201 protein-coding genes, 2 tRNA genes, 3 rRNA genes, 4 pseudogenes, 2 riboswitches and 2 other annotated features (2 of these 214 running past the window's edge) are annotated in these 230686 nt (G+C 32.4%); of the genes and pseudogenes, 168 read left to right on the top strand and 42 right to left on the bottom strand.

Annotated elements, in window-relative coordinates:
* The 9 genes from FMG_RS07065 to FMG_RS07025 all read left to right on the top strand — a co-directional run.
* Positions 1 to 2509, top strand: partial view of an ABC transporter permease gene (locus FMG_RS07065; RefSeq protein ID WP_012291005.1) — the 3' portion only. It extends 845 nt beyond the left edge of the window; 2509 of the gene's 3354 nt are visible here — the last part of the coding sequence; its start codon lies off the left edge, out of view; the stop codon is at positions 2507 to 2509.
* Between the two features lie 266 nt (positions 2510 to 2775).
* Positions 2776 to 3567, top strand: coding sequence for a DnaJ domain-containing protein (locus FMG_RS07060; protein WP_012291004.1), 792 nt, complete (start codon positions 2776 to 2778; stop codon positions 3565 to 3567).
* Between the two features lies 1 nt (position 3568).
* A complete protein-coding gene (locus tag FMG_RS07055; protein WP_012291003.1) occupies positions 3569 to 3967 on the top strand; it encodes an HIRAN domain-containing protein in 399 nt (132 codons plus the stop codon).
* Positions 3968 to 3983: 16 nt separating this feature from the next.
* Positions 3984 to 4703: a Type 1 glutamine amidotransferase-like domain-containing protein gene (locus FMG_RS07050; RefSeq protein WP_012291002.1), complete on the top strand. Its 720-nt coding sequence runs from the start codon at positions 3984 to 3986 to the stop codon at positions 4701 to 4703.
* Positions 4703 to 5401, top strand: coding sequence for a YwaF family protein (locus FMG_RS07045; RefSeq protein ID WP_012291001.1), 699 nt, complete (start codon positions 4703 to 4705; stop codon positions 5399 to 5401). Before FMG_RS07050 ends, FMG_RS07045 begins: the two co-directional genes overlap by 1 nt.
* Before the next feature lie 25 nt (positions 5402 to 5426).
* Positions 5427 to 5858 (top strand): GNAT family N-acetyltransferase, encoded by a 432-nt coding sequence (locus FMG_RS07040; RefSeq protein ID WP_012291000.1) that lies wholly within the window; start codon positions 5427 to 5429, stop codon positions 5856 to 5858.
* Positions 5859 to 6624: 766 nt separating this feature from the next.
* Positions 6625 to 8490 (top strand): adhesion factor FAF, encoded by a 1866-nt coding sequence (gene faf / locus FMG_RS07035; RefSeq protein ID WP_012290999.1) that lies wholly within the window; start codon positions 6625 to 6627, stop codon positions 8488 to 8490.
* 1710 nt (positions 8491 to 10200) lie between these two features.
* A complete protein-coding gene (locus FMG_RS07030) occupies positions 10201 to 13794 on the top strand; it encodes a hypothetical protein (RefSeq protein ID WP_050716642.1) in 3594 nt (1197 codons plus the stop codon).
* A gap of 75 nt (positions 13795 to 13869) precedes the next feature.
* Complete coding sequence (locus tag FMG_RS07025) at positions 13870 to 21603, top strand: Ig-like domain-containing protein (protein ID WP_012290997.1); 7734 nt, start codon at positions 13870 to 13872, stop codon at positions 21601 to 21603.
* A gap of 116 nt (positions 21604 to 21719) precedes the next feature.
* On the opposite strand, the gene FMG_RS07020 is transcribed toward FMG_RS07025, so the two are convergent.
* Positions 21720 to 22244, bottom strand: coding sequence for a DNA topology modulation protein (locus tag FMG_RS07020; RefSeq protein WP_012290996.1), 525 nt, complete (start codon positions 22242 to 22244; stop codon positions 21720 to 21722).
* Between the two features lie 144 nt (positions 22245 to 22388).
* On the opposite strand from FMG_RS07020, the gene FMG_RS07015 reads away from it, so the two are divergent.
* From FMG_RS07015 to FMG_RS06985, 7 genes are all read left to right on the top strand, one after another.
* The gene (locus FMG_RS07015; protein ID WP_002841049.1) at positions 22389 to 22667 is read left to right on the top strand and encodes a DUF6290 family protein; all 279 of its coding nucleotides are present in this window, start codon (positions 22389 to 22391) and stop codon (positions 22665 to 22667) included.
* Positions 22651 to 22917, top strand: a complete 267-nt coding sequence (locus FMG_RS07010) for a type II toxin-antitoxin system RelE family toxin (protein ID WP_002840952.1) — start codon at positions 22651 to 22653, stop codon at positions 22915 to 22917. The genes FMG_RS07015 and FMG_RS07010 overlap by 17 nt, the downstream gene beginning before the upstream one ends.
* Before the next feature lie 103 nt (positions 22918 to 23020).
* Complete coding sequence (locus FMG_RS07005; RefSeq protein WP_041250615.1) at positions 23021 to 23443, top strand: SH3 domain-containing protein; 423 nt, start codon at positions 23021 to 23023, stop codon at positions 23441 to 23443.
* The gene (locus tag FMG_RS07000) at positions 23444 to 24223 is read left to right on the top strand and encodes a tyrosine-protein phosphatase (RefSeq protein WP_012290994.1); all 780 of its coding nucleotides are present in this window, start codon (positions 23444 to 23446) and stop codon (positions 24221 to 24223) included.
* Position 24224: 1 nt separating this feature from the next.
* Positions 24225 to 24863: a YveK family protein gene (locus tag FMG_RS06995; protein ID WP_012290993.1), complete on the top strand. Its 639-nt coding sequence runs from the start codon at positions 24225 to 24227 to the stop codon at positions 24861 to 24863.
* Entirely contained in the window at positions 24853 to 25452 is a 600-nt protein-coding gene (locus FMG_RS06990) for a CpsD/CapB family tyrosine-protein kinase (RefSeq protein WP_002837573.1), read from the top strand. Before FMG_RS06995 ends, FMG_RS06990 begins: the two co-directional genes overlap by 11 nt.
* Before the next feature lie 59 nt (positions 25453 to 25511).
* Positions 25512 to 26837, top strand: a complete 1326-nt coding sequence (locus tag FMG_RS06985; RefSeq protein ID WP_012290992.1) for an aldehyde dehydrogenase family protein — start codon at positions 25512 to 25514, stop codon at positions 26835 to 26837.
* Here FMG_RS06985 and FMG_RS09605 read toward each other — a convergent pair.
* Positions 26809 to 27081, bottom strand: a complete 273-nt coding sequence (locus FMG_RS09605; RefSeq protein ID WP_012290991.1) for a DUF1294 domain-containing protein — start codon at positions 27079 to 27081, stop codon at positions 26809 to 26811. The genes FMG_RS06985 and FMG_RS09605 overlap by 29 nt on opposite strands.
* A 36-nt stretch (positions 27082 to 27117) precedes the next feature.
* Between FMG_RS09605 and FMG_RS06980 the strand changes: the two genes are divergently transcribed.
* Positions 27118 to 27825 (top strand): pseudouridine synthase, encoded by a 708-nt coding sequence (locus tag FMG_RS06980; RefSeq protein ID WP_012290990.1) that lies wholly within the window; start codon positions 27118 to 27120, stop codon positions 27823 to 27825.
* A gap of 40 nt (positions 27826 to 27865) precedes the next feature.
* Here FMG_RS06980 and FMG_RS06975 read toward each other — a convergent pair whose 3' ends face one another.
* Complete coding sequence (locus FMG_RS06975) at positions 27866 to 28507, bottom strand: dihydroxyacetone kinase subunit L (protein WP_012290989.1); 642 nt, start codon at positions 28505 to 28507, stop codon at positions 27866 to 27868.
* A 353-nt stretch (positions 28508 to 28860) separates the two neighbouring features.
* Between FMG_RS06975 and FMG_RS06970 the strand changes: the two genes are divergently transcribed.
* The 3 genes from FMG_RS06970 to rrf all read left to right on the top strand — a co-directional run bounded on the left by FMG_RS06970 (position 28861) and on the right by rrf (position 33660).
* Positions 28861 to 30382 (top strand): 16S ribosomal RNA (locus FMG_RS06970).
* Between the two features lie 118 nt (positions 30383 to 30500).
* Positions 30501 to 33502, top strand: a 23S ribosomal RNA gene (locus tag FMG_RS06965).
* A 41-nt stretch (positions 33503 to 33543) separates the two neighbouring features.
* Positions 33544 to 33660, top strand: a 5S ribosomal RNA gene (gene rrf, locus FMG_RS06960).
* The 16S, 23S and 5S rRNA genes sit together here, the layout of an rRNA operon.
* A gap of 1068 nt (positions 33661 to 34728) precedes the next feature.
* On the opposite strand, the gene FMG_RS06955 is transcribed toward rrf, so the two are convergent.
* Complete coding sequence (locus tag FMG_RS06955; protein ID WP_041250614.1) at positions 34729 to 35334, bottom strand: hypothetical protein; 606 nt, start codon at positions 35332 to 35334, stop codon at positions 34729 to 34731.
* Positions 35335 to 35530: 196 nt separating this feature from the next.
* Here FMG_RS06955 and FMG_RS06950 point away from each other — a divergent pair, with 196 nt between their 5' ends.
* From FMG_RS06950 to FMG_RS09595, 5 genes and pseudogenes are all read left to right on the top strand, one after another.
* The gene (locus FMG_RS06950; protein WP_012290987.1) at positions 35531 to 37456 is read left to right on the top strand and encodes an OPT family oligopeptide transporter; all 1926 of its coding nucleotides are present in this window, start codon (positions 35531 to 35533) and stop codon (positions 37454 to 37456) included.
* A complete protein-coding gene (locus FMG_RS06945; protein ID WP_012290986.1) occupies positions 37443 to 37787 on the top strand; it encodes a PqqD family protein in 345 nt (114 codons plus the stop codon). The genes FMG_RS06950 and FMG_RS06945 overlap by 14 nt, the downstream gene beginning before the upstream one ends.
* Positions 37788 to 38370: 583 nt before the next feature.
* Positions 38371 to 38640, top strand: coding sequence for a DUF3847 domain-containing protein (locus FMG_RS06935; RefSeq protein WP_012290985.1), 270 nt, complete (start codon positions 38371 to 38373; stop codon positions 38638 to 38640).
* Positions 38641 to 38768: 128 nt separating this feature from the next.
* Positions 38769 to 38933 (top strand): annotated as a pseudogene (locus tag FMG_RS09865) (helix-turn-helix transcriptional regulator); the annotation flags it as partial.
* Between the two features lie 143 nt (positions 38934 to 39076).
* A complete protein-coding gene (locus tag FMG_RS09595) occupies positions 39077 to 39280 on the top strand; it encodes a hypothetical protein (RefSeq protein ID WP_080503394.1) in 204 nt (67 codons plus the stop codon).
* A gap of 764 nt (positions 39281 to 40044) precedes the next feature.
* Here the strand turns inward: FMG_RS09595 and FMG_RS06925 are convergent.
* Positions 40045 to 40734, bottom strand: a complete 690-nt coding sequence (locus FMG_RS06925) for a DUF554 domain-containing protein (protein ID WP_002840074.1) — start codon at positions 40732 to 40734, stop codon at positions 40045 to 40047.
* 191 nt (positions 40735 to 40925) lie between these two features.
* Between FMG_RS06925 and FMG_RS06920 the strand changes: the two genes are divergently transcribed.
* From FMG_RS06920 to FMG_RS06870, 11 genes and pseudogenes are all read left to right on the top strand, one after another.
* Positions 40926 to 42611: a hypothetical protein gene (locus FMG_RS06920; protein WP_012290983.1), complete on the top strand. Its 1686-nt coding sequence runs from the start codon at positions 40926 to 40928 to the stop codon at positions 42609 to 42611.
* Positions 42612 to 42613: 2 nt separating this feature from the next.
* On the top strand, positions 42614 to 43219 hold the full coding sequence (locus FMG_RS06915) for an ABC transporter ATP-binding protein (RefSeq protein ID WP_012290982.1): 606 nt from the start codon (positions 42614 to 42616) through the stop codon (positions 43217 to 43219).
* A gap of 167 nt (positions 43220 to 43386) precedes the next feature.
* On the top strand, positions 43387 to 45915 hold the full coding sequence (locus FMG_RS06910; RefSeq protein ID WP_012290981.1) for a ribonucleoside-diphosphate reductase subunit alpha: 2529 nt from the start codon (positions 43387 to 43389) through the stop codon (positions 45913 to 45915).
* A 5-nt stretch (positions 45916 to 45920) separates the two neighbouring features.
* Complete coding sequence (locus FMG_RS06905; protein WP_002837102.1) at positions 45921 to 46988, top strand: hypothetical protein; 1068 nt, start codon at positions 45921 to 45923, stop codon at positions 46986 to 46988.
* Positions 46989 to 47088: 100 nt separating this feature from the next.
* Positions 47089 to 47339: a binding site (T-box leader), on the top strand.
* Positions 47340 to 47390: 51 nt separating this feature from the next.
* Entirely contained in the window at positions 47391 to 48395 is a 1005-nt protein-coding gene (locus tag FMG_RS06900; protein WP_002840091.1) for a methionine ABC transporter ATP-binding protein, read from the top strand.
* A complete protein-coding gene (locus tag FMG_RS06895; RefSeq protein WP_002837139.1) occupies positions 48395 to 49051 on the top strand; it encodes a methionine ABC transporter permease in 657 nt (218 codons plus the stop codon). Before FMG_RS06900 ends, FMG_RS06895 begins: the two co-directional genes overlap by 1 nt.
* Positions 49052 to 49062: 11 nt before the next feature.
* Positions 49063 to 49890, top strand: a complete 828-nt coding sequence (locus FMG_RS06890; RefSeq protein ID WP_012290980.1) for a MetQ/NlpA family ABC transporter substrate-binding protein — start codon at positions 49063 to 49065, stop codon at positions 49888 to 49890.
* 23 nt (positions 49891 to 49913) lie between these two features.
* Positions 49914 to 51029, top strand: coding sequence for a 5-methyltetrahydropteroyltriglutamate--homocysteine S-methyltransferase (locus FMG_RS06885; RefSeq protein WP_012290979.1), 1116 nt, complete (start codon positions 49914 to 49916; stop codon positions 51027 to 51029).
* 297 nt (positions 51030 to 51326) lie between these two features.
* Positions 51327 to 53384, top strand: coding sequence for an elongation factor G (gene fusA, locus FMG_RS06880; RefSeq protein ID WP_012290978.1), 2058 nt, complete (start codon positions 51327 to 51329; stop codon positions 53382 to 53384).
* 88 nt (positions 53385 to 53472) lie between these two features.
* Positions 53473 to 53676: pseudogene (locus tag FMG_RS06875) on the top strand (serine O-acetyltransferase); the annotation flags it as partial.
* Positions 53677 to 53766: 90 nt separating this feature from the next.
* Positions 53767 to 54768 (top strand): hypothetical protein, encoded by a 1002-nt coding sequence (locus FMG_RS06870; protein WP_012290977.1) that lies wholly within the window; start codon positions 53767 to 53769, stop codon positions 54766 to 54768.
* Positions 54769 to 54827: 59 nt separating this feature from the next.
* On the opposite strand, the gene FMG_RS06865 is transcribed toward FMG_RS06870, so the two are convergent.
* From FMG_RS06865 to FMG_RS06850, 4 genes are all read right to left on the bottom strand, one after another.
* Positions 54828 to 56402, bottom strand: a complete 1575-nt coding sequence (locus FMG_RS06865; protein WP_041250612.1) for a hypothetical protein — start codon at positions 56400 to 56402, stop codon at positions 54828 to 54830.
* Positions 56389 to 57129 (bottom strand): ABC transporter ATP-binding protein, encoded by a 741-nt coding sequence (locus tag FMG_RS06860; protein WP_002837317.1) that lies wholly within the window; start codon positions 57127 to 57129, stop codon positions 56389 to 56391. Before FMG_RS06860 ends, FMG_RS06865 begins: the two co-directional genes overlap by 14 nt.
* 79 nt (positions 57130 to 57208) lie before the next feature.
* Complete coding sequence (locus tag FMG_RS06855) at positions 57209 to 57748, bottom strand: DUF3783 domain-containing protein (protein WP_012290975.1); 540 nt, start codon at positions 57746 to 57748, stop codon at positions 57209 to 57211.
* A 9-nt stretch (positions 57749 to 57757) separates the two neighbouring features.
* Positions 57758 to 58174, bottom strand: a complete 417-nt coding sequence (locus FMG_RS06850) for a hypothetical protein (RefSeq protein WP_012290974.1) — start codon at positions 58172 to 58174, stop codon at positions 57758 to 57760.
* 244 nt (positions 58175 to 58418) lie between these two features.
* Here FMG_RS06850 and FMG_RS06845 point away from each other — a divergent pair, with 244 nt between their 5' ends.
* Both FMG_RS06845 and FMG_RS06840 read left to right on the top strand, forming a co-directional pair.
* A complete protein-coding gene (locus FMG_RS06845) occupies positions 58419 to 59114 on the top strand; it encodes an ABC transporter ATP-binding protein (RefSeq protein ID WP_012290973.1) in 696 nt (231 codons plus the stop codon).
* A complete protein-coding gene (locus tag FMG_RS06840) occupies positions 59114 to 61354 on the top strand; it encodes an FtsX-like permease family protein (protein WP_012290972.1) in 2241 nt (746 codons plus the stop codon). Before FMG_RS06845 ends, FMG_RS06840 begins: the two co-directional genes overlap by 1 nt.
* A 50-nt stretch (positions 61355 to 61404) precedes the next feature.
* On the opposite strand, the gene FMG_RS06835 is transcribed toward FMG_RS06840, so the two are convergent.
* From FMG_RS06835 to FMG_RS06790, 10 genes are all read right to left on the bottom strand, one after another.
* Complete coding sequence (locus tag FMG_RS06835) at positions 61405 to 62781, bottom strand: ATP-binding protein (RefSeq protein ID WP_012290971.1); 1377 nt, start codon at positions 62779 to 62781, stop codon at positions 61405 to 61407.
* A gap of 162 nt (positions 62782 to 62943) precedes the next feature.
* Complete coding sequence (locus FMG_RS06830; protein WP_012290970.1) at positions 62944 to 63384, bottom strand: GNAT family N-acetyltransferase; 441 nt, start codon at positions 63382 to 63384, stop codon at positions 62944 to 62946.
* Between the two features lie 14 nt (positions 63385 to 63398).
* The gene (locus FMG_RS06825) at positions 63399 to 63710 is read right to left on the bottom strand and encodes a hypothetical protein (RefSeq protein WP_002840905.1); all 312 of its coding nucleotides are present in this window, start codon (positions 63708 to 63710) and stop codon (positions 63399 to 63401) included.
* Positions 63711 to 63785: 75 nt separating this feature from the next.
* Positions 63786 to 64178 carry a ferritin family protein gene (locus FMG_RS06820; protein ID WP_002840812.1) on the bottom strand — a complete coding sequence of 131 codons (393 nt, stop codon included), beginning with the start codon at positions 64176 to 64178 and terminating at the stop codon, positions 63786 to 63788.
* Between the two features lie 190 nt (positions 64179 to 64368).
* A complete protein-coding gene (locus tag FMG_RS06815) occupies positions 64369 to 64893 on the bottom strand; it encodes a GNAT family N-acetyltransferase (RefSeq protein WP_012290968.1) in 525 nt (174 codons plus the stop codon).
* A 343-nt stretch (positions 64894 to 65236) separates the two neighbouring features.
* Positions 65237 to 66265 (bottom strand): S66 family peptidase, encoded by a 1029-nt coding sequence (locus tag FMG_RS06810; protein ID WP_012290967.1) that lies wholly within the window; start codon positions 66263 to 66265, stop codon positions 65237 to 65239.
* Between the two features lie 44 nt (positions 66266 to 66309).
* Complete coding sequence (gene rlmD, locus FMG_RS06805) at positions 66310 to 67638, bottom strand: 23S rRNA (uracil(1939)-C(5))-methyltransferase RlmD (protein ID WP_012290966.1); 1329 nt, start codon at positions 67636 to 67638, stop codon at positions 66310 to 66312.
* Positions 67638 to 67898: a hypothetical protein gene (locus FMG_RS06800; RefSeq protein ID WP_002835237.1), complete on the bottom strand. Its 261-nt coding sequence runs from the start codon at positions 67896 to 67898 to the stop codon at positions 67638 to 67640. Before FMG_RS06800 ends, rlmD begins: the two co-directional genes overlap by 1 nt.
* Positions 67899 to 67976: 78 nt before the next feature.
* A complete protein-coding gene (locus FMG_RS06795) occupies positions 67977 to 70223 on the bottom strand; it encodes an ATP-dependent DNA helicase (protein WP_012290965.1) in 2247 nt (748 codons plus the stop codon).
* Complete coding sequence (locus FMG_RS06790; protein ID WP_012290964.1) at positions 70220 to 70690, bottom strand: acyl-CoA thioesterase; 471 nt, start codon at positions 70688 to 70690, stop codon at positions 70220 to 70222. Before FMG_RS06790 ends, FMG_RS06795 begins: the two co-directional genes overlap by 4 nt.
* 144 nt (positions 70691 to 70834) lie before the next feature.
* On the opposite strand from FMG_RS06790, the gene FMG_RS06785 reads away from it, so the two are divergent.
* The 5 genes from FMG_RS06785 to FMG_RS06765 all read left to right on the top strand — a co-directional run bounded on the left by FMG_RS06785 (position 70835) and on the right by FMG_RS06765 (position 75804).
* The gene (locus FMG_RS06785; RefSeq protein ID WP_002839538.1) at positions 70835 to 71254 is read left to right on the top strand and encodes a PPC domain-containing DNA-binding protein; all 420 of its coding nucleotides are present in this window, start codon (positions 70835 to 70837) and stop codon (positions 71252 to 71254) included.
* 9 nt (positions 71255 to 71263) lie between these two features.
* Entirely contained in the window at positions 71264 to 72226 is a 963-nt protein-coding gene (locus tag FMG_RS06780) for a lipoate--protein ligase (protein ID WP_012290963.1), read from the top strand.
* Positions 72219 to 73082, top strand: a complete 864-nt coding sequence (gene lipA, locus FMG_RS06775; RefSeq protein ID WP_002839554.1) for a lipoyl synthase — start codon at positions 72219 to 72221, stop codon at positions 73080 to 73082. The genes FMG_RS06780 and lipA overlap by 8 nt, the downstream gene beginning before the upstream one ends.
* 46 nt (positions 73083 to 73128) lie before the next feature.
* A complete protein-coding gene (locus tag FMG_RS06770; protein ID WP_012290961.1) occupies positions 73129 to 74670 on the top strand; it encodes an ABC transporter ATP-binding protein/permease in 1542 nt (513 codons plus the stop codon).
* Between the two features lie 108 nt (positions 74671 to 74778).
* Entirely contained in the window at positions 74779 to 75804 is a 1026-nt protein-coding gene (locus FMG_RS06765) for a YeiH family protein (protein WP_012290960.1), read from the top strand.
* Between the two features lie 216 nt (positions 75805 to 76020).
* Here the strand turns inward: FMG_RS06765 and FMG_RS06760 are convergent, their stop codons facing one another.
* Both FMG_RS06760 and FMG_RS06755 read right to left on the bottom strand, forming a co-directional pair.
* The gene (locus FMG_RS06760) at positions 76021 to 76458 is read right to left on the bottom strand and encodes a DUF523 domain-containing protein (protein WP_012290959.1); all 438 of its coding nucleotides are present in this window, start codon (positions 76456 to 76458) and stop codon (positions 76021 to 76023) included.
* A gap of 11 nt (positions 76459 to 76469) precedes the next feature.
* Complete coding sequence (locus FMG_RS06755) at positions 76470 to 77108, bottom strand: Maf family protein (RefSeq protein ID WP_012290958.1); 639 nt, start codon at positions 77106 to 77108, stop codon at positions 76470 to 76472.
* Between the two features lie 70 nt (positions 77109 to 77178).
* Here FMG_RS06755 and pfkB point away from each other — a divergent pair, with 70 nt between their 5' ends.
* The 6 genes from pfkB to FMG_RS06725 all read left to right on the top strand — a co-directional run bounded on the left by pfkB (position 77179) and on the right by FMG_RS06725 (position 83848).
* Positions 77179 to 78102 (top strand): 1-phosphofructokinase, encoded by a 924-nt coding sequence (gene pfkB, locus FMG_RS06750; RefSeq protein ID WP_012290957.1) that lies wholly within the window; start codon positions 77179 to 77181, stop codon positions 78100 to 78102.
* Positions 78092 to 79963 (top strand): PTS fructose transporter subunit IIABC, encoded by a 1872-nt coding sequence (locus tag FMG_RS06745; protein WP_012290956.1) that lies wholly within the window; start codon positions 78092 to 78094, stop codon positions 79961 to 79963. Before pfkB ends, FMG_RS06745 begins: the two co-directional genes overlap by 11 nt.
* A 52-nt stretch (positions 79964 to 80015) precedes the next feature.
* The gene (gene fba, locus FMG_RS06740; RefSeq protein ID WP_012290955.1) at positions 80016 to 80882 is read left to right on the top strand and encodes a class II fructose-1,6-bisphosphate aldolase; all 867 of its coding nucleotides are present in this window, start codon (positions 80016 to 80018) and stop codon (positions 80880 to 80882) included.
* A 129-nt stretch (positions 80883 to 81011) separates the two neighbouring features.
* Positions 81012 to 81254: a binding site (T-box leader), on the top strand.
* 47 nt (positions 81255 to 81301) lie between these two features.
* Positions 81302 to 82660, top strand: coding sequence for a branched-chain amino acid transport system II carrier protein (gene brnQ / locus FMG_RS06735; RefSeq protein WP_012290954.1), 1359 nt, complete (start codon positions 81302 to 81304; stop codon positions 82658 to 82660).
* Positions 82661 to 82746: 86 nt separating this feature from the next.
* Entirely contained in the window at positions 82747 to 83310 is a 564-nt protein-coding gene (locus tag FMG_RS06730) for a chromate transporter (RefSeq protein ID WP_012290953.1), read from the top strand.
* Complete coding sequence (locus FMG_RS06725) at positions 83297 to 83848, top strand: chromate transporter (RefSeq protein WP_002837182.1); 552 nt, start codon at positions 83297 to 83299, stop codon at positions 83846 to 83848. The genes FMG_RS06730 and FMG_RS06725 overlap by 14 nt, the downstream gene beginning before the upstream one ends.
* Positions 83849 to 83878: 30 nt before the next feature.
* Here the strand turns inward: FMG_RS06725 and FMG_RS06720 are convergent, their stop codons facing one another.
* The 6 genes from FMG_RS06720 to scfA all read right to left on the bottom strand — a co-directional run bounded on the left by FMG_RS06720 (position 83879) and on the right by scfA (position 88720).
* Positions 83879 to 84715, bottom strand: a complete 837-nt coding sequence (locus FMG_RS06720) for an antibiotic ABC transporter permease (protein ID WP_041250611.1) — start codon at positions 84713 to 84715, stop codon at positions 83879 to 83881.
* Positions 84708 to 85412, bottom strand: a complete 705-nt coding sequence (locus FMG_RS06715; RefSeq protein WP_002837125.1) for an ABC transporter ATP-binding protein — start codon at positions 85410 to 85412, stop codon at positions 84708 to 84710. The genes FMG_RS06720 and FMG_RS06715 overlap by 8 nt, the downstream gene beginning before the upstream one ends.
* On the bottom strand, positions 85409 to 85765 hold the full coding sequence (locus tag FMG_RS06710) for a GntR family transcriptional regulator (RefSeq protein WP_012290951.1): 357 nt from the start codon (positions 85763 to 85765) through the stop codon (positions 85409 to 85411). The genes FMG_RS06715 and FMG_RS06710 overlap by 4 nt, the downstream gene beginning before the upstream one ends.
* Positions 85766 to 85825: 60 nt before the next feature.
* Positions 85826 to 87070, bottom strand: a complete 1245-nt coding sequence (locus FMG_RS06705; RefSeq protein WP_012290950.1) for an aminotransferase class V-fold PLP-dependent enzyme — start codon at positions 87068 to 87070, stop codon at positions 85826 to 85828.
* Positions 87063 to 88421: a thioether cross-link-forming SCIFF peptide maturase gene (scfB, locus tag FMG_RS06700; RefSeq protein ID WP_012290949.1), complete on the bottom strand. Its 1359-nt coding sequence runs from the start codon at positions 88419 to 88421 to the stop codon at positions 87063 to 87065. Before scfB ends, FMG_RS06705 begins: the two co-directional genes overlap by 8 nt.
* A gap of 149 nt (positions 88422 to 88570) precedes the next feature.
* Entirely contained in the window at positions 88571 to 88720 is a 150-nt protein-coding gene (gene scfA, locus FMG_RS09540) for a six-cysteine ranthipeptide SCIFF (RefSeq protein ID WP_002835215.1), read from the bottom strand.
* A gap of 131 nt (positions 88721 to 88851) precedes the next feature.
* Between scfA and FMG_RS06695 the strand changes: the two genes are divergently transcribed.
* From FMG_RS06695 to FMG_RS06670, 7 genes are all read left to right on the top strand, one after another.
* Complete coding sequence (locus FMG_RS06695; protein WP_227930503.1) at positions 88852 to 90471, top strand: ATP-binding cassette domain-containing protein; 1620 nt, start codon at positions 88852 to 88854, stop codon at positions 90469 to 90471.
* Positions 90472 to 90490: 19 nt separating this feature from the next.
* The gene (locus FMG_RS06690; RefSeq protein WP_012290947.1) at positions 90491 to 91306 is read left to right on the top strand and encodes a hypothetical protein; all 816 of its coding nucleotides are present in this window, start codon (positions 90491 to 90493) and stop codon (positions 91304 to 91306) included.
* 136 nt (positions 91307 to 91442) lie between these two features.
* On the top strand, positions 91443 to 92360 hold the full coding sequence (locus FMG_RS06685; RefSeq protein WP_012290946.1) for an ABC transporter ATP-binding protein: 918 nt from the start codon (positions 91443 to 91445) through the stop codon (positions 92358 to 92360).
* Entirely contained in the window at positions 92357 to 93127 is a 771-nt protein-coding gene (locus tag FMG_RS06680; protein WP_012290945.1) for an ABC transporter permease, read from the top strand. The genes FMG_RS06685 and FMG_RS06680 overlap by 4 nt, the downstream gene beginning before the upstream one ends.
* A 1-nt stretch (position 93128) precedes the next feature.
* The gene (locus FMG_RS06675; RefSeq protein WP_227930504.1) at positions 93129 to 93899 is read left to right on the top strand and encodes an ABC transporter permease; all 771 of its coding nucleotides are present in this window, start codon (positions 93129 to 93131) and stop codon (positions 93897 to 93899) included.
* Between the two features lie 2 nt (positions 93900 to 93901).
* Entirely contained in the window at positions 93902 to 94027 is a 126-nt protein-coding gene (locus FMG_RS09915) for a hypothetical protein (RefSeq protein ID WP_262348796.1), read from the top strand.
* A gap of 233 nt (positions 94028 to 94260) precedes the next feature.
* Positions 94261 to 95730, top strand: a complete 1470-nt coding sequence (locus FMG_RS06670; RefSeq protein WP_012290943.1) for an ATP-binding cassette domain-containing protein — start codon at positions 94261 to 94263, stop codon at positions 95728 to 95730.
* A 2-nt stretch (positions 95731 to 95732) separates the two neighbouring features.
* Here FMG_RS06670 and FMG_RS06665 read toward each other — a convergent pair whose 3' ends face one another.
* A complete protein-coding gene (locus FMG_RS06665; RefSeq protein ID WP_012290942.1) occupies positions 95733 to 96641 on the bottom strand; it encodes a DMT family transporter in 909 nt (302 codons plus the stop codon).
* A gap of 113 nt (positions 96642 to 96754) precedes the next feature.
* On the opposite strand from FMG_RS06665, the gene FMG_RS06660 reads away from it, so the two are divergent.
* Complete coding sequence (locus tag FMG_RS06660) at positions 96755 to 98296, top strand: ATP-binding cassette domain-containing protein (protein ID WP_012290941.1); 1542 nt, start codon at positions 96755 to 96757, stop codon at positions 98294 to 98296.
* Complete coding sequence (locus tag FMG_RS06655) at positions 98289 to 99818, top strand: ABC transporter ATP-binding protein/permease (RefSeq protein ID WP_012290940.1); 1530 nt, start codon at positions 98289 to 98291, stop codon at positions 99816 to 99818. The genes FMG_RS06660 and FMG_RS06655 overlap by 8 nt, the downstream gene beginning before the upstream one ends.
* A gap of 32 nt (positions 99819 to 99850) precedes the next feature.
* Here the strand turns inward: FMG_RS06655 and FMG_RS06650 are convergent, their stop codons facing one another.
* A complete protein-coding gene (locus FMG_RS06650; protein WP_012290939.1) occupies positions 99851 to 101002 on the bottom strand; it encodes an iron-containing alcohol dehydrogenase in 1152 nt (383 codons plus the stop codon).
* A 92-nt stretch (positions 101003 to 101094) separates the two neighbouring features.
* A complete protein-coding gene (locus FMG_RS06645) occupies positions 101095 to 102537 on the bottom strand; it encodes a threonine synthase (protein ID WP_012290938.1) in 1443 nt (480 codons plus the stop codon).
* 224 nt (positions 102538 to 102761) lie between these two features.
* Between FMG_RS06645 and FMG_RS06640 the strand changes: the two genes are divergently transcribed.
* The 19 genes from FMG_RS06640 to FMG_RS06550 all read left to right on the top strand — a co-directional run bounded on the left by FMG_RS06640 (position 102762) and on the right by FMG_RS06550 (position 124259).
* Positions 102762 to 104336, top strand: coding sequence for an ATP-binding cassette domain-containing protein (locus FMG_RS06640; protein ID WP_012290937.1), 1575 nt, complete (start codon positions 102762 to 102764; stop codon positions 104334 to 104336).
* 84 nt (positions 104337 to 104420) lie between these two features.
* Complete coding sequence (locus FMG_RS06635; protein WP_227930505.1) at positions 104421 to 104876, top strand: iron hydrogenase small subunit; 456 nt, start codon at positions 104421 to 104423, stop codon at positions 104874 to 104876.
* Positions 104877 to 104986: 110 nt separating this feature from the next.
* On the top strand, positions 104987 to 106126 hold the full coding sequence (locus tag FMG_RS06630) for a YibE/F family protein (RefSeq protein WP_012290935.1): 1140 nt from the start codon (positions 104987 to 104989) through the stop codon (positions 106124 to 106126).
* A gap of 102 nt (positions 106127 to 106228) precedes the next feature.
* Positions 106229 to 107344: a YibE/F family protein gene (locus FMG_RS06625; RefSeq protein WP_012290934.1), complete on the top strand. Its 1116-nt coding sequence runs from the start codon at positions 106229 to 106231 to the stop codon at positions 107342 to 107344.
* Positions 107344 to 109683 carry a cell wall-binding repeat-containing protein gene (locus FMG_RS06620; protein WP_012290933.1) on the top strand — a complete coding sequence of 780 codons (2340 nt, stop codon included), beginning with the start codon at positions 107344 to 107346 and terminating at the stop codon, positions 109681 to 109683. The genes FMG_RS06625 and FMG_RS06620 overlap by 1 nt, the downstream gene beginning before the upstream one ends.
* 111 nt (positions 109684 to 109794) lie before the next feature.
* Complete coding sequence (locus FMG_RS06615) at positions 109795 to 110517, top strand: hypothetical protein (RefSeq protein ID WP_227930506.1); 723 nt, start codon at positions 109795 to 109797, stop codon at positions 110515 to 110517.
* Positions 110518 to 110671: 154 nt separating this feature from the next.
* Complete coding sequence (locus FMG_RS06610; RefSeq protein WP_012290931.1) at positions 110672 to 111184, top strand: phosphatidylglycerophosphatase A family protein; 513 nt, start codon at positions 110672 to 110674, stop codon at positions 111182 to 111184.
* An 8-nt stretch (positions 111185 to 111192) separates the two neighbouring features.
* The gene (locus tag FMG_RS06605; RefSeq protein ID WP_012290930.1) at positions 111193 to 112080 is read left to right on the top strand and encodes a hypothetical protein; all 888 of its coding nucleotides are present in this window, start codon (positions 111193 to 111195) and stop codon (positions 112078 to 112080) included.
* Positions 112046 to 112744, top strand: coding sequence for a hypothetical protein (locus FMG_RS06600; protein WP_012290929.1), 699 nt, complete (start codon positions 112046 to 112048; stop codon positions 112742 to 112744). The genes FMG_RS06605 and FMG_RS06600 overlap by 35 nt, the downstream gene beginning before the upstream one ends.
* A gap of 33 nt (positions 112745 to 112777) precedes the next feature.
* On the top strand, positions 112778 to 113245 hold the full coding sequence (locus FMG_RS06595) for a methylated-DNA--[protein]-cysteine S-methyltransferase (RefSeq protein ID WP_012290928.1): 468 nt from the start codon (positions 112778 to 112780) through the stop codon (positions 113243 to 113245).
* Positions 113246 to 113339: 94 nt separating this feature from the next.
* A complete protein-coding gene (locus FMG_RS06590) occupies positions 113340 to 115100 on the top strand; it encodes a DUF4153 domain-containing protein (RefSeq protein WP_012290927.1) in 1761 nt (586 codons plus the stop codon).
* Between the two features lie 88 nt (positions 115101 to 115188).
* Positions 115189 to 116205, top strand: a complete 1017-nt coding sequence (locus FMG_RS06585; protein ID WP_012290926.1) for a threonine aldolase family protein — start codon at positions 115189 to 115191, stop codon at positions 116203 to 116205.
* A gap of 534 nt (positions 116206 to 116739) precedes the next feature.
* Positions 116740 to 118317, top strand: a complete 1578-nt coding sequence (locus FMG_RS06580) for a peptide ABC transporter substrate-binding protein (protein ID WP_012290925.1) — start codon at positions 116740 to 116742, stop codon at positions 118315 to 118317.
* An 8-nt stretch (positions 118318 to 118325) separates the two neighbouring features.
* A complete protein-coding gene (locus FMG_RS06575; RefSeq protein ID WP_012290924.1) occupies positions 118326 to 119252 on the top strand; it encodes an ABC transporter permease in 927 nt (308 codons plus the stop codon).
* A gap of 9 nt (positions 119253 to 119261) precedes the next feature.
* Positions 119262 to 120179: an ABC transporter permease gene (locus tag FMG_RS06570; RefSeq protein WP_002837145.1), complete on the top strand. Its 918-nt coding sequence runs from the start codon at positions 119262 to 119264 to the stop codon at positions 120177 to 120179.
* Between the two features lie 11 nt (positions 120180 to 120190).
* Positions 120191 to 121426 (top strand): ABC transporter ATP-binding protein, encoded by a 1236-nt coding sequence (locus FMG_RS06565; RefSeq protein WP_012290923.1) that lies wholly within the window; start codon positions 120191 to 120193, stop codon positions 121424 to 121426.
* Positions 121427 to 121435: 9 nt separating this feature from the next.
* The gene (locus tag FMG_RS06560; protein WP_002842355.1) at positions 121436 to 122611 is read left to right on the top strand and encodes an ABC transporter ATP-binding protein; all 1176 of its coding nucleotides are present in this window, start codon (positions 121436 to 121438) and stop codon (positions 122609 to 122611) included.
* A gap of 149 nt (positions 122612 to 122760) precedes the next feature.
* Positions 122761 to 123405 carry an HAD family hydrolase gene (locus FMG_RS06555; protein WP_012290922.1) on the top strand — a complete coding sequence of 215 codons (645 nt, stop codon included), beginning with the start codon at positions 122761 to 122763 and terminating at the stop codon, positions 123403 to 123405.
* A 5-nt stretch (positions 123406 to 123410) separates the two neighbouring features.
* Positions 123411 to 124259, top strand: a complete 849-nt coding sequence (locus tag FMG_RS06550; RefSeq protein ID WP_012290921.1) for an aminoglycoside 6-adenylyltransferase — start codon at positions 123411 to 123413, stop codon at positions 124257 to 124259.
* Positions 124260 to 124288: 29 nt separating this feature from the next.
* Here FMG_RS06550 and FMG_RS06545 read toward each other — a convergent pair whose 3' ends face one another.
* A complete protein-coding gene (locus FMG_RS06545) occupies positions 124289 to 124660 on the bottom strand; it encodes a DUF6483 family protein (protein WP_002837151.1) in 372 nt (123 codons plus the stop codon).
* 92 nt (positions 124661 to 124752) lie between these two features.
* Here FMG_RS06545 and aroF point away from each other — a divergent pair, with 92 nt between their 5' ends.
* The 23 genes from aroF to FMG_RS06430 all read left to right on the top strand — a co-directional run bounded on the left by aroF (position 124753) and on the right by FMG_RS06430 (position 144377).
* The gene (aroF, locus tag FMG_RS06540; protein ID WP_002837259.1) at positions 124753 to 125754 is read left to right on the top strand and encodes a 3-deoxy-7-phosphoheptulonate synthase; all 1002 of its coding nucleotides are present in this window, start codon (positions 124753 to 124755) and stop codon (positions 125752 to 125754) included.
* Positions 125742 to 126773, top strand: a complete 1032-nt coding sequence (gene aroB, locus FMG_RS06535) for a 3-dehydroquinate synthase (protein ID WP_012290920.1) — start codon at positions 125742 to 125744, stop codon at positions 126771 to 126773. Before aroF ends, aroB begins: the two co-directional genes overlap by 13 nt.
* Positions 126763 to 127959: a 3-phosphoshikimate 1-carboxyvinyltransferase gene (gene aroA, locus FMG_RS06530; RefSeq protein WP_041250609.1), complete on the top strand. Its 1197-nt coding sequence runs from the start codon at positions 126763 to 126765 to the stop codon at positions 127957 to 127959. The genes aroB and aroA overlap by 11 nt, the downstream gene beginning before the upstream one ends.
* A complete protein-coding gene (gene aroC, locus FMG_RS06525) occupies positions 127943 to 129034 on the top strand; it encodes a chorismate synthase (RefSeq protein ID WP_012290918.1) in 1092 nt (363 codons plus the stop codon). Before aroA ends, aroC begins: the two co-directional genes overlap by 17 nt.
* A complete protein-coding gene (locus FMG_RS06520; protein WP_002842394.1) occupies positions 129010 to 129261 on the top strand; it encodes a chorismate mutase in 252 nt (83 codons plus the stop codon). The genes aroC and FMG_RS06520 overlap by 25 nt, the downstream gene beginning before the upstream one ends.
* Positions 129258 to 130469: a shikimate kinase gene (locus FMG_RS06515; RefSeq protein ID WP_012290917.1), complete on the top strand. Its 1212-nt coding sequence runs from the start codon at positions 129258 to 129260 to the stop codon at positions 130467 to 130469. Before FMG_RS06520 ends, FMG_RS06515 begins: the two co-directional genes overlap by 4 nt.
* Positions 130450 to 130878 (top strand): type II 3-dehydroquinate dehydratase, encoded by a 429-nt coding sequence (gene aroQ, locus FMG_RS06510; RefSeq protein WP_012290916.1) that lies wholly within the window; start codon positions 130450 to 130452, stop codon positions 130876 to 130878. The genes FMG_RS06515 and aroQ overlap by 20 nt, the downstream gene beginning before the upstream one ends.
* A gap of 28 nt (positions 130879 to 130906) precedes the next feature.
* Complete coding sequence (locus FMG_RS06505) at positions 130907 to 131950, top strand: ribonucleotide-diphosphate reductase subunit beta (protein WP_002839591.1); 1044 nt, start codon at positions 130907 to 130909, stop codon at positions 131948 to 131950.
* A 53-nt stretch (positions 131951 to 132003) separates the two neighbouring features.
* Positions 132004 to 133311 (top strand): coproporphyrinogen III oxidase, encoded by a 1308-nt coding sequence (locus FMG_RS06500; RefSeq protein ID WP_012290914.1) that lies wholly within the window; start codon positions 132004 to 132006, stop codon positions 133309 to 133311.
* Complete coding sequence (locus FMG_RS06495) at positions 133304 to 133684, top strand: hypothetical protein (RefSeq protein ID WP_012290913.1); 381 nt, start codon at positions 133304 to 133306, stop codon at positions 133682 to 133684. Before FMG_RS06500 ends, FMG_RS06495 begins: the two co-directional genes overlap by 8 nt.
* A gap of 411 nt (positions 133685 to 134095) precedes the next feature.
* The gene (locus FMG_RS06490) at positions 134096 to 135040 is read left to right on the top strand and encodes a 3D domain-containing protein (RefSeq protein ID WP_012290912.1); all 945 of its coding nucleotides are present in this window, start codon (positions 134096 to 134098) and stop codon (positions 135038 to 135040) included.
* A gap of 135 nt (positions 135041 to 135175) precedes the next feature.
* Complete coding sequence (locus FMG_RS06485) at positions 135176 to 135658, top strand: CarD family transcriptional regulator (RefSeq protein ID WP_002842429.1); 483 nt, start codon at positions 135176 to 135178, stop codon at positions 135656 to 135658.
* 39 nt (positions 135659 to 135697) lie between these two features.
* Complete coding sequence (locus tag FMG_RS06480; RefSeq protein ID WP_035112951.1) at positions 135698 to 136789, top strand: PIN/TRAM domain-containing protein; 1092 nt, start codon at positions 135698 to 135700, stop codon at positions 136787 to 136789.
* 125 nt (positions 136790 to 136914) lie between these two features.
* Entirely contained in the window at positions 136915 to 137610 is a 696-nt protein-coding gene (ispD, locus tag FMG_RS06475; protein WP_012290910.1) for a 2-C-methyl-D-erythritol 4-phosphate cytidylyltransferase, read from the top strand.
* Positions 137607 to 138086, top strand: coding sequence for a 2-C-methyl-D-erythritol 2,4-cyclodiphosphate synthase (gene ispF, locus FMG_RS06470; protein ID WP_012290909.1), 480 nt, complete (start codon positions 137607 to 137609; stop codon positions 138084 to 138086). The genes ispD and ispF overlap by 4 nt, the downstream gene beginning before the upstream one ends.
* 8 nt (positions 138087 to 138094) lie before the next feature.
* Entirely contained in the window at positions 138095 to 139138 is a 1044-nt protein-coding gene (locus FMG_RS06465; RefSeq protein ID WP_002837172.1) for a rod shape-determining protein, read from the top strand.
* A gap of 83 nt (positions 139139 to 139221) precedes the next feature.
* A complete protein-coding gene (locus tag FMG_RS06460; RefSeq protein WP_002837301.1) occupies positions 139222 to 139764 on the top strand; it encodes a rubrerythrin family protein in 543 nt (180 codons plus the stop codon).
* Positions 139765 to 139824: 60 nt separating this feature from the next.
* Complete coding sequence (locus FMG_RS06455; RefSeq protein ID WP_002837296.1) at positions 139825 to 140088, top strand: HPr family phosphocarrier protein; 264 nt, start codon at positions 139825 to 139827, stop codon at positions 140086 to 140088.
* 102 nt (positions 140089 to 140190) lie between these two features.
* Positions 140191 to 141033, top strand: coding sequence for a diadenylate cyclase CdaA (gene cdaA / locus FMG_RS06450; RefSeq protein WP_002837131.1), 843 nt, complete (start codon positions 140191 to 140193; stop codon positions 141031 to 141033).
* Positions 141023 to 142000, top strand: coding sequence for a CdaR family protein (locus tag FMG_RS06445; protein ID WP_012290908.1), 978 nt, complete (start codon positions 141023 to 141025; stop codon positions 141998 to 142000). The genes cdaA and FMG_RS06445 overlap by 11 nt, the downstream gene beginning before the upstream one ends.
* Position 142001: 1 nt before the next feature.
* Entirely contained in the window at positions 142002 to 142253 is a 252-nt protein-coding gene (locus FMG_RS09760; RefSeq protein WP_041250608.1) for a hypothetical protein, read from the top strand.
* A gap of 100 nt (positions 142254 to 142353) precedes the next feature.
* Positions 142354 to 143703: a phosphoglucosamine mutase gene (gene glmM / locus FMG_RS06435; RefSeq protein WP_012290907.1), complete on the top strand. Its 1350-nt coding sequence runs from the start codon at positions 142354 to 142356 to the stop codon at positions 143701 to 143703.
* Entirely contained in the window at positions 143700 to 144377 is a 678-nt protein-coding gene (locus FMG_RS06430; RefSeq protein WP_012290906.1) for a 5'-methylthioadenosine/adenosylhomocysteine nucleosidase, read from the top strand. The genes glmM and FMG_RS06430 overlap by 4 nt, the downstream gene beginning before the upstream one ends.
* 149 nt (positions 144378 to 144526) lie before the next feature.
* Here FMG_RS06430 and FMG_RS06425 read toward each other — a convergent pair.
* Together FMG_RS06425 and FMG_RS06420 are read right to left on the bottom strand one after the other, a co-directional pair.
* Positions 144527 to 144603: transfer RNA gene (locus FMG_RS06425), tRNA-Pro, on the bottom strand.
* 171 nt (positions 144604 to 144774) lie between these two features.
* Complete coding sequence (locus FMG_RS06420) at positions 144775 to 146037, bottom strand: M18 family aminopeptidase (RefSeq protein WP_012290905.1); 1263 nt, start codon at positions 146035 to 146037, stop codon at positions 144775 to 144777.
* 83 nt (positions 146038 to 146120) lie between these two features.
* Positions 146121 to 146235: riboswitch (FMN riboswitch) on the top strand.
* A gap of 71 nt (positions 146236 to 146306) precedes the next feature.
* Here FMG_RS06420 and FMG_RS06415 point away from each other — a divergent pair.
* From FMG_RS06415 to tsaD, 5 genes and pseudogenes are all read left to right on the top strand, one after another.
* Positions 146307 to 146897, top strand: a complete 591-nt coding sequence (locus FMG_RS06415; RefSeq protein ID WP_002837231.1) for an ECF transporter S component — start codon at positions 146307 to 146309, stop codon at positions 146895 to 146897.
* A gap of 109 nt (positions 146898 to 147006) precedes the next feature.
* Positions 147007 to 147471, top strand: coding sequence for a tRNA (adenosine(37)-N6)-threonylcarbamoyltransferase complex ATPase subunit type 1 TsaE (tsaE, locus tag FMG_RS06410; protein WP_002842374.1), 465 nt, complete (start codon positions 147007 to 147009; stop codon positions 147469 to 147471).
* On the top strand, positions 147452 to 148138 hold the full coding sequence (tsaB, locus tag FMG_RS06405) for a tRNA (adenosine(37)-N6)-threonylcarbamoyltransferase complex dimerization subunit type 1 TsaB (protein WP_012290903.1): 687 nt from the start codon (positions 147452 to 147454) through the stop codon (positions 148136 to 148138). Before tsaE ends, tsaB begins: the two co-directional genes overlap by 20 nt.
* A pseudogene (gene rimI / locus FMG_RS09860) lies at positions 148110 to 148535 on the top strand (ribosomal protein S18-alanine N-acetyltransferase); the annotation flags it as partial. The gene tsaB and the pseudogene rimI, both read left to right, overlap by 29 nt.
* 21 nt (positions 148536 to 148556) lie before the next feature.
* Positions 148557 to 149579, top strand: coding sequence for a tRNA (adenosine(37)-N6)-threonylcarbamoyltransferase complex transferase subunit TsaD (tsaD, locus tag FMG_RS06400; RefSeq protein WP_041250658.1), 1023 nt, complete (start codon positions 148557 to 148559; stop codon positions 149577 to 149579).
* Positions 149580 to 149650: 71 nt separating this feature from the next.
* On the opposite strand, the gene glmS is transcribed toward tsaD, so the two are convergent.
* Positions 149651 to 151471 carry a glutamine--fructose-6-phosphate transaminase (isomerizing) gene (gene glmS / locus FMG_RS06395; RefSeq protein ID WP_012290901.1) on the bottom strand — a complete coding sequence of 607 codons (1821 nt, stop codon included), beginning with the start codon at positions 151469 to 151471 and terminating at the stop codon, positions 149651 to 149653.
* A 345-nt stretch (positions 151472 to 151816) separates the two neighbouring features.
* Here glmS and FMG_RS06390 point away from each other — a divergent pair, with 345 nt between their 5' ends.
* The 4 genes from FMG_RS06390 to FMG_RS09590 are packed head-to-tail and all read left to right on the top strand — an operon-like array spanning position 151817 to position 154622.
* Complete coding sequence (locus tag FMG_RS06390; RefSeq protein WP_002839511.1) at positions 151817 to 152041, top strand: FeoA family protein; 225 nt, start codon at positions 151817 to 151819, stop codon at positions 152039 to 152041.
* Positions 152042 to 152081: 40 nt separating this feature from the next.
* The gene (locus tag FMG_RS06385; RefSeq protein WP_012290900.1) at positions 152082 to 152312 is read left to right on the top strand and encodes a FeoA family protein; all 231 of its coding nucleotides are present in this window, start codon (positions 152082 to 152084) and stop codon (positions 152310 to 152312) included.
* A 12-nt stretch (positions 152313 to 152324) separates the two neighbouring features.
* The gene (gene feoB / locus FMG_RS06380) at positions 152325 to 154454 is read left to right on the top strand and encodes a ferrous iron transport protein B (protein WP_012290899.1); all 2130 of its coding nucleotides are present in this window, start codon (positions 152325 to 152327) and stop codon (positions 154452 to 154454) included.
* Between the two features lie 27 nt (positions 154455 to 154481).
* Positions 154482 to 154622 carry a FeoB-associated Cys-rich membrane protein gene (locus FMG_RS09590; protein ID WP_002837260.1) on the top strand — a complete coding sequence of 47 codons (141 nt, stop codon included), beginning with the start codon at positions 154482 to 154484 and terminating at the stop codon, positions 154620 to 154622.
* A 14-nt stretch (positions 154623 to 154636) separates the two neighbouring features.
* Here the strand turns inward: FMG_RS09590 and FMG_RS06375 are convergent, their stop codons facing one another.
* Positions 154637 to 155299, bottom strand: a complete 663-nt coding sequence (locus FMG_RS06375; RefSeq protein ID WP_002837202.1) for a helix-turn-helix transcriptional regulator — start codon at positions 155297 to 155299, stop codon at positions 154637 to 154639.
* A gap of 127 nt (positions 155300 to 155426) precedes the next feature.
* Here FMG_RS06375 and FMG_RS06370 point away from each other — a divergent pair, with 127 nt between their 5' ends.
* From FMG_RS06370 to FMG_RS06255, 25 genes are all read left to right on the top strand, one after another.
* Positions 155427 to 156413 carry a cell wall-binding repeat-containing protein gene (locus FMG_RS06370; protein ID WP_012290898.1) on the top strand — a complete coding sequence of 329 codons (987 nt, stop codon included), beginning with the start codon at positions 155427 to 155429 and terminating at the stop codon, positions 156411 to 156413.
* A gap of 123 nt (positions 156414 to 156536) precedes the next feature.
* Complete coding sequence (gene tig / locus FMG_RS06365) at positions 156537 to 157859, top strand: trigger factor (protein ID WP_002842423.1); 1323 nt, start codon at positions 156537 to 156539, stop codon at positions 157857 to 157859.
* Between the two features lie 40 nt (positions 157860 to 157899).
* Positions 157900 to 158487, top strand: coding sequence for an ATP-dependent Clp endopeptidase proteolytic subunit ClpP (gene clpP, locus FMG_RS06360; protein ID WP_002835127.1), 588 nt, complete (start codon positions 157900 to 157902; stop codon positions 158485 to 158487).
* A 10-nt stretch (positions 158488 to 158497) separates the two neighbouring features.
* The gene (clpX, locus tag FMG_RS06355; protein ID WP_012290897.1) at positions 158498 to 159733 is read left to right on the top strand and encodes an ATP-dependent Clp protease ATP-binding subunit ClpX; all 1236 of its coding nucleotides are present in this window, start codon (positions 158498 to 158500) and stop codon (positions 159731 to 159733) included.
* A gap of 63 nt (positions 159734 to 159796) precedes the next feature.
* Positions 159797 to 162127 carry an endopeptidase La gene (gene lon, locus FMG_RS06350; protein ID WP_002839518.1) on the top strand — a complete coding sequence of 777 codons (2331 nt, stop codon included), beginning with the start codon at positions 159797 to 159799 and terminating at the stop codon, positions 162125 to 162127.
* On the top strand, positions 162127 to 162669 hold the full coding sequence (gene yfcE, locus FMG_RS06345) for a phosphodiesterase (protein ID WP_012290896.1): 543 nt from the start codon (positions 162127 to 162129) through the stop codon (positions 162667 to 162669). The genes lon and yfcE overlap by 1 nt, the downstream gene beginning before the upstream one ends.
* A 53-nt stretch (positions 162670 to 162722) precedes the next feature.
* On the top strand, positions 162723 to 164636 hold the full coding sequence (abc-f, locus tag FMG_RS06340) for a ribosomal protection-like ABC-F family protein (RefSeq protein WP_012290895.1): 1914 nt from the start codon (positions 162723 to 162725) through the stop codon (positions 164634 to 164636).
* Between the two features lie 11 nt (positions 164637 to 164647).
* Complete coding sequence (locus FMG_RS06335; protein WP_012290894.1) at positions 164648 to 165955, top strand: NCS2 family permease; 1308 nt, start codon at positions 164648 to 164650, stop codon at positions 165953 to 165955.
* A gap of 253 nt (positions 165956 to 166208) precedes the next feature.
* Positions 166209 to 166853: a hypothetical protein gene (locus tag FMG_RS06330; protein WP_012290893.1), complete on the top strand. Its 645-nt coding sequence runs from the start codon at positions 166209 to 166211 to the stop codon at positions 166851 to 166853.
* A gap of 136 nt (positions 166854 to 166989) precedes the next feature.
* The gene (locus FMG_RS06325) at positions 166990 to 167745 is read left to right on the top strand and encodes an acyl-CoA dehydratase activase (protein ID WP_041250607.1); all 756 of its coding nucleotides are present in this window, start codon (positions 166990 to 166992) and stop codon (positions 167743 to 167745) included.
* Positions 167745 to 168539, top strand: a complete 795-nt coding sequence (locus FMG_RS06320; RefSeq protein WP_012290891.1) for a 2-hydroxyacyl-CoA dehydratase family protein — start codon at positions 167745 to 167747, stop codon at positions 168537 to 168539. Before FMG_RS06325 ends, FMG_RS06320 begins: the two co-directional genes overlap by 1 nt.
* A gap of 11 nt (positions 168540 to 168550) precedes the next feature.
* A complete protein-coding gene (locus FMG_RS06315) occupies positions 168551 to 169834 on the top strand; it encodes a double-cubane-cluster-containing anaerobic reductase (RefSeq protein WP_012290890.1) in 1284 nt (427 codons plus the stop codon).
* Complete coding sequence (locus FMG_RS06310) at positions 169824 to 170087, top strand: DUF3343 domain-containing protein (RefSeq protein WP_012290889.1); 264 nt, start codon at positions 169824 to 169826, stop codon at positions 170085 to 170087. Before FMG_RS06315 ends, FMG_RS06310 begins: the two co-directional genes overlap by 11 nt.
* A gap of 98 nt (positions 170088 to 170185) precedes the next feature.
* Positions 170186 to 171553, top strand: coding sequence for a GTP pyrophosphokinase (locus tag FMG_RS06305; RefSeq protein ID WP_041250606.1), 1368 nt, complete (start codon positions 170186 to 170188; stop codon positions 171551 to 171553).
* On the top strand, positions 171543 to 171896 hold the full coding sequence (gene acpS / locus FMG_RS06300; RefSeq protein ID WP_002842400.1) for a holo-ACP synthase: 354 nt from the start codon (positions 171543 to 171545) through the stop codon (positions 171894 to 171896). The genes FMG_RS06305 and acpS overlap by 11 nt, the downstream gene beginning before the upstream one ends.
* Position 171897: 1 nt before the next feature.
* A complete protein-coding gene (locus FMG_RS06295; protein ID WP_012290887.1) occupies positions 171898 to 172737 on the top strand; it encodes an NAD(P)H-hydrate dehydratase in 840 nt (279 codons plus the stop codon).
* On the top strand, positions 172737 to 173912 hold the full coding sequence (gene alr, locus FMG_RS06290) for an alanine racemase (RefSeq protein ID WP_012290886.1): 1176 nt from the start codon (positions 172737 to 172739) through the stop codon (positions 173910 to 173912). The genes FMG_RS06295 and alr overlap by 1 nt, the downstream gene beginning before the upstream one ends.
* Before the next feature lie 109 nt (positions 173913 to 174021).
* Positions 174022 to 174363: a type II toxin-antitoxin system PemK/MazF family toxin gene (locus tag FMG_RS06285; protein ID WP_002835111.1), complete on the top strand. Its 342-nt coding sequence runs from the start codon at positions 174022 to 174024 to the stop codon at positions 174361 to 174363.
* Positions 174364 to 174434: 71 nt separating this feature from the next.
* Positions 174435 to 175520: a hypothetical protein gene (locus FMG_RS06280; protein ID WP_012290885.1), complete on the top strand. Its 1086-nt coding sequence runs from the start codon at positions 174435 to 174437 to the stop codon at positions 175518 to 175520.
* A gap of 653 nt (positions 175521 to 176173) precedes the next feature.
* A complete protein-coding gene (locus tag FMG_RS09855; protein ID WP_231840046.1) occupies positions 176174 to 176596 on the top strand; it encodes a hypothetical protein in 423 nt (140 codons plus the stop codon).
* 80 nt (positions 176597 to 176676) lie between these two features.
* Complete coding sequence (locus FMG_RS09910; protein WP_262348795.1) at positions 176677 to 176811, top strand: hypothetical protein; 135 nt, start codon at positions 176677 to 176679, stop codon at positions 176809 to 176811.
* A 14-nt stretch (positions 176812 to 176825) separates the two neighbouring features.
* Positions 176826 to 178301, top strand: a complete 1476-nt coding sequence (locus tag FMG_RS06270; protein ID WP_227930508.1) for a S41 family peptidase — start codon at positions 176826 to 176828, stop codon at positions 178299 to 178301.
* Between the two features lie 28 nt (positions 178302 to 178329).
* Positions 178330 to 179856, top strand: coding sequence for a S41 family peptidase (locus FMG_RS06265; protein ID WP_012290882.1), 1527 nt, complete (start codon positions 178330 to 178332; stop codon positions 179854 to 179856).
* Positions 179857 to 180139: 283 nt separating this feature from the next.
* Positions 180140 to 182563 carry an ABC transporter permease gene (locus FMG_RS06260; RefSeq protein ID WP_012290881.1) on the top strand — a complete coding sequence of 808 codons (2424 nt, stop codon included), beginning with the start codon at positions 180140 to 180142 and terminating at the stop codon, positions 182561 to 182563.
* Positions 182564 to 183412 (top strand): ATP-binding cassette domain-containing protein, encoded by an 849-nt coding sequence (locus tag FMG_RS06255; protein WP_012290880.1) that lies wholly within the window; start codon positions 182564 to 182566, stop codon positions 183410 to 183412.
* Positions 183413 to 183553: 141 nt separating this feature from the next.
* Here FMG_RS06255 and FMG_RS06250 read toward each other — a convergent pair whose 3' ends face one another.
* Complete coding sequence (locus FMG_RS06250; protein WP_050716640.1) at positions 183554 to 184087, bottom strand: 5-formyltetrahydrofolate cyclo-ligase; 534 nt, start codon at positions 184085 to 184087, stop codon at positions 183554 to 183556.
* A gap of 100 nt (positions 184088 to 184187) precedes the next feature.
* Between FMG_RS06250 and ftsE the strand changes: the two genes are divergently transcribed.
* From ftsE to nrdG, 9 genes are all read left to right on the top strand, one after another.
* The gene (gene ftsE / locus FMG_RS06245) at positions 184188 to 184871 is read left to right on the top strand and encodes a cell division ATP-binding protein FtsE (RefSeq protein WP_012290878.1); all 684 of its coding nucleotides are present in this window, start codon (positions 184188 to 184190) and stop codon (positions 184869 to 184871) included.
* On the top strand, positions 184858 to 185751 hold the full coding sequence (gene ftsX / locus FMG_RS06240) for a permease-like cell division protein FtsX (RefSeq protein ID WP_041250605.1): 894 nt from the start codon (positions 184858 to 184860) through the stop codon (positions 185749 to 185751). Before ftsE ends, ftsX begins: the two co-directional genes overlap by 14 nt.
* A 10-nt stretch (positions 185752 to 185761) precedes the next feature.
* On the top strand, positions 185762 to 186985 hold the full coding sequence (locus tag FMG_RS06235) for a murein hydrolase activator EnvC family protein (protein WP_012290876.1): 1224 nt from the start codon (positions 185762 to 185764) through the stop codon (positions 186983 to 186985).
* A 155-nt stretch (positions 186986 to 187140) separates the two neighbouring features.
* The gene (locus FMG_RS06230) at positions 187141 to 188595 is read left to right on the top strand and encodes a hypothetical protein (RefSeq protein WP_012290875.1); all 1455 of its coding nucleotides are present in this window, start codon (positions 187141 to 187143) and stop codon (positions 188593 to 188595) included.
* Positions 188596 to 188618: 23 nt separating this feature from the next.
* Complete coding sequence (locus tag FMG_RS06225; protein ID WP_012290874.1) at positions 188619 to 190070, top strand: hypothetical protein; 1452 nt, start codon at positions 188619 to 188621, stop codon at positions 190068 to 190070.
* 142 nt (positions 190071 to 190212) lie between these two features.
* The gene (locus FMG_RS06220; RefSeq protein ID WP_012290873.1) at positions 190213 to 191388 is read left to right on the top strand and encodes a S41 family peptidase; all 1176 of its coding nucleotides are present in this window, start codon (positions 190213 to 190215) and stop codon (positions 191386 to 191388) included.
* Positions 191389 to 191396: 8 nt separating this feature from the next.
* Positions 191397 to 192356, top strand: coding sequence for a polysaccharide deacetylase family protein (locus FMG_RS06215; RefSeq protein WP_012290872.1), 960 nt, complete (start codon positions 191397 to 191399; stop codon positions 192354 to 192356).
* A 236-nt stretch (positions 192357 to 192592) separates the two neighbouring features.
* Positions 192593 to 194716 (top strand): anaerobic ribonucleoside-triphosphate reductase, encoded by a 2124-nt coding sequence (gene nrdD, locus FMG_RS06210; protein ID WP_002837134.1) that lies wholly within the window; start codon positions 192593 to 192595, stop codon positions 194714 to 194716.
* Positions 194716 to 195216, top strand: a complete 501-nt coding sequence (gene nrdG, locus FMG_RS06205) for an anaerobic ribonucleoside-triphosphate reductase activating protein (RefSeq protein WP_002837245.1) — start codon at positions 194716 to 194718, stop codon at positions 195214 to 195216. Before nrdD ends, nrdG begins: the two co-directional genes overlap by 1 nt.
* Before the next feature lie 48 nt (positions 195217 to 195264).
* Here the strand turns inward: nrdG and FMG_RS06200 are convergent, their stop codons facing one another.
* Positions 195265 to 196950, bottom strand: coding sequence for a hypothetical protein (locus FMG_RS06200; RefSeq protein ID WP_012290871.1), 1686 nt, complete (start codon positions 196948 to 196950; stop codon positions 195265 to 195267).
* On the bottom strand, positions 196950 to 197858 hold the full coding sequence (locus FMG_RS06195; protein ID WP_012290870.1) for an AAA family ATPase: 909 nt from the start codon (positions 197856 to 197858) through the stop codon (positions 196950 to 196952). Before FMG_RS06195 ends, FMG_RS06200 begins: the two co-directional genes overlap by 1 nt.
* An 80-nt stretch (positions 197859 to 197938) precedes the next feature.
* On the opposite strand from FMG_RS06195, the gene FMG_RS06190 reads away from it, so the two are divergent.
* From FMG_RS06190 to metK, 17 genes are all read left to right on the top strand, one after another.
* Complete coding sequence (locus FMG_RS06190) at positions 197939 to 198751, top strand: J domain-containing protein (protein ID WP_012290869.1); 813 nt, start codon at positions 197939 to 197941, stop codon at positions 198749 to 198751.
* 196 nt (positions 198752 to 198947) lie between these two features.
* Entirely contained in the window at positions 198948 to 199655 is a 708-nt protein-coding gene (locus FMG_RS06185) for a hypothetical protein (protein WP_012290868.1), read from the top strand.
* 287 nt (positions 199656 to 199942) lie between these two features.
* A complete protein-coding gene (locus tag FMG_RS06180; protein WP_002837275.1) occupies positions 199943 to 200251 on the top strand; it encodes a hypothetical protein in 309 nt (102 codons plus the stop codon).
* A 2-nt stretch (positions 200252 to 200253) separates the two neighbouring features.
* The gene (locus tag FMG_RS06175) at positions 200254 to 201270 is read left to right on the top strand and encodes a V-type ATPase subunit (RefSeq protein WP_012290867.1); all 1017 of its coding nucleotides are present in this window, start codon (positions 200254 to 200256) and stop codon (positions 201268 to 201270) included.
* Positions 201271 to 201282: 12 nt separating this feature from the next.
* Positions 201283 to 203214 (top strand): V-type ATP synthase subunit I, encoded by a 1932-nt coding sequence (locus FMG_RS06170; protein WP_012290866.1) that lies wholly within the window; start codon positions 201283 to 201285, stop codon positions 203212 to 203214.
* 13 nt (positions 203215 to 203227) lie between these two features.
* Positions 203228 to 203647, top strand: a complete 420-nt coding sequence (locus FMG_RS06165) for an ATP synthase subunit C (protein ID WP_002837222.1) — start codon at positions 203228 to 203230, stop codon at positions 203645 to 203647.
* 2 nt (positions 203648 to 203649) lie between these two features.
* Positions 203650 to 203958, top strand: a complete 309-nt coding sequence (locus FMG_RS06160) for a V-type ATP synthase subunit F (protein ID WP_002837175.1) — start codon at positions 203650 to 203652, stop codon at positions 203956 to 203958.
* Positions 203959 to 203966: 8 nt separating this feature from the next.
* Positions 203967 to 204575: a V-type ATP synthase subunit E gene (locus tag FMG_RS06155; RefSeq protein WP_012290865.1), complete on the top strand. Its 609-nt coding sequence runs from the start codon at positions 203967 to 203969 to the stop codon at positions 204573 to 204575.
* The gene (locus tag FMG_RS06150; RefSeq protein ID WP_012290864.1) at positions 204568 to 206334 is read left to right on the top strand and encodes a V-type ATP synthase subunit A; all 1767 of its coding nucleotides are present in this window, start codon (positions 204568 to 204570) and stop codon (positions 206332 to 206334) included. Before FMG_RS06155 ends, FMG_RS06150 begins: the two co-directional genes overlap by 8 nt.
* An 8-nt stretch (positions 206335 to 206342) precedes the next feature.
* On the top strand, positions 206343 to 207719 hold the full coding sequence (locus FMG_RS06145) for a V-type ATP synthase subunit B (protein ID WP_002835079.1): 1377 nt from the start codon (positions 206343 to 206345) through the stop codon (positions 207717 to 207719).
* Positions 207720 to 207723: 4 nt separating this feature from the next.
* Positions 207724 to 208341 carry a V-type ATP synthase subunit D gene (locus tag FMG_RS06140; RefSeq protein ID WP_002837256.1) on the top strand — a complete coding sequence of 206 codons (618 nt, stop codon included), beginning with the start codon at positions 207724 to 207726 and terminating at the stop codon, positions 208339 to 208341.
* A gap of 88 nt (positions 208342 to 208429) precedes the next feature.
* Positions 208430 to 208783, top strand: a complete 354-nt coding sequence (locus FMG_RS06135) for a hypothetical protein (protein WP_012290863.1) — start codon at positions 208430 to 208432, stop codon at positions 208781 to 208783.
* A gap of 82 nt (positions 208784 to 208865) precedes the next feature.
* Positions 208866 to 210602, top strand: a complete 1737-nt coding sequence (gene pepF / locus FMG_RS06130; RefSeq protein WP_012290862.1) for an oligoendopeptidase F — start codon at positions 208866 to 208868, stop codon at positions 210600 to 210602.
* A gap of 11 nt (positions 210603 to 210613) precedes the next feature.
* Positions 210614 to 210985 (top strand): VOC family protein, encoded by a 372-nt coding sequence (locus FMG_RS06125; protein WP_012290861.1) that lies wholly within the window; start codon positions 210614 to 210616, stop codon positions 210983 to 210985.
* Between the two features lies 1 nt (position 210986).
* Positions 210987 to 211901, top strand: a complete 915-nt coding sequence (locus FMG_RS06120; RefSeq protein WP_002839932.1) for an ABC transporter ATP-binding protein — start codon at positions 210987 to 210989, stop codon at positions 211899 to 211901.
* Positions 211901 to 213109 carry an ABC transporter permease gene (locus tag FMG_RS06115; RefSeq protein ID WP_012290860.1) on the top strand — a complete coding sequence of 403 codons (1209 nt, stop codon included), beginning with the start codon at positions 211901 to 211903 and terminating at the stop codon, positions 213107 to 213109. The genes FMG_RS06120 and FMG_RS06115 overlap by 1 nt, the downstream gene beginning before the upstream one ends.
* Before the next feature lie 56 nt (positions 213110 to 213165).
* A riboswitch (SAM riboswitch) is annotated at positions 213166 to 213261 on the top strand.
* A 46-nt stretch (positions 213262 to 213307) separates the two neighbouring features.
* Entirely contained in the window at positions 213308 to 214486 is a 1179-nt protein-coding gene (metK, locus tag FMG_RS06110; RefSeq protein WP_002839923.1) for a methionine adenosyltransferase, read from the top strand.
* 96 nt (positions 214487 to 214582) lie between these two features.
* Here the strand turns inward: metK and FMG_RS09705 are convergent.
* Positions 214583 to 214679 (bottom strand) — tRNA-Sec (locus tag FMG_RS09705).
* Between the two features lie 118 nt (positions 214680 to 214797).
* A complete protein-coding gene (gene selB / locus FMG_RS06105) occupies positions 214798 to 216675 on the bottom strand; it encodes a selenocysteine-specific translation elongation factor (protein ID WP_012290859.1) in 1878 nt (625 codons plus the stop codon).
* A 368-nt stretch (positions 216676 to 217043) separates the two neighbouring features.
* On the opposite strand from selB, the gene FMG_RS06100 reads away from it, so the two are divergent.
* From FMG_RS06100 to fdhF, 5 genes and pseudogenes are all read left to right on the top strand, one after another.
* Positions 217044 to 217529, top strand: a complete 486-nt coding sequence (locus FMG_RS06100) for a complex I 24 kDa subunit family protein (RefSeq protein WP_002837203.1) — start codon at positions 217044 to 217046, stop codon at positions 217527 to 217529.
* A gap of 17 nt (positions 217530 to 217546) precedes the next feature.
* Positions 217547 to 219427, top strand: coding sequence for an NADH-quinone oxidoreductase subunit NuoF (locus FMG_RS06095; RefSeq protein ID WP_012290858.1), 1881 nt, complete (start codon positions 217547 to 217549; stop codon positions 219425 to 219427).
* A 5-nt stretch (positions 219428 to 219432) separates the two neighbouring features.
* Positions 219433 to 220359, top strand: a complete 927-nt coding sequence (locus FMG_RS06090; protein WP_002837246.1) for a 2Fe-2S iron-sulfur cluster-binding protein — start codon at positions 219433 to 219435, stop codon at positions 220357 to 220359.
* Between the two features lie 8 nt (positions 220360 to 220367).
* Positions 220368 to 220823, top strand: coding sequence for a ferritin-like domain-containing protein (locus tag FMG_RS06085; RefSeq protein ID WP_002837310.1), 456 nt, complete (start codon positions 220368 to 220370; stop codon positions 220821 to 220823).
* A 7-nt stretch (positions 220824 to 220830) separates the two neighbouring features.
* Positions 220831 to 223521: pseudogene (gene fdhF, locus FMG_RS09585) on the top strand (formate dehydrogenase subunit alpha); the annotation flags it as partial.
* A gap of 148 nt (positions 223522 to 223669) precedes the next feature.
* Here the strand turns inward: fdhF and FMG_RS06070 are convergent.
* Both FMG_RS06070 and FMG_RS06065 read right to left on the bottom strand, forming a co-directional pair.
* Positions 223670 to 224746, bottom strand: a complete 1077-nt coding sequence (locus tag FMG_RS06070) for a pyridoxal phosphate-dependent aminotransferase (protein ID WP_012290855.1) — start codon at positions 224744 to 224746, stop codon at positions 223670 to 223672.
* Between the two features lie 10 nt (positions 224747 to 224756).
* Complete coding sequence (locus FMG_RS06065) at positions 224757 to 225863, bottom strand: ribose-phosphate pyrophosphokinase (protein ID WP_002839913.1); 1107 nt, start codon at positions 225861 to 225863, stop codon at positions 224757 to 224759.
* A gap of 116 nt (positions 225864 to 225979) precedes the next feature.
* On the opposite strand from FMG_RS06065, the gene tadA reads away from it, so the two are divergent.
* The 3 genes from tadA to FMG_RS06050 form a co-directional block, all read left to right on the top strand.
* Positions 225980 to 226447 (top strand): tRNA adenosine(34) deaminase TadA, encoded by a 468-nt coding sequence (tadA, locus tag FMG_RS06060; protein WP_012290854.1) that lies wholly within the window; start codon positions 225980 to 225982, stop codon positions 226445 to 226447.
* Positions 226425 to 227306, top strand: coding sequence for a TIGR01212 family radical SAM protein (locus FMG_RS06055; RefSeq protein ID WP_012290853.1), 882 nt, complete (start codon positions 226425 to 226427; stop codon positions 227304 to 227306). The genes tadA and FMG_RS06055 overlap by 23 nt, the downstream gene beginning before the upstream one ends.
* 71 nt (positions 227307 to 227377) lie before the next feature.
* Positions 227378 to 230686: the 5' portion of a 2-hydroxyacyl-CoA dehydratase gene (locus FMG_RS06050; protein ID WP_012290852.1), read on the top strand. Its footprint extends 897 nt past the window's final position; the window shows 3309 of its 4206 coding nt (coding positions 1-3309); its start codon is at positions 227378 to 227380; its stop codon lies beyond the right edge, outside the window.

Raw genomic sequence — 230686 nt, 5'->3', positions numbered from 1 at the left:
CGGACAAAAGAAAATCAACGATGAAAAAGCAAAACTAGTATCAGCGAAAAAACAAATAGCTAACAAGGAATCTGAAATCAAGAATTCGAGATACCAACTCGAATCAGCAGAGGAAAGACTACAAGCAACGAAAAAACAATTGGACGATGCGAAAGTTCAGCTAGACGACGGACAAAAAAAGTTGAACACCAAAAAAGGTGAGGTCGAAGCGAATAGAAAGAAGTTATCACAAGCAAAATCAACACTTGATGCTACGAAAAAGAAGCTCGACTCATCAAAAGCACAAATCCAACAAGGAAAAGCAAAGCTTCAACAAGCAAAACAAAGCCTCGAACAAAAAAAGTCTGAACTCAAAAAACAGGGAATAAACCCAGACAATGTTCCAGAAATCCAACAAGCTGAAAGTTCAATCGCAGAGCAAACCCAAGTGATACAACAATCTGAAGCTCAGTACAACCAAGGATTGGCGAAGTACAATCAGGGATTTGAACAATACAAATCTGGAATGAAAAAAATTGATGAATTTGACACAGCACAAACTAAACTATCCGAAAAGAAAAAGCTCTATCAAAATTCCGTTGCGAAATACAACGCTGGAAGAAACGAGCTTAACGCATCCAAGACAAAATACAAGAATGGAATCGTACAACTTAACTCATCAAAAAGACAAATTCAAGAAGGATTGATTAAAATTTCCTCGTCACAAAAAGAACTAGACAACAAGAAAAAAGAATTTGAAACCGAAAAGAAAAAAGCCGACGACAAAATCCAAGACGCAGAATCCAAAATTCACGACGCACAAATAGAAATCGACGGATTATCGTTGCCGAAATATTCGACATACACGAGAAGGACAATGCCAGGTGGAGATGGAATCAAAATGGTCGAAACGACGTCATCGGGAATTACTAAAGTAAGCAACTTGTTCCCAGTAGTCTTGTATCTTGTCGCAGCGCTTGTAACAGTCACGACGATGACGAGATTTGTCCAAGAAGAACGAAACAACGCAGGAATACTGAAGGCATTGGGCTACAATGATACTGATGTCATCAAGAAATTTGTGTTGTACGGGCTAATCTCCGGGGGATTGGGTACGATTTTGGGAACGCTACTTGGAACGTACGCACTTCCGCACATCTTATGCACGTCGCTCTTGGCAAACATGACACTACCATCAGTCAAGTATTATTTTTCATTCAAAATACTCGGACTATCGGTGCTATTTTCGATAATTTGCAGCGTACTGCCAGCGGTTTACATCTCAATAAAAGAACTACGAGAAACTGCGGCACAGCTTTTGTTACCGAAACCACCGACAAAAGGCTCCAAGATTTTCATGGAACGAATTACACCATTGTGGAGTAGAATGACCTTCACGCAAAAAGTCACAGCACGTAATATCTTCAGATACAAACAAAGAATGTTCATGACGATATTCGGCGTTGCAGGATCCGTTGCGCTATTATTCGCAGGGCTTGGAATCTCATCGTCAATTAACGGCATCCAAACGAAACAATACGGACAAATCATCCAATACGATGCAGTAGTAGCGAAGAAAGATTTCGTCACAGAAAAAGAACAAGCAAAAATCGACCGACTATTAAAATCTGACGACATTCAAGGCTACATTCCAATCCACTTTGAAAATATAACCAAAAACATCAAAGGAATTGACGACGAACAAACAATTACGATGCTTGTCACACACACGGACACATTTTCTCCATATATCAATTTGGAACACAAAAACACCGAAGATGCTCTCAAAATCACAAATAATGGCATAGTCATATCACAGAAACTCGCCGATTTGATGAGAGTGAATACAGGCGACACGATAACGCTAAAAATCGCAAACAAAGACAGAAAATTCAAAATCGCACAAATCACCAAAATGTACGCCGGACATTTTATCTTCATGAGTGATGACTACTACGAAACGATAGTTGGAGAAAAAGTAGACGACAACAGCTACTTCATCGCACTCAAAGATAAATCCAAGACAAACGTCGAGAAGGTCACAGCGAAATTCATGGCGTCAAACGGAATCAAAGCAGTATCGCAAAACACCAACGTCATCATACAAGTTGAATCGATGACCAACTCCCTCACGAAAGTAATGACAGTGCTAACGATAATGTCGCTATTACTTGCGATTGTAATTCTCTACAACCTAACCAACATCAACGTAGCAGAAAGAATTAGAGAACTATCCACGATAAAAGTATTGGGATTTTTCAACAAAGAAGTAACCATGTACATCTATCGTGAAACAATCTGCTTGTCGATTATTGGAATAATCGCAGGAATATTTGGCGGAAAAATTCTCCACAAAATAATCCTCGACAAAGTTGCACCAGCGGAAATATTCTTCAACCCGAACATCGAAGTGTGGGTATATATCCTACCGATACTTTTGGTAATAGGAATACTTTACGCATTGGGAGTAATAGTCAACCACAAATTGAAAAAAGTAGATATGCTTGAAGCATTAAAATCAGTAGATTAGGGTAGAAGTAGATTACCGTGTTTACACGGTTTTCTACTTTTTTCAATAACTACAAAACAAAAAAAGTCGTGGCACATTCGTCTGGCTTACACTTCTCCAGATGACTCATTTAGCTACGATCTTTTTTATTTGTTTCATTGCTAACTTCCAAACAAACTCACCATATCTACTTCCCATCTCAAACACCCCACAACTTTTTCACTCAATACCCCAAATCCCCGATATTGTGGTAAAATAAACTAAAGAAATTATCGAGGGATAGGTCTATGATTAAAAAAATTATTAAGGTGGATCACAATGGCAAATACGATGACGAGATTGACAAGCTTAGGGTGTCTGTGTCGATGCTTTTACTTGAACGCGATAATTTATTGTTACATGAATGCAAGAACATCGAGGATCAGTACATTCTGAAATTTGGAAAGCTGGAGTACAAGGTTTACGAAGCGGAGTGTGATTATCGAAGGCTGAAACGAAAGCTTGAGCTTATCATAATCTGTCGCAATCACAACAAGCCTATTGATTTGAAAAAAATCGATGAACAATTAGAAAAAGAACTAGCTGAATTTTACAAGAAACTTAACGCTAGGTTGGATGAAATCGAAGAAGCGAATCGACGCGCAAGTTTACCGAAACTATCCAAGGAAGATGCTGCAGAACTAAAATCTATTTATAGAAAGCTAATCAAAAAACTTCACCCAGACATGAATCCCAATGTGACGGAATACGAAAAGGAACTTTTCAACAAAGTTGTGGAATGTTACGAAAATGGGGATTTGATGGGGCTTCAAATAATAGCGATAACTCTTGGCGAAGACACACCAATCACACCTGAGAACACATTTGAAGAAAAACAAAGGCTGACATTATTAGTCGACAAGCTCAACTCAGAAATTCATGAAATCAAAACGACATATCCATACATTTTGCTAGAAACATTAGCCGATAAACAAAAAACTGCCGAACGATACAAGCAACTCCACGAAATGTACGACAGATATTTATATCAAATAAAAATATACACCGACGAAATTGAACGATATCTAAACGAGGAATAAAATGAGTGACATCGTAAAAAAGAACAATGATTATTTGAAAATAAAATACTCCACCAAACATGGATTAACAGAATACAAGCCATTCCAACACGACATATTACTCTTTGAAACGCATGTTGCAGGAACAACGCACATCGAAGGAATGGACGAGTTAGAAAAGCACATCCACATAGGAGACAGGCTCGAATTTTACCGTCAACAAAACAATCCCTACGATGCTAACGCCATCGAAATCAGAAACGATACGAACGTAAAGCTTGGATACGTACCAAAAGCTGACAACATCGTATTTTCACGATTAATGGATGCCGGCAAACTACTCTACGGCAAAGTAATATCCAAGGAAATATTGGATAATTGGGTCAAAATACGAATCGAAATATATTTGCACGAAATATAAAAACATAGGAGAAACAATGAACGTCATATTGACAAGTGACATAATGTCCCCTGACAAAAGACAACTGAACAGCTTAAATGGATTTGTCGACAAGATCCATGAATATGTAGACGACATCAATTGCCTCTACATTCCATCAGACCCACACACACCATTTCTAACACACACAATAAGCTCGCACCACAAAAGAGCTTTCAAGAAAAGTGGATTCACAGTCAAACGTTGGGAAGTATTGTATCCTTTTAAAAAAAGAAAACTACAACAACTCATATCACACGCAAACCTCATCATACTTGCAGGAGGACACGTGCCAACGCAAAACAAATACTTCCATGACATTCATCTCAAACAATACATAAAAGACTACCAAGGACTCGTCATCGCAATTAGCGCAGGAAGCATGAACTCAGCCCGTGAAGTCTACGCACAGCCCGAATATTTTGGCGAAGTCAAATCCCCGCACTACCACAGATTTCTCGAAGGACTGGGAATCGTAGACATATCCGTACTACCACATTACACAGACATCAAACACGAACGCATCGACAACCAACGCATCATGGAAGATGTCACGCTACCCGACAGCCACGGAAGAAAATTCTACGCCATAGAAGATGGAGCATTCATCATACAAACAGAAAACAAAATCTACGGAAATTGCTACGTAATAAAAGACGGAAAAATAAAAAAAGTCTGCACCACTGGCTACACCGTAAATCTACGAGGAGTAAATTAATGACAGAATTTTTCAGATACACAGAAGACGCCTACACTAACATCAACATAACACTACTTAGACTATCATTAGTCGCAGTAATATTCTTGGCATACAAATCCAAAAATAAAACCAAACTACTCAAACCAGCATTAATATTAGGATTATGCGGACAAATACTGCTATTCTCATGGTATGTAGGAAATAATACACTTTTCATCAAAGAAGGATTGCCGCTATTTCATTGCAGAATATCCGCCATCATGATGCTGGTGGCATACATATTGCACAACGACAAACTCATGCGCTACTTCGCATGGATGGGACTCATCGGAGCCATCATCGCATTTTCATTCCCGGACCCATCCAAATACTTGTGGCCACACGTAACCAACCTCACATACATCATCAATCACCTACTACTAGGATATTGTGGCGTGACAATATTATCCACAAGAAAAAGCGAGCTCAAACTAAAAGATTCACTCATGATTACAAGCGTAATGAACGCAGGAATAATGACAGTCAACCTAATCATGCACACCAACTACGGCTACCTCGTACATTTTCCACCAACAGTACCCGTACGATTCACACCAGCCGTAACATTCTTGATAATGTCACTAATCATCACATTCACAATCACACTCACAGATCATACACACAACAAAATCATCAACAAAAAACAAACACAACCACAACTAACTATGCAACAATAATTGCATAGTTTTTTTAGGAGAAACAATGCAAACACACATCAAAACATTCGAACAACTCACAACAAAAGAACTTTTTCACATCTACAGACTAAGAGTCGACACATTCGTAGTAGAACAACAATGCCCCTATCATGAAATAGACGACATCGACTTGATCGCAGACCACATCTACCTGCAACAAGGAAAAGATATCCTAGCCTATTGCAGACTATACAAACAAAATGATGCATACCACATCGGACGAGTAATCGCGGCCACCAAACGCAAAGGATATGGAACACAAATAATGAAAACAGCAATAAAATTTGCGAGCAATATTCTTCACGCACAATCAATAAACATCGAAGCACAAACCTACGCCAAGAAATTTTATGAAAAATTGGGATTCGTAACAACTTCCGAACCCTTCGACGAAGATGGAATACAACACATCAAAATGAAATACGCCGTAAAATAAATTTACACCAAAAAAATTTGGTGTTTTTTTATTATAAAAACCAAAAAAATTGTAAAAAATATCGTAAAAATTACAAAAAAGTTACAAAAATAAAAATCTTTTATACTAACAGTACCGATTGCCAACAAAAAAATCAAACACTTTATCACACCACCATAAAATACGAACATTACAACAAAACAAAACACCACAATAAATCACACCACTTGTGCTAACAGTACCAACCACAAACAAAAACAAGACAAACATCAGAAAAATACGAAAATAATACAAATATTAATAAAAAAATCAACAAGAACACTAACACCAATAATACACATTAATATAAGGAAGAAAATAAACTACCAAAACCAACCACAACCACATCAAATCGCAAAAACTAACAAAACCCCTGATAAAATAGCGCAATTCCATAAAAAACACCCCTAGCAAAACATATCAACTACCATAAAAAATGAACAATGAATCATAAAATTCACCAAATTTAAAAAAATCCTCAAAAATTCATTAAAATCATGTAAAATAACAAAAAAATCCTCAAAAAAGGTTGAAATAAAAATTCATTATTGTATAATATAAGTTACATAGACATACGTTATCATTTATTCACGGTTTTCGTAATTATATTAGGTTTTTTTCAAGTTAAACTTTGTTCAAAAGCTTGATTTATTAAATTATTTGATTTAAAATATAATTACAGATAAACTATCATAAATGATATCAATTTAAGTTTATGAAGGTTAAAAATTTTAGGAGGAATAAACCAATGAAATTAAACAAAAAATTATTGACAGCAGCATTAGCTGGTGCATTAATCGTAACTGCAGTTCCAGCTGGAACATTCGCAAAAGAAGCTGAAGTTAATACTAATACAAACAAGTATTTAACAGCAGAACAAGCAGCTGCAAAAGTAAAAAAATTATCAGAAGAAATCAATGATTTATCAGCTAGAAGAAAATCAATAGTAGCACAAGCTTACAAGATTGGCGAAACAGCTGAAGGTACTATCGAAGTATTACAAAGAAAAGAAATGGCAGCAAAAGCTGAATATGAATCAGCAAAAGCAGCATTCGAAGGAGCTAAAAAAGCTTGGGAAGCAGCAAAAGATAACGAAGAAAAAGCTAGATTAGCTGAAATTGCAGCAAAAGATGCATTAGCAGCAAAAAAAGGCGACTATGGTAAATTATTACAAGCAGCTAAAGATGCTAGAAAAGCAGCAGAAGAAGCAGCTGATAGACAATACGATACAACTATTGCTGGATTACAAAGAAAATTTGAAACTGCTCAAACAGTAGCTGATGAAGCTAAGATTGAATATAATAAAGCAGTAAAAGCTTATGATACAGCTGTTGCTGAAAAACAAAACGAAGAACAATTAACTCGTTTGAGAAAAGAAAAAGAAAACAAAAAAGCTGCATTAGATAAAGCAAACAATGCATTAGAAGCAGCATCAAATGAAAGAGCAGATGTTTCAAAATCAGCTAAAGAAACAAGAGACAAAGCATACGAAGTAGCAGCAAACAACTACACTGCTGAAAAACAAAGATTAGATTACATCTACAAATTAAATGGTAACTATGGTGACAAAGTAGCAGAATTAACTAAACTTGAAAGAGCAAGAATCAACGCTACAAATGCATATGAAGATGCAAAAGCAGCTACAAAAGCAGCTCATGAAGCATATATCTCTGCAAGAGATAACTATGATGCAAAATCAAAAGCATATGCTGAAGCTAACCAAAAAACTTACAAAGTTACTGAAGAATTAAAATCTATCGAAAAACAATTAAAAGAAAAATTCGTTGCAATTAAAGAAATCTTAAATGATCAAAACAAAAACATCAACGATTTAGCTGACAAGTTAAACGCTGACATGATTAAAGAATTAGAAGATTTCTCTAAATTATCTTCAAGTGAACAATACGCAAAAATCGCTGAATTACAAAAAGAATTAGCTAAATTAAAGAAAGAATACGCTAAAACTAGCGAAGGAATCCAACAAGTTAAGAAATTAGTAACTTACCAATTCCACGTAAAAGATACTGAAGGTAAGGGAGTTCAAGGCTTAACATTAAGATTAGCTAACGTTGATGATACTTCAAAAGTATACACTGCAACTTCTGATGCAAACGGATTAATCCAATTCAAGAGCATGGTAGAAGGAAAATACACTGTAACAGTTACTAAAGTTCCTACAGGATACGATGTATACCAAGATGGTAAGAAAATCGACTCTGTAAAAGCTTTATTCAGAGCTGAATCAGAAGTAAAAGCTGAAAACAATGCTGAAGAAGCTAAAAAAGACGCTAAAAAAGAAGAAAAAGGCAACAAGAGAGTTGACATTCCTTCAGTTATAGACACAACTACTGAAAATAAAGAAGAATCTTCTGACAAAAAAGAAGACGAAAAAGTTATCGATGCTGGAACTATCGTAGTTAAAGAAAAAGACAAAAAAGACAACAAAGATAACAAAAAACCAGAAAAGAAAGAAACTAAGAAACCAGCTACACCAGCTAAACCTAACAAGAAAAAATTACCAAAAGCAGGTGCAGCAGCTGAAGCAGCTACAATAGCAGCAGCAGCTATGGCTACAATGGGTGGAGCTTATCTTTCACTTAAAAAACGTAAATAATTTACGCAAGTAGGTATACTAAAAACACAGAGAGGACATCAGTCCTCTCTTTTTTTGCGTCCATTTCTGCATAGCCAACCAAAATCCTTCATGAAAACCACGAAATAATAAGCTATAAATCCGTGACAATGAAAAACATCTATTCATAAAATAACCTATAGATTAATGACGATGAAAAACATTAATACTAAGTTGAGCAAAATCTTTTGCAAATCATTCAACAACGAAGTTCAAATACTCGATAAGCAAGACTAATGCAAATAATGCAAAATAAACCTAATCGCACACCCACTGTAATTCATGACCCGAGTGTCATCTTGTAAAAGTCTAGCTAATACAAGATTATTTGTTTCATAGACAAGGCATATCCCCAAAGCCAATAAACAGAACAACACTATATGAGAAATAACTAGAATAATCAAAAATCACAGACTAATAACATGAAGAACAATTCACGCTAAACGTAATGATGTGATACATGATCATACGGCTAGTTCATTATTGTTTATTCTGGTTAGTAAGATATTAAATGACAATCTAATACCTAACAATATAAAACCCTATCAACCCAAAACTCTCTATGAATCACAGCAACAAAATTATAATCCAAGAAATTTTTTAAATCTAATTCACGACTCTAATATGTTCAATTCATTCATTTACTTCATTAAACATTAACATAATCAATAAAACTTTCTAAGTCAACAATATATTTCTACAAATTAAAAATCTCCACCATCAAAATATTGCCAATTAAATTTCCCGATAAATTTCCGTGTAAATAAAATTTAACAAAAAAATAATAAATTAAATTTTAACGAACTTACAAAAATTTTGAATAAAACTTACTGGTGAAAAAATTCTATTTGATAAAATATACAAAATGTTCAAAAAGATTTATACAAATAATAAAATACAACGTTATTTTTGTTCTAAATAAAATCTAGAACAAGAATAGATTGACTATTATTAGATAATTAATTACATAAAAATAAACCATCTATAATAAAAATTATCAAAATATGAACAAAAATGCGTTTTATTTCAATATATCAAATAAACTAAACAAAAAAATTATTTTATTAAACTGTGATGGACAAATTTCAAAAATAATACAAAATTTAAAATAATGTATATATACATAAAAATATAAATAAACAAATATTTGTACTCTTTATAAAATATCATTATTATTCAATATTAAAAACGTAGCTATTGATATAAAACATTGAAAAACAGCCAAAACAAGCAGATTGAAAATAATTTTCAAAAATCTACTTTTAGGGTTGAATTTTTATTTTTATGTGATAGAATATACGTATAAGTAGATTGGAATAGTATCCCCTCAGTAGAAGTTTTTATAATTTATAGGAAGGCTGGACGGCTTATTATTTCGACAATCTTATAATAGATTTCAATAAATATCGAAAACCATAATTTGAACAAGGCATCATTGAAAAAATTGATACTCGAGCTTATTCTAGTTTGAGATATTCATATCAAACTCGGTATTTATTTTAACAAAAGTGAATTAAGGAGGAGGAGGCAACAACTTACATTATTAGGTTTTTTCATTTTAATAAAATCAATCAAAAACATTAGAATGAAAATAACCATTAAAGCAACACTGTGAGCTTAAATCAGGAAACTAGCACTTGCAATAAAAAATATAGATTGTATAAGTGTATTTTCATAAAAAAAGGAGGAAATATGAAAATTAGTAATTTAAAGACTCGTTTAGTCAGTTTAGCATTAGCTATGTGCATGATTTTTTCAACCGCTACATTCATACCAGCGATTTCACATGCAGAAGTAGAGCCTGCTAACTGGGTAGACGATGTAAAAACAGCAAGGTACTGGCCAATACCTCACCAAGGTAAACTTGTTAAGGTTTCAAGTGCCGACCCACTAAAAAACCCATCAGTAGAATATGTAGGAACCTATACAAGACCTGATGGTAGAGAAGTTGTAAGATTATCATTTTCAGTTTATGCAGGAGTAACATCTGGAGTTTGGGAAAAGCTAATAATAAAACCTGATGCTGAGCTGGCAAACATGGTTGACTGGAGCCTATCTGGTATGGGTAAGGGAAGACCAGCTCAAGCAACTACTTTCCACGATACCTATAGACTGAATGAAGAATTTGTAGGATTTGAGAAACTTTCTGATGCCCAATCAGGTTCAGGAAATACGTATGCCATGGACATGACAGAAAAAGGAACACAAGCAGTAAAGACAGTAGCTATTGGACCATGGGGACAAGAATCACCAATTGATCTTGTTTTAAAGGAAGGTCAATCTGTAAGAACTCTTAAAAACAACCCTCTAATCCAAGCAAGGCTTATGGACCAAAAGTATGAGAGAATCTACTCTACTACAACAGCAGAAGCAAAAGAAGTACCATACTCATCCTATACCTTATCGACTTTCATTCCAGGAAGGGTAAACCTAGGAGAAGGTACACTTATGACAGACGTGGTTCGTAACTACGAAAACATCTTTAAGTCAGCTTCAGCCACTATGCGCTACAACGAAGAAGAAGGCTATATCGATGTTTACTCAAAGAGAACCCACGGTACAATCGGAGCCTTTGCCGACGGTGGTGGATCTTTTCTTGCTATTGACGGTAGTGGCCGAGGCTACTATGGCTTTAGACAATCTTTTGACGCAAGCTTTAAGGAAATCTTAAAACCACAAGGTGAGTCCAAGGTAGTTGCACAAGTTTTTGTTGCAAATCCAGATGACACAATTACCTATCCGGATGCAACAGGTAAAACTGCAAAAGCTGATAGCAGATTAGACATTAGCCAAGATGGTATCAAGGTAAAAAATGGAATAGGCTATATCCAAGTAGCTGATAATAAATGGCCAACAAACTATAAGCTCGATACATCTGCAACAACAACTAATCCTAACAAGACATTCTTACCAAGTGGTGCTGAGCTTACAGGATATGGATACTCTACAGTTGTTAGATACTTTGTAGATAAAGACAAACTAAAAGAGAAGTTTGGAGATTCAGACATTGTCGCATACGAATTCTTCTCAACTTTACTTGCTTCTAACGAAACAGGAGTTGAAGAATTTAAGGCACCAGAAAGAGATGAAGATATCGACCTTAAACGTGGGGACAAAATTACCCTAAGATTTGACGGTAGACGTGACCTAGTCACATTAGGTACTTTCGATACACAAGGTTCTTATATCCAAATCGGTGATGACCAATTTGCCATAGATATCCGTACAACAGCCGATAAGGCTACGTATACTGGTGGCGGAATAATTTCGCGTGATAATTACATGCGTGAGATGGAAGTGACTGTACCTTTTGATATCAAGATCAAAAAAGACACACCAGTAACTGTATATTCAAGAAAGACAAAATTACAAAAAGTTTCTCCAGGCATGACAGTAACATTTAATTACTCTGCCAAAGACGATTCAGGAAACACTGTTAAAAAGGATAAGACATACAGGTTTGAAAGACCACTTGTAGATGGCTACACTAGAAATGAAAAAGGGGAAATCTTTAAAGACGGTACAAAGATAAACGAACCTCAAGATAATCTATTTATCGATAACCACAATGCACTTGTTAGACCAAAACAAGCAACACATGCCGGCGGTATCCTAACAAGAACAGCAGACGCACCGGATATCGACGAGCTATTTACAGACTCTAAAAACCTAACTGGTCGTTCAAAATACGACAGGGTATATGTATATCCTTACGATGCTGACAAGCAAAAAGTAGAAACAGCTAAGAGACTAGGAACTATCGAGGCATCTGATAAAAAGATTCCTATGAATGTAAACGGTGACGATGTCCAAGGTTACGAATGGACTTCAGGAACTAATGATGCTGACCACAAGATAGATCCAAAAAACTGGGCAAAGAAAGACATGCCTATCTACTTCACTAACCAAGATGTTCTAGCAAACTCTCTTGAAAGTGAAGTACCGGTAGTAGAACAAGTCCAAGCTAAGGTAAACTTTGACCTAAACGGTGGTACCCTACCACTAGAAGTTAAATCTTACCAAGGTATCGATGAAAAACAATTACCGGGTACTGAATTTGCCTATGTAGTTAAGAGATCTCAAGAAACAGAAAATGTAACAAGAATTGCACCAATGAACGAAAAGTTCGCAAACCAAGAAGGATATACTCCAAATGGTTTTGAAGGAAATGGTGCAACATACAAAGACCATAATGGTAAAGATCTTGCAGGAGACGCTCTAGAACTAAGAAAGTTCATAAAAGAAGAACCTACAAAGGCAGAAACACAATTCCTAGGCTGGACAACTAAGAAACTAGAAGGCAAACCAGAGGATGTTAAAAAAGCTTTTGATAAACTAGAAGAAGCAACAACAGCTGACCAAGTAAATGGTGACACAAACGTTAAGTTTACAGCAAAATCACCAATTACTAAGGCAACAACAGTTTATGCAGCTTATGGTTCTAAAGAATCAGCAGTCTACAACCCAGAACAAAAATATGACGAAAAGAATGACAAGCAATATATAGAAGCAATACCAGCAGACGAAAATAAAAAAGCTGGAGAGGGTGCGACTTATAAACTTGTTAAGAAAACTGGCGAAGACGCAGAAGGAAACCCAGTTTACGAAGAATTAAACGTACCAGTAACTACTGATGGTGGTAAAAAAATCTTTGATATAACAGGTGATGATTCACCAGTAAAACATGGTGACGAAATATACATCAAGACAGAAGAAAAAGGAAAACCAGCTTCTTACTCAAAAACACCAGTTGTAGTTGATAAAAAAGGTCCAGAGATTAAAACTGAAGAAAATTCTGTAGTGCAAGATGCTTATGGTTACCAAGCTAAAATTGCAGCTAACGCAGAAGATGCAGCAGGTATCCTAAGAATCTATGTCGATGACGATAAGGATAAAGGATATATTGGTTCAGATAAAAAAGTAACAAAAGCAAAATTAGAAGCACAACTAGTTAAACAAAGAAACAAAGAAAAAAACTATAAAATAACAGCAGTTGACAAGTTAGGTAATAAGACAATCATAGAAAAAGTTTTACAAACTAAACAAGAAGATGTTGACCTACAAGTTGATGACTCTTATGACGGAGATGATTTCCTAGAAATCCTTTCAGAAAAAGGAGCAACAATAGAAATCAAAGTTAATGGAAAAGTAGTAAAGACTGTTACAGCTACAGGAAACTATGATGAAATAATCCTAAATAATGAGCTTAAATCTGGTCAAAAAATAGAAGTGACTGCTAAATTAAATGGCAAATCAACTAAAACAATAACAATAACAGTTAGATAAGAAGTTGTTAACTTTAGAGGAGAGTGGCTCTCCTCTAAAGTTAGTAGATTTTAAAATAATCTAAAAGGAGGAAGAATGAATAAAAAAATCCAAATATTAAAGTTTATTGAGCAAAAAAGGCAAAAAGGCTCATTAAGAAAACCTAAATATGGTACGAGAAAATTAACTATTGGATTAGTTTCTTGTATGCTTGGTTTTATCGTATTAGTATCACCAGCGCAATCTCAAGCAGCAGAGGCAAACACTAAGATAGAAGCATCAGAAGATGAACTTGCGAAAAAACCTGAGAAAGAAAATAAAGAAGAATTAGACAATCAAGACAAAAAAGCTGATGAAGAAGCAAAAAAAGAAGCAAAAAAACTTGAAGCGGCTAAAGCAGACGCAAAGTCTAAAATTTCTATTGCCTATAAAAAAGCAGAAAAGCCAGAAAAAACACTTGAAGATTATATGAAGGCAATAGATGATGCTAATAGCGAAGATGCTATACAAGCGATAGTATCTGAAGTAGAAGCTCTTGAACCAAAATCTGAAAAAAAGAATGTAGATGAAAAACAAGACTCTACAGAAACTCCAATAGATAAAAATGCAAAAGAAGAAGATGAAAGCAAATCATCAGAAGTCAAAACAGAAGGAACAGAACTTGAAATAGATAAAAAAGAACCAACAGATCCAGTTGCCAATCCAGAAGGAAGTCAACCTACAGATGACCCAAACGCAGAAAAACCAGGTGATGTGGATGCAGAATTTAATAAAACTCAAATAAAGGCTACTATCAAGAAAAATGGTTTAAATGGACAAGCATTTAACTTTGAAAAAGTATTTGATAGTGAAACTGTTGAGGTTGAATTAGTTAATAAAGAAACTGGCAAGGTCGTAGGTACAAAGACTATCAACTCCAGCACTGATGAAATTGTCTTTGATGGTACTTATGATATGGACGATGTCAAGAATAATAAGTATCAGATCAGACTCAAAGGTAAAGATACAGGTCTTTATCATGGTAACTCTGAATCTATAGTTCAAGGTACAGGTGAAAATGGTTGGAGTGCTGGTAATTTTGAAATATTCCAATCAAGAAATAAGAATGTAGTTGTAGAAACAACAGACGATGATACCAAAAATCCTACAAACAATCCAAGCACTGAAAAAACTGAAGGTAAGCTTAAGCTTCAGCCAAAAGAAGGTGAACTAAGAGGTAACAAGCCAATAGACATCCCTGAGACTAGTGATCCAACAGAAATAGGTCCAAGAGAAAGAAGAAGTAATAAAGATGTCTATGATAAAGGCTTCGATATAGAAGTAGAAGGCACACAAGAAGGATACCTTGTAGACAAGAAAAACAACGAAGTCTATAAGCCTAAAGTAACAGTAGATGAAAACGGAATTGACCCAAGCAAGGTAGAATTCACCAAAAAACCTCTAGTAAGTAGTGATGATAAACACGCAAATGACGAAGATCGTGTAAAGGTAGAATTTGATGCTGGTAAATACGGAAAAATAGAAGCAGGCAAGACCTACTACATTATCAAAAATGTAGAAGGAGATGCTAGCCACGTAGTTCCACCAACAGTTACTCCAAACAAAGGCTGGACACACGAAGGCTGGGATGGTCCAATCCAAAATAAATACACCGAAAACACTAAACACACGGCAACATATAAAGCTATCCCAGCAGAAGGTAAAGATATAACAACAAATATCAACGAAATGCCTTCAGCAGAAAGTGGAATAAAAAATAAAGATGACTTGCCAGAAGGTACAGAGTATGAATGGAAACAAAAACCAGATGTAAGCAAAAAAGGACAATCATCTGGAATAATAACTGTAAAATATCCAGACGGAACTAGTATGGATGTGACAGTGAATGTTACAGTCAATGACAACATACCTCCAACAATCACAGCAGAAGATTTTACTGCAGTAGAAGGTAAAGAAATCACACCAGTACCAGTAACAACTGATGATGAAAATGCAAAAGTAAAAGTAGAAAATCTACCAGAAGGCTTAACATACAATCCAGAAACAAAACAAATTGAAGGAACAGTACCAAAAGCAGAAGACTGGGGAGACAAAGAAGAAAAAACTGTAAAAGCAACAGTAAAAGCAGTTGATGAATCAGGCAACGAATCAACAAAAGACATCACAGTTACAGTTCAAAGAGACACAGACGGTGACGGCATCCCAGACGTTGACGATGACGACGATGATAATGACGGCATCAAAGACGAAGATGATAAAAATCCAAAAGTAGCCGACAAACTAACATTAGAAGCAACACCAAAAACTCAAACTGTGATAGAAGGCCAAGACATCAAAGATATTACAGCAAAAGTTAACAAAGACGGCGCAGTAATCACAAACGATCAAGGTCTAACTGTAGAAGGCAATACCCTAAAAGGTAAAGCACCAACAGTCGAATGGAAAGACGATAAACACGAAACTGAAGATGTAACAGTAACAATCACAGCAACCAAAGGTGAAGGTGAAAAAGCTGAAACAATTACAGAGACAGTAACAATTACAGTTCAAAGAGACACAGACGGTGACGGCATCCCAGACGTTGACGATGACGACGATGATAATGACGGCATCAAAGACGAAGATGATAAAAATCCAAAAGTAGCCGACAAACTAACATTAGAAGCAACACCAAAAACTCAAACTGTGATAGAAGGCCAAGACATCAAAGATATTACAGCAAAAGTTAACAAAGACGGCGCAGTAATCACAAACGATCAAGGTCTAACTGTAGAAGGCAATACCCTAAAAGGTAAAGCACCAACAGTCGAATGGAAAGACGATAAACACGAAACTGAAGATGTAACAGTAACAATCACAGCAACCAAAGGTGAAGGTGAAAAAGCTGAAACAATTACAGAGACAGTAACAATTACAGTTCAAAGAGACACAGACGGTGACGGCATCCCAGACGTTGACGATGACGACGATGATAATGACGGCATCAAAGACGAAGATGATAAAAATCCAAAAGTAGCCGACAAACTAACATTAGAAGCAACACCAAAAACTCAAACTGTGATAGAAGGCCAAGACATCAAAGATATTACAGCAAAAGTTAACAAAGACGGTGCAGTAATCACAAATGACCAAGGTCTAACTGTAGAAGGCAATACCCTAAAAGGTAAAGCACCAACAGTCGAATGGAAAGACGATAAACACGAAACTGAAGATGTAACAGTAACAATCACAGCAACCAAAGGTGAAGGTGAAAAAGCTGAAACAATTACAGAGACAGTAACAATTACAGTTCAAAGAGACACAGACGGTGACGGCATCCCAGACGTTGACGATGACGACGATGATAATGACGGCATCAAAGACGAAGATGATAAAAATCCAAAAGTAGCCGACAAACTAACATTAGAAGCAACACCAAAAACTCAAACTGTGATAGAAGGCCAAGACATCAAAGATATTACAGCAAAAGTTAACAAAGACGGCGCAGTAATCACAAACGATCAAGGTCTAACTGTAGAAGGCAATACCCTAAAAGGTAAAGCACCAACAGTCGAATGGAAAGACGATAAACACGAAACTGAAGATGTAACAGTAACAATCACAGCAACCAAAGGTGAAGGTGAAAAAGCTGAAACAATTACAGAGACAGTAACAATTACAGTTCAAAGAGACACAGACGGTGACGGCATCCCAGACGTTGACGATGACGACGATGATAATGACGGCATCAAAGACGAAGATGATAAAAATCCAAAAGTAGCCGACAAACTAACATTAGAAGCAACACCAAAAACTCAAACTGTGATAGAAGGCCAAGACATCAAAGATATTACAGCAAAAGTTAACAAAGACGGTGCAGTAATCACAAATGACCAAGGTCTAACTGTAGAAGGCAATACCCTAAAAGGTAAAGCACCAACAGTCGAATGGAAAGACGATAAACACGAAACTGAAGATGTAACAGTAACAATCACAGCAACCAAAGGTGAAGGTGAAAAAGCTGAAACAATTACAGAGACAGTAACAATTACAGTTCAAAGAGACACAGACGGTGACGGCATCCCAGACGTTGACGATGACGACGATGATAATGACGGCATCAAAGACGAAGATGATAAAAATCCAAAAGTAGCCGACAAACTAACATTAGAAGCAACACCAAAAACTCAAACTGTGATAGAAGGCCAAGACATCAAAGATATTACAGCAAAAGTTAACAAAGACGGCGCAGTAATCACAAACGATCAAGGTCTAACTGTAGAAGGCAATACCCTAAAAGGTAAAGCACCAACAGTCGAATGGAAAGACGATAAACACGAAACTGAAGATGTAACAGTAACAATCACAGCAACCAAAGGTGAAGGTGAAAAAGCTGAAACAATTACAGAGACAGTAACAATTACAGTTCAAAGAGACACAGACGGTGACGGCATCCCAGACGTTGACGATGACGACGATGATAATGACGGCATCAAAGACGAAGATGATAAAAATCCAAAAGTAGCCGACAAACTAACATTAGAAGCAACACCAAAAACTCAAACTGTGATAGAAGGCCAAGACATCAAAGATATTACAGCAAAAGTTAACAAAGACGGCGCAGTAATCACAAACGATCAAGGTCTAACTGTAGAAGGCAATACCCTAAAAGGTAAAGCACCAACAGTCGAATGGAAAGACGATAAACACGAAACTGAAGATGTAACAGTAACAATCACAGCAACCAAAGGTGAAGGTGAAAAAGCTGAAACAATTACAGAGACAGTAACAATTACAGTTCAAAGAGACACAGACGGTGACGGCATCCCAGACGTTGACGATGACGACGATGATAATGACGGCATCAAAGACGAAGATGATAAAAATCCAAAAGTAGCCGACAAACTAACATTAGAAGCAACACCAAAAACTCAAACTGTGATAGAAGGCCAAGACATCAAAGATATTACAGCAAAAGTTAACAAAGACGGTGCAGTAATCACAAATGACCAAGGTCTAACTGTAGAAGGCAATACCCTAAAAGGTAAAGCACCAACAGTCGAATGGAAAGACGATAAACACGAAACTGAAGATGTAACAGTAACAATCACAGCAACCAAAGGTGAAGGTGAAAAAGCTGAAACAATTACAGAGACAGTAACAATTACAGTTCAAAGAGACACAGACGGTGACGGCATCCCAGACGTTGACGATGACGACGATGATAATGACGGCATCAAAGACGAAGATGATAAAAATCCAAAAGTAGCCGACAAACTAACATTAGAAGCAACACCAAAAACTCAAACTGTGATAGAAGGCCAAGACATCAAAGATATTACAGCAAAAGTTAACAAAGACGGTGCAGTAATCACAAACGATCAAGGTCTAACTGTAGAAGGCAATACCCTAAAAGGTAAAGCACCAACAGTCGAATGGAAAGACGATAAACACGAAACTGAAGATGTAACAGTAACAATCACAGCAACCAAAGGTGAAGGTGAAAAAGCTGAAACAATTACAGAGACAGTAACAATTACAGTTCAAAGAGACACAGACGGTGACGGCATCCCAGACGTTGACGATGACGACGATGATAATGACGGCATCAAAGACGAAGATGATAAAAATCCAAAAGTAGCCGACAAACTAACATTAGAAGCAACACCAAAAACTCAAACTGTGATAGAAGGCCAAGACATCAAAGATATTACAGCAAAAGTTAACAAAGACGGTGCAGTAATCACAAACGATCAAGGTCTAACTGTAGAAGGCAATACCCTAAAAGGTAAAGCACCAACAGTCGAATGGAAAGACGATAAACACGAAACTGAAGATGTAACAGTAACAATCACAGCAACCAAAGGTGAAGGTGAAAAAGCTGAAACAATTACAGAGACAGTAACAATTACAGTTCAAAGAGACACAGACGGTGACGGCATCCCAGACGTTGACGATGACGACGATGATAATGACGGCATCAAAGACGAAGATGATAAAAATCCAAAAGTAGCTGATTCTAAAACACCAGAAGTAGATCAACCAACTGAAGGTGACGACAAGATAACAGGTAAAGGTGAGCCAGGATCTAAGATAGTAGTTACAGATGATAAAGGTAACAAGATAGGTGAAACCGAAGTCAATGAAAAAGGCGAATGGGAAGTAGAAGTACCATCAGATAAGCCATTAAAAGAAAATGACAAAATAACTGTTGAACAAACTGAAAAAGATAAAAAACCAAGTACAACAGATACAACAGTAAAAGGCAAAGATCAATCAGAAGCACCAAAAGTCAACCAACCAACTGAAGGTGATGATAAGATTACCGGAACTGGAAAACCAGGCGCTAAGATAGTAGTTAAAGATAAAGATGGAAATATTATCGGCGAAACTACTGTAGGCGAAGATGGAAAATGGGAAGTAAAAGTACCAAAAGACAAGCCATTAAATGAAGGTGACAAGATAACTGTTGAACAAACTGAAAAAGGTAAAAAACCAAATACTGCAGAAACAACAGTGAAAGGCAAAGATCAATCAGAAGCACCAAAAGTTAACCAACCAACAGAAGGTGACGATAAGATTACCGGAACTGGAAAACCAGGATCTAAGATAGTAGTTACAGATGATAAAGGTAACAAGATAGGAGAAACCGAAGTCAATGAAAAAGGCGAATGGGAAGTAAAAGTACCAAAAGACAAGCCATTAAATGAAGGTGACAAGATAACTGTTGAACAAACTGAAAAAGGTAAAAAACCAAATACTGCAGAAACAACAGTGAAAGGCAAAGATCAATCAGAAGCACCAAAAGTTAACCAACCAACAGAAGGTGACGATAAGATTACCGGAACTGGAAAACCAGGATCTAAGATAGTAGTTACAGATGATAAAGGTAACAAGATAGGAGAAACCGAAGTCAATGAAAAAGGCGAATGGGAAGTAGAAGTACCATCAGATAAGCCATTAAATGAAGGTGACAAAATAACTGTTGAACAAACAGAAAAAGGCAAAAAACCAAGTACAACAGATACAACAGTAAAAGGTAAAGATCAATCAGAAGCACCAAAAGTCAACCAACCAACTGAAGGTGATGATAAGATTACCGGAACTGGAAAACCAGGATCTAAGATAGTAGTTACAGATGATAAAGGTAACAAGATAGGTGAAACCGAAGTCAATGAAAAAGGCGAATGGGAAGTAGAAGTACCATCAGATAAGCCATTAAAAGAAAATGACAAAATAACTGTTGAACAAACTGAAAAAGGTAAAAAACCAAATACTGCAGAAACAACAGTAAAAGGTAAAGATGACAACGGTTCTGAAACAACTCCAGGGGGAACAACAGATCCAACAAATCCAACAACACCTGGTGATGACAATAAACCTGAAGACGATCAAAAACCTGGTGATGATAATAAACCTGGCGATGATCAAAAACCTGGTGATGACAATAAACCATCAGACAAGACTATCGCTGATAAGGTAGACCCAACTATACCAGAAAAAACTGGAGTAAAAGATCCTAAGAACTTAACTGACAAAGAAAAAGAAGAAGTTAAGAAGAAGATTGAAGATGCTAACAAGGATAAATTCCCAGAAGGAACTAAGGTTGAAATTGGAAAAGATGGTACAGCTACTATCACTTATCCAGATGGATCAAAGGATACTATCAAAGGTAGTGATTTAGTTGAAAAGATTTCTGATGCACCAACTAGACCTTCTAGACAAGACAAACCATCTAAAAAGTTACCAAAAGCAGGTATTGAATCAGAAGCTATGATGATGGCTGCTGCAGCTCTATCTACTTTGGGTGGATTGTATGTTTCAAAGAAGAAGAAAGAAGATGAAGAATAAATTATAGATTTTAATTCTGTAGTTTATTGAACTGAAAATACCCGATCATATGATCGGGTATTTTTGTGTGCAAAAATATTTGATTCTCAGAAAAAACCAAACAAAAAAAGAGCCTATTACAGGCTCACGTTGCTTCGTTGAAGGTATTTTTTAAATTTTGTGAGTTCTTCTTGGTTGTTGATTTGAATCCATTTGTGTGAGTAGTGTTTTTTCATATTTGCGTAGTTTTCTCGTTTCTTTTTGCTACGGCTATCTATTAGTATCCACTTGATGAATTCAAAGTCTAATTTTTCGGGACAATTTTCTGCCATGCTTTCTCTGGTTTTGCCATGGTATTTGATGTAGCGTTTGATGGCTCTTGCAAGGCAATTGAATCTGTTGAAGTTGAGGAACACTATGATGTCAGATAGAGCGAGTCTTTCTGTTTTCTTGAGTTTGTCGTAGTTTCCATCTATTACCCAATCGTCTTGTTTCATAAAATTTTCTACTATGTTAATTGCTTCGTCAAGGTCACGCTCTTGCCAGTTTTCTGTTATGTTTACTTGGTCAAGGTGAAGCAATGGCAAATCGTATGTTTGTGATATGTCTTGTGCTAGTGTGGATTTTCCTGATGCAGAATATCCTATTATTGAAATTTTCAAAGTTTTCTCCTTATATTAATATGTTCATCTTCTATTATTATATATAATAATGAAGGTGTTGTCACGTTTGTTTGTTGACGAGAAAATCTGCAGGATGTATAATACACATATACACACTGTGAGTATTGAATGAAAGGAGTGTCTATGAATACTGTAAGAAAAAATATTACTCTGCCTGAAAATCAAAACGCAGTTATAGAAAGATTTGTCAGAAACAAGGGGATTTCTTTTTCTGAATTTTTGAGAATTGCTGCTATTGAAAAAATCGAAAGGGAAGAAAAAAAGGAATTGTTGGAATTTTTGCAAGAAAATTGCGAGTATGTAGCTGAGGATGAGCAAAAATATTTCGACAATTTGGGGATAGATTTTTCAGATACTTCTGATATGAAAGAGCTGGACGTTGACGATGTTATACAAGGTTAAGTACAGCAAGAGTGCAGAAAAGTTTATCAAAAAGAACAAGGAGTACGGTCTGAAATTTTACAAGGCTTTTAGGGATTTGTCTGAAGACAAGGAAAATTTCTTTCGATACGATATTAAGATTTTCCGTTGTAGCGAGAGGAATATTTTTAGGCTAAGAATTGGAAAGTACAGGGCGATTTTCAAGGTTGTGGAAGATGAGATTGTGATTTTTGTTTTTGATATTGATAGCAGAGGGGATATTTATAAATAGGCATTTGATGGTATAATGTATGTAGTGATTTTTTGCGGATTTTTATGTGCATAAAAGTCTTATTATATGTTAAAATAATAATTGTTAATTAGGAGATGATAGTATGAAGAGATTGATACCTATTGCGATTTTGGTTTTGGTATTGACGACGGGTTGCTTGAGAAAGCCGGAGCACTACGAATCGATGAGAAATATGGAAAGTACAGAATCTGTGGAAAATGAATCTACAGAACAAGCTAAGCCAGAAGATTCAAAACCAGAACAACCAGCAGAGAAGCCTTCTGAAGAAAACACTGATTCTAATAAACCAGAAGAATCTACTGAAAAGAAGACTATGAAGGTTACTGCGGATATTTTGAATTTGAGAAGTGAAGCTAGCACTAATTCTTCTATTGTTACTAAGTTAAAGAAGGATGATGAGCTTAAGGTTATCGAAGAAACTAAGGATGACAATGGTACTACTTGGGTTAAGGTTGATTTTAATGGTCAAGTAGGTTTTGTTTCTAAGGAATTTTTGGGTGAGTAAATGATTGATATTAATAGCAAGATAATGGCGGACATGAAGAATGGTTCGAGCAATATGGATCAGGCTGTTGCGACTGCAATTGAATATGCAAGACTTGGTTACAAGAAGGTTGTGAGTGCATCGGAGATTTCTACGAATGGTAGGGTTTTGACATCTGATGAAAAACAACTTCTTATCGACAGGATTAATGATGAGCTTGATTACCAAAAGATTGATTTTCAAGTGTTGTCTGGTAATTTGATGAGCTGTGATCCTAAGATGATGGAATATTTTCACAATGATTTGATTAGTTCGATTAATTATTCCAGATATATTTTGCTGGAGCTTCCAAGTACAACTGAATACAAGGATTTGAACAAGTTTATTTACGATATCCAAATCAAAGGATATGTTCCGATTATCGTTCATCCAGAAAGGTGCAAATACGTCCAAGAAAATCCAGATTATTTGATTTCGTTGAAGGAAAGAGATTGTTTGGTGCAATTGGATATGAGTTCTGTGGTTAAGCCCAAGTCTAGCAGGTTATACAAGACTGCTAAGGAGTTATTGGAAAGACAAATGGTGGATGTTGTGGCTACGGAAGTGGAAAATGCATACGAGTCAGAATATGTTAGAGATGGGATTAAGATTCTTCATAAGATTATAGATTCGGATTATTTTGATTTGATTATGAGACTTAATCCACAACTTATCATTGAAGATGAAAGAATAGACAGGATTCCTGTTTTGAACAAGAAGAGTGGCGGAGTTTTGTCGAGGATTTTTGGTAAGAGGAGATAAGATGAGAGATAACTTATTTGTAAGAACTTTGAGAAATAGATTTGTACCTATTGTTATGGTGGCGCTTTTGTTTGGTATCGCTATGATTTGCTACGATGTTATGTGGGTGAGACCTGTGTACAGCGTGGATTCAAAGGTTGTAGTGAGTGCGAAAAGCGGCAACACTTCTACTACTCAAATAGAAACTGTGAAGTCTTTGGTTAAATCAAGAACGGTATTGACTGAAGTGAAGCAAAATTTGAAGTTGAGATCAAATGTTGAAGATTTGGGAAAGAAAATCAGCGTTTCAGATGAAAATTCAAAGATTGTTGGTATAAATGTTGAAGATACTGTTATTCAACGTGCAAGAGATATTGCGGATGAATTGGCAGATATTACTGTGAAGAGTGATGCGGACGAATACACTGTTAAGGTGTTGGAATACTCTTCTGCACCACTTCAAGCTGTGTCTCCAAATCTGGTTATGAACACTTTGTTGGCGTATGCCGTAGGATTTTTTATTTCATTGATATCTTTTATGGTGAGGGAATCTCACGATGATGTTATGAGAGTGGACACAAATGTAGAGGATTTGGGAGTAAGTATTATTGGAGATATTCCTTATGTTGATGAAAGGGGTGCGATGATAGATGAAGGATAAGACTTTGTTTAATGAACAATACAAATACCTACGAACTAATGTGAAGTTCGCTGGAGATGGCATTAAATCTATCGTGGTTACTTCAGGATATTTCGGAGAAGGCAAGACTTCTGTGGCAGCAAACTTGGCGAAGAGCTTTGCTTTGTCCAATCACAAGGTTGTTATTGTGGATATGGATTTGAGAAGACCAAGTTTGAGGAATTTCTACGATATTGACACTGAAATTGGCGTTACCAATGTCGTTGTGAACAAGATGGATTTCAATCTTGCGATAAGCCATGACGAATCTATATGGGATTTGGATATTATTCACGCTGGAGCTATTCCTCCAAATGCGAACGAGCTTGTTTCGAGCGATTCTATGAAGAATTTCATTCGTATTTTGGAAGCTAATTACGATTATGTGATTATCGACACTCCACCAATCGAAGCTTATTCCGATGCGGTTGTGTTGTCAGCGATTTGCGATGCGACTTTGTTGGTGTACAAGGTTGGAGAAACAAAAAAGAGCGATATCGAAAAATCAATCGATTCAATTAGAAATGTCAACGGCAATTTGATAGGACTTGTACGTATTAATGAAAAGTAATTATAGGCTGACTGATTTTACGTGAATCAGTTGGCTTATTTTTTATAGAAAGGGAAATTATGATTGAAAAGTTACGAGAAAAATCCCAAACTGTGTTGTTAAAACCATCGATTAGGGTACTGTATCTGAGAAAACTACGAGATTCTGTAAAACATCACAGGGAAGAAATAATCTCTGCGTTGAAGGAAGATATCGGAAAAAGCGATTATGAGGGTTTCATGACAGAGTATGCAACTGTTATGCAGGAGTTGAATTTCTTCATTAACAATACTTTAAAACTTGCGAGAACAAAGAATGCTTCTTTTGATTTGCTGACTTTTCCAAACAAAACGGAAATCAGAAACAGAGCGTTCGGCGTGTGTTTGATTATTAGTCCGTGGAATTATCCTTTTAATTTGAGTATGATTCCTGTGATTGATGCGATTGCCGCTGGAAATAGCGTGTATTTGATGATGAGCAGAAAAAATCCAAGGATAAGGGAACTTATGAAAGAGGTTTTGAAGCCGGTGGAGGATATCGTTCATCTTGAAAATGACAGAAGCTATGATGAGGTGTTGGAAGAAAAGTTTGATTTTTACTTTTTCACTGGTAGCAAAAACAGAGGACAGGCTGTGTATAAGAAAGCGGCTGAGAATTTGAAGCCATGTGTCTTGGAATTGGGAGGAAAAAGTCCTTGTATCGTTGACAAGGATGTGGATTTGGAAGATGTTGCGAAGAAAATCTGTTGGGCGAAGTTCACAAACTCCGGACAAACTTGTGTGGCGGTAGACTATTTGGTGGTTGAAGAAAGCATCAAGGATAGGTTACTGCATTATATTTTGAAGGAAATTGACGAGAATTATTCCGATATTTCAGAGATGTCTAGGATAAAAACTAGGGCGAAATACGACGAGTTCAGAAAAATTATGATGGATAGAACGGATAGAATCGGTGGAAAATACCACGATGATGAGATGATTATTGAGCCATGTGTGTTCACTGATGTGACTTTTAATGATGAGATAATGAAAGACGAGATATTTGGGCCGTTGTTGCCGGTAATTTCATACACTGATATTGATGCTATGTTGATGCATATTAGAAGAATGGACAATCCGTTGGCTTTTTATGTGTTCACTAAGGATAAGAAATTGTGCGATTATATCACGAATTCTGTGGGATTTGGCGGAGGATGCATCAACGATTGTATGATGCACATTTCCAACAACAAGGCGCCATTCGGTGGATTTGGCAACAGCGGACTTGGTCATTATCACGGTAAATGGGGATTTGACACTTTTTCGCACAAACAATCAGTCTATGTTTCCAGAAAAATCGACAATCCATTTAGATTCAAACCATTTACGGACAAGAAGCTTAATTTAATGAAAAAATTCCTCGGCTGATTAGAACGTAAGCTGTTATATAGATGAGAGAGATTATAGGAATAGTGATTGTGAATTTCTTCTTGTATAGTTTGTGCTTGAAGATTACCATTGAGTTTAACGCTCCGATGAATCCGCCAATTATGCACAAGAATATCAGAACATTTTCAGCGATTCTGTATTTGTTGTGAACGGCTTTTCTTTTATCTATAAGAAAGGCTAGGAAAGTTATTAAATTTATTATTAAAAAATATATACTAAACATTACATCACCCAAAATTATTGTACCATAAGGAGAGATATGAGATTAGATAGAATGCTTAGCGAGATGAAAATCGCGACGAGAAAAGAGATAAAACAAATGGTGAAGAAGGGGATTATCACGGTTAATGATGTGACAGTGAAGAAGTCCTCTGAGCATATAGATGAAAACAACGATGTGGTGAAAATCTACGATGAGGTCATTGAGTACAGGAAGTTTTTGTATTTTGTTATGAACAAGAGAAAGGGTGTTACGAGTCATTCGAAAGATCCTATGCACAAGACAGTGATTGACGATATGGGGGAATTGTGCGTGTTTGACTTGAACCCAGTGGGAAGATTGGATTTGGATACGACAGGTCTTTTGATTATAACAAACGACGGAAAATTTGCGCACAATTTGATTTCTCCGAAAAAAGACGTATCCAAGAAGTACAAGGTCACTTTGAGAGATAAGGTCGATGAGAAATACAACGACACTTTCGAAAAAGGAATCAAGTTGATGCCGGAAGATATCGTAACGAAACCTGCGAAGATGGAAATTATCGACGATTACAATTGCTACCTTACTATAAAAGAAGGCAAATATCACCAAGTAAAAAGAATGTTCGAAAAAGTTGGCAATGAAGTTGTTGAACTACAAAGAGTTCAGATAGGTGATTTCAAATTACCGGAGGATTTGGAAGAGGGAGACTTCAGAGAACTTACTGATGAAGAACTAAGAATCCTTGGATTAGAAGAAGAATAAACAAAAAATCTCAATTTAACGTAAAAGTTGAATTGAGATTTTATTTTGTGCGCCTCTTTTTGAGGACGTATTTGTATAATGTGTCGAAAAACAAAAACAACGAATAAGCACCAGGGTCGATAACACCAACAGAATAAATTGCATTGTGACGTGCTTTTCCTTTATTTGCAGCCATATTAGCTGTATTATCGCAGGCCAACTTGCAGTCTACACTTATTTTCTTCATTAATCTGATAGTATTTTCGTTTTTATTTTCTTCAAAGCTTTTTTCTGCAGCGTAAATGCAGTCTAGTATTGTCTTATCGTTTAATTTACAATTTCCAACAAGTTTCACAGATTCTGTCGTTATTTTCAAAATCTGTCCAAACATATCACGCTCGATAACATCTACATCTGTAAGATATTCTGAAACCTTATCACATACATAAGAGTAGATAGGGGATGTTGCGCCTTTTACTTTGTATGTAAATAGAAATGATAGATTACTGAATTGAGTTGATAGGTTTTCTGATTTGAAATCGGGAAAAGTAGTAAAAAGTTCCCTAAATCCATTATTAAGGTTAGAACCGTGGTCTCTGTTGCTCAAATTCACATCGAGCTTATTCAAAAGTGAACAATTTACCATTAAACATTCCTGATACATCGTGAAAACTCTGTAAATATCATGATTTGTAAATCCCATAATAGCTCCTTTCTTACTTAATATTATACATTATTACAGAAAATTTTAAAAAAATTTCAAAAAACACTTGACAAGTATGATTTAGGAGCGTATACTGTAATAGTTGTCTGAAAGAGACGTAACAAAAACTTGATTAAGTTTACAAGAATTTAAAAAAGTTTTAAAAAAGTCTTGACAAGCTAAAAAAAGTATAGTATACTTTAATAGTTGTCACTTGAGGCAACGAAATAATTTAACAAAGAACCTTAATAAATTAAATAAAGTAAATACTTTGAGAGAAGTACAAACCAAACAATAATTCGGTGAGAATAAAAAAGCAAAAGTCAGCTGAAAAGCTAGCTTCAAACAAACATTAAATTGAGAGTTTGATCCTGGCTCAGGACGAACGCTGGCGGCGTGCTTAACACATGCAAGTCGAACGGGATTTAGTAGACAGAAACCTCGGTGGAAGATTACTAATGAGAGTGGCGAACGGGTGAGTAACGCGTGAGCAACCTGCCTATGACAGTGGGATAGCCTCGGGAAACCGGGATTAATACCGCATAAAATCGTAGAAACACATGTTTCAACGGTCAAAGATTTATCGGTCATAGATGGGCTCGCGTCTGATTAGCTAGTTGGTGAGATAACAGCCCACCAAGGCGACGATCAGTAGCCGGTCTGAGAGGATGAACGGCCACATTGGAACTGAGACACGGTCCAAACTCCTACGGGAGGCAGCAGTGGGGAATATTGCACAATGGGGGAAACCCTGATGCAGCGACGCCGCGTGAACGAAGAAGGTATTCGTATCGTAAAGTTCTGTCCTATGGGAAGATAATGACAGTACCATAGAAGAAAGCTCCGGCTAAATACGTGCCAGCAGCCGCGGTAATACGTATGGAGCGAGCGTTGTCCGGAATTATTGGGCGTAAAGGGTACGCAGGCGGTTTAATAAGTCGAATGTTAAAGATCGGGGCTCAACCCCGTAAAGCATTGGAAACTGATAAACTTGAGTAGTGGAGAGGAAAGTGGAATTCCTAGTGTAGTGGTGAAATACGTAGATATTAGGAGGAATACCAGTAGCGAAGGCGACTTTCTGGACACAAACTGACGCTGAGGTACGAAAGCGTGGGGAGCAAACAGGATTAGATACCCTGGTAGTCCACGCCGTAAACGATGAATGCTAGGTGTTGGGGGTCAAACCTCGGTGCCGAAGTTAACACATTAAGCATTCCGCCTGGGGAGTACGCACGCAAGTGTGAAACTCAAAGGAATTGACGGGGACCCGCACAAGCAGCGGAGCATGTGGTTTAATTCGATGCAACGCGAAGAACCTTACCAGGGCTTGACATGTGGGTGAAAGGTATAGAGATATACCCCTCTCTTTATGAGACATCCATACAGGTGGTGCATGGTTGTCGTCAGCTCGTGTCGTGAGATGTTGGGTTAAGTCCCGCAACGAGCGCAACCCCTATACTTAGTTACCAGCGAGTAATGTCGGGGACTCTAAGTAGACTGCCGATGACAAATCGGAGGAAGGTGGGGATGACGTCAAATCATCATGCCCTTTATGTCCTGGGCTACACACGTGCTACAATGGTTGGTACAGAGGGCAGCTATATAGTGATATAATGCAAAACTCGAAAGCCAATCCCAGTTCGGATTGTAGGCTGCAACTCGCCTACATGAAGTCGGAGTTGCTAGTAATCGCGGATCAGAATGTCGCGGTGAATGCGTTCCCGGGTCTTGTACACACCGCCCGTCACACCATGGGAGTTGATAATACCCGAAGCCTGTGACCTAATTGAGGAGCAGTCGAAGGTAGGATTGATGACTGGGGTGAAGTCGTAACAAGGTAGCCGTATCGGAAGGTGCGGCTGGATCACCTCCTTTCTAAGGAGTGCTAACTCAACAAGTATTTACTTTAAGGTTCATTAAATTATGAACTTTTAGTTTTTATTAACTGAAGTTTGCACAGAACATTGAAAATCGAATAACAGTATATATTTCCGGTCAAGAAACTAAGGGCGCAAGGCGGATGCCTTGGCACCAGGAGGCGACGAAGGACGTGACAAGCAACGAAAACCTCGAGTAGGAGCAAATATCCAGTGACTCGGGGGAATCCGAATGGGGAAACCTACTAGACACACTCTAGTATCCATACGTAAATACATAGCGTATGGAAGCGAATGTTCTGAACTGAAACATCTAAGTAGGAACAAGAAAAGAAAGAAAACTCGATTCTCCAAGTAGCGGCGAGCGAACAGAGAACAGCCCATTAAAGTAAGACTAAACTGATAGACAAATCTTATGGAAAGAAGAACCAAAGAAAGTAACAGTCTTGTAGTCGAAATCAGAATAGAGACACTTTAAGAAGAGTACCACGGAGCACGTGAAATTCTGTGGGAAGATAGGGGGACCACCCCCTAAGGCTAAATACTACCTGGTGACCGATAGCGAATAGTACCGTGAGGGAAAGGTGAAAAGAACCCCGGGAGGGGAGTGAAATAGAACCTGAAACCTTGCGCCTACAAGCAGACAGAGGAAGAAGACTTCTAATGTCGTACTTTTTGTAGAACGGGCCAGCGAGTTACGATACGTAGCAAGATTAAACATTTAAGATGTGAAGTCGTAGGGAAACCGAGTCTTAATAGGGCAAAAGTTGCGTGTTGTAGACCCGAAACCGGGTGATCTATCCATGGGCAGAGTGAAGGTAAAGTAAAATTTACTGGAGGCTCGAACCGGGTAGCGTTTAAAAGCTATCGGATGACCTGTGGATAGGGGTGAAAAGCCAATCGAACTCGGATATAGCTGGTTCTCCTCGAAATAGCTTTAGGGCTAGCCTTGTTTTAGATTACAGGAGGTAGAGCACTGAATAGTCTAGGGGAAGTAATTCTACCGAAACTTATCAAACTCCGAATGCCTGAAAATCGATGAACAGGAGTCAGACCATGAGGGATAAGCTTCATAGTCAAAAGGGAAACAGCCCAGACCACCAGTTAAGGTCCCAAAATACAGATTAAGTGGGAAAGGATGTAATACTACTCAGACAACCAGGATGTTGGCTCAGAAGCAGCCATACATTTAAAGAGTGCGTAATAGCTCACTGGTCAAGTGGTAATGCGCCGAAGATGAACGGGGCTAAATCTGATACCGAAACTGTGGGATAGAAAAGCAATTATGCGAGAAGTATGGTTAAGATCAGGAAATATATCAACTAGTAAAGTAAGAGAGAAAGACATAAAACAAAATTTGTGAAAACACAAAGCGTAAAACTATTAAACGATACAATTTCTAAAACACTTAACAACATACAACTGGCATAATAGCTTTTCTATCGGTAGAGGAGCGTTGTATATGAGAAGAAGCAAAAAGCGTAAGCAATTGTGGATTATATACAAGTGAGAATGCTGGCATGAGTAGCGAAAAGGGATGTGAGAATCATCCCCGTCGAAAGCCCAAGGATTCCTGAGCAAGGCTCGTCCTCTCAGGGTAAGTCGGGACCTAAGGCGAGGCCGAAAGGCGTAGTCGATGGACAACAGGTAGAAATTCCTGTACTACAAGATTGTGATTGAGAGAAGTACTGACGCAGAAGGAAAAGTCGAGCGTGCGAATGGTTGTGCACGTCCAAATAACAAGCCAGAATATACAGGCAAATCCGTATATTCGTCAACGTAAGTTATGATGGGGAGCAGAAAGATGCGAAGCGACAGATTCAAACTGCCAAGAAAAGGTGCTATCGAATAATCTTGTACCCGTACCGCAAACCGACACAGGTAGGCAAGAAGAGAATTCTAAGACGCGCGGAAGAACCTTTGTTAAGGAACTCGGCAAAATAATCCCGTAAGTTAGCGAGAAGGGATGCCTAAGAAATTAGGTCGCAGAGAATAGGCCCAAGCGACTGTTTACCAAAAACACAAGTATCTGCTAAATCGAAAGATGAAGTATAGGTGCTGACACCTGCCCGGTGCTGGAAGGTCAAGGGGACTTGTTAGAGCAATCGAAGCAACGAACTTAAGCCCCAGTAAACGGCGGCCGTAACTATAACGGTCCTAAGGTAGCGAAATTCCTTGTCGGGTAAGTTCCGACCCGCACGAAAGGTGTAACGATTTGGGCGCTGTCTCAACAAAGGATCCGGTGAAATTGTAGTAGTCGTGAAGATGCGACTTACCCACGGTAGGACGGAAAGACCCCGTGGAGCTTTACTGCAGGTTGACATTGAATTTTGGGATTAAATGTACAGGATAGGTGGGAGACGAAGAAGCAAGCTCGCCAGAGTTTGCAGAGTCACTGTTGGGATACCACCCTTTTAATTCTAAAGTTCTAACTAGTTACCATGAAGCTGGTAATAGGACACTGTCAGTCGGGCAGTTTGACTGGGGCGGTCGCCTCCAAAAAAGTAACGGAGGCGTTCAAAGGTTCGCTCAGAATGGTTGGAAATCATTCAAAGAGTACAAAGGCAAAAGCGAGCTTAACTGCGAGACATACAGGTCGAGCAGAGACGAAAGTCGGACTTAGTGATCCGGTGGTACCGAGTGGAAGGGCCATCGCTCAACGGATAAAAGCTACCCCGGGGATAACAGGCTTATCTCCCCCAAGAGTCCACATCGACGGGGAGGTTTGGCACCTCGATGTCGGCTCGTCTCATCCTGGAGCTGGAGTAGGTTCCAAGGGTTGGGCTGTTCGCCCATTAAAGAGGCACGCGAGCTGGGTTCAGAACGTCGTGAGACAGTTCGGTCCCTATCCACCGTGGGCGTGAGAAATTTGAGAGGATCTGTCCTTAGTACGAGAGGACCGGGATGGACAGACCGCTGGTGTACGAGTTGTACTGCCAAGTGCACAGCTCGGTAGCTACGTCTGGGAAGGATAAGTGCTGAAGGCATCTAAGCACGAAACCAACCTCGAGATAAGATTTCTATGAGATTACTTGAAGAAAACAAGATAGATAGGTCAGAGGTGTAAAGATAGTAATATCAAAGCTAACTGATACTAATAAATCGAAAACTTGACTGGAAATATATACTGTTATTGATTGGAAATGAAAAATGAATAAGTATGGTGATAAAAGCAAGAGGGATACACCTGTACCCATGCCGAACACAGAAGTTAAGCCTCTTAACGCCGATGGTACTACGATGGAAACGTCGTGGGAGAGTAGGTAGTCGCCAAACAATTAAGGTCTAACGTGATTTATCCGTTAGATCTTTTTTATTTTAACCAGAAGACCTACGAGCCCACTTGTGGGAGATCTAGACCTAACAGAAATCTATGATTTCGTAGTAGGTCTGATGCAACCAGTTGCCACGAATCTATGATTCGTAGGAACTGTCTGCTGTAGGTAGTCGCCAAACAATTAAGGTCTAACGTGATTTATCCGTTAGATCTTTTTTATTTTAACCAGAAGACCTACGAGCCCACTTGTGGGAGATCTAGACCTAACAGAAATCTATGATTTCGTAGTAGGTCTGATGCAACCAGTTGCCACGAATCTATGATTCGTAGGAACTGTCTGCTGTAGGTAGTCGCCAAACAATTAAGATCTAGTGATGACAATGTCCGCTAGGTCTTTTTTTGTGTTCTTTTAGCTATACTAATATAGAAAATGGTGTAAAGATTTCGCTAGACAATAGTCGCAAGAAGCACAAGGGTCAGAACCGTAGCAAACATCTCGCACGAATATCTAGACTACGAAAATAAATAAATTCTAAGCTTGTGAACCTAAAATCGCAAACTCGCTAACGCTCAAACAGTGCGATTTTTTAACGGTTCCCTTCGCTTGAATTTATGATTATTTTCTCCGTATGATATTCTTAGCTTCGATTGTTTGCTTGAAGGTTTCGCAAGATTTACAGTTGCAAGACACACAAAGCTCAAAAATCAGAGCAAACATCTTGCACGAATATCTAGACTACGAAAATAAATAAATTCTAAGCTTGTGAACCTAAAATCGCAAACTCGCTAACGCTCAAACAGTGCGATTTTTTAACGGTTCCCTTCGCTTGAATTTATGATTATTTTCTCCGTATGATATTCTTAGCTTCGATTGTTTGCTTGAAGGTTTCGAGGTGTTTAAAATTGCAGGACAAGGTTAGAAAATTGTTCTTAATAATTACTAGAATGGGATAAAGGACGTAGGAAAATAGATAGAAAATATTAAGTAAAATCACTAGACTTGGGGGAAAACAGAGAAATAAAAGGACAAAATGATAGCCACTAGATATCTAGTGGCTATGTGTTGATTATTTTGCTTTGATTACAAGTTGTTGGTTTGGTCTTTGTAATTTTGCGTTTATGTCTTGTGGTAAGTCGATTTTTGCTTCTTTACCTGCAGATTCAAGGTTTACTACATATTTGATTGCGTCGTGTTCTTCTTGTTCTTCAACTTGTGCTGCTTTTCCATTTACATTGATTTTTGGTGCTTGTAAATTCAAGATTGTTTTTGCTTTTTCTGATGATTTCAAATCTTCTGGGATTTGTACGATGAAGTTTAATGTTTTAGGCATTTGTGCTACTTCAAGTGCAGTTTCTTTTTCTAATTCTTGATCATCAGCTGTTAATTTGTATGCAATTGTGTTTGCTAATACTTTTTGTAATTGTTCGTTGCTCATTTGTGCTGTTAGGTCATTTACTAATACTTTTGAGCTGTAACCTTGTTCTTGTTCTTGAATTTTGGCGTTCAATTCTTTAATTTTGTTGTTAGCATCGTTTAGGTTTTCGAGTGCAAATTTCTTATCTGTTTCTACTTCTTTTAATTTGCTTTCTAATTCTGATCCTTTTTGGTTAGAGCATGATGCTAATACAACCATTGATAGTACCAATAATACTGTTAAAAATTTCTTTTTCATATTTTCCTCCAATTAATTTATTCCAACTCTTTTATTATACTCTTATTTTAAGAAAATTCCAATATTTTATAACGATTTTTTACAAAAATTGTTGTCATTAGTGACAGTTTATAATAATTATTATCATTGGAAAAATTGACTTAATTATGGTATAATAATCAACGTATATAATATATATAAAAAGGAGGGTATATTTATGAGTAACAATAATGACTTTAAGCCTTTTATTTCGGCCGATAAGGTTTTGCCAGAGCTTACACCGTTTTCTATTATTTTTGGTATTATTATGGCAATTGTATTTGGTGGAGCTAATGCATATTTAGGTCTTAGAGTTGGCTTGACAGTATCTGCATCAATTCCTGCTGCGGTTATTTCAATGGGAGTTATCAGATTGATTTTCAAGAGGGATTCTATTTTGGAGAATAACATCGTTCAAACTATAGGATCTGCAGGGGAATCAGTTGCTGCTGGTGCTATCTTTACAATGCCTGCATTATTTATTTGGATGAAGGAATGGAAACAACCAGCTCCATCACTAATCGAAATAGGAGTTATTACTCTTATTGGTGGTTTACTTGGGGTTTTATTCATGGTTCCATTGAGAAATGCTTTAATAGTTAAGGAACATGGGGTTATTCCATATCCAGAAGGAACTGCTTGTGCAGAAGTTTTATTAGCAGGTGAAGAAGGTGGATCCAAGGCTAAGCTTGTATTTAAGGGTTTAGGTTTGGCTGCTTTATATAAATTCTTTGCTGATGGTTTGAAATTATTCCCATCTTCATTGTCAAAAGAAATTACAGTTAAATCTTTCTCAGGTGCTGGTATCGGTATCGACCCACTTCCATCTTTGGTAGGTGTTGGTTATATTTGTGGTCCTAAGATTTCTGGATATATGCTAAGTGGTGCAACTTTAGGTTGGCTAGTTATTATGCCACTTATGAAATTATTCGGTGGGGACAACATCATCGGTTCTGCTGACAAGGCTATTTCTTTAATGACTGTAAAAGAAATTTGGGGTACTTATTTGAGATATATAGGAGCTGGTGCTGTAGCTACTGGTGGTATTATATCTTTAATCAAATCATTGCCACTTATTATCAGAACATTCAGAGATGCAATGAAAGACTACAAGGCTCAAGGTTTGGGTACAGATTCAGTTCTTCGTACTGAAAAAGATTTGAGCATGAAATTCATAGGAATAGCTATTCTAGCTATCGCAGTTGTAATGGCTGTTTTACCAATTATTCCAGTTGGACCTATTGGCTCAATAATTATCGTTATATTTGGTTTCTTCTTTGCAACAGTATCATCACGTTTGGTTGGTCTTATTGGATCTTCTAACAACCCAGTCTCTGGTATGACTATCGCTGCTTTATTGATAACTTCAATATTAATCAAAGCTATGGGAAATACTGGTCACGATGGTATGATGATGGCAATTTCAATCGGTACTGTAATTTGTGTTATCGCTGCTATTTCAGGGGATACTTCACAAGACTTAAAGACTGGTTTCTTGGTTGGAGCTACTCCATATAAACAACAAATTGGTGAATTAATCGGTGTTGGAGTATCTGCACTTGTAATCGGTGCTATCTTATGGTTATTAGATTCATCTTGGGGATATGGTTCAGAAGAACTTCCTGCACCACAAGGAATGTTGATGAAACTTATAATCGAAGGTGTAATGGGTGGATCGCTTCCTTGGGGATTAGTTTTCGCAGGAGCATTCATCGCTGTTGTTGTTGAAATTTTAGGAATTCCAGTATTGCCATTCGCAGTTGGTTTGTATTTACCAATTAACACTTCTTCTGCAATAATGACTGGTGGTTTGATTAGATTATTTATTGACAAGAGAAAAGTTAAAAATGAAGAACTTAGAAAAGAACAAGCAGAAAATGGTGTATTGTTTACATCTGGATTTATCGCAGGTGAAGGTGTTGTAGGTATTTTACTTGCTGCATTTGCTATAATTAAAATTGGCGACAAGACATTAGCAGATGTTCTTGATTTATCTTCAAAATTCAACATTGGTACAATTGGATCAATCATAGTATTCATATTGTTATTAGCAGTTTTAGTTAAAACTTGTATTAAGAATGTAAGTACTAATGAAAAGAAATAAAAATTTCCTAGAATTTATTCCTGAGGTCAATGACAAGATAGAGTTTTATGAGAAAAATGATCTTGTGTATTTGAAAAAGAAGCACAATCATATTTTTGATAAGATTGCTCAAAAGATGTTCTTCACTCCAAAAGAATCCAACATCAAGCTTGAAGGTTATGGCAGTGATGTTTTCAGGATGATTGACGGAAAAGCCAACATTATAGAGATTGGGAATAAATTAAAAGAAAAATACGGAGATGAGGTAGAACCTCTATACGAGAGACTATCCCAATTCATACAAATTTTATACAACAATGATATTGTTAAACTCAAAAAGAAGTCTGAATAAGGCTTCTTTTTTTATGCACAGAAAAGGTAAATGAACAAGACTTAATACAAGTTGATGTTGGATCATTTTGGTAGGATGTGCAGTTGTCGGTTGTATTGAACTTTTTGGTCTAGGAGTATATAATGGATATTAAGATACTAAGGATCAAAAAATAAACCGTTATAGATTGGAGGCGACTTTTTTATGAAATTTTTAAGAAAATTAATGGATTCTTATCCTACATATTATAAAATAGTAGGTATTCTTATACTTATGTTTCTTTTATATAAGTTTGGGTATTTAGTTGGCAAGTTTGTTGCAAATATCAATTTATAAACTGTGTACTGATTATTTTAGCTATTTAATTTATAAAAATAAGATTATAGTTAGAACATACCATCCAGATAGCAGAATAAGTAAAAAAGATTTATTTAAGAATATAGCCTTACCAATAAGAGATTTACTGAATAATAAATAGTAGAGATTTTAGTATGTGTTTTAAAGGCGAATACAAAAAATTAAATTTAATATTTAAGTCAAGAACAACCTAAAGACGGGGAGTATATCTTCATCGTCTTTTTTTATTACAAGAAATGAGTTTTATATGAAAAAATTAGAACAACTAAGACAAGAGTCAAAAGAAATAAAAGATAAAATAGAAGATACTGAAGAAAGATTAAGGCAACTAAAAAATCAAGAAAAGAAGATATTAAAACAATACATAATAAAAAGAAGAAAAGAAATAACTCATAGGCTAATAACAAGAGGAGCAATCTTAGAAAGCCTTATAGAAAATGATAAAAAGAAAATCGCTGTGAGATTCAAGGGAGGAACCTTATCAGGTGTAACCGACAAAACAGTCATTCAACATTAATTTAGAGACAAATAAAAATAATTATGGTAAACTTAAATTAACCAAAGGAAGAATGCAAAATAATGAGAAATAGAATCGAGGAATATAGAAAACATTTAGGTTAATCTTAGCATAGACTAGGTAAAAAGGTTGGAATATCAAGGACGAGTATAATCAAAATAGAAACCAGGAAAACAATTCCGAGTATTAAAACTGCTAACTATATAGAAAATGCTTTAGGAGTTTGTATGTATCAGGTTTTCGACTTGGACGGAGGAGAAACATATAAGTGTCATGACCATAATAGGTGTTAACAATTATATGATTACATTGTGTAAATGTGGGGTGAAATTTATGAACTATAATAATCCTCAGAGGTATAAAAACGGAGACTAATTACTTTTCAATAGACAGGTTTAGTAATTTATATGAATAAATCGAAAGGAAGGTAAGTAAAATGTTAAAGAAGATAAACATTGTTTATATTTGTAAATGCTGTTTGGGAGTAAGTTTTGCATTAATCACCATGTATATAATAAAAGAATGCGTATTTGGTAATTATAATCCTATAGTATTAGCTGCTAAGGCGTTGCCTCTATCAATAACATTAGTAGCTATATCAATTCTATTTTTCTCTATAGGATATGAAAATAGAAAATAGATAGTCTTCGTTGGAGATTGTACAAAATATGAGTTAGGGTGAATATAAAACACTGACTCTTTTTTTAGTATAACAGGCATGCCGACAGTCTGTTGTGAAAGTCCACTTAGGGAGTAGTTTACGACGAACATCATAGCAACTTGCAAGGCTATCACCGTGAGGTGATGAGAAAAATGGACACAAAAAAATAAGAGTCATTTTCCTTCTTCTGAAACAACTCTTATTTTCCAAGCACACTGTACTTAAACTGAGATTTTGGTTCGATCATTTCCTTATCCACTCCTTTATATTAATCTATCAGATAAACTTGCTTTTCAAGATATAACGAATCAATCTTTAAATCTTTAATTAACTAAAGTTTTCGATATTTAGGATAAAATTTTAATGTTTAAGTTTAAGTGTTAAAAATGTTCTGGTTTTATTTGTCTTCAAATAAAACTGGTAGTATTCCTGCGATTTTTGTTTATATATCCTTTTCATCGGAATCAATAAACTAAAGTAACAGTTGTGCTTTACAATTTAGATATCTTTTATTGTAGTATATATATACCCACTGAAAACATTTTTAAACACTTTTTTGAAGTTTTTTTGAAAAAAATTAAAAAATTTTTGGAAAAAATTGATTTTGTTTGAAATTTCTCAAAATGAGGTATAATAAAAAAAACACATGATTTAATCATGCGCATATAAGAAAGGAGTAAGGGGAGCCAACTCTGGAAAATTTTGAAGGCATGAGAGTTTTCCCCTCTAACTTGTTAACTAATTTAGATGTGAAGTAATTGTTTGATTATGAACCAAAATACTGGAATAAATAGTGCTGGAATGTAATCCATGATTTTGAATTTTTTGATTTCTAGCATATCTATACCAAGGAGAACTATCAATAGTGATCCAACTACTGAGATGTTTTCAATTACTTCTGGTACTAAGACTTTGCTTAGCGATGTTGATAATAAAAATATTAGGCTGTTCATCACAAGTCCGACAACTCCGGAAAGTGCAACTGCAAATCCGTATGTTGCTGAGAACAAAAATGTTGTGATTACATCTAATATTATTTTGAATTGCATTATGTCGGCTGATCCACTTAGTCCCAAATTTAATGGAGCAAGTATTGCCAATGATCCAATGTTTTGTAGCATTATTAATGCAATGGCGCCTCTCATAGACGAGCCAGACGATGCTGGAACTTTGTTTTGTAGGTATTCTACAAGGTGAGCTAATTTCTTGTCCAAATCAAGACCGTTACCTATTATAGCACCGATAACAAGTGAAATCAACATAAAAATAAAATTATTTGTCTTGACGCTTCCTTGTATTCCCATGATTAATATACAAACAGCTACAACGTCCATTATGCTTTTTATTAATTTTTTAGGCAGGAAAGATTTTAATAATCTTCCTAATAAAGCTGCAAGGGCAACTGCTCCAACATTTATTAATATGTATAACATCATATTCCTCCACGAATATAATAATATATTTTATTCAATTTGTAAAGGAATATTTTTATTAATTAACAATGTAATAGTTCAAAGTGATAAAAATATGTAAACGAAATATCACAATAAAATAATTTGCATAAAAGCTACATATTAAATAAGTAAAAATATATCAAAAGTTTTTAAAATTTTAGGAGTTCGATATGAACGAAAATGTAGAATTAATCAAAACTAAAGAGATAAATTTCCTCAAAGAATTGGATAATTCTGTCATTAGATTTAGGCACAGCCTTCCTCATCACAATGACAATCTTCTGAATAAGGTTCTTGTGGAAAAGTTCATCGCTCAATCCAAGATTGATTTTTATGATGAATACAAAAGTTTATCTTCTCAATACAATTACATATACACTAAGAATAAGCTTGTTGAAGAAAGATGCGATGAAATTATTCGAATTTTTCAAGACATGGAAAATGATATGAAGTTTTTGGATGATTCTATTAAAAATTCTGGAGATATTGAAAGAGGTTTTAATTTTAGATTTTATTTGAAAAAAATCGCAGAGAGTTACAAGTTCTCCATGGATAATTCGAGAGATATCGACAAAAAAAGTAAAAGAGCTCATCTTAAATCAAAAAATAAGAGAGAGTTTATTATTAGTGAGTATTCCAAAGATCGAGTGTATTTGAATAGTGTTAAAAGAAGTTTGAAGCAAGTATACAAGAAGAAAATCAACACTGAGGTGAAGAAACTCAGTCGTGATTTGTACGATTTGAGAAAAAACATGAAGGTCAATCCCAAAGATTACGATACGAGATTTAAATTGATGTATCTCATTCCAGGTGTTGGGCAGCTTCAATTCAACCAACTTTACAAGTTTCTGATTATGATTGGAATTTTCTTGGTTGGTGTTTTCGTTCTTATCGGAGACTTTAAGATTGATAAGGTGGATGAATTTGTAATTGCGGTGCTTGTGGTTTTGGAGATTATCAATATAATAAATTACAAGAAAATCGTGAGGAATATTAATAAAGGAATAAGACCTAATAATTTCAGGGAGTCGATTATTAATATTAAGTTAAAAATCAGAGGATTTTTTGTTGATAATACGAAGCTTATTTACTGGATATTGTGCGGTATTATTGGTGCTTTCAATATTTTCGTAGTTATCTCAACTATTATAGGAGAGGATTTGACTTTTGTTCTGAAAAATTACGACAGATTTTACACGCACTTTGATGTGAAGATAGTCATTGCATGTGCTTTACTTAGTGTGATGGTGTTTTCAATTGCGGAGATTTTTTCTTTAATTGTGTGGAGAATTTTTTCCAGAGTAGACAAGGAATTGAATCTTTTGATGTGTGTATTGTCAATCTTATCATTATTTGTGTTGTTGATATTTCCAAATGATTTCTTATTTACGAAGATATTTGGAGTGTTTGACCAATACGTACTTCACGATCAAAGTTTGATGCTTATTTTCTGGTTGACTTTTTGGCTACTTATCGGGGCAATTACAGCTTTCAATGTGTATTCGATGCAAAAGATTGGATTTTTCTCTAATAATATCAACTATTTGATGCACAATGACGATATGAATAAATTTGAATATTACAGGTGGGTAGTGTTTCCGATTTATTCTAATAAGATTAATTTGATTACGATTTTGTTGAATTTCATTGCGTTTTATGTGATGTTTTGTTTTACGGGTGTGTATTTTGATCACATGATTGATATTTATAATGAGAATGCCATGGATGTTTTGGTATTTTATATTAGAAGATTGGACAGCAATTATTATTATGTGATTGGATTTATAATTGTGGCGATATTTTCGATTATTAATTTGTGCTGGGATATTATCACTAAGATTAGGGTTAGAAGGTAGTTATGAATATTGTATTTGAGAATTATAGTACTAATTATTTTGAAAGTTTAAATGGAGAAATCACACAAAATTGTCAGATTTTTTCAAATAAAATAACTTTGGACAAATTCATAGCGGTGTTAATGAATGTAAAATACGCAGATGGAAAGATGTTGATAGATGATGAGCTTGTAAACAATGTTATTTCGAAGTATCGAGGATTTTACGTTGTGGACGAGTTTATGTTGTATGAGCATTTGAATGTTTACGATAATTTGTCTTTGGTGTTACGTTCGACGAAGATGAGCCCTGTGACAATTTACAGAAAAATCGAGATTTTGAATGAAAGTCTAAATGTGGATTTGGATAATAAGTTAAGAGAGTGTGATGAAGATACTATCATCAAACTTTTTTATGCGAAGGTTATGCTTTCTGACAGTCGTTTTGCAATTATAAAAAATTACAATAATTACACAAAAATTTTTTCCAAGAAAAATTTAAAAAAACTAACTGAAATGTTTGATGAGAAAAAAATAAACTACATTATTTTGTGCGAAAAGAAGAAAAAATTAGTTGATGATTTGCCGATTTTAAAGCTGGGTAAGAGTAGTATTTCTGTTGTAAAATGATGTGAACGTTCTATTAAAATTATATATTTTTAGATTTTTGAAAATATTTTATTATATATTTTCAGTGTTATTTCCGATCGATTTGTGGTAATATTTAATAGGAAATTATACTATAAATTGTAGTTGGATTTTCATAATCCACTATATACGCGATAAAGGGAGTAATAATGGAAATAAAAAAGAGAGATGGCAATATTGTCGATTTTGACAGATCGAAGATAGAATTAGCCATGAAAAAAGCTTATGCTTCGGTGGGAATTTACGCAGAGCAAAATGAACTTGAAAGTATGGCACAACAAATTGAAAATACTATTGTGAACAAGTATCCAAAAAATCACGTGGTTACTGTGGAAGAGATCCAAGATTTGGTGGAACTAACTTTGATTGATCACGGTCAATACAAGGTTGTAAAATCATTTATTTTGTACCGTGCAAAACACACAACAGACAGAAAAGTTATCGAAGAATTCGAAAAATTCATTACAGATGATGATGTCATTGAAATTATTAGATACATTCAAGAACATTACGATTCTACTAGATATTCTATCGAGAATTTGTATTTGAAGTTTGAATCGTTTGTTAAGCCTAATTTGTCACAATACGATATGGTTAATTTATTGTCCAAGGCTTCTGGAGAGCTTGTTAGCAAGGAAGCACCAAATTGGGAATATATTGCATCTTTGTTTATGAATTACAATTTGAAACAAAATATTAAAAAGTTAGAAATCCAATACGATCTTCAAGATTTCAAATCCAAGATTAAGTTTTTGGATGAGAGGGGATTGTATGGTTCATATATTAGAGAAGTTTACACGGATGATGATATTGACGAATTAGAAAAGTACATGGACGATGAAAGGGACAAATTATTCACTTTCAGTGCATTGGATTTGATTATCAAAAGATATTTGATTAAGACTCATGACAATAGAGTTATAGAATCTGCACAAGAGATGTTCATGGGAATTGCGATGCATTTGGCACTTAAAGAAAAGGATAGAATTCATTGGGCAAAGAAAATTTACGATAATTTGTCCAAACTAAAAGTGACTGTGGCAACTCCTACAATGAGTAACGCTAGAAAACCATTCAATCAATTGTCCAGTTGTTTCATCGACACTGTTCCTGATACGTTGGAAGGAATTTATCGTTCTATTAATAATTTCGCACAAGTTTCTAAGCATGGCGGAGGAATGGGATTGTATTTCGGAAAAGTTCGTGCAAATGGTTCTGACATTCGTGGCTTCCAAGGTGTTGCAGGTGGGGTAATCAGATGGATAAAACTTGCAAATGATACTGCTGTTGCAGTGGATCAATTGGGAGTGCGCCAAGGTTCTGTTGCGGTGTATTTGGATGTATGGCACAAGGATATATTGGAATTTTTGCAACTTAGAACAAACAACGGCGATGATAGAATGAAGGCACACGATGTGTTCCCTTCTGTTTGCTATCCTGATTTGTTCTGGAAGATGGTTCGAGATGATATCGACGGAACTTGGTATATGTTTGATCCACACGAAATTTCCGTGAAAAAAGGATATAACTTGGAAGATTATTACGGGGACGAATGGGAAAAAAGATACAACGAATGTGTGCTTGACGAAAGTATTTCCAGACGTAGCATTAAAGTTAAAGATTTGGTAAGACTTATCATAAAATCATGGACAGAAACTGGAACTCCATTCACATTCAACCGTGATACTGTAAATAGAATGAATCCAAATAAACACAAGGGAATGATTTATTCATCTAATTTGTGTACAGAAATTATGCAAAATATGAGCGAAATTCATTCTATAAGTGAAAATATAGAAACAGAAGACGGAGACGATATTATCGTTACGAAAACAAAACCGGGAGATTTTGTTGTGTGTAATCTTGCATCTCTTGTTTTGGGAAATATCGACGTGAACAATGATGAAGAATTAGAAGAAGTTGTGGAAACGGCTGTAAGAGGACTCGATAATGTTATTGATTTGAACTTCTATCCATTGGAATACGCAAAGTACACTAACAAAAAATACCGTCCAATTGGACTTGGAACGAGTGGATATCATCACTGTTTAGTAAAAAATAATATTATGTATTCAGATGTTGAAAAACATTTGGAATTTGCAGATAAATTGTACGAAAAAATCAATTACTACGCGATAAAAGCAAGCAATAAAATCGCCAAAGAAAAAGGATCTTACGAATATTTTGAAGGTTCTGATTGGGAAAATGGAGAGTATTTCAAATTAAGAGATTATAATTCTGAAAAATGGAATGAATTGTATCACGATATTAAGAAAAATGGAATGAGAAATGGATATTTGATGGCAGTTGCACCAACTGGTTCTACATCTATAATCGCAGGGACAACTGCAGCAGTGGATCCAGTAATGAGCAGATACTTCCTTGAAGAAAAGAAAGGCACGATTGTTCCACGTGTTGCGCCAGGACTTAGTCCACAAACATTCTGGTTGTATGAAAATGCACACGAATTGGACCAAAATATAACTGTAGATGCTACAAGTATCAGACAACGTCACATCGACCAAGGTCAATCCGTCAACATCTACATCACGACTGATTACACGATGAGAACAATATTAAACATCTACGTCAGAGCATGGGAAAAAGGAATCAAATCCATCTATTATGTTAGAAGTAAATCATTAGAAGTGGAGGACTGCGATAGCTGCAGCGCATAATTTTTATGAAAAAATTATTATCAATAATGTTGAGCTTTGCACTTATTTTAGGTGTAACGGGTTGCAACAAAAAACAAGAAAAAGTTGAAACAAAAGCTCCTGTAGAAAAAGTTCAACCAAAAGACGATTTGAATGGCAAAAAGCCAAGTGAAATTGATCCATCGATAAATTACGATGAGTATGTGGATTCAAAGGATAAATTAATCAAAGTTATCAAAAAATTACACGAAACTCGTGGCAAACAAGAGCTTGTATTCTTGGGAAATGACAAATCACAAGTCGAAAATTTCATGAGTGAATACGACAAGAACGATAAGAAAACTGCCGAAGATAATTTGGTAGTTGGCGATATGAAATTTGTGAAGGATTCTTCTATTGGTAAGCCGATTTTTTCCATGAAATTAAAATCAGTTTTAAATGAAGATTTCAGAGATAAGCCTTATAGCTTGGAATTCACTTACAAATACATTGACAAGTTAAACGAGTTAACGAAAAAAGTAAAAGCCGAGGATGATTTTGAAACGGTGAAAAATTTGGCGAAAGTTTTGATTGACGATTACAGATACGATCCACAACTTTCATCTACATTTGGTTGCGATTTGCTTTTAAACAAAGAGGGAACTTGTAATTCATTCAGTGAACTTGCAAATGATGTGTTAAATAATTGCGGAATTTATTCTGAAATTTGGTGGGTGGATTCAATGCCAGACGATGTGTTGGACAAAGTATCCAATCCGTACAGGAATCATTCAATCGACAGAGCAAGATTAAATGGCAAGATGTATTTCTTGGATTTTACTCACTCTACGATTTCTCATAAAAACGCAAAAGACTACGGATTTCAAAATAGACCAAAACTTATCATGGAGATACTGCCAGAAGTAGAACGTGGCAAAAACCAATTGTACACTGGATACTCAAAAGTTCGTGAACCTATTTTGGTTAACAAGGGTTTTTGCGATGGACATTACAGTATAGATAATCCTTACGCAAAATATTCCGATCTTGGATTGGGTTGGACAACTTACGATAAATTATTGGATAATTTACGCAAAAATCCGTACTTTAAATAGAAAAAACAAAGTTTGTAAAAATTTTTTCAAAATAATTTCAAAAAAAGCTTGACAAAAGATTTTTGAGCGTGTATTATATATCCATAAGCAAAACAAATAAACATTAACGTTGATAAGAAGAGTAAACGATGAATGCTTTTACAGAGAGTCTCAGTTTGGTGGAATGAGATAAAGAATAGTTGTTGAAAATGGTCTTGGAGTTAGAAAAGTCGAACGGCATTTGCTTTTAAACTTTTCCGGTTGCATCCGATATCTTGTGCTAGGTATGAATACGTACTGAATAATGAGAAAATGCATATGTATATATGTATTTAAAAATAAGGTGGTAACGCGGATATATTCGCCCTTATGTGATGAATGTCACATAAGGGCTTTTTTTTATTATAAAAATGAGGTGAGAGTATGATTGAAGTATTAAATTTGAAGAAAACTTTTAATACAAGTGAGAAAGAATTTAATGCAGTTGATGATGTAAGTTTCAAAGTTGATAGAGGTGAAATTTACGGAATAATTGGTTTGTCAGGAGCTGGCAAATCGACACTTGTTAGACTTTTAAATAGATTGGAAGAACCGACAAGTGGAAAGGTAATAATAGATGATGTTGACATAACATCGTTGAAGCAAAAGGAATTATTGGAAGCAAGAAAAGAAATCAGCATGATTTTCCAACATTTTAATCTATTTAATCAAAAAAATGTCTACGAAAACATTGCTTATCCATTGAAGCTTCAAAACATTCCAAAAAATGAAATAGAAAAGAGAGTTAACGAATTATTGGATTTCATTGGACTTAGAGACAGAGCAAAAAGCTATCCTAGCCAATTATCCGGTGGACAAAAACAAAGAGTTGCGATTGCAAGAGCATTATCCACAAATCCTAAGGTGATTTTGTCAGATGAATCTACAAGCGCACTTGATCCACAAAACACTCAACAAGTTTTGGAGATATTGAGAAAATCAGTAGACAAATACAAAACGACGATAATAATGATAACTCATCAAATGGAAGTTGCAAAAGATGTCTGTGATAGGATTGCAGTGATGGAAAATGGAAAAATCATCGAAGAAAATTCTGTAGAAGAATTATTCAAAAATCCAAAAACAGATGTTACTAAAAACTTCATAAGAAAACTTATCGAAGAGGATGAAGAAGAGATAATAACTGACGATTTTAAGGGAGATGTCGTTAGATTAACTTACTCAAAGAAATCCTACAACAAACCATTATTATCACAAGCAGCGAGAATTTCTGGAATAGATTTCAGTATTATATCTGGAAATATCAACAAACTTCAATCCACAGGAGTTGGATACACAGTTGTTGAACTTATTGGTGAAAAAGAAAATATTCAAAAAGCGAAAGACTTTTTGACAGAAAATGATATTAGAGTAGAGGAGGTTAAATAATGGATGATTTATTACATTTGGTATTAGAAGCCACAGGCGAAACATTGTACATGATTTTAGTTAGTACGTTTTTCACAATTTTATTTGGCCTTCCATTGGCACTTATTTTATATACAACTGGACAATCTGGACTTAATCCAAAACCAAAACTATACGCGGTGTTGGATGTAATAGTTAACATTACAAGATCATTTCCATTCATCATATTGATGATTGTATTACTTCCACTTTCGAAGTTGATCGTAGGAACAAAAATAGGAACATCAGCATCAATAGTTCCATTGACAGTCGGTGCAATTCCATTTTTGGCGAGATTATTCGAACAAGAATTCTTGAATGTGGATAGAGGAATCATTGAAGCATCCAAATCAATGGGAGCTAGTAATTTTAACATATTGACAAGAGTGTTGATTCCAGAATCATTGCCACAATTGGTATTGGCAATAACAAACTTAATGATCACATTGATTGGATATTCTGCAATGGCAGGAACAATCGGTGGAGGAGGCTTGGGAGCCTTGGCGAAAAGATACGGCTACGACAGGTTTAACACAGAAGTATTATTGTGGGCAGTAGTTGTAATTATAATCTTGGTTGAAATTGTACAAATATCAGGTACAAAAATTTCAAATAAATTAAACAAAAAAAACATATAGGAGTGGTAAAAATGAAAAAGAAAATTTTATTAGTAGTATTGGCATTAGCATTGGTATTAACATCATGTGCTAAAAAAGAAAGCAAAAAAGAAGACGGACAAAAAACAAGCACAGACAGTAAAAAGGTTGTGATTGGAGTATCTCCAGCACCTCACAAAGAAATAGCAGAAAAAGCAAAAGAAATCTTAGCAAAAGAAGGAATAGATTTGGAAATCAAAGAATTTGATGATTATGTAACACCTAACACATCACTTCAAGAAAAAGATATCGACTTGAATTTTTACCAACACATTCCTTACTTGGATAACTTCAACAAGGAAAGAGGAACAAAATTAGTATCATTGGGAGCAGTTCACTTGGAACCAATGGGAATATATTCTAAAAAATACAAATCTTTAGATGAATTAAAAGACGGAGACGAAGTTATAATTCCTAACGATGCTACAAATGGAGCCAGAGCATTAAAAATATTAGAAGACAACAAAGTAATCAAATTAAAAGAAAATGCAGGATTAGAAGCTACTGAAAAAGACATTGCAGAAAATCCTAAAAACTTGAAATTCACAGCTGTTGAAGCAGCAACAATTCCAAGAGCATACGAAGACGCTGCAATTGCTGTAATCAATTCAAACTTTGCATTAGAAGCAAAATTATCACCAAAGAAAGATGCTATTGCAATCGAAAAATCAGAAGGAAACCCATTTGCAAACATCATAGCTGCAAGAGAAGAAGACAAAGACAATGAAACTTACAAGAAAGTATTACAAGCTTTCGAATCAGACGAAGTTAGAAAATATATCGAAGAAAAATTTGATGGAGAAATAATTCCAGCAAAATAGGAATAATTAGGGGGAGATTGAAAATGAGTTTACACGTACCATTTAGATATGACTATGTAGGTAGTTTCTTGAGAAATGAAAAATTATTAAAGGCAAGATCAGAATACGAAAAAGAAATTATCACAAAAAAAGAATTAACAGAAATAGAAGATGAATGCATCAAAGAATTAATCAAAAAACAAAAAGAATTGGGCTATCACGTAATAACTGATGGAGAATTCAGAAGAAAAAGCTGGCATTTGGATTTCTTCTGGGGACTTAATGGGATTAAAAGAGTTGAACTTAGCCATGGATACTACTTCCATGGTAAGGAAACTTATCACACATCTGTACAAGTTGAAGGAAAAATCACAGGAGAAAATCATCCATTTGTAGAACATTTCAAATTCGTAAGACAATTTGAAGATGACAATACAATTGCGAAACAAACAATACCTGCACCAGCACAATTACTTGTAGAATTATTCAGAGAAGATAATGCAAAGATAACTAACGAAATCTATCCAGATTACGAAAAGTTGGAACAAGATATTGCGAAAGCTTACAAACAAGTTATCAAAGATTTGTATGATGCAGGATGCAGAAATATACAATTTGACGATTGTACATGGGGAATGTTAGTAGATTCTGATTATATCAACAGAAAATACGGCGAAGCAGTTTCATTAGATGATGAAGCTAACAAATATTTGAGAATAAATAATTTAGCACTTGAAGACAGACCAGAAGATTTGACAATAACAACACATGTTTGCAGAGGAAATTACGAATCAACTTATGCAGCAAGTGGTGCATACGATAAAATCGCACAAATTTTATTTGCACAAGAAAACGTAGATGCATTCTATCTTGAATACGACGATGAAAGATCCGGCGGATTTGAACCATTAAGATACGTTTCGAAAGATAAAAAAGTTGTTCTCGGACTTATCACTTCAAAAAGAGGAGAACTCGAAGACGAAGATGAAGTCATTGCTAGAATCCACAAAGCATCTGAATTCATATCTCTTGACAGATTGTGTCTAAGCCCACAATGCGGATTCGCATCTAACGAAAATGGAAACATATTAACAGTTGACCAACAATGGGAAAAGCTAAAATTAATCAAAAAAATAGCTGAAAAAGTTTGGGGAAAATAAGCAATCATATCTATCTCATTTTTATAAATTGCAGGCAATGAAAATTGCCTGTAATTTTTTGTGTATTTAGACAACGAAAAACTTTAGGAATAGTTTTCTGAAATTTAATAATATTTTTCAAAATTGTTAGGATTTTTGATTTTTGGGTATATATATTTTAATAATATAAGAGAAACATTGCGGTCATTTTGCAAACGATATTATTAATATTGTGTGGCAAATTTACTTATCAATTTGCATATAAAACTATGCAATAAAAATGCAAATGTTTTCTTATAAATAATAGGAGGCACAATTATGAAATCTTATCCAACAAACAAAATTAGAAATCTTAGCTTGGTTGGGCATAGCGGAAGTGGAAAAACTCAACTCACTGAAGCATGCCTATACTTAACAAATGTGATTAACAGAGTCGGAAAAGTTGAGGACAAAAACACAGTTTCTGACTATTCTAAGCAAGAAATGAAGAGGGGTATTTCTATATCCAGCTCTGTTATTCCAATCGAACATAATGACATAAAAATCAATTTCATAGACACTCCGGGCTATTTTGATTTCGAAAGAGAAGTGTATCAATCACTAAGAGCATCCGAAGCAGCACTTATAGTTATCGATGCTGTTAATGGTATAGAAGTAGGAACAGAAAAAGTTCTTCGCTACACTCAATCAATAGATCTTCCAAGAATTATTTTCGTAAATAAAATGGAAAAAGAACACGCTAATTTCAACAAATGCGTGAGTGATTTGCACATTAAATTTGGAAACAACATTATTCCATTTACATTGACTCTTGGAGAAGGTGAAGACTTCAAGGGAGTTATCGATGTTATCGATAAAAAAGCATACGAGTACAATGGTTTCGAATTCAAAGAAGTTCCTATTCCAGAAGACAGAGTGGATGAAGTTAATGTCGTATTTGATGAAATTTGTGAAGTTGTCGCTCAAACAGACGACGATTTGATGGAAAAATATTTCAACGGAGAAGAATTTACACACGAAGAATTCAAAAAAGCTTTGGTATCAGCATTACTTGAAGGTACTTGCGTACCACTTATCGCAGGAAGTGCGCTTACAGGAATTGGTGTTGATGTTTTATTAGAAATCATCGAAAAATACATGCCAACACCAGATGACGAAAGAGCAAAATACGGATTCAGACATGCAGATGATAAACAACGTAAGTTCTCAGTTGATGAACCAATGAGTGCAGTTGTATTTAAGACAATTGTGGATCCTTTTGTTGGAAAGATTTCGATTTTCAAAGTTATTTCAGGTAAAATTACGAAAGATACTTTAATATATAATTCAAGCAAGGAAGTTGAAGAAAAACTTGGAGATTTGTTCTTTTTACGTGGTAAGGAACAAATCAAGACTGATGAAGTTCACGCAGGTGATATCGGTGCAATTAGCAAATTAGTTGAAACAGAAACTGGAGATACTATTTCTGATAAGAATGATCCAACTGTTTACAAACGTTTGAAATTAAAACCTGCAACATTATTCTTTGCAATTCAACCAAAATCAAAATCAGATGACGATAAGATTTCAAGTGCATTAAACAAATTGCAAACTGAAGATTTGTCATTTGTATCTGAAAGAAATAATGAAACTAAGCAATTATTAATCGGTGGACGTGGTAATGTTCAACTTCAAGTAATGATGGACAGATTAAAAGATGAATACCAAGTAGAAACAGAAGTTGTTCCATTGAGAATTGCTTATCGTGAAACTATCAAAGGCAAATCAGATGTAGAAGGAAAACACAAAAAACAATCTGGTGGTGCAGGACAATTTGCGGATGTATTCATTAGATTTGAACCATTGACAGATTCTGAAGAAAACTTCGTATTTGAAGAAGAAGTATTCGGTGGAGCCGTTCCTAAGAACTTCTTCCCAGCAGTTGAAAAAGGTTTGGAAGAATCCTTGGAAAAAGGACCATTGGCAGGATATCCAGTAGTTGGTGTCAAGGCAATACTTTACGATGGAAAATATCACCCAGTAGATTCAAACGAAATGGCATTCAAGATCGCAGCCCAAATCGCATTCAAAAAAGGTATCGAAGAAGCAAAACCAATTTTATTAGAACCTATTATGAAAGTTACAATCAAAATCCCTGAAGAATACATGGGAGATGTAATGGGAGATATGAACAAACGCCGTGGTAAAATATTGGGAATGGAATCTGACGAAGACGGTAACCAAGTAGTAATCGCAGAAGCTCCTCACAAAGAATTGTTCGAATACTCAATAGATTTGAGATCAATGACTCAAGCAAGAGGAGAATTTGAAATGGAATTTGTAAGATATGATGAAGTTCCTTCAAATGTTACAGAAGAAATAATTAAAGAACAATAAAATTAGAGATGCCCTTATCGTGTGATAGGGGCATTTTTTTTGTGAGAAGTTTATCTGTATATAGCAAGATTTACATTGCTGCACATACTTAAGTGGTACTGGCAACGAAAAAGAACACCAACGTCATCCAATTGTAGGTGATAATGTCGTAATTGGAACTGGGGCGACTGTATTGGGGCCGATTAAAATTGGAGATCGTGCGAAAATAGGAGCAGGTGCAGTTGTTTTACATGATGTTCCAAGTGATTGCACAGCAGTTGGAATGCCTGCAAAAATAATAAGACACCATTAATAATGAATTTAAATCTCTTTGGTAATTAAATTTGCTGAGGAGATTTTTATTTTATGGTAGAATGGATTTATAAGCTAGCAGGAGGAATTTATGAAAAAGAAAATATTTGCAATTGTAATGATGCTTTTAATGTTGTGCTCATGTAGCATTGGAAAAAGAGAAGTGTATTTGTATGGAGAAGATCACGATATAAAACCTATTTATAATGAAGAGTTAAACATTTTGAGAGATTACTACAAAAAAGGTGGCAGGAATTATTTTTTGGAGTATCCTCATTATTGTGCACAATATCTTAATTTGTGGATGAAATCAGATAATGATGAGTATTTGAACAAAATGTTTGATTTTTTTAAAAAATACGGAAACTATGATTATGATTACACTATTGAATTTTATAAAACTATTAAGAAAGAAATGAATGATATTAGATTCTACGGTGTAGATGTGGGACATGCTTATGATAGCATTGGCAAGGATTACCTAAAATTAGCAAAAGAAAAGGGCGACAAAAAGGATATTGAACTTACTGAAAGAGCGGTAGAACAAGGCAAGAATTTCTATGATAAGGAAAAAGTTGATGACTTAAAAGCCAGTGAGTACAGAGACAAAATGATGGCAGAAAACTTCATGGATACATATAACAAGACAAAAAGAGATGTTATTGGATTTTTTGGATTGGGACATATAGATGGAACACGTTATATTAACGATCATATGATGAAAAATTTACAAGACAAAATTAAAAATATTCACATAGTTAATTTGTTGAAAAGTAAAAATCTCAAACCAATCTCAACAGAAAAAATCACATACAATGGAAGAGAATTTGAAGCGGATTTTTATGGAATTATAAGTCACAAGTACTCTCCATATCCTCACGAAAAATTATACCGAATTAAAGATACGGAATACTTCAAAGATTTCACGACAACAGGTTACAATCAATCATTTCCATATAATTTCAGCTTTGAAAAAGGAGACATCATATTAACCAGACAATACAACGATAAGGAACAAAAAGATGTTGTTATACGCGTTACAAGTGATGGATCAGAAGAACTTTTCTTAGTAGACTACATTCAACCAAAATAATTAAAAACAACACACTAAAAAATCATCCTCTATTTAAAAAGAGGATGATTTTAGTTTGTCTATTTTATTTTTCTCCAAAAACCAAATTGGTTGTAAAGTTCGATTCCTATTACTATTAATGCCCATGGGATTGATATTCCCATAAGAATCCATTTAATTGGAACTGATTGTATGCTAAACATTACGGCAGAGAATATTGCTATTGTCAAGAATGTAAGTCCCATCATTTTAATTACATAAGCAAACTTCGATTGTCTGTTCATAATATCTGAAATGCTAGACCAATTCACGTATTTGTGTTTGTAATCGCCTGCAACTTTGAATCTGCAAAATACGAATATCGATATTAAATTCAACACAATTGCAAGTATTATGAAATGGATTTTTACTCTGAAGAATAAGGAAAATCCTAATATTGCAAGTGCAGAAAATACTCCCATTATTATAAATGAGAATTTAACTTTTTCATTCAAATAAGTTTTCTTACTCATTGGCAGACTCATCAAATAATCGTGGTTTTGCCCGTCCAATGAAACTATTATCGATTGCAAATTCATAGGGAATAGCCCGATGAACACACTGTACATAAATGAAATGCTAAGCGCTACTGCAAGTGATTGCACATCGGAAATACTTGTCCCAATGTCACTTCTCATATTAGTCACGTTAGTAAATGTCATTATTATTGGAAACATTACTGGGAATAAAATACAAGATGTGATAGTTGTAGCATCACTCAAAAGCATTTTGTTGTATTTGAACATTTCTTTGCCAATGTTGCTAGGCTCTTTGTCGACTTTTGTTCGTCTAATAGAATTTTTCCTGTTTTGAATGTCGCTCATGTGTTCGTACAAGTTCTTCGATGCAAATTCTAGAATCGCTTTTCCTAAAATCACTTCAACAACTGCCAATATAGCGATGAAAATAATCGCTGAAACTGGATTGTGAAGTAATCCTGAAATAGGGCCAAGTCCTGTGGCGTTCTTCATGATTTTTGAATTTTGAATAAAAATTACAAATACAATGGCAACGACTTGAATAAAAATATTAAGCCCAACCATTATTTGCGTGTTGAATTTGTACAATGCAGATGTTCTCACCAAAAGTTCTGCAACGACGATATTCAAAATTATTGTAAAAACGAATAAAACTACGAAATTCAAAATTCCGTACAAAATCGCCAAGAATATATTGAATTTAAAATCAATGAAAAATTTTATAGACAACAATAATATCGGACTTAAAACTGTCAGCGAACTCAACATTGTCAAGAAAGTCTTGGATATGAACATTTCCTTCTGGCTAATTGGGAAATAGGACATCTTCAACGAATCCTTGTTTTCATAAAAAAGATTGAATACGCTGATAAAGTTTTGCAAAGTTCCCAAAATCACCAAGTAAAACACGAACAAATCATACGCCTTCGGTGCCTTGCTGTAATCGAATATAAGTCCGAACATAAGCCCGTAAATTACAATCATCATCACAGCAGACATTATATATTGTCTGATAATTTTCTTGTAAATACTTTTATTATCCGCAGGCTTGGTCTTCTGTCTGATTTGACCTGTGAGCATAGGATTGATATTCAGTAAGTCGATTTTCATCAATTCTTTTAATTTAGTTTTGTTCATTTGGAACCTCATCGTGTGATTTTATCATTTCAAGATAAATTTCTTCCAAGGATTGATTTGGATGCAAGTCTTTTAATTCTTGAACAGTACCCAAGAATATGAGTTTTCCTTTTTGTAAAATTCCGATTCTGTCGCAAAGTTTTTCTGCAATTTCCAAAATATGAGTTGAGAACAAAACAGTATTTCCTTTGTTTGCGTGTTCTCTCATCATTTCCTTCAAATTGTAAGAGCTTTGTGGGTCAAGTCCTGTCAACGGTTCGTCCAATACCCACACATCTGGATCAGATAACAGAGCAGCTATTACGAAAACTTTTTGTCTCATACCATGTGAAAAAGACTCAATTGGTTGGAAGAATTCTGTCAAATCAAATTTTTCGGAAAGCATCTTGCAAGTAGCGTTGAATTTGTTTTCTTCAATTTCATAAATCGTTCCGACAAATCTCCAAAATTCGTAAGGAGTCATCTTCAAAAACATATCTGGACTGTCAGATACATATCCGATTTTTTTCTTAGCTTCCATTGGATTTTCTCTTACATCGACGCCATCGATTTTGATAGTTCCTTCTTCAGGTTTGATAACGCCAACCAAGGATTTTATCGTAGTTGATTTACCGGCTCCGTTGTGGCCGATAAGACCGAATATTTCGCCGCTATTAATTGTAAGATTCAAATTGTCCAAAGCGATTTTCTTGTCGTATTTTTTTGTCACATTCTCAAAAGTAATCATAAGTACCTCCTCATGTATCATACTGTATGATAATTGTAACACACTGAAAATATAATGTCAAAAAAAGAATTAGCTATTTCTAACTAATTCTTTCTATAACAGATTTTAAATGGTTGAATCTTCTGATAAGTTCATCTTTTTCAAATTCTTTTGGTTGCATATATTCAGTGACTTCAGTAATAGTTTCATAAAGTTCATCATCGTCGTTTTCTTTGTACAATCGAATAGCTTGTGATCTAAGAGAAGCAAGCTCCTTGTAAATCGTCATCACTTCGTGTTCTTCCTTGTTTTCCAAAAGAAGTTGCTTAAGTGGCCAATTGATATTGTGTTCTGTTGTGACACATTTGTTTGGAATGTAGACATCTTCACGTTGCATATCTTTCAAAAATCTATTCAAAATTTGATTGTTGAATTTATTAATCATAAGAAAATTAATATTCACACCTTCTTCAACACATTCAATTTTGTCACCGTCTTCTTCTTTTAAAAGCACAGATATTTTAGTGCGCAAATCAGAATCATCGCATTCAATTATTTCAAAATCGTGCTTTTCAGATTCTATCACCAAAAATTCTTTAATATTTTCAGGCATATTGTAAATTAAAATCGATCTAGCCATAAAACCTCCTTAAATATTCATATCTTCCCAATCAAAATCATCACTCAAAGGCTTGTTATTATAAAAATCTTTGAACAAATCCTTCGTATCTTCGACACTCACATCATCGACACACTTTACCAAACTGTCAGCGATATCCTTCATATATTCAATATGATAGACACACTCATCAGCAGCAGGAATAAAAGTCGCTTGAATGAAACTTTCGCCTACAAATTCCAACGAGAAAAAGTAAGTCTTCTTACCAGATCTCACTTCCTTGTAATTTCTTAAAGCATCTTCTGAAATCTTGTCTATCTCATCTAAAACTATATCGAATAGGGGAGAGTCGAATGTTTTTTCTGAAGTTTTCAAAATCAATTTACTATTTTGCTCTAAAAACTCATCAGTTCCACTAAAAACTCCCTTTTTCAAAAACTCAAGCATAAAAACCCTCCTTTAATTCAAAAATTTATTTTTTAATTTTTGCTATCATACTTATAATATCATAAATCAGAAATATAATACCCAATCAACTGAAAATAATTATTACAAAACATAAAACAAAATACGAAACTATCTGATAATTCAATTTATACGAATGAACGAAAAATTCGAAAATTTTATATATGCTAAAGTGAAAAAGTGATATAATATCAATAACGATAATCAATATTGAAAGGAGGACGAAATGATAAAAGTAAATAATTTACACAAGAGCTACAGCTCTGGTCAAGAATCTATTGAGGTACTTAAAGGAATTGATTTGGAAATAAAAGATGGTCAAATAATTTGCGTTTTGGGGCCATCTGGCTCGGGCAAATCCACTTTATTGAACATACTCGGCGGAATTGAAACTATAGATGAAGGTGAGGTAGATGTTTTCGATAATAAACTTGAATCCATCAGCAAAAAAGAACTTGAAAAGTACAGGCGAAATTATGTTGGATTCGTTTTCCAATTCTACAACTTAGTCAGCAATCTAAATGTGTTGGAAAATATTGAAGTTGGAAAATATTTATCAAATAATCCGATAGATATAGATGGTTTGATTGACGATTTGGGATTAAAGGAGCATATTTACAAATTCCCCAACGAAATATCTGGAGGACAAGCTCAAAGAACATCAATAGGAAGGGCTATCATCAAAAGGCCAAAATTATTGATTTGTGATGAGCCGACTGGGGCATTGGATTACGAGAGCGCAAAGGATGTTTTGGTTTTGATTGAAAAACTCAACAAACTTTATGGCTCAACTATAATAATCGCAACGCACAACACGCAAATTTCGAAAATGTGCGATGTGATATTGTCTATTCACAATGGCTCGATAAAATCAATCGAAGAAAATAGAGAAAAAATCTCTGCGAATGAGGTGACTTGGTAATGAAAAATCCAATTAACAAAAGGATAGCAAGGCAACTTGTGAAAAATCCTGCAAAATATTTGCCAATTATTTTAGCTATGGTTTTTGTTGTTGTTTTTTCGTCATCTTTTTTCACTTCACAAGATTCAGCAAAGGCTCTTTATTACGAGCAAATAAACAAGGGGAAAGTCGAAGATGGACAATTTACGACGATTTATCCGCTTGATGATGTTACAAAAGGAAAACTCGAAGACGAAAATATAGATTTGTACGAAAATTTCAATGTTGAGATTTCTCATACAAATGAAAGAAAACTCAAAGCTTTCATCAACAGAAAAAACATTAATATAGCTCAAATTTTAGAAGGAAGGCTTGCTGAAAGAAAAGATGAGGTGGCTATTTCCGGAAATTACGCAAGAGCCAACAAAATAAAACTGGAAGATTCGATAAAATTAAACGACAAAAATTTTAAAGTCGTGGGAATTGTTTCACTGCCGGATTACTCATCAATTCTGAGAAATAGAGATGACCTCGTAATGGACACCGGATATTATGGCACTTGTCTGTTAGATAAAGATGGATTTGAGTTATTCAAAGATGTCCCCATCAAATATACTTATTCTTATCACACAAAAAACAACTTAACAAAAAAACCTGCCAACGATAAGCTAAAAGATTTGATTAAGATTATTATGAAGAAAAACGTCGTGATAGATGCAGTTACGAGATACGACAATCACTGCATAACTTACTTAATGGACGATATGGACGGAGACGTTCCGACAATGACAACTTTTATGGTTATTTTGTTCATAGCGCTTGCTTTTGTCAGCGCCGTTCAAATTAAAAGTATGATAGAGAAGGAATCATCCGTAATAGGAACGCTGTTAGCATCTGGATACACGAAGGCTGAATTACTGAAAAATTATATGATAACACCTGTAATTATGACGTTGTTTTCGGCTGTTGTGGGGAATGTAATTTCATATTCCTATGCTTACAAAAAATACGTATTTTTGTACTACCAAAGTTTTGATTTGCCAAAATTCAAACCGATTATAAGTTTGAGGTCGTTTTTGATAACTTGCATAATTCCTCTTACAATTTATATGGCAATTAATTTGTTGGTTATTTCGATGAAATTGAAAGCTACGCCATTGGAATTTTTAAGGGGAACCTTCAAAAGAGAAAAAAGAAAATCCAAGGTGAAACTCACAAAATTTAATATCATGACCAAATTCAAACTCAGAATGTTCTTGGACAACAAATTCAACCTTATCGCACTTGTTTTTGGCATTTTCCTAGCAAATATGATACTGTTATATGGTTTGTCAGTCAAGCCTATTTTCGAGTCGTATTCTGAAAATATGAAAAACACGATGAAATACAACTACACTTATTTTGTGCGAACTGAAGAAAAAAACGTAAAAGCTGACAAGTCGACAATTTTAGACGTTGAATTGACGGATAATGACAATAAAAAAGTTCAGTTTTATGGAGTAGATGACAATTCCAATTATAAAATCAAAAACCTATCGCAATTAAAAAAAGATGAAGTAGTTGTGTCGAAGGGATTTTTGCAGAGATTTGAACATAAAATAAACGACAAAATCAAAATCACAGAGCCTTATAACAGCAAAACACTAGAATTAAAGATAAAAGGTGTTGACGAAGATAATAATTTGTATCAGATATTCACCAAGAGAGAATTGCTGAATAAAATTATCGAAAAAGATAGTGGATATTTTAATGCTTATCAATCGAACAGCAAACTCCACATTTCCAATTCTAATTTAATCACAAAAATCAACAGAGACGAGATGGATAAATTTATGATTCACTTTTTGGATAGTTTCGGAGTTGTTTTTAAAATGTTGTTTTATATTGGAATTGGATTTTATCTGATAATCACATTTATAATTTCCAACATCATACTCGACAAGTCCAAGCTCAACATATCGTATCTCAAAATCTTTGGATACAATGACGGTGAGATAATGAGTATTTACGTTAATATTGTATTTGTAATGCTGGTTGTCTTCCAGCTAATTATGATACCTTTAATAGATAAATTATTTAAACTTATCATATTAGTAGTGATGTCGAAGTTCGATGCGTACATCATAGCAAAAATTCCTGTGCATATGTACTTGCTCGCGATTTTGTACAGCATAATAATTTTTGCGGTTATTCAATTGCTTCAAAAAATAAAAATATCAAAACTCGATATGGTAAAAGAATTGAAAACCATTAATGGATAAACAAAACCCCCAAAGTTTTTGTAGACTTTGGGGTGATTTTTTAGTTGAAACTAAGCGTACATGTCATCTAACGTAATAAGCTCAACATTGTCATCGTATGAAAAATCTTCAAAGCCAGACATGCTAATTATCCAGTAAAATTTTTGGTTGCTGTTAAATATTTTCGATTTTTCAATTAATTCATTGAGTACAGATTTCGGACAAAGTCCATTTCTCCATTTGCATTCCACGAACAGATAATTTTCACTGTCGTAAGCTAATATATCAATTTCTGATTGTTTTTTACGAAGAGAATCATTTCCCCACCAATTGCCATAATCGGTAGGTAAGAATCTCAAATCTCCAGATTTGATTCTGTATTCCAAGTACTCTATCGAAATTTTTTCGAAAATTTTACCCATATAATCATTTATAGAATTTTCTATTTTTTCTGAGTATACTCTGTGACCCAATTCGAGATTTATCAAATTGAGATTAGGTTGTACAAATTTGTACCAGAAATTAAACATCGTGTCTTTAATCAAATAAATAGGGCGATTAGATTTGCGATTAGTCACAGGGGTTTTTCTTTCAATAATTCCAAGTTCTATCAAACTTTCAAGATAAGGACTGATTGAGCCGGATTGTACACCTAATTTATTGGATATTTCAGATACTTTGGTTTGTCCATGGGAAATTAAATACAAAATATCGTTGTATCTTTTTGGGTCCCTGAGTTCTTGTTTCAATAAATTAGGAGGTTCTTCGTATAATCTGCCTTGCACCGACAAAAAATTATTGATTATATTTTCTTGTAAACTAATAGAATCATCAAAAAAAACTAGATATTCTGCAACGCCTCCAGTTAATCCAAAAACAATTGCCTTGTCATGATTAGAATAATTCTCTACAAATTTTGCAGATTCCTTATAGGAAAAAGGATTTATTTTTAGTTGAATTGATCTTCTTCCATAAAGAGGGCTTTTATATCCTAAAACTTGGTTTTCCATAAAACTCATAGATGAACCACATAATATTAAAAACAATTTGCTTGTCGCTTTGAATTCGTCAATCAAATTTTGAAGAACTGAGGAAATTGATGGGAAAGATTCAGCAATGTATGGATACTCATCAATGACGAATGCAATTCTGTGATTGACGGAATATTCGAATAGAAATCTAAACGCATGATCAATATCAATAAATGCAGGTAAATTTCCATCATAATTACAAGCCTTATAAATTGATTGTGACAAATGATTCAAGTTGATAAACTTATCAGATTCTACACCGACAAAATACGATCCAGATTTTTCTTTCATAAATTTTTGAATCAAATAGGTTTTTCCGACTCTTCTTCGACCGTAAATTACACACATGGAAAACATCTCTTTAGAAAATTCTGTATTTAGTTTTTCTAGTTCATTTTCACGACCAATAAATTTCATATTCTCACCTCATCTCTATTATAGAACACAATATCGTACAATGCAATATTACGATATTGTATATCACGATGTTGCATTAAAAATATCAAAATAATAATTAGTTGAAAAGTTTTGAAATAGTTTAGTAATTTTTTGAAACAAAAAAAGCGACAAGTTCGCCGCTTAAAATTTGTATTCAAATATTTCTTCATCGATTTGCTTAAAACCTACAGCTTCAAACATTTTTCTGCTTTGATGATTAAAAGCATAGATATTTGCAGTGACAGATTTTAATCCATTTTCTTTTGCTAATTCCAAAATTTTTGTGACACAATTTCGTCCGATATGTTTGTTTTGAAATTCTTTGCACACAACTATCGTTATTTCATTGTCATCAGTCAAGGAAATATCTCCAACTAATTCGTTATTGTATTCAATGTAGAACAACTTTCCATGAGTATTCAAGTAATTGTACATTTTTTTTAATCTATCAATATCGTATACGAAATCAATGTTGTCTACTTGTTTGCACACATCTTTATCTTCGTACCACTTCAAAGTAGTATCGTAATTTTCAAAATAGGGAACAAGGTTGATTGCTTCATTGACTATTATAGTGTCCATATGAAATTCTCTAATTATTTTATATTGTGTTTTGCCATTTTTTCCTTAAAAATATCTGTGATGATTTTTTGCAATTCGTCACGTTCTTTTTCAGGAAGTTCGCCTTCTCTTTTTGCTACAGCGTAAAGTTCAGGATATTGGTTAGCAATTCTTTCTATTGTTTTAGTCGTTGAGTGTTTTCTTACAAAAAACGGAATTTTCTTGATCCATCCATCCGGAACTAATGCTAATATTTTATCGGCGGCTTCTTTGTCACTGATTTCTGCTGAAGATAGTCCGTCGTTGATTTCTGATTGTTCTTTTTCTGTAAAATCTTCTAATTTCATGAAATCCTCCTTGTGTATTTAAAATTTAATATTGTTATATTATAACGCTAATAGTATTATTTATCAAAATCCAAATTAATTCTTAATTAACGAACTTACAATATCACCGTGTCTTTTTTCATCGTTTTTGACACTTTCTATTTCTGGGAATTTTTCAGCAACTGGTGCATAGGTATTAGCAGCATTGTATTCTCCATTTGCAATTAGTTTATATAATTTTTTCTTTCCTACTATCTTATAGAGCAAAGGAATAATTATCGCTTTGGTTTTTTTAGGTTTCAGATTTTCTTTTGTAAGATTGTGGAATACCGATGCATGATGACCTTCTTCTGTTGCAAGCTTACGAAAAGCTTCTTGGTCATTTGCATCTTTTACAGTATCTGCAAGTGCACGATACATTAACACAACATCTAATTCACCTTGTTGCGATTTCAATAGTATTTTCATATCTTTTTGTGTTATATTCATTTCTTCTCCTTGTTTAGATTCGATTAGTTCCCTTAAATTCATAGAATAATTTTTTAGTTAATTTAATTTTACCACAAAACAAAAACCCGACTATTATCAATTGTGATAAAGCTGGGTTTTAAATTTTAATATAAATTCTATAAATTTTTTATTGCTCTATTGTAGTTTTACGCTGTACTTTTAAACACAATTAATTGTCTATCCAATATCTTTGAATCGTCTTACCATCTGAGTTAACAAACTCATTTTCAAGTACTCCACCATTTTTAATAATAGACTTAGCTGATCCTATATTTTCTTTATCACAAATCATGAGTACTCTTTCAATTCCCAATTTTTTACACTCTATCAAAGCTAGTCTTACCATTTCTGTGGCATAGCCTTTTCTTCTCTCACTGGGTCTTATTCCATCTCCAATATGTCCACCTTCTTTCAAAAGTGACTCATTTAAATAGTGGCGAATATTTACAGCCCCTAAAAGCTTATCTCTTTCTTCATCTAAAAGGAAGAAAACTGAATCTGGAACTTTATTTTCAGTTTTAGATTTTATTTCTAAGTTATTTAGATAATAGTCAAAATCATGGTAATCATTTTTAAATATTGACCACGGAGAAGTGTTTGTGTTATTCATTTCTTGGTCAATCTTCCATTCATCGATCATCTCACCAAGCTTTAATTCATACTCTTTAGTTAGTTTAATTAATTTTAGTTTCATATATTTTCCTTAATTCCATTCATACCGTGCACACAACTTACTCAATATCCAAAATGTAGCTACAAACAAGAATTTGAAAGAAATTTTCGACTACTAACTTCAAAATACTAACCTTTTAATAATAAATCCACAAAATCAATAATATATTGATTTCAAGCACTCAGTTTTTTCTAACTCTTATCCAACAAACCAACAGCTTTGCAGAGGCTTGAGTGATTAGTATGGATAAAATTTATTTTTTTCAAAAGCCTCGTATGAGGAAATATGCCGATCAATAAACATCTTGTAATTTACTAAATCATTCTAAAGTAGAAAAAACAATTCATAGCCAGATCAATTTTGTTTAATAATTAAAGGATATAGTTTGTTTATTTACATTTACTTCTGCTTCTACCCCAAAAGGAATTATACATCTTGGAGTTGAGTGCCCAATATTTATATTATAGACAATAGGTAAATCTTTATTGGTGATTTCTTCTAATAAAATAGATTTATACTCCTCGTAATAGATTTCATTTTGAGGTTTCCCTACTAGTATTCCTGATAATTTATCAAATATTCCGTAGTTTTTTAGAGCACGTATCATTTTCCTATATAAATCTGGTTTTGATTTTTCTTCGCTTGATTCTATTAGTAAAATCTTATTCTCCCATTCCTCAAGGGTTGGAAATAAATTATATTTGCTACAAATTTCTACTGTATCGTTAAATCTAGAATTATCGAACATATCATATATTGTTTCTATGCATCCGCCTAAAATTTTTCCACTAAATATAGGATTTCCTCTTAAAAGCTCAAAACCGGTATTAGGATGGCTTTTCATTTCTATTCCTATAGCTTTCTTGCTAAAATCTTCCCTTGCCTCATACCAAACTTCACTAGGATGTATCTCATTTATTTTTCCTGTTTTTATAAGTTCCAAAAAGTATTTTTCTGTATAAGCTAACATATTAGCAGATAGTTCACATACATCTGGCAAGAAAGCCTGACCATAAAATGTTTTTATGCCAAGCTTATTTAGCATAAAGTGATTCATTGTTGAGTCAGAAAAGCCTAAAAAAAGTTTTTGTTTAACAATATTTTTTAATCTATCTCTTTCAAATAAATAAGGAGCTAATCTGTAGGTATCTTCTCCACCAATAGCACATAAAATCATATCAATAGTGTCATCTTCAAAAGCAAGCAGCAAATCATCTGCCCTAAGTTCTGGATTATTTTTTAAAAAGTCTATGCCTTTCAAAGAATTAGGTAAAAATTCTATTTCGACTCCTAACTTATTTAATCTATCTATTCCTATTTTTATTTCATGCTCAACAAAACTTTCTCCCAAAACACCACTTGATAAGCTCACAACTCCTATTTTCTTTATCATTATTTCCTCCAAATTTCTAAATAAAGTAAAAATATCCTATATTCTTATTTTCTTGATAGAAGCACAACAGCTTCGCAGTGGTAAGTCCTTGGGAACTGATCGAAAAACTCTAATGACTTAATTTCATACCCTTTTTCGATAAATTTGTCCAAATCCATTCTTTGTGTTATCGGATTGCAAGAAATGTAGATGAATTTATCGGGATTGATGTCGATTAATCTATCGATTGCTTTTGGATGAATTCCATCTCGTGGAGGATCCAAGACTACTACGTCTTTTTTCTCAACTTTTTCCATAAAATTCAAGCAATCATCGCAGATGAACTCTGTGTTAGTCAATCCGTTTAGTTCTGCGTTTTCTTTTGCTTTTTCGACTGCTTCTTCTACTATTTCGACGCCAATCACACTTTCGGATTTTTTAGCGAAAATTTGTGCGATGGTTCCAGTTCCACAATACAAATCATATACGTTTTTTCCTGACAAATCTCCAGCCAATTCCAATGCTCTGGTATAAATTTGTTCTGCTTGTGCCGGATTTGGTTGGAAGAAGGAAAATGGAGATATCCTAAATTCCAAGCCGTTTATTTTTTCTGTCAAATATTCTTTGCCATGCAACAATTCTAATTTGTCGACTATTACTGCGTCTGAAATATTATCGTTAATTGTGTGGTAAATCGATACGATTCTGTTGTCGATTTGCTTTGCAAATTCAACGAAATCATTCACATCAAACTTATCACTTGTCGTTACCAAATTAATCATGTACTCATCATCACTGAAACTTTTTCTGATTATGAAGTGTCTCAAAAGCCCAGTATGTTTTATTTTTTTGAAAAATTCGTAATTTTTGTCACGAAAATATTCTTGAACAGCTTGTCTGATTTTGTTGAAGCCTTCATCAATGATATTGCAATCTACAGTGTCTGTTATTTCGTAGAATTTGTTTTTAGTGTGAAGTCCCAAAACAAGTGGACCACCTTTGACACTATCTCCAAAAGTGTATTCCATTTTGTTTCTGTAGCCTTGTAAAATAGGCGATGGATGAAAAATAATATCCTCATCGTAAATATCTTTGTACAATTCTGTGAGTGTTTTTTTCTTCAAATCGCACTCCACATCGTACTCTAATTTTTGATAAATACAACCGCCGCATCTTTCATTTACAGGACAACCTTCAATAGTTTCAAGGGGAGACTTTTCTAGTTTTTCAACTAGTTTTCCCTCAATAAATCCCTTTTTCTTTCTTTTTCGTTGAAAAGAGATTGTTTGTCCTTGAATTGTGTTCTTTATAGAATACAAATTATCGTCTATTTTGCAAATTCCCTTGTTGGGAAATACATTGTATTCTACTTTTGCCTCTAAAATTTTTTTCATTATCCTTGTAGACCGTCTGCTTGTCTTTGCATATTTTCTACGACGATATCATGAATATCTCCGATTGATTGTCCGTATTCCAATACTTGCCAAGGTTCATTAGTATGGAAGTGTATTTTAATCAAATCATCGCCACCTACAACCAAAAGACAATCGCCTTTGAAATGTTCTGTGATATATTCACTAATTGTATCGCTTGATAAGTTTTCTCCTGCTATTAATAATTGTGTATCAAATCTAAATTCTATTTGTTCTGACATAATTTCACCTTCATTTTTAAATTTCCCATTGGGATTAAATTAATTTTACCATATCGAATTGCTTTTTTCTCAAAAAATTTATTTCCAGCTATTTGGAAGAAGCGATTTGTAAGGATATGAGTCAAACCTATCGTCAATCAAAAATAATTCTCCAGTATCGGTATCTGTTCTGATAAGTCTTCCACCAGCTTGGTGTACCTTGTTCATTCCTGGATACACGTAAGCGTAATCGAATCCGTTTTTTCCATTTTCGTCGAAATATTTTTTAATCAAATCATTTTCTACGCTAATTCCAGGAAGTCCGACTGAAATTATCCCTACAGTATTCAATCTGTCGCCGCTCAAATCAACGCCCTCACTGAAAACTCCACCCAGAACACAAAAAGCCATTATGTTTGAACTTGTTGTAAATTGGGACAAAAATTCCAACCTTTCCATATCAGTTAGCGTTCTTTCTTGCGTTAAAATATCGAAATCACAAATCTCATACACTGATTCCAAATAAGAATAAGATGGGAAGAAAATGAGTTTGTTTCCAGGCTTTTCGTTGATTTTTCGAAGAATTTCTGCGATTTTGTATTTCGTATCTTCGCGGTCTTTAAATCTAGTTGAAATATTGATGTGATTTACTTTCAAATTCTCTTTTGGGAAAGGAGATTCCAATCTTATGTTGTAGAATTTTTCCAAACCCAATACATCTGCAAAGTAAGTCATAGGAGACAAAGTCGCTGAGAAAAATACATTTGATTTGCATTTTTTCAAAAGATTTTTAAAAATATTGTGTGTGTTCAAGCACATGATGTTGTAAATAACATCATCGTTTTCTGATTTTATCAAAGTAACGAAAGAATCATCGTAAAAATCAGAAATTTTCAAAAACTTATTGATTTCAAAATACACATCCAATACTTTGTCGTAGTATGGCTTGTCCTTTTCTTCAACCAAGAATTTCGTCATGGATTCTTTGCAACGAACACAATAATCAATCAAATCAACCGACAAATCCTCATAAGTGTTGACAGGTTTTCCCAAAGCTTCATCTTTGATTTGCTGGGCGATTTTTTTCAAATTGCGTTTGATTTTGAGTTCTTTTTTTTCATCTACGAGCTCATCACAACAGTCCATAAGTTGGTTGAAACTCAACGAATAAGAGTACATATCACGTCCTCGACTTACCAAGTTATGCGCTTCGTCAACCAAAAGAGACATCCTCAAATAAGGAACTTCGAAAAATCTTTTCAGATAAACTACCGGATCAAAAACATAATTGTAATCGCAAATCACAATGTCGCAGAAATTGGACAAATCAAGCTCCAACTCCAACGGACACACTCTGTATTTGAATGCGTATTTTTTAATGATTTCTTCCACGATAATATCTCCGTTTTCAAGCATATCGAGAATGCATTTGTTGACCCTGTCGTAGTGACCTTTTGCAAATTCGCAATCATTCGGATTGCATTTAACTTCATTATTGATACAGACCTTGTTCTTTGCGATTATCTCGACTGATTTTATTATCAAACCTTTTTGTTTCATCAAATACAATTGGTCGTTGCAGGCTTTTTTAAGAGTAGACTTTGCAGTCAAATAAAAAATCTTGTCCGTCAAATCTTCTCCCATAGCTTTAATTGAAGGAAAAAGCGTGGAGATAGTCTTGCCAATTCCTGTTGCAGCTTCCACCATCAAATCCACACCCTGTTTGGTTGCAGAATAAACGTTTTGGCTTAAATACTTCTGACCAGCTCTAAATGCAGGATAGGGAAATGACAAGTTCTGAATGGATTCGTCACGCTTCTTTATGTGCTGTGTGATTAATTCTGTGAACACGGAATATTTTTCTAACAACGAAAAATAAAATTCTTTTAATTCTTCAAAAGTAAAATTTTGCCTGATAAATTTTATTTTCTTGGTATCAGTTTGATAATAAGTAAGTTGCAAATCAATATCTTCCAAGTCGTTGTCCAAAGTATAAAAATACCCGTAGCATTTTACTTGTGCCCAGTGATATTTGTTGGAATTGTATTCCAATTCTTCCAAATCACGCGTAGTAGATTTTATTTCATCTATTAAAGTTTTGCCGTTTTTAATTCCTATTCCGTCAGCTCTTCCTTCTACGATGTAATTTACTGATTTGTAAAGGGTAGTGTTTTTGAGAGTAACTTCCGGCAAAAATCCAATATCGTATTCTTTTTGAATCATTTTATGGATTTTCTGTCCTTCTTTTGCTCTGTCGAACACATTTCTGAACCTATCGTCTATGTCGCCACTTCGTTCAGTGTATTCAACCAAATCTCTGACAGAAAGTTTGATTTCTTTTTTCATAGTTTATAATTTTGTTGAAGCAAATTTACTTCTTTGTAAATTTTTCTTCTTTCAATCGCTAAATCACGATACATTTTATCCTCATCTGTTACGTATTCGATTTTTTCATTTACGATTTCCGATTCTCCGTCTTCGCTTACACTTACCATTGTGAAATATCCCGAAGCTTTTATGATATCTGTGCCTTCAACTTTTGCACGAACGAAACATTCCATGCTAGTTTTTCCAACATAATCTATAATAGCTGTGATTTTTATAATTTCTCCCAATTTTGTTGGAGCGTTGAATGTCAAATTATTTACGGCTTTTGTCAATGTTTTATTGGAACAAAATCTTCTGGTGCACACACCTGCGATTGTGTCCATCATTTTGAATAATTCTCCTCCGTGAAGAAGTCCATAAAAATTTCCCATATCTCCATTTGCTCTGAATTTTACAATTGTTTTTGTATCTTGTTTTGCTTTCATATTATCCACCTTTTAATTGCTACTTCTATTATAGTATAAAATATTATTTTCGGGAAAATGAAATCAACGCAAGTTTTTTAAATTGAAACAAAAAGAAATTAAATGTATAATTAAATTGTATGAACTTTACAGGAGGTTAATGATTTGAGATATAGAGAATATTATGATAATGTTTTAGTCCGAATCGAAAAGGGCGAAGACGTTGTAGAAAAATTATTCGAATTAGTTGAAAAACTTCAACTAAAAAATGGTTCTATTTCTGGTATCGGTGCCAGCGATAATATAACTGTGGGATTATATAGTGTCGAAAAACAAGAATACACTAAGAAAAATTTCACAGGTGAAATGGAAATCACGAGCATCCTTGGAAATATCTCTACTATGAATGACAAACCTTATTTGCACATGCACATTACATTTGCAGATGAGAATTTGAATGTTCACGGTGGACATTTGAACGAGGCTATCATATCGGCAACTTGTGAAATCATAATTAATAAAATAGACGAAAAAGTTGATAGATTCAAAGATTCTGAAACAGGTTTAAATTTATACGATATATAAAGGAGATAAATGAAATATTATTTTAATAATGACAGCGTAGATCCGTATTACAATTTTGCGGTTGAATATTTTTTTGCAAAGCACAACATTCCAGTGTTTATTTTGTGGAGAAATAAGGATTCAATCTTACTAGGCAAAAATCAAAACATTTACAGAGAAATTAACTTGAAGTATGCTGAAGAAAATGGGATTAATCTAGTTCGTAGATTGTCTGGCGGTGGCTGCATATATACTGATGAAAAAAATATGCAATACACTTTTATTGAAAGTCAAAACTACGCAAATGATTTCAAACATTTTGCAAACATGATAATCAATCAAATGAAAAAAATGGGACTTAATCCAGAATTCAGCGGAAGAAATGATATTTTGATTGACGGTAAGAAAATAAGTGGTAACGCACAATATATGAAAAACAGCATGGTTGTTCATCATGGTACAATTCTTTTCGATATTGGTGTCGAAAAAATGATGCATTCACTTACTCCGCAAAAAATAAAATTCGAAGGAAAAGCCATCAAATCTGTAGAATCCAGAATCACAACTATTAATGATATGATTGATATGGAATACGATGAGTTTTTCAATAAAATTAAAAACGGTATCATTGAAGATAATAACTTAGAAGAATACGCGCTTAACGATTCTGAAAAAGAAGAAGTGAATAAATACATCGATTTATTTAAAAATGAAGAATTTATTTACTCAAAAGGAGAAACTACCGCGAATTATCAAAGAAAACACAAGTTTGGAGTTGTGGAGTATAGCTACAACATAAAGGATAATTTGATCGATAGTTTCAAAATAGAAGGAGATTTCTTTTCGAACAAAGATATTTCAGAATTTTGCGATATGTTTGTTGGAAAGGCTATGACAATAGATGGTTTCCACAATGTTTTGAAGGATGTTAATATTGGAGAATACATTGTTGGAATGGATGAGAAAGTGTTTTTAGGTGATATATTTGATTAGAAAACCAAAATGGATGAGAATAAAGATTGAAGGTAGCCAAAACCTTCACGAAGTAGAAAGTTTAGTAGATGGATTTGAATTGAACACGGTTTGCAAGGAAGCAAATTGTCCTAACAGAATGAAATGCTACGAATCTCGTACTGCTACATTTATGATTTTAGGAGATATTTGTACTAGAAATTGTAGATATTGCAACGTAACTACTGGAAGAGGAAGAGTTGTTGATGAAAAAGAACCTGAAAATGTTGCAAAAGTTGTGCAAAAATTAGGTTTGAAATACGCAGTCATTACTTCAGTTGACAGAGATGATTTAAAAGATGAAGGAGCAACTCAATTCAAGAATGTTATCAAGGAAATTAGAAAATACAATGAAGGAACATTAGTAGAAGTTTTGATTCCTGATATGCACGCAAAGCATGAATTGTTGGATATTGTTTTTGATGAAAGACCAGATGTATTAAATCACAACGTTGAAACAGTTCGTTCTATCTTTAAAGAAATGAGACCACAAGGTAACTTGGACAATTCGTTCGAAGTTTTGAGATATGCAAAAGAAAAAGGTCTTGTAACTAAATCAGGATTCATGGTTGGACTTGGAGAAACTAATGAAGAAGTTCATCAAATGTTAGATAAGTTGAACGAACTAAAAGTAGATATAGTTACAATTGGACAATATTTGATGCCAACATTGAACCATGCAAAGTTGGACAGATATGTTACTCCAGAAGAATTTGACGAATTCAAAAAATACGGTGAATCAATAGGAATTAAACACGTTGAGAGCGGCCCATTTGTAAGAAGTTCTTACAATGCGGGCAATGTATTTAAATCATTGGAGAAAAAAGAAAATGAGTAATGCAAAATAGGGCGAAAGCTCTATTTTGTATTATAAGAGGGAAAGTATGAACAAGTATATTTTTAGAGAAAAAATCAATTTGCTGGTGCAAATTTTACTGACGATTTTGTTGTCGTGTTTCATGTCGGTGGCTATAGTATTTACCAAAAGGTTATTTGAAATTGAAAACAAAACCTTATCATTGATTGTTATTAGTGTTTCATTGATTTTGTTTTCAGGATTAAATTATCTGAAGGACAGAACAATCTACAATATGGGACTTTCTTTTGTAGAAGGTTTCAAGCAAGATTTGTTTCACAATGTGATTTCACAAAACTTTTATGAAATACAACAAAAAGAAAAAACTTTTTCGAATGACATCACATCGACATCACTTTACTTAAAAGAATACTACATTATTCCGACATTGGAATTAATATCTGATACAATTTTATTGATTGCAGTTTTTGTTACAATAGGATATTGCGTATCATTTGTTCCAGTGTCAATTATAACAGTTGGAGTGTTGATTTTCAGTTTAATCAATGTGAGAATCGACAAATCAATAATAGAAAAGAAAATAAATACATCAAATTTAAGAAAAAAATACGTTTATTTTCTTGATGATATGTTAAACTCCAAGAAAGTTATCAACTCAAAAGCAAACAAAGCTCTTGAAGTTGTACACAGCAAACTAATTGAAGATATATCAGAAAAAGTTATGGATCTTGACAAGGAAGAACTCACGAAATACAACCTAAAATTATTGTTTATTGGATTGTATTTTATAATCAGTTTGATTTATATTATCAAATCACCAGAAATAAAAACTGGTGAAATTATAATACTTATCAGCTCAATCATGTTGTTGTATCACATGATTAAAAAAATCGTAAAAGAAAGATCCATGATTGTGCAATCTGAAGATAAAGTTTTCGAAATGGAAGAAATTTTTGGCAATCAAGAAAAATCAGATAAAATCATCGAACACATAAAAGACATTGAGTTTAGAGATGTAAAATTGTATTCTTCAAATGTTAAAGTTAAAATCAACTACACATTTAATACTGACAAAAAATACTTAATTATTTGTGAGAATGAAGAAGTTGTAAATTTACTAGCTAAATCATTCATTCAGACATTGTCTCCACAAAGTGGAATGATTTTAGTCAATAACGAGCCTATAGAGGAGTTTGATTTGTCATCAAACATGCTAGTAACGTACGATGAAAGTTATATTTTCGACACTGATTTTAGAAACAATGTTACATTATTCAATTCATTTGCTGATAAAAAAATTCCACCGTTATTAAGCATATTCGATGAAGAATTGACTTCAAAACAAAGATATTCTGAATACAGTGATAGGGACAAGAATTTGATTAGATACAAGAGAATAATCAATCAAGATTCTGAATTCAACATGGTAGTTAATTTGTTTGAAAATTTGGACGAAAATACTGGAAATATTTTGCTTGAAGATTTCATTTTGAGATTCAATGGATCAATCTACTGTGCTAAGGACGTTAATCCATTTATCAAGGAAAAATTTGACGAAGTATTGTATGTTAAAAATATTGACAGCGACTATTTGTTAGTTCAAGAATAATTCAAACATCACGGTAAATTATTTATCGTGGTGTTTTTTTGGTTTTTATACTTTACAAGAAAAATTTTTGAGTTAAAATATATAAGTAATTAAAAATTTGGAGGAATTATGAATTGGTTAAATAAAAATTATAAAGGATTATTGCTTTGCCTTTTAATAGCTATTCCTTGCCACTTTTTAGGGAAAAAATTCCCTGTAATAGGTGGAGCAGTCCTAGCGATTTTGGTTGGGATTGTTATGGGATACATTATTAAAGACAAATCACAATTTGAAGTCGGAATGAAATTTGCATCGAAAAAAATATTGCAATACGCAGTAATTTTACTTGGATTTGGAATGAATTTGGCGGTTGTAATGGAAACTGGAAAACAATCATTGCCAATAATTATACTAACTATTTCCACATCTTTAATTATTTCTTATGTACTTGCAAAGAAAATGAATATTGCGAAAAACATTGCGATATTAGTAGGAGTTGGATCATCTATTTGTGGTGGATCTGCAATTGCAGCAACTGCTCCAGTAATAGAAGCTGATGATGAAGATGTTGCACAAGCAATTTCTGTAATATTTTTCTTCAATGTAATTGCGGCTTTGATTTTCCCGTTGTTGGGAAGCGTGATTGGATTTTCCACTCATTCTGGAGAAGCGTTCGGAATTTTTGCGGGAACTGCGGTTAATGATACATCATCAGTAACAGCTGCAGCTGCAACTTGGGATGGATTGTATAATTTGGGAACACAAACATTGGACAAAGCTGTTACTGTAAAATTGACTAGAACATTAGCGATTATTCCAATCACTTTGGTATTGTCGTATTTGAGAACTAAAAAACAAGAACAATCAGAAAAAGTTGAACTCAAAAAAATATTTCCTATGTTTATTTTGTATTTCATTCTTGCAAGTATTATAACTACAGTTGCTTTGAAAATGGGAGTAGATGCGAAAGTTTTTAATCCATTAAAAGAATTGTCTAAATTTTTCATTGTAATGGCAATGGCTGCAATTGGATTTAAAACAGATATTGTAAAATTGATAAAAACAGGCGGCAAACCAATCCTACTTGGATTTTGTTGCTGGATAGGAATCACTATAGTTTCAATTGCAATGCAATTTGCACTCGGACTAATATAGCATAAAAGCTACGCAAAAATTTTGCGTAGCTTTTTTCATGAAAAAAAAAATCACGGCTTTAGGGGGAGCCGTGATTCTTAAGTACAATTTTATCTTACAAGGGGTTTGTTTGATATAAATTGATATCTATTATCATTATACTACGGTTTTTCAATTTGTCAACTAAAAATGGTTATCAAATTAAAAAAATCAAACAAATAGTAATATTTTTATATTTTACAGTAATATTTTAATATTTTCTTCGCTAAATAATTTTATATTTTCTTTCGAAAGTTTTTGAGCAGCAATTCCCATGCCTTTTATTTTTTGATGATTGAAAGTTCCATCGTAAATGTAATTCGATCCACACGATGGAGAATTTTCTTTTAAAATGGCGATTGAAAAGTTGTAAAGCTTCGCTAACTTCAAAACTTCTTCACTTCCTTTTTCAAATTCTTTAGTAAATTCTTCTCCATCATAATCAAAAACTTTCCCATCCTTAATCTCAATAGGATTTCTTGGAGTAGGCATTCCACCCATAATTTCTGGACACACTGGAATTAAATTGTATTTTTCTTTTAGTAGATTGATAATTTCATCGTCTAATTTGTTATTGGATCCGTTGTATTTACAATCAACGCCCAACAAACAAGCGCTAATTAAAACATTTTGCATATTTGTCTCCTTTAATTTTTGCAAATTCTTTTATTAATTTCACTGACAGGAAGGCCTATAATTGTGTTCAAATCACCTTCGATATAATCTATAAGAACTGGATTTAAATCCTGAATTCCGTATGCACCAGCTTTGTCGTAGACTGTGCCTTCGTCGATGTATTCTTTGATTAATTGGATATTTTTATCTGTTTTTTCTGAAAATTTTACGTTACTGTAAGTGTAGAATATTTCTTCGTAATTTTTTGATTTTAAACAAACAGACGTTACAACTTTGTGAATTTTTCCAAGATAGGATGTTAGCATATCCAACGCTTCGTTGTAATTTTTTGGTTTGTTCAAAATTTTTCCATCATTAATCACAATTGTATCAGAAGAAATGTAAAGCGTGTCATCTTTTAATTCTAATGGATGAATTTTTGCTTTGGAAATTTCGCAGCAAACAAGTGCAAGCTTTTCTATGATTTCTCTATCTTTATATTTTTCATAAGCTAACTTTTCTATTTTTCTCTCGTCAATATCTGTTGAAGTGCTTTCAAATTCACAAATATTTTTCAATAATTCGTTTCTTCTTGGAGATTTGCTCACCAAAATTACGTTATTAAATTTGTCTAATTTTCCGATTTTTGTAATATTTTTTACGTATTTCATTTTATCACCAAATATATTTTCTTATCTTTTTATTAATGTGTCAAATGGGTATATATAATGTGGTGATTATATGATATATACAGTGACATTAAATCCTTCGATTGATTACATAATGCGATTGAATGATTTAGAATTTGGAGAAACTAATAGAGCGAAAGTTACTGAACTTTACGCTGGTGGTAAAGGAATTATGGTTAGCAAATTGCTACATAATTTGAATGTAGAAACCCAAAATATTGGATTTTTGGGAGGATTTACAGGAGATTACATCGAAAAATTATTAGATGAGCTTGGAATTCTCCACGATTTTACTAAAGTTAAAGGAAATAACAGAATTAATGTAAAATTAAAGATGGATTTAGAAACAGAAGTTAATGCACCGGGGCCAGACATCTCACAACAAGAATTGGAAGATTTTTACGAAAAACTTTCTGGAATTGAGGGGGGGATAGTATCTTTTTCTGGATCTGTAGCAGCGAATATGAACAAGGATATCTACATTGAAATGATAAAAAAATTATCACCAAATACTAGATTTACCTTGGATACTACAGGCGATGTATTATTGAAAAGCTTAGACTATCATCCTTTGTTGCTCAAACCTAATCAAAACGAATTAGAAGAAATTTATGGAGATAAGTTTAATTCAAAAGAAGAAATAATTTCTTATATAAAATCAACTATGATTCCAAAAGCAGGGTATGTGATTTGTTCTTTGGGAAGTGATGGTGCGATTTTTGTGAGTGCGAATAATTCTTTTTACATTCCAATTGTAAAAGGGAAAGTTATCAACAGCGTTGGTGCTGGAGATAGCATGGTTGCAGGATTTATCTACGCTTATTTGAACGAAATGAGTGAAGAAGATATGTTCAAAATGGCTGTAGCAAGTGCGACTGCGACAGTTTTCTCATACGATATGGGAGAAAAAAATCAAATAGATGAAATTTTTGGCAAATTAAAAATAATAAATATGGGGGAAAATAATGGAAATTAAAGATTTGCTTTCAAAAGATCTAATGATCATGAATCTTAAATCTACAACAAAGAAAGATGTTATAGATGAAATGATTGAAAAATTGTACGAAAACAATGTTATTAATGATGTACTAAAATTTAGATCTGAAATTATGAAAAGAGAGTTGGAATCTTCGACAGGTCTTGGAGAAGGTGTTGCTATGCCTCATGCGAAAACATCTGCAGTGAACAAACCTGCGATTGTGTTTGCGAGAAGTACAACTGGTGTTGATTATGAAGCGTTGGATGGAGAAGATACTTATATATTTTTCATGATTGCCGCAACTGAAGGACAAAACCAAATGCACATTGAAACTTTGGCGAAATTGTCCAAGCTTTTATTAAAAGAAGGATTTATTGATAGATTAAAATCATCAGAATCTCCAGAAGATGTTTACAAAACTATTGATGAGTACGCAGAAGAATCTGAGCCGAAAGTAGCACCAGTAGAAACTAGCTCGATTTATACAGAAAAACCATTCATTTTAGCTGTAACTGCATGTCCTACTGGAATTGCACACACTTATATGGCGGAAGAAGCTTTGAAGGAACAAGCATCTAAAATGGGAGTTGACATCAAGGTAGAAACAAACGGATCTGATGGTGTTAAAAATAAATTAAATGCTGATGATATCGAAAAAGCTACGGGAATTATAATTGCTGCTGATAGAAAAGTAGAAACAGCACGTTTTAACGGAAAAAACGTAATTGAATGTCCTGTTTCCGATGCAATTAGAAATCCAAAAGATTTGATTCAAAAAATCGTTGACGGAAAAGCGAAGATTTATCACGCAGATGAATCACAATCAAAAGAAGTTGAAGAAGAAACGACAAATTGGAAATCAAAATTATACCAAGATATTATGAATGGTGTAAGTCATATGTTGCCATTTGTAGTTGGTGGTGGAATTTTATTGGCGTTGTCATTCTTAGTTGAAAGATTTTTCTCGGACACTTCACCAATTTACAATTTATTCTCAGTAGGTGGCAAGGCCGCATTTGGATTTTTGATTCCAATTTTGGCAGGATACATTGCTATGAGTATTGGCGATAGACCAGCGTTGATGCCTGGTATGGTTGCAGGTTTCATTGCTGGACAAGGTGCAGGATTTTTGGGAGGACTGTTAGGTGGTTTCTTAGCAGGTTATGTTATTTTATTCTTGAAGAAAATTACTAGAAATCTTCCTAAATCTCTCGAAGGAACTAAACCAATGTTGATCTTCCCAGTATTTGGGTTGCTTCTCACATCTTTGGGTATGATTTTTGTAATATCTCCAGTGTTTACTGTAATCAATAAAACAATCAACGGATTTTTGGCAAATATGGGAACTACAAACTCGATTTTACTTGGAGCTTTGCTCGGAGCGATGATGAGTGTGGATATGGGTGGTCCTGTTAACAAAGCAAGTTACACTTTCTCCATCGGAGTCTTCACAGATACTGGCAATGGAGCATTCATGGCAGCTACAATGGCTGGTGGTATGGTTGCACCTCTTGCAATAGCCATCGCATCTAGTCTATTTAAAAATAAATTTGACGAAAAAGAAAAAAAATCAGCAATCACAAATTATATTTTGGGTGCATCATTTATCACAGAAGGAGCTATTCCATTTGCAGCAAAAGATCCATTGAGAGTAATTGTGTCATCTGTAATAGGTAGTGCAATTGCAGGTGGACTTACACAAGCATTTGAAATAAAATCTCCAGCACCACACGGAGGAATATTCATTTTACCAGCTATGGAATCTGTAGACAAAGCATTGTTCTTCGTATTATCCGTAGCAGTTGGATCTTTGGTTTCAGCAATCATTTATGGATTGTGGAAACAAAAAGCAGAATAATGTTATAATATTATTGTAATTTACAAATTTTCAGATTTTCAAGGAGGAAATTATGTTAGTAGCAGCAGACAAAATGTTAAAAGATGCATTAAAAGGAAAATACGCAGTAGGTCATTTCAATATAAACAACCTAGAATGGACTAAAGCTATTTTGGAAACAGCACAAGAAAACAACTCACCAGTTATTTTGGGAGTTAGCGAAGGCGCTGGAAAATACATGGGTGGATATAAAACAGTTGTAGGAATGGTTAAAGGAATGGTTGAAGAATTAAATATAACAGTTCCTGTAGCAATTCACTTAGACCACGGATCATTCGAAGGTGCAAAAAAATGTATCGAAGCAGGATTTACTTCAGTAATGTTTGATGGTTCTAAATATCCAATCGATGAAAATATAGAAAAAACAAAAGAAATTGTTGAACTTGCGCATTCAAAAGGAATCAGCGTTGAAGCAGAAGTTGGTTCAATCGGTGGTGAAGAAGACGGAGTAATCGGTCAAGGAGAAATCGCCGACAAAAATGAATGTAAGAGAATTTCTGAATTAGGAATAGATTTCTTGGCAGCAGGAATTGGTAACATCCATGGAGTTTATCCAGAAAACTGGAAAGGATTGGACTTCAATGCTCTTGGAGAAATCAAGGGAGAAATCGGAGAAATGCCTCTAGTTCTTCATGGTGGAACTGGAATTCCAACTGACATGATCAAAGAAGCAATTAGCCTTGGAGTATCCAAAATCAATGTAAACACTGAATGCCAAATAGTATTTACAGAAGCAACTAGAAAATATTTTGAAGAAGACAAAGATAAAGAAAAGAAAGGATTCGATCCAAGAAAAGTTTTGAAGCCAGGTTACGAAGCAATCAAAGCAAAAGTTAAAGAAAAAATGGAAATTTTTGGATCAATTGACAAAGCAAACTAATTTAAAAATCAGAATTCAAGCTGAATCTATTAATTTAGATTCAGCTTTTTGATTAAAACAATAAAAAAATTAAAAAAATATAAAAAATACTTGACAAACTAAAAAATAAAGTTTAATATATTATTATATTAATTCAAAAGTTGAAGAAAGAGTAATAATGAATCATTTAGTTCAGAGAGCTATTGTTTGGTGAGAAATAGTGTAAATATCATTATGAAAATCATCTTCTATTACTGGTATGCTGAAGAAAGTAAGTGTACCCGTTGAGGCACATCGTTACCAAAACCGTATATTGATAGATATACTAAGCGTCTGTACATATGCATAATATTTACAGGAACAAAGGTGGTACCGCGATTATTCGTCCTTTATCTCTTATGAGATAGAGGATTTTTTTATTGGAATTTAGGAGGATATGAATGAAAAAGAGTTTAACCAGAGCAGAAATGCTGACAGTTAGTTTGATGTTGTTTGGGATGTTTTTTGGAGCAGGAAATTTAATATTCCCTCCAATGTTAGGTAAGTTATCGGGAGGAAAAGTTTGGATTAGTTTGTCGTTTTTCTGCATAACAGCAGTTGTATTTCCAATTTTAGGGACATTAGTTGTAGCAAAAACAAAAGGTTTGACAAATTTAGCAAAAAAAGTGTCACCGATGTTTGCTTTAATTTTCCCTATGTTAATATACTTATCGATAGGACCTGGACTTGGAATACCAAGAGCTGCGACACTTCCATTTGAAATGGCTTTTAAGCCATACTTGCCAGAATCATTTAATGTGAATTTAGCGAGATTTTTGTACACATGTGCGTTTTTTGGATGTGCTTATTGGCTAGCTCTAAATCCTAAAAAAATAGTAAAACGTTCAGGAAAATTTTTGACACCAGCACTTTTAACTTTGATAACATTATTATTCGTGGGTGTTTTATCCAAGAAAGTTTTCATGCCAATGAATCCATCACAAGCATACATGAGTTCACCTCATTTTACAGGATTTTTGGAAGGATACAACACTATGGATACAATAGCAGCGCTTAATTTCGGGTTGGTAATCAGTTTGGCAATAAGAGCAATGAATATCAATAACGATAAAGATGTATTAACTTACACAAAAAAGGGAGGAGTAGTTGCTGGTGCATTTTTGGTAATAATATATACAATGCTTTCATTTGTGGGATATTCTACTGCGGGATTATTCCCTAAAACTACAAACGGAGCAGAAATATTGACAAATGTTGCAAGATTTACATTTGGATCTTTTGGAGCAGTTTTATTAGCATCTATATTCACATTAGCATGCCTTACAACTTGTATCGGACTTATAACATCTGTTAGCCAATATTTTTTCGAATTGACTAATAAAATGACTTATAGAAAGTGGGCGACATTGTGGACAGTGACAGCACTTGTTGTAAGCAATTTTGGATTGAATACAATACTTAAATTATCAGTGCCTGTTTTATCTGCAATATATCCAGTAAGTTTGGTTCTAATAGTTTTATCATTAAGTGAAAATCTATTCAAGAAATCAACTGCAGTTTACAAATGGACTTCATATGTTACAGTTTTTGTAAGCGTAGTCAGCACAGTTGCAAATACGCTTGAAGCAAACAAAATATCTATAGGTGCTGCCAATAGTTTCTTGAACAGTTTGCCACTATACAAAGAAGGAATGGTATGGGTAATACCAGCATTTTTCACAATGTTTGTAGGATGTGTTTTGGTTAGATTTTTATCATCAAATAAAGAAAACTTGGAATTAGAATTGGAAAACCAATAAACAAAAAATTTATGAGCATAATCTTTTAACGAGATTATGCTTTTTAATTTGAAAAAAATTTTATTGTATAGGATAATATTATCTAGGTGATAAATTTGAAAAACATTGATTTATTTAAAACTCTTCTGAAAATTAATGCCGTAACATTTGGCGGAGGGTATACAATAGTACCTATTATTAGAGATGAGTTTGTTAAGAATAAAAAAATAATTGACGACGACGAAATGATGAAGATAATCGCCTTGGCACAAAGTTGTCCAGGAGCGATGGCTATTAATACATCAATTTTATTGGGATACAGGATAAACAAAACAAAAGGAGCAATTGCAAGTGTACTTGCAGCAACACTTCCGTGCTTGGTTATTATTTCGATTGTAAGTTTGATTTACAACAAAATTCACGATAATCCATTTATCAATATGATGCTTATTAGTATGAGTGGAGCAATCAGTGCGATATTACTTTTAACTGTTGTGGATTTGGCAAAATCAAATTTGAAAAAAGACAGAGCACTTGGAATTGGAATAATGATTTTAGCATTTGTAATGGGATTTGTATTTAACATAAACGTTGCGATAATTTTACTTGCGTGTGCTTGTATAGGAGTAATGTATTCAAAGATTGTAGGTGGCAAATATGATTTTGATTAAATTATTCTGGGTGTTTTTTAAAGTAGGATTATTTGCTTTTGGTGGAGGATATGCAACACTTCCGCTTATCACAAATTTTGTCGTAAATGAAAATCAATGGATTAGTCTTAGAGAATTGACAGATGTACTTACGATTTCTCAAATGACTCCAGGACCGATAGCAATAAATTCTGCGACATTTGTTGGAATGAAAATATATTCCGTGCTGGGCGCTGTTGTAGCAACTACTGGATTGGTGTTTCCGGCGTTAATTATTCTGCTTCCATTGTCTAAGTTGATTTTCTCGGGAAAAGAATTAAAGTTTTTGGATTATATATTAAAAGGAATCAAACCTGCAGTTGCAGCACTTATTTTCATTGCATTTATCGATTTGTTCGAATCAGCAGTGTTTAATGGCAAATTCAATTCGACAAATATCAATATTATTGCAGTTGTTTCATTTGTTGTGGGATTTGTAATGTATTATAAAAAAGTTTCTATCATTAAGATAATCGGCGTGTGTGCAACGCTTGGACTTATATATCAATTTGTAATTTAAAAAAAGCCTCAATATGAGGCTTTTTGTCGTTTAAATATCTATTGAATTGTCCATCATTTTTATCGATGCTTGGTATAAGCCAAGTCCTGTCAATATCCAAATAATAGTACTTGAAATAGGTATTCCCATCAATTTTGTGAATGTGTTCATTGTAATTGTATCTGAATTTTTTAGCGTTATTAATTCGCTAGCATTTACGATTCCTTCACCTACATATGAGATTAGGTAAGGGAATCTTGTGAATATTTCTTGGTCGATTAGAGATATAACCACATTAATCACAATCATAATTATAATCCATGAGTAGCCAGTTTTGTTTGATGGGAACAATGATTTCGTAGCAACTATTGAGAAATACATTACGATGTATCCTATGAATGTACTTATAATAAAATATACTGTCAAAAGTATAAACGTAAATGGAGAAATCGTAAAGTACGGATTATTAAATGCCAATTTAATCATTTCTAAAAATTTTGACTCACCGATAAAATACATTCCCAAGAAGTTTATCAAAGAAAAAGCTACGCCAAATATTACTGTCCAAATAAGAGCGAATAATAATTTACTCATTAAAATGTCGTTGCTTCTAACTGGAAGGGTGAACATCAAATATCCTCTGTCGGAATAGTAATCTCGTCTGAACACCATGACAATTTGTACAGTCAATGCCAAAAAACTTCCGAAAACTGCAAGTATACATAAAATCAAGAAGAGCATTTCTACAAATCCCAATGTTTGAGTATTTGTCATTATTGAATTTTTAAATAATGCATATAAAAAGCTGTTTCCCAATAATCCTACTAGTAATGATATCAAACATAATTTCAAGTTGTTTTTTAAATCGTGTTTTAAAAGTTTAAGCATGGTGACCTCCAAAAATTTGTTTGTACACATCTTCAATGCCTTTGTTGTAAGTTGATCTCAAATTTTCTACGCTATCATTTAATTCCACAGAACCTTTGTTGAGCATTATTACTCTGTCGAAAATTCTTTCGATATCTCTAACCAAGTGAGTGGTAATTACGAGAGTAGAATCAGGGTCGATGTTATCAATGATTGCATCCAAAATTTGTTCACGAGCTACAGGGTCAACTCCTGCGATAGGTTCGTCAATTATGAAAAGCTTAGCGTGACGTGATAACACAAGTGCCAAGTTCAACTTTTCAGTCATACCTTTTGATAGATTGCTAATTTTCATTTTCTTGTCCAAACTCATTTGTTCAATAAAGTTAGTGAATTTTTCTCCGTCAAAATCGGAATAAAAATCTTCGAACAATGCTTGTGTTTGGGCGATTGTAAGGTTAGGGTCTAGAAAAAATCGATCCGGCAAATAACTTACGAATTCTTTTGTCTTGTAATTAACATTTTGTGAATCAATCTTCACTTCGCCTTCGTATTTTTTTATTATTCCAGCTAAAATTTTGATTAAAGTAGTCTTGCCAGAACCATTTGGACCTAGAAGTCCAATCACTTCTCCTTTTTCGGCTGTAAATGATACATCATTAAGTGCTTGTTTGTTGCCGTATTTTTTCGACAAATTTTTTATTTCGAGTACGCTCATTTTGTCCACCTTTCATCTATTAGTTCCATTAGCTTTTCTTTCGGCATATTCATCTGATACATTTCGTTTAAGAAATCATCGATCAATTGTTCTGCCATGTCATTTTTCAAAGCTTTTAATTTATCATCGTCCACATCTACAAACGAACCAAGTCCTCGTTTACTCATAGTAACTCCACAGCTTTCCAACTCTGCATAAGCACGTTGAACAGTATTAGGATTTACGTTTAATTCTTTCGCAGTTTCTCTGACAGAAGGAATTTTATCAGAAGACTTTAATTCTTGCCTAATTATTTTGTATTTAAAATAATCTACGATTTGAATGTAGATAGGCTTATTATCATCAAATTGCATATTATCTCCTTTCTCATCTGTTCTATAACAATAATACACCGTTACAATAAAAAAGTCAACCTATTTTAATAAAATATTTACGCCCTTTGATGATAAATCGTTCAGCTCATCGATTTGTTCTTGATTAATTGTGGAATTTTTCTTCGCAAAAATTTTTCCTGGTGGATAAATCACGATATCATTGGCGATTATTTTGTTCAGTAAATAATCGTACGTTTTATAAGTTTTCGTAGAGTCTGATTTTTTATATGAACGAAGAGCTTCCAGCAAGATTTCAAAATCTTTTTTCTCATCTGCAATCGTTGAAATCAATACGAGATTTTTGTCGTCTATCATTTCAATATAAATTCCGTTTTTTATCAAATGCTCATTGACATCACTTGGATTGTCGCATTCAAGGACAATTCTTGTAAAATCTCTCTTGCAATTTTTTTGAATAGGAGCTTTTCTTATGAAATCCAAGCCTTCAATCTCACTATAAAACCAATCTATTATTTCTTTTAATTCAGCGTATTTGTTTTCATTTTTAGTGCAATAATCAATTGCATATTCTACAGATGTCATGAAAATATACGATGGGGAAGATGTCATAATCATTTGTAGATTACTTATGGTTTTATCTATCAATTCATATTCGCAGTTGAAATTAATCGCAGCAGTTTGTGTGAATGCAGGCATTGTTTTGTGATATGAATTAATAGAAATATCACAACCTAGTTGCATTGCATTTTTGTCGAAACAGTCCAGTGCGAAATGCGTTCCGTGTGCTTCGTCTACGATAATCTTGATATTATTTTCGTGGCAGTATTCTACAAGTTTTTCGATAGGCTGATAAATCCCATAATAATTGGGACGTGTGATGAGAACTGCTTTGATAGATGAATCTTTTTTCAAATTTTCTATCAAAACTTCTTGTTCACACACTCCATCACAGTCGATCTCCACAGATTCTCCACGTGCGAGTCTTACGCCGTTGATTACGGATTTGTGACAATTTTTCTCTATCAAAATTTTTTCGTTCTCATCTAATACGCTCATTATACTTGCGACGATACCAGAGGTTGAACCATTGACAAGATACATTGATTTTTTTGCATGCGAAAAAAGGGCAAGATTATTCCTGCCCTCAGCTATAATATTATTTGCATGGTACAAATCATCTGTATCAGATAATTCTGTTACATCAATCTTTAAAATATTTTCAAGAAAATCGTTCATTCCTTCCAACATCTTGCCCTTATGACCAGGCATATGAAAGCTTACTTTTTCTTTTCTATTTATAAGATTATCATACAAATTACGCATTCAACATTTTCTCCACTTCAACCATAATTGCACATTCAGTACGTTTCTTTTGCATTGCGCAACCTAATTCATAAGGTTTGTAAATATCGTTATTAAAATTGTACGCATTTGCATGGCAACCACCAGAACAGTAGAATTTGCACCAACAATTCTTGCAATCTTCTTTTGTAAATACATGACAATTCAAAAATTCTTCACGCATATCTTCTGGTAAAGTTAGATTTTCATCTAAAATATTGCCCATTTTGAATTTTTCATTGCCGACAAATTGGTGACAAGGATAGATGTCTCCTTCTGGAGTAACTGCAACGTATTCGCAGCCAGCTCCACAACCTTGCATTCTTTTAATAACACAAGGACCTTGAGTCAAATCAACCATAAAATGGAAGAACTTGAAGTTAGAACCATTTACTTGATCTTTTGCATATTCCACTGCTAACTTTTCGTATTCATTTAAAACAGTGTCCAAATCTTCTTTAGTAATAGCGTAATCATCGTAATCGCTGTCTACAACAGGTTCAATACTTGACAATTCAAATCCCAAATCTTTGAAATGTTTTACATCTTCTGAAAAATCCAAATTCTTCTTAGTAAATGTTCCTCTAACATAATAATATTTTCCTTTTCTTCCTTTAATAAGCTTTTGGAATTTAGGAACGATTAAATCGTAAGAGCCCTTATCATTCAAAGTTTTTCTCATATTATCGTTGACAGATTTTCTACCATCAAGACTAAGAACAACGTTGTGCATATTTTTGTTGATAAAATCTATCTTGTCATCGTCTAATAAAACACCATTAGTAGTTATAGTAAATCTGAATTTCTTACCTTTTTCCTCGGCTATTTCGTTGCCGTATTTAACTAATTTCTTAACAAGCTCGAAATCCATTAAAGGTTCTCCGCCGAAGAAATCCACTTCCAAGAATTTTCTTGAACCACTATTGTCAACCAAATATTTCAAAGCTTTTTTGCCGACTTCTTCAGTCATATAAGCTTTGTGTCCACCGAAATCACCTTGTGAAGCAAAACAATATTCGCACTTCAAATTACAATCGTGAACAACGTGAAGGCACATTGCCTTTAAAACAGGTTCTCTCTTTTTGAAATCTTCAATGTGAAGATAATCATCCGATGAAAAAAGCATATTCGCTTTTTCCAATTCTGCAATTTCCTTGATAGAATCTCTGACAGATTCTTCAGGATATTGAGCTAATTTTTCTACTATTTCATCTGCACTTAAATCTTTGTAATAATCAAGTACATCGTAACTTATGTCGTCAAAAACATGGACACTTCCACCGTTTACATCTAAAACAATGTTGTGGCCATTCATTTTGTATTTATGTATCATATAATTCTCCTTTCAGCTACCGTACTATTTTATAGAAAATTATGAATTAAGTCAATAAAAAACGAAAACCACTCAAAAGAGTGGCATCAATTTAATAATCGCATATCTGATTGTTTACTTAAAAGTCTTCAATCATTATGTAAACAAGATTATCTATTTTCGTTTTCACATTCTTGGTTAGCAACTGTGCAAGAAGTTTTGCAAGCTGATTGGCAAGATGTTTGGCATTCACCACAACCACCTTTGCAAGCTGATTCTTTCAAAGTGTTAGGTGTTAAAGTTTTAATATGTTTTTCCATAATATTCACCTCAAAATAATTATATCACAAATTCAGAAAAAATGTGCGAAATAAAATTACGTTGAATAATAAAAAAAATCATTGAATAAACATAAAACAAGTGATATATTTAATTTAAAGGAATGATGAAAATGTTCAAATATATTACGCAAAATAAAAAATTATTCTACCTAACTATTCTCACAGCGCCTATTGCTGTTGGGTTTGATATTGGCTTGGCGTGGCTTTTAAGAATTATAACAGATGCAGGAACTAATGGAGAAGAACAACTTTTGCCCAGATTAATTCTGATTTCTGTGTTGTACATAATTTTTGCAAGTATTTCCGATTTATTATATCGAAAAAGCACAGTAGAACTTACGAATAATTGTATATATAATGTTAGAAATGATTTGTTCAACAGTATAACAGACGAATCTCTCATCAAAATATCCAAACAAAATAGTGGATATTATATATCAATGTTTTTGAATGATTTGGAAGATTTGAAGATGGATTATTTCAAAAATATGGTGTCTTCATATCATGAAATTCTCAATTTCGTTATATCCATAGTGTTGCTTGTCAAAATCGACATAATAATGGCAATCACAATAATAATATTTTCTGTGGTGCAATTAGCAGTTCCATTTATTTTCGAAAAATTAATCGAAAAAAGACAAGAAGAACTTATGAATATAAGAAATGAATACACGTCTAGTTTGCAAGAATTCGTGAACAATTTCAATTTGATTAAGTTTTTCAAAAGAGAAATTATTTTTCAAAAAATTAACCAAGATAAATCCATTGAATATCGTAACGCATCAAATACCAAGGAAACTTTGAGCAAAACTATTTACGTTTTATCATTTGCTAGTTCGTTGGCAATGTATTTGGGTTGTATGTTGGTCGGAATTTGGCTAGTGTTTAAGGATAGAATAACCATCGGTCAAGTAATAGAATCAAGTCAACTTATGGCTTATGTGACAGGACCGTTGTTGAATTTCACAGATATAATGACAAGTTTTAAATCAGCAAAGCCAGTCCAAAACAAAATTATGAATTTCATCTCAGAAGAAATGCCTGTTGAAGTAGAAGATGAATTCGAATTTAATAATTTGAAATTAAACAATATTTCGTTTAAATATCCAACAAGCGACAAATATGTTTTGAAAAATTTGGATTTTACATTTGAAAAGGGTAAGAAATACATTATTATTGGAGAAAGTGGAACGGGTAAATCAACCATATTCAAGATTTTGCAAAAACAAGAAATAGCAACGGAAGGAGAAGTTCAGATTAATAATAAAAATATTTTGGATATTACAGATAGCACATATTATTCTAAAATCGGATTTGCAACACAAGACACTGGAATATTCACAGCAAGCATCAAAGACAATATATCCTTGTTTGACAACAAACCTGTAGATAAAACAATTATTGAACAACTTGGATTAAATACTTTGATTAATTCCAAACCAAAAGGAATTGACACTGTAATTTCCAGTGAAGACAAATCTATCTCAGGTGGAGAAAAACAACGTATAGCCATTGCAAGACTTCTCAACGAAAATTTCGACTGTATTTTATTAGACGAATCTACATCATCATTGGATAAACACAGCGTGGATATTGTTGAAGAATGCATACTTTCGAAAAAAGATTTGACAGTAATAGCAATTACACATCATTTGACAAGTAAAGCAATTAAAATGAGCGATTTTATTTTAAAATTAGAAGACGGAAAATTAGTACCAGTTACAATGTAAACTAAAAGAGGTTAATAATATGGGAACTAAAAACACTTATAACAACTATCAATTTTATGAAACACCAGCATTGACTAAATATTTGGAAGAACAATCAATAAAAGGCTACAGTTTTTGTGGCGCAGTGGGAGAATTTTTAGATGTATTAAAGTTTAGTCACATGGAAGATAAAAAAAGTAAATCTTTTACTATTTTGCGTAAGCGTTTGGACGAACATATCGATGAAAAAATCAGAGAAATGAAAAATAATAAAACTGAAGTTATACACGAAAATAATACGTATATTGTATTTGCAAATAATTCTGAGGCGGATAAGGAGTTAGAATCCATTTTAAAAAAGCAGAATGCTTTCCAAGCAGTTTCCATAAAAAAATCTGTAGCATTTATCAGTATATTATTGATTATTTCAGTGATTAGTGTGGTTTTGAATTTATTATGGTCACAATATACAAACTTAGTGTTAAACAGTCTGAATGTGGGAGTTTGTATTTCTCTAATTATTAATTTCTTGATTTATTTTATTGGAGATTTGCACGATTATTTTTCAGGAAAAGCAGTAACAACATACGGGAAGATAATATTTAATAAGCGTAGCAAATTAAAAGATACGCTATTTCGACTTGGAGATGTACTTAAATTCGCAATATTATTGGTAAGTATATTTTTTAGCATAAAAGTTGTGCTACAAGCAAGTGATCCTGCGGTTACAGTTAATGTTTTAAAAATGTGGTCGATATTTTGTATTGTGGGATTTGGTTCAAGGATAAAATTCCAAAAATCATATATCGTATTGCTTTTTATCGAAGTATTTCTAATAACACTTGGAGCGTTGTAGAAAACAAAAATAAATTTCTATGTAAAAAATTGCACGACTAATCTCGTGCTTTTTTTATTGCTAACATGTAGCAGGAAATTGTTTTTTTAGGATATAATATATAATGATATTTGAAAGTATAAACATGGGGCGAATTATGATAGAGATAAACAACCTGAAAAAAGATTATGAAATAATTAAGAGAAAAAGTTTATTAAACAAAGAAAAAACTATCGTTAATGCAGTGAAGAAAATTTCTTTTGAAATTGAAGATGGAGAAAGGGTCGGACTCATTGGGCTTAATGGAGCAGGGAAGACTACTACGATTAAAATGATGACGGGAATTTTGTATCCAACAGATGGTTTTATAAAAGTGAATGGATTCACTCCGTCTGATAGGAAAAAAGAATTTTTGAATGAAATTGGAGTATCAATGGGACAACGTTCGTGTATGTTTTACGATATTGATGTGATAGAATCATTCAAATATTTCAAAGAAGTTTATGAAATTTCGGATACAGAATTTGAGAAAAGATTACAAGAATTTGATAAAGTTCTGGGACTTTCGCAACTTTTACATACTCCTGTAAGAAAATTGTCTTTCGGTCAGAGGATGAAGTGTGAATTGGCAGTGAGTCTGATTCATTTGCCGCGAACGATATTTTTGGATGAGCCTACTATTGGTCTTGATGTTGTGGTTCAAGAAAATATATTTGAGTTTTTGAATATGATAAACCAAAAATATAATTCTACTATTATATTGACTACACATGAGATAGAAAATATAGATAAATTTTGCCCTAGAATTATAGTATTAAATCATGGAGAAGTGATTTACGATGGAAGGTGCAATAAATTTTTGGATAGGGATAAGTATAGAAAACTAACCGTATCTTCAAAATACGTTGAGTATTTGAAGGATTTTAATCCAGACATCGACAATGAGAAGGCTACAGCTTTATTGACAATCGATCAGTTAAATAGTGTAGATATTTCAAACTTTTCTAAGTCCGAATTTACTATCGAAGAATTGAGCTTGGAAGATGTTTTGAAAACTAAATTGAGGGTTGAATGATGAAATTATTTGCTTGTTCTCTAAGAATTGCTCTGAAAAAGATGTTTGCTTATCCAAATGAAATAATCATGATATTTTTTCACAGCCTTTTCCAATTATTGTCGACGATTTTGTTTTGGGTTGTGTTATTTGACAATGTAGATTCTTTTGGATACGACAAATCTTTCATATATTTGTTGGCAATGGTCGGGATGTTATCTTCAGCTATTGAAGAAATGTTTTTCGGACTCAGAGATTTTGAGTGGTTAGTGCGTGACGGAAGTTTGGATAGGTATTTGTATCGCCCTCAAAATACTTTGTTTATGATAATGATAGAAAATATTCCACTTGTTGCATTCGTTGAACAACTCGTGCTTGGAATTGTTGGAATAATTGTGGTAGTAGTGAAATTTGATATCGCGATTTCTTTTTTAGCTGTATTAAGGATGATAATTCTTTTAATAATAGGGAACGTGTATTATCAAACGATTTATGCGACAATAACGATGCTGAGTTTAAGATTTGAAAAAATATCGACATTAAGGGATTTGATTTTCAATTTTAATTTTTCAAAAAATTATCCCACTACAATTTTTCCGAATTTTTTGAGAAAATTTCTGACTTATGTAGTTCCTGTTTCATTGATAGCATTTGTTCCAACACTAGCTTTAAGCGGAAAACCTACTAGACATTTTCCTCTAATATTAATTTTTTTAGCAGTGAGCTTGATGATTTTATACATTGTGTACAATCGTGGACTTAGAAGATATTCTTCAAATGGAGGTTAGAATGAAAAAATACTTAGCGTCTATGAAAATAGAATACCTAAATTCAAAAGAATACTTTATTTCTTTTGTTTCCTCCATATTTTATATACCAATTACAATAATTGTTTATTATTTTTTGTGGAAATTCATAATGAAAGGACAAGCTGATATTGCTGGAATGAATTTTGACGATGTGATTGCGTATTTCATGACGATTTTGGTAGTAAAAAATTCAATATCAAATACAATGGCAGAAACTTATTACATATTCCAAGACATAAATTCGGGAAATATTGATACGCTGATAACTAAGCCAATTTATTATCCTCTTACTAGATTTTGCATATCTATAGGAAGAGTTGTAATATCAATGCCTTTGGGGATAGCTTTTTGGATAGCAGTTCAGTTGTATTTCAATAAGTTTTCATTTGCATCGCTTGGTTATTTTATAATATCCTTGTTTCTAGGATTTTGTTTGATGTTTCAAGTGTTATGCATTTTAGGATTACTAACATTTTGGTTAAAATCTGTACTTAGTCTTAGAGATATTTTCTGGTATATTCTGGCAATATTTTCAGGAGAAGTAGTTCCCTTAGCGTTTTTCTCTGGGAAATTTGAAATTATACAACACAATCCTCTTGCAGGAATTTATTATATCCCTGCAAACATAATAAACTCAAACAATATGAGTTTATTGTTGTTAGAACAGATAGTTTATATGGCGATTTTTTCCGTAATAATTTATTTTATGTGGAAAAGAGGAATAAAACATTATGAATCACAAGGTGGGTAAATATGATTTTGATATTTAATAATATATATGATAGGATTAAATTAGCAATGGAGGTGGGTTTATTTATGTTTACAGTATTAAGAGAAGGTGGCAGTGGCGGAGAAGATAAATGCCCAAGAAGAGCTTAAACATTGAATTGTAAAAAAGAGGAATCAAAAATGAGCGAATATTCTTAAAGTTGGTTTTATATCTAATTTTTGAGAATCAGTTCAAAATGTTTCCTTTTTTTTATAATAAATGAAAAGATTTATAATAAATTGTAATTATGAATCTATAAATTATTTGAATAAATTATATTTTTTGTTTGAATTGTCAAATGAATTTGGTGTTTACATAGAAAACCCATTGGAGATGATAAATAATGTTGAAATTAAAAAGATATGTTTCAAATAAAAGCCTTGCCATTTATTGTTTGATAAATGGTCTATTAAAAATTTTGTTTTTAGTATCTCCACTTGTTGCAAAAAAGTTTATAGATAATGCAATGAATAAAAATTTTAATAATATGTTGATTTTTGGACTGATAGATGTTTTCTTATTTGTATTAACTCAGGTTGTATCTTATATATTTGATATTTTCAGTAAAAAAGTAGAAACATCAGCAATATCTAATATTTTCAAAGAGGTAAATGAAAATTTGGATACATATAGAGTAAAAGAACATTCAATTAATAGAGATAGAATTAATCAAGAAATAACAAATAATCTTACATTAATAAAAGGCTTTATTGTAGATATACCTATTAGTATTGCATTTTCTATTATTACTATGATAGCAATATTTTTAATAATGTTAAAATTGTCTATTAGCTTAGCATTAGTTATGATAATTGTAGTCCCAGTAGGTGCATATATATCATATAAATTAGGTTATTTGATTTCAGATTATTCGGAAAAAGATTTAACGAATAATAGAGATATTAAGGGATATCTGCTAGATAAATATTCTATTACAAAGTCAGAAAGACTTTTAAAAAGAAAGCAGATGTTTGATATAAAAATTTTATTAGAAAATTATGAGAATACCTTAAATAAAAAATATAAATTAGAATCTCTTGTAAATAATATGATGATTTATTTTATTTTAAATGGTGTAATAATTTCTATGTATTTGATTTCTGGATATTATGTGTATAAAAATATGATTACAATAGGTACTTTTTATGCTACACAACTTTATGTGTCTAGATTTTGGACACCAGTAGAATATTTGTTTGACATAAGAAATCAATATTTAACAGCAAAGCCAGCAATAAATAGTTTTTTGAATTTTATGGAAGTAAAAAAAACAAGATACAATTATGATATTATAAAAGAAATAGAATTGGTGAATTTTGAATGTTTGAGTAATAAAGGGAAAGTATTAAATGAAAAAATTTCTATGAAATTTGATAATAAAAATATAAATATAATTTCTGGAGATAATGGTGTAGGAAAAACAACTGTGATAGAATCTATTTTGAATTATACCGATAGATACAATGGAGATATATTAATAAATGGAAGAATATTAAAAGAGAGCTACTATGATATGGTGTACATATCATCTGATTATAATATATCTAATTTTGGATTGTTATCTGATAAAATAAATTTTTCTTCTGGACAAAAGAAAAAAGCACAAATAGAGTTAGCATTAAATACGGATAAGAGTGTTTATATAATAGATGAACCTACTAATTTTTTAGATGAAGAAAATAAAATCAAAATAGCGAAGATGATAAATGAGTTGTATTTTAAAAAGAAAATAGTGATTTTGATTACGCATGATAGCGAAATTATTAATATGATAAAAAATAAAAAAATGTTTTTTTTAAAAAAATCTGCATGAGATTATACTCGTGCAGATTTTTCATTTATTAACATTCTTTGTTTTCTCCTATTGTTCATAAAATTAATTAAAGCTCCACTGAATATTAGCACATAGCCGATTATACTTAAATAATCAGGGCTTTGATGTAAGAATAAAAATCCGAACAATCCTGTAAAAATTATCGTAGAATAATCAAACACAGAAATTTCCGAAGCTGGTGCGAATTTGTAAGCTAATGTTATTCCAAATTGTCCGATAAGGGCTGCAAGTCCAACGCCGATAAGAGCAAGGATTGATGATGTTCCCATTGGAACAAAATTAAATATCATAAAAGGAATACATACTATACACGAAAATCCCGAGAAAAACGCAACGATAAACGAACTGTTAACTCCAAGCGTGTTTAATTTTCTAACACAAGTGTAAGCTCCACCTGCACAAACTCCACCCAAAATTCCTATTAAATATGGAAGAATTTCCTGGATTTGTAGTGTAGGTTTTACAACAAACAAAACCCCTACAAATGCTATCAAAATCGAAATTATGTGTTCCTTTCTCAAATCTTCTTTTAGGAAAACCCAAGACAAAATCAAAGTCGCAAAAGGAGCTAGTTTGTTGAGAACTGATGCATCGGAAATAAATAGATGATCCAACGCATAATAATTACAAAAAATTCCTGCAGTACCCAAACTTGCTCTCAAAATCAAAGTTTTCCATGGGATTGATTTAACATCGTGAAGTTCTTTTACTTCTTCTTTTTTATTTGATTTCAATAAAAGCGCGAATGCCACCAAAAAAGCAATCAAATTTCTGAAAAAACTTTTTTGAATAGTTGGCAAATCTCCAGCAAGTGGTATGAATAAATTCATAAGAGCAAATCCAAATGCTGACAATAATATTGCTATAATACCTTTAGTTCTATTATTCATTTATTACCTCCGTATTAATAAATGATATCATAAAACAATGTAGATTTGAAATTTATTCTATTTCGCAAGATTTTATTAGGTGGTATAATCAAAAAAGAGAGGAATTTGTGATTATGAAAACTAAAGAGAAAAAATATTTTATTTATTCAAGTTTGTTTTATGTATTTATTTTTGTGCTTGATTTTTTAGTGTCTGTAATTACATCAAATTTTGCAGACGAATTTGTAAAACTAAATACAGTAGAATTTCAAAATACAATAAAAACTATGTTAATTATAATATTAGTATTTGGTGTGAAATTTTTATTAGAAAAACTAATACCTTATAAATTAGAATTAATAAAACATCAATTAAAATTTCAGTTAAAAAACAACATACTAAAAGATATTTACAATTTACGAAAAGAATTGTTATTCGAATTGTCAGGAGAGCAAGTTTTGCAAATTGTAGATAAGGATAGCGAAATCGTAGCAAGTTTTAGGTTTGAATATTTGGTAGAATTTTTTTCTTCATTATTTATTTTTGCGACGGTACTTGTTTCATTTTTGGTTTTAAGTTATAAGGTGACTTTTATTTTTGCTTTGTTAGCTATTTTGCAAATAATACCGCCAATAATTACTAAAAATAGCTTATATAAGATTTACATGGATACTAGAAAAATAGAACAAGATACTACTAACTGGATTATTTCAGCATCAGAAGGAAGAGATGTATTGAAAACTTTTAATGCGACTGATTGGTATTTTAAAAATAAAAGGAATTTAGATGAACTGAATGTAAATGCAGGAACTAAGGCTGAAATCGCATTTGCTCTTGAAAATGCGATGTATTCTCTGTTAGATTTGATTTTAAAAATAGTTAGTTATGCAATTATTGGTATAGCAATCTATAATCAAGAAATTACTATTGCTGAGTCGGTGTTTATGATTATGTTACTGAGTACGTTCTATTCCAATTTTGAGAATATAACAAAATATATTTCGAAGGTTCAAGAATTCAATGTATCAAAAACTAGAATAGATAATATTTTAAATAAAGATATTAATAGTAACGATGTAACAGTTTCAGATACTGATTCTCTAATAGATTTAAAAATTGAGGATTTAGATTTTTGTCAAAATTTAAATGGAACTAATCTTAAGTTAGAAAAAGGAGATAGAATTCTAATTTCTGGAAGTAATGGCAAAGGTAAAACAACAATCTTCAATTTAATTTTAGGACTTTTACACTCAAATAGCGAATTGATTATTAGAGATATTCCAGAAAAACTTATAAGCTATTTAAATCAAAATGATTTATGTATTTCTTTTACTATGAGAGAGATTATGAATATGCTTGAAGGAAAAGAATACGTTAAGAAAGTGCAAGAACTCTGCAATTATTTTGGGATTAAGGAGCTTGATTGGAATAAATACTTAGATGAATTATCAGGTGGAGAAAGGAAAAAATTCGCATTAGCAGTGTGTCTGGCATCTGATAAGAATATACTTTTGTTAGATGAACCGACAAATCATTTAGATGATAAATCAGTGGAAAAACTAATCGGTATTTTAAGCTCTGATTCACGAGAAATGATTGTAATTAGTCATGATGAAAGGTTAAATAAAATATGCAATAAGACTTTAGATTTAGATAGCGGTGATAATTATGTATAAGGATTTATTCAAGTCTATGAGACTTGGCGCAATATTAGGTCTTATTAGCAATATAATTCAAGATGTGTCAGCAGTTTTCATAGCGATAGTTTTGGGAACTTTTACATCTGCAGTATTGAATTCAGATATAAAAATGATGAAATCTTCAATATATAAGTTGCTCATTGCTATTTTGATTACTGTAGTTTTGATACCTATTTTTCAGATTTTATCAAATAAAATTATCCTGAAAAATAGTTTTACTCACGAAAATTTGCTAATAGACAAATACTTAAAATTTGATGAAAGTATTTTAAGAGATATAAAATCTTATAAATTTGACAATATTATAGAAAAAGAAGCAACTATGCTTAGATTGAATTTTATATGGGCATTTCAAAATATTTCAGAAGCTTTAATAATAGTTTTAATTTTGATAATAAGCTTGAAAGAATTACCAATTTATTATTTCATATTCATACTTGCTATGGGATTTTTAAGATTTGTATCATTTACTACTTTTAAGAATGAAGTTTCTGAATATACAAGAAACAAATATACATTTAAAGAAAATGAAAGAAAAATATTATTTTCTTGCTCTTTCGAAAAAGATTGGTTGAAATTTAATAATTTGTACACAAAATTCATACAGGTATACAAAGAATTATTTGATGAATTTCTGAATGATAAAATATCAACAGGAGAAATGTATACAAAAACTCAAAACGCAGTAAGAAATTTAGCAGATGGATTGTTTTTAATACTAGTAGTGGGAATTGGAATTATTCTATGCTCTAGGAAAATTATAGGAATAAATTCTATAATAAAAGTTTTAGCTATGTCTGTTGTTATCAATAAATTTTTTGATTGTATGAAAAAGTCCGTGGACTCATTTATTCAATTAAAAAGTTTAAAAGTTAATGTTGGAAAATTTTATTCAATTATTCCAGAAGATAAGGTTTCTAATAGTGGCAATAGTGAAATCGAAATAAATGCTAAAAATTTAAGTTACACGGTAAATGACAAAAATATTTTAAAACCTGTAAATTTTATTATAAAAAAAGGAGATAAAGTTAAAATATCTGGAGAAAATGGAACTGGAAAAACAACTTTAATTAAAATTTTAAGTAACATTTATACCGATTATAATGGAAATATTAGTATTAACAACACAGAGTTAAATAATGCGAAGAATATCAACATAAATTATTTTTGTCAAAACTCTTATGTTTTTCCAACTACTGTGAAAGAGAATATTTTCCTTGGGAAGAAAAAAATAGATACTGTATTCACAGATAATAAGTTACTAATGAAAACAAATGTGAATGATCTATCTGGTGGGGAAAAACACAAAATAACTTTGGATAGGGCGTTAATAGGAAACTCAAATATATTTATATTTGACGAACCACTCAATCACTTGGATATCGAATCAACCGAAAAATTTCTGAAAGTTTTTGATGAAATTGAAGGAATAGTTATTTTTGTCGACCATAAAAATATAATTAAAAACTACAATAAAGAAATAATTTTATCTCACTAAAAAATCTGCCTGTTTCAAGGCAGATTTTAGTTTTAATATGCGTTATTGTAAATTGTTTCGATGTCTGATGTTGACAAATCTGAGTAGCTTGTTTTATATGCAGCTGTGTTTTCAGCCATTTCTTTTATTTTGTCTTTTGGAATGTCAAGTTCACGAAGTGTAGTTGGAGCTCCGATTTCTTTGAAGAAGTTTTGTAGTGCAACGATTGATTCTAGTGCTAATTCTTCATCTGTTTTTCCTTCTGGATTTATATTCCACACATTGATTGCAAAGCTTCTGAATTTTTCCAAATGATTTTTGTAGACAAATTTCAAATAATTTGGATGAACTACTGCAAGTCCCATTCCGTGAGTTACATCAAAATACGCGGATAATGTGTGTTCCAATTTGTGGCTTAACCAATCTGAGCTTTTGCCAGTAGCAGTAAGTCCGTTGATTGCAAGTGTACTTACCCACATTAGATTGCTTCTAGCTTGGTAATCCTTAGGATTTTTGAGAGCTACTCTGATACTGTCGATTACAGTTTTCATCAAGCTTTCTGATATATTATCTGTTGTGTTTTCGTAATCTGGTTCTGAAAAATATTCTTCCATTATGTGGCTGAACATATCGCAAGTTCCACTGATTAATTGGTATTTTGGAAGTGAATAAGTGTATGTTGGGTCGATTATTGAAAATACTGGATACAATAATCTGTGCCCGTAGCCGTATTTTTTCTTTCTTTCGATATTTGAAATTACACAACTACCGTCCATTTCACTACCAGTTCCAGCCATTGTTATTACTGTTCCAAGTTTGATAGCATCAGTTGGTTTGTTTTTTTCTTCGAAGAAATAATCCCAGAAATCTTCATTAGTTTTTGCACCCATTGCAATAGCTTTAGAGCAGTCCAATGTAGATCCGCCGCCGACAGCTAGTATAAAATCAATGTCATTTTCTTTGCAGATTTTGATTCCTTCATAAACTTTGTCAGTTCTTGGGTTTGGAGTGATTCCAGAAAGTTCGAAAACTTCTTTGCCTTTCAGATTTTTCATAACATCATCGTAGACGCCATTTTTCTTGATGCTTCCTCCACCATAAGTTACCAAAATTTTATTGTAATCTTTTAATTCTTCTTTTAGGTTTGTAACTTGACCTTTACCGAAATGTACTCTTACTGGATTGTAAAATGTAAAATTTTTCATAATGCCCCCTTGTTTTATTTCAAATTTACTCATATAAATATATATCCGCTAATCATTTATTTAAAACAAAAAGCAGCGTAAAATTACGCCGCTTAATTCATTTCTTGTATTTTTTTGTAAACTATATCTTTGATTTCAGTTGAACTAAAAGTTTTAGTGTCAATTTTTTTGATGTTTTGTAAATTATCGGGAATAGGCGATTTTATAAAAGAGTTTAATTTTTCCAAAGCCATATTTATATCCAAATCTTCATTGTATCCGAATGATTTCAAAAGCTTATCTGTAGATGAATATGGAGAAGTTGTAGCCATAATTATTGAAGGCGTGTAATCATAAGAATCGATAACGTATTTGTCGTAGGCGAGAGAAGCCGTTGCGGTTTGAGGAGATAATGGATACTGACATTCCAAGAATAATCTCAAAATTTTCTGACTAACCTCATCACTTGTCAAGCTGTATGTTTCGATACAACTTAATTTCTCGAGTTCTTCTGGATACAAAGTAAACTTATTGTTTTCTCTAAAATCTGTGAAAATCTCTCTAATTCTTTCGTGATCATTTATCAAATGATGAAGTAATCGTTCGATGTTTGCCAAGACCAATCTTTCAAATGATGTTGATTCTTCACCGAAAACTTCGTCATAGACAAATTCTCCAGTATCCAAGAATTTTTTGAAAGACAATGGAGTTTTTGTCGCACAAATTATTTTATTAATAGGAAGTCCCATTCTTTTTGCGTAGAAACAAGCCATTATATTGCCGAAATTTTCCGTAGGAATACTTACGTTGATTCTTTTTCCAGCTTCTATCTCTCCGTATTTTACCATAGTCACATAACTGTAAAAATAATAAATAACTTGAGTGAGAACTCTGATTATATTCAACGAATTGCACGTAGAAATCACGGATTCTTTTTGTGCAATCAAATTTTTGATATCAGAATCGTTTATCAAACTATCCACCAATTTTTTACATTCATAAAAATCACCATCTACGCCAATTGCACAGATATTATCGGAAAGCGTGGATAATAATTTTGATTTTTCGATATCTGAGATATTATTTGGATAAAACACGAAAACTTTTGTGTTCATCTTTTTGAAATTCTCAATCGTAGACACAGAAATATCAGTAGAAGCTGTGAACAAGTATAAGTTTTTCACATCTTCATTATTATTCAAATTAATATCTATAAATTTAGAGATAATACTCAATGACAAGTCCCTATAAGATAGACTTTTGTTGTTGAAAAGTTCGACGTAGCATCTATCATTTGTTTTTCTCAAAAAAACATTAGGCTCATCTCCATCGTAAGCGTTATTTACAATGCTTGATATTGAATCTTCGTCGATATCAGTTAAAAAATGCTTCAAAATATATATAGCAAGTTCGTTATATGTCATATCTCTAAGAACATCAATATCGTACAAATTATCTAAATTCAAAGGAACGTAAATATCATCATTTATACAATTGAAGATTACTTCTTGAGAATCGATAGTTATTGAATTATCCCTAGTGCTAATAAATTTCATATTTCCTCCTAATATTATTCTAATTATATCATTTTATGAGATTTAAGTTAATCTTTTTAAATTTTGATTAATTTTAGGTAAAATTATGCCGAAAATATAACGAAAAGCTTATAACTATTGTTTATTTTTTTTTGAAGAGTATAATAATAGTAAAGCGTTTTCTAATCAATAGAATTGATTGTAGCTTTGGGTAAGAATTATAAATTTGAAGGAGAGTGGACATTATGATAAAAGTAATTCTTAAAAAGAACATTAAGTTTATGGCAGTATCTTTAATTATGAGTTTAATTATGGTTGTGGCGACGCTGTCAGTACCGTTTTTAAGTAACAAGATTTTCAGAGATATTACCAACATTCAAAGAAGTGATTTGTACTTATTGTTTGGGATAATGGTTTTAAATTATTTTATTCAAATAGGGCTGATTTTGTTAAAAGAAAAAGTAGCAGTGAATGTGAATTCAGAGAACTTGGGTAATTTTATGCAGGATTTATTTCACGTGAAATACGACACTATGATTAATTTGGGAAACAATTCATTGATTACTAAGGTTTCGAAGTTGACCAATTCTATTTACAGTTTTTTAATTGACGATGTCAATACTATGGTTAGTTCCATTTTGATAATTATTGGAGCTTTGATTTTTGTTTCAATTCAAAATATTTATTATGGTTTGATTTTACTGGCGATAATACCATTTACATTTTTTGGATTTAAATTAATCAATAAAAAATTATCCGAAAAATGTGTTTCATTATCTGCGATTACTTCCAAAAACTACCAAGATTTTAACAATATTTACAGCAATCCAGATTTTTTGAAACAATACTCCAAGTTTGATGGTTTTGATAATCTTATCAACAAGAAAATCGTGGAAATTTTTGAAGCGCACAAAAGCGTTAATCAATTCGCAGGTGCAGCAAGTAGCAGTATTAGAATGTTTAACGAGCTTGTGCAAAACGCTTTGTTGATATGGATAAGTTATAATGTTACGATTGGAAATGCTAAGTTGTATTCAATCGTTGTGTTTACTTTGGTAATCAATGTATTCTTCGACTCATTGTATTCGTTAAATGGAGTGAACATCGATTTAACGAATTTGAAGGTGGATTCTGGATTTTATAAGGAAAATATTTTAGATAATTTAGAAAACAAAGACGGGATTGCTGTTGAAAATACTATTAGCAAAGTGAAGTTTGAAAATCCTGTTGTAAAAATTTTGGACACTGAGTTCAAATTTGAAATTAACGAAGAATTTTATCCTTCAGATATCGTATACATAGACGCAAAAAGTGGTGCTGGTAAGAGTACATTACTGCGTTCGTTGTTGAATATCAGAGATGTTGATGGAATATCTATCAACGAAAAGGCCGTCAATTCATTATCTTTGGATGAATTAAGAGAAAAAGTCGCATACGTTCCACAAAATCCACTTATCATTCCTGCAAGTTTGAGGGAAAATATTTTGGTGGATACAGTTAAAGACAAATCTATCGATGAAAAAATATTGTCGATGGATGTTTTGAAACCTGTGTTGAAGAATAAAAACTTGGATTCGGAAATTTTGGCAAATGGAGAAAACTTGTCTGGAGGAGAGAAACAAAGAGTATCCATCGTTAGAAGCCTAATGAGAAATGCTGATGTTTATATTTTTGACGAAATAACAAGTAATTTGGATTCAGAATCACAGGAAGATTTCTTCTCGAATTTTATTAAAGATATCGACAATAAAATCGTGTTCATTATTAGTCATGATAAAAAAGTACAAAAATATTGCAACAAAACAATGCATGTAAAATAAAAGCGAGCTGATTTAATTTCAGCTCGTTTTTAACATGTGATTCTGTCTAATATTTTATTGATTTTCGGATCAAGTGGTGGTGTATTGAAAGCTGCAGTGAGAACTGCTTACAATATGTTAACTGGTGATGACCTTGAACAATTAGAGTTCAAGGAACTTAAAGAAATGAAAGGCATCAAAGAATCTAGTATCGAAATTTTAGGAAAAGAAGTTAAGGTTGCTGTTGCAAGTGGACTTGCAAATGCGAGAAGACTTTTGGAAAGAATTAGAGATGGAAAAGCTCACTACGAAATTATAGAAATCATGGCTTGCCCTGGTGGATGTATCGGCGGAGCTGGTCAACCACTTCTTAGAGGAAATGTTTCGAAATTAGAAAAGAGAATGAAGGCTATTCACACAGAAGACAGGGACAAACCAATCAGAAGATCTTACGAAAACAAATCTATCAAAAAGATTTACAATGAGTATTTGGATGCTCCTGGTTCAGAAAAAGCACATCATTTGCTTCACACAGAATATTCTTCAAGAGAAAAATATTAATTCAATAATAGATAAAAGTTCTTTGGCGATTGCCGAGGAACTTTTTTATTGAAACCAATTATCAAACTAAAAAAATTGTAGTATTATATATAGATGGAGTTGGTGAATAATTGAAAAAAATTTGTAATATATTTTTAGGACTAATTTTGGCTCTGATTTTTATAATAAATTTAAAATGGGGAAATAATGACCATTTGGTAAGCTATGATGGAATTGAGCTTGATTATGTAAAAGCTACTGTAGTAGATATTGTAGATGAAACTCTGGATTATCCTTACAATTCAAAACCTGTTGGAATACAAAACATCAAAGCGAAAATTAGAAAAACTGGAGAAATTGTGAATGTGGAGAATAAACTAGAAGCATCGCATAGTGTTTTAGTAAAAAAGAACGACAAAGTAATTCTGGCGAAAAGTAGAAATCCTCATCATAATTCTGAAACTTTTTACAGGATGTATAATTACGATAGAAGTTTTAGTACAATCTTATGGATGGGATTATTTATAATTTTCATAGCAATTGTTGCAGGAAGTAGAGGAATAAAAAGTACGATTGCTCTTGTGATTAGTATATACATAATTTTGTTTTTCGATATTTCGCTTATCATGAATGGATTCAATAATATTGTAATTACGATTTTAACGGTGATTTTGTGTACAATATATTCCACTTTGATATTATATGGTTATTCTAAAATGAGTTTAATCAATATGATTTCTGTTTCTGTATCATTTATATTTGTGAGTATTTTGGTTAAGCTAATGAGTATCGGACTTAATATTTCGGGGTATAATCTGGAAAATGTCGGAGAATTGATACTCGTAATAGGAAAGGTATGGAAATTAAATATTGACAATTTACTGTTTTCAACTGTTGCTATTTCAGCATTGGGAGCGTCAATGGATGTAAGTGTATCGATAGCTTCTGCATTAAGAGAAATTCAATCACTAAACAAAGATGTATCGAGCAAAAAATTATTTAAAAGTGGGATGAGTATTGGCAGAGATATTATTGGAACAATGGTCAACACATTAGTATTTGCATTTATTGGATCATCACTTGTGAGCATAATGATTTTTATATTGCACGGAACAAATACTTTTAATAGAGTTGTAAGTTCTGATTTTTTTGCAGTGGAAATTACGAAAGCGCTAATTGGAATTAGTGTTGTGATCATAATGGTTCCAGTGACTTCTTTTATTGCATCGAAAATATACAATGAGAATAGTTTCTTTAAGCATATCAAATGATGTGCTTTTTTTAATGCTTTTTTAACAAATTTTTACATTTTATTAACTTTGAAAAACATAAATTTAATATTTTAATCGTACAATGTAATAGGTGATGAAATATTGAAGAAAATTGTTAATGTAATTTTAATCTTGCTTTTGGTGGTAATTTTCTTTTTGAATAAAAGACTAGATGATAACGAAAGCTTGATTAGTTACAAGGGTGTGGAATATCTGCGAGCGAAGGTAGTGGAAGTTGTGGATGAATCGCTAGATTATCCGGACAATTCTAAACCTGTCGGCGTTCAGAAGATTAAAGCTAAGATTTTAAAAACTGGAAAAGTTGTGGAGTTGGATAACGAACTTGTGAACACACACAGCATTAAAGTTCACAAAGAAAGTAATGTTATTCTAATTCAAAATCAAAATTCAGGTTCAACTGATGATTATTACTATTCCGTGTACAACTACGATAGAAGTATAAGAATTTTTGTGATTATAGCATTATTTGTAATATTTTTGGCTGTGATTGCTGGGATAAAAGGCCTCAAAAGTGCGATAGCTTTATTTGTAAGTATTTACATAATTTTATTTTTTGATGTGGCGCTTTTGATGAATGGATACAATAATATTTTGATTACGATTATAACTGTAATTTTGTGTGCAGTCTATTCTCTAGTGGTGTTGTATGGATACAGTAAAATGACTTTGGTGAATATGATATCGATAGGAACTTCATTTTTGATAGCGGCAATTATGGTCAAAATCATTGGAAAAGTTTTGTATGTTTCTGGACACAATATGGAAAATGTAGAAACGTTGATTTTGATAGGAAAAACGTGGGGACTTAGGATTGAAAACTTATTATTCTCTGCAGTTTCCATAGCATCTCTTGGTGCTTCAATGGATGTTAGTGTGTCGATTTCATCTTCTTTGAAAGAAATTAAATCATTAAATACAGATTTGGATAGCAAGAAGCTTTTTCAAAGCGGAATGAATATAGGTAAAGATATTATTGGAACAATGGTAAACACGTTGGTGTTTGCATTTATTGGGGCTTCTCTAGTGACGATTATGGTTTTGATATCGCACGGAGTAAGTTTTAATCAGCTTGTAAATTCTGATTTCTTTTCAGTGGAAATCACAAAAGGGCTGATAGGTACGGTCGTTGTGATTATAATGGTGCCAGTGACATCATTATTCTCATCAATTATATATAATCTTAAGGGGGAAAATTAATGAACAAAACGGCAAAAGCGTTATTAGCACTGGGTATGGTATTTTCTATAGCTACAACAGCTACATACACAACTACATTTGCTGAAACTAATGTAAAAAATGATGTTAGCACAACAGCAACACAAACTCAAGAAGAATCTCAAATAAGATTTCCAATCTTGACTATAGGTAAAGACCAAAGCGAAAGAAACTTCACTTGGTACAGCAAGAGTAAAGAACAAGGTTATTTGGAAATCGTAGAAGCAAATGATCAAAAAGATTTTTCAAATGCAACGAAAATCAAAGCTGTAACTTCTGACAAGAACACAACATTTGATATCAATGACAAATCAAACGCAAAAGTAAAAATCGAAAAAGATAAGAAAGATCAAGCTTTAAAAGATTTGTATGAACTTAAAGATATGTCAAACTCTCAAGTAAATATCAAAAGCTTGAAACCAAACACTAAATACATGTACAGAGTTTACAATGGTAATGGCAAAAAATCTCAAGTTTTCGAATTTACAACTCAACCAAAAGGAGACTTTACATTTGTATTAGCAGGGGACCCTCAAATTGGTGCTGGTAAATTCTACGCAGACAGAGACAAATGGGAAAAAGCATTGGGAACTATCAAAAAACAAGTTCCACAAATGAGTTTCTTGTACAGTTTGGGAGACCAAATCAACGAATATACATCTAAATCAGAATTAGAATACAGTGGATATATAGAAAGAGAAAACGCAAAAGGAATTACATTTGCAACTTTAATTGGTAACCACGATTCGCAAGCAAATTCATATTCACAACACTTTGCACTTCCTAACCTTCAAGCTGAAGGGAAAACAGAAGCAGGTTCCAACTATTATTTCGTGTACAATAATACGTTATTCATTCAGTTAAACTCTAACAACATGAATACTGCTGAACACAAAGCTACAATTGAAAAAGCAATTGAAATGACAAAAAATCAAAAAATCAAATGGAAAGTAGTTGGCTTCCACCACGCTATTTATTCTGCAGCAACTCATGCGAATGACGATGACATTATCAAAAGAAGAGCAGAATATCCAGCATTGATGAAACAATACGGTATTGATTTAATAGTAGCAGGTCACGACCACGTATACACTAGAAGTCGTATGATGGATGGTGGAATAGCAATTGAAAGCGAAAGAAACTTTACTGACAAATCAAAAGAAGAAGGTAAAGTTCCATCAAAATATGTAAACCCAAAAGGACAATTATATTTAACTGCAAACTCTGCATCAGGTTCAAAACACTATGATTTAGTAGAATTCAAAGACTACATGGCAGTTAGAGACCAACATTACAAGCCAAACTTCACAGAAGTTAAAGTGACTGACAAGTCAATAGTTGCTACAACTTATGAAACAGATTCATTAAAAGTTGTTGATCAAGTTGAAATCGAAAAATCAACTGCAAACACTACAAATGAAAATGTTCAAAGAATTTCTGGACAAAACAGAGTACAAACAGCTATCGAAGTTTCTAAGAAAATGTTCAAAGAAGGAACTAACAAAGTCGTATTAGCTAACCAAGATAATTATTCTGACGTTTTGACAGCTGCTCCATTTGCAAAAGCAAACAACGCATCCTTGTTGTATGTATCTTCTAATTCAATTAGTAAAGAAGTAATGAGTGAAATTGCTAGATTAAAAGCTAAAGAAATCACTATTATCGGTGGAGAAAAATCTGTCGATGAAGGATTGAAAAAAGAATTAGAAAAGAGAAACTTCAAAGTTGACAGACTTTCAGGAATTGACAGATACAAAACAAGTGCACAAATCTCAGCTAAACTTATCGACGATAAGACAACAACACTGGAAATCGCGAGTGGTGAAAATTATGCCGATGCATTATCACTTAACAACGCAGCTGAAAAAGACAAAGCTCCAATACTTTTAGTAAGAGTTAACGCTATCGACAAATCGGTTGAAGATGTTATCAAATCATCAAAAGCATCATTAATAAACATAGCTGGTGGTGAAAAATCAGTATCTGAAAGCACAAAAGCTAACATCAAAAAAATCTCCAATGCTACAGTTAACAGAATTGGCGGAGCTGACAGATACGAAACAAGTATTCTTCTTGCAAAATATTCTGGAGCAAAAGAAGTTGTCGTAGTAGCAAGTGGCGAAAACTTTGCGGACGCATTAGTTGCAGCACCATTCTCAGCAAAACAAAAAGGTGCAATCCTTCTTACTAACAAAGACAAATTAGGACAAAAAACAGAACAATTCATCAAAGATACTAAATTCAACAAATCTTATGTAATTGGTGGAGAAAAATCAGTATCTGAAGATGTAATTACTCAATTAACAAATATCATAAAGTAATCCCATAAACTTCTAAATTTTAGGTATCCTCTCAATTTATATTGAGGGGATATTTTTGTTATGAATTTTAAAAATCTGGGTATAAATTACTCAAACAAAGGGGGAGTATTTATGAAAAGATTACATAAGTTTTTAAAATTTTCGGTTGTTTTATTATTTGCGATAATATTTCTAGCATCTTGTAGTAAAAATAATGTGGAAAAAGAAAATATCAAATTAACTGAAGAACAACAAAAATGGGTTGGAAATTACTTTGAACAAGCTTTTAAAGGGATAAAGACAGGAAAAGATAGAAAGCTTACAGATGACGAGGTCAATCAAATTAAAAAAGTATTTGTGGAAAAATTTCCTGGATCAGAATTTGATGGAAATATAAACATAACTTCGAATTTCTTCAAGGCAGGAAGTTACAACGATCCAAAAGAAATAGATTTGGATAGTTTTATCAAATATTTTCCAAGTAAAGTCTTGGAAGAAAATTCTGATGAATTCAAAACTACTCTTGAAAAATTGAAAAAACTAGATAGTTTTTCAGAATTCGAATTATCAGCTAAACTAATGCCGTTAGTTGAAATAGACAAAAATCTCGTAGATGCTACGTTGAAAAAATACGCAGGGATTGTTTCAGACGATGTTAAAAGCAAAGGAATGTGCTTGTATTTGAAAGAAAACAACGCTTATTATACATTTGTAAGCGATGTTGGCATAGGCACTTTTTATCCAAATGAAGGAGAAATCAAAGGCAATGATTTGGTATTAAAAAACAACTATGCGACTCTTACACTTGAAAATAAGGACGGAAATTACTTTATAAAATCATATATTGAGAAATAATTTACACGAAATGGCTCCAAAAAATAGGGGTCATTTTTAATATTTCCTGATATTTTTGATTAAAAATTTGAAAATCATTATTTATGATAAAAATTAGTGTAAAACTCTTGAATTTTGGGTAAAATATAGTATAGAGATATTACTAGGAGGTAGCATGGGCAGAAAAAAAGTTTCAGAATATCCTTATACTATTCAAGAATTAAAAGAAATTACAATTCGCCAATTGCAAGAAAGAGGCGTTGAGATAGAAGATATTTCAAAAATAGTGTTTACTTTACAAGAAAAATACTATCCTAATTTGACGATGCAACTTTGCACTGAAAATGTAGAGAGAGTTCTAGAAAAACGAGAAGTGCTGCAATGCGTTTTGACAGGGATTGCAATCGACAAGGCTTGCGACAAGAAATTATTTGACGATCCTATTCAAAAGATTATTGAATCAGATGAAGGTCTTTATGGAATCGATGAAGTGTTGGCTTTGTCTATTATTAACGTGTACGGTTCGATTGGTTTTACTAATTTTGGGTATTTGGATAAGGAAAAAATCGGAATTATAAAGGAATTAGACGTGGAAAAAACTGATTGCGTTAACACGTTTTTGGATGATATAGTGGCTGCGATTGCAGCGGCTGCGGCAAGTAGATTATCTCATTCGAGATTTAAATAGGAGATTTTATGTATACGATAGATAACATAAACAAAAAAAGAAGATTCAAGAAGATTGACTTGGATTGTAGCCTTGAAATAGAAGAAGGTTACATATATTTGTTTACAGGTCACGACAAAAATATTGATGAGTTGTTCGATATTTTAGGTTCTTTTACAACTAAATACAATGGGGAGTTTTTGTACGGCTTTGAAGAAAAAGAAAACGTACTAAAGAATCCAAAGCTAACTAATGAAGTTGAATTTTCAACATTTTTACAAGATTACAATTCTTCTATGAAGGTGAAGAAGTATCTTAAATTAAAGAAGAAGTTGAGCCCTTATTTTGATGAAGAATTTGTGGATTCTGTTCTTAAAGGATTTGCGATTGATGAATTTGCAAGATTAGAGGACTTGAAGGAAGATTATTGCAACATAGTTCTTATGACTGCGGCACTTGCTACGAACAAAAAAGTTGTGTTGTTGAAAAATTTTGAAATAGCAGACAGGAAACTTTCTTTGGAATTCATAGATATAATGAAAAAACGCCAAGAATTAATCAGAAATACGATTTTGATTTCGGCTCCAATTGTGGAAGAAGTATTCTTTGATTATTTGGTGTTAATGCAAAATGGAAGAATTAAATTCAAAGATTCTAAACACAACATTCTTACAAAAGCGAATGTGGTTCGTGGACCAAAGGAAATTATAACTGCTATGAATTACAAGAGGATTTTGACGAGAACTTCGGATGGATTAGAAGATGAAATTAAAATGTTCGATGATATTAACGAGGATGAACGAATTTTACTTGAAAATAATGGATGTGTAATCAAACAATTACCATTAGATGAATTAATAACAATGATTGAGGAGGGAAATTATGAAAAGACTGTTAAAACAGAAGTTGTCGACTAGTTTGTCGTACGCGTTTTATACCCTTCTGGTATCTGTTGTTATACTTGCAATTATAGGCGGACTTTCCTATTTTAAAATATGGAAATTCGATTTCGGGAAACTTCCACTATTCACATACGTAGTTGCGATGTTTTTGTTCAACACTTTCTATTTTTTGTTAGTAGCAAGCAAAGATTATTTCCAAGATTTTGGAATGAACATCGAATCATCATATCACAGAAAACAAATTAAAAAAGCGACGATATTTGAAAGAATTTTCAACATTGTGTTGGTTTTTGGAATTATAATAGGAATAGTTTATTTGACTAGAATAATGTCAGGATATTTACATGCTAGACAAATCGAAATTTATTACGATAAGATAGGAGTGTTCACAAAAGGTTCATTGTTGTCATACATGCCGAAAGTTTTTGTGATTACAACTATATGTAGCCTTGCATTCAATTCACTGATTTTCTTAGCATATAAACTTGGAGCTGTGAAGATATTCATATTATTTACTGCGATTATTATCGCTGTGAATGTGTTCTTCTCAGAATATTTAATATCAGCATTCAAATTATTTAGTGGACTTAATATGTTTGTCTATTTGGGAGCTGGAGTCGTAGCAATTATTTTATCGGTATTATTTACGAACTTCATAAAAGGATTAAATGTAAAATAAAGGAGATAGCTCGGAGCAATCCGGGCTTTTTTTATGAGAAAAATTTATAAATCAAAATTAGGCAATATCCTCATCCAAAGTGATGGAAAAAATATAATAAAATGTGAATTCGTAGATTTTTTCGTAGAAGAAGGTACGGATGAAATAATCGAAAAATGCATATCGTATTTGGACGATTATTTTTCGGGGGAAATTATTGGAAAATTTGAAAATTTTCGTATCGAAAAATCTGATTATGCAACCAAAATATTGATGCTTGTGTACGAGATTCCTTATGGTACAACTGCAACATACACTGACATCAAAGAAAAATACGAAAAAATTTACAACACAAAAACATCTGCTAGGGCAGTTGGAAAAGCTATTGGATCAAATGATTTGATGATTTTGGTACCTTGTCACAGAGTGATAGGCAAAAATAATAAGCTTACTGGATACAAATTTGGTATAGATAAGAAAAAGTTCTTATTGGATATAGAAAAATCAACGAAAAATCTGTGAAATATAAAGAAATGTTTACGAAATTGCAACAAATAATTTCTAGCCGTTTTTCTAATATTTATAGTGATATAATAAAGAAAAGCGGGAGGAAATTATGAAACTAGAAATTTTGAAATCAAAATTACAGACTTTAGTAAAAACAATTAAAATTTATCCTATGGTACTATTTGCTATATTTATCGCTACAATATTTTCAATTATGGAAATATGGAAAATCGAATTTAATGTATTGAACAGCACCTTGATTGTAGATTTGATTATCTCGTCATTGTATTTTGCCATGAGCTACATGATTGTAAAACTTATTATTACGGATAAAAACATAGAAATTACCAATGGCCAAAAAGCTTTGGTGTATGCAATAGTATCTGTAATTATGGGATTATTGTGCTATTTTCTAATAATAAAAGTGGACAAATCACTTTATCTTAAAAACCAAATCACACAAATGGGATTGTTTTTTGCTTTGTTCATTGGAATGTTTGTAGCAGGCCATTTCAACACAGAAATTGATTACGCTGATTATGCGGTCAAAATTATTTTGGCAATAATAGAATCGTTAATTTATTGTGTAACGATTTTCGTTGGAATTGTTGCGATTTTATACACTACAAAAGAATTATTCAAACTAAATTTTAATCTTAGCAATTTAATAGTTACATGTGCAGTAGTAATATTCCTTTTACTAAACGCAACTATAATTTTATCCAAGTTCCCGTTAAAATATTGCGAAGAAAATTTGAAAATAAAATGGCTTACGCCTTTCAAGTTTTTATTTACGAGAATAATTGCTCCATTATTTTTGATATACGGATCGATTTTGCTTCTTTATATAATAAAAGTCGTAGTATTAAAGACAATTCCTAATAATATAATCACAAATCTAATTTTGTGGTATGGATTGCTTTCAGTTGTGGTTTTGTTTGTATCAAAGACAGTAGAAGACAAATTTATAAAAATCTACGATAAAGTTCAACCTTTAATATTGTTGATACTTTCGGGTATGATGTTCTACTCAATAGGTATTAGAATATCGTATTACGGAATAACAGAAGGAAGATATATGGTAGTGATTGGCGGAGTATTTATCGTAATATCGATGATTTACTATTTGTTTTTCAACAAAAAAACATACATCACAATACCTACAACTCTGTTGATATTAACTTTGATATCATCAGTTGGACCAGTTTCTGCGTACAATATAAGTAAAATTGATCAAAAAAACCGATTGGAAAAAATGTTAATTGAAGAAAATCTTCTTGTAAATGGCGAAATAAAACCACAAAAAAATATAAATCCAGCTAAAATAAAAGAAATAAAAGATAAGCTTGACTATTTTACAAGAAAACACTCAGCAAAAGAATTGGCTTTTTTGGATGAAAAATTCACAACTTCGGAAATAAATATGAAAAGAGTATTTGGGTTTAGAGGCGATGAATTTGAATCTTTGTATGGTAAAAATAGATTTTATGCAAACAATAAATTAGAAATTGATACAACAGGATACGATAGACTTCTAGAAAACATAGTATTCGAATACGATTTTACTAATCAAAGCATAAATAACACTGGAAATCCAGAAGTTACGTTTTCTAAAAAATCAAACGTAATTGTTATACAATACAAAGGCAAAAAAATAGGTAAACTAAATATCGAAAAATTTAGAAACAAATTAGAAGATTTCTGGAATGAACAAGGTCCCGATATTGACACGGAAAATCCTGATTTATCCATTGTAGATGAAGGTGTGATTGGCGAAACTAAATATAAAACTATACTTGAAAGAGTGGATAGTTTTTATGATAGTGGACAAAAAATGACTTATCAAATCAAATGTTTGTACACAAAATAATTGAATAATATTCTTTACAAAATTTTATCTAGTGTTATAATAAATCTGTATTTTAACAAATTAATTATTGTCAATTGAGGAGAAAATTATGTATAATTTTAACTGCGATTATCTTGAAGGAGTTCATCCAAACATTATAAAAGCACTTGAAGAAACCAACATGGTACAACAACAAGGATATTGCAACGATGAATACACTCATCAAGCAAAAGAACTCATAAAAAGGAAAATTTCGGATCAAGATGTTTACTTCTTGCACGGTTCTACAGCTTGCAATAAACTTTTAATCAAAACATCTTTAAGACCGTTTGAAAGCGTTATTGCATGTGACAATGCACACATAAACACATTAGAAACTGGCGCTATTGAAGATATTGGTCATAAAATAGAAATAGTAGAAGATGAAGATGGATTATTAATTCCAGAAGTAATAGATAAGTTTGTCTCAGAAAGAATGAATGATCCAGCGTATTTCCATAAACCAATTCCTAAAATGGTTTACATAACCAATTCATCGGAGTCTGGAACAATTTATACTAAAGAAAGACTTATGGAAATCAGAAAAGTTTGTGACAAACATGGATTGTATTTATTTATGGATGGTGCAAGACTTGCGTATGCTCTTGCTGCAAAGAACAACGATTTAACACTAAAAGAAATCTGCGATATAGTAGATGCGACATATGTTGGTGGAACAAAATGTGGTGCGATGTTTGGAGAAGCGTTGATATTAAACAATGATGAATTCAAACTTCATTTCAAAAATTACATAAAAGGTTCGGGAATGTTAATTGCCAAATCCAGATTTTTAGGAATTCAATTTAGAGAATTATTCACTGACGATTTGATATTCAAATTAGCAGAAAAAGCTGATGAGCAAGCTGACAGAATTAGACACAGACTACAAGAACAAAATTATGAATTAGCTACACAATCAACCACCAATACGATATTCGTAAACATGGATTATGAAAGATATCACAGATTAAAACATAAATATAATTTTTGCGAAAACTACAAAACAGATGATTATATCAATATAAGAATTTGTACATCTTGGTCTACCGAAGAGCACATGGTAGATGAATTGATAAAAGATTTATAAAAATGCGACCATAAAAAGGTCGTATTTTTTAATGGGATTAAAAAATAAAAAAATATTACAAATAAGTTACAATGATTTAGAAAAATTCACTAAATGCTTTGACACTATAAATTCCTAAAATATCTCATTTTTTATGTACATAATTCCATTAAATAAATATTTCACACAAAAACACAAAAATATTAGAAAAAAATGTTAAAATATTTCACTCAGAACAGATATGATAATAAATATCAAATGATAATTTTATGAAAACAATATCTCAATAAAATACAGAATATTACAAAAATATTTCAATTACACAAAAGAAAAATAAAACGAAACATTTTATAAAAAAACAGAACACGATAATAAAATAACAATTTAATATTAAAATATTTGAAAAAAACGTTCTTCATGTTATCATTTTCATAAATTCATGTTATAATGAAATTACGAAAAGCGTGAAGACTAGAACTTATTGAATCTCAAATATGTATTCACGATTAATTCGGATTTTCTCATATGATTAAAATATTTAAGGAGGAATTGTAAATGAGAAACAAGAAAAGGTTTGTTGCCTTGATGTTAGCCGGCTTAATGGTTGCTGGTACAGCATGTGGAAATGGAGGATCAAAAGACGGAGGAGCTAAAGGAGAAAACACAGTATATAATACTTTCTTAAGCGCTGACCCAGACTCTATAGATGCTCAAAAAGGTAGCGATATGTATGGTAATACAATTGTTAATAACGTATATGAACCACTTATTAGATTAGTTCAAAACGACGATTTAACATTGAAACCAGAAGCAGCAGCAGCTAAAGAATGGAAAGTTTCAGAAGATGCCATGACTTATACATTCACATTACGTGATGGATTGAAATGGCAAGATGGACAACCATTAACTGCAAAAGACTTCGAATATGGTATTAAGAGAACTGCAGACCCTAAGACTGGTTCTGGTTCATCATTCTTACTAGCTGATATAGCTAACTTCCAAGAAGTTAACGAAGGAAAAGCTCCATTGGATAAATTAGGAGTTAAAGCTCTTGATGACAAAACTTTGGAAATTAAATTAGGTGCTCCAGCACAATACTTCATTAACATCGTTCCTTTCAGAGTATGTTTCCCACAAAGAAAAGATATAGTTGAAAAACACGGTGAACAATTCGGATCTGAAGCTAACACAATCGTTGGTTGCGGACCTTTCAAATTAACTGAATGGACTCACAACTCTAAATTAGTTCTTGAAAAGAACAAAGATTACTGGAACAAAGACAAAGTTAAATTAGAAAAAGTTAACATAAGAGTTATCACTGATACAAACACAATGATGAATGCTTTCCAATCTGGAGAAGTAATGAGTGTAAGTACTAACAAACCAGAATGGACTTCTAAGTTCGATAAGAGAGAAGGAACTAAGACTCAAAAAGTTGATATTCCAGCAGTTGACTACTTTGCAGTTAACCACCAAGATAAATTATTTAAGAACAAGAAAGTTAGACAAGCATTCAACATCGCTTTAGACAGAGAAGGTTTCAACAATACAGTTCTTAAAGGTAAATCAGCTCCAGCTTATTTCTGGGTACCAAAAGCTATTACAATTAACGAATTGAAATACAGAGAAATGGCAGGTAACCCTGTTAAAGAAATGGCTGACAAATTAGGCGATCCTAAAGCTTTATTATCTGAAGGTCTTAAAGAATTAGGAATGGATCCAGATCCAACTAAATTAGAAGTAAGCTTAATTATGACTAACTCACCAGACTTGAAGAAATTCGGTGAATATTTCCAACAAAACTTCCAAAATAAACTTGGAGTTAAAGTTAAATTGGAAATGATGGAATGGGCTATCCTTTCTGGTAAAATCAACAAAGGTAATTACCAAATGGGATACTTAGCATGGACTGCTGACTACAACCACCCATCAGCAATGATGTCTCTATTCACTTCAAGTGCTAACGCAGTTAGAACTGGATGGAAGAGCCCAGAATATGATAAATTAATCAGAGACGCTGCCAAAGAAAAAGACGAAAAGAAACAAGTTGAATTGTATAAGAAAGCTGAACAAATCCTAGCTGATGAAACAGTTATTATTCCAATAATTTCTGGTACTACTAATTGTATATAGGAGGACTCATGTTAAAATATCTTATAAAGAGAATCTTGTATATGTTGCTTACATTATTTGTAATCACAACAGCAACATTCTTCTTGATGCATAATATTCAAGGGGATCCATTGTCTGCGATGGGTAAGACTCTTCCAGAGCAAACAATCAAAAACTACAAAGCAAGATACGGTTTGGATAAGCCAGTATCAACACAATATGCAATATTTTTAAAAAATGCATTGCACGGTGATTTAGGTGCATCATACAAATATCCAGGTAGAGAAGTAAAAGCAACAATAGCTCAAACTGCTCCAGTATCTGGAAGAATCGGTGGTCAAGCCATGGTAATAGGTATTACTATTGGTATTATTTTTGGTATTCTTGCGGCTTTAAATAGAGGTAAAGTGCCAGATTATATTATCAGTGTATTAGCTATTTTAGGTATTACTATACCGGTATTTATTTTGGGGGCTCTTTTACAATACGCTTTCGCAGTAAAATTAAACTGGTTTCCAACTTCAGGATATGGAGACGAGATTAAATATACAATTTTGCCTTCAATAGCATTATGCTTTGGCTCTATAGCTACATATGCTAGATATATGAGAAGTAATGTATTGGAAGTTTTGAACGAAGACTACATACTTACTGCAAAAGCAAAAGGTGTATCAGGCTTCAATGTAATTAGAAAACACGTTTTTAGAAATGCTATCCTTCCTATCATCACAATTATAGCTCCACAAATCGTTGGTATCTTTACAGGATCATTCATTATTGAAAGTATGTATTCTATACCAGGTTTAGGAAGCTACTTTGTAAACTCTATAACTGCCAGAGATTATCCTATGATTATAGGTACAACAATTTTCTATGCATTCTTGTTCTTAGTATCTCAATTAGTTGTAGATATTTTATATGGTATAGCAGATCCAAGAATTAAAATTATAGATTAGGGGATTAGTATGGAAAAAATAGATCAAAGCAAATTTAAAAGACTTACAGATGACGATAGAACATCTGAGTTTATAGCAAGACCTGTAGTAACATACTGGTCTGACGCTTGGAGAAGATTTAAAGAAAACAAAGCAGCTTTAGTTGCATTTATTATATTAGTATTTTTAATTGTAATGGTTATCATTGGACCAATGTTAACAGGATATTCTCACGAACAATTAGTAGGAGAAGTAAACTTATCACCAAGTGGAAAATTCTGGTTCGGTACTGACGAACTTGGAAGAGATATCTTCACAAGAATTTGGAGAGGTGGTAGAATTTCCATCATAATAGGTCTTGCAGGTGCTATTATCGGTACTGTAATTGGTTCTATTTATGGTGCGGCTTCTGCATTCTTTGGTGGAAAAGTTGATACATTAATGATGAGAATTGTAGAAATTTTGATTTCTATTCCTTACCTTTTATTAGTAATTATTTTAAGATTGGCTTTAAATTCAAATGGTGTAGGAACTCTTATCTTAGCCATGACTATTACTGGATGGTGTGGTCTTGCGAGACTTGTAAGAGGTCAAATTCTTTCATTAAAAGAACAAGACTATATCATGGCAGCTCGTGTATTGGGTGTTAGCAACAAAGATATCATTATCAAACACCTTATTCCAAATACTTTGAACGTAATACTTGTATCAATTTCATTTGATATTCCAGGATATATATTTGGTGAAGCTTTCTTAAGTTACTTGGGACTTGGTGTACAACCTCCAGAAACTTCTTGGGGACTTATGTGTTCACAAGCTCAACAAGTATTCCAATTTTATCCTTATCAATTGTTTTTCCCAGCTCTAATGATCGGGTTAACAATGCTTTCATTTACTTTGTTAGGTGATGGTTTGAGAGATGCGCTTGACCCTAACCTTAGACAGTAGGAGGAAAAAACATGAGCAAGAATAAATACAAAGATGTAGACGAATTAAAAAGAGAACAAAGTCTTTCAGAAGAAACATTTGTTGAAGAAACTGCTATTGATGAAAATGGTGAAGTTGAAACAACAACTAAGTTTGTTTCATCTGAAGTTGTAGAAGATATAGTTAACGAAGAAAATAATATGAACGAAAAAATAAATTTATCAGAAGAAATTACAAGAACTGCAAGAGTAGCTAAGGATTACACTAACAGACCAAAAGTAATTGAAGTAGATAACTTGAATGTATCTTTCAATACTTACGCTGGAGAAGTAAAGGCTGTAAGAGGCGTAAGCTTTGACATTTACGATGGAGAAGCGTTGGCCTTAGTAGGTGAATCTGGATGTGGTAAAACAGTAGTAAGTAAGTCTATACTTCAAATTTTACCTCAATCAGCAGTTATCAAAGAACCATCTTCAATTAAATATATGGATGAACAAGTTCTTAAAATGGACAAAAAGAGATTGAGACAATACAAGGGATCTGATGTATCTATGATATTCCAAGACCCTATGACTTCTCTTAACCCAACAATGAAAATAGGTAAACAAATTACAGAATCACTTTTATTGCACACTGATTTATCAAAGGATGAAGCAAAAAAAGAAGCTGTTAAATTGTTAAAGACTGTAAATATTCCTAATGCTGAAGAACGTGTTAAACAATATCCACACGAATTATCTGGTGGTATGAGACAAAGAGTTATGATTGCCATTGCATTGGCATGTAACCCTAATGTTATTTTAGCTGACGAACCAACTACAGCACTAGATGTAACAATTCAAGCACAAATTTTGGATTTGATGAGAGAATTGAGAGACACTAAAAACACTTCTATAGTTCTTGTAACTCACGATTTAGGTGTAGTAGCTGACTTTGCAGATAGAATTCAAGTAATGTATGCCGGTGAAATTATGGAAACTGGTACTGTACAAGAAATATTTAAGGATGCACATCACCCATACACATGGGCATTGTTGATGAGTGTTCCAAGACTTGACTCATCAAAAGATAATGAATTGTATTCATTAGGTGGAACTCCACCAGATTTATTGATGGAAATTCCAGGATGTCCATTTGCTGCAAGATGTGATTATGCAATGCAAATTTGTAGAGAAAAGAAACCGCCTGAAACAAGATACTCAGATCATCATGTTTGCAGATGTTGGTTGACACATGAACAAGCACCAAAAGTTGAAAGACCTTATTAGGAGTGAATTATGTCAGAAACTAAAGTTATTAAAGATAAAAACATAGATTATTCAAACAGAGAAGTGCTTGTTGATTTAGAAAACTTAGATAAGTTTTTCAAAGTTGGTAAGAACAAGACTTTAAAAGCTGTTGAAAATGTAAATCTTAAAATATATAAAGGGGAAACTTTCGGACTTGTAGGAGAATCTGGATGCGGTAAAACTACATGCGGCAGAACTGTAATTAACTTATACGATCCTACAAATGGTAAAGTTATATATGAAGGAAAAGATACTTCAAAATTGAGCGGTAAAGAAAGACAAGCTTTCAAGAAAAAAGCTCAAATGATTTTCCAAGACCCATACTCATCTCTAGATTCTAAGATGACAATAGGCGATATTATTGGAGAAGGTATCAGAGTTCACTTCCCTGAAATGAAAGAAAAAGATATCCAAAACAGAATTACAGAATTATTAAAAACTGTAGGACTTAACGCTGAACACGGAGCTAGATTCCCACACGAACTATCTGGTGGTCAAAGACAAAGAATTGGTATTGCCAGAGCTTTGGCTGTAGAACCTGAATTTATCGTGTGTGACGAACCTATCTCAGCTCTTGATGTAAGTATTCAAGCACAAGTAGTAAACTTGCTTATTGAATTACAAAGAGAAAAGAAATTAACTTACCTATTTATTTCACACGATTTGTCAATGGTAAAACACATTTCAGATAGAATCGGCGTAATGTATTTGGGTAGTATGGTTGAAGTATCTTCAAACACAAAGATTTATCATCAACCACTACATCCTTACACTAAAGCATTGATTTCTGCAATTCCTATTCCAGATCCAGATGTTTCAAGTGAAGGCCGTGTTAAATTACAAGGTGAAATTCCTTCACCAATAAACGCGCCAGAAGGATGTAAGTTCTGTACAAGATGTAACTACGCAATGGAAATCTGTAAAAAAGACAGACCAGTTTTACAAGAAATTTCCGATAAGCACTTCGTAGCATGTCACTTATTTGATAAAGGCTTAGAAGAAGGATTAAGAGCGATGAAAGAACAAGACGCAAAGCTTAGTCGTACGACACCTGTTGAAGCTGAAGAAAATGTTGAAGAAACAACAGCAGAAGCTGAAATGGACAAGAGATTAGAAGATGAAGCTCAAGCTAGAAACATCGATTCTACAGGAATGACAAAATAAATTACAAACCTCGCCAAGTGCGAGGTTTTCTTTTGCCCAAAATTCAAACACAAAACGAAATATATGATAAAATAGTCATTGGTGCAAATTTTATTTTATTATTACGCTTATTTAAATTTGCTATGATATAATAAATCGAGAGGGGAATTATGATTAAGAATATATTATTTGATCTTGATGGAACTATTACAAACTCTTATGAAGGGATTGTAAATGCCGTTAAGTTTAGTTTGGATAAAATAAATTTTAAATATGATGAAAGTAAGCTTATATCTTTTATAGGACCTCCTTTGAAAGACAGTTACATGAATTTGGGTTTTAGTGAAGAAGAATCAAAAGATAGAATTGAAGATTTCAGAGATTATTATTTCAAAAAAGGCATGAAGGAAATGTACTTGTACGATGGAATAGAAGAAACTATACAAAAACTTCACGACAAAGGATATAAAATTTATTTGGCTACAAGTAAAGTTGAATCATCAGCCAAGAAAATTCTTGCGGACAATAATCTGTTGAAATATTTTTCTTATGCTGCTGGTGCTACTATGGATCAATCGAGGGTTGAGAAGGAAGATGTAATAGCTTATTTGATAGATGAAACTGGTATAAAACCAGAAGAATCTATTATGGTTGGAGATAGACATCACGATATTGAAGGGGCAAGGCTTAACAATATTAAGGCGATAGCTGCAGGATATGGATTTGGAAATGAAGATGAATACGAAAATGCGGTTTTTGTCGCTGAAAAACCAGCTGATGTGTATGAATATGTGATTAATCAAAATGATAGGTGATTTGAATGGTTAATAATATTAAAGGAAAAGTTATTGAATTTTCAAAACAAAATGAAGAGGTTAGAAGTCTAATAGAAACTGGAAGAAGACTTAATCCTTCCATAAAAAAAGACGAAAATACTGATTATCATTTTGTTTTCGGAGTAAGTGATTTCGAAAAGTTTAAGGATTCACATTTCATTGAAAGTTTGTTTGGTGATGTATTAATGCTTGAAAAATCTGACAAATTAACTTATACAAATAAAATTAATCCGCATAATATAAGCTACACTATTATTCTCGATGATATTTCGAAAATTAGAATATTTTTCATAAAAGAAAACACGATGCAAGCCTATATTAATGAAGACAGTCAATCGGAAATTTTGCTGGACAAAGACCAAGTTTTGGTTGGAAATAGCACGAAATCGGATGTTTGTTTCAGACAATTAAAGCCAACAAAACACGAATTCGAATCGTTAGTCAATCAAATGTTCATAAATTCATTGAACGTTGCAAAGGGATTGTATAGAAAAGAAGAAATCTACGCCATTCAAATGTTTTATCATGTAAGAGAAAACGTAGATAAAATGACTGGCTACTACATTGGAAGCAATTACGATTTTAATGTAAATATTGGATACAATTACGAATACATCAAGACGTATCTTCCAAAAGAGCACTATGAAAGATATTTGGAAACATATCCGTTACCTGAATTGGAAAACTTGTGGAGTACTTTGTTCAAATCATGTGATCTATTTAGAAAACAAGGACTTCACGTTGCGGAAATTTTGGGATACGAATATCCCAAGAGAGTTGACAGAGATATTATGCAAAAAATTAGAGACATATGGCAAAGATCATACGATTAAAAAAAACTGGTTTATACAAACCAGTTTTTTTATCCCTTAAATATTTCCAAACCAAACATATCACACATATCGTTTAATCCTTGTAGGATTTCGTCACGACTGTAGTTTGATTTTTGAAGTTTTTCGTCGGAAAGTCCTTTTAATTTGTCATAAAATCTAGTAGCAATTGTCGCATACATTAGATTATTTGTCTCTAGCTTTTCGAATAAAATATTTTCTGCATCATTAATTCTATCTTCTTCGATAAGATTTTCCAACAATCTTTCAAATTCGAATGAATCTTTTTGGTATTGTTCATTTTCGTTTAATTTTCTACTTGTTTCCATATCTGTAAATAATTTTTGCAAAAATTCACTTACTACGTTGATTTGTTTTAATAGCCAATCGTTTGATTCTATCATGTTATCACTCTTTCTAAATTTCTCTACTTATATTATACTAAATTTTCAAGTTTTGATATACTATTATTAGAATAAGATTATCGGAGAAAATTATGATAGTAAAATTAAAAAGAAATCCTAACGAAAAGGAAGTAAAAAAATTAATAAATTTTTTAAATGAACAAAACGTCAGAGTTGACGAGACTGTTGGCGATAGATACACGATTATTTCATTGATAGGAGATACTTCAAGTATTGATGAAAAATTAATATCGCGTTTTGATATCGTGGATAAAGTTATTAGAATTGAAGAACCTTTTAGCAAGGCGAATAAGAAAAACCATCCACAACCTAAAATTGTCGATGTAGACGGCGTCAAAATAGGTGACGGGAATTTCTGCGTGATGGCAGGTCCTTGTTCTGTTGAAAGCGAAGAACAAATCATTACAATTGCAAAAAGTGTGAAGGAAAACGGAGCAAATATCCTTCGAGGTGGAGCATTTAAGCCAAGATCATCGCCTTATGCTTTTCAAGGATTAGGTAAAAAAGGAATTGATTTGTTAATTCAAGCAAAAAAAGAAACTGGACTTCCGATTATTACAGAGATTATGGATTTGTCTGACTTGGATTATTTCAACGATGTAGATATGTTGCAAGTTGGAGCTAGAAATATGCAAAATTATTCCTTGCTTAAAGAGTTGGGACGTTCAGATAAACCAGTATTGCTAAAAAGAGGTTTGTGCGCGACTTACAAAGAATGGATAATGAGCGCTGAGTACATTATGACTGGTGGCAACGAAAATGTCGTGTTGTGTGAGAGAGGAATTCGAACTTTCGAAACTTATACAAGAAATACTTTGGATATTTCAGCTATTTCTGTGATGAAAGAATTGTCACAACTTCCTATAATTATGGATCCATCACACGCAAGCGGCAAATATACTTTGATTGAACCGCTATCACTTGCATCGACTGCTGCAGGCTGCGATGGGCTTATGATTGAAGTTCACAATGATCCTGAAAATGCACTTAGCGATGGACCACAATCTGTCACTTGCGAAAGATTTAGAACAATAATGAGAAAAGTAAGGAAATTAAGACAATGTATTCAGTAATCAATGTGAATAATTACGACTGCATGATTGGATTAGATGCTTTAAATCAATCAAGAGATTATTTGAAAAATTTCATAAAATCCAAGGCGATTGTTATTACTGACGAAAATGTGGACAGATATCATCATAAAACATTGGATATTTTACTAGACGATTTGGAAATTGAGCATGAATTTTACGTGATTAAACCTGGTGAATCTTCCAAATGCATATCTGAATACGAAAAAATAATGAATTACATGAGTTTGTCTTATCACAGAAATGACACTGTGATTGCTTTTGGTGGAGGAGTTGTCGGTGATTTGGCTGGATTTGTGGCAGCGACTTTCATGAGAGGAATTGATTTTATTCAAATTCCCACGACTGTTTTGTCAATGGTGGATTCTTCTGTAGGCTCAAAGACGGGAATTGATTTACCAACTGGGAAAAATTTGATTGGTGCTTTTAAAGATCCTGCACTTTGTATTATCGACCCACTTTTACTAAAAACATTGGACGATTACGTATTTGAAGATGGATTTGGAGAAATAATCAAATACGCAATTTGTTTTGATGAGGAATTATTTGACATGATAAGTTCCAGAAGATACACAAAACAAAGCAATTTATCAGAAATTGTAGAAATTTGTGTAACTATCAAAAAGGATATCGTGCTTAAAGATAAATTGGAACAGAACTTGAGGAGATTATTAAATTACGGGCATACATTGGGTCACGCTGTCGAAAAATTATCAGATTATAGTGTGATGCATGGGCATGGCGTAGCTTATGGAATGAAATGCATGGCGAAAAAATACAGCAAAGACTACGACAGGATATTGAATGTTTTGAAAATGTATAATTTAGATGATAGCTATGATTATTCTGTAGATGATGTGTACGATGTAACTCTTCGTGACAAGAAGAACACAAAAGACATGATATCTTTGATAATTTCAGAAAAAATCGGTGATTGTACGATTTTAAGCATGAATAAATCTGATTACAAAAAGGTTTTGAGTGATATTTATGAAGATTAAAACTGACAAATTACAGGGAAAGGTGGATGCTATATCTTCCAAATCATTTGCACACAGGTTTTTGATTTTGGCAAGTGTTGCAGATACAGACACTACTATTATCATTAACGAATTTTCAAACGATATAATGACAACTATTGACTGTTTGAGAAATTTGGGAGTAGAAATCGAAATAAATGAAAACGAAGTTACAGTTCATCCTTCTTTTTTTCAAAAAGATGTGTCTGATATCAATGTGAATGATTCAGGTTCAACTTTTAGATTTCTGTTGCCATTGGTAAGTTTTTTATCACAAAAAACAAATATACAATGTAGCGGAAGACTACAAGATAGGCCGATAAAAGAATTGGTGGATCAATTGAAATTATCGGGTCTTACTTTTAGTGAAGAGAAACTTCCGTTTACGGTTGATGGAACTTTTCACAAAATTGATTTCGAATTTCCAGGCGATGTCTCCAGCCAATATATCTCTGCAATAATGATGATTGCACCACTAATAGGTGGCTGCGAAATCAAATTATCATCAAAATTGGAATCTACTGGATATATCAAAATCACACAAGAATGTTTAAAATTATTTGGTGTAGATTCTGAGATTTTGATCGACAAAGTCATCGTAAAACCAGGTGCATTAAAATCTCCAGGAAAAATCATCGTAGAAGGAGATTGGTCAAACGCAGCATTTTTCTGGTGCGCAAATGCATTGGGTGCAGATATAAAAGTTGAAAATTTGAAAAAGGATTCGGTACAAGCAGACAGAAAAATCGTTGAGTTTCTAGAAAAAATTGAAAATAACGAGGTTTACTGCGAAATCGATATATCACAAACGCCAGATTTATTTGTAATTTTGGCGGTGGTTTTGTCTCAAAAATGCGACAAATCAGTCTTAAAAAACGCCAAAAGATTGAGACTCAAAGAATCGGATAGAATTAAATCAACTTACGATATGTTAAAATCATTCGGCGTAAACTGCGAGATAGAAGGAGATAATCTCGTAATTTACAAATCAGAAATGAAACCTGCAGTTGTAAATTCTTGTGATGATCACAGAATTGTAATGGCAGCCACAATAGCTTCGATCATTACAAAAGAAGTTGAGATAAAAGATTGGCAAGCTGTGAAGAAATCTTATCCATCGTTTTTTGATGAAATAGAAAGGTTGGGTAGCGATGTCATCGATAGGTAAATTAGTTAAGTTAAATGTGTGGGGAGAGTCTCATGGCTCGATGATTGGTGGAGTGATTGATGGAGTTGATCCAGGAATCAAAATCGACTACGAAAAATTGAGGGCACACATGAAAAGAAGATCTCCCGGCAAATCCAACACTACACTGAGAAAAGAATCCGATGAGGTTGAGTTCGTATCGGGGATTTTGAATGATACAACAACGGGTGCTCCACTATCTTTTGTGATTAAAAACTCAGATCATCATTCAAAAGATTATTCAAATATCTATAATACGCCAAGACCATCGCATGCAGACTATCCTGCAACTGTTAGATACAATGGTTTCAACGATATCAACGGAAGCGGGCATTTTTCTGGAAGATTAACTGCAGTGATTAACGTGGCAGGATTTATTGCAAAAGAAATTTTGAAACAACACGATATTTATGTGTTCAGCCACTTGTATTCACTCGGTGATATTGTAGATGAAAGATTTGATGATTTAAAATTTACAGACTACAGTGATTTGAAAAATAAAAAAATCGAAGTAATAAATGATAAAATAATTGATAAAATAGATAAGAAAATAGAAAGTTTAAGAGATAAAAAAGATTCCATTGGATCAAGCGTTGAAACTGTTGTGTATAATTTGAGAGCAGGTGTTGGGGATACGCTTTTTGATTCGATTGAATCAAGATTGTCGCAAAGTTATTTTGGAATTGGTGCAGTAAAATCGGTTGAATTTGGCTTGGGAAAATCATTCGACAAATCAAATGCGTCTGTTGTGAATGACTGCTATTATATTGAAAACGAACAGATTAAAACCAAAACGAATTACAACGGAGGAATACTTGGAGGGATTTCTACGGGAATGCCTATAATTTCCTTAGTTACTTTCAAACCACCTGCATCGATTGGAATAACACAAGAAACAATTGATTTGAGAAATAGAACAAACACTACTTTGACCGTTGAGGGAAGGCATGATCCAAGCATTGGAATCAGGGCTGTAAGTGTTATGGAATCTATCACGGCGTTTGTGATTTACGATTTGTTAAAGGAGTATGGATGGAAAAATTTAGAAAAGAAATAGATGAAATTGATTCTGAAATCGCCAGGTTATTAGAAGAAAGATTTGAGATTTGTTCCGAAATTGGCGAGTTTAAATCAAAAAATAATATTGAAACAGAAGACAAATCGAGAGAAAAGAAAATTTTTGAAAAGATAGATCAAACAGATTTAAAATATCGTGATAATATAAAGGAAGTTGAAGCTAAAATTTTACTAGAATCGAAAAAAATTCAGGATAATTTGAAATGAAATACGGACTATTAGGGAAATCTTTAAAGCACAGTTATTCAAAAGAAATTCACGAACTATTAGGATACTACAATTACGGATATTTTGAAGAAGATGATTTGGATAAATTTTTCAAAAGAAAAGACATCAATGGTATCAATGTAACCATTCCGTACAAAGAAGAGGTCATAAAATATTTGGATGAAATGAGTGACGATGCGAAAAAAATCGGCTGTGTAAACACAATAAAATTCGCCGATACTATCAAAGGATACAACACTGATATCGACGGAATGGAATACATGATTAGTCGAATTGTCAACATAAAAGGCAAAGAAGTCGTAATCTTGGGAGATGGCGCGACTAGCAAAACTGCCGTAGAATGTGCGAAAAGGCTTCAAGCAAGAACTATCAAAGTGATTTCAAGAAAAGGTGAGCACAAGTTTGAAGATGTAGAATATTACAAAAACTGTGACATTTTAATCAACGCAACTCCAGTTGGAATGTATCCGAATAATTTGAAATCAGTTGTAAGAATTGGAAAAATTAAACCAGAAGCTGTGTTTGATGTGATTTATAATCCAAACAAAACTTCTCTATTGATGGATTGTGATAGGCTTAGAATTCCAAACGACAATGGTTTGAGAATGCTCGTGTATCAAGCTGTTAAAGCGTGCGAGATTTTCACTTCTAAAAAAATAGACTTCGATGTTGTAGAAAAAATCGTACAAAAAATTAGAACGAAAAACATGAATATTGCGCTAGTAGGAATGCCAGGAAGTGGAAAAAGCACAGTTGCTAAAATCATCGCAAAAAACACTGGCAAGAAACTTGTGGATATCGACAAAATCATCACGCAAAGATATGGAGATATTAGCGATATATTTGCTGCACAAGGAGAAAATTATTTCAGAAAAATAGAGTCTGAGGTATTGGAAGAATTTTCTAAAGAAAAGAATTTGGTTATCGCAACTGGTGGAGGAGCAGTTACTGTTAAGAAGAATTTTTATTATCTTCATCAAAATTCTGTCGTTTATTGGATTGACAGACCGAACAGTAAATTATCCAGGAAAAATAGACCGATTTATAAAACAAATACTATGCGTGAAATTAGACAAAACAGAAATTATTTGTACCGAAGATTTAGCGACAAATATTTCAACAATTACAATGCAAAAACAACTGCCAAATTAATCGTGGAGGATTTCAATGAAACTATTTATTATTAATGGACCAAATTTGAATATGCTAGGCATAAGAGAGCCTGAAATTTACGGAAAGTTGACACTACAAGACATTGAATCCAAGATAAAATTATACTGCATAAAAAATAATATTGATGTAGAGTTTTATCAATCAAATCATGAGGGAGAAATCGTGGATATTATTCAAAGTGCTTACAAAAAAGCGGATGGAATAATCATCAATCCCGCCGCATACACGCACACTTCTGTTGCGATTTTGGATGCATTGAAAGCTGTGAATATTGACACTGTTGAGGTGCATTTGTCAGATGTTGACGAGAGAGAAATTTTTCGAAAATTTTCTTACGTGTCACTCTTTGCTAAAAAAGTTATAAAAGGAAAAGGTGCAGAAGGATATATCGAGGCTATCGATTTTTTCTTAAATAGAATATAATAGAAGTATGAAAAATCAAGGAGGAGTTATGGACGAATTACAAAAACGTGGTTTATTTAATGAACACGGAGATATTGAATTATCAAAGAGAAAAATTATTAATGGCAACACTACTAATTTGAACGATTTTAACAACATAAAATATTCTTGGACAAGTGAATGGTACAGACAAGCTATGAACAACTTCTGGATTCCAGAAGAAATCAACTTAAATCAAGATATCAAGGATTACAGAAATTTATCAGAAGACGAAAAGATTGCTTACGATAAAATTTTATCTTTCTTGATTTACTTGGATAGTTTGCAAACTGCACAACTTCCAAACTTGGAAGCATACATTACTGCTAATGAAATAAACTTGTGCTTATCCATCCAAGCATTCCAAGAATCAATTCACTCTCAATCTTACAGCTATATTTTGGATACTATTTGTTCTCCAGAAGAAAGAACGGACATTTTGTACCAATGGAAAGATGACGAATTTTTGTTAGAAAGAAACAGATTCATCGGAGATCAATACAACGACTTTTTTGAAAAGAAAAGCGAACGAAACTTCATGAAAGCTCTTATCGCAAACTATATCTTGGAAGGAATTTACTTCTATTCTGGATTTATGTTCTTCTATAACTTGGGAAGAATGGGTAAAATGCCAGGAACTGTTCAAGAAATCAGATATATCAATAGAGATGAAAATACTCACTTGTGGTTGTTCAGATCTATGATTTTGGATTTGAAAAAAGAACGTCCAGAATTGTTTACTGAAGAAAAAAATGCACAATACAAAGAAATGATAAAACAAGGTGCAGAAGCTGAAATAGAATGGGCGAAATATGTTATTGGTGAAAAAATCCAAGGATTGTCCATCAAAATGGTTGAAGATTACATCAAATATTTGGGTAATTTGAGATCTACAGGACTTGGTTTTGGGGTTATCTATCCAGGTTATGAAAGAGAAATTCCTTCAATGAAATGGGTGAGCGAATATTCTGATCCAAACAAAATTAAGACAGACTTCTTCGAAGCAAAACCATCAGCATATTCAAAATCAGCGATAATAGAAGACGATTTATAAAACAAAACCCGGCATTTTAATAAAAGAAATGCCGGATTATTTATTTTAAACATATGAAAATACAATTAGAAGACAAAAGATATCAAAAAGAGTGTATCGATATTTTTACGATATTTGATTTGAAACAAAATCTAGAATTTGGAGAATGTGATTTTGTGATAGGCAAAGATTACGTGAAAAAAGATATAACATATCCATTTACAACCAGATTAGAATTAAAAAAAATACTGTATACGATATTTTCGAAAAAATACAATTATACAAATGATTGGGGAATATTAACGGGAACCAAGCCTTCAAAGATTTTGAGAAATCACACAGACGAAGAATTAAAACAAATGTATTTGATTAATGATGAGAATTTGAAATTACTTCGAGATATCGACAAAGTTCAATCTAGCATAGACTTTGATGAGAAAAATTACAACATCTACATCAATATTCCGTTTTGTCCAAGTAGATGTGATTATTGTTCTTTTCCGACTATTGTTTACAAAAATAACGACAGAAGAGAAGAATACTTGGGTTATCTATTAAAAGAAATAACAGAAGCTTCGAAAAGCATCGACAAGTACAAAATCAAAACAATTTATGTTGGAGGTGGAACTCCGACAAGTTTGGATTACACAATGCTTGAAAAATTATTGAAAGCAATTGAAGAATGTTTTGTGTCAGAAAACTTACTTGAATACACATTTGAAGCGGGACGAGAAGATAGCTTGGACTTTGATAAGCTAAAATTGTTGAGAAAGTACAACGTCACAAGAATTAGCTTGAATCCACAAACTTTTAACGAGAAAGCGCTGAAAGCTATGGGAAGAATTCAAAATAATGAAAATTTGATTGATTTGTACACTCAGGCTAAAGACTTGGGATTTGTGATAAATATGGATTTTATACTAGGATTATTGTATGATGATGTGAATAATACTAAAAAAAATCTCGAAATTTTAAGTCGACTACAACCTGATAATATAACTTTTCACACATTGTCAATTAAAAATGGAAGCAAGTATTCACAACGATACGACAAAGAAAATTTTGAAGAAAATATTGCTGAGAAGCAAATGCAATTGGTAAAAAAGTGGACATCACAAAATAATTACAGTCCATATTATTTATATCGTCAGAAAAATATTCTGAATAACATGGAAAATATCGGATATTGCAAGGAAATTCCATCACGATATAATATTGTAATCAACGAAGAATTAGAAAGTATAATAGGATTTGGAATGACTGCTAATTCTAAAATCATAAAAGATGGTATAATTAAATACACGAACTACAAAAATTTGAGAGATTATTCAGAGAAATTGGACGAAATAATAAAAAGAAAGGTGGAAATTATCAATGGGTGAACTAAAGAAAAGAGAAGAATTCAAATCTGATAAAAGTAGAGTTTTTCAGACGATAAAAAATAGATTATTGGATAATTCAACGCCAACAGGAGTTGAAAACCAATACGTAATAGATAATTTGGGAGTTTCAATGACTTACACTATAAAAGAGATCGTTGAAAATGAAAAAATGTATATTGATTTAAATTCCAGAAATATTGATGGATATTTGAATTTTGATTTTGGAGATTTAAATTCAGGAAGTTTTGTGGATGTTGACATTAAGCTTCACAACAAATCTATATTTGGTGGATTGATGAATTTCGTAATGGATGTAGAAAAAATAGAGAATAAATTAGTGTACGAATTGAAAAAAGAATTGGGAGAACTATAAACATCAACATTTACAAAATAAAATATATCATTTAAAAACCTCGTTTTTGGAATCTAAAATGAAATTTAGATACCAATTATGAGGATTTTTTTTACTTTAACAAGACAAATTTTATTGAGATGCAGTCAAAAATGCCATAAATATTACAAAAATGTAATATTTGTAGCTGTTGTACTCAATCGACAAACGAAAATGAAATTTACTGTAACCTTTTTGTAACCCTTAAATTTCAAGCGTTTAATAATTTTTTTATTTGAGCAAATAGATACAAAGAGTTCTAATGAAAATACATATCGATTAAATACGAAAAAACATGTTCCTTTTTCTTGAATTATTTTTCGAGGTTTTATAAAATAGCCGAGTAGTAAAAAAATAAACACAAAAAATCTAGAAAAGAAAGAGGAGATACAAATGAATTTTAGAAAGTTAATTTTAAATTCTTCGGTTGTCATTATGACAAGTTTATTAGCATTTGTACCATCAAATTCACAAGCAAAAGATTTGAATAATGTTAAAGTAGAACAAAAATCAAGTGAAAATATACAATCAAAAAAATATTGGATAAATGATGATACAGATTTATTTAAAAGTGAAAATGAACATAGCAAAATAATCGAAGTTTTGGATCAAGGTGATACTGTAAAAGTTGAAAAAATCGGAGAAATTTTTGCAAAAGTTTCTGTTACTGTTGATAGTAAAAATTTCGTAGGCTTCATTTACAAATCATATTTGTCAGAAAAAGAAGTTAAACCAGATCCAAATAAATTTGAAGGATGGGTTAATGTTGAAACTAAAGTTTTTGATTCAAAAGAAAAAGAAGCAAAAGAATTGGGTTTAATCGACAAGGACTCGGAAATCAAAGGTCACATAGACGAAGATAATTTGAGAATTACTTATTTTGGAAGAACAGCTTATATTAAAGCAAAGAACACTACAAAAGAATCTCCAAAAGACAGAGATGCGCGATTGGCAAAAGAAAGAAAAATCCAAGCTCAAAAACTTGCTGAAAAAAGAAAAAAAGAACAAGAAGAAAAAGAAAAACAAGCACAATCAGCTCCTAAAAATGTTTCAGGAAGAACTATTACAATGAGATCTACTGCTTATACTTCAGATCCTTCTGAAAATGGCGGATATTCTACAACAGCAATGGGAACTGCTATAAGATATGGTGTAGCAGCTGTAGATCCTAATGTTATTCCATTGGGAACTAGACTGTACATTGAAGGTTATGGTTATGCTAGAGCAGAAGATACTGGTGGAGCAATTAAAGGAAATAAAATTGACCTGGTATTCGGATCAAAAGCGCAAAGCAATCGTTGGGGAAGAAGAACAGTTAGAGTTACAATTTTAAATTAATAAATACTACGATAAATGAGGCGATGAAATCCATCGTCTTTTTTAATTGACAAATACATAAGATATGATATAATTAAAAGTTTTATTATTGAATTAAATTTCTGATTAAGCTATAATATAAAGTGAGGTGATAGTATGTTTAAAATAGGTGATAAGATTGTTTATCCTATGCACGGTGCAGGCATAATTACCGAAGTACAAAATAAAGAGGTCTTGGGAGTTAAGAAAGATTATTTTATTTTGAAAATGCCAATGGGGGAAATGAAAATCTCAATACCTGTAGATAAGATAAATGATATGGGAATAAGATTTGTTGCAGAAGAAGAAATAATCCATTCTTTAAGAGATATTTTAAAGAATCAAGAAGTTGATTTTCCTTCAAATTGGAATCAAAGATACAAAGAAAATCTCGAAAAATTGAGAATTGGAGATATAAAAGAAACTGCTATCGTGTACAAGGGTTTGTATGAATTAGATTCATCAAAAGGCTTATCCATGATTGAAAAGAAAGTACTCAATACCTCCAGAAAAATGCTTATTAGCGAAATAGCAAGTGGATTGAATTTAAAACCATCAGAAGCTGAAAGTATGGTGAACGATTTGATCGATTTAGATTAAAATATTTTTGAAAGGAGAAATGTTTTGTTCAGACGAGGGATGTCAATACTGATATCTATCATCGGAGCTGTTTTAGGAATTATATTTACTAATGTTATTTTCAGCAATTTTATCGAGAAATCAACAAGTATGATTATCAAGATAGTTGCAATGATTGTAGCAGCAGTTGTTTTTGGATTTATATTTTATGCTTTGGCTCCGAAATTAATATCGGTAGAATTAAAATTAATAGAATCTATCGAAGATTCGCTTAAAAAATTCTCTCTGGTCGATATTATTATAGGAACAATTGGTCTTGTGGTTGGGCTTGTATTAGCTTTTTTGATATCGCAGCCGTTGTTAAAATTAAATATTCCAGGGATAGGAACTGTGTTGACGGTAATATTAGAAATTGTGTTTTTCATAGGAATGGGGTTTTTGGGGGCGAAGCTTGCTTTGAACTACCATGACGATTTCATTTCGTTTTTTGAAAAAGTTAGAACCAAAGAAAAACCAAATCTAAAATTTTCCAACAAAGATAGCAAAGTTAGACCTAAAATCGTAGATACTTCTACTATTATTGACGGCAGAATTATCGATATATTGAAGACGGGATTTTTGGAAGGGAATCTAATAATTCCTATATTTGTCATCGAAGAACTTCAACATATCGCAGATTCCGATAATTATTTGAGAAGGCAAAAAGGTAGACGTGGATTGGATATTTTAAAAACTATGCAAACTGAGTACAAGGACAAGGTTAAAGTGGTTGACAAGAGATATCCAAACATTGACAAGGTAGATTCAATGCTTGTGAAAATGTCAGAAGAATTGAATGCAAATTTACTTACGAACGATTATAATTTGAATAAGGTTGCAGACTTGCAAGAAGTTTTCGTATTCAACATAAATGATTTGGCAAATGCTATGAGACCTGTTTTTGTGGCAGGTGAACCAATAAATGTGTCAATCATAAAAGAAGGACGAGAAAACAATCAAGGTATAGGATACTTGGACGATGGCACTATGATTGTAGTAGAAGATGGCAAAAAATATCTTGGAGAAATTATTGAGTGTACTGTAACGAGTGTTCTTCAAACTTCTGCAGGAAAAATGATTTTCGCAAAAAAATCTGATGAGAAGGATAATTAGGATTATTCAATTAAATGACTTTTGAATTTTATGTAGAGAACTATTTTATTAGTTCTCTTTTTTATTGCAATCTCATATTTTTTTAATTAAATTGATTTTTTGATATAATAATAATGAGGTGTTATATGGATAAATATATTTCAGCTATTATAACTGCAGCTGGATCCTCTCAAAGAATGAATAACAAAATTCCAAAACAATTTATGAAAATAAACGATAAAATGATTTTGGAGATGACCTTGGATGTGTTCCAATCAATTGATGAAATCAGAGAATTCATTCTTGTAATTAGAGAAGAAGACGAAGAATTTGTACGAAATTTTATAAAAGATAGAAATTACAGAGATATCGTGATTGCTTTCGGTGGAGATACAAGAGAGAAATCTACATACAATGGTTTGAACAAAGTAAATAAAAATTGCGATTTGATAATAAGCCATGATGCAGCAAGACCTTTTATCAGACGCGAGAAAATACTCGAAGCTATCGAATCGATTGGTGATTATGATGGGCTAGTTGTAAGCGTAGCAGCTAAGGATACTATCAAATATGTTGACGATGATATGACGGTTGTGAACACTCCGAACAGATCACACTTGTATATGGCACAAACTCCACAAGTTTTCAAATATAAGGCTATAAAAGACGCATACAAATTAGTATTTGACGAACAAATAAATGTAACAGACGACTCATCGCTTCTTGAGATCGTCGGAAAAAAAGTAAAAATAATTAAGGGCGATTATTCCAATATTAAAATTACGACAAAAGAAGATTTGTTGTTTGGAGAGTTAATTGCTAGAAAGAGAGAAAATGAATGAGAATAGGTTTTGGGTTAGATGTACACAAACTTGTTGAAAATAGAAAATTAATATTAGGCGGAGTTGAAATTCCACACGACAAGGGACTTTTGGGTCACAGCGATGCGGATGTTTTGATTCATGCGATAATGGATGCTATATGTGGAGCACTTTGCCTTGGAGATATTGGCAAATTATTTCCAGATACTGATATGAAATACAAAGATATTGATTCCAGAGTGCTTCTTAGAAAAGTTTTTGAAATCATGGATGATATGGGATATGAAATTGGAAATATTGACTCAACGATTTCTTGCCAAAAACCAAAACTTAGAGATTATATTGATAAAATGCGTGAAAATATCGCACAAGATTTGCACACTAATACATTTAATATTTCAGTAAAAGCAACTACAACAGAACAACTCGGTTTCGAAGGTAGATGTGAAGGAATTACTGCAAACAGTGTCTGCATTTTGAATAAAAAAGATTTATAGGTGATTATATGAACTTTCGAAGAAAAATAGCGATAGATTTGGGAACTGCATCAGTTCTTGTGTATTTGCCAAACAAAGGTGTTGTATTGAACGAGCCTTCAGTTGTTGCGATGAATAGCTTTAATTCCAAAATAATTTCAGTTGGAAAAGACGCTAAGAAAATTTTGGGGAGAACTCCGGGAAATATTATCGCAAAGAAGCCATTAAAAGATGGTGTGGTTGCAGATTTCAATTCTACAGAAAAAATAATTTCGTATTTGCTCAGAAAAACTTTGGGCAAATCATTAATCAGACCTGAAGTTTTAATTTGCGTTCCAAGTCAAATCACTCAAGTGCAAAGAAGAGCTGTTATTCAAGCTTCAAAATACGCAGGAGCTTACAACACATATTTGATAGAAGAGCCACTGGCAGCAGCTATAGGTTCAGGAATTGATGTAACAGATGCAAGAGGAAACATCGTCGTAGATATCGGTGGTGGAACTACGGATGTTGCTGTAATTTCTATGGGTGGAATTGTAATCAATAAATCAATTCCAGTAGCAGGAGATGAATTTGATAGAAGAATACAAGATTTTGTCCAAACAAAATACAACATGATTATTGGTGAATCCACTGCAGAAAAAGTCAAAATAAATGTAGGTAGCGCATATCCAAGAGATGATGGAGAATTGTACGAAATAAAGGGTAGAAATTTGGTAAATGGATTGCCGATGCACATTTACGTTTCATCAAAAGATATTTCTGTTGCATTGAAAAAACCGATAGATAAAATCGTAGACACGGTACAAGAAGTTTTGGAACAAACTCCAGCAGAATTAGCGGCTGATGTTTATGAAAGAGGAATCATCATGAGTGGCGGTGGATGTCTATTAAAAGGATTGGACAGATTAATTTCTGAAAGAATTGGAGTGAATGCTAGAATTGTAGACGGACCGATTACGGCAGTTGTTAGGGGAACTGGCAAATCACTTATGTGGATGGATAAATTGAAAGAAGACAGCGATTCTCATCAGGATTTAAGAAGAAAAGTAATAGTAAGCAGAATGAGATAAAATGTAATAATTACAGATTGTATTCATTGTTTGTTAACAATATGGTATAATATTATTATAAAATTAAATAGGGGGTAATTGATATGAAATTGATGACACAAGCAAACTTGCAATCAGCATTCGGGGGAGAATCTCAAGCAAGAAACAGATACAACATTTGGGGGAATAAAGCTGAAAAAGACGGTTTTAAAAATGTTGCTAGATTGTTCAATGCTACAGCAGATGCAGAAAAAATTCATGCTGCATTGCACTTTGATGCATTAAAAGATGTTCATGGTGATTTCGCAGTAACTAGCATGGCTGGTTTCGGAATTGGAAGCACTTCAGAAAACTTAGAAGGAGCTAGAAACGGAGAAATCTTCGAAGCAACAGAAATGTATCCAGCTTACATAGAAGTAGCTGAAATGCAAGAAGAAAAAGAAGCGGTAAGAGCTATGAAATTTGCTGTGGAAGCAGAAAAAGTTCACGCTGAAAGATTCGGAAAAGCAAAAGAATTTGTTGACGGTGGAAAAGACTTAGAAGTAGAACAAATATTACTATGCCCAATTTGTGGATATATTGGATTTGAAAAAATCGATGCATGTCCAATCTGCGGATGTAAATCCGAAAAATTCATAGAATATTAATATTTAGATTTAAGCCGGTTAATAATACCGGCTTATATTTTTAAAAATACGGAGGAAAACATGGTAGAGAAAAAGGTTTGTATAACAAATGAGATAGGACTTCATGCAAGAGCTGCATCCAAATTTTTGAATGAAGCAGTGAAATACAATTGTGAGATTGAATTTGTAAAAGATAGTAAAAAATACAGTGGCAAAAGCATTATAAGCATTTTGTCATTATCTGCACACAAAGGTAGTGAGCTTATTTTGAGATGTGATGGTGAAGATGAAAATTTGGCACTTGAAAAATTAAGCGAGTTACTCGAAAACGGATTGGATTATTAAACATAACTGTGAAAATGTTTTTATAGATAAATGTTGATATAAGCTGTTAATTTTGCGAAAAATTAGTAAAAATTTATGGTATCATATAATTAAAGAACAAAGATGGGAATGATTAATTTGGTTTTTTTGGATAAATTTTTTAACATGATAAATACATTAAGATTTTTAGATATCATAGATATCGCTATAGTTGCAGTCTGCATTTACAAATTATATATGATGATAAAAGAAACAAGAGCCGAACAGCTTGTAAAAGGATTAGTTATCATATTTATTTTTGTAAAAATCAGTGATTCGATGAAATTATACACTGTGAATTGGGTTTTGGAAAACATGATGACGGCTTTGGCTATTATGATAATAGTGGTGTTCCAGCCTGAACTTAGAAAAATTTTGGAAACAATAGGTAGAAGTAATATATTGACCAAATCATTTGCCGATATCAGAGGAGAAAAAGTGGATAAGTGCGTGGAAGAAATAGTACATGCTGTGTTCTCGCTTTCAAGACAAAGAATTGGCGCTTTGATTATTTTCGAGAGAAGCACAGGACTTGGAGATGTAGTAGAAACTGGTACGGTTTTAAATTCTGCGATTTCTAGCGAACTTTTGATAAATATATTCATACCTAATACTCCACTTCATGATGGTGCGGTTGTAATCAAAAATGATACCATCAAAGCGGCGGCATGTTTCTTGCCATTGTCCACAGAACAATCCATATCCAAGGAATTGGGAACAAGGCACAGAGCAGCTATAGGAATGAGCGAAAAAAGTGATTGTTTGGCACTAATAGTTTCAGAAGAAACTGGTGGCATTTCAATAGCTGAACACGGAAAAATCAACAGATATGTTGATGAACCAACTTTAACAAAGATTTTGACAAAATTATACAATGATCAAGATTCTTATATTTTCAACAGAAAGGAAATAGAAGATGAAAGATAAAATAAAGAATAATTCATACTTAAAAAACATTGACTTCAAAGGATTTTATTCGAATAATCTTATAATAAAAATTGTCTGTCTATTCTTGGCGATATTTTTATGGTCATTTGTAATGGAAAACAAAAATCCAGTAGTCACAAAGGATATTCCAGTAATTAGCGTTGAATATCGAGGCGTTGATAAACTAAGAGAAGACGGAAGAGTTATTATATCTCCTAAAGCTGCGACAATATCAATGCGTGTAGAAGGAAGAAGAAACACAATAACTAAAATGAAAAATTCAGAAATTAAGGCTTTTGTTGATGTAAAATCCATAAAAGTAGATTCTGAAACACTACCTATAGAGTTGAGCCTTCCACAAGGAGTCAACGTAGTTGACCAATCAGACGAAACACTTTTAGTAAAGACAGAAACAGTAGACACGGTAAAATTTCCTATAAGAATAATGAAGGTGGGGGATTTGCCTGATAATGTGGAAGTTGATTCTATAAAATTAGATCCACAAGAAATCACAGTATCTGGAGCAAAAACTTATCTTAACTCAATTGATTACGCATCGGTTAAAATCGATCAATCAAATATCGACAAGGATATCAATCTAGATTTACCGATTAATCTAAGCCTAAAAGATGATGCTGCAAAATCATTTTTGACCAAATCATCTGAAAGCTGCAAAGTAATTATAGATGTTTTGCTGAAAAAAGATGTCGAAATCAAACCAGTAGTTACAAATATTCCAAATGGATTAAACGTAGCTAAAATTACATTTAGCAGACCCACAGTAAAGATAAAAGGACAAGATGATATTATAAAATCACACTCACATGTAACCACAAAACCAATAGATTTAACAGATTTTAAAGAAGGAGAAAACAGCGTGGATATAACATTGGATTTACCGCAATCAATAGTACTTGCAGAAGGATCCAATGGTAGAATCACAGCCACAGTTGTTCTGGAAAAATAATATGAAAACAAAAAACAAAATCCCATTAATAACAATTGTACTGTGTTTAATTCTAACAATAGTTTCTTTTTATATGAAAAAAGTATCTGAAACATCACCAGACTCACCGAATTTTTTCGGACAAGTTACATTCTTATTGTTGCCAATCACATCTTTAATTGGTGTATACTTTTCATATAAATCTGATAATTTAAAAACTTTAATAATAAATACATTGTTCTTGTTACCAATTACAAGTTTCATGTTTATATAAAAGCGAGTGCAAACTCGTTTTTTTATTTGGAAAAATTCACATTTTATTGATTTTTACATTATGTGTTATAATTAGATTATAAAAATAGAGGGGGATATTGATGGGAAAATATTTCGGAACTGACGGTATAAGAGGCGTTGCAGGCGAAGATTTAACTGTTGAATTAGCTTATAAGCTTGCGAGAGCAGCTTGTTATAAATTAAAAGATGTAGATAATAAATTAATTGTTATAGGAAAAGATACTAGAATTTCTGGGGACATGTTGGAAGCTGCTTTGATTAGCGGAATTACTAGCATGGGTTTTGATGTGTACAGATTAGGAGTGATTCCTACACCAGCTGTGGCGTATTTGACTAGATTTTACAATGCTTGTTGCGGAATTGTAATTTCTGCAAGCCACAATCCTTACGAATTTAATGGAATAAAATATTTTTCAAATGAGGGTTTCAAATTAAAAGACAGTCTTGAAGAAGAAATTGAATATTTGATTGATCATCAAGATGAGATTGATTTGAAGGTTACAGGAGAAAAAGTTGGCAGAGTTTATGAAGAAGAATGTGCAAGAGATACATATATAAATTATCTTTTGAGCAGGGTTGATTTGGATTTGACAGGTGTGAAGGTGAGCTTGGATTGTGGTTACGGGGCAACTTCTGAAATCGCACCAATTATTTTCAATAGATTAAACGCCGATGTAACAGTTACAAATACTGAATACGACGGAAAGAATATCAACTTCAAATGCGGTTCAACAAATCCTGAAGTTATTAGCAATTTGGTAAAAATTTCTGAATCTGATATGGGATTTTCGTTCGATGGAGACGGAGATAGGTTGATTGCTTGTGATGAAACTGGTGAAATAATGGACGGAGATCACGTTATTTGTGCAGTTGGTCATTTCTTAAAAGAAAACAATAAGCTAAAAAACAATGCAGTTGTAGGAACTGTTATGACTAATATCGGTCTTATAAAAAGTTTGAAAGAAATTGGCGTAGATGTTATCAAAACACAAGTTGGTGACAGGTACGTTCTTGAAGAAATGAGAAAAAATGGATACATTATTGGTGGAGAACAATCTGGACACATTATTTTCATAGAAGATAATACTACTGGTGATGGAATATTATCTGCGATTAAATTAGCAGAAATAGCTGTTAAATCAAAACAAAAACTTTCAGAAATGAATAATTTGATGACAAGTTTCCCACAAGTTTTGGTAAATGCTAAGGTTAATAATGAATACAAAAAAGTGTACAAAGATGATGAGGTCATCAACCAAAAAATAGCTGAACTTGAACATGAATTCAAAGATGAAGGCAGAGTTTTGATTAGACCTTCAGGAACTGAACCTTTGATTAGAGTTATGATTGAGGGAGAAAACCAAGAATATTTAGAGAAAAAAGCTATTGAATTAAAAGATTTAATAGAAGAAAGATGTGAGTTGATATGAAAACAATAGCGATTATTTCCGCATTGGAAAGTGAGCAAGAGTATTTCAGAGAACAATTCAATCCAATTAAAATGGATAAGTTCAACCATTATGAAATTTATGTTTCGGAATTTGAGGATAAAAAAATTATAAATTGCGTTTGTGGAATTGGAAAGGTAAACTCAGCAGCTCTAACACAAAGAATTATCGATATGTATAATCCTGATTTGGTAATAAATTGTGGTGTTTGCGGTGGTTTGGACAAATCTCTTAGTTTTGATGAGGTAATACTTGCAGACAAATTAAAATATCACGACATCAATTTAGATATTTTTAGTAATAATATTCCATACACTGACACTTTTGAAGCGGATCCTGAAACTTTGAAAAAGTTAGATGAGATTATGACGCAAGAAAATTTGAAACACAGGATTGGTCTTATCGTTACTGGAGATCAATTTATCTCAACTACTGAAAAACAAGAAGAATTATTTGAAAAATATCACGCGTTGGGAACGGAAATGGAAGGATGCTCCATTGCTCATACGTGTTATCTTAATGATGTGAAGTTCTTGGTTATAAGAAGTTTATCCGACTTTGCAGATGACGATGCAGACGATGAATTTTACAATGATTTGGAAACAAAAACAAGAAAAGCTGCACATAGTGTAGTTGTGTTGATTAAAAATATGTAGAGAGGAACGTGGGATGAATGAAAATTTGTCCTGCGTTTTTATTTTTCCTGAAAAAGGGCAAAAAAATACATCTGTACGAAACAGATGTATTTTTTCATAATATCAATAACAAAAGGAAACAAAAAAATCACAAAATTAATTTGTGATTATGGTCGGGGTGAGAGGATTTGAACCCCCGGCCCCATGGTCCCAAACCACGTGCGCTACCGGACTGCGCTACACCCCGACGTTTTTTACTTGCTTATCTCAAGTACTTTATTAGTATACGATAGAAGAGCGTTTATGACAAATCGATTTATAATAAAATAAACGGAGATAAAACTAATTAAATTTAATAAGCTCATTTTATCTCCGTTTTTTTAAGTTTTTAAAAAATTAACTTTTTATTTACAATTTGTTAATATTCGTAGTAATATTTGAATAATTCGTAGATATATTCGTTGTCTTTACATCCACCTAATTCTCTTACAGAGTGCATTGAAAGAATCGCATTTCCAATATCAATAGATTGAATATCCAAATTAGAAACAGTGATTGGTCCGATTGTAGATCCACCTCTTTTATCTGATCTGTTTGTGAATTCTTGGCATGGAATGTTTTTATCTAAGCATAATTTTTTAAATACTGAAGAGCTAACTGCATCAGAAGTGTATGCTCCGTTTGCGGCGTATTTAATAACAGGGCCGTTGTTAATTAGTGGTCTGTTAGTAGGGTCAGCCATTTCTGTGTAATTTGGATGCAAACTGTGAGCTTGGTCTGCACTTATCAAATAAGAATTGTGCAATACTTCGTAGAAGTTTTTATCGTTATCTTCTACGATTTTTTTGAAGCAATCACTTAGAAGTGTGCTGCCTGCACCTTGTTTTGTTGAAGAACCTATTTCTTCGTTATCAAAAACCATAGTCAATGCTAATGTGTTAGTAACATTTGAATCTATTAATGATTTTATAGAATTAAAAGCCATTCCCAAATTATCGATTCTTCCTACGGAATAAAATTCGTCGTTTTCTCCGACAAATTCTCCTTTTTGTCTGTCGTACAAGAATAAATCGAAATCTAAAATATCATCTGCGTTTATTCCTGTATTTCTTGCCAAAATTTCCTCGAAAGAAATTTTCGAATCTTTTTCTGATAATGCTAAAAGTGGCAATGTATCTTTTTGTGCATTGAATTTGTATCCGTTATTAACTTCTCTGTTCATGTGGATTGCTACGTTAGGAATTATCAATAAATTCTTGTCTACATTGATATGTTTGATTTCAGGTTTGAATGGATTGTCTGATTTTAACACAACTCTACCAGCTACAGACAATGGACGGTCAAACCATGTGCTTAATATTGGTCCACCATAAACTTCAGTGTTTAATGTCAAAAATCCGTCTTTGTTTACGATAGAATTTGGTTTTATTCTAAAAGTTGGACTGTCTGAATGTGATCCAATCAATCTGATATTATCGAAATCAGAACTTCCTTTAAAAGCAATAATTGATGAATCGTTATTTGTTACAAAATATCCCTTGCCATTTTCGATTTTCCAATTATCTTTAAATTTTAATTCAGTAAATCCGTTTTCTGTTAGTGTTTTTTTGAAATTATCGATAACGTGAAATACGGATGGACTGTTATCAATAAAATTCATTAATTCTTTTGTTATGTTCATAAAATCACCTCAATAATAGTATACCCAAAAATAAAAATACTTAATACTAAAAGTTTACAAAAAATATTGTTAGTGGTATAATGAAATTACTTCAGGGCGAGGTTGATTTCCTCACCGGCGGTTACAGTCCGCGAGCGTTATGCATGAATTGGTGTAATTCCAATACCGACAGTAAAGTCTGGACGAAAGAAGTAAGTGTAATAATTAACATTTAGCCCTAAAAAATAAGGGCTTTTTTATTTGCCCTTGAAAATCTTAGGAGGTAGGTTATGGAAACCACAAGAAAAAAATCTAGTACTCAAACTATGGTAAGAATTAGTATTTTAGGGGCAATAAGTGCATTACTTATGATTTTCAAATTCCCACTACCATTTGCACCACCATTTATGACAGTGGATATTGGAGATTTGGGAGTATTAATTTCAGGATTTGCACTAGGACCTGTAGCAGGTGTGTTGACTTCTGCAGTTAAGATTTTGTTGAACTTTATCATCAACGGAACAACAACTGGTGGAGTTGGAGAATTATCTAACTTCATATTATCATCAGTGTTTGTAGTTGTAGCTAGCTCAATTTACAATAAAGGTAAAAGCAGAAAATCAGCTATCACAGGATTGGTTTTCGGAGTCTTGGCTTACACAATAGTTGCTTGCATTTCTAACTATTTTGTAATTTTCCCATTATACGGAATTAATTTGGTTGATTTTACAAAAGAGTTCGCAAAAGTAAATTCATTGGCAGGCACTCCATTAATGTTTGTGCTTTTCAGTATTGTGCCATTTAACATTGTAAAAGGTATTATTGTATCTGCAGTTACTATTGCACTTTACAAGCCAATTTCAAGATTTTTGAAAAAATAATCAATAATATACATGTAAAAATTCATAAAATATACAATGACTCATTATTCTAGATAATGGGTCATTTTTGTTGTTGTTCAGTTGTGATATAATTTATTTGGTGATATTTATGGAATATATTTTAAATGATTTAAAAGATACTGAAAAATTTGGACAAATTTTTGCAAGAACTTTGAAAAAACAAGATGTTATATCTTTGATTGGAGATTTGGGAGCTGGAAAAACTACTCTTACTAAATCTATTGCGAAGAGTTTTGGAATTGAAGAAAATGTAACAAGTCCGACTTTTTCGCTGGTAAATACATACTATGGGAACATTCAATTAAATCATATTGATTTGTATAGATTAGAAGATGAGATGGAGATAGAATCCTTGGATATCGATGAGCTGTTGTATCCTGAAGGAATTACTATAATTGAATGGGCAAGTCAGGCACAGTCTTATATGCCTAGAAACCTAATTGAAATTTACATTGAAAAAACTGGTGATGTTTCCAGAAAAATTAGAATTGATGGCAACAATAAAAGAGAAAAAGAAATTATAGAGGAATTAAATGAAAATTTTAGCAATTGATACTTCGACTATGATTAGCTCTTGTTCTTTGATGGAAGATGGGTTGATTGTTGGAGATTATAATATAAATCAAAAGAAAACTCACAGCGAAACTTTGGTCTTGATGATTGAGCAAATGCTTGAAAAATTAGATACAGAAATTGAAGATGTGGACGTGTTCGCAGTATGCAAAGGACCGGGATCTTTTACTGGCCTTAGGATTGGAATGACTACTGCGAAGACTTTTGCACAAGTTTTCGACAAGAAAATCGTCGGCATATCCACATTGGAAGCTTTGGCAAATATGATAAGCACTGACAAAATCATCATTCCTATTTTAGATGCTAGAGGTGGAAGAGTTTATTACTCAATGTTCACTAACGATTCAAAATTAGAACGATTGATGGATGATGATTTGATTTATTTTGAAGATTTGATAGAAAAATTAGACGATGATAAGGAATATATTTTCGTTGGAGATGGAGTGTATTCATTTGTAGATGAAATCAATTCAAAGGATAACTTCTACCTTGCAAATTCTTCGTTGAATAATTGCATTACAAGATCGATTTGCGATTTGGCAAATAAAATTGAAAAATTTGATAGCTACTACACTCTCAGCCCAGACTACGTTAGAAAATCTCAAGCACAACGAGATTATGAAAGAAGACACAATAATGATAATTAGAGAAATGAACTTTTTCGACTTGGATGATGTTGTTGAGATTGAAAAGGAGAGTTTTTCTGATGCTTGGAGCAAAATTGGATACGAAGCTTGTTTGAAAAATGAATTCAATCACTATTTTGTCGGAGAAAATAAAGGAGAGATTGTAGGAGCTTTTGGGTTTTCAGTAGTTGTTGATGAGGCTGAATTGCACACAATTTCTGTGAAAAAAAGTTGCAGAAACCAAGGAATTGCAACTGAATTTATAAAATTTATGTTAGATTTTTGCAAAAAGGAAAATGTAAATAATATTTTCTTGGAAGTTAGAGAATCCAACTTTGAGGCAATTAATCTTTACACAAAATTTGGATTTCAAAAAAACGGTAGAATTAATGGATATTATGAAACTCCACGAGAAAATGCATTGAGGATGATGTTGAATATGGATGATATTAAACAAAATATAATTACGCTTGCAATTGAAACGTCTTGTGATGAAACAAGTGTTGCAATTGTAAAAAATGGAAGAGAAGTGTTGAGTAATGTGATTTCTTCTCAAATAGATGTACACAAAAGATATGGTGGTGTGGTTCCAGAAGTTGCGAGCCGTCTTCACTTGGAAGCAATGAATTCTATCTTGCAACAATCTTTGGACGAAGCAGGTTTATCATTGAAAGATATTGATGTAATTTGCGTTACAAAAGGTCCCGGACTTATTGGAGCACTATTAGTTGGGATTTCTTGTGCAAAATCATTGAGCTATTGTTTGAAGAAGCCTCTTGTAGGGGTAAATCACATGCAAGGCCACATTTGCGCTAACTACATTAGCCACAAAGAATTAGAACCGCCATTTATTTCGTTAGTTGTATCTGGTGGCCACACTTATTTAATAGATGTTGTGGATTATCAAGATTACGAAATAATTGGGTCTACAAGAGATGACGCTTGTGGAGAAAGCTATGACAAGGTTGCACGTGCGTTGGGATTGGAATATCCAGGAGGACCTGTTATTGACAAGCTTGCAAAACAAGGAAATCCAACAGCGATTGATTTTCCAAGAGTAATGCTTGAAAAAGACAGTTACGATTTTAGTTTTAGTGGATTAAAAACAGCTGTGTTAAATTATTTGAACAATAAAAATCAAAAAAACGAAGAGATAATAAAAGAAGATGTTGCAGCATCTTTCCAAGAAGCTGTAATAGATGTTTTGGTTGAGAAATCTTTTAGATTATTAGAAGAAAAAAACCAAAAAACTTTCGTTCTAAGTGGCGGAGTTGCAGCAAATTCTAGATTAAAAGAAAGAGTATTGGAAAAAGCAGAAGAAAAGGGAATACAAGTCTATTTTCCGGACAAAATCTTGTGCACAGATAACGCTGCAATGATTGCAACTGCTGGATACTATGATTATATCAACGGAAAACAAGATGGACTTGATTTGAAAGTTTATCCTAATTTAGAACTATAAAATGTATTTAAAAATTTAATATTAATCATTAAAAAAGGAGTACTCACATTATAATGAGTACTCCGTATTTTTTATTCAACTGTAACTGATTTCGCTAAGTTACGTGGTTTATCGACATCTAATCCTTTTTTCAAAGAAGTGTGATATCCCAATAATTGTTCGGGAACTACTGAAAGTATAGGATACAATAATTCTAAAGTTTTAGGAATGAAGATGATTTCTTCTGAGAAATCTTTCATATTGTCATTTCCTTCAACTGTGATTGTAAATACCTTAGCTCCTCTTGTCACAACTTCTTGAACATTTGATATTGTCTTTTCAGCTAATTTTGATTGCGTAATAACTGATAATGCTGGAGTGTTTTGTTCGATCAAAGCGATGGAACCGTGTTTTAATTCTCCTGCAGGGAAGGCTTCAGTGTGAATGTAGGAAATTTCCTTTAATTTCAAAGCTCCTTCTTTTACACTCAAAAAGTCCAAGCCACGTCCAATGAAAAACATTGATTTATCATCTTTGATTGCTTCAGCGATTTTTTCAGTTATAGGTTCTGATTTTAATGTTTCATCAATTTTTTTAGGCATTGTTTTTAATTCTTCGATGTATTTTGAATATTCAGAATCTTCAATTCTGCCTAATTTCTTTGCGAAATCCAAAGCCAACATAATCATTGTAACTAATTGTGAAATGTATGCTTTAGTGCTGGCTACTGCGATTTCTGGGCCTGCCAAAGTGTAGATGACTTTGTCAGCTTCTCTTGCGATTGATGAACCAACTACGTTTGTAACTGCTAAGATTTTTGCGCCTTTATTTTTGGACTCTCTAAGAGCTGCTAATGTATCAGCAGTTTCTCCTGATTGAGAAATCAAAATCACTAGAGTATTTTCATCGATAAATGGATCATTGTATCTAAATTCAGATGCGATATCAGTAATTACAGGAATTTTTGCCAATTTTTCGATTGCAACTTTACCGACTTCACCTGCATGGAATGCTGTACCACATGCAACGATATAAATTTTGTTGATTTTCGATAATTCTTCTTCAGTTAGTGAGTTTTCTGCAAAATCTATTACATTATTATTTAGATTAACTTCCAAAGTCTTTTTCACAACTTCTGGCTGTTCGTGAATTTCTTTTAACATAAAATGATCGTATCCGCCTTTACTAGCTTGATCAATTGTCATGTCAACAGTTTTAACTTCACGATCAACTTTTGCGAAGTCTTTGTCGTATATTGTGTAATTTTTCTTATCTATCTCTACGACATCTCCATTTTCCAAATACACAATGTCTCTTGTATACTTTAAAACAGAAGGAATATCACTCGCTAAGATTATTCCATCATCACATTTACCCATAATCAATGGAGATTCTTTTCTCACTGCAATTAGTTTGTCTTTTTCATATTCTGAAACAATTCCTAACGCATAAGCTCCTTTTAATCTATTGATTGTAGATTTTACTGCTTCCAACAAATTATCTTTGTAATAGTGGCTAATCAAAGCAACCACAACTTCTGTGTCAGTAGTTGATTTAAAAGTGTAGCCATTATCTTCCATTTCTTTTTTTAATTCTTTGTAATTTTCGATAATACCGTTGTGTACAACTGAGAATTTGCCATCTTCACTTACTTGAGGGTGGGCATTTATTTCATTAGGTTCGCCGTGAGTTGCCCATCTGATGTGACCAATTCCAATACTTGCATTGTTATCAATTTCATCGATAGAATCTATTAAATTTTGTAATTTTCCTTTTCTTTTTACTGTTTCGATTTTGTCTGTTACGACAGAAATACCGCTTGAATCATATCCTCTGTATTCCAGAGATTTTAATCCGTTTAATATGATTTCTACGGCTGATTTTTCGCCGTTATAACATACTATTCCGCACATATATTTACCTCCAAATTTTTTAGAGATACACTTCATTATTTTTGTTTCAAAATTACTTTTGAACTTTGTTAAATGCTAAGGCTGTGTTACCTATAGAGCTCCCGCCGAAAAACTCGATGACTCTATCCCTCGTTAACCGTAAAGGTCTGGCGCTTTTTTGTTTTTATCTCTTTGAGATATTATATCAAATATAAAATGTAGTGTAAATTTTATTAGCAAATTGCAACATTTTTGTAACAAATGTAAATGAGAAGGAAAATAATTCTCAATTTCTCTTGACATTAATACTATTCATCAATATAATATCAAGGTAACAGATTTAAACGTTTAAATGAGGGTGATTAAATGAATTTGGCTCTAGTGCCACTGAACGAAGATTTTGAAATCATAAAAATAAAATCAATAAAAGATGATGCACAAAAAAAACTGTTGAATAATATGGGCTTTGTTGAAGGGGCGCTCGTGAGTGTTGTTTCAGAAAGCCACGGAAATTTGATAGTTAAAATCAAAGGTTCAAGAGTGGCTATAGGAAAAGATATAGCTATGAGAATTATGGTAAATCATATTTAATGATATTTTATCAAGGGGGATACATAAAGTGGATAACGAAATGAATCTTAAGCATGCCGAAGTAGGAAAATACTACAGGATTGTTAAGATTTTAGGAAAAGGTCCTGTTAAAAGAAGAATTATGGATATGGGTATTACAAAAAATGTAGAAATCTATATCAGAAAAGTAGCACCGTTAGGAGATCCAGTTCAAATCAATTTGAGAGGATACGAGTTGAGTCTTAGAAAAGATGATGCAGAAAATATTTTAATAGAATTGATAAATAAATAATTAGGAGGACTTATGTCAATTAGAATTGCTTTAGCAGGTAACCCTAATAGTGGTAAATCTACTATGTTTAACGCATTGACAGGATCCAATCAATATGTTGGTAACTGGCCAGGAGTTACTGTAGAAAAAAAAGAGGGAACCTTAAAAAATAACAAAGATATTAAAATTACCGACTTACCGGGAATTTACTCGCTTTCTCCATATACTTTGGAAGAAGTTGTTAGTAGAAATTACTTAATAAACGAAAAACCAGATGTAATTATTGATGTTGTGGATGCTTCAAATATTGAAAGAAACTTGTATCTTACAACACAATTATCTGAAATTGGAATTCCAATGGTTTTGGCATTTAATATGATGGATGTCGTTAAGAAAAATAACGATAAATTAAACACAAAACTAATATCTGAAAAATTGGGAATTCCAATAGTTGAAGTATCAGCACTTAAAAAATTAAACTTGGATGAATTAATTGAAGTTGCACAAAAACAAGTGAAATCTCATCATGAATCGATAAAATCATTTAGTGATGAAATTGAAAATGTGCTTACTGAAATAGAAAATAGTGTAGAATCCATTAAAAATTCTGAATCAAAAAGATGGTTTGCTGTAAAAGCCTTGGAAAGAGACGAAAAAGCATTGCAAGCTGTTCATATCACTGATGAAGAAAAAGCAAAAGTTGAAGAAATTGTTTCAAAAATTGAAGAAGAATACGATGATGATGGTGAATCCATAATTACAGATGAAAGATATACATTCATTACTTCAGTAATTTCAGATTCTGTACAAAAAGGAAGATCGGGATTAACAACTAGTGATAAAATCGACAGGGTGGTTACTAACAGATTTTTGGCATTACCAATTTTTGCATTGATAATGATAGCCGTTTACTTTATTGCGGTAAAAGTTGTTGGTGGTCCTCCATTCCACGATTGGTGGGCAGATACTGTGATGGGAACTGCATTAGCTGATTTAGTTACAAAAGGATTAGAAGCAATCGGAACTAGCGAATGGGTAACAAGCCTTGTTGTAGATGGTATTGTTGCCGGCGTTGGTGCAGTATTGGGATTCTTGCCTTTGGTTGCAACGTTGGAATTATTGTTAGCTATTTTAGAAGATATAGGATACATGTCAAGAATTGCATTTATGTTGGATAGAATGTTTAGAAAGTTTGGTTTATCTGGTAAATCATTTATTCCAATCTTAATTGGTACTGGTTGTTCAGTTCCAGGAATTATGGCAACAAGAACTATTGAAAATGAAAACGACAGAAAAATGACTATCATCGTTGCATCATTCATGCCTTGCGGTGCAAAAACAGAAATCATAGCATTATTTGCAGCAGCGATTTTCGGTCAATGGTGGTTTGCTCCATTATTGTATTTTGCAGGAATTTTGGCAGTAATAATCAGTGGCCTTATTTTGAAAAAGACAAAAGCTTTTTCAGGAGAACCAGCTCCATTCGTAATGGAACTTCCTGAATATCACACACCAACTGTTTCAAATGTTTTGCGTGTAACTTGGGATAGAACTAAATCATTTATCATAAAAGCAGGTACAATAATCTTAGTTGCATCAATTTGCGTTTGGATTTTACAAAATATTTCTGTTAAGGGAGAATTTGTTCATTTTAACGATAACAGTACTGATACTATATTGGCTTATATCGGAAAAATATTCGCGCCATTGTTTGCTCCATTAGGATTCGGAAATTGGACTGCAACTGTAGCTTCATTCTTAGGAACTGTTGCTAAAGAAATGGTAGTCAGCGTTTACGGAATAGTTTCTGGTGTAGGTGATGATACAGGTAAAATAGCTGATTTGGTAAAAAACAACTTCACTATAGCATCTGCTTTGAGTTTCTTGGTATTCAACCAATTAACAGTTCCTTGTTTTGCGGCAGTTGGTGCTATAAAAGAAGAAATGAATTCTTCAAAATTGACAGCATTTGCGATTATTTATCAAATTGTTTTTGCTTATCTAATTTCATTCATGGTATTTCAATTCTTAAATGTGTTGGTAGTAAAACAACCATTTACAATAATGACAGGTATAGCACTTGCAGTATTTGTTGTAATGTTGTATTTGATTTTTAGAAAAGATAAATACAAACATATTGAATCAAAAAGAGCGGTACAATAGAGTTATAATTTAAAAGAAGGTGATTTTTTGAATATCGCAGATATAATAATATTAATAATAATTGCGGCAGCAGTTGTTTTTGCAGTACGTCATATTATAAAAAAAGGTGGCAGCTGTGATTGTGGATCCAGTTCTTGTCCACATTCTAAAGATTACGATAAACAATAAAAAAAAGCGTGGCCTTAATAAAGGTCACGCTTTGTTATTGTTCTGAACTTTTTAGGTGTGATTTGTTTTATATTTTTAAATTGTTGGCAAAAATAAGAATCTGATTGGAAGCCCAATTCTTTTGATATTTCGCTGATTGATTTGTCAGTGTAAGTCAAAAGCAGGAGGCTTTTTTCAATTCTGAAAGTTGCCAAAATATTTGGAAGTGTAGTGCCGGTGTTTTGGCAAATCAATGTCGACAAATAACTTTTAGATATATGCAAATGATCAGATAACACTTCCAGTGAAATTTTTTGTTCGCTATTGTTGTAAATATAATCCAAAGTTCTTTTGATTAAAGGATTTTCACAGCCTTTAGTAAATATATTTTGATTTGTTGTATAATACTCAACGATTTCATGAAATATTTCATTTAAATTTTCTGAATCATCGCGATCTAATTTATTTAATAATTTGTTTTTTTCGATTTCATTATATTTTAGACTTTCAGGATCACTTATATTTTTAACCTGATTCCAACAAAATATCCCTAGCAATTGAATAATTGTGTTCTTTTGGGATCTAATATTAGTTTCAGTTTCTTCCCAGTTTTTTAATATTTTATCGGCTAATTCGTGAGATTCTTCATTTGATTTTATCTGAACTGCCTTTATCAATTTTGATTCCAATACGAACATATACAATTCCTTTCATCATTTTTGATAGTACTAACTAATTATATAACTAAATTGCAGAAATTTGCAACAATTGATATATTTTTGCAATTTGTTTTGATTTTAATATATAATTAATAAAGAGGTAAATATGAAAAGAATTTTATTTTTGTGTATGTGCTTATTGTTTTTATCAACAAAATCTTTCTGTGATACGAATGTTGTTCTGGACAAAATAATTGAGGAAGACTGTTCAAATTTATCAGAGAAATTGACCGCAGAAGTTTATGATAAAAACCCCAATTTGGTTATTGTAAATGAAAAAAAAGAAAGTGATATAATTTCGGCACTAAGTTTTGCGTATAAGAACAAGGCGGCGATTTTGTTTATTCAAAATGATGGAGCATATATAAAGAAGGAAAGTCCTATATTAAAAGAAGTAAATAGACTGAAAGCAAAAAATGTGTATATTATCGGTGGTCCAAAATCAGTTTCAGAAGAGATTTCTGATAATTTGAAATTGAGTGGTTTGTTGGTTTCGAGAATTGATGGGAAAAATCGCGCAGAGGTATCAAAGAATGTCATCAAAGAAAACACTAATCTTAACCCTACCGATACGTTGGTTCTTAGCGATATGTCTAATTTTAATTTTATTCAGGCAAAGATGGGATACTATTTAAAAAATGGATATGCGATTACATTTGTATCTGGTAAGAAATTTGACGATTCCATTATAAAATTTGCTATTAATAAAGGTATTTCAAATATTTTGATTGATCAACCAACTTCAATGATAAGTAGTGAATACGATGAGAAGTTAAAGCAAAATGGATTCAAGGTCACACGAAATGATTACAGATCTGTTTATGATGCAAACTATGCACAAAATTCCAATATAAAATACTCGAAGATTATCTTCACAGAGTATAAAGATATTAGAACATCTTTATTGGCGTCTTATGTTGGTCTACAAAAAAATTACGTAAATATTTTGGTAAATGAAGGAAATGTAGACAAAACTACTAATAAACTTCTTACAACATCAATACAAAATGGTGTTTATATTGGCAAAACGCAAGAAAATTTTGAAAAATTAGCAAAAAAATTAGATTTATACTACAAAGTTGAACAAAAATAACACTTTTTTAATCATTTTAGCTAAAAAACTTTAAAAAAAATGGTATTTAGGGTATAATATTACCTGGAATTTCTATTTTAAGTGAAATTAATTTAAGTTTTAAATAAAAATTAGGAGGAAAGTATGAGCGCAGTGCTTGTAAGTAAAGAAAATAACCAAGCGGTATTCACATGTGAAATACCTGCAGAAGATTTCAATAACGCAATTGAGGAAAGTTACAAAAAGAATAGATCTAGATTTAGTTTAAAAGGATTTAGAAAAGGTAAAGTTCCAAGAAAAATGTTGGAAAGAGCTTACGGTGAAGGTTTATTCTACGAAGATGCTGTAAATCTTTTATTACCAGGAATTTACGAAAAAGCTATCGAAGAATTAGAATTAGAACCAGTTTCTCAACCTGACATCGATCTTGATGATATTACTGAAAACAATGATGTAAAAGTAAAATTCACTGTTGATTTAAAACCAGAATTTGAATTAGGTGATTATTCTAAGCTTTCAGCAGAAATCGAAGAATTCAAAGTAACTGATTCTGATGTTGATATGAAAGTCAACCACGAATTAGAATCAAACGCAAGAGTTCAAGAAGTTGAAGGAAGAGAAGCTAAAGAAAACGACACTGTTTCTATCAATTTCAAAGGCTTTGTAGATGATAAAGCATTTGATGGTGGAGAAGCTGAAGATTACGAATTAGTTTTAGGTTCACACACATTTATTCCAGGATTTGAAGAACAAATCGTAGGTCACAATGCTGGAGATGAATTTGATGTTAATGTTAAATTCCCAGAAGATTACCACGAAGATTCTTTAAAGGGAAAAGATGCTAAGTTTGAATGTAAAATCAATTCAATCAAAGAAAAAGTATTACCTGAATTAGATGATGAATTCGTAAAAGACGTTTCTGAATTCGATACTCTTGATGAATACAAGAAAGACATCAAAGAACACTTAGAAAAAGACAACGAACAAAGACAATTAGTTGAAAAACAAAACAAAGCTGTAGAAGCTTTGATTGAAGCTACTGAAATTTCAGTTCCAGAATCTATGATTGACAACGAAGTTAATCGTCAATTCCAAGATTTTGCAAGAAGAGTTCAACAAATGGGCTTAAATACAGATCAATACTTCCAAATCACTAACACTTCAGAAGAAGATGTTAAAAACGAATTAAGAGCTAACGCTGAATTAAAAGTTAAGGGCGATTTGGTATTAGAAAAATATATCGAAAAAGAAGCAATCGAATCTACAGATGAAGAATTAGATGAACAATTAAAAGAATTCGCTAAGGTTTATGGAAAAGACGATGAAGAAAAATTCATCGAAGAATTCAAAAACAGCCCAAATGTTGAATTCTTAAAAGAAGACATCAAGAGAAAGAAAGCTTTAGAAAAATTAGTAGAAAACACTAAATTCGAAATTAAAAAAGCTGAAGAAAAAGAAGATAAATAATATTTCAATATATTAGAATTAATAATAGGAGGTTATTAATATGCCATCTTTAGTACCAATGGTTGTAGAACAAAGTAATAGAGGCGAAAGATCTTATGATATTTTCTCTAGACTTTTAAAAGAAAGAATTATTTTCGTTACAGGCGAAGTTAATGATCAGATGGCGGATCTTGTTATAGCTCAATTATTGTTCTTAGAAAGTGAAGATCCTAAAAAGGATATTCAATTATATATTAATTCACCAGGCGGTTCTGTAAGTGCAGGATTAGCAATTTACGATACTATGCAATACGTTAAACCAGATGTTTCAACTATCTGTGTTGGTATGGCTGCTAGTATGGGCGCAATTCTTCTAACAAGTGGAGCAAAAGGAAAAAGATATGCACTTCCAAACGCAGATACTTTAATCCATCAACCACTTGGAGGAGCGCAAGGACAAGCTAGTGATATCGAAATTCACGCTAAGAATATTTTGAAGAAGAGAGAATTATTAAACAAGATATTATCTGAAAGAACTGGACAACCTCTAGAAAAAATTGAAAGAGATACAGACAGAGATTTCATACTAACAGCAGAAGAAGCAAAAGAGTATGGATTGATAGACGAAGTTATATATACTTCTAAATAAGGAAATATTTATGCCAAAAAACGAAAATCAATATAAATGTTCTTTTTGCGGGAAATCACAAGATGAAGTAAAAAAATTAATTGCTGGACCTGGAGTTTTTATTTGCGATGAATGTGTTTCATTATGCAATAGCATAATCGAAGAAGAATTCAAAGATGTAGATAATATCCAAGAAAGAATTGATTTGCCTAAGCCAATCGAAATCAAGGATGTGCTTGATGATTATGTAATCAAACAAGAAGAAGGCAAGAAAGCCTTGGCTGTTGCGGTATATAATCATTACAAAAGAATTAATTCTAATCTAATGAACAATGATGTAGAATTACAAAAATCGAATATTTTATTGGTGGGTCCGACTGGAAGTGGTAAAACACTTTTGGCAGAAACATTAGCCAAGATATTAGATGTTCCTTTTGCTATTGCCGATGCAACTAGTCTTACAGAAGCTGGATATGTCGGAGAAGATGTAGAAAATGTGATTTTGAAGCTTATTCAAGCGGCAGATTACGATATCGAAAAAGCAGAACAAGGGATCATCTATATCGACGAAATCGACAAAATTACTAGAAAAAGCGAAAATCCTTCCATCACTAGAGATGTTAGCGGAGAAGGCGTACAACAAGCTTTACTAAAAATAGTTGAAGGTACAATTTGTAACGTACCACCACAAGGTGGAAGAAAGCATCCTAACCAAGAATATATTCAAGTAGATACGAGAAATATTTTATTCATTGTTGGCGGAGCTTTTGAAGGCTTAGAAAAAATAATCGAAAGAAGAACAGAAACAAAATCGATAGGTTTTGGTGCGGATTTGGGAGATAATGAACACAAGAAAATTTCTGAGTTGTTCAAAGATTTTAGACCAGAAGATTTGATTAAATTCGGTTTAATTCCTGAATTTGTAGGAAGAATTCCAGTTTTAGTTACACTTGATGAACTAGATGAACAAGCTTTAATTCGAATACTTTTGGAACCTAAAAATGCGGTTATCAAACAATATCAAGAATTATTCAAAATGGATGATGTTGAGCTTGAATTTGATGAAGATGCATTGAAAGCTATTGCAAAATTAGCTTACGATAGAAAAACAGGCGCCAGAGGTTTGCGAACAATAATAGAAAAATCTTTGATGAATATTATGTTTGAGCTACCATCAAGACAAGACATTTCAAAAGTTATTTTGACAAAAGAAAGTGTACTAGAAGGAAAAGACCCAAAACTTGTTTTTAAAACAAATAATAAATAACACAAATAGCTCACGTAAGGTGAGCTATTTTTATCAATAGATTAAATTCGAAAGAGGAGTTTGATGAAAGAATACTATACAATATCAGAAAAGAAACTTCCAATAATCGCGTTGCGTGGTTTGTGGTTGTTTCCAAATAATATCCAACATTTCGAAGTTGGAAGGGAAGTTTCATTAAATGCTTTAAATGCTAGTTTGCTCAGAAATTCTGAGATTTTTATTTGTACTCAAAAAGACCCAATGTTAGAAAACATTACAAAGGAAGATTTTTATCATACAGGAGTTCTTGCAAGTATTAAACAAACAATTAAAATGCCAAATGGAAATATAAGAGTTTTGGTAGAAGCTTATGATAGAGCGAAAATCGTAGACTTTGTGGAAAACGACAGTTTCCTAGAAGCAAACGTAGAAGTTATGGAGTACGATAAGACAAAATATCATCCAACAGATAAATCATTGACTATGATTAGGATGATTATTTCTTCGTTTGAAAGTTTGGCGGAAATTATCAAAAAACCATTACCACAAGATTTACTCGGCGGTCTTTTAAATGAAGAAGATCCTAGTTCTTTAATAGATACAATTGCAATGCTTATTTCATTAAATGACAAGGATTCTATTTTGTTATTAGAAACTTTGGATATGGATGAAAGAATTGAATTGGTGTACAAATTTGTAATCAAAGAAATTGAATTTTTGAAGATAAAAGAAGATATCGAAGAAAGAACAAACAAAGAAATTTCTGATACACAAAAAGAATATTTCCTTCAAGAACAATTGCGTCAAATTAAGATGGAATTGGGAGAAGAATATGATATCGAAGATACTGACGATTATGCTAATAGGGTTAAAAAACTAAAACTCAAAAAAGATTCTGAAGAACACGTTTTAAAAGAAATCAACAGATTATCTTCTATGAATCCAAATAATCCTGAAAGTACTGTGATTAGAAATTACATTGATCAAGTATTGGATATTCCTTGGAATAAAAAATCAAAAAGTTCAATTGATTTGAAGGTTGCAGAAAAAGTATTAAACGATGGTCATTTTGGACTTGAAGATGTGAAAAAAAGAATTTTGGAATACTTGGCAGTTAAGAAAATGACAGGATCATTAAAAGGGCCTATACTTTGTTTGGTTGGACCTCCAGGAGTTGGTAAAACTTCAATTGCAAGATCAATCGCTGATGCTACTAACAGAAAATTTGTATCAATGAGATTGGGTGGTGTGCGCGATGAAGCAGAAATTAGAGGTCACAGAAAAACTTATATTGGTGCGATGCCAGGAAGAATTATAACTCAATTGCAAAAAGCTAAGAAATTAAATCCAGTATTTTTATTGGATGAAATTGATAAGTTAGCTTCTGATTTTAGAGGAGATCCTGCAAGTGCTTTATTGGAAGTTTTAGACCCAGAACAAAACAGCGAATTTACAGATAATTACATCGAAATCCCTGTGGATTTGTCAGATGTTTTATTTATTACAACTGCCAACTCACAAGAACAAATCCCAGATGCATTGTTAGATAGAATGGAAGTTATCAGAGTTACAAGCTACACAGATTCTGAAAAATTTGAAATTGCTAATAGATATTTGCTTCCGCGTCAATTAAAAGAAAATGGAATGGATAAATCACAATTTCACATCACAAGAGATGCTATTTATACAATTATAAACAACTACACTAGAGAAAGTGGAGTAAGAGAGCTTGAAAGAAATATCGGGAAAGTTATCAGAAAAGCTGTGGTAAAAATCGTAAAAGACGATGTAAAAAAAGTTGTAGTTAACAATAAAAATTTGGAAAAATTCTTGGGATCTAAATTAGTTTTAGATGATGAAATTCCAAGAGAAGATACAGTTGGAGTTGTAAATGGATTAGCATGGACACAAGTTGGCGGAGTAATTCTTACAATTGAAGCGAATGTAATGGATGGTAGCGGCAAAACACAACTTACAGGAAAACTTGGAGATGTAATGAAAGAATCGGCCATGGCTGCTATTTCATATATCAGAAGCAATCAAGAAGCTTTGGGAATAAAAGGTGAATTCTACAAAGAAAAAGATATTCACATTCACGTTCCAGAAGGAGCTGTTCCAAAAGACGGCCCATCAGCAGGTGTTACAATGGTTACAGCTTTGGTTAGTGCATTGACAGGAAGAAAAGTAAAACACGATTTTGCAATGACCGGAGAAATAACACTTACAGGAAGGGTTTTGGCAATTGGTGGAGTTAAGGAAAAAGTATTGGCTGCTCACAGATACGGAATCAATAAAGTGTTCTTGCCGAAAGAAAACAAGAGAGATATACAAGATATTGATCCTAAAATAAGACAAAAAATCAAATTCTATTTTACAAGTAATGTAAAAGAAATTTTGGATGAGGTATTAATCTAATGAAAATAGGCGTAATTAGCGACACTCATGGATCTTTGGACAATACAAAAAAAGCTCTTGAGATTTTAAAAGATTGCGATACGATTTTGCATCTGGGAGATGTTTTGTATCATGGACCTCGTAATGCTCTTCCAGAAGATTACAATCCAAAAGATTTGGCGGTTATTTTCAAATCTATGGATAATGTAATCTATACTAGAGGAAATTGCGACAGCGATGTAGATCAAATGGTAATTGAACACGATTTGACACAAAAGCATAGAATATTAAATCTTGGCAAATATAGAATTTTCACAATTCATGGATATGAAGAAGATGAAGACAATAGAATTAGGATTGCCAATGCGAATAATTGCGATATCGTGATAACAGGACACACTCATGTAAAAGTTTTGGAAGAAAAAGACGGAGTTATTTTGTTAAATCCTGGAAGCCCTTCGATTCCAAAAGACGGTGTCAAATCAATCGCAATAATAGATGAAGATGAAATCAAACTTATAGATGTAGATTCAAATAAAGTTGTGTCATCTTTAAAAAAATAAGGTCAATTAACTCATCATTGGGTTGATTGACTGTTTAGTTAGGAAGTGAAAAAATGATTCTAATAGGCGCAAAAGACATAGAAAAATCTTTCTTAGATAAAAGCATTTTGGAAAAAGTGACTTTTAACATTAACGACAATGATAAAATTGGAATCATAGGAATAAATGGTGCTGGCAAATCCACTTTGTTTAATATTTTGACAGGAGAATTATCAAAAGACAGTGGGGATTTGTTCATTAAAAATGATTTGAAAATAGGATACTTGAAGCAACACAATTCATTTGATTCAAGTAATAGTTTGTACGAAGAATGTTTGAGTGTTTTTTCAGAAGTATTGAGATTGGAGAACAAACTTCGAGAATACGAAAATCAAATGAATGATGCTGAAGATTTGGAAGATTTGATGAACAAATACCACAGAGATTTGGAAAGATTCGAATCAATGGGGGGATATCTCTACGATTCTGAAATCAGAGGCACATTAAAGGGCCTGGGATTTTCGGATGATGATTTGGACAAAAACGTCACTAATTTCAGTGGTGGTCAAAAATCACGAATAATGCTCGCAAAACTTCTTCTTCAAAAATGCGACGTATTATTATTAGACGAACCTACCAACCATTTGGATATCAAAGCTATCGAGTTTTTGGAAACTTTTCTAAAAAATTACAAAGGTGCTTGCGTTATAATCTCTCACGATAGATATTTCTTAGATGGAATTGTAAACAGGATTTTTCACATGGAAAATAGAACCATCAAAACTTACGAAACAGATTACACTGGTTTTATGAAACAAAGAAAAATCTACATGGATATTCAACGTAAAACATACGAAAATCAGCAACGTGAGTACAAGAGACAACTTGAAATCGTTGAAAAATATACAAGTACTGATAATGCGAAAAAGAATAAGCAAGGACAATCCAGAAAAAAACTTCTAGATAAAATGAAACTAATGGATAAGCCTACTTACGATGACGGAACATTTGGAATAAAATTCAAAATATCCTCGCCAAGCGGCAAAGACGTGTTGATGGTTGAAGATTTGTCCAAAAAAATTGACGACAAGTTAATTTTTGAGAACTGTAACTTAGATATATATAAGGAAGAAAGAGTTGGACTAATCGGAGCAAATGGGGTTGGTAAAACGACTTTATTTAATATTATAACTAAAAAATTAAAACCAACTTCAGGAAAATTCAGATTAGGATCTAATGTTAATATCGGATATTTCGACCAAGAACAAATTTATTTGAACGACAAAAACACAATTATCGATGAAATTTGGGACGAATATCCCAAAATGACTCACTACGAAATCAGAAGTGCTTTTGCTATTATGAATTTTGTTGGAGACGATATCTTCAAACTGATTGAAGATTTGAGTGGCGGAGAAAAGGCGCGTGTATCGTTATTGAAGTTGATGCTTTCAAAATCAAATTTTTTATTACTGGACGAACCTACTAATCACTTGGATATTGACTCAAAGGAAAGTTTGGAAGATTCTTTAATAAATTACGAGGGTACGGTTTTCGTAATTAGCCACGATAGATATTTTTTAAATAGAGTTTGTGATAAAATTATTGTATTAGAAAAAGACAAAGCGACGACTTTCCTTGGAAATTACGATTATTATCAGGAAAAAATAAATGATTCTAAAACAGATGAAACAGAAGAAAGTTTGAACAAAACTGCCGCTGTTAAGGAAAAGAAAAAACAACGAGCTATTACTAATAATCTTAAAAAATTAAGGAAACAAATCGAGACTATCGAATCAAATATTGATAAAATTGATGAGAGAATCAAAGAAATTGAAGATATTTTTTGTCAAAATGACATTTACGATGATCCGAAAAAAATTCTTGAATTAAATGAAGAATTAGAAAATCTTAACGCTGAGAAAAATTCTTTGTATTCAGATTGGGAAGATAAACAATTGGAATACGAAGATTTTGATAAAAATTAAGGAGGGAAAACTTGGATTTTTTAGAAAAAAGATTTCGTTTAACTGAGAAGAAGACAGATGTAAAGACAGAATTAATGGCAGGATTTACTACGTTTATGACTATGAGTTATATCTTAGCAGTAAATCCACAAATGTTGAGCCAAACTGGAATGGACAAGGGCGGTGTTTTTACGGCTAGTGTAGTTGCAAGTATAATTGCAATGATTTGCATGGCTTTTCTAGCTAACTTACCATTTGGACTTGCTCCAGGTATGGGACTTAATGCATTTTTTACATTTACAGTTGTTAAAACATTAGGCTATACTTGGCAATTTGCACTTACTGCAGTATTTTTAGAAGGTATTATATTTTTAATTCTCTCACTATTTAAAGTAAGAGAAATGATTTTTGATGCGATTCCAATTAATTTGAAAAAAGCAGTTAGTTGTGGAATTGGACTTTTTATAGCGTTAGTTGGTTTGGTAAATTCAGGAATTATTTTAAAAGGTGAAGGTACTGTTTTACAATTAGGAAATCTATTGAGCAGAGAAAGTGTAGTTTTCGTTGTAGGATTATTCATTATCGCATGGCTTTTGGCTAGAGAAATCAAAGGAGCGTTAATGTATGGGATTTTGGCATCAACAATTTTGGCGTTGATTTTGGGAGTGTCAAAATACCAAGGTGGATCTCCAATAACATTGCCACCATCATTAGCTCCGGTAGCTTTTCAAATTCAATTCGACAAGATATTTACTTTCGATATGTTCACAGTAGTGTTCACATTCTTATTTGTAGATATTTTTGATACCGTTGGAACTTTGGTAGGAGTTAGTGCAAAAGCTGGAATGTTGGATGAACAAGGAAAATTAAAAGAAGCTTCTCCTGCATTATTAGCAGATGCAATTGGTACAACAGCTGGTGCTTTGCTTGGAACAAGTACAGTAACTACATTTGTTGAATCAGCATCAGGAGTTGCAGAAGGTGGAAGAAGCGGTCTTACAGCTTTGTCGACAGCATTCTTTTTCTTCCTAAGCTTATTCTTGTTCCCAGTGTTTGGAATGATTCCTGCACAAGCAACAGGACCTGCATTGGTAATCGTAGGATTATTTATGTTAAGTTCTATAAAAGAAATCGACTTTTACGATTACTCGGAAGCAATTCCAGCATTTATAACAATAATTGCAATGCCATTTTGTTATTCAATCGCAGAAGGAATTTCTTTTGGAATGATAAGCTATGTATTGATTAAATTATTAGCAGGAAAAAGAAAAGATATTTCAATTTTGATGTATATCTTGGCAATAGTATTCGTTTTAAGAATAATTTGGCCATTATTTTAAATAAAAAATAAATGAGTAGTGCATTTTTAAATGCGCTACTATTTTTTTGCTAAAAATTATTTCATATTTTAAAATTAAGTGTTATACTTTTATTGTAAACGATAACATAATTAAAGAAATTACATAGAATTATGAAATTAATTGTTATAAAATCAAATAATTTAGCTAATAAAAAGAAGAAAAATAAAATAAGGAGGTTATAAATATAAGTAAAACGTCTTCTTTTTAAAAATAAAATTAAAGGAGTAAAAATATGAAGAAATTTAGCAAAAAAATATTAATGCTTTTAATGGCAATCGTAGTTTTAGTAACACCTACTTTTACAGTCGCAGTAAGACAAGAAGTACACAACGATAGAAACTATAATTGGTACATAGATCAAGGAAATACTGGCTGGGCTAGCAACTCAAATTGTGGTCCATCTTCAAGTGTAATGGTAGAAAAATGGTTCAACAGAAATACAGATGCAAGTGCTGAAGATGCAAGAGATCGTTATCCTATGCAAGGTGGATGGTGGTCAACAAACACAGTATCAAGATATTTAAATGATCAAAGAATTCCAAATCGTACAATTGCTTACAATGGAGAAGATACGTTGACAGATATTTTGGATAACGGAAATATAGCAATTGTATGCGTAAATACTGGATTTATTTCTTTTAATAACAACAATAACTCAAACATCGGTAGATTTTATAATTACCAAGGAGGACATTTCTTAGTTGTCAAAGGATACACTCATATCAATAATAGATTGTATTTTGAAGTTTACGATCCAAACAATTGGGGAGAAATGTACTTTAATGGACAACCAAAAGGAAAAGACAGATTATACGCTGCAAATGAATTATCACAATCAATTTTTAGATGGTGGGGAAATATTATAGTTATAGGATAGCAAGTCAAGCCTTGAAATTAATTTTCAGGGCTTTTTTATTTATAAAAATTTCCTATAAATAACCAGTTATTTATTGAATGATTCTATAAATCATAAAAAGGTTTTATTTGATGTTATAATGAAATTGGTGATAAATATGTATTATGTAGGAATTGATATCGGATCAACTGCTTCAAAGGTAGTTGTGTTGGATGATTCAAAAAAAGAAATTGTATTCAAGAAAGTTATGCCAACAGGATGGAGTTCTGTTGAAACAAGCAAAACTATAAAAGAATGGCTTGAATCAAATGGGGTTAACGAAGATAATAGCAAAGTTGTCGCTACGGGATACGGAAGAGTTTCTGTTCCATTTGCGGACAAAGTTGTTACAGAAATAACATGCCACGCAAAAGGTGCAAGTTTTTTCAACGACACTGACATGACTATTATCGATATTGGGGGACAAGACACAAAAGCGATAAGCTATAAAAATGGTATGGTGGAAGATTTCATAATGAATGATAAATGTTCTGCTGGTACTGGAAAATTTTTGGAAGTAATGGCAAATCGTCTTGGAGTTGGACTTGACGAAATGTTTGCATTGGCAAGAACTGGAAAAGATGTCAAGATTTCTTCAATGTGTACGGTTTTTGCTGAAACAGAAATCATTTCTCTAATTGGAAAAGGAACTCCAAAAGAAGATATAGCTTGCGGTGTAATTAATTCTATTATTAACAAAGTGAAGACTTTGGTTCACAGACTTCCTGCTACGGATTATTATTTCTTAACTGGAGGTTTTTCAGGAAATGATTATATGACAGAACACTTGTCACAACTTCTATCAGCAACCGTAGAAACAAACGAGAATGCAAGATTTGCAGGGGCAATAGGAGCAGCAGTCTTGGCAAGATAATGGATTATTTAGATATTAGAAAAAACGCATATATCGATGCACTCACTTTGAGAGAATCAACAACTGTTGTTTCATTGTGGGGAAGAGTTCCATGGGAAATCGTTGAGAGTTTTGGAGTCACAACGGTGTATTCTTATGGAATAGATAGGGAAGTCACAGAAGATTATATGGATAATAACTACTGTGATATGTTGAATTCTTCTTTTGCTTATTTGGAACTCGGAAGATGTCCTTTTATGTTTAGTTCATCGTTTTTTATAGTAGATGATAGTTGCAAAATTCGTTACGAAACTTTGAAAAAGAAAACTGACAAGGATGTTTTCGTGTACAAATACAAAGATTACAAGTCTTTGATTGCGTATTTGGAAGAAAAATTAGACAAAAAATTTGACGAGGAAAAATTTGACGAATTAATCGAAAAATCAAGAGAAATTTCATCTCTAATATTTAATCTCAGAAAATGCGATGTAGATGAGAGAAGAATTTACGAGGTGGAATATTTCTCCAAATTTATCTTCGATATTGACAAAAGAATAGAATTCATCAAACGACATATAGATGATTCATTTAGGGAAAAATCATCTGTAAAACTTCAGGCAGCAGCTGGAGTGTACAAAAAATTTGATCAGTTAATCAAAGAAGGCTATTTTTGTGAAGGTGAATATCACGATATTTTTAGGAAAAAAGGTTTTGAATACATAGATGAAAAGTACAGGCAATTTGATTTCAAACCAGATTATGTGATATGTAACTGCAGCCAATTTGATTATGATGATAATGTAATTACTTACTAGGGGGTATTTAAATGGCAGATTACAGAAAAATGTGGGAAGATTTAGGAATGGATGTCGATCAACACGACGTTTTATGTGAAGTTTTACCACAAGCATTTGGTGATGTATATTTATCACAAGAAAACAGACCAGAAAAAATGGATTATTTCAATATGGTTGTTGCAGAAATCCACGGGATTAGACCAGCTGAATTAATCGAATTCCAAAAAAACGGCGGAAAAGTTGTAGGAACATTCTGTATTCACGTTCCTGATGAAGTAGTATTTGGTTGCGGAGCTATCAATACTGGTTTGTGTTCAGGATCACAATTTTGGGTACCAGGTGGAGAAAAATATCTTCCAACTGCAACATGTCCGCTAATCAAGGCATCTTTGGGAGCTAGATTTGAAAAAACTTGTCCATTCTTCAGACTTGCAGACTTATTCGTTGGAGAAACAACTTGCGATGGCAAGAAAAAAGCATGGGAAATCATGTCAAAAGATGCGCCAATGTATATCTTCGATTTACCACAAATGAAAAGAGACAAAGACGTTGAATTCTTCAAAGACGAAGTTTATAGATACATCGCAAGAATCGAAGAATTAACTGGCAACAAATTAACTCCAGAATCTCTTCACGATGCTATTGTATTAATCAATAAAAAAAGACGTGCAATGCAAAGATTATGGGAATTCCGTAAACTAGATAATGTTCCAATCAGTGGTAAAGACTGCTTATTGATTTCACAAATTGCATTCTACGATGACCCAACAAGATTTGCACAAAAAGTTAATGAATTGTGCGACGAATTGGATAAGAGAAAAGAACAAAACGTTAGCGTGTACAAAAAAGGCGCTACAAGATTAATGTTAACAGGAACTCCATTGTCCATTCCAAACTGGAAATTACACCACATCATCGAATCAAGTGGAGCAGCAGTTGTATGTGAAGAAATGTGTACAGGTTCAAGATATTTCGAATTAACAGTAGATGAATCTGGAAAGACTATGGACGAAATGGTTGATCACTTAACAGATAGATACATGAAAGGTATCAACTGTGCATGCTACACTCCAAACACTGAAAGAGTTGACGATATCATCAGACTTGCGAAAGAATACAACGTTGATGGTGTAATTGATGTTAACTTAAAATTCTGTAATATTTACGATACAGAAGGTCACATTGTAGAAAAAGAACTTAAAGATCACAACATTCCAGTATTGGGAATTGAAACTGATTATACAGACGAAGACAGCGAACAATTAAAGACAAGAATTGAAGCGTTCGTTGAAATGATTGAAAATGGCAGATAAAATGAACTACATCTTGTTCAAAGATGTGGCAAACGGACAAAAACTTTACGATTTAATCAAACAACATTCTATTAAAGCTACGATTGCGCCAACACCAAGAGTTTTGGATGTGTGTTGTGGTATTTCTATATTGTACGATAATTTGGAAGATAAACCCAAAATCGAAAAAATTATAGAAGAAAATAACATCGAAATCAAGGGCTTTCACGAAATAGAACGAGATATTAATCCCAACAGGATGAAGTTTCTATAAATTGTAAAATCAAAAGAGCACATGCAGTGCTCTTTTTTAATGCTTGTGAAAAGCTTAAATATGGTAAAATAATAGTAGCAATAAAAAGGAGAATAAAAATGAGAGCTGGAATTTTTCAATTTATGAATGATGCTGTTAAATTAATAAATAGTCGCAATAAATTTATAAACTTTGTTGCAGAAGAAGCAAAAGAGTTTTTCAGTAAAGTTTTTGAAACGAACGAAGATGTTATTAATATTAACGCACGTGTAAAAAAAGAAGACAGCATCAAAGAAAAAATACTAAAACAAAATTATTATATAAAATGTAAAGACGTAGAGGATGTGTTCAGTCTATTCCCAGATTTGATAGGAGTTAGAATAGAATGTCGTTTCAATGAAAACGAAAAAGATTTGTACGAATATTTAAAAAGACTTTTTTATTACAAAGACGAAAATGGCTATTATTACTCCAAGTATGATATGAGAATAAGGCTTAATTTGGATCAACCTCAGCCACAAAAACAAAAAAACGGGTTTGAAATTTATAAAATTGACGCAATTTTTGTGGAAAATGAAGAAATGAAAATAAATTTTGAAGTGCAAATAAAATCCATGGTCAATGTATTCTGGGGAGAGGTAGATCATTCGATTTTGTACAAAAATTCAAACTATGTAATGACAGAAGATTTGATACGTGATGTGATGTACTCAATCAAAAACAACCTTACAATTATCGACAAACAATTAAACAGCGTTTACAAAAAAATGATGACAGTGGAATCAAATGAAGATGATGCAACAAGACAACAATTTAAGAGCATCATAACAAAAATGATTCATGATGGTTACATGCTCAAACTAAAATACAATCTTGGATTTGTAATAGATATGAGAAATATTGCAAATGTGGTCAGCGATTATTTGTTTTCTGTGATGGATGTATTAGAGAAAAAACAATACGAAGAAAGGTTAATCGACATATTAAACAAAGTAAATGCAATAAGTAACAAGCCGATTAGTTTTGGTGAGTTGTATGATTTTTCAGATATGGAATTTGGAGATTACATTCACACATCATTTGCACAAGGACTCAATAGCAGATTGGACAAGGACTTCAACTGGAATTTCTGTCTGTCGATATTATTTGCCATTGATGACAGAGAAAACGACGAGATTTTCATGGATTTTGTGTATTATGTGATATATTCCATAAGAAGAATCATCGAAAAAGAAATCAGTAACTGCAATATCAACCAAACTTACCAAGATATTTTGACGGATAAATTAGTGAAAGAAAGTATAAAATATTTGTCAGAATCATATAATATTAATAACTTTTCACAAAATTCATTTGAAATAATTGGAGAAATAGTAGAAGATTTCGTAGAAGATGTGGAAAGCGTGGAAGATATCGAAAAGTTAGATTTCCTAGCTCTTAGAAACAAATTCTTGGAAAAATTTGAAGGAATTAAAAATGAAGATTAGATGTGGAACTGATATTCTAAGAGTTTCACGAATAAAAAACATAAAAAATCTGGATAAATTTATGAAAAAAGTCTTTACTGAACGAGAAATTTCGTACATTGAATCCAAAAATCGTAGTTTTGAGACTATTACAGGGATGTTTTGCATGAAAGAGGCAGTGTCAAAAGCTTTGAAGACTGGAATTGGTAAAATGAGTTTTATGGATGTAGAGTCTATACATGATGATGGATTAGTTGTAAAATTAAATACAGATAAATTTCCAAAAGTTTTAGATATTGATGCATCCATTTCTCATGATGGAGAATATGCAGTAGCAATGTGCGTGTTGATGTTGGAGGATTAGAATGGATTTTACAATAAAAAAAAGAGATCCCTTTTCCAATAAAGGAAACTACGGAAGAGTATGCATAGTTGGTGGTTCGAACGGAATGTGCGGCAGCGTCTACTTGGCAAGCATGGCAGCACTTAGATGCGGAAGTGGATTGGTGTACACAATTGTTCCTGAAATTATCTCGGAAATTATGCAAATTAAATCCGTTGAGAATATAATACTTCCACTTGAATGTGAGGATAAAAAATTGAGTGATAATTCTATTTCTCAAATTTTAGAATATATTTCCAATAAAAACTGCGTAGCAATTGGATGTGGAATGGGAAAAGATAAATTAAATTACGAGTTGATAAAATCTGTACTCAAAAACTTCCATAAACCAGTGTTGATAGATGCAGATGGATTGAATTCAATAAAAGATTTCAGTGAACTAGAATTTGATGATTATTCAGTTGCCATAACGCCACATCCACTGGAATTTAGTAGACTTTCGGGATTGGATGTAGAATATATCAATCAAAATCGTGAGAAAGTAGCTACGGATTTTTCAAAAAAACACAAATGTATAGTAGTTCTCAAAGGCCATCACACAATCGTCGCAAAAAATGACGAAATTTATGTAAACAATACAGGAAACGCTGGAATGGCAACAGCTGGAAGTGGGGATTGTTTGTCTGGAATTATTGCAAGTTTTATGCACAACAGAGATGTGTTCGAAGCTTGTAAATTGGGAGTGTACATTCACGGACTGGCTGGAGATTTTGCAAAACAAAAAATAGGAGAGGACAGCATTATTGCATCGGATATAATTAGAAATTTACCGGAAGCGATTAATGCTTGTAAGGAGAAATAATGTTTAAATATCAAAGTTATTTGAAGGTTGATTTAGATAAATTAAAACACAATTACAAAGAAATCAAAAACATAAGCAATTTAGTCAAAATGTGTGCCGTTGTAAAGGCCAATGCTTATGGGCAAGGCGCAGCATTTATTACAAAAGAATTGGAATATTTGGGAATAGATTACTTTGCAGTGTCCAATATAAATGAAGCCTTGGAACTTCGCAAAAATGGAATATTCAAACCAATCATGATTTTAGGCTACATTTCCAATGAAAACATTGAAGTCGCAATCAAAAACAACATCGAATTAACAGTTTACGATTACGATACTGCAGTTGAAATCAATAACGTTGCAAAAAGTTTGAACAAAATATGCAAAGTTCACATCAAAATTGACACAGGAATGACAAGATTAGGGTTCCAAGTTCGACTTGACCGCGATAAATGCTTGGAAGAAATATTCAAAATTTATAAAATGGATAATGTAGTGTTGCAAGGAATTTACAGTCATTTTTCAGATGCTGATAGCGAAGATTATTCTTATACCAAAGAACAATACAATACATACATTGGTTTTATGATTGATGTGGAAAACAGAGGAATAACTGTTCCAATAAAACACATAGCAAATGATGCAGGAGCGATAATTCACGGATATTTCTTGGATATGATAAGATGTGGAATAGGACTTTACGGCTATCACGCATCAGATTATGTAAGAGAAAATTCTAGGTTAAATCTGGAAGAAATATCTTCGCTTTACACAACAGTGTCAATGATTAAAACAGTTCCAAAAGGAACAGACATCGGATACGGAAGAACATTCACGACAAACTCTGAAACAGTAGTTGCAACAGCAACAATAGGTTATGCTGATGGTTATCCTTTGGAATTATCCAACAAAGCTTATGTGATTATCAACGGCAAAAAAGCAAAAATTTTGGGAAAAGTCTGCATGGACCAAATTATGATAGATGTAACATACATTAGAGATGTAAAAGTCGGCGACAAAGTTTTGTTGTTCGGAAAAGATGACATGGGAGAAATATCATTGTATAAGTTGGCAGAAATGGCAAACACAAATGTCTATGAGCTTTTGTGTAGAGTTACAATGAGAATTCCTAGAATTTATAATAGAAATGGAAAAGTCGTAGAAGTGTGCGACTATTTACAAAAAATTAACTAATCTTAGCCCAGCTTTTAAGTTGGGCAAGTTTTTTGTATTGATTTCTTGAAGTGTTTTGGATATAATAAAAACAGTTCTTAAAATAGCGAAGAGTTTATAGGGTGAGTTTATGAAAGTAAAAAGAGGAGACATATTTTACGCAGACTTAAGCCCTGTTGTTGGATCTGAGCAGGGTGGTGTAAGACCTGTCGTTGTTGTTCAAAATGATGTGGGAAACAAATACAGTCCAACCGTAGTCATAGCAGCTATTACTTCACAAATAAATAAAGCGAAATTACCAACACATGTTGCAATAGAACGATCCAAGTACGGTTTACCGAAAAATTCAGTTATTTTAGCTGAACAAATAAGAACTATTGATAAAAAAAGGCTTCGTGAAAAAGTAGGTAGCTTTGATGATAGAGTTCTGATAAAGTTGGATGAAGCTTTAAAAATATCTGTGGGTATATAATCTAAACTACATATTTTATAAAAAAGTTATCAAATTTGATTTGGTAGCTTTTTTTGTATATAATTTAAGCTATGGAAAATTACGATATTTTTAGATTAAACAACTTTTTAATATACAAAAAAACAGGAACAGATGGGCTAAGCATCTACGATTGGAACAAAAAGAAGTTCGCATTCAAAAACGAAAATAGCGAACAAGAACTTCTTAAAATTAACGACATATACATCAACGACAGAAACAGTGACATCGAACTAATCGACCTAGTAGAACGTGAACAAGAAAATTCATTTTCTTCAGTTGTGAATTACTACAGCGATATGAGCGAAGTACAACTTCACAAAAAGACGATACTATATCTAATTAAAGACAAAGATTTTGATATGTTACAAGATTTGTTCGACAAAATAGAAAATGATAAATCATATTCTTATCTATTCGTATACGCAATCAAAAAACTCATACAATATGGAAATAGTCCATCATTATTAAAAGGAAAAATCCAATTAACAGAAGAAAACCAAGAAATAGTCACAACACTATCCATAAGTATGATATCAGATGAATTGTTAAAATATTTTGATTATTTCAAAAAGTTCTTCATATTCACACCCAATTACGTGTTCACAATAGATGTCAGAACGTATATACTTATGAATTACATGACGAAATTCATAGCAAAATGGAGAGAGTTTCTATACAAATACTCAAAAGTAGACGACAAAGAATCCACATTCAAATTAATCAACGATTATGTAATCATGCTTTCACAAAGCTTGGACAATGACAATTACTCAATCGAAATGGAAAAAGAAATAATATCTGAAACCAAGAAATATTTGAACGAAGAAGATTATACAAATGTGTTCAAAAACTTGTCATCAATACACGATTCGTATTATTTTATACTATTCGTAGAAGAACTTATCAAACAAGACAAAGACAAAACATTTGAAAAAGTTTGGGAAATTTATCGAAAGAGATTAAAAAGCACATACAAAGACAAAAAATACATGAATATTGTCATGGAAATCAAATCATTTGAAATTGGAAATGATGATTTGTACCAATATTTGAAGAAAAACATAGAGAAAACATTCAAAAAAAGAACAAAGCTATTAGAAATACTAAAATTCGTGGATAAATTGGATTTTAAATAAATATATTAGAGCAATCTTACAGGGACATTAAAAAATAATGTCCCTGTTTTTTTAGTTCATATTATAATTTCAAAAAAGAATATATTACTATATCACATATTGAAATTTTAAATAAATGAAATAACTTAGCAAACGTAGAAAATATCCATATTAGATGATATAAATTGATAATATATCATTAATACACAAGGATATAGATTAAATAGCACACATTTATTAGGAAATTAAATAAGTAAATTCTTGACAATAAAATCTATTAAAGGTAATATTAATTAATAGCAAGACTTTATTTAAATATTATGAAAACGTTACGCGGCTTAATTCTATACATAAAAAAAATATCATTTTAATTAATATCGACAAATTAGAAGTCAAATATCAAATAAATGACAAATCTTATTTTATGAATAAAGCTAAGATTTTAGATAGAATTAATAATCAGAATTCTGTTAGCATTAAACCACTAGATATAATAAATCAAACAGAAAAAACTTTTATTCTGAAATAAAAAACAAAGATTTAATATCTTTGATTTTTCGAAAGAGATAAATAAAAAATTATATGAAAGTAAGTCTTCTACAATAGTTGTGGATTTAAGATTCAATGGGGGAGGTAGTACTTACATTTACCCATATATTTTAAAAGAAATGTCATTGTATCAGATAAAAAATCCAAAGACAAAAATTAAAGTATTGATAAGTAATAATTCATATTCTGCAACAGCACCCGCAACTATGCAAACGATGAGAAAAATGGATAATGTTGAAGTAATAGGATCTGATTCGGGATTTACTATTAAAAATACAACGGGTTCTGATAGTATGTTTTATATCAAAAGTCTAAAACTTTATTGTAATTATGGGATAAGAATATTTAAACAAAATTATCAAAAGGAAGATGTATTTAAACACAATTATAAAAACTATGATTATGAAGGTGATATGCTTTCACCAGACTTTCACGCAGAACAATCATTTGCAGATTACATGATAGGAAATGATCCTGCGATGAATTATGCATTGAGAGATGAAGGAGATAGTTCTTTATTTAATAAAATCAAGTCTATTTTTAATTAATAAGACAAAGCAGGTAGTTGGAGAATAATATTGTCTAAAAATAAATCTGCCGAAATGGAATAAAATTCAGGGAGGAAATTATGAAAATTTTAATGGACGATAGAAATCATGGAGCAGGAAAAAGTGGAAGTAGAGTTTGTAGCATTAACAAAGTTTCTTGTTGGAATTACAAGTGTGACTGTCATGGAACTTTAGTATGTGTTCAAGAATTATAATAAAGGTGATGGATATGTTTCAAAGACAAACGTTAAGTAAAAAAATAAAATTAGTAGTGATTATGATTTTTTTTATAACCACTACTAGTTTTGTTAGCCAGGATGAAATAATAACAACTAGTCAACAAGACTTAATTGATTTAAATAACACTAATAATATTGAAGAATATGATTCTAGTGTAATTAAAGGTAATAATCCAATTAGTTCAGAAAAATATAAGAATCAGGTAAGAAATATAAGAGATTTCATGAATGATAATCATGTTTATTATGAAGCACAGAACATTGATGAAATTACAAATTCTTATAATAAACTATTAAATGATTCAGAAAATAAAACTGCTCTTGATCTAAGTCTTGATTTAATGAAGGTAATCTCAAAATATAAACAAGGACATGTTTCTTTAAATACAGTATATACTGCACGACCATCAGTTTTTATTCAAAAAAGTAATGGGAAATATTACATAATTGGTACTACAGATCAATATAAGAAGTTAATAGGATCAGAAGTCATAAGTATAAATAATATTAAAATTAAAGATGTTTTAAATAGATTAGAAGATTATGCTATTGGGGAAAATGAAAGTTTTAGAAATCTTACTAAAAATTCACTCTTGAATAATCATGAAATATTAAAAAAAGAAAATGTGATGACAGAAAAAAAGAATATTTACGAATTAAAAACTGGAGATAAAATAATAAAATTAGATATACCATTTGAGGAATCAAAAGATTTTATAGTTAGTAAATTAAAGATTAATGGAATAAAAACTAACCTAATAAGTTTTAATACGAAAACTGACAAAAATGAAAAATATAATATTATCAAACCGCTAACATTAACAGTAGATAAAAATAAGTTACATTATATTGAAACAAAAGAAGACAATTTAATTCTTAGATATAATTCCTGTACTGAAAATGATAATTATAAGATTGAAAAATTCACCAAGGATGTCTGCGACAAATTAGATAGTAACAAATTTTCAAATATAATCATTGATTTAAGATATAACTCTGGAGGAAACTCATCATATATATTCAATATTTTTAGTAAGATGATGGCGTATCAGGGTTCAAATCCTAAAACCAAAATAAAAGTTCTTGTAAGCGATGGAACTTACTCTGCTGCAGGAGATTGCGCTTTGTTATTTTTGAAGAACTTTCATAATGTCGAAGTCATAGGAAAAGATAGCGGATTTCCAGTATTAACGAGTGCAGGAAATGTGGAATATGCATATACGAGAGATACTTATATTGGGATAAATTACTGTACAACTGTTTTTAGACAACACTATGAAAATGTCGATTCGTATTTATTTAATTATATGAACTTTGATTTTGACAGGAATACAATGACACCAGACTTCCACGCAGAAAAGTCTTTTGCAGATTACATGATAGGAAATGACCCTGCAATGAATTATGCATTGAGAGATGAAGGAGACAATTTCTTGATCAACAAAATAAAAAATTTGAAAAGATAATACCAGGAAACATTGTAAGGAGTATTTTATGAAAATCATTACAGAAAAGGGATACAAATCAAAAATGATAAATAAGATCAAAAAAATGAGCGCTGCTATAATCATAGTTATAGCAGTAGCTTTTTCTAATATTTCATATTCTGAAAATGAACTTGATAATATAGAAGTATTAACATTATCTGTAAATAGCATGTACAACAAGGGAAACTTAGATACAAGCAAGGAAAAACACAAAAAACTTGGAGAGATTGAATTAAATAGAATTTTATCAAAAGAAGATTACATAAAAGATGTTAATAATTTTAAAAGCTTTTATATTCATGAACAAGGCTATCTTGGAGGATACACAAAAGAACAACTAGATTCGGATATTGATAAATTACTACAAAATCCAACAGGAAATACAGTTGGAGATTTGAATTTACAGCTTAGTAAAATAATATCTAACATGAACGATAGACACACAACTGCTATGTGGCATTTGGGGACAGAGCAATTCCCGTTCATAATAAAAATAATTGGCGACGAATTCTACATCATAAATACAACGGAAAAATGCAAGGACTTATTGTATTCTAAAATCGTAAGCATTGAAGGTGTAAAATCATCTGAAATATTGAAAATAGTGTGCAAATACATTTCTGCAGAGAATGAAATTGGAAAGAAAAATATTTTACATTATGGTTACATGTTATACACAGATTTACTTAAAAAAGAAAATATAATAAAAGGAGATAAAGTACATTTACAAATTTTGCAAAATGGAAAAATCGTTGATAAAATTGTAGACACCATTAAAACTGAGAGTATTGGAATATACAAAAATTATTACGATGATGAAAGCTACAATCAAATAATGTATGATACTAGTGAATTAAAATGGGATGCATATACAAATTGGGGAAAAGAACAATTCACAGAAAATAAACCATTTTACTTCTATAAATCAAACAGAAATTTAGTAATTAAATATAATGATTCTTACGATATCAATAAAGATAACGTATTAAAAGATATGATAACTAAAATGCAAAATGAAATACAAGCAAAAGATATTGACAACATCATATTAGACATCAGATATAATGGTGGTGGCATGTTTACAAACGCAAAAGAATTAGAGTTTGCGATAATGCAATATCAATTATTAAATCCAAAAATCAATATTAAAGTGTTAACTGGTGAAGATACTTTTTCAGCTGGGATAAGAATGTTGGATAGTGTAAAAAGGAACTTAGAAAATGTACAGATGATTGGAACAAATACTGCGGGAGCTTCAAATCATAATATGTCTGGAGGAAATATTGTATATCTCGGGAAAAGCAAACTATTCATACACACATCAGGAGAAATGAGAAGATATGATTATACTTACAAAGATGTTATACACTCTTCGAATTTAAATAAAGGTGATGGATCAACGTGGTATCCTGATATGTTTATCGAAAACCAAATCGAAGATTACGCAGTTGGCAATGACAAGGTTATGAATTATGTGCTGAGAGATGAAGGAAACAATTCTTTGTTTGATAGAATAAAGGGAATATTTAATTAGATATTTCTAGGAAATATGAGAAGCTTCAAGACCACATGAATTGAAATTCATTTTGTGGTCTTTTTGCTTGTTGATAATTATTTTTTATTACTTTATTTCCTGTTGATTCAAATTTAATGATATTTTTATACTACATATTATTGTAATATTTATTAAAAAATATGTTAAAATATAAATAAGAGTTAATGTGGTAAAAAGCTAAAATGTAAAAAATAGAAAGAAAGCAATCACCGTAAAACGCTTATAATTACTTTTAGTAAAATACCAATAACAGGAGGAAACTATGCTAAAATATTTACATAAAAAACTAATCAGAAACAAAACATATTTTTTCGTGATTTTATTATCGTTAATAATGTGCTTTGCGACTCTTTTCATACAAATGCAAAAGTCAACATATTATGAGCTAGATAGAATAAAAGAAATGGAATCCAGCACTGATAGTTTGATTGCTTATTTTTTGAAAAACAAAAGAAGTGGCAATAAGATAAATCCAAAGTTAAGCGTCGAAGAAAACGAAAAAATATATGACACAGAATTGAAATATTATGGAAAGTTATCGGATAATTTGTACGAGATAGATAATTTTATGTCGACGAATACGAACAAATCATCGTTTGGAGAATACAGTAGAAAATACGATGCCAAAGCAATCTATACTCACGAGCAAAACGTTTTAGAACTTTTGGATAAATTGGATTCACACCCAGAATCCAAAAAGATAAAAGTAGATAAGGATTACATTAACTTTATTAAACATAGAAATTCTGATAATTCGACAAAAACAAATGGAGTTATAAATGAGTATAAACAGTTAAATTTTGCTGCTATTATTTCGAAACAGTCATCTATTTTATTTGGTGCAGTTCCAGCGATATTTTTAGCTATATTTCTAATCATATCCTTGGAAAATGATGATGTGTTGAAGAAGTTACCATTTAAAAACATCTTAATTACAAAGAATAGATTTTTTATGAGTTTATTAATTTACATTATGTATATTGTGTCAGTTTTATTATTCTTGTTGTTAATTAGCACTGTATTTCTGGATGGATTCGGTAAATTTGATTATTATCACATATCTGTACTTGAAAGATACAAATTCTTAACTGAAAAACAGAACTTAGGATTTGTAAAGTTAGAGTATTTGAAACCTTACGAAATCTTGTTGCGAGCGATTGTAACTTTGGTTTTATCTTCTACTTTTGTATTTGGAATATTATCATTTGTCAAGAAAATTTTCACATCAAAAACAATGGAAATGATCTGTTCTATTATTGTTATTGGTGGTTTTGTTGGTGATTTGTTATTGTTCAATCACAGATTCAATCCACTATTCATAACTAAATATTTTTCTTGGATGCAAATGGTATGCTTGTTGTTGATAGATATAATTCTTTTAGTTTGCTGTTTCAGTGTCAAAGATAGAGCGAAAAAAGAAAAAGTATCCTACAGAAAAGTTGACACGACTAGTGTGAAGGGTTTGGTGTTAACTAATATAATTTCCAAGCAAATGGTTGTGTTTATTTTAATAACAGTTGGTTTGTTTTCGTTATTTACAGCTTTTAAAACCGAAAAATACAATAAATTACGTGAAGAAGGAGAGCAAGTTTACAAAAATTACTTAGCTTTTGGTCAGTCTTATAAGACGAAGATTTTAAATGATCCTTATTTGACAGAGACGGAAATTAATCAAAATCTTGAAAATTTCGAAAAAGAATTTGAAGGCGGAATTAAAGAATACAGAGTATATATTAATAGAGAAAAATATCCAGATAAATTCTACAAATTTTATCAAGACAAATTCACATCTGGAGATTTGAGGTTTGATCAAAGTAGTGGATATATGGATAAGAGCGATTCTTTGAGCATGTACACGAAACGATATATGTACGATAAAATTGATTTACTTAATAAGATGAAGGTTACACCTTCAAATAGAATATATGATGGAATATATAATGTTGACTATAATCCTGAAGATGGAGTTAAGTATTTGAAGATAAAAGACAGGATATTTTCCTATTTGTTTAATGGAAGTAGTGAGGGTATTACAGGAATAAATCTGTTATATGATTTGTTCTACACAAAATTCAATATTATTGTTACATTATTGTCTGCTTGTGCATTTGGAAGTTTGCTATCTAGAAATAAGAAGATTATAGAAATACAAAAACTAACACCGATTAACAAAAATTCTATTTACAGAAGAAATGTATTATCAAGTATTTTCAGCACAATAATAGGATTCTTGATTGTTTTGGCAATTGTATTTGCAATTGGAACAATAATTGGTGGAATTGGTAATTCACAACTTCCAACAATGAGAATATCAAACATAATGTTTAGTGCAGAAGTTATGAGATACAGGGAATTTATTATCAAAAGCACAATATTATCGATACTTGTGAGTGTTTGTTTTTCTATCTTCATAAACATGACTAAACTATTCATAGACAATAAAATTTCGAATTTGATAGTTGCGTTGATTGTGATTCTATCAATTGGATTACCGTACATTGTGAAATTCGTTCCTGCTTTTTTGCCATTCTCTTATATAGATAGTTCTGCTATGGCGAATGGATTTATGTCATTTCATCAACAAAATGGATATTTAAATTTTACGTTTGGAGTAATATCTATTATTTTATGGACTGTAGTATTGTATTTTATTAGCAAGAAGAAATTTGAAGAAAAGAGGAAATAAATGTTACAAGTTATTGATTTAGAAAAGAAATATGGAGATAAAACTATATTAGATAAAGTCAATTTTGGATTGGAAAAAGGACAAATTAAAGCCTTGGTTGGACCAAATGGATCGGGAAAAACGACACTAATGAATAGCATATCCAATTCCATAAAGATAGATGGTGGTAAAATAGTAATAGATAATGAGCAGTATGATGATGAAAAAATCTTCAATAAGTTAACTTTTTTCAGAGATGAAACTATCTTAGATTTTAATATGAAAGGTATAGATTACTTGGAATTAATCAAGAATGCATATAAAAAATCTACAGAAGATGTGAATAATATATGCAAAAAATATGAGATAGAGGGATTTGCACATAAAAGGGTTGGAGAGTATTCATTAGGAATGAAAAAAAAGTTAATGCTTGCAATGTCTTTCTTGCCGGGAAATGATTATGTTTTATTGGATGAACCTCTAAATGGTTTGGATCCAACAAGTGTTATAAAAACGAAGAATTTATTGAAAGAGATTGCCAAGCAAAATGTAGGAATTATTATATCGAGCCATGGGTTGAATGATTTGGATGATATAAGTCGTGATATTTTGTTCTTGAAGGATAAGAAAATCTTGGAAGAAAAACTAGAATCTGTAAAATATTTGAATCTCTCAACTTCTAATGATGAACTTGTCAGAAAAACTTTGATGAACAACGGATATGAATACGAAAATAAATTGATTATACTAAAAGATGAAAATATTAAATCAATATTGGAGATTTTATCGCAATTAGATGTAAATATTTATAGCATAGACAAGAAATCAAAATCTTCTCAAGAAAGATACATGGAATTGTTTAAAATATAATTTACACATGAAAGTTGAAGGATATTTTAAAGAAACTTATTTATAAGTTTGGTTGATTGGATGTTCTTGTCCACGATACTTATACGAATAAAGACCACATGAATTGAAATTCAATTTTGTGGTCTTTTTGCTTGTAGATAATTATTTTTGAATAATTAATTTGTCAACTGGTCTGTCAAACTCTTCTGGATTTAAATCATCAACTAATTGAAAATCGTACACTATGGATACTTTATACGAATCTTCGCCGATTTTGTCGATGAATCTGTCGTAAAATCCTCCACCGTAGCCGATTCTGTATTTGTTTTTGTCGAAGCATAATCCAGGTACTAGCATGAAATCAAATTTAACGTCTGATTCAACTGGATTTTTAGGTTCTAAGATTCCGTAAGCTCCAGGAGCCAAATCATCCATGCTTTTGATTTCTACGGCAATCATCTGTCCTTTTGATTTTACGTAAGGAACGTATACTTTTTTTCCTTGTTCCAACAAATCTTTGATGAGTTTGTGAGTATTAAACTCAGAGCCAAAGCTCACATACACAAAAAAATTTTTGGAATTTTTGAATTCTTCTAAGTTTTCCAATTCTTTTAAGAGTTCATCGTCGACTTTTTGTTTGTCGGAGATGGAGTCTCTTTGTTGTAACATTTGTTTTCTAATTTCTTTTTTATTCATTTTCATCACCTAAAAATATATATACCCTAAAAAGATTTAAATATCCAGTTGTTTAAAAATTTAAAAATACTGTGATATAATAAGGGTTGCGAGGTGAAAAATGTTAGAATTCGTTCATGTAGATAAGACATATAAAAATAAAGTGTGCGCACTAAACGATTGCAATTTTAGAATTGAACAAGGTGAATTTGTTTTTTTGATTGGGCCAAGCGGTGCGGGCAAATCAACTATTACGAAACTTATACTTAAAGAAATAAATCCAGATAGAGGTAAAATTTACCTATACGGTGAAGACATAACCAGATTAAAAGCGAGGAAGGTTCCTAAATTAAGACAAAGTATAGGAATGGTGTTTCAAGATTTTAAACTATTGGAGAACAAAACTGTGTACCAAAACATAAAATACGTTATGCAAATTTTGGGAAAGAGTTCTTCAGAGATAAAATCGACGATTGATACTGTCCTTGATTTGGTAAATTTGAAAGACAAAAAGAATGCATATCCACACGAACTATCCGGTGGGGAAATGCAAAGAGTCTGCATTGCACGTTCGATGGTTAATAAACCAAAACTACTTATTGCAGACGAACCTACGGGGAATTTGGATCCAGTGACTAGCATGGACATTGCCAATGCGTTGGTTAGAATTAATGAACGTGGTACGACTGTTATGATGATAACTCACGAGAAAGATATTGTTAACAAATTACAAAAAAGAGTAATTCAATTGGACAAGGGTATTATTGTTAGAGATGAAGAAGGTGGAATGTATGAGAAGAATTAGAGTTATTATATCCACTTTGAAAGAAGGATTTGTAGGTATTTGGAAAAACAGATCGATGGGACTTGCATCTTTGACGACGATTTCTCTGGCACTTTTGATTTTGGGATCTGTAATTATATCTATGTTGACAATGAATCAAGCTGTAAAAGACATCGAAGGAAAAGTTAATCTTGTCAATGTGTATTTGGAAAATGGAATTCAAGAGGACAAGACGAAAAAGATTGAGCAGTTTATCAAACAAAAAGATGGCGTTAAGGATTTGAAGTATGTGTCTAATAAACAAGCTATGGAGAATTTCTCCAAATCTTTGGATGATAAAACTTTGATTGAAGGAATGGAATCAGCTTTTCCTGCATCATTTGAAGTTACATTGAAGGATGTAAACGACGCTGAAAAATACGTCAGAGAATTTCAAAAAATAGACGGTGTTGAAAAGGTAAGCTTTTACAAGGATTTGATAGCAAAAATCTCAAATACATCTAGAATTGTAAAATACGCAGGCTCAATCGTAGTTGCGATATTGGTTTTGATTTCAATAATAAATATTTCAAATACAATTAGATTAACTGTGTATGCCAGAAGAAAAGAAATTGCTATCAAGAAAAATATCGGCGCATCGAATTTAGTAATATCTGCACCACTTGTTGTAGAGGGAATATTTTTCGGAATAATTGGCGCAGTGGTTGCGTTTTTGGCTTGTTATTACCTATACAGATATGGATATTTGAGGTATAATAAGACTGTATATGGATTGATATCAACATATTTAGTTCCACCAGTGATGATTAGATGGGATTTGTTGAAGATTTTTATCAGTCTAGGCATCGGAATTGGAGCATTCGGTTCCGTATTAAGTAGCAAAAAATATCTCAAAATATAAGGAAGGAATTATGAAGAAGAAAATTGTCGCGTTAGCCTTGTGCATGATGCTTATGACTAATGCAGTGTATGCAGACAAATTAACCGAATTAAATAACGAAAAAAAAGCAAAAACTTCGGATTTAAACGAATCTAAATCCAACCTAAATAAATTAAAAGATAACAAAGACGCTGAGATGGAAAAGTTGAAAAACATCAACTTAAAACTAACTCAAACTCAATCAGAACTTGCTATTCAACAACAAGAATTGGAAAAAATCAATAAATCAATAGATGATACTAAAAAAGAAATTGAAAAATACCAATCTAGCATCAATAAAAAAACAAAAGAATTTCAAAAAAGATTAAAAGGAATGTATATATCAAAAGATGGTGCAAAAGTTGATGTGATTTTCGGATCTGGAAATTTGAACGATTTATTGAACAATGTAAGTTTGATGAATTATATTGCTAGATATGATAAAAATCTATTGAACGATTTGAAACACGAAAAAATTTCATTAGATTACAAAAAAGACGAACTAAAATCCAAAATGCAAACAATGGAAATTGTAAAAAAGAATTTGGAATTAAAAGTCGTAGCATTAAATGATACATTGGCTGAACAACAAAAGTTAATCGACGATATTTCAAAAAATGTCAGCATGACAGAATCAGAAATATCTTCATTAATTAAAGAACTTGAAAAAATCGACGGCAAAATCGACCAAGAAAAAAAGGCAATCCTACAAGCAAAATTACTTGCAGCACAAAGAGCTCAAGCTGAAAAAAGAAGACGTGAAATGTTGCAAAGAAATAAAGCATTCAACACAAATATTTCAGCACCAGTTGTCAATAACAACGGGGCATACTTACAATGGCCAGTACCATCATCTCATAGAATGACATCTTTTTATGGATGGAGAAGCGATCCATTCGGAAGAGGATCGGGATTCCACACAGGATTGGACATTTCAGCACCAATGGGAACACATGTAATATCTGCAGAAGATGGAGTTGTAGTTCATGTTGGATGGAGCGGTGGCTACGGAAATCTTGTGAAAGTTCAACATGATAATGGAGCATTGACATATTATGGACACTTGAGTGGATTTAATTGTAGTGTAGGTCAACGAGTAAAACGTGGACAATTAATCGCATTTATAGGATCAACTGGATATTCAACAGGACCTCACCTTCACTTCGAAGTTAGATTCAATGGTCAACACACTGATCCTCTTAACTATCTAAGATAATTATGAAACTAAGTTAGCAATAACTTAGTTTTTTTAATGCAATAAATTACCTGAAAATATTTGGAGAAATATATAACCAAATGTTTGACAATTAAGTGTTTTATTTGTAAGATGGAGATATAGAAAACGATTGACAATATTTAAGAGGAAATAAAATGAAAAAAACAAAGAGAAGTCAAAAAATATTTTTATTCTTACTAACGTGCATTCTTACATTAAATACACAAACACGAGGATTTGCAAAGAATGAATTGGATAATGAAATTCTTACATTTCCAATAGAAGATAATTTGAAATTAGAAAATTACAATCCCGATGATTTAAGAGTTAAACAATTGGGGAAAATTGAATTAAACAGAGTACTTACGAAATCTGAGTATGAAAAAGATATGAAGAATTTCGTAAATTATTATTTGGAATGGCAAGCTTATTTAGGAAATTCTACAAGAGAAGAATTAGAAAAACTTGCTGAAGAACTATTGAAAACATCAGATAATAAAACGGTTTCTGATTTAAACTTGGATTTTGCAAAATTAATTGCAAACACTAATGATGGACATACATCAGCTATGTATGAAATAGGGAAAAGCTGTATGCCAATTAAGATTAGAATTATTAATGGAGATTATTACATAATTAATACAACACCTGAATACGAAGATTTATTATATTCTAAGATAATAAAATTTGATGATATTGATACCAAGGACATAACAAAAAGATTATACAAATACACTTCAGCAGAAAATAAATATTTCAAAAATACGATAATAGAAGATTTTTATTTATATTATGGAGATGCACTAGAAAAAGAAAATATAATTAAAAATGGAAAATTAAAATTACAGATAGAAACTGATGGTAAAACGCTTAATAAAACAATCAAAATGATAGATCTGCCAGATGTTAAAATCAACAAATATAGTTATGAAAATACAGATTTTTCTCAAATCTTATACGATATGACAGACATCACAAAAAATAAATTCACAAAAAATGACAAGATGAGATACATGCAAATGAAACCATTTTATTATTATATAAATGATAATAACTTAATCATCCAATACAACAATTGTTATAATACTGATAAAGATAACATCTTGAAAAATATGATAGATAAAATGGATAAAGATGTTTCACGAAATAATGTAGAAAAAATAATTGTAGATATTAGATACAACACAGGTGGTTGGCCAGCACATGCAAAAGAACTTGAATTGGCACTGAAAAGATATCAATTATTGAATCCTAAATTGGAAATAAAATTATTAACTGGACCAGAAAATTACTCTGCTGGATCCTTGTTCGTAGACGGAGTCAAGAGAAACCTTGATAATCTTCAGATAATTGGGGAAAATACCGGAGGACCTTCTGGGTGGACGACAGAAGCGTCAACAATTATGTATTTAGGAAATAGTAAATTATTTGTCAAAAAATCAAGTGGAGTTAGAAGATACGATTATACATTAGAAGACGTAGTACACTGTTCCAATCTTAATAAAAGAGATGGATTAACGTGGTATCCCGATATGTTTATCGAAAATCAAATTCAAGATTATGCTATTGGAAATGATAAGGTTATGAATTACGCATTGAGAAAACAATAAATTTAAATATAGTGGGGAGATTTATGAAAAAAATTAAAACAATAACTGTAATATCTTTGTTGATAATAAGTCTGTTATTAACAAATACAAACAGTTTTGCAGATAGTGAATTAGATGATGTTGAAGTATTAACAATAGATGTAAATTCTATGTTTCAAGATGAAAATGTAGACTACAGTAAGCTTAAGACGACTGTTGTACAAAATATAGATTTTAATAAGACTTTAACTGACAAGGAATATAATACAGATTTATCTAATTTTCTTCATTATTTTATTCAGTCACAGTCTTATCTTGGGTATTCAACAGAAGATGAAATGAAAAAAGAATTAAATAAAATTATCCAAAACAAAACAGGCAGAACAGTTGCTGATTTAAAGTTTGATATGGATAAAATTATAGCTATGACTAATGATGGTCATGCTTCGGGTATGATTAATGTAGGCAGTGCTTATTTACCGATAAAAATGAAAATTATTGATGACGATATTTACATAATTAATACTACAGAAAATTACAAGAATTTACTGTATAGTAAAATTATTAGCATCAATGGAGAGTCTGCAAAAAGTTTGCTTGATAAGTTTTATAAATACGTTTCGGGAGAAAATGAATATTTTAAGAAAGCTAAACTTGAATCATATTACTTGAGTTATATTGATATATATAATAAAGAAAAAATAAGTAAGAATAACAGGTTATCACTAGAACTTGAAAATGATGGCAAGATTCAAAAAGTCGATATAGAAGCTATAAAAATGAAACCTACTAAAATCTTCAAACAATATTTTGAAGGTAGTGAATCAAAGAGATTTGTTTATGATCTTAATGATAAAATAGGTAAAAATTTCGTGCAAAATAATAAGGAAAGATTTACCGATGACGAAGCATTTTATTGTTACGAAAGAGAAGGAAGCCTCATTGTAAAATATAATCAGGCAGCTGATAAAAGTGATGAGATTAGTTTAAAAAATCTAGAAAAAAATATGGATAGTATTATCAAGAAAAATAATACGAACAAGATTATCTTAGACCTTAGATACAATAATGGAGGAGAAACGACACATTTTAGAGAGCTATCTAGAAAACTACAAACATATCAAATATCAAATCCACAACTTGAATTCAGAGTTTTGACAGATTACAATTCTTATTCAGCAGCGACATTTTTAATTGAAGATATTAAGAAAGGGTTAAATAATGTTACTATAGTGGGTAATTTTACAGGAGGACCATCTTGTTGGACAACATCCTCATCTGGTTCTATGTTGTATTTCGGAAATAGTCACTTATTTACTTCATCTGTATCAAATTATTTATTTAGATTTGACTATAACTTTAATGATATTATGCACTGTTCCAATCTTAATAAAAGAGATGGATTGACGTGGTATCCCGATATGTTTATCGAAAATCAAATCCAGGATTACGCTATTGGCAATGATAGGGTTATGAATTATGCTATTAACAATTAAATAATGTAATTAATATCTTCTTTTATTTATTAAAAGGGGATATTTTTTATTAAAAGCCCAATAATCTTAGACAAATTGTAACTCAATTTTAATACAAAAAATCGTTAATCTGTTATACTATATATTAGTTAAGAGGTGATTTATGAAGACATTAAAAAAAGTTTTTATTGGATTGGGGCTTTGCTTATTGGTGTATCTAAGTTTTTCTGTAGGAAATGCTACGGGAAAAAGAACTGCGATTGCCAATGAAAATGGTATTCCACTAGCGAAGATCAATAAGATTGAAAACTTAATTGACCAATATTATCTTTTTGATATAGACAAGAACAAGCAACAAGAAGGAGCTGTTGAAGGTTATGTAAAAGCTTTGGGAGATCCTTATTCTGAGTTTTTGACTAAGGAAGAGATGGATAGTTTGAATCAACAAACCGAAGGAGAATATGCAGGTGTTGGAATTGTGGTTACTCCTTCTGAAACCGGCGCAATAACTGTTGTTAGCGCTATTAAAGGCAGTCCAGCTTTTGAAAAAGGCATCAAAAAAGATGATATTATACTTAAAATTAACGGCAAGGATTACAACGCATCTCAAATGAATGATGCTGTAAAGGTGATGAAGGGTAAGCCTAATACAGATGTGAAGCTTACTATTGCCAGAATGGAGAACAAAACAAGTAAGATTTTTGATGTAAATATTACGCGTCGTATGATTAGTTTGACTACTGTTAATTCTCAAAAAATTGGAGATATTGGATATATCAACATAACTCAATTTGACAGAAAAACTGATAAGGAATTTATTGAACAATACGAAAATTTGAAAAAACAAAATGTGAAATCAATTGTTTTGGATTTGCGTAACAACCCTGGTGGTTTGTTGGATTCTACGGTTAAAATAGCAGACTATCTTCTTCCAAAAGGAGTTATAGTGAAGACTGTAGATAAGAATAAAAAAGAGGATATTCAAAAAAGTGATGCTTCAGAACAAAATTTACCAATGGTAGTTCTTGTGAATGGTTCAAGTGCATCTGCATCTGAGATTTTGACGGGGGCTTTGAAGGATTACAAGAAAGCTACGATTGTCGGAGAGAAAACTTTCGGAAAGGGTATTGTTCAAACGATTATTCCGATGGAAAAAGGCGAGGGATTGAAGCTTACAATTAGCGAGTATTTTTCACCAAAGGGTAACAAAATTCACAAGCAAGGAATTACACCAGACGTTGTTATCAAGTTGAACGAAAAGGCAAAGGGAATTGGAGTTGAGTATATGAAAGAAGATAACCAACTTCAAAAAGCTTTAGAGATTTTAAATAAAAAATAGGAGATATTATGAGAGAAGAAAGAGAAGCGAGAAGAAAACGCAAGAGAAGAAAAAAAATAATCAACTCAATAGTTCTTTTGGTTTTTGTGTTGGCTGTAGGAAGTTTTATTGCAGTAAAAGTGGCCAACAGCGAACAAAGTCTTAATCCAAAAGTAGCTGAGAGTTCTTCTAAGAAATCAAGCAAAAAAACTGCTGATAAAAAAGAAGAGCAAAAACCAGATCCTAATAAATTAATTAAGGGTTCAAATCATATTTTAAAAGCAGATTCTTATGCTTATGATGCGAAGAAAATTAGTCAATTTATTAGACCTACAAAATCTGAAGGTTATGTCAAAAACACAGACAACAAAAAAATTTGTTTCTTGACTTTTGATGATGGCCCAAACCACAGCATAACTCCACAAGTTTTGGATATATTAAAGAAAGAAAATGTTCCTGCTACATTTTTTGTGGTTGGTAAGCATGTTTCACAAGATACCAAAGATATTTTGGAACGCCAAATAAATGAAGGCCACGCAATTGCCCTTCACTCTTTTGAACACGATTATTCAAAATTATATCCAGGAAGAGTTGCAAACGCTGATAGAATTAAAAAGGAAGCAGAAATGGCACAAAAAGCATTGCAAGATGTTCTTGGTCCAGATTTTAAAACAAGCGTGTGGAGATATCCAGGTGGACACATGAGTTGGAAACAATTAAAACCAGGCGATGAAGCATTGGAATCTTTGGGAATTCACTGGATAGACTGGAACAGTTTGGTTGGAGATGCAGAACCAAAAAGCAGAAGACCTACGACTGTGGAAGGCATGGTTGAATTTGCAAATACTTCATTAACTTATCAAGCTGAGCAAGATTTAGTTGTAGTTTTGTGTCACGATGCACCAGGAAAACAACTAACTGTTGATTCACTTACAGCAATTATTAAAAATTTTAAAGATAAGGGATATGAATTTGGAATTTTAAAATAATTTTAAAATAATAAATATTAGCTTAAATTTGCCACAATTAAATTATTATACAGAGCACCTTTTTGAGAAGGTGCTTTTTTAATGTTTTAATTCCTACTAACTATATATAGTATGAATAAAAATCAAAAACCCACATATTGATACTATCTGTAGTATTTGATATAATGAAGCAGTAGTAAAAAAGAACAAAAATTTGATTTTATTAATATAAAAAGGAAAGAGAAGAGGAGTTAAAAATGTTAACTGTAGAAAAAAGAGACGGAAGGCAAGTTGAATTTGATGCTAAGAAAATTGTCGTTGCGATAGAAAAAGCTATGAATAGTAGTACAGGAATTTACGAGGAGAATTTGGCTGAGAAAATCGCCAAAGAAATTGAAGGATATGCCAAAACGATTGGAAAAGTTTTGAGTATTACTGATATCGAAGACCAAGTGTATTATAAGTTAATTCAGTATAACAATCCCGCTACGGCAAGAGCTTACGAAAACTACAAAGCCGTACAAAAATATAAGAGAGAAACTAACACTACTGATGAAAGTATAATCGGTTTGTTGGAAGAAAGTAACAAGGATTTGTTAGAAGAAAACTCCAACAAAAATGCAGTGATAGCTTCTACTCAAAGAGATTTAATCGCTGGTGAAGTTAGCAAGGATATTGCAAGAAGAAAGCTTATTCCACAAGATTTGCTTCAAGCACACGATGAAGGGGCAATTCATCTTCACGATATGGATTACATAATCCAACCAATGTTTAACTGTTGTCTTGTAAATATGAAGGATATGCTTGACAAGGGAACTGTTGTAAATGGTAAGTTAATCGAATCACCAAAATCATTCCAAGTTGCTTGTAATGTAATGACTCAAATAATCGCACAAATTGCAAGTAATCAATATGGCGGTCAAAGTATCGACATTAGATGTTTGTCAAAATATTTGAGAAAATCTTACGAAAAGAATTTGAACTTGTGCATTGAAACTCTTGGAGATATCGATATGGCTGAAAAAATGGCTGATAAGATGACTCAAAAAGATTTGGAATCAGGAATTCAAACAATTCAATATCAAATCAATACATTGATGACTTCCAATGGACAAGCTCCATTTGTGACTTTGTTTATGTTTATTGAAGATCACGATGAATACAAGGAAGAAACTGCGAAGATAATTGAAGAAATTTTGAAGCAAAGAATTCAAGGAATCAAGAACGAAGCAGGAGTGTATGTTACACCAGCATTCCCTAAATTAATTTACGTTTTGGATGAAAATAACATTCACAAGGACAGCGAATTTTATCATTTGACTTCACTTGCAATTCGTTGTACAGCTAAGAGAATGTATCCAGATTACATTTCAGCTAAGAAAATGAGAGAAAACTACGAAGGAAATGTGTTCAGTCCAATGGGATGTAGAGCGTTCTTGTCTCCATGGCAAGATGAACATGGAAACTATCAATTTGAAGGTAGATTTAATATCGGTGTGGTTACGATTAATTTACCACAAATCGGAATCTTGGCGGATGGAGATGAAGACAAATTCTTCGAAATATTAGACAAAAGATTAGAAATGTGCAAACGAGCTGGAGTGTTGCGTTACGATTTACTAAAAGATGTAACAAGTGATTCTTCTCCAATCCATTGGCAACACGGAGCTATCGCAAGACTTCAACCACACACACCAATTAAAGATCTATTGATAGGTGGATATGCGACTGTAACTTTGGGTTATATTGGAATTTATGAAGCAACATTGTTGACTATTGGCGAAAGCCACACAACTCCAAAAGGCAAAGAATTTGCAATGAAAATAATGGATATCATGAATGAAAAAATAAAACAATGGAAGAAAGAAACTAACCTAGGATTTGCTTTGTATGGAACTCCAGCAGAAAGTTTAACTCACAGATTTAATAGCATCGACAGGGAAAGATTCGGAGTAATTGAAAATATAACAGATAAAGGCTACTACACAAACTCATTCCACGTTGATGTAAGAGAAAACATATCTGCTTTTGAAAAATTCTCATTTGAATCTAAATTCCAAGACAAATCATCAGGCGGATGTATTTCGTATGTAGAAATTCCAAATATGAGCAAAAATTTGAAAGCTTTGGAAACTCTTGTCAAATACATTTACGATAATATCCAATACGCAGAATTCAACACTAAAAGCGACTATTGCCAAAATTGCGGTTTCGATGGAGAAATTACAATCAACGAAGATGGCGATTGGCAATGTCCACAATGTGGAAACAAAGACCATGCTACGATGAATGTTGTTAGAAGAACTTGTGGATATCTTGGAGAAAACTTCTGGAATGAAGGAAGAACAAAAGAAATCAAAGATAGGGTATTACACATTTAATGAACTACGCACAAATCAGACAATACGATGTGGCAAACGGCCCTGGAATTAGGTGCACGTTTTTTGTAACAGGATGCAGCCTCAACTGCAAGAATTGTTTTAACAAGGAATATCAAGATCCAAATTTTGGAGACAAATGGACCGATACGCAGACCAATCAAATAATAGATTATTTGAACCAAGAAGAAATTGATGGACTTACAATTTTAGGCGGAGAACCATTCGAATCATGCGATGATTTAATAGAAATTGTGGGAAAAATCAGAGAAAACACGAACAAAAGTATCTGGATATTTTCTGGATATACTTACGAAACACTTTCTCAAAAACAAAACTGCAAAAAACTATTGGACATGTGCGATGTACTTGTTGATGGAAGATTTGTTGAAGAATTAAAAGATTTACGATTGAAGTTTCGCGGATCTTCAAATCAAAGATTGATTGATTTGAACAAAACGACAATGGATAAAATCATATTAGTTGATGAAAATAAATTATAAATAAACCGTTAGAATCTTGTGGTTCTAACGGTTTCGTTTTGCAATTAATTACATATTAGATATTATATTTTTGATGAATGAGCCGACGGTCTTGCTGAACATTTCAGGAGATTTAATGTAGCAGAAATCATTAGTGAAGATTTCCTTCTCAAAAGTCAAATCGTCTTGTGATCCAGTGAACACACCTAGTAATTTTATTTTTTGCATTCTAGTCAAGAACACTTCTTTTGCAGTGTCTTTTACTGCCAAATCTCCGACGTAATCTTGCGCTTTAAATCTGGTTTTGCCGACAAAATTGAGATTTACGATATTGTTTGGCTTGCCATCTGTTAGCATTATCAAAAGTTTGGACTCCATTTGTTCCGTCATAATATTTCTCATAAATTTGAGTGCCAATCCGTCTCTATTTGAGCCTTCTGGATGATAATGAAAAATATTTTTGCAGTTTTGCTCGTCGTAGTCCTTGAATTTTGTAATTATCAAATAATCGTACATATTTTGAAAACCAAGTACACGAACTTTTATGGACAAATCACTTAATGCTTTCGTTATAACATAAGCTTGTGCTGCTATAATTTCCTTCTTCTCACTTTGACTTGCAGACATATCCAATAACAAATCCACAGACATTGGACTGTTTTCGTTTTTGTAGATTTTGTTAAAAATCTTATTGTCGTTTAGTTTGGTGTGACGCCATGCTCTTTTGATATCGATAGTTCCGAACGTCGACCTTCTGACATCATCATCTTCATTTTTGAGAAGAGCAAGTTTTAACATTTCACTTAAAACATTGACTTGACGATTGTATATGAGGATATTTTTCTCAAAATGTTTAACATTCTCATTGTAAGACTCTACCAAAAGATTCGTTCTGTAGTTTTCAATTCTAGTAGAATTGGCATTCACTATGTGGAAATTTATATCAGAATGAATATCGGTAGACAGTTTATTTTTCAAAGAATTCAAAATAGATTGATCAACGATACTTTTTCCGTACAATCTTTCGATATTGGTGTGAACATCTTTGGTACGGGAAGTTTTTTGAGTTGAAGAGTCGTTGTCTACATCTTCATCTTCCAATAATTTGTACAAATCTTCAGTAAATTCTTGTGATCCTATGGAATATTTTTCGAGTTGAGATACATTTTCTTGTTTTGTTATAATTTTCTGATTAGTTTTCTGGGTAACTGGTTTGATTTCTTTTTTTATCTTTTCAAAATTATCATTATCAGAGATTGTCTTGTATGAGTAGAAATATTTATTTACAATCTCAATCAAAAGATTTATCAAAGATAAGCTATCATTGCACTTTGTTCTAGTCAACATCAAGATTTCTCTAATCGATTTGGTAGTTGTCCAGGGCTTATCAGTGTAGTGATATTTTTCCAATTCTTCAGAAATATTTTGCGGATTGGACCTATAATACTTGTCAAAATAGTATAATTTTTGTAACCTGTCAAAATCCCCAAGCCCATTTCTTTCGCTTAACATTTTACCTTTTAGATTGTTGTCTAAAATTATCATTAAAATCGTGAAAATATCCTTTTTATTTGACACGTTATCTATTATTTTCATAACAGAATTAATATCGTAAAATCTGTGGGCAAATCCAAAAAGCGCAGTCTGAAAAATCTCTGAATTGACATTTTCTTTTGTAATAAAATCCAAATTGGGGTTAATGTTGTAATCTTCACTCAACAACCAAAATAGATTTTTGGACCTTGAATCTTCCATTATTCAAATATCTCTTCCGGTTTCAAATCGTCCTTGAATATAGTGTCGATAATATCTTGTACGATTGTTTTTTCAAATTCATCAAATGTTTTATTGACAATTCCAAGTTTTAAGCTTGATTTAACGCTCAAACCTCTTTTCATAGCGTGGATTGAAGATAACAAACCACGCAAGTCGATACATCTTCCAGAAATTTCAGAATTCAAACTTTTTTCTTGTAAATCCATGAAAAATCTGACGAACATTTTTTGAGCAGTGTCTGTCAATGAAAATTCTTCTGAAAGAATCTTGTTCAAAGTTTTATCGTCTGTTTTTGGCATATCTATGACGAAAAATCTGGACAACAACGCTTCATTGATTTCACGCGTACCAGCGTATCCGTAATTCATTGTAGCTAAGAATCTTGTTTTATCATGTATATCTACTTTTTCAAAACCAGGTATATCTATAATTCGACGATAATCCAAAATGGAATGCATAATAGCAACAGAATCGTTCTTCGCCATATTAATCTCATCAAACACACAGAAACCTCCATTTAATGAAGATTCCAACACTGGACCTGCTCTGAAAATAACTTCATCGTTTTTCAAAGTATCCATACCAATCAAACTTTCAGAATCCGTGTTCACATGAAAAGAAATATTCCATTGAGGTCTTTGGAAAATATACGCCAAATTATCGCACAATATATTCTTGCCGGTAGCTTTGGGACCAACCAATAGCAAATTATTCGCTTCCAAAATGCTTGTTATAGCCATCTCCAAAACTTCTTTTCCGTAGTAGTTAAATCGTGGTTTAGGAATTCTGGATTTGAATTTGTCATCTACACCATTGTCCTTCAAAAAGTTTTCTACATCTTTTATTAAATTTTTATTTATATTTTGTGATTCAAGTAAATTAATCATATTACCTCTTTCATAAACTATCTAATTTGTGACATTAGTATGATATAATAAATTAAAAGAAATTGGAAGTAGGTGAATAAATGAAGAAAGCATGGGGAGGTTTCGTAAAAGGATTTGCGAAATTTTTGGATGGATTTTTCGGGTTTTTAATAGCATTTATAGAAACATTGGTGAATTTAACTGTGGGATTTAGGTATGTACTAGGATCCATACTATCCTTCGGTTGTATATTTATATTATTCTTTCCTTATATATTTTTCAAATACAAATGGGTTACATTTACGGTTTTGTTCATAACGATATTTCCTATTTTAGGTAAAGGATTTGTCAATTATCTAAAATATGTAAAATATTCTATGGTTGAATTCTTACTTGGATACGGGGATTATTATCTCAATAATTCACAAACAAAATACACTTCTTATTCTGATTACAAGAAAAAATACATCTTCAACAAACAAGAAGAAGAAAGAAAAGCGCGTGAAGAACGACAAAGACGTGAACAAGAAGAATGGACTAGAAGATTTAACGAATGGTTCAATCAAAACGGATTTGGCTTCGATGATTTTGGATACTACCAACAACAAGGTCAATACGGTGGATACAACCAAGGTTATGGTCAACAAGGATACGGATATCAAAACCAATACCAAAATCCGGTGGACGATTTCGTTAGAACTTACGAACAACATTGTGACACGTTGGGAGTTGGATACAACGCAGACAAGTACGAAATCAAATTGAATTACAGAAAACTTGCCAAGAAATATCACCCTGATATAAACAAAGCAGCGGATGCAACTGCTAAGTTCCAAGAAGTTAACAACGCATACGACTTTTTGTCCAATGAACAAAACATAGAAAGATACAATAGAATCAAAAACAAAAAATAGTTTACGGCTGGGAGAATATCTCCCAGTTTTTTATTGCAAAGTCTTGAAAAAGTCTTGACACATTACGAGAAATGGTATAAATTAAAGTCAATACATCATAAATAATATAATCAATAATGAAGTTTAAGAAAAAACAAAATATTCAACATTGTTATATTAATTAACAATGTAAATGAGAAAATGAAAGGAAATTAAAATGAAAAACAATAATGGAAGAAAAAAATCAACAAAAAAATTAACTATAGCTTTATGTATGGTTATTTTTGCAGTTGTGTTCAGTTCAACAATTTATGCGGTTAAATTAGTTAATGAACAATCTAAGGTTAATGAATTAGAATTGCCTGAATTAGATTCTATGAAGATAACCAAACAAATAAAAAATGGAGAAAGAAATATAAAATCACAATCTACTTCTAGACTGAATTACAAACAAATTCAAGAACAATTGGGAGTTTCCCTTTTAAATAGTGAACTTTCAAAAGACGATAGATATATGATTACAGATGTTGAAACTGATAATAAAGATTATGCGATAATCAAGTGTGATAATTATATTCTTGGAGATACATCAAACTATTCATATAATGAAGAAGGATTTTATAGTTATGACGAAGGAAACTTGTACAAATCTCCAATATCATTACAAGCGGATATAATTTTAAGTGAAACTCAGCTAAACAATGTATGGACTACTGATTATTTGGGAATGTATGGTTTCGTAGAGCAATTTGTTTCGGAACAAGGATATAAAGTTAATTTAATTGAAGAAAAAAATGACGGTAATCAACCACAAGATTTTGTATCTAAGAAGACAGCTATTTTCGTAGCGGATGGAATTAGATATACATTGACAGGTAGAACAACAGTTGAAAATATGAAACAAATTGTAAATTCAATGAAATAAAGTATTTGGGTGCTGCACAATAAAAAGTGCAGCATTTTTTATTGTAAAAATTAAAAAAACTTTAATCATAAAAACCAAAACTTTGTCTAAATTTTTAAAAATTTATTTTTAGTTTAAAAAAATGTAAATTAAAAATATCAAAGTTAGAATAATAAAAAAATTATAATAAAAATGTTTTCATTTATACATATAGCAATTTTTATAAAAAAATCAACAATATATCTAAAAACAATTTAGATTTAAAAAATTATATGGGTTATAATAGGTAGATGTGAGGAAGTGAGTTTATGAAAGATATTATCAATAAAATAATTGAGATTGATAAGAAGGCACAAGATTTGGATAAAAATTTTCAAAATGATCTTGTGATTGAACAAAAAAAACAAAAAGAAGCTATAAGAGAGCTTGAAGACAAATATCAATCAGAATCTGTAACTAAACTTAATTCTGTCCATGATGATATTATTAATAGCCAAAACAGTAATATCGAAAATCAAAAGAAGAGTATTGAAGAAAAGAAAAATCACTTGAAGGAAATCTTCGATAAGAACGAGGATAGATTGGTGGATAAATTCTTCAATATTATTACGGAGTAATTATGGGATCTGCAAGATTATATAGTGCGCTTAATACTAAGATTTCTAAGATTAGCTCAGAGCTGTTGTCTGATGAAGATTTTAAGAAATTATTAGAAGCTGATACTAATAAGGATCAATATGATTATCTTTTGAAATTGGGAAAGATTGAGGGTGAATACGCAAACGAGGGCGTGAGTCAGTTTGAAAATAGTCTTAATGATAAGATGATTAAAACTGAAGAAAAGTTGAAATATTATATGAACGGCAGGTACAAGGATTTTTATAATTCTTTGTTGGAGTATTATGTCGTTGAAGATATTAAAACTTTGGCACGTGTTATCGTTAGAAGGGAATACACCGATAGGTTGAATGATAATCTTATAGTTCTTAAGGATACAAAATTTTCTCGAATTTCTTCGTCGACTACGATTCAAGATTTTGTGGATATGTTAGATGAGCCATACAAATCTATTGTCGATAGGTACAAGGAAGAAAATCGTCACAGAATTTTGTTTTTTATTGAGATGAACTTGGATAGAAATTATTATTCAAACATTATCAAGATGAGTCAAGGTTTATCGAAACAAGATTCTAAGATTGTCCAAGATTATTATGGTGAAAAAATCGACTTATTGAATTTGGAATGGATTTATAGAGCTAACAAATATTATGAAATCAATAGCGAGATTATTTTCAACTTTACGATTTTGGGCGGTAAATTGTTCCAATTGGACGATTTGAAGAAGATTTCTTATATGGATTTTGATGATTTGATAAATTTTATTTCCGAAAGTAAGTATTCTTTCTTGGTTAATACCGACAATGATATTGATTTGTATATGGATAGAAGAATTTACAGATATCTTTATTTCAAGGCGTTGGATTTGCTACATACTAATAAGTACAATATTTCTAAACTTATTGCGATTGGCGAATTACTTGAGTTTGAAAAGTTTGATATTGAAAAAAGTGTGGAATCTAAGAGATTTAATTTGGATTTTGAAAAGTCCAAGTCTTATCTGATTAGAAGAGTTTAAGGAAGTGGTAAATTGAGAGCAGAAAAAATGTACATGATGAATGTAGTTGGAAATCTGAAGTATCTTGAATCCACTATAAAAGATTTGTTGGATATTGGAAGTGTCGAACTTACTGATAGTTTGAGCCAAATCGAAAACAATACTTTTATCGTTAATATCAATAGTGAAAATATCGAAAAAACTATGGAGTTTAATAATGTTACTGGTTTTGAAAACAGGGATGTTAAGGAATTGAATTCTATTGCTGACAATTTGAAGGATATTTTCAAAATTGATTTGAGAGATGAGAGATTAAAAAGAGAGTACACAGAAGATGAAATCAAAGACTTCTACGGTTCTATTAAATCTAAGGTGGACAAGATTTATGATTGTGAAAACCAAATTGATGAAAATAAAAAAGAATTAGAAGATTTGTATTTGATTGAAGATTTGGATGTTTCTATTGAAAGCTTGTGTGATATGAAGTATTTCGATTATCGCTTTGGCTATTTGTCTAAGGAAAATAGATTAAAGTTGAAGAAAAACTACGATAATATCATGGCAAGTGTACTTCATTTGGCAAGTAAGAACAAAAAGGAAGTTTATGTAGCGATTTATCCAAAGGATGTGTCAATTGAAACTGACAGGATTTTGAGATCATTGAATTGGACTGATATCAATATTAGTAAAGACAGAAAAGAAGTTCCAAAAGAAATAATTTCCAAAATTGAATTGGAAAATGAAAACTTGGGAGCTCAAATCTCAGAATTAAATCAAAGCTTAAATGAGATTTACAGAGACAATAAGAGCAAAATTATCGATATGGTGATTTCTGCTAATTTGTTGATTCAATTAGAAGATGTGAAGAGTTTACTGGCAAGAAGTGAAAGCTACTTTTACTTGGCAGGATGGGTTCCTGAATCAGCTAAAGGAGTTGTTCAAGAAAAATTATCTGCATACGATGATATGTTCATTAATTTCTTGGATGCTGATGACAGTGGATTGACTCCTCCCACCAAACTCAAAAACAACAAATTTTTTAAGCCGTTTGAGCTTTTAGTTAATATGTATGGAACTCCAAATTACAAGGAAATCGACCCAACTGTATTTTTCGGATTGACATATATGTTGCTATTCGGTGCTATGTTTGGGGATTTGGGACAAGGCGCTGTGATGTTTGTCGCAGGTGTTTTGTTAGCGAAATTCAAAGACAAGATGATGGGCGGACTTCTTGAAAGAATTGGTGCAAGTTCCATGGTGTTTGGAATTCTTTACGGTTCTTTTTTCGGACTAGAAGGAATTATTCCGGCATTGTTTTTGAAACCATTTGAAAATATCAACAAGGTTTTGATAATAGCTATAGGCCTTGGTATCGTACTTTTATTGATAGCTTACATTTTTGGATTATGTAACAATTACATTTTCAAAGATGTGCAAGAAGGACTTTTCGGACAAGAAGGGTTGGCAGGATTTATGCTATTCTTGCTATTCTTATTATTAGCTGCAACTGTTGCATTAGAATTGCACATTGTCCCTGTTGGAGTAATTGCGGCGTGTATGTTGATTGTGATTTTTGTAATGATTTTCAAAGTTCCATTGACACAACTTTTGTACAAGAGAAGACCTCTTCACAATGGTTTGGATGTTACAGGTTATTATGTTGAAAGTTCATTTTCAATTATTGAAACTTTGATTTCAATGTTTTCTTCAACTGTATCATTCATAAGAGTGGGTGCATTTGCTATCAACCACGTTGGTTTGTTCTTGGCATTCACATCTATCGGTAAGATGATAGGAACTAACGCCGGAAATGTAGCAATGATAATCGTAGGAAATATCGTGATTTTAGGTCTTGAAGGTTTGATTGTATTCATTCAATCATTGAGACTTGAATATTATGAATTATTTAGTAAATATTTTAAGGGTGATGGAATTTTGTTCCAACCAACTATAAAGAGAATTTAAAGGAGATAAATATATGTATTTTATTTTAATTTCAACAGCATTAATAGTTTTATTGACTATAGGTTCAGGTGTTTATTTGTTATACAACAACACTGATTCATCAAAAACAAAATTAAAGAAAGCATTAAGAACTAATCTTTTTGCTATAATTCCATGTCTTGTGATGGCATTTGTATTTTTAATGCCTAACTCTGCATTTGCACAATCTGCTGCTGGTGCAACTAATGGTCTTGGACTTTTGGCAGCTGCTTTGTCAACAGGTCTTGCAACAATTGGTACTGGTTATGCAGTAGGTGTTGTAGGTTCATCAGCATTGGGAGCTGTTAGTGAAGATCCATCATTATTAGGTAAATCATTAATTTATGTAGGATTAGCAGAAGGTATTGCAATTTACGGATTGGTTATTTCAATTCTTATTTTGCAACAATTATAATTATGAAATCCGTAATTATAAGTGCGGATAATGTTACAAATCTTGGTATGCGCCTTGCAGGAATAACAGGTTTCGTAGCAAAAAACGAAGCAGAGATGAGAAGAGCTTTCAAGGCTGCAACTATTGATGATACTTTGGGTGTTGTCATTATCACTGAAGAGGTATTCAATACTATCAAAGATGAAGTGACAAAACACAAAGACAAGGGTAAGAAACCATTGGTTGTAACAATACCCGGAAGAAAAGGACTTGAAGATAAAGATTTCTTGATGAAATACATCAAGGGGTCTATAGGAATTAAGGTAGATTAGAGGTAGAAATGATTTTATTAGAAAAGAAATTAGATATTTTTAACAAAATAATCTATGCGAATAAGAAAAAAGATTATGAAAAGAAACTTCTTGAAGTAAAAAACTCTAATCAAAATGAGCTAAAAGAATACGAACAAAAATTAATTGATGAATATAATTTGAATTTGAAAAAAAGAACCAGAAAAGCTGAACAAAAATCTATCGAAAAGTTGAGAACTGCTGAACAAGAAAGCAGAAGAGAGCTTTTGGTTTTAAAAGAAAATATATTACAAAAATTGTTTGATAATGTTACTAAAAAAATATTGGATTTTGTGAAGACTGACGATTACAAGGAAAAATTAATCAAGAACATTGAAGAAAACTTGGCTGATTTGGATTACAAGGTAGTGTTGTTGGTTTTACAAAACGATTATGATTATGTAACTAAGAATTTCAGTTCAGAAAAAGTCGAAGAAATCAAATCTATTCCAAACAATTACTTGGGTGGATTTATGATTCAAGATGTAGAAGAAACAGTGAATTTTGATTACACTTATTTGTCAAAAATGGAAGATTGCAAACATGCAATGGGTGAAGATATTCATAATCTAATGACAGGCGGTGATATCAATGAATAATGGTAAGATTTTTTCTATTAATGGTCCTGTAATCAAAGGAAGAAACATGACCGATTTTACAGCCAAGGAAATGGTGTTGATCGGTGAAAAGAAATTAATCGGAGAAGTTATCAGCCTTGAAGATGATATCGCAGTTATCCAAGTTTACGAAGAAACTGAAGGTTTGAAAAAGGACGATGAAATTTATCATACTAATAAACCACTTTCATTAAAATTAGGACCTGGTTTATTGAAAAATATGTTTGATGGAATTGAAAGACCATTAAAAGAAATCAGAGATAAATTTTCAACTTTCATACCAGAAGGAATCGGACTTATTTCCATCGACGAAGAAAAATTATGGGATGTCACTATAAAAGTTAAAAATGGTGATACAGTTACTCAAGGACAAATAATAGCAGAAGTTCCAGAAACAGAAGCTATCGTTCATAAAATTATGATTCCAGTTGGAGTTAATGGTACTGTAAAAAATGTGCTTGAAAATGGCAAGTACAATATTGAAACTACTATTATGCAAGTGGAAGATGATTTTGGAAACTTAACAGATATAAAATTGTACCAAGACTGGCCAATCAGAATTCCAAGACCTTCCAAGGAAAGACTAGATGTCGATCGCTTATTGGAAACTGGTCAAAGAATTTTGGATGTGTTCTTCCCACTTGCAAAAGGTGGTACTGTAGCAATTCCTGGTGGATTTGGTACAGGAAAAACAATGACACAACACCAATTGGCAAAATACGCTGATGCAGATATTATTATCTACATTGGTTGCGGTGAACGTGGTAATGAAATGACAGAAGTATTGGAAGATTTTCCAAAACTTATCGACCCTAATAACGGGAAACCACTTATGGAACGAACTGTGTTGATAGCCAATACTTCCAACATGCCAGTAGCAGCGAGAGAAGCAAGTATCTACACTGGAATTACAATGGCGGAATACTTCAGGGATATGGGATATGATGTCGCAATAATGGCAGATTCGACTTCTCGTTGGGCAGAAGCTCTTCGTGAAATTTCAGGAAGACTTGAAGAAATGCCTGCAGAAGAAGGCTATCCTGCATATCTTCCATCTAGAATTGCACAATTCTACGAGAGAGCGGGAATTGTGAAAACTTTGAACGACAACGAAGGATCAGTTACAATTATCGGAGCGGTTTCACCAGCTGGTGGAGATTTCAGTGAACCAGTTACTGAAAATACTAAGAGATTCGTAAATGTATTCTTGGGTTTAGATAAGGACTTGGCATATTCAAGACATTATCCTGCAATTAACTGGATGAGTAGTTATTCTTCTTATGTAGAAAAATTAAGGGATTATTACGAATCTAAACTTGGTGAAGATGTTGTAGATTTGAGAAATCAAATGCTTAAATTATTATACGAAGAAGACAAATTAAAAGAAATAGTAATGCTTGTTGGTGAAGATGTTCTTCCAGACGATCAAAGGTTGATTTTGGATATTTCAAATGTAATGAAGCTTGGATTTTTGCAACAAAATGCTTTTAGCAAGGTGGATACTTATGTTCCTCTTAAAAAGCAAGTTGAAATGCTTAAAACTATCAAATTATTATACGAAGAAGGACGTAAGGCAATCAAAGAACAAATTCCTATTTCTCAAGTAAAAAATGCAGATTTGTATTCAAAAGTTATCGCCATGAAGAACACAATTTCTAATGAAGATTTGAGTGGAATCAAAGATTTGAATGACGAAATCAAAGAGTTTTACAGCGATTTGATTAGCAAATACGAAAAGTAGGTGATTTTATGATAAAAGAATACATTAAACTAAAAAAAGTTGAAAGTTCAATTATAGAAGTTGAAAATGTAAATGAAGCATCTTTTGGTGAAGTTGTCGAAGTAAAATCATCTGCATCAGATAAATCAATGGTCGGTAAAGTTGTAAATATTAACGACGATACTGTTACTATTCAAGTATTTGGTGACAGTACAGGAATGAGTACACAAAATACTAAAGTTAGATTTACACAAAGACCATTTGAAATAGCTTTGTCAGAAGATATTTTGGGAAGAAAATTCAATGGAATTGGTCAACCAATCGATGATGGAGGAGATATTTACGCAGCTAAACGCTACAACGTAAATGGCCGTGCCATCAACCCTGTTTCCAGAGTTTATCCAAGAGATTTCATCCAAACAGGAATTAGTTCGATAGATTGTTTGATGACTTTAATCAGAGGACAAAAACTTCCAGTATTTTCTGGATCTGGAATGAGTCACAATAGATTGGCTGCACAAATCGTTCGTCAAGCTAAAATCAAAGGTGCAAACGAAGATAACTTCGCAATTGTATTCGGAGCAATTGGCGTAAAACACGACGAAGCTAGATTTTTCGAAGATACTTTTAGACAATCTGGTGTATTGAATAATGTGTGTATGTTTGTAAATTACGCTGACGATTCAATAATGGAAAGAATTATTACTCCAAGAGCGGCACTAACTGCAGCAGAATACTTGGCTTTCGAAAAAAATTATCACGTTTTGGTTATTATTACTGATTTGACAAGTTATGCAGAAGCTCTTCGTGAAGTTTCTTCAAAAAGAGAAGAAGTTCCTTCCAGAAAGGGCTATCCAGGATATTTGTATTCTGATTTGGCATCATTGTATGAAAGAGCTGGTATGATAAAAGATGCAGAAGGCTCTGTAACATTGATTCCAATCTTGACAATGCCAAATGATGATATCACGCATCCTATTCCTGATTTAACAGGATATATTACTGAAGGACAAATTGTTTTGGAAAGAAGTTTGATGCAAAAAGACATATATCCACCAATAAATGTTCTTCCATCATTATCGAGACTTATGAAAGATGGTATCGGTGAAGGATACACAAGAGAAGATCATCCGGATGTAAGTAGCCAATTATTCTCAAGTTATTCTCACGTTCAAGAAGTCAGAGATTTGGCACAAATTATCGGAGCAGATGATTTGAGTGAAGCTGATCAAAAATATTTGAAATTTGGAGACGAATTTGAAAATAGATTTGTAAGACAAGATTATTATGAAAACAGAGAAATAGAAGAAACATTAGATCTTGCGTGGGATTTATTGAAGATATTACCAGAAAACGAATTGGACAGATTATCACCAGAAATGATAAAACAACATATGAACAGGTGATTGTATGGCAGTTTATAAGATGACTCCTACTAAGGGGAATTTAATAAAAGCTAAAAAGACGTTGGATTTTTCCAAAAAAGGTTACAATCTTTTGGACAAAAAAAGAACTGTACTCATTAAAGAAATGATGGGTCTTATGAAAAAAGCACAAACGCTTCAAGATTCCATCGAAAAAGAATTCGACGAAGCCTACGAGCTTTTAACAGAAGCATCCATAACTGTTGGAACTGATAGACTTGAAGAAATTTCCCATTCGATTAGTCACGAAAAAGAATTCGATATAATTTATAAGTCAGTAATGGGAGTTGAAGTTCCAAACATTGTATATCCAAAATCAAAAGCCGAAGCACAATATGGTTTCTTCAGAACTAATGCCTCATTCGATAGGGCTGTTCTTGCATTCAACAAAATCAGAGAAACTATATATGAATTGGCTGAAATGGAAAATGCAGTGTACAAATTGGGTAAGGAAATCAAAAAAACTCAAAAACGTGCCAATGCGTTGGATAAAATACAAATTCCAAAATACGAAAAATCCATCAAAGATACTGAAGATATCTTAGCAGAAAAAGAAAGAGAAGAATTCTTCAGATTGAAGATGGTCAAAAAGAAAAAGAAATAATTTTCGGTTGGGCAGTTGATTTGCCTGACCGTTTTTTTTTGTTATAGTATAGATATAATAAATCAATGTATAAAGAGGAGATAAGAATATGTTAAAATTCATAGCACAATGTATTTGGTGGCAAGATATTAGAAAGCCAAAGAAAATTTCTGAAAATATTTTAAGAATATTGTATATTGCATTGGAATTATTTATCAGCTGGTTGTTGATAATATATTTGACAAATTTCAGCTTGAATAAAGTTGTTTATGTGATTTTGTCTGTTTATGTAGTGTTATCTTTGTTGACTTTTGGAGCTATCAGGTCATACTTGCTTGAGATTTCTGAAGACAAACTTCTTTTATCTTGGGGGTTTTGGATTTTAGGATGGCCGCTTTCTTTAATCGGGTTATTCTTTTTAGCTTTTAATAAAGAAAATATTTTGAAAAAAACTGAAAAATAATTTTAGGGAATTCTAAAACGAATTCCTTTTTTTGTTTGTGATTGGTAGGTGTTTGAGGTATTATATAAAGAGAGGTGATTTTATGTGTAATTGGGATTTGTCCAAGATGTATAAGGACAAGAACGAAATCGAAAAAGATATTAAATTAGTTAACGAAAATATTAATAAAATTGATGAATTGAAGAAAAATGAAAAGGATAACTTCATAGAAATATTGGATTTACTTTTCGAAACTGACAGAGTAATGGATAATTTGTACACTTACGCTTCAATGAAAAAGGATGAAAATAGCAAGGTTTCTGAAAGTGTCAAATTGGAATTGGAATTATCATCATTGTATAACAAGCTACAATCAAGATTTTCTTTTGTTGAACCATTTGTTTTATCATTAAAAGAAGATGAACAAGACAAACTTATCAAAGAAAATCCAAGTTATGAAATATTCTTCAAGAAGATTTTGAGATTTAAGGAACACACTTTATCTGCAGAAGAAGAAAACATTATTTCACTTATGAGTGAAGCGATGTCAAGCCCTCACAATGATTTCTACAGTTTACAAAACACAGATATGGAATTTCCTTATGTAGAATCTATTGGTGAAAAGCTTACAAATGCTAATTTTGTTCCATTATTATCTAAGCTTCCACGTGAACAAAGAAAAGAAGTTTTTGAAAAATATTACGATGAATTAGCAAAGTACAACAATACATTTGGATCTACTTTGTATGCAAATATCAAAAATTTGGTTATACTATCTAAAATCAAAAAATACGATAGTGCAAGACAAATGGAATTATTCAACGACGATGTTGAAGAAGTTGTGTACGATAATTTAATTGACATTGTGCACGAATACTTGCCATACATGTACAAATACTACAAGGCAAGAACAAAATTGTTAGGATTAGATGAGCACCACATGTACGATGTTTATGTTCCATCTACAAAAGGTTTTGACCGTGAAATCCCATTTGAAGAAGCAAAGAAAATGGTTATAGAAGCTGTAAAACCAATGGGAGAAGAATATCAATCTATCATGAAGAAGGCTTTTGAAGAAAATTGGATTGATGTTTATCCAAAAGATGGCAAGAAACCAGGCGCTTACAGTTGGGGATCATACGATTCTTATCCATATATTTTATTAAACTACACAAATGATGTTGATTCTGTGTTCACTTTGATTCACGAATTGGGTCATTCAATTCATTCATATTATTCAAGAGCTAATAATGAGTTCAAATATGCAGGCTACACTATATTTGTTGCAGAAGTTGCAAGTACTTGTAACGAAATGTTGTTGTTGGATTATATGATTAAAAACGCTAAGAATGACGATGAAAAATTATACTTGTTAGATCATCACATCAACTCATTTAAATCAACAATTTTCAGACAAACTATGTTTGCAGAATTTGAAAGAGAAACTCACAAATTAGTTGAAGAAGAAAAAGCATTAACTGGAGAGGATTTCAACGAAATTTATCTTAACTTAAACAAAAAATACTTTGGAGATAGCGTTGTATCAGATGATTTGATTAAGTACGAATGGTCAAGAATTCCTCATTTCTACACTAATTTCTATGTGTATAAGTATGCAACAGGTCTTAGCTCATCATCAATCTTGTCACAAAAGATTTTGACGGGTAATGAACAAGATTTGGAAAATTATAAGAATTTCTTGAAAGATGGTAACAAAAACTATCCTCTAGTACAACTTAAAAACGCTGGAGCAAACATCAAAGATAAGGAAGTTTTGAGAACTGCTTTTGAAGTTTTTAAAGAAAAAGTATTAGAATTTGAAAAAATTGTCAATAAATAAAGGAGAAATTCATGAAATATAAATCATTACACACATGTATCAGAGTAACTAATTTGGAAAAATCAATAGAATTTTATGAAAAAGCTTTAGGGATGGAAGTTACTAGCAAAAAAGATTTTCCAGAAGATGAATTCACACTTGTGTATATGACAAGCGATCACAATTACGAAATCGAATTGACTTATAACTACGGAAAAACAGATTATACTCATGGAGATTTCTACGGCCACATGGCTTTTGAAGTTGAAGATTTGAAAAAATCACACGAATATCACAAATCTTTGGGTTATGAAGTTGATGAATTAGGTGGACTCGAAGGTGTTGCAAAATTTTATTTCATGAAAGATCCTGATGGTTTCAATATAGAAATAATCGGTAAATAGTATGAATCTTGAGTTAAAACATGTGAACAAATCTTTTGGAGATAACAAAGTTTTAACCGATATTTCATTTAAAGTTGAAAGCGGACGTGCTTTTGGGTTTTTGGGTAGAAATGGAGCCGGCAAAACTACAACTATGAGAATCATTACAGATGTTTTGAGTGCTGATAGTGGGCAAGTTTTGATTAACGGCTCTCCCATTAACTACAATGAAGTAAATATCGGATATCTTCCAGAAGAAAGAGGATTGTATTCCAACGAAAAAGTGTTCACCCAATTGTATTATTTTGCAAGGCTTAAAGGAACAGACAGAAGAAGTGCTCTTCAAAATGTAAGATATTGGTTGGATAGGTTTGATTTGGCAAAATACAAGAACAGAAAATTATCCACTTTATCAAAAGGATTGAGACAAAAGGTCCAAATTATTTCGGCTCTGTTAAATGACCCAGATATTTTGGTTCTTGATGAGCCGTTTTCTGGACTTGATCCAATCAATGCCCATGAACTAAAATTGGCTGTTGGAGAATTTATACAAAACCAAAAAATTGTTATATTTTCCAGCCATTTGATGAGTTATGTAGAAGAATTCTGCAGAGATGTTTGTGTTATTGAAGAAGGTAGAATTATTTTGAATGGCGATTTGAATGAAATCAAAACTTCCATGGCTGAGAAGAAAATGCTACTTAATGCAAATAACATGGGAATTTGGGAATTAAAAGAATTATTAGAATCAGAAAACTTGATTTATCCAGATGCTGTTGTCAGAGAGTTCAAACTTTTGGTTAGACTTACTGAGAATGTAACGAAAGAAGACATATTGGAATTTATGATGCTTAATCAAATCGACATCAATTGTTTTAGTCAATATGAACCAAGTCTTCAAGATGTTTTCGTGTCAAAGGTTGGTGTTAGAGAATAATGAAAAAATTCAGCAGAGTATTTAATTTTGAATTTAATTCCATAATAAGACACAATTCGTATTTGATAGCGACATTGGTGATTACAGTATTGGTATTTGCTTTGTCATTCTTGCCAAGGTTTATGCCATCTATTTTCAATAACACCAATAGAGGTGCAAACAAAAATGCAACTGTAGATATCAATGCACTTACATTTAAAAACACTTGCATTTATTCATCTAACAGTGAAATTGATGTTGAATATTTGAAGACTATAATGGGACTTGAAAGTAAAGATGTGCTTACATCTGAATCTGATGTAAAAAAAGCCGTAGAAAGTGGTGAATACAATATCGGATTTGTAGTAGAAACTCCAACAAAGTTCAATTCTTATATCAAAAATAAAGAATTTATGGACGATCATTCCGAAAGATTCACGAGAGCTTTGGAAAAGTACAATTACGACAAAAGTTTAATTAACAATGGAGTAGACCCTGGAATAATTGAGAAAAATTCTAAAGCAAAGATAGATTTTACAGAAAAAGTTTTGAACAAAGACAGGTCACATTCATTTGTATTTTCAATAGTTTTTGTTATACTTTTCGATTTAATGATATTGTTCTACGGTAGTGTTATGAGTAACAATATTTCTAGAGAAAAAAAGGACAAGACTATTGAGGTGCTTTTATCATCTGCAAAACCAAGTGTATTTGTGTTTGGTAAGCTTTTGAGTTCAGCAGTTTTGGGATTAATCCAATATTTCATATTTATTTTTGCGGGAATAATTGGAATATTTTTCAACAAAAACTACTATCCAGAAGGAATATGGACATTTTTCACCAATACTTTGAGTCTCAAATTCTTGTTGACGATACTTTTGTTTGTAGTGTTTGGGTTTGTCTTGTATTTGATTTTGTTCCAAATTCTAGGACTTGCTGTCAAGAGAGCGGAAGAAGTTAATTTTCTAATAGTTCCAATATTCTTGGTATTAGTTGGTTTATTTATCGTGATAATCAATTCGTTAGGAAAAGACAGCGATATTTTGATTAAAATATTATCTTTTGTTCCATTTTCATCAGCAACCTTGATGCCCGTTAGATTTTTATTGAATGATGTGAAACTATTGGAAATAGGAATATCATTCGGATTGATGCTTATTGTCATAGTTTTATTGTTGATAAGAGCTATAAAAATGTATCGTAAGAGCGCTATGGAAAATATTGATTAAAATACTTGACAGAATAAGAAAATAGTGGTAATGTATTATACGACAATTTGATAATTATCTTATTAAGAGTAGTGGAGGGAATGGGCCCTATGAAACTCAGCAACCTATTAAATTAGGTGCTAAATCCCACAGGAAATCCTGAAAGATAAGTTTACACATCCTTACCTTTTCAGGTGAGGATTTTTTTATGGAGGTATTATGAAAAACATATTTTTAACATCTGAATCAGTTACTGAAGGTCACCCAGACAAAGTTTGTGACCAAATTTCTGATGCAATATTAGATGCTATTATTAAAGAAGACAAAGATGCAAGAGTTGCTTGCGAAACTTGTTCTACAACTGGACTTGTTATGGTAATGGGAGAGATTACTACTACAAGTTATGTAGACATCAGATCAATCGTTAGAAAAACATTGGCTGAAATTGGATATGATAATGCTGATTATGGTATTGATGCAAGAACATGCGCAATCATAACTTCATTAGAAGAACAATCAAAAGACATCGCACAAGGTGTTGATGAATCTGAAGAATACAAGGACAATAAATCTGACGAATACGACAGATATGGTGCAGGTGACCAAGGAATGGTATTTGGTTATGCAACTAATGAAACAGAATCAGGATTGCCATTACCATTGGAATTATCACACAAATTAGCAAGAAGACTTGCAACTGTTAGAAAAGAAAAAATCTTGAATTATTTGAGACCAGATGGGAAAACTCAAGTAACTGTTGAATATGAAAACGACGCTCCAAAAAGAATTGAAGCTATCGTAGTTTCAACACAACACGACCCAGATGTTGATTACGAACAATTAAAAGAAGATATTAAGAGAGAAGTTATCTTGAAAATCGTTGATGAGTCAATGATCGACGAAAATACAAAATTCTTCATCAACCCAACAGGAAAATTCGTAATCGGTGGACCAATGGGAGATGCTGGACTTACAGGAAGAAAAATCATCGTAGATACTTATGGTGGATTCTGTAATCACGGTGGTGGAGCATTCAGTGGGAAAGACCCTACAAAAACTGACAGATCAGCAGCATATTTTGCAAGATATATCGCAAAAAATGTCGTAGCAGCTGGACTTTGCGACAAATGTGAGGTAGGTTTCTCTTATGCAATTGGAGTTGCAAAACCAATCAGTATGTTCATCAACACATTTGGAACAAATAAAATAGAAGAAGAAAAAATTATTCAAGCAATAAATGAAAACTTTGATGCAAGACCAAAAGCAATCATCGACAAATTGGATTTACAAAGACCAATCTACAGAGAAGTGGCAAGCTACGGACATTTCGGACGTAATGATTTGGATTTGTCATGGGAAAAATGTGACAAAGCAGAAGCTTTGAAAAAATATTTATAAAATAAAAATCAGTGAATGTTGAAATATTTCAACGTTCACTGATTTTTTAGTACTCCAAAAAAAATAGATAGCTAAATTTAGCTATCTATATATGTATGGCGGGAAATGGTAGGAATCGAACCTACCCGGGCAGCTCCTAACTACCTGAGACGGTTTTGAAGACCGCAGGGCACACCAGCACCCATCAATTCCCAAATACTTTAATATTATACCAAAAATACATGCAATTTACAAATTATTTTACATCTAATTCACAAAACTGTAACAAATTTCTTAATAGATAAGGCTTCGCAGTGCAAAGCCCTATTCTATTATTTAAAATCTTTTACTTTAACTCTGTCGTTTTCGATCCTCTTAGTATACCCTTTGATATCTAGTGTTTCCAAAAGTGTGATTGCACTTTTTCTGGAGATATTGAGCATGTCCTTGAGTTCTTTTACATTCAAAGTTTTGTTCTTATTGAAGTGATCATCGACAGTTTTAATAAATTTGTCATAGCATTTCTTGGAAATCAAAAAGTTATCTCTTAAAATTACTACATCTTTTTGTAATAAAATTCCCAAAATCGTCTTGTCTTTTTGGTTGTGGACAACATTGTCTATCTTTAATAATTTGTCGAATTGATTTTGGCAAATATCTTGAAGCATTTTTTTTCTGATTTTTTCGTCTTCATCACTTAATTTAACTTTGTGACCTGTAGAGGAAACTATACCACTTTCTTCAATTAAAACTTCTTGGTCGATTAAATCTTTAATCATGTAATTAAAGAAAGGTCTGTCATCATCTAGTTGTAATTTTTTGAGAAGTTCTTCTTTATTAATTCCAGGCAATAAAGGATTTGTTTTGTGGAATGAAATTACAAACATTTTTAATTTTCCTAATAATTTTAGGTAAGCTTCTTTTTCCAAGACTTTGTCGTTTCTAATTACAACTTTATCTTCTTGTTTTAATCCGTCCAATTCCTTTAAAACTTTGTCTTTTGATTCAGAAGAGTAGAATACCAAATCATCGATTTTAGTAGGGAAAATCTCATCTTGTAGATAATTTAAAATAATATCTTTGATTTTTCCTTCTTCTTTTATTTTAAGATTTTCGATAATTTCTTCATCAAATAATTTATGTTTTCTTACAGAACCATCAATTATAATACCACCACCGATTGTAACTTGTGGTGAAAATTGTCTCAAAATAAATGGATCGGATGTTTTTGCATAAATTTTTTCTTCAAGTCTGATCTGAACAAGAGCTTGAGTTCCCGGTTGAATCACTTGCTTATCAAGAGGAACAACTCTTCCGAATATTTCTTTCGTACCGTGGAATAACCTAACTCTGTCCCAGTGATTTAAAGGAGAAGCACTTTCTAATAGTGTAAGTCTAACATCTATCATATTGAAAGCTTTTAGTGAGTTTTTCTTCGCGATTACAAAACCTCTGTCAATTTCATCCAAATTTAGATTTATATTCAAAGCAACCCTTTGTGATGGGTGAGCGACATTTACATTTTTATTGTGAACTTGAATATTTTTAATGTTGATATCTTTTTCTATTGGATAAATAAAAGATTCTCCCTTGTGGATATCTCCATCCAATAAAGTTCCTGTAACAACCGTTCCAATTCCTTTTACGTTAAATTTTCTGTCGATATTCATTCTGTAATCTCTCTCGGCATGCTTTTGCTTTAATTTTTTAGATTCAGAATCTATCATTTGAATTAAATTATCTATTCCTCTTTTTGAAATAGAATCTACTTCGCAAATAGGACAATTTTCAAGGAAAGTTCCTTTGACTAATTCTTTAACTTGTTCGACTGTTTTTTCTGTTTCTTCATCAGTTGCCAAGTCCCTTTTGGTTAACACGACAATTCCTTCAGTTTTATTCAAAAACCTAAGTATATCCAAATGCTCAACTGTTTGAGGCATAACGCCTTCTTTACAGTCGATACATAAAAGAATCATATCCATACCAAAAGTACCAGTCATCATATTTTTTACAAACTTTTCGTGACCTGGCACGTCAATTATTCCAGCTCGTTGACCACTTGGAAGATCAAAATAGCTAAAACCTAAATCGATAGAAATTCCTCTCTTTTTTTCTTCCGGTAGTCTATCAGTGCTATTTCCGGTTAAAGCTTTTATTAATGTAGTTTTTCCATGATCAATATGGCCAGATGTACCTATAATAAAATCCATATAACCTCCAATTAATTTACTATTTTATATTATATCATATTTCGTTATATTCCGAAAAAATAAGGAAATTATTTTCATAAATTATTTGAACGTCAAAATAATTTACAAAGTTAAAACACTTAACGCTAAAAAATATCAATTACTTTAACAATATATTAAAGATAAATATATATATAATGCACTTCAACGAATAAGTATACTATAAAACTGAGAAAAAAGAATGAATACTAAAATGATAATGAATATTAATTTACATATTTAAGAAAATGCTAATTTACTTTAGCCAAAATAAGTGGTATAATTAAAAATATAAAAAAGAATATAATTTTCATAACAACAGGAAAACAATTTTTTATAGGGGGATTTAAATGAGTTTTACTTTTGACTTAAAAGAACATGCTGAACAAGTCGAAGAATTTCGAGAATTTGTAAGAAGCAAAAAGGATATTAAAGGTCCTTTGATGCCGGTGTTGCAACATGCACAAGATGAATTTGGATATTTGCCAAAGGAAATTATTACTACAATTTCAAAAATATTGGATATTCCTTTGTCAGAAATTTATGGTGTAATAACTTTTTATGCACAATTTTCATTAATTCCAAAAGGAAAATACGATATTCAAGTTTGTGAAGGAACTGCATGTTATGTAAAAGGTGCTCAAAGAGTTTCTGAAAAATTACAAGAAATTTTGAAGATTCCTGCAGGTAGCACTACTGAAGATCAAAAATTTTCTATCACACCTTGTAGATGCGTTGGATTGTGTGCATTAGCTCCAGTTATTGTTATCAATGGAGATGTCTACGGTAAGGTAGCTGTCAATGAATTAGAATCTATAGTTAGTAAATATAATTAGTTATTAGGGGATTTGTTATGAATATTGAAAAACTTAACGAAATAAGAGATGAGTTTGCAAAAAATATTAAAATGCGTGAGCTCGTAAAGGATAAAATATATGTTGAACATACTAATCCAAAAGAAAAGCAAATAGTTGTATGTGGTGGAGCTGGTTGTGAAGCTACAGGTGCTAAATCTTTAATTGATGAGTTCAATAAGTATATCGAAGAAGAAAAGATTGAAAACGTGGTTGTAGTTCCAGTAGGATGTATCGGACTTTGTGAAACTGGTCCTAACGTTGTTGTATATCCTGAAGGAATTTTCTACACAAGGGTTAAATTATCAGATGTCAAAAATATCGTCGATAAATCAATTGTAAATGATGAAGTTGACGAAGATGTGGTTTACGAAAATGCAAAACAAGACGATAAGATTTTAAAATACAACTCAGTTGATTTCTACGATAAGCAATATAAAATAGCTTTAAGAAATGTAGAAAAAATCCAATTAGAATCTTTAAATGAATATATTGGCGCAGATGGATATCAAGCTTTACATAAAGCAATTTTCGATTTAGACCAAAAAGACATAATTGATGAAATGAAAAAATCTGGCTTAAGAGGCCGTGGAGGAGCAGGTTTCCCTACTGGTAGAAAATGGGAATCAGCGTATAAAGTAGAAAATAGTCAAAAATATGTTATTTGTAATGCCGACGAAGGAGACCCTGGTGCTTTCATGGATAGAGCAATTCTTGAAGGAGACCCTCATTCAGTATTAGAAGGTATGGCTATATGCGGTAGAGCTATAGGTGCAAATCAAGGTTTTATCTACGTAAGAGCGGAATATCCAATTGCGGTTAAAAGATTGAGAATAGCAATTCAACAAGCAAAAGAAACGAATCTTTTAGGAGATAATATTTTCGGATCAGACTTCTCGTTTGATATTGAATTGAGATTGGGTTCAGGTGCTTTCGTTTGTGGTGAAGGTACTGCATTGATGGAATCTATCGAAGGTAGACGTGGTATGCCTCGTACTAAAATATTCAGAACAGCTGAAAGAGGATTGTGGGATAAACCAACAATCATTAACAATGTTGAAACATTTGCTAACGTTCCAGCAATCATGTATAGAGGTGCAGATTGGTTTACAAGTTTTGGTACAGAAGGTTCACCAGGAACTAAAGTATTCGCTTTAGGTGGTAAAGTTGTAAATACTGGTTTGGTAGAAGTTCCAATGGGATCAACTCTAAGAGAAATCATATTTGATATCGGCGGTGGAATTAAAGACGGCAAGAAATTCAAAGCTGTTCAAACAGGTGGTCCATCTGGTGGATGTATTCCAGAAGAATTCTTAGATACTCCGGTTGATTTTGAATCATTGGCAAAAATCGGTTCAATTATGGGATCAGGCGGAATGATTGTAATGGATGAAGATGACTGTATGGTTGACATTGCTAGATTCTTCCTTGAATTTACTGTAGATGAATCTTGCGGTAAGTGCGTTCCATGTCGTGAAGGTACCAAGAGAATGCTTGAAATCTTAGAAAAAATAACTTCAGGAAAAGGTGAAGATGGAGATATTGAAGCGCTAGAAGATTTGTGTGATACTATTACATCTGCTTCACTTTGTGGTCTTGGACAAACAGCTCCAAATCCTGTAATTTCTACATTGAAATACTTTAGAAATGAATATGAAGCTCATATTTACGATAAGAAATGTCCAGCTCATGCATGTAAAGCACTTCTATCATACGAAATTACAGACAAATGTATAGGATGTACAAAGTGTGCCAAGAATTGTCCTGTAAGTTGTATAGAAGGAGCGGTTAAAAAACAACACGTTATCGACAAGTCTCAATGTATAAAATGCGGTAATTGTGAAACTGTATGTCCTGTTCACGCAGTAGTTAGGAGATAGATAGTATGATTACTGTAACTATTGATGGAAAGGTAATTCAAACTGATAAACCCAAATTCATTATTGAATTAGCGAGAGAAAATGGGATTGATATTCCGAATTTATGTTACGATAAAAATTTGGATGTAGTGAGTGCATGTAGACTTTGCTTGGTCGAAATAGAAGGTAGCAAAAAATTAATGACAGCTTGTTCTACTTTGGCAAAAGACAACATGGTTGTTCATACAAAAACTGATAGGTTAATTAAGCATAGACAAAGAATTCTTCAAATGTTGTTAGATTCTCATCCGAATGATTGCTTAACTTGTCAAAAATCTGGTGAATGTCAATTGCAAAAATATTCTTATGAATATGGCGTAAAATTCAGAGAACATGACGGAGCAAGAAGAGAAAAGTTAGTAGATGATTCTTCACCATATATCATTAGAGATGATAGCAAGTGTATATTATGTGGTAAATGCGTAAGAACTTGCAATGTCATGGATGATAGAAAAATCCTTAACTTCTCAAATAGAGGATATGAAACAAGAATTAATTTAGATATTAATGATACATTTGAATCTTCTTATTGTATTTCTTGTAATAGATGTGTAGTAGCTTGTCCAGTAGGAGCATTGATGGATAAGAGGGCTATGAATTTAGGAAGAAAATGGGAATTAGAAACAAAGAAAGTTCAATGTAAAGTATGCGAATACGGTTGTGAATTTGAAGTTTTGAGAAAAAACGGCAAGAATATTGCACTAAGAGCATTAAGCCCAGAAAATGGCAGACCACTTTGTTTAAAGGGTAGACTAACTACAGAACTGTTAAACGTAGATAATCCAAAACAACCTTACAAAAAAATTGGCGGTGAATTTGTTGAAGCAAGCTGGAATAATGTATTAGGTTTGGATAAGATTTTGAAAAAAATAGAAAAAATAGATAATAAATAGGTGAGATAATGAATAGAGAACAATTAATATCAATTATAGACGATGCTGTAAACAGAGAAGACGATTCATATACATTTTACAAAGATGCAGCTGAAAAAGCAGAAGATCCACAAACAAAAAGTCTTTTTGAAAGACTTAGTAAAGAAGAATTAAAACATAAAGATTACTTACAAAAATTCTTAGAAACAAAGGCAGAAACAATTAAAATTGATGATAGCGAAGACTATAATTTATCACAAGACATTGATAGACCAAGAATGACTACAGAAATGAATTTTACAGATGCTATCAAATTAGCTATAAAAAGAGAAGAAGAAGCTATGCAATTATATGCTGATATAGCAAACTCTTGCCTAGATAAAGCTGAAAAAGATATTTTTGCTGGTTTATCTAAAATGGAGAAAATGCATAAAACTGAACTAGAAGAAATATTTTTGAATGTAGGATTTAACGAAGTTTGGTAGGTGTAATATGTTAAATATAAATATTGATGGTATTGATATTCAAGTTGAAGAAAATACCACTGTATTAGAAGCAGCGCATAAAGTTGGAATTGATATTCCAACATTATGCCACGATAAATACCTGAGCGAATTTGGCGGTTGTAGAATGTGTTTAGTTGAGATTGAAGGATCAAGAAAACTTCAAACATCATGTTCTACTATGGTCAAAGATGGAATGATAGTTAAGACAGAAACTGATCGATTAGTAAAAACTAGACAAAATATACTTAAACTTTTGATGATGAATCACCCTAAAGATTGCTTAACTTGTTCAAAAGTTGGTAATTGTAGATTACAAGATTTGTGCTACAGATATGGTGTTAAAAACCCTGAAGTATTAGGCAAATATGGTAATTATGACATAGAAGTTCAAAATCACGAAGTTGATGATAGCAATCCATTAATCTTTAGAGATCAAAATAAATGTATTTTGTGTGGAAAATGCGTCAGAGTATGCGAAGAAGTTCAATGTACACATACAATAGATTTTAAAAATAGAGGATTTGATTCTTATATTTCTACAGCTTTCGATCTTCCTTTATCTAAAGAAAACTGCCGTATGTGTGGACAATGTATAAGCGTATGTCCAACAGGGGCATTAGTTAACAAACAATTAAAAAATACTAGACCTTGGGAAGTTGAAAAAGTTAAGACAACTTGTCCATTCTGTGGAACAGGATGTCAATTCAACTTAGTTGTAAAAAATGGAAAAGTTGAGGGTGTTGAACCATGTGATGGTTACGTAAATCAAAACTCGCTTTGTATAAAAGGTCGTTTCCATACAGATATGATTCATTCAGACGAAAGATTGACTTCTCCATTAATCAGAAAAAATGGTGAATTAGTTGAATGTAGCTGGGATGAAGCAATAGGTTATGTTGGAAACAAATTAAGAGATATAAAGATGGAATTTGGACCGAATTCAATCGCTGGTTTAAGTTCTGCAAGATGTACAAACGAAGATAACTTTGTATTCCAAAAAATGATGAGAGCAGCGATAGGAACGAATAACGTCGATCACTGCGCTAGAACCTGACACGCTCCAACAGTTGCAGGTCTTGCAGCTACATTAGGAAGTGGAGCCATGACAAACTCTATCGAAGAAATTCTGGGTGCAGAATTATTATTTGTCATTGGTTCAAATGCTACAGTTGCTCATCCTATTATTGGTAATAAGATGAAACAAGCAGTTAAAAAGGGAACTAAACTTATCGTTGTAGATCCAAGAAGAACTGATTTGGCAGAAGAAGCAGATATTTGGTTAAGGTTAAATCCTGGTACTGATGTATTCTTATTAAATGCTATGATGAAAGTCATCATAGAAGAAGGATTAGAAGCCAAAGATTATATTGAATCTCGTGTTGAAAACTTTGAAGGCTTGAAGAAAACAGTAATGAAATACGATTTGGATGAAGCTGAAAAAGTTACAGGTGTGAACAAAGAATTAATAAGACAAGCCGCTTTGTTATACGCAAAGACTAAAAAAGCTGGTATATTCTATACATTAGGTATTACTGAACACACTCATGGAACAGAAAACGTAATGAGCTTAGCAAATTTAGGTATGTTAACAGGCCATGTTGGTATTGAGTCTGGTGGAATTAACCCTATCAGAGGTCAAAACAACGTACAAGGCGCATGTGATTTGGGTGCTTTACCTAACACATATCCTGCTTATGCAAAAGTTACTGATCCAAAAGCTCGTGAATTTTTCGAAAGCGTATGGAAGACTCCTTTGAGTCCAAATCTTGGATATCAAATTCCTGAAATGTTTAATCAAGCAGTTAAGGGAAATTTAAAGGCGATGTATATAATGGGTGAAGATCCTGTTTTATCAGACCCAGACGCAAATCACGTTAAGAGAGCTTTGAATAATTTAGATTTATTAGTTGTTCAAGATATATTTATGTCTGATACTGCAAAGCTTGCAGATGTTGTATTCCCAGCAACTTGCTATGCAGAAAAGGACGGAACTTTTACAAATACTGAAAGAAGAGTTCAAAGGGTTAGAAAAGCTGTTGCTCCTCCGGGACAAGCTAGAAATGACTGGTCAATTTTGTGTGATGTAAGTAAAATCATAAATCCAAATGTATTCTTCGGTTATGAAACAAGTGAAGATGTATTTGAAGAAATGAGAGTAACTATGCCAAGTTACAGAGGTATGACTTACGAAAGAATTGACAAAGTCGGATTGCAATGGCCATGTCCTACAACATCTCACCCTGGTACAAAATACTTGCACAAAGGAATATTTGCAAGAGGCCAAGGTCAAATGATGGAAATAGAATACCGACCATCAGAAGAATTGCCTGATGATGATTATCCAATGATTTTAAGTACAGGAAGAATGTTATATCATTACAACATAACTACAAGATACTCAAAAGATTTGGATGGAGTAAGTCCTTATGAACTTGCAGAAATAAATCCAGTGGATGCAGAAAGATTAGGCGTAAAAGATTTGGATACTATTAGAGTAACATCGAGAAGAGGAAGTGTTGTAACTCGTGTTGTAGTAACTGATAAAGTATTACCTAATATGATTTTCATGACATTCCACTACAGGGAATCTCCAATTAATGAAGTAACATCAAATCACTACGATCCAATAACAGGAACTGGTGAATATAAAGTGTGTGCAATTCATGTTGAAAAAGTTGATTTGCATCCAGATCATGAGGATACAATTCAAAGATTTGTTAACATGGCAACTTTAATATCAGATGAACACAAAAAAGATAAAAAAGTAATATAACCAAACAAAAAAAGATCTCAGATTTTATTATCTGAGATCTTTTAAATTGCGATTATTTTAAAATATTTTCAATCAATTTTAGCAATTTGTCGTTTGATTGTTCATCCAAAATGCAAAATCTAAAAAAGTATTCATTCAAGTTATTAAATGAGGCACAGTCTCTTATGATAAGAGCATAAGGAATTAGTTTTTCTCTTAAATCATGTGCGGTCATTTTTTTATCCAATATTTCGCATAACACGAAATTTGATTTTGAAGGATACACTTTCAAGCAATCTATCTTTTTCAGAGTAGATATCATTTTTTCTTTTTCACGATTAATAAATTCGAACACTTTTTTGTGGTAATCAGTGTCTGTAAACATTTCACCACCAAGAATATCAGCGAAGATATTTATGTTCCACAAATTAGTGTGCTTATTTATATCATCGTAAAGTTTTTTGTTTCCGGTTATACCGTATCCCAATCTTATTCCAGCGGCTGCGAAAAATTTTGATGTGGAGCGTATAACAAGCAGGTTATCACATGATTGAGTTAACTTAACTGCTGAATACTTGTCTACATCTGAAAACTCAACATAAGTTTCATCTATCATGAAATAGCAATTACTTGATTTAATGAGATTTTTAAGTTTTTCGTTTTCAATAGCGTATCCTGTTGGATTGTTGGGATTTGTTAATATTACAAGACTTACGTCATTTTCTTTTATCATTCTCGTTAATTTCTCACAATCTATTGCGAAATCATTTGATTTATCCAAATCATAAGAAATTATATTGGAGTTGATTTTATTAAGTTCCCTTTCATATTCTGAATAACTAGGGTTGAATATTATTGCGTTTTTTGGATTGATAAGGGATATAAATGATGAAATCAAATTAGTGCTTCCGGATGTAAGCAAGATTTTGTCTCTTGATACATTGGTGTATTCTTCAATAGATGATAGCAATTGATCGTAATTTGGGTCGGGATAAACTCCGACTTTATTAAGATTTTTTTCAAGCTTAGTCATCGCTTTAGGGCTTGGGCCTAAAGGATTGACATTAGAACTGAAATCCTTGATTTCATCTATATTAAATCCGTATTCTTTTTGTATTTCAAAAAGATTTGCTCCGTGAGATGATTTCATTATTTTCTCCTTATAAAATGTTAATACCTCTTGTTTTATCTAACAATATTGAGATGGATTCTTCTCTATTGATGTGGTGAATGAATTCACTCATCAATTCACTCATATCTACAGCGTGGAACCATTCTTTATTTTTAATTGATTCAGGTACGTAAGTTAAGTTTGTAGAATAAACTCCGTTGATAAATCCTTCATTGTACATTTGGTCAAATTTGTCAGGGCCTTCAGTAAACAATGCGAAGCTTACTGCGCAGAATATTCTCTTAGCGTTTTGTTTTTTCAATTGTTTTGCTATATCAATAACAGATCCACCAGAAGCAATCATATCATCTACGATTAAAATATCTTTTCCATCAACTTCACGTCCGATGTATTTGTGTTCGATTATAGGGTTCTTGCCGTCTACAACTTTAGTGTAATCACGTCTTTTGTAGAATAAACCTATGTCTTGTTTTAAAATATTTGAATAGTAAATTGCTCTATCCATTGCGCCTGTATCTGGTGAAATTATAATCATGTCTTTTTTGTCTAATTCATCAGTAGTTATTTCTTCTTTTTCTAGGAAATAATTAACTATTTCTGCTGTAGGATAGATGTTTTCAAATGTCATCAATGGGATTGCGTTTTGGACGTTTGGATCATGCACATCAAATGTGTAAATTCCATCTACTCCCATGGATTCTAATTCTTGAAGTGCCATTGCACAATCAAGCGATTCTCTTGATTTACGTCTGTGTTGACGAGATGAATATAAAAGAGGCATCATTACATTGATACGAGAAGCTTTTCCATTGATTGCGGAGATTACTCTTTTGATATCTTGGAAGTGTTCATCTGGACCAATTATAGTTTGTTCACCAAACATATTGTACTTCAATCCATAATTTCCAACGTCTGATATGATTAAAATATCACGACCTCTAACTGATTCATCGATTGTAACTTTTCCTTCGCCGTTACTAAATCTGGATTCTGTTATTTTTAATAAATAACTTTGTGTTGCACCGTTTTTTTTCATTAAAAGTTCGTCAACTTCTTTTGCCAAACCTTCAATGTTTTTCATAGCTATGATTCCAAGTTCTCCGTATGGAAACTCTTCAAATTTTGATTCTGACATAAGTCCTCCTTAAATACTACATTATATATAAAGAATATCACAAACGATTTACGTATTCAAATTTAAATAATACAAACAATTTGATATAATCGGATAGGAAAGGTGTTTTATAAATTATGGAAAATAATGATGAAAAATTCATGATAAAAGCTATCGAACAAGCAAGGATTGCATTTGATATGGACGAAGTTCCAGTTGGATGTGTTATTGTAAAAAATGGCGAAATAATTGCCCAAGCCTATAATAGTGTGGAAACAGATAACAACGCTACAATGCATGCAGAATTAAAAGCTATCAATCAAGCAACACAAGTTATTGGAAATTTTAGGTTAGATGATTGCACTATGTATGTGACATTGGAGCCTTGTGTGATGTGCACTGGAGCTTTGGTGTATTCTAGAATACCAAAAGTTGTGTTCGGCGCTTTTGATAAAAAAAGAGGAGCTTGCGGGTCTTTGCTATCGTTAAATGATTACGAAGGTCTCAATCATAAAATAGAAGTAAAAAGTATTATGGAAAAAGAGTGTGTGGAACTGATGCAAAGTTTTTTCAGGAGGATTCGTGAAAAAAATAAAAATAAATAGATTAAGTGATTATTTGAAAAAAACATACGGCACTAAAGTTTACAAATTACCCTTAGATGGTGGGTTCAGTTGTCCTAATAGAAAAAATTCTAACGGCTGTATTTTTTGTTCTGAAAGTGGTTCTGGTGAATTTACTTTTAATGAGTATTCAATCAAAGACCAAGTCGAATTGCAAATAAAAAGATTATCTGAAAAGAAAAAAGCTGACAAATTTATTGCGTATTTTCAATCATTTACCAATACTTATAAGCCTGTAAATGAACTTAGAAAAATCTATTCAGATGCTATTGAAAATGAAAATGTAATTGTGCTTGATATTGCAACAAGAGGAGATTGCTTAGATGATGAGAAGATACAACTTTTGAGTGATATCAATAAAGAGGTTGATGTTTGGGTTGAAATGGGACTTCAATCTACAAAAAAGTCTACGATAGAATTGATCAATCGTGCTTATAGCAATGAAGTTTATTTTGATATGGCAAAAAAACTAATGGATAATGGAATCAAAGTTATATCACATGTAATCGCTGGACTTCCTTATGAAACTGAAGATGATTTCTTGGAAAGTGTGTATCAAACACAAATACACGATATTTGGGGAATCAAAATTCATTCTTTATATATACAAACAGATTCAAGGTTGTACGATTATTATCAAAAAAATAAATTTAAAATTTTAACGATGGATGAGTACACTGATTGGGTCGTTGATAGTTTCAAAATTTTAAATGAAGATACTGTCGTGCATAGAATGACTGGAGATGCATACAAGCCAAAACTTTATCTGCCTAAATGGTCTTGTGATAAATTGAAAGTAATTTCTGAGATAAATAGTAAAATTAAAACATATAATACATAAAAAAATTTATTGAAGTTTTTGTGCTTTTGAAATATACTAACTTAGTATAGGAATATGGAGGGAATAGCACAATGAAAATCCACATGGGATTAGATGTAGGTTCAACGACTGTCAAACTTGTCATTATAAATGAAAACTACGAAATTTTATTTCAAGAATACACTAGACACCGTTCTGACATTGAAGAAACTACCAAAAATGTTCTTAGACAAGCATACGATTCACATCCAGAGTTCAAAAACAGCGATTGTACAATCATGGTCACTGGAAGTGGCGGAATGTATGTTGAAGATAATTTAAATATTGAATTTATACAAGAAGTTGTAGCAGGAACTACAGCTATAAAAAAATATATTCCCAATGCCGATGTATGCATTGAGCTAGGGGGAGAAGATAGTAAAATAACTTATTTAAAAGGAAACGTAGAACAAAGAATGAACTCCATCTGCGCTGGTGGAACTGGAGCATTCATAGACCAAATGGCTGCATTGTTAAAAACAGATGCTACTGGTCTTAACGAATTAGCCAAGGATTACAAGAAAATATTTTCGATTGCAAGTAGATGCGGAGTATATGCAAAAACTGACATTCAAGCTTTGATTAATCAAGGAGCAACAAAAGAAGACATGGCAGTGAGTGTATTCCAATCTGTTGTCAATCAAACAATATCTAATCTTGCATGTGGAAGACCTATTGAAGGGAACATAGTATTTTTGGGTGGACCACTTTATTTCTTATCGGAATTAAGAAACAGATTCATCACAACATTAGATGATGGCGTGAATACATTCTATAGTCCTGATAATGCACAAGTATTTGTAGCATTGGGTGCAGCCATTGCATCAATGAATGAAGAATCTATAAAATACGAAGATTTGTTAAACAGATCTTATGACAAAAAGCAAGAAATTAGCGATGATTTGATACTCGAGCCGTTATTTAAAAATGAGAAAGAAAAAGAAGATTTTTATGAAAATCACAAGAAATCTAACGTAAAATTCAAAAATATTGATGAGGTAGAAGGAAACTTATACTTGGGGATAGATGCGGGTTCAACTACTAGTAAAATTGTAGTAATTGATGAAGACTGCAACATTGTTTATCATTTTTATGCAAATAACCAAGGTAATCCACTCGATTTAGTAAAGGAACAGTTATCTGTAATTTATTCCAAATTAAACGAAAATCAAAAAATCGCAAGCAGTGGTATCACAGGTTATGGTGAAGATTTTATAAAACAAGCATTATCAGTCGATTTTGGAGAAGTAGAAACAATCGCACATTTGACTGCTGCAAGATATTTTGATCCGGATGTTGATTTCGTCTTGGATATTGGCGGTCAAGACATGAAAGCAATGCATGTAAATGACGGAATAATTGACTCCATTCAATTAAATGAAGCATGTTCTTCAGGTTGTGGATCATTTATTGAAACATTTGCTCACAGTTTGAATTTATCGGTACAAGAATTTCAACAAAAAGCTCTTGAATCGGAAAATCCTGTGGATTTAGGTTCAAGATGTACAGTTTTTATGAATTCGAAAGTAAAACAAGCGCAAAAAGAAGGCGCTAGTGTCAGTGATATTGCAGCAGGTTTATGCTATTCAGTAATCAAAAACGCAATCCAAAAAGTTATCAAACTTAGAGATCCATCAAAATTAGGTGAACATATCGTAGTTCAAGGTGGTACATTCTACGGGGATGCGATTTTAAGAGCGTTCGAAAAAATCACAGGCAAAATTCCAACAAGACCGAATATTTCAGGCCTTATGGGAGCCATGGGAATGGCTTTGATTGCAAAAGAAAAATCAACAGGATATTCCACGATTTTATCAGAAGATGAACTTGAAAAATTTGAATACACTCAAGAACAAGCTGAATGTAAATACTGTTCGAACCATTGTAAATTGACTATAAACAAATTTGCAAACGGCAAGAAATTTGTAACTGGAAATAGATGCGAAAGAGGAGCTGGAATTAGTCTCGATAAAAAAGACAAGCTTCCAAATATGTACGATTACAAAAACAAGAGATTATTTGGTTATAAGAGCATTCCAAAAGATAAAGCGAGAGCAACTGTAGGAATCCCTAGAGTGTTGAATATGTACGAAAATTATCCTTTCTGGCATACATTCTTCACAAATTTAGGATACAGAGTTGTATTGTCATCTAAATCGTCAAGAGAAATCTACGAAAAAGGAATTTCCTCTATTACAAGTGAAACATGCTGTTATCCAGCAAAATTAGTTCACGGCCACATTGAAGATTTATTAGAAAAAAATGTTGATATGATATTTTATCCTTCAGTATTTTTCGAAAAACAAGAATACGATAAGGCGAATAATCACATCAACTGTCCAGTTGTTACTGGTTATCCAGAAGTTATTAAAAATAATGTTGATGGATTGAAAAACACAAAATTCTTCAACCCATTCATCTCATTCCAAGATAAAAACAAATTAAAAACGAGACTTATCGATGAATTAAAAGAGCTTGCGCTTTCTGACAAGGACATTTCTAACAGTGTTGATAGAGCATGGGATGAACTTGAAAAATACAGAAAAGATGTAAAAGTTGAAGGCAAGAAAGCTTTGTCTAAGATTCGCGAAATGGGTAAAAAAGCAATTGTATTAGCTGGTAGGCCATATCATGTTGATTCAGAAATCAACCACGGAATTCCTGAACTTATCACTTCATTAGGTCTTGGAGTTTTGTCAGAAGATTCTATAATTGATTATGATGACGATGTAGATAGCGATTTGAGAGTATTGGATCAATGGGTATATCACTCAAGACTTTACAGAGCAGCTGAAATTGTCGGAAACAGTGAAGATTTGGAAATGGTTCAGCTAAATTCATTTGGTTGCGGAATAGATGCTGTAACTACAGACCAAGTTAATGAAATTTTGTCTGCAAAAGGAAAAATTTACACTGTACTAAAAATCGACGAAATAAGCAACTTAGGAGCTGTAAAAATCAGAATAAGATCATTGATACAAGCGCTTGAAAAGAAAAACTTCATTCCAAATGTGAAAAAATCATATCATGTAGAAAAAGTTGAATTCACTAAGAAGATGAAAGATGAATACACAATTCTCGCACCGCAAATGGCGCCTGATCACTTCGAAATAATGGAAGCACTTTTCAAAGCTAGTGGTTACAAGGTAGAATTTTTGAAAGATGTTAATTCAAAAGTAATCGACGAAGGATTGAAGTATGTAAACAACGACGCTTGTTATCCATCAATTACAGTTGTTGGACAAATGATGGAAGCTATAAATTCTGGAAGATATGATACTAACAAACTAGCTTTGTTAATGAGTCAAACTGGTGGAGCGTGCAGAGCAAGTAACTACGTTGGTTTCATAAGAAAAGCACTA

Origin of the sequence: Finegoldia magna ATCC 29328 (assembly GCF_000010185.1) — a bacterium.
Classification (GTDB): domain Bacteria; phylum Bacillota; class Clostridia; order Tissierellales; family Peptoniphilaceae; genus Finegoldia; species Finegoldia magna_H.
The sequence above is the reverse complement of the archived record's forward strand: the minus strand, read 5'-3'. Positions and strand labels throughout refer to the sequence as shown.

What these genes read in the sequence shown, in the direction of transcription:
- FMG_RS07060 (WP_012291004.1), top strand. Translation starts at nt 2,776, where the DNA reads ATGATTAAAAAAATTATTAAGGTGGATCACAATGGCAAATACGATGAC.
- FMG_RS07055 (WP_012291003.1), top strand. Translation starts at nt 3,569, where the DNA reads ATGAGTGACATCGTAAAAAAGAACAATGATTATTTGAAAATAAAATAC.
- FMG_RS07050 (WP_012291002.1), top strand. Translation starts at nt 3,984, where the DNA reads ATGAACGTCATATTGACAAGTGACATAATGTCCCCTGACAAAAGACAA.
- FMG_RS07045 (WP_012291001.1), top strand. Translation starts at nt 4,703, where the DNA reads ATGACAGAATTTTTCAGATACACAGAAGACGCCTACACTAACATCAAC.
- FMG_RS07040 (WP_012291000.1), top strand. Translation starts at nt 5,427, where the DNA reads ATGCAAACACACATCAAAACATTCGAACAACTCACAACAAAAGAACTT.
- faf (WP_012290999.1), top strand. Translation starts at nt 6,625, where the DNA reads ATGAAATTAAACAAAAAATTATTGACAGCAGCATTAGCTGGTGCATTA.
- FMG_RS07030 (WP_050716642.1), top strand. Translation starts at nt 10,201, where the DNA reads ATGAAAATTAGTAATTTAAAGACTCGTTTAGTCAGTTTAGCATTAGCT.
- FMG_RS07025 (WP_012290997.1), top strand. Translation starts at nt 13,870, where the DNA reads ATGAATAAAAAAATCCAAATATTAAAGTTTATTGAGCAAAAAAGGCAA.
- FMG_RS07015 (WP_002841049.1), top strand. Translation starts at nt 22,389, where the DNA reads ATGAATACTGTAAGAAAAAATATTACTCTGCCTGAAAATCAAAACGCA.
- FMG_RS07010 (WP_002840952.1), top strand. Translation starts at nt 22,651, where the DNA reads ATGTTATACAAGGTTAAGTACAGCAAGAGTGCAGAAAAGTTTATCAAA.
- FMG_RS07005 (WP_041250615.1), top strand. Translation starts at nt 23,021, where the DNA reads ATGAAGAGATTGATACCTATTGCGATTTTGGTTTTGGTATTGACGACG.
- FMG_RS07000 (WP_012290994.1), top strand. Translation starts at nt 23,444, where the DNA reads ATGATTGATATTAATAGCAAGATAATGGCGGACATGAAGAATGGTTCG.
- FMG_RS06995 (WP_012290993.1), top strand. Translation starts at nt 24,225, where the DNA reads ATGAGAGATAACTTATTTGTAAGAACTTTGAGAAATAGATTTGTACCT.
- FMG_RS06990 (WP_002837573.1), top strand. Translation starts at nt 24,853, where the DNA reads ATGAAGGATAAGACTTTGTTTAATGAACAATACAAATACCTACGAACT.
- FMG_RS06985 (WP_012290992.1), top strand. Translation starts at nt 25,512, where the DNA reads ATGATTGAAAAGTTACGAGAAAAATCCCAAACTGTGTTGTTAAAACCA.
- FMG_RS09605 (WP_012290991.1), bottom strand. Translation starts at nt 27,081, where the DNA reads ATGTTTAGTATATATTTTTTAATAATAAATTTAATAACTTTCCTAGCC.
- FMG_RS06980 (WP_012290990.1), top strand. Translation starts at nt 27,118, where the DNA reads ATGAGATTAGATAGAATGCTTAGCGAGATGAAAATCGCGACGAGAAAA.
- FMG_RS06975 (WP_012290989.1), bottom strand. Translation starts at nt 28,507, where the DNA reads ATGGGATTTACAAATCATGATATTTACAGAGTTTTCACGATGTATCAG.
- FMG_RS06955 (WP_041250614.1), bottom strand. Translation starts at nt 35,334, where the DNA reads ATGAAAAAGAAATTTTTAACAGTATTATTGGTACTATCAATGGTTGTA.
- FMG_RS06950 (WP_012290987.1), top strand. Translation starts at nt 35,531, where the DNA reads ATGAGTAACAATAATGACTTTAAGCCTTTTATTTCGGCCGATAAGGTT.
- FMG_RS06945 (WP_012290986.1), top strand. Translation starts at nt 37,443, where the DNA reads ATGAAAAGAAATAAAAATTTCCTAGAATTTATTCCTGAGGTCAATGAC.
- FMG_RS06935 (WP_012290985.1), top strand. Translation starts at nt 38,371, where the DNA reads ATGAAAAAATTAGAACAACTAAGACAAGAGTCAAAAGAAATAAAAGAT.
- FMG_RS09595 (WP_080503394.1), top strand. Translation starts at nt 39,077, where the DNA reads ATGTTAAAGAAGATAAACATTGTTTATATTTGTAAATGCTGTTTGGGA.
- FMG_RS06925 (WP_002840074.1), bottom strand. Translation starts at nt 40,734, where the DNA reads ATGTTATACATATTAATAAATGTTGGAGCAGTTGCCCTTGCAGCTTTA.
- FMG_RS06920 (WP_012290983.1), top strand. Translation starts at nt 40,926, where the DNA reads ATGAACGAAAATGTAGAATTAATCAAAACTAAAGAGATAAATTTCCTC.
- FMG_RS06915 (WP_012290982.1), top strand. Translation starts at nt 42,614, where the DNA reads ATGAATATTGTATTTGAGAATTATAGTACTAATTATTTTGAAAGTTTA.
- FMG_RS06910 (WP_012290981.1), top strand. Translation starts at nt 43,387, where the DNA reads ATGGAAATAAAAAAGAGAGATGGCAATATTGTCGATTTTGACAGATCG.
- FMG_RS06905 (WP_002837102.1), top strand. Translation starts at nt 45,921, where the DNA reads ATGAAAAAATTATTATCAATAATGTTGAGCTTTGCACTTATTTTAGGT.
- FMG_RS06900 (WP_002840091.1), top strand. Translation starts at nt 47,391, where the DNA reads ATGATTGAAGTATTAAATTTGAAGAAAACTTTTAATACAAGTGAGAAA.
- FMG_RS06895 (WP_002837139.1), top strand. Translation starts at nt 48,395, where the DNA reads ATGGATGATTTATTACATTTGGTATTAGAAGCCACAGGCGAAACATTG.
- FMG_RS06890 (WP_012290980.1), top strand. Translation starts at nt 49,063, where the DNA reads ATGAAAAAGAAAATTTTATTAGTAGTATTGGCATTAGCATTGGTATTA.
- FMG_RS06885 (WP_012290979.1), top strand. Translation starts at nt 49,914, where the DNA reads ATGAGTTTACACGTACCATTTAGATATGACTATGTAGGTAGTTTCTTG.
- fusA (WP_012290978.1), top strand. Translation starts at nt 51,327, where the DNA reads ATGAAATCTTATCCAACAAACAAAATTAGAAATCTTAGCTTGGTTGGG.
- FMG_RS06870 (WP_012290977.1), top strand. Translation starts at nt 53,767, where the DNA reads ATGAAAAAGAAAATATTTGCAATTGTAATGATGCTTTTAATGTTGTGC.
- FMG_RS06865 (WP_041250612.1), bottom strand. Translation starts at nt 56,402, where the DNA reads ATGAACAAAACTAAATTAAAAGAATTGATGAAAATCGACTTACTGAAT.
- FMG_RS06860 (WP_002837317.1), bottom strand. Translation starts at nt 57,129, where the DNA reads ATGATTACTTTTGAGAATGTGACAAAAAAATACGACAAGAAAATCGCT.
- FMG_RS06855 (WP_012290975.1), bottom strand. Translation starts at nt 57,748, where the DNA reads ATGGCTAGATCGATTTTAATTTACAATATGCCTGAAAATATTAAAGAA.
- FMG_RS06850 (WP_012290974.1), bottom strand. Translation starts at nt 58,174, where the DNA reads ATGCTTGAGTTTTTGAAAAAGGGAGTTTTTAGTGGAACTGATGAGTTT.
- FMG_RS06845 (WP_012290973.1), top strand. Translation starts at nt 58,419, where the DNA reads ATGATAAAAGTAAATAATTTACACAAGAGCTACAGCTCTGGTCAAGAA.
- FMG_RS06840 (WP_012290972.1), top strand. Translation starts at nt 59,114, where the DNA reads ATGAAAAATCCAATTAACAAAAGGATAGCAAGGCAACTTGTGAAAAAT.
- FMG_RS06835 (WP_012290971.1), bottom strand. Translation starts at nt 62,781, where the DNA reads ATGAAATTTATTGGTCGTGAAAATGAACTAGAAAAACTAAATACAGAA.
- FMG_RS06830 (WP_012290970.1), bottom strand. Translation starts at nt 63,384, where the DNA reads ATGGACACTATAATAGTCAATGAAGCAATCAACCTTGTTCCCTATTTT.
- FMG_RS06825 (WP_002840905.1), bottom strand. Translation starts at nt 63,710, where the DNA reads ATGAAATTAGAAGATTTTACAGAAAAAGAACAATCAGAAATCAACGAC.
- FMG_RS06820 (WP_002840812.1), bottom strand. Translation starts at nt 64,178, where the DNA reads ATGAATATAACACAAAAAGATATGAAAATACTATTGAAATCGCAACAA.
- FMG_RS06815 (WP_012290968.1), bottom strand. Translation starts at nt 64,893, where the DNA reads ATGAAACTAAAATTAATTAAACTAACTAAAGAGTATGAATTAAAGCTT.
- FMG_RS06810 (WP_012290967.1), bottom strand. Translation starts at nt 66,265, where the DNA reads ATGATAAAGAAAATAGGAGTTGTGAGCTTATCAAGTGGTGTTTTGGGA.
- rlmD (WP_012290966.1), bottom strand. Translation starts at nt 67,638, where the DNA reads ATGAAAAAAATTTTAGAGGCAAAAGTAGAATACAATGTATTTCCCAAC.
- FMG_RS06800 (WP_002835237.1), bottom strand. Translation starts at nt 67,898, where the DNA reads ATGTCAGAACAAATAGAATTTAGATTTGATACACAATTATTAATAGCA.
- FMG_RS06795 (WP_012290965.1), bottom strand. Translation starts at nt 70,223, where the DNA reads ATGAAAAAAGAAATCAAACTTTCTGTCAGAGATTTGGTTGAATACACT.
- FMG_RS06790 (WP_012290964.1), bottom strand. Translation starts at nt 70,690, where the DNA reads ATGAAAGCAAAACAAGATACAAAAACAATTGTAAAATTCAGAGCAAAT.
- FMG_RS06780 (WP_012290963.1), top strand. Translation starts at nt 71,264, where the DNA reads ATGAAATATTATTTTAATAATGACAGCGTAGATCCGTATTACAATTTT.
- FMG_RS06770 (WP_012290961.1), top strand. Translation starts at nt 73,129, where the DNA reads ATGAACAAGTATATTTTTAGAGAAAAAATCAATTTGCTGGTGCAAATT.
- FMG_RS06765 (WP_012290960.1), top strand. Translation starts at nt 74,779, where the DNA reads ATGAATTGGTTAAATAAAAATTATAAAGGATTATTGCTTTGCCTTTTA.
- FMG_RS06760 (WP_012290959.1), bottom strand. Translation starts at nt 76,458, where the DNA reads ATGCAAAATGTTTTAATTAGCGCTTGTTTGTTGGGCGTTGATTGTAAA.
- FMG_RS06755 (WP_012290958.1), bottom strand. Translation starts at nt 77,108, where the DNA reads ATGAAATACGTAAAAAATATTACAAAAATCGGAAAATTAGACAAATTT.
- pfkB (WP_012290957.1), top strand. Translation starts at nt 77,179, where the DNA reads ATGATATATACAGTGACATTAAATCCTTCGATTGATTACATAATGCGA.
- FMG_RS06745 (WP_012290956.1), top strand. Translation starts at nt 78,092, where the DNA reads ATGGAAATTAAAGATTTGCTTTCAAAAGATCTAATGATCATGAATCTT.
- fba (WP_012290955.1), top strand. Translation starts at nt 80,016, where the DNA reads ATGTTAGTAGCAGCAGACAAAATGTTAAAAGATGCATTAAAAGGAAAA.
- brnQ (WP_012290954.1), top strand. Translation starts at nt 81,302, where the DNA reads ATGAAAAAGAGTTTAACCAGAGCAGAAATGCTGACAGTTAGTTTGATG.
- FMG_RS06725 (WP_002837182.1), top strand. Translation starts at nt 83,297, where the DNA reads ATGATTTTGATTAAATTATTCTGGGTGTTTTTTAAAGTAGGATTATTT.
- FMG_RS06720 (WP_041250611.1), bottom strand. Translation starts at nt 84,715, where the DNA reads ATGCTTAAACTTTTAAAACACGATTTAAAAAACAACTTGAAATTATGT.
- FMG_RS06715 (WP_002837125.1), bottom strand. Translation starts at nt 85,412, where the DNA reads ATGAGCGTACTCGAAATAAAAAATTTGTCGAAAAAATACGGCAACAAA.
- FMG_RS06710 (WP_012290951.1), bottom strand. Translation starts at nt 85,765, where the DNA reads ATGCAATTTGATGATAATAAGCCTATCTACATTCAAATCGTAGATTAT.
- FMG_RS06705 (WP_012290950.1), bottom strand. Translation starts at nt 87,070, where the DNA reads ATGCGTAATTTGTATGATAATCTTATAAATAGAAAAGAAAAAGTAAGC.
- scfB (WP_012290949.1), bottom strand. Translation starts at nt 88,421, where the DNA reads ATGATACATAAATACAAAATGAATGGCCACAACATTGTTTTAGATGTA.
- scfA (WP_002835215.1), bottom strand. Translation starts at nt 88,720, where the DNA reads ATGGAAAAACATATTAAAACTTTAACACCTAACACTTTGAAAGAATCA.
- FMG_RS06695 (WP_227930503.1), top strand. Translation starts at nt 88,852, where the DNA reads ATGTTCAAATATATTACGCAAAATAAAAAATTATTCTACCTAACTATT.
- FMG_RS06690 (WP_012290947.1), top strand. Translation starts at nt 90,491, where the DNA reads ATGGGAACTAAAAACACTTATAACAACTATCAATTTTATGAAACACCA.
- FMG_RS06685 (WP_012290946.1), top strand. Translation starts at nt 91,443, where the DNA reads ATGATAGAGATAAACAACCTGAAAAAAGATTATGAAATAATTAAGAGA.
- FMG_RS06680 (WP_012290945.1), top strand. Translation starts at nt 92,357, where the DNA reads ATGATGAAATTATTTGCTTGTTCTCTAAGAATTGCTCTGAAAAAGATG.
- FMG_RS06675 (WP_227930504.1), top strand. Translation starts at nt 93,129, where the DNA reads ATGAAAAAATACTTAGCGTCTATGAAAATAGAATACCTAAATTCAAAA.
- FMG_RS09915 (WP_262348796.1), top strand. Translation starts at nt 93,902, where the DNA reads ATGATTTTGATATTTAATAATATATATGATAGGATTAAATTAGCAATG.
- FMG_RS06670 (WP_012290943.1), top strand. Translation starts at nt 94,261, where the DNA reads ATGTTGAAATTAAAAAGATATGTTTCAAATAAAAGCCTTGCCATTTAT.
- FMG_RS06665 (WP_012290942.1), bottom strand. Translation starts at nt 96,641, where the DNA reads ATGAATAATAGAACTAAAGGTATTATAGCAATATTATTGTCAGCATTT.
- FMG_RS06660 (WP_012290941.1), top strand. Translation starts at nt 96,755, where the DNA reads ATGAAAACTAAAGAGAAAAAATATTTTATTTATTCAAGTTTGTTTTAT.
- FMG_RS06655 (WP_012290940.1), top strand. Translation starts at nt 98,289, where the DNA reads ATGTATAAGGATTTATTCAAGTCTATGAGACTTGGCGCAATATTAGGT.
- FMG_RS06650 (WP_012290939.1), bottom strand. Translation starts at nt 101,002, where the DNA reads ATGAAAAATTTTACATTTTACAATCCAGTAAGAGTACATTTCGGTAAA.
- FMG_RS06645 (WP_012290938.1), bottom strand. Translation starts at nt 102,537, where the DNA reads ATGAAATTTATTAGCACTAGGGATAATTCAATAACTATCGATTCTCAA.
- FMG_RS06640 (WP_012290937.1), top strand. Translation starts at nt 102,762, where the DNA reads ATGATAAAAGTAATTCTTAAAAAGAACATTAAGTTTATGGCAGTATCT.
- FMG_RS06620 (WP_012290933.1), top strand. Translation starts at nt 107,344, where the DNA reads ATGAACAAAACGGCAAAAGCGTTATTAGCACTGGGTATGGTATTTTCT.
- FMG_RS06615 (WP_227930506.1), top strand. Translation starts at nt 109,795, where the DNA reads ATGAAAAGATTACATAAGTTTTTAAAATTTTCGGTTGTTTTATTATTT.
- FMG_RS06610 (WP_012290931.1), top strand. Translation starts at nt 110,672, where the DNA reads ATGGGCAGAAAAAAAGTTTCAGAATATCCTTATACTATTCAAGAATTA.
- FMG_RS06605 (WP_012290930.1), top strand. Translation starts at nt 111,193, where the DNA reads ATGTATACGATAGATAACATAAACAAAAAAAGAAGATTCAAGAAGATT.
- FMG_RS06600 (WP_012290929.1), top strand. Translation starts at nt 112,046, where the DNA reads ATGAAAAGACTGTTAAAACAGAAGTTGTCGACTAGTTTGTCGTACGCG.
- FMG_RS06595 (WP_012290928.1), top strand. Translation starts at nt 112,778, where the DNA reads ATGAGAAAAATTTATAAATCAAAATTAGGCAATATCCTCATCCAAAGT.
- FMG_RS06590 (WP_012290927.1), top strand. Translation starts at nt 113,340, where the DNA reads ATGAAACTAGAAATTTTGAAATCAAAATTACAGACTTTAGTAAAAACA.
- FMG_RS06585 (WP_012290926.1), top strand. Translation starts at nt 115,189, where the DNA reads ATGTATAATTTTAACTGCGATTATCTTGAAGGAGTTCATCCAAACATT.
- FMG_RS06580 (WP_012290925.1), top strand. Translation starts at nt 116,740, where the DNA reads ATGAGAAACAAGAAAAGGTTTGTTGCCTTGATGTTAGCCGGCTTAATG.
- FMG_RS06575 (WP_012290924.1), top strand. Translation starts at nt 118,326, where the DNA reads ATGTTAAAATATCTTATAAAGAGAATCTTGTATATGTTGCTTACATTA.
- FMG_RS06570 (WP_002837145.1), top strand. Translation starts at nt 119,262, where the DNA reads ATGGAAAAAATAGATCAAAGCAAATTTAAAAGACTTACAGATGACGAT.
- FMG_RS06565 (WP_012290923.1), top strand. Translation starts at nt 120,191, where the DNA reads ATGAGCAAGAATAAATACAAAGATGTAGACGAATTAAAAAGAGAACAA.
- FMG_RS06560 (WP_002842355.1), top strand. Translation starts at nt 121,436, where the DNA reads ATGTCAGAAACTAAAGTTATTAAAGATAAAAACATAGATTATTCAAAC.
- FMG_RS06555 (WP_012290922.1), top strand. Translation starts at nt 122,761, where the DNA reads ATGATTAAGAATATATTATTTGATCTTGATGGAACTATTACAAACTCT.
- FMG_RS06550 (WP_012290921.1), top strand. Translation starts at nt 123,411, where the DNA reads ATGGTTAATAATATTAAAGGAAAAGTTATTGAATTTTCAAAACAAAAT.
- FMG_RS06545 (WP_002837151.1), bottom strand. Translation starts at nt 124,660, where the DNA reads ATGATAGAATCAAACGATTGGCTATTAAAACAAATCAACGTAGTAAGT.
- aroF (WP_002837259.1), top strand. Translation starts at nt 124,753, where the DNA reads ATGATAGTAAAATTAAAAAGAAATCCTAACGAAAAGGAAGTAAAAAAA.
- aroB (WP_012290920.1), top strand. Translation starts at nt 125,742, where the DNA reads ATGTATTCAGTAATCAATGTGAATAATTACGACTGCATGATTGGATTA.
- aroA (WP_041250609.1), top strand. Translation starts at nt 126,763, where the DNA reads ATGAAGATTAAAACTGACAAATTACAGGGAAAGGTGGATGCTATATCT.
- aroC (WP_012290918.1), top strand. Translation starts at nt 127,943, where the DNA reads ATGTCATCGATAGGTAAATTAGTTAAGTTAAATGTGTGGGGAGAGTCT.
- FMG_RS06520 (WP_002842394.1), top strand. Translation starts at nt 129,010, where the DNA reads ATGGAAAAATTTAGAAAAGAAATAGATGAAATTGATTCTGAAATCGCC.
- FMG_RS06515 (WP_012290917.1), top strand. Translation starts at nt 129,258, where the DNA reads ATGAAATACGGACTATTAGGGAAATCTTTAAAGCACAGTTATTCAAAA.
- aroQ (WP_012290916.1), top strand. Translation starts at nt 130,450, where the DNA reads ATGAAACTATTTATTATTAATGGACCAAATTTGAATATGCTAGGCATA.
- FMG_RS06505 (WP_002839591.1), top strand. Translation starts at nt 130,907, where the DNA reads ATGGACGAATTACAAAAACGTGGTTTATTTAATGAACACGGAGATATT.
- FMG_RS06500 (WP_012290914.1), top strand. Translation starts at nt 132,004, where the DNA reads ATGAAAATACAATTAGAAGACAAAAGATATCAAAAAGAGTGTATCGAT.
- FMG_RS06495 (WP_012290913.1), top strand. Translation starts at nt 133,304, where the DNA reads ATGGGTGAACTAAAGAAAAGAGAAGAATTCAAATCTGATAAAAGTAGA.
- FMG_RS06490 (WP_012290912.1), top strand. Translation starts at nt 134,096, where the DNA reads ATGAATTTTAGAAAGTTAATTTTAAATTCTTCGGTTGTCATTATGACA.
- FMG_RS06485 (WP_002842429.1), top strand. Translation starts at nt 135,176, where the DNA reads ATGTTTAAAATAGGTGATAAGATTGTTTATCCTATGCACGGTGCAGGC.
- FMG_RS06480 (WP_035112951.1), top strand. Translation starts at nt 135,698, where the DNA reads ATGTCAATACTGATATCTATCATCGGAGCTGTTTTAGGAATTATATTT.
- ispD (WP_012290910.1), top strand. Translation starts at nt 136,915, where the DNA reads ATGGATAAATATATTTCAGCTATTATAACTGCAGCTGGATCCTCTCAA.
- ispF (WP_012290909.1), top strand. Translation starts at nt 137,607, where the DNA reads ATGAGAATAGGTTTTGGGTTAGATGTACACAAACTTGTTGAAAATAGA.
- FMG_RS06465 (WP_002837172.1), top strand. Translation starts at nt 138,095, where the DNA reads ATGAACTTTCGAAGAAAAATAGCGATAGATTTGGGAACTGCATCAGTT.
- FMG_RS06460 (WP_002837301.1), top strand. Translation starts at nt 139,222, where the DNA reads ATGAAATTGATGACACAAGCAAACTTGCAATCAGCATTCGGGGGAGAA.
- FMG_RS06455 (WP_002837296.1), top strand. Translation starts at nt 139,825, where the DNA reads ATGGTAGAGAAAAAGGTTTGTATAACAAATGAGATAGGACTTCATGCA.
- cdaA (WP_002837131.1), top strand. Translation starts at nt 140,191, where the DNA reads ATGGGAATGATTAATTTGGTTTTTTTGGATAAATTTTTTAACATGATA.
- FMG_RS06445 (WP_012290908.1), top strand. Translation starts at nt 141,023, where the DNA reads ATGAAAGATAAAATAAAGAATAATTCATACTTAAAAAACATTGACTTC.
- FMG_RS09760 (WP_041250608.1), top strand. Translation starts at nt 142,002, where the DNA reads ATGAAAACAAAAAACAAAATCCCATTAATAACAATTGTACTGTGTTTA.
- glmM (WP_012290907.1), top strand. Translation starts at nt 142,354, where the DNA reads ATGGGAAAATATTTCGGAACTGACGGTATAAGAGGCGTTGCAGGCGAA.
- FMG_RS06430 (WP_012290906.1), top strand. Translation starts at nt 143,700, where the DNA reads ATGAAAACAATAGCGATTATTTCCGCATTGGAAAGTGAGCAAGAGTAT.
- FMG_RS06420 (WP_012290905.1), bottom strand. Translation starts at nt 146,037, where the DNA reads ATGAACATAACAAAAGAATTAATGAATTTTATTGATAACAGTCCATCC.
- FMG_RS06415 (WP_002837231.1), top strand. Translation starts at nt 146,307, where the DNA reads ATGGAAACCACAAGAAAAAAATCTAGTACTCAAACTATGGTAAGAATT.
- tsaE (WP_002842374.1), top strand. Translation starts at nt 147,007, where the DNA reads ATGGAATATATTTTAAATGATTTAAAAGATACTGAAAAATTTGGACAA.
- tsaB (WP_012290903.1), top strand. Translation starts at nt 147,452, where the DNA reads ATGAAAATTTTAGCAATTGATACTTCGACTATGATTAGCTCTTGTTCT.
- tsaD (WP_041250658.1), top strand. Translation starts at nt 148,557, where the DNA reads ATGGATGATATTAAACAAAATATAATTACGCTTGCAATTGAAACGTCT.
- glmS (WP_012290901.1), bottom strand. Translation starts at nt 151,471, where the DNA reads ATGTGCGGAATAGTATGTTATAACGGCGAAAAATCAGCCGTAGAAATC.
- FMG_RS06390 (WP_002839511.1), top strand. Translation starts at nt 151,817, where the DNA reads ATGAATTTGGCTCTAGTGCCACTGAACGAAGATTTTGAAATCATAAAA.
- FMG_RS06385 (WP_012290900.1), top strand. Translation starts at nt 152,082, where the DNA reads ATGAATCTTAAGCATGCCGAAGTAGGAAAATACTACAGGATTGTTAAG.
- feoB (WP_012290899.1), top strand. Translation starts at nt 152,325, where the DNA reads ATGTCAATTAGAATTGCTTTAGCAGGTAACCCTAATAGTGGTAAATCT.
- FMG_RS06375 (WP_002837202.1), bottom strand. Translation starts at nt 155,299, where the DNA reads ATGTTCGTATTGGAATCAAAATTGATAAAGGCAGTTCAGATAAAATCA.
- FMG_RS06370 (WP_012290898.1), top strand. Translation starts at nt 155,427, where the DNA reads ATGAAAAGAATTTTATTTTTGTGTATGTGCTTATTGTTTTTATCAACA.
- tig (WP_002842423.1), top strand. Translation starts at nt 156,537, where the DNA reads ATGAGCGCAGTGCTTGTAAGTAAAGAAAATAACCAAGCGGTATTCACA.
- clpP (WP_002835127.1), top strand. Translation starts at nt 157,900, where the DNA reads ATGCCATCTTTAGTACCAATGGTTGTAGAACAAAGTAATAGAGGCGAA.
- clpX (WP_012290897.1), top strand. Translation starts at nt 158,498, where the DNA reads ATGCCAAAAAACGAAAATCAATATAAATGTTCTTTTTGCGGGAAATCA.
- lon (WP_002839518.1), top strand. Translation starts at nt 159,797, where the DNA reads ATGAAAGAATACTATACAATATCAGAAAAGAAACTTCCAATAATCGCG.
- yfcE (WP_012290896.1), top strand. Translation starts at nt 162,127, where the DNA reads ATGAAAATAGGCGTAATTAGCGACACTCATGGATCTTTGGACAATACA.
- abc-f (WP_012290895.1), top strand. Translation starts at nt 162,723, where the DNA reads ATGATTCTAATAGGCGCAAAAGACATAGAAAAATCTTTCTTAGATAAA.
- FMG_RS06330 (WP_012290893.1), top strand. Translation starts at nt 166,209, where the DNA reads ATGAAGAAATTTAGCAAAAAAATATTAATGCTTTTAATGGCAATCGTA.
- FMG_RS06325 (WP_041250607.1), top strand. Translation starts at nt 166,990, where the DNA reads ATGTATTATGTAGGAATTGATATCGGATCAACTGCTTCAAAGGTAGTT.
- FMG_RS06320 (WP_012290891.1), top strand. Translation starts at nt 167,745, where the DNA reads ATGGATTATTTAGATATTAGAAAAAACGCATATATCGATGCACTCACT.
- FMG_RS06315 (WP_012290890.1), top strand. Translation starts at nt 168,551, where the DNA reads ATGGCAGATTACAGAAAAATGTGGGAAGATTTAGGAATGGATGTCGAT.
- FMG_RS06310 (WP_012290889.1), top strand. Translation starts at nt 169,824, where the DNA reads ATGGCAGATAAAATGAACTACATCTTGTTCAAAGATGTGGCAAACGGA.
- FMG_RS06305 (WP_041250606.1), top strand. Translation starts at nt 170,186, where the DNA reads ATGAGAGCTGGAATTTTTCAATTTATGAATGATGCTGTTAAATTAATA.
- acpS (WP_002842400.1), top strand. Translation starts at nt 171,543, where the DNA reads ATGAAGATTAGATGTGGAACTGATATTCTAAGAGTTTCACGAATAAAA.
- FMG_RS06295 (WP_012290887.1), top strand. Translation starts at nt 171,898, where the DNA reads ATGGATTTTACAATAAAAAAAAGAGATCCCTTTTCCAATAAAGGAAAC.
- alr (WP_012290886.1), top strand. Translation starts at nt 172,737, where the DNA reads ATGTTTAAATATCAAAGTTATTTGAAGGTTGATTTAGATAAATTAAAA.
- FMG_RS06285 (WP_002835111.1), top strand. Translation starts at nt 174,022, where the DNA reads ATGAAAGTAAAAAGAGGAGACATATTTTACGCAGACTTAAGCCCTGTT.
- FMG_RS06280 (WP_012290885.1), top strand. Translation starts at nt 174,435, where the DNA reads ATGGAAAATTACGATATTTTTAGATTAAACAACTTTTTAATATACAAA.
- FMG_RS09910 (WP_262348795.1), top strand. Translation starts at nt 176,677, where the DNA reads ATGAAAATTTTAATGGACGATAGAAATCATGGAGCAGGAAAAAGTGGA.
- FMG_RS06270 (WP_227930508.1), top strand. Translation starts at nt 176,826, where the DNA reads ATGTTTCAAAGACAAACGTTAAGTAAAAAAATAAAATTAGTAGTGATT.
- FMG_RS06265 (WP_012290882.1), top strand. Translation starts at nt 178,330, where the DNA reads ATGAAAATCATTACAGAAAAGGGATACAAATCAAAAATGATAAATAAG.
- FMG_RS06260 (WP_012290881.1), top strand. Translation starts at nt 180,140, where the DNA reads ATGCTAAAATATTTACATAAAAAACTAATCAGAAACAAAACATATTTT.
- FMG_RS06255 (WP_012290880.1), top strand. Translation starts at nt 182,564, where the DNA reads ATGTTACAAGTTATTGATTTAGAAAAGAAATATGGAGATAAAACTATA.
- FMG_RS06250 (WP_050716640.1), bottom strand. Translation starts at nt 184,087, where the DNA reads ATGAATAAAAAAGAAATTAGAAAACAAATGTTACAACAAAGAGACTCC.
- ftsE (WP_012290878.1), top strand. Translation starts at nt 184,188, where the DNA reads ATGTTAGAATTCGTTCATGTAGATAAGACATATAAAAATAAAGTGTGC.
- ftsX (WP_041250605.1), top strand. Translation starts at nt 184,858, where the DNA reads ATGAGAAGAATTAGAGTTATTATATCCACTTTGAAAGAAGGATTTGTA.
- FMG_RS06235 (WP_012290876.1), top strand. Translation starts at nt 185,762, where the DNA reads ATGAAGAAGAAAATTGTCGCGTTAGCCTTGTGCATGATGCTTATGACT.
- FMG_RS06230 (WP_012290875.1), top strand. Translation starts at nt 187,141, where the DNA reads ATGAAAAAAACAAAGAGAAGTCAAAAAATATTTTTATTCTTACTAACG.
- FMG_RS06225 (WP_012290874.1), top strand. Translation starts at nt 188,619, where the DNA reads ATGAAAAAAATTAAAACAATAACTGTAATATCTTTGTTGATAATAAGT.
- FMG_RS06220 (WP_012290873.1), top strand. Translation starts at nt 190,213, where the DNA reads ATGAAGACATTAAAAAAAGTTTTTATTGGATTGGGGCTTTGCTTATTG.
- FMG_RS06215 (WP_012290872.1), top strand. Translation starts at nt 191,397, where the DNA reads ATGAGAGAAGAAAGAGAAGCGAGAAGAAAACGCAAGAGAAGAAAAAAA.
- nrdD (WP_002837134.1), top strand. Translation starts at nt 192,593, where the DNA reads ATGTTAACTGTAGAAAAAAGAGACGGAAGGCAAGTTGAATTTGATGCT.
- nrdG (WP_002837245.1), top strand. Translation starts at nt 194,716, where the DNA reads ATGAACTACGCACAAATCAGACAATACGATGTGGCAAACGGCCCTGGA.
- FMG_RS06200 (WP_012290871.1), bottom strand. Translation starts at nt 196,950, where the DNA reads ATGGAAGATTCAAGGTCCAAAAATCTATTTTGGTTGTTGAGTGAAGAT.
- FMG_RS06195 (WP_012290870.1), bottom strand. Translation starts at nt 197,858, where the DNA reads ATGATTAATTTACTTGAATCACAAAATATAAATAAAAATTTAATAAAA.
- FMG_RS06190 (WP_012290869.1), top strand. Translation starts at nt 197,939, where the DNA reads ATGAAGAAAGCATGGGGAGGTTTCGTAAAAGGATTTGCGAAATTTTTG.
- FMG_RS06185 (WP_012290868.1), top strand. Translation starts at nt 198,948, where the DNA reads ATGAAAAACAATAATGGAAGAAAAAAATCAACAAAAAAATTAACTATA.
- FMG_RS06180 (WP_002837275.1), top strand. Translation starts at nt 199,943, where the DNA reads ATGAAAGATATTATCAATAAAATAATTGAGATTGATAAGAAGGCACAA.
- FMG_RS06175 (WP_012290867.1), top strand. Translation starts at nt 200,254, where the DNA reads ATGGGATCTGCAAGATTATATAGTGCGCTTAATACTAAGATTTCTAAG.
- FMG_RS06165 (WP_002837222.1), top strand. Translation starts at nt 203,228, where the DNA reads ATGTATTTTATTTTAATTTCAACAGCATTAATAGTTTTATTGACTATA.
- FMG_RS06160 (WP_002837175.1), top strand. Translation starts at nt 203,650, where the DNA reads ATGAAATCCGTAATTATAAGTGCGGATAATGTTACAAATCTTGGTATG.
- FMG_RS06155 (WP_012290865.1), top strand. Translation starts at nt 203,967, where the DNA reads ATGATTTTATTAGAAAAGAAATTAGATATTTTTAACAAAATAATCTAT.
- FMG_RS06150 (WP_012290864.1), top strand. Translation starts at nt 204,568, where the DNA reads ATGAATAATGGTAAGATTTTTTCTATTAATGGTCCTGTAATCAAAGGA.
- FMG_RS06145 (WP_002835079.1), top strand. Translation starts at nt 206,343, where the DNA reads ATGATAAAAGAATACATTAAACTAAAAAAAGTTGAAAGTTCAATTATA.
- FMG_RS06140 (WP_002837256.1), top strand. Translation starts at nt 207,724, where the DNA reads ATGGCAGTTTATAAGATGACTCCTACTAAGGGGAATTTAATAAAAGCT.
- FMG_RS06135 (WP_012290863.1), top strand. Translation starts at nt 208,430, where the DNA reads ATGTTAAAATTCATAGCACAATGTATTTGGTGGCAAGATATTAGAAAG.
- pepF (WP_012290862.1), top strand. Translation starts at nt 208,866, where the DNA reads ATGTGTAATTGGGATTTGTCCAAGATGTATAAGGACAAGAACGAAATC.
- FMG_RS06125 (WP_012290861.1), top strand. Translation starts at nt 210,614, where the DNA reads ATGAAATATAAATCATTACACACATGTATCAGAGTAACTAATTTGGAA.
- FMG_RS06120 (WP_002839932.1), top strand. Translation starts at nt 210,987, where the DNA reads ATGAATCTTGAGTTAAAACATGTGAACAAATCTTTTGGAGATAACAAA.
- FMG_RS06115 (WP_012290860.1), top strand. Translation starts at nt 211,901, where the DNA reads ATGAAAAAATTCAGCAGAGTATTTAATTTTGAATTTAATTCCATAATA.
- metK (WP_002839923.1), top strand. Translation starts at nt 213,308, where the DNA reads ATGAAAAACATATTTTTAACATCTGAATCAGTTACTGAAGGTCACCCA.
- selB (WP_012290859.1), bottom strand. Translation starts at nt 216,675, where the DNA reads ATGGATTTTATTATAGGTACATCTGGCCATATTGATCATGGAAAAACT.
- FMG_RS06100 (WP_002837203.1), top strand. Translation starts at nt 217,044, where the DNA reads ATGAGTTTTACTTTTGACTTAAAAGAACATGCTGAACAAGTCGAAGAA.
- FMG_RS06095 (WP_012290858.1), top strand. Translation starts at nt 217,547, where the DNA reads ATGAATATTGAAAAACTTAACGAAATAAGAGATGAGTTTGCAAAAAAT.
- FMG_RS06090 (WP_002837246.1), top strand. Translation starts at nt 219,433, where the DNA reads ATGATTACTGTAACTATTGATGGAAAGGTAATTCAAACTGATAAACCC.
- FMG_RS06085 (WP_002837310.1), top strand. Translation starts at nt 220,368, where the DNA reads ATGAATAGAGAACAATTAATATCAATTATAGACGATGCTGTAAACAGA.
- FMG_RS06070 (WP_012290855.1), bottom strand. Translation starts at nt 224,746, where the DNA reads ATGAAATCATCTCACGGAGCAAATCTTTTTGAAATACAAAAAGAATAC.
- FMG_RS06065 (WP_002839913.1), bottom strand. Translation starts at nt 225,863, where the DNA reads ATGTCAGAATCAAAATTTGAAGAGTTTCCATACGGAGAACTTGGAATC.
- tadA (WP_012290854.1), top strand. Translation starts at nt 225,980, where the DNA reads ATGGAAAATAATGATGAAAAATTCATGATAAAAGCTATCGAACAAGCA.